Genomic DNA, 226,346 nt, shown 5'->3' with positions numbered 1-226,346 from the left:
CGGCTCCTGCTCCATGCGGACGGCGACGACGAAACCGGCCTCCCGCAACAGCTCGGCCGTGCGGTCCAGCGGCAGGAAGTAGGACTCGTACGACACCGGGCGGTCGAAGGCCTGCGTCCGGCACACATGCTCATAGTCGCCCATGTAGTCCCCCCACATGAGGTGACCACCGGGGGCGAGGGTGCGGTGGAACTCGGCGAACACTGACGGCAACCGCTCGGGCGGTGTGTGGTGTGTGGAGTAGTAGGCGAGGATCCCCGCGAGCTCATGGTCGGGGATGTCCAGCGCGGTCATCGAACCCTCCATGAACCGCAGCTCCGGATGGGCCTCCCGGGCCAGCTCGACCATCCTCGGCGACAGGTCCACGCCGAACGCGGAAAGCCCGAGCAGGGTCAGATGTGCCGTCACCCGGCCGGGCCCGCACCCGACGTCCGCGACCGGTCCCCCGCCGGTGCCCCGTACGAGCTCGGCGAAGGTGTTCAGCATCCCGCGTGACAGCGGGTCCAGCTCCGCCGGGGTGATGACGCGCTCGGCATAGACGTCGGCGATGTTGTCGTACGACTCCCGGATGGCGGCCAGGTAGGCGGGCTCGGTCATGCGGCGACTCCAGACGAGAGCGATGCGGCACCGGTACCGACCAGCGCCTGGACGCACCCTTCGGCGAGGGCGTGGACGGCCTGCACGCGTGGATGTTCGCCGCGATGCGGGACCTCGTCGAAGGCAGGACCGGCATCGACGTCGACTTCGTCGCGCGCAGCGAGGAGAGTATCGGGGCCACCATCATGAGCCGCAACATGTTCGGCCCTGACCAGCTCCGCGACCCGTCACCCATGCGTTCTGGTACGCCGCTGACACGCATGAGGGCGCGTATCGGGACCTGGATCGGGATATATGTGGGAGGCGCACATAGGGAGCGGATTGCGTTGGGTCAGGTCATCGCCACGGTCAGCAGGAACGCCGAGTCCTCCAGCGCCTCCACGGTGTGCGCCGTGCCGGGCACGGCCAGCAGGTCGCCGTCCCGGCCCTCCCAGGCGTCGTCCCCGGCGACGAGACGGATCCGGCCGGACCACACGAGGAGCGTGGCCTCTCCCCCGAGCCCGTGTTCGCCGAGCGTGTTCCCCGCGGTCAGCGCCATGACCGTCTGCCGCAGTACCCGCTCGTGCCCGCCGATCACCGTGGACGCGCTGCGCCCGGCCCCGGCGTCCCGGGCCGCCTTCAGCTGAGCGCGGGCGATTGCTTCCAGGGAGAACTTCTCCATGCCTTGCTCTCACTTCCTTGTGCGAAGGGTGCCGCGTGTGAGGGGCACCGCGCCACGGGGGGTACGTACCAGGCCGACCTTGGCAGAACCGTGCGTCGGCGGCACGCCGGGACGCGCCGGGAGGCGGTTCGGGCTGCGGCCACCGGCGGGAGCCACGCTCGCCGCCCCGCCGCACACAAGCCCCCGTGCGATCATCGGCCGGGTGACGAAGGGGGAGGGCCGGGTGCGACCGGCCGTCGCGACGAGCGGGGAGAGTGGGATGCTCCTGACATTGACCGGAGGCGCGGGCGCGGGCAAGACGACGCTGGCCGCGGCACTGGTGGAGACCGCGCCCCACGCCCCCGTACGGGTCCTGCATGGCGACGACTACTACTTCTCCACCCCGGATCGCGGGACATGGACGCCCGACGAAGCGGGGACTCCACGCCTGGACGTCGGCGATCCCCGTTCGATGGACACCGAGCGCCTCGGCCGCGACGCGGAAGCCGCCCTGGCAGCCGCCGCATACGTCATCGTCGACGGCATGTTTGCCCACCACATAGCCCCGGGGCTTCCGCACGCCCGCTTCGATGTGTTCGTCGACCTGCCGGCCGACCTGCGTCTGGCGCGCAAGATCCGGCGTACATGCCTGAGCGAGGGATTCCCCCTCGACGTGCTCCTGCGGAACTACGTCGAGCACCGCCGGGACGCCCACACGCGCCACGTCGAGCCGGTGCGCCACGTCTGCGACCTGGTGGTCGATGCCACCCTGGATCCACATGTCTTGGCTCGGGAAGTGTGGGCGGCCATCATCAACAGGGCTGCCACACACAGCAGTTGATCCCTCAGCCGGTCTGCTCCACACCGAGGCCACGCACCAGCGTCGAAGCCGTGCTCGCGACCACCGCGTCCTCCGCGGCGGCGTGGGGGGTCGTGTGGTTGGTGTAGATCGCGATGATCACCGGCTGACCGGACTTCGGCCAGGCCACGGCGACGTCGTTGGCGGATCCGTAGGCGTCGCTGGTGCCCGTCTTGTCGCCGACGGTCCAGTCCTTGGGCAGCCCGGCCCGGATGCGCGCGTCGCCCGTGACGGTGGCGCGGAGCCAGCCGTTCAACCGGTCCCGGTCAGCGGGGACCAGGCCGCTGCCGAGGGAAGTCCTGGCGAGGTTGCGGCCCATGGCGGCGGGGGTCGTGGTGTCACGCCGCTCACCGGGCTTCCAGTCGTTCAACTCGGGCTCCCAGCGGTCCAGTCGGGAGACGGGGTCACCGAGGGAGCGGTAGTAGCGGGTCAGCCCCTGGGGGCCGCCGATCCGGCCGAGCAGCAGGTTGCCCGCCGTGTTGTCGCTCCGGGTGACGGCCGCACGGCAGAGTTCGGCCACCGTCATGCCCTTGTCCCCCTTGCCCTCGGTGGCAGGGGAGTTCGGGACCTCGTCGCTCTTCTTCCAGTGGAGGACCTTGTCCATCAGTCCCGGCTCCGAGCGCCGCGCCTTGTCGAGGACGGCGGCACACACCATGGCCTTGAAGGTGGACAGGGACGGGAACTTCTCGTTGGCCCGGTAGCTGACGGTCCGCCCGGTGGCGGTGTCGAGGGCGTACGCGCCGATCCGTATGTGGTGTGTCGTCTCAAGGCGGCTCAGCTCGTCCGCGACGTCATGTGTGCCGCCCAGATGAAACGGCGCCGGCGCCGACGGGGTTTGCGTGGTGGTCCGGTCCTGCGCCTCGGCCGCCTGCACCGTGGACGCGGTGCCGGTGGTGAAGACCGCGAGGGCGAGCAGCGCGGCGGGCCACTTGGTACGGGAAGGCACAGGTGACCGGCGGATGGAGGCAAAGCGTGTCGTGTTGTCTCGCATGGCTCCAGCAGAACAGGAGCGGGCCGCCTCCGTCCAAGAGCCGTCCCGGGAATGCGGCCATAGCGATCTGCCTATGGCACCTGGTGCGGGTGGTTACCTGGCAGATACCCAGGGTCCCGAACACGGTGCGGAATCGCCACCCGGCGAGAGGCTCGCAAGAGGGCCGAACGGGACAGCCGAGATGCCGTATTGGCCAATGATCACTCGAATTCATCAATGATCCGTTGGATTTACTGACAAGTTGGCGAACGTTCACCCTGCGGCCTCCTAGAGTCTTGGTTCTCTTCCCGTCCACACACGTACGGACTCGTACGCACTCAGGAAGCGGAGCCATGGATTCACTACGCCATCTCGCTGCCCATCTGGGGCTCGACCTCAGTGCCATCTGCCTGCTCACCTTCGCGATCTACTATCCGAGGCACCGGCGGCGCGACCTGGTACCGGCGTATCTCGCCCTGAACGTCGCCCTGTTCACCATCGTCGCGGCGCTCGCCGAAGTGGGCGGCAGCGGCGGGATGGCACTCGGCTTCGGTCTTTTCGGAGTCCTCTCGATCATCCGGCTGCGCTCCGACGCGGTCCAGCACGAGGAAGTGGCCTACTACTTCACCACCCTGGTCCTCGGCCTCATCTGCGGTCTGCCGCACCTCGGATTCGCTCTGGCCGCGGCGCTCAGCGCCGTTCTGCTCCTTGTCGTCTACGCGGCGGACCATCCGCGCCTGTTCGCCCGCGCCCGGCGCACCGTCATAACGCTCGACACCGTGCACACCGACCCCGCCGCCCTGCGGGCCGACCTCGCTCGTCGCCTGGGCGAGCCCCTGCACTGGACGGTCATGGAGATCGACTTCGTACGGGACCTGATGGTCGTCGACGTCCGCTATCGCGAGCCCGAGCCTAGGCCGGCCGGGCAGCAGACCGGTTCTGCCGAGGCCCTGCGTCCGGCCGCACCCGCGCTGGACTCCGTATGACCATCGAGACAGCGGCTCCGCCGGCCGCGGAAGCCGTACGGGCCATCAACGAGGCCGCGTACGCAGCCGACCCGATCTCGCTGGGCGAGCTGAACGAGCGGTCCTCGCTGCTCACACGGTTCGACCGCAGCTATCTCGTGCCTGCCGACACCTTCCTGCGGGTGGTCGGCCGGCTCACCGAGCCCCGCCGTCCCGGCGGGGCGTTCCGGGCGCTGGCCATCGACGGCCGCCGCGCCTTCCGCTACCACTCGGTCTACTACGACACCCCGGGGCTGCGCTCCTTCCACGACCACCGCCAGGGCCGCCGCCTGCGCTTCAAGATCCGCGAACGCGTCTACGAGGACAGCGGAGAGCGGCAATTCGAGATCAAGCTCAAGGGCGCCCGCGGCGACACCGTCAAACACCGCTGCCCCCTGACCGGCGAGGACACCCCGCTCGGCACCGCGCAGCAGGCGTTCCTCGCCGACACTCTGAGACACGCCTACGCGATCGACGCGCCCACCGTGCTGCGGCCCTCGCTGTCCACCGACTATCTCCGGTCGACCTTCGTGGCCGACGGGCAGCGCATCACGTGTGATGCCGGGCTCGTGTGCGTCGATCTGCGGACGGACCGCATGGTGCGCTGCGACAGTGGTCTCGTACTCGTCGAGACGAAGTCCGCGGAGCATCTCACCGAGGCGGACCGGCTGTTGCACGCCCACCGGGTGCGGCCCGCCGTGTTCACCAAGTACTGCGGCGCGTTCGCCGTGCTGCGTCCCACGCTGCCCGCCAATCGGTGGCGGCGCGCCGCACGGCAGGCGTTCGGCCCGCTGCCCGATTGACGGCCCATATGGCTGAAAGCCATACCGACCGTTGGCAATGGGTGGGGGCACCACGTCACCGACGCGCCGCGCCCGGGCAACTTGGGGCACTTCTGCCCGCAACCGCGCCAGCCGTATGGTGAGCCGTCATATGTGTCCGGACCGAGGGGTACTGATGGTGCGTAAGGACAGGATCATCCGACAGGCCACCGCGATCACGGCCGCCCTGCTGTTGTCCGCCGGGGCCGGCCCGGCAGCGTTCGCCGCGGACGCCCCGACCCCGCCCAACCCGGACGCGGCCGAGCTGAGCGCCTACTGGACGCCGGCCCGCATGACGGCCGCGCTGCCCGACGCCACGGACCGGGGTGGTGCCCTGGGGGCCGGCACCAACTCGCCCGCCGTGGACGGGCCCCGGCCCGGCGAGTTCATCCCGCCGAGCAGGAGCTTCGACGGCATCCCGCAGGCCGGCACGTTCTTCTGGACCGACGCCTCGGGTACGGGGCGTACGTGCAGCGGATCGGTGGTGCGCAGCCCCGGCCGCAATCTGGTCCTCAGCGCCGGGCACTGCCTGAAGGGGTACTCCGGCACCTCCCCCAAGCGCCACCTGGCATTCGTGCCGCAGTACCACGACGGGCTCACACCCTTCGGCATCTTCCCCGTCAAGGACAACGGTGTGTACGTCCCCCAGGAGTACTACGACCGGGGCGAACACGCCGGCGCCGCCTACGACTTCGGGTTCGCCGTCACCGAGCCCAACCAGGACGGGAAGCCTCTCCAGGATGCGGCCGGCGCGGTCCAGTTGATCGTCGAGTCGGGGTATGCGCACGCCCCGGTGCGGATGATCGGCTACCCCGGGGGCGCGCAGAAGCCGATCGAGTGTCTGAGCTGGACCACCAAGTGGGTCAGTGACGACCCGGCCGACCCGGGCACCTTCGATCGCATCGCGTGTGACGCCTTCGTGGGCGGGACCAGCGGCGGCCCGATGCTGGTGGCGCGGCCCGGCGGGTGGGCGGTGATCGGGGTCATCGGCGGCTACCACACCGGCGGCAATACCCCGCAGGTCTCCTATAGCGCGTACTTCGGTGCCGCCACCAAGGCTCTGTACCAGGCCGCGACCACGGGTGCTCCGCCGGCCGGACCCTCCTCCTGATGACGGTCGCCCCGCGCGATGTGCGGGACAGCGACCTGCCCGCCTTCTGGGAACAGCTCTCCGACCCGGAGGCAGCGTCGGCCCGGACCAGTGGGTTGCGACGCCATGTCTTCACGGCACATCAACCACCTTGATGTGTGGGCGAGTTGTCGTGTCGGGCGGCGGGAAAGTGGTCGCTCTCCCACACCGTGCCCGCCGTGGTCACCAGCAACGTCTCGTACCCGCTGTGGGCCCGGGTCCAGGTCCGGGTCGGGGCGTCCCCCATGGCGAAGAGGGCGGTGGCGTATGCATCGACCTCGGTGAGGTGGCGCCCGGTCACGGTGACCGATGCGAGGCTGGTGGCAGGCAGCCCGGTGTGTGGGTCGAGGATGTGGTGGCCGCGTTCGGCGGTACCGGAGGTGGCGACGGCGAGGTCTCGGCCGACGACGACGGTCAGGAGATGGCCGGGGCGCAAGGGGTGCGCGATGCCGATGCGCCATGCGCTGCCGGGGGTCGGTTCGCCCCTGAGCTGAAGGTCGCCGCCGCCGTTGACGCATGTGTTCCGGGCCCCGGCGTCGTACAGGATCTGTGAGGCATGTTCGGTGGCCCAGCCCTTGACCAGCCCGGAGGGGTCGAGTCGGCCGCCGGGGGTGTGGCTGAACCAGCCGTCTGTCGTGACGGCGGCCCTCTCGCAGAGGGTGAGCACTTCGGCCACTTCGGGCGGGCAGTCGCTCACGCCCATGTAGCCCCGCGCCATACGGCTGATGGCGCTGTCGGGCCGGTAGGTGGAGAAGACGGCGTCCACGTGGTGCAGCCAGGCGACGGCCTCGGCCAGGGCGTCGCGGACCTCGGGGGTGGGCCGGTCACGTATGTCGAAGGAGAAGACGGTGCCCATGACGTGTTCGGCATGGCGAAGGCTGCCGGCCGCGCGGGGCGGGTGCAACCCTTCGGCCGGACCGGTCGAGTGCGGCGCCTCTGCCGCCCTGGTCATGTCACTCACCGCCCTTGTCCAATGCGCTCTGCAGGGACTGGATGTAGCCCTCGCTGGTGTAGCTCGCGCCCGATACGGCGTCGATCCGGGCGTTCTGCGCGCCGAGCGCCTCCTCGTTCAGGCGGGGCACGGCGCGTGCGGCGATCTCCTGATCGCGCCCCCGCTCGCTGGGCACCTGGAGGACGTGGACGGCGGTGAGTCGCCCCTTGTCGAGGGTGACCGACACCTGGACCGGCCCGTACCGGGTGTCGATGGCGTCCCCGGTGAAGTCGCCGGTACGGGTGCCGGTGGCCGCCGTCGCCGGTGTCGAGGTGGTCGGCCGGGGTGCGGACACGGCGGGCGGATGGCTCTGGTGGGGCTTGAGGGAAAGCAACAGGACCACACCCGCGGCGGTCGACAGGGTGGTGACGGCGACTCGGCGCACGGCGGGTCTCCTCTGGTTTCGGGTCGCGCATCAGAACGCGAAGGACTCGTGGTGGATGCGGCGGCGCTGCACTCCCGCGTCGCGCAGGGCTCCCAGCGCCGCGTCGGTCATGCCGGGCGGGCCGCAGAGGTACACGTCCCGGTCCCTCAGGTCGGGCACGTACCGGAGCAGGGCCGCAGCCGTCAGCGGCAGGCAGTGGGCGGCCGGTTCGTCGACCGAGTAGAGGATCCGTGCGCCGCGGGCCGCCGCGAGGGCGTCGAGTTCGCCGCGCAGCGCGAGGTCCTCGGGGCGGCGGGCCCGGTAGATGAGGGTGATGTCGCCGGGCAGGGTCTCCAGGAGCGTGCGCAGCGGGGTGATGCCGACGCCGCCGCCCAGGAGCAGCGTCCTGGTCGTGGTGCGGCGGGCCGCGGTGAAGCCGCCGTAGGGGCCTTCGGCCCACACACGGGTGCCGGGGGCCAGTGTGGCGAGGGCGGCGCTGTGGGTACCGACGGCCTTCACGGTGATGCGCAGGTGGCGGTGGTGAGCGGGGGCGGAGAGCGAGTACGGGTTGGCGGCCCACCACAGGCCGGGAGCGAGGAAGCGCCAGCGGAAGAACTGCCCGGGTTCCGCGCCGAGTTCGTCGAGGTGCTCGCCGGCGAGGTGGACGGACACGACGCCGGGGGCTTCGCCGCGGACCTCGGCGACGCGCAGACGGTGGCGCATTCCGCGGCGGACGGGGACGACGAAGCGGTACCACAGGAGCAGTGCGGCGATGCCGAGGTACATCGCGTACCAGGCGAGCTGGGCAGGCCGGTTGCCGACGAAGTCGGCGCCGTTGGAGAGCTGGTGCCCGAAGACGAGGAAGACCGCGAGGTACGTCGCGAAGTGGAGATAGTGCCAGGTCTCGTAGCGCATCCTGCGGCGGGCGGCGCGCGCGGAGACGATGCCGGTGCCCACGAGGAGCAGGAATCCGGCGGTGCCCTTCAGCAGGTCGGGGTAGTGCAGCACGAGGGTGGTGGTCTGGTTCACCACGTTCGCGTGCGAGGTGACCGCGTAGCCCCAGATGATCAGCAGGGTGTGGGTGAGGGCGAGCGAGAGGGTGTAGCGGCCGCCCATGGCGTGCCAGCGGGCCAGGCGGTCGGTGCCCACACCCCTGTCCAGTACGGGGATGCGGGCCATGAGGGCGAGCAGGACCGCGCAGGCGTATCCGGCGAGGAGGCCGGTGATGCGGCCCCCGTCGGTCAGCCATCCACCCATGCCGACGACCGATGTGGTGTCGCTCCACCACAGACCGAGGACCCCTGCGGCGCCGCTCCAGATGAGGGTCTGGGCGGCGACGGGTATCCAGGCGGTGCCGCGCGGTGCGGCGTACGGGACGCGCGCGCCGGGTCGGCTGTCGTAGAGGCTGGCGGCCATCCGGCCCCCTTTCCGGGCTCGGACCATGTGGTCCGGCACCATGTGGGCGGTGCGCGGCCAGCCTCACCCCGGCACTTCTGAGTTCCCTCTGAAAGGGGGGCCCGGAGTCGGATCCACAGGTGATTCAGAGGAAACTCAGAGGTGTCCGCCACCCCGTCCTCGGGCGTCCCGGGGGATGCTGGAAGCACCATGGAAAACCCTTCACCACCTGCTGTGCTCCGCAGGTCCGACGGCAGTCCCGTCCGGATCCTCGTCGTGGACGACGAGCCCGATCTGACGGAGGTCCTGTCCGGCGCCCTGCGCTCGGAGGGCTGGGACGTCCGCTCGGCCGCCGACGGTTCGAGCGCTCTCAGCACCGCGGCCGCCTTCCGTCCCGACGCGGTGGTCCTGGACTGGATGCTGCCGGACCTGGACGGGCTGCACGTGCTGCGCGAGATGCGGGCCGGCCTGCCGGACGTCTGTGTCCTGTTCCTGACGGCGCGCGACTCCGTCGAGGACCGCATCGCGGGCATCACCGCGGGCGGCGACGACTATGTCACCAAGCCGTTCAGCCTGGAGGAGGTACTGGCCCGGCTGCGCGGGCTGCTGCGCCGGGCGGGCATGGCACGCGAGCCGGGCGGGAACCGCCTGGTGGTCGGCGATCTCGTGATGGACGAGGACGCGATGGAGGTCAGCCGGGCGGGCCGGCTCGTGGACCTGTCCCGCACCGAGTTCGAGCTGCTGCGCTTCCTCATGCGCAATCCGCGCCGGGTGCTGTCCAAGGACCAGATCCTGGACCGGGTCTGGTCGTACGACTTCGGCGGCCGCGCTCACATCGTCGAGCTGTACATCAGCTATCTGCGCAAGAAGATCGACGCGGGCCGGGTGCCGCTGATCCACACGGTGCGCGGCGTCGGCTACGTGCTGAAGCCCGACCCCTCATGAAACGGCCTGATCTCCCCCGCCTGATCAAACAGCGACGCCTCGCGCGGCGGCCCGGTCTCCCCCGCACGTTGCGGGCCCGCCTCACGGCCGGGCTCCTCCTGCTCCTTGCCCTGGCGTGTCTCGCGGTCGGGGTGACGTCCGTGCTCGCCCTCGAGGGGTTCCTGGTCAGCCGCCTGGACCAGCAGCTCAGCGCGTCCGGCGGCCGGTTCGCGGCCAGTCTCGAACACGACGAGAAGCCCGACGCCGACAACCAGCCGGACACCCGCGGCCAGTCGAACGGCACGTTCGGCGCCCGGCTGCTGCGCGGCGAGACCACCCAGGCCGCCGTGGTGCGCGCCCAGACCGACTCCGCCGTGGCGCTCACCGACGCGGACCGCGCCGCGCTCGCGGCGGTGCCGGTCGACGGGCGGGGCCACGGCATCCGGCTGTCGACGCTGCGCCGCTACCGCGTTGTCGCGGTGCCGGGCGACGACGGCGATGTGCTGATCACGGGGCTCCCGCTGGAGGTGGTGGAGGAGACCCTGCACCGCCTGGAGGTCGTCGAAGCCGTCGTGTTCGGTGCCACCCTCACGGCCACCGGATTCGCCGGAGCGCTGTGGGTACGGCTCTCGCTGCGGCCCCTGCGCAGGATGGCGGCCACCGCGACCGAGGTCACCCGACTCCCCCTGGCCAGCGGGGAGATCGCGATGCCCGCCCCGGTTCCCGACACCGATCCGCGTACGGAGGTCGGCCAGGTGGGCGCTGCGCTCAACCACATGCTGGGCCACGTCGGGGACGCGCTGGCCCAGCGGCAGGCCGGCGAGGAGCGGCTGCGTCACTTCGCCGCCGACGCCAGCCATGAGCTCCGCACCCCGGTCGCCACCGTGCGCGCCCACGCCGAACTGGCCCTGCGCCACCGCGGCCCCGTGCCCGGCGAGGTACGGCACGCGCTGGAGCGGATCCAGTCCGAGACGCAGCGCATGACCGGCCTGGTCGACGACCTGCTGCTGCTCGCGCGCCTGGACGCGGGCCGCCCCCTCGCGCGCGAGCCGGTCGACCTGACCCGGCTCGCCCTTGACGCGATCGGCGACGCGCGGGCCGCGGCGCCCGGTCACCGCTGGCTGCTCGACCTGCCGGAGGAGCCCGTCACGGTGACCGGCGACGAACACCGCCTCCACCAGGTCATCGCCAACCTCCTCACCAACGCCCGCACCCACACCCCTCCAGGCACCGAGATCACCCTCGGTCTCGGTGAAACCGGCACGGGAGCACGCGAGTTGAGCGTGGCGGACACCGGCCCGGGCATCCCGAAGGATCTGCTGCCCGAGGTGTTCCAGCGCTTCACGCGGGCCGGCCACAACCGCGCCGTATCGGCGGGCTCCGGTCTCGGCCTGGCCATCGTGCTCGCGGTCGTCCAGGCCCACGGGGGAACCGTCGACGTCACCAGCCGCCCGGGCCACACCGCCTTCCGGGTGACTCTGCCGCGGTGATGCAGAACGGACCTGCATGACGTGGCGTCAAATAACTGCTGCACGAGCCCACTTGGGGACTGCCGCACCCGCCTCAGCCGTACGAGAGGTTGGAGCAGACGTCGTCGTCGGCCGAGCGGGCGGTTCCGGCCACGCCGGTGGGCAGGGCGGTGGGTGCGGGCGATGCGGTGGTGGCGGACGATGCGGAGGGCTGTGGGGCGTCGGCGTAGGTCCGGCCGAGGATGACGTTGATTCCGGGCGCCGCGGCCGAGGTCACTTCCGCGCCGGGGAAGACCTGGGCTGCCTTCTCGGCCTGGTCCCGCTGGCCGGGTCCGTATTCGATGACCGTCTTGGTCTGCGTACGGACCATGGCCGGGGTGGTTCCGGTGACGGTGAAGCCGTGCTGCTTGAGTGCGTCCGCGGCGCGGGCGGCGAGACCGGTGACGGTGGTGCCGTCGTAGACCGCGACGGAGATGCCCGTGCCCATGGCTGCCGCGCCGCCGCTCGGCGAGGGAGAGGTCGCGCCGACCTGCTCGCTCTGGTGATTGCCCGCGTCCTGACCGTCGAGAGTGCGGTCGGCCTTGAGCGCGGCCCACAGCGCTTCGGCGTCGGGGTGGACGATGGCGACCCGCTCGCCCTGGTAGCGCCACGGCAGGGTGATGAACTTCGTGTTGTGCAGATCCATGTCGCGCAGCGACATGGCGAATGAGATCAGCTTGTCGGCGGAGCCGAGGCCGGGGTCCACGGTGAGGGACTGCGTGGCGGCGTCCGCGAGCGGAAACAGCTTGGTGGGGGTCAGGCCGTCGCTCTTGACCTTCTTGATGAGCGAGGCGACGAAGGCCTGCTGGCGTTGTATCCGGCCTATGTCGGAGCCGTCGCCCATGCCGTGCCGGATGCGTACGTAGTCCAGGGCCTTCTGGCCGGAGACGGTCTGCGGGCCCTTGGCGAAGATCTGGTCCCCACGGGTGGTGCGGTTGGGGTTGAGGTCCCGCTGGTAGATGTCCTGGGGCAGACAGACCTGGACGCCGCCGACGGCCTCGGTCATCCTCGCGAACCCCTTGAAGTCGACGACCATGGTGTGGTCCACGCGAAGCCCGGTCAGCTTCTCCACGGTGTTCTGGGTACAGGCGGGGTTGCCCTTGGCGCTCTCGCCCACCGAGTAGGCCGCGTTGAACATGGTGTTGGTCCGCGGCCTGGTCCAACTGCCGTCGGGCAGTTTGCAGGGCGGGATCTCGACCAGGGTGTCGCGCGGTATGGAGACGGCGACGGCGTGCTTGTGGTCGGCGTACACATGCAGCAGGAAGGCTGTGTCGGAGCGCCCTATGTCGCTCTTGTCGCCGCCGCCGAGTTCGTCGTTGCCGCCGATGCGCGCGTCCGTGCCGATGACCAGGACGTTCGTGCCCTGGGTCGAGGCCGGCGGGCGGTCGCCGGAGATCCCGTCCGCGTTGAATGTGTCGATGTTCCCGTCGAGCCGCATATAGGCCCAGCCCACACCTGCCGCCACCAGGACGAGCAGGGCCAGCGTGATGCTCAGGCCCAGCCGTACCCCTCTGTGCTTGCGCTGCCGCCGTCTCACCTCGGACCCACCGCGTGCCCCCGACCCCTCTTGACCGCCCCGACCGCCTGCCATGCGCGCGCTCCCCAGTGCTTCCGGCACACCCCGAAGGGGATGAACCGCCCCCACCCAATAGTACTGGCGTGCCCCCTCAGGGGCTGGCGCCGTCGAATCCGTAACGCAAGGGCTCTTCATGGCTGCGGTGGTCGCGGCGGTACACATACACCGCCTCGGCACGCACCCCCGGCGCCGGCGACTCCCATGCGCAGGAGTACGTCACCTGCACCACCGGCGGGCGACCCCTGACGTACATGCGCAGCCCGTCCGCGGGGCCACCCGCCAGCACGGCGACTTCCCTGCGCATCTCCGTCCCCGCGTCCACGGCACCCGTCCCCACATCCATGCAGTCACTTTAAAGCTTGCGCAACCATTGAACTATGGTGAGGTCCGTCACGCGACGAGCGCAACACCTCGCATCGGGCGCCATCGGGTACGCACGGCATCCGGGCGGCTTCCACGCCCACTTGGCACGGGGCGTTGCACAACGCGGCCGGATGTTCGCGCACCTCGCCGCGCTCGGCGCACCGCCTGGCCTCCCGGCTTCGCGGGCACATGGCCGGCACGCATCGCCGGCAGTGATCCACATTTCAGGGATTGCGCAATCATGGAACCGTAGCCGCGTTCCGGGCGTTGTAATCGGAGGACGGAACCGGCAGCACAACCACGGAGGAAGAACATGGGCGTGAGCCTGGCCAAGGGCGGCAATGTCTCGCTGAGCAAGGAAGCCCCCGGGCTGACGGCCGTCACGGTCGGCCTGGGCTGGGACGTGCGGACGACCACCGGCACGGACCACGACCTCGACGCGAGCGCACTGCTGTGCAACGAGAGCGGCAAGGTGCTCTCCGACAGCCACTTCGTCTTCTACAACAACCTGACCAGCCCGGACGGTTCGGTCCAGCACACCGGCGACAACCTCACCGGCGAGGGCGAGGGGGACGACGAGACGATCAACATCGACCTCACCGCGGTCCCCGGCCCGGTCTCGAAGATCGTCTTCCCGGTCTCGATCCACGACGCACAGGCGCGCGGCCAGAGTTTCGGCCAGGTGCGCAACGCCTACATCCGCGTGATCAACCAGGCGGGCGGTGCCGAACTGGCCCGCTACGACCTGAGCGAGGACGCCTCGACCGAGACCGCGATGGTCTTCGGCGAGCTCTACCGGCACGGCGCCGAGTGGAAGTTCCGCGCCGTCGGCCAGGGTTACGCATCCGGACTCGCGGGCATCGCCTCCGACTACGGCGTCAACGTCTGACCACTCGGCCTCACACCCCACCCGGCCACAAACCCCGCCCCGCCGACACCCCTTGCCCTGGGGAGCGGCGGGGCGCTCTTGGTGATTCCTTTACCACGCAGCCCGTTGTACCCGGCGGTAACAGCACTCCATGCTGCTGTCGGCCGGCCACATCCGATGTCCGCCGACCGCCCCAACCCGGCTTCCAGGGCGGTCACTTGAGACGGAGTACGGATGTTCCGGCTACTGCCGCGCTGCACCCTGGCCCTGGCCGCGCTTGTCAGTCTGCTCGTCGGCACTCCCGCGGGCGCGGCCCCGCAGGGGAGCCCCGGGACGGCGACCGCCGCGGGCCCGGCTCAGCAGAGGACCGAGCCGCTCGCCGAGTCCTGGACCGGGCCGCTCTCCACCCGGGGCCGCTACATCGTCGACGCGACCGGCGCCCGCTTCAAACTCAGGTCCGCCAACTGGGGTGGTGCACAAGGCAGTTGGACCGGCTCCGGTGCGATCGACGACCCCGCCAACCATCATGCGGGCGAGGACTCGTACAACATGCCCGTGGGCATCGACCGGGTGCCGATCGCCGCCCTCCTTGCCGACTTCCACCGCCTGGGCATCAACAGTGTGCGGCTCCCCTTCTCCAACGCGCTCATCCACAACACCACCCCCGTCCCGGACGCAGCGGTCGCCGCCAACCCACAGCTCCGCGGCAGCACCCCGCTCCAGGTGTACGACGCCGTCGTGTCCGCCCTCACCGGGGACGGCTTCGCCGTCATCCTCAACAACCACACCAACACGGCGCGTTGGTGTTGCGGCCTCGACGGCAACGAACGCTGGAACACCTCGCAGTCGACCGCCCAGTGGGTGGATGACTGGGCGTTCATGGCGGGCCGCTACCGGGACAACAAGCGGGTGGTCGGGGCCGACCTGTACAACGAGGTGCGGCGCAACATATGGGACGACCCCAACTGGGGCAACGGCGACGACCATGACTGGTTCACCGCCGCACAGCAGGCGGCCGACCGCATCCTGACCACGGCGGATCCGGATCTGCTGGTCGTCATCGAGGGAATCAACTGGACCGGCATCCCGGCCGACGGTCTCCCCCACGGCCGCCCCACCCTCACCCCCGCCCGCACCCTCTCGCACACCCTGCTGCGGTCCGGGAAACTGGTGTATTCGGCGCACTTCTACGGCTTCACCGGCCCCAACCACTCGGGCGCGTACGGCACCGGAGAGACCCACGACCCGCGCTACCAGGACCTGTCCCGTGACGACCTGTACGACGCACTGCGCCAGGAGGCGTTCTTCGTCACCGACGAGGGCCGGCACTACACGGCGCCGCTGTGGGTCAGCGAGTTCGGCACCGGCGCATCGGAGACGGACCCCAAGGCGCGCGCCTGGTTCGCCCATTTCACGGACTACCTCACCGCGAACGACACGGACTTCGGGTACTGGCCGCTGGTCGGCCTGCGCGGACCGGCCGGCCAGGGCGACGACTTCGCCCTGCTGCGATACGACAGCGACGGGCACCGATCCGGACTCCTCGACGGGACGGACTGGCGTGCGGCGGGCTGGGCGAACCTGCTCAACTCCCCTTCCCGAACCGGCCGGATCGCGACACCGGCCCGCTGGAACATGCTGGACCTCGACCATGCGGACGCCGTACGTTCGCTGCGCGTCGCGGCCCTCGGCGACTGGGATCCGGGGGCCCGCAAGGGTGTCTGCCCCGATGGCCAGCGGCTCATCGGCCTGGCGCACGGGGGCGGCCGCGGGCTGTGCACCGACGCGGGTGCGGGCGACCTGCGCGCGGCGGGTGACACCTACACCGTCGTGCGCGACGAGCGGTACGTGACCCACGGCGACTGGGCCGGCGGTTTCACGAAGCTGGAGTGCCCGGCAGGCCAGTTCCTGACCGGCTACAGCGTGCGCGGCGAGGCGACGGCTTCGGCCCTGTGCGTTCCCGCCCGCGGCTCTCTCGGGACAGCCGGGCGCACCGTCTGGTTCGACCGGGGCGACAACCGCCCGGCCGGTTCCCCCGGCGGGGAATTCGCGTACGGCCAATACAAGGGGCAGTGCGGCCAGGGGGAATACGCTGCCGGAATCGCCTTCACCGGGCGCGTCGGAGCCTCCCCGGCGCCGGCCGCCCTGCTGTGCCGCGCCCTGTAGGCACCCGCTTTGGTCCGATGATCACGGTTCTGGCGCGAGCGGGTGAAGCGGTCGTGCACCGCCTCGACGTGGCACCTCGATCCCCGCTACGAAGAGGGCACATACTCTCCCCGCTGCCCACTCGCACCAGGAGGCGCCCCCACCGTGGAGTGGTTCTCGTCGTCGGCATACTGGCTCGGCCGGCTCGTCTTCCAGCGCTCCCTCGCGGCCGTCTACGGGGTGGCGTTCCTGGCGGCGGCCCTGCAGTTCCGGGCGCTCATCGGGGAACGCGGAATGCTCCCCGTGCCCGACTTCGTCCGGCGCGTGCCGTTCCGCAGCGCGCCGAGCCTGTTCCAACTGCGTTACTCGGACCGGCTGTTCGCCTCGTGTGCGTGGACGGGTGCGCTGCTTGCCGGGGCCGTGGTGGCGGGGGCGGCCGATGCCGTGCCGCTCTGGGCGGCGATGGTGTGCTGGGCGGTGCTGTGGGCGCTGTATCTGTCGATCGTCAACGTCGGCCAGACCTGGTACGGCTTCGGCTGGGAGTCACTGCTCCTGGAGGCCGGATTCCTCGCGGTCTTTCTGGGCAACGACGAGGTCGCGCCGCCGGTGGTGCTGCTGTGGCTGCTGCGCTGGGTGCTGTTCCGCGTCGAGTTCGGCGCCGGGCTGATCAAAATGCGCGGCGATCCGTGCTGGCGCGATCTGACCTGCCTGTACTACCACCACGAGACCCAGCCGATGCCCGGCCCGCTCAGCTGGTTCTTCCACCATCTGCCGGGGCCGCTCCACCGCGCCGAGGTGGCGGCCAACCACTTCGTCCAACTCGTCGTCCCCGTCGCCCTGTTCACCCCGCAGCCGGTGGCGAGCATCGCCGCGTGCCTCATCATCTGCACCCAGCTGTGGCTGGTCCTCTCCGGCAATTTCGCCTGGCTGAACTGGCTGACCATCGTCCTCGCCGCCTCCGCCCTCGACGGCTCCCCCATCGCCGAGCCGCCCTCGCTGCCCGGCCCCCCGCGCTGGTACGAAATCCTGGTCGTCCTGGTCGCCGTACTCGTCCTGGTGCTCAGCTATCGGCCCGCCCGCAATCTCCTCTCGCATCAGCAGCGGATGAACACGACGTACGAGCCGCTGCATCTGGTGAACTCCTACGGGGCGTTCGGCAGCATCACGCGGATCCGGCACGAGGTCGTCATCGAAGGGACGACGGACGTCGAGATCACCCCGGAAACGGTGTGGCGGGAATACGAGTTCCATGGGAAGCCGGGTGATGTGCGGCGCCTTCCACGTCAGTTCGCGCCCTACCATCTGCGGCTCGACTGGCTTCTCTGGTTCCTCGCGCTTTCGCCGTCCTACGGATACTCCTGGTTCGGCGGATTCGTCGAGCGGCTCCTGGTCAACGACCGCGACACGCTGCGCCTGCTGCGGCACAACCCTTTTCCCGATGACCCGCCGGTGTTCATCCGTGCCCATATGTGGCGCTACCGCTACACCACCTGGCAGGAACTCCGTACGACCGGGGCGTGGTGGCACCGTGAGGCGCCCCGCGAGTTCCTGCCCCCGACGACACTGCGCTGAACGAGCCGTCCCGGGGTGTTCGGGCGCGCTCGGCCGACCGGCCCGGAACCTGCCGTGGCGGCCCGCTGCTATGCGGCGGGCTCGATGTTCTGGTTGGCGTGGAACAGGTTGTGCGGGTCGTACAGCCGCTTGATCGAGGCCAGGCGGTCGTAGTGGTCGCGGTAGGTGGCCTTCACCCGGTCCCCGCCCTCGCCGGCGCCGATGAAGTTCACATAGGAACCGCCCATCGAGTGTGGGTGCAGCTCACCCCAGTAGTCGACACACCACTGCCGGACGACTTCGGCGTTGGCCGGGTCGGGGTCGATGCCGCCGATGACTCCGGACCACATGGCGTCCCGGTAGGCCCAGGCGGTGTCCTTCTGGGCGACGCGGTGGGCGGCCCCGTCGACCGGGTACAGGTGCATCGTCGACAGGTCGGTGGGCAGGCCTTCCGCGTACTTGGCGTGCACGTCGATGGCGCCGTCCGTGATCCGGTCGAAGAAGTCCCCTCGCCAGTACCACTGCAGCCCCTTGGGGATCAGCTCGTCGAACATGGACTGCAGCATGGGGTACGGCATCGGGCTCGTGAAGTGGAAGGTCGGCGGACCCGCCTCGTTCACCGGCTCGAAGGTCTTGTCGGAGGCGTCCGGGTCGCCCGTCCAGCACCACACCACGCCGCACATCTTGTGGCCGTGGATCTCCTCGGGGAACGGCGGCCCCGGCGGGACGACGAGCGCGGCGAAGAAGCCGTTCAGGTCGTTGGGCGCCTGTGGCAGGAAGTCGCGGTACCAGCGCAGCACGTCACCGATCCGGTCCAGCGTCCACAGGGTCACCCCGAGCACCACCGTGTGCACCGGGTGCAGCCGGAAGGTGAAGGAGGTGACGACGCCGAAGTTGCCTCCGCCGCCGCGCAGTGCCCAGAACAGATCGGGGTTGTCCCGCTCGGTGGCGGTGACGAAGGTCCCGTCGGCGAGCACCACGTCCGCGGCGAGCAGGTTGTCCACGGTCAGGCCGTACTTGCGGGTCAGGTGGCCGTGGCCGCCGCCGAGGGTGAGGCCCGCGATGCCCGTGGTCGACATGATCCCGGCGGGGGTGGCGAGGCCGAACCCATGGGCCGCGTGGTCGAGGTCGCCGAGCACGCTGCCCCCGCCGACCTGCGCGGTCTCCGTCACGGGGTCGACACGCGCCCAGCGCATCGGCGACAGGTCGAGGGTGACGCCGTCGTCCACCAGGCAAAGTCCCGCGCCGCTGTGTCCGCCCCCGCGTACCGCGAGTTCGAGACCGTGGTCCCGCACGAAGTCGACCGCGTCGATGACATCCGCGGCGTCCGTGCAGCGCACGAAGGCGGCCGGTCTACGATCGATCATCGCGTTGTAGATCGAGCGGGACTCGTCGTACTCCGGGTCGTTCGGTCCGATGACCGGGCCGCGCAGCACGGTCCGCATCGCCTCCAGCGTCGTGCCGTCCATGGCGTTCTCCTTGCAGAGGGCACGGTAGGGGCCGTGTCCGCCCGGCATTCCCCTGCTGGGCTGCCGGTGGTGACACGCGCGCGCCGGTGGCCCCGGCACCTTCTCGGGCCGCACGCGCGGTCGGACGCCACAGGGCTGACCCTTCAAGCGTCCCGCCGGACGCGCGGACCCGCAATCGGTGGCTCACCGACCCGATCCGTTGCCCGCGGTCGGGCGGGATGCCGGGATCCGGTGCCCGGGGGCACCATGGATGCATGGACGGTCGCATGGGTGCCATCAGTCCACCGGGGCGTCTCGCCGAGCCGGCCGAGGGCATCAGCCCCGAGGAACTGGCGCTCGCGACCCGCAATCACGGCATGCCCCTGGAGTCCCTGCGGTACGACCTCACACCGCCGGGGCTGCACTATGTGCTGGTCCACTACGACATCCCGGCCGCGGACGCCGACACATGGGCGCTCACCCTGGGTGGCCGGGTCCGTACCCCTCTCTCACTCGACATGGCGGCGCTGCGGTCCTTCCCTGCTGTCACACACCGAGTGACGATGGAATGTGCGGGCAACGGCCGGGCCCGGCTCACGCCGAGGCCGGTGAGCCAGCCCTGGCTCGTCGAGGGGATCGGCACCGCCGAGTGGACGGGCGTACCACTGCGCACCCTCCTCGCCGCATGCGGTGTGGCACCGGGCTCCGTCGATGTGGTCTTCACCGGCGCCGACCACGGCGTGGAGCGCGGCGTCGAACAGGACTACCAGCGCAGCCTGCCGCTGGAGGTGGCCACGGGCCGCGATCGAGAGGTGATGGTGGCCTACGCGATGAACGGTGCTCCCCTGCCGCCGCAGCACGGCTGTCCGCTGCGGCTGGTGGTTCCCGGGTGGTACGGCATGGCGCACGTGAAGTGGCTGCGCGACATCACCGTCATCGACACGGAGTTCGCGGGCTTCCAGCAGCAAGTGGCCTACCGATACCGGCAGTCCGCGGACGATCCGGGCGAGCCGGTGACCCGCATCGCCCCGCGCGCGCTGATGGTCCCGCCGGGCTTCCCGGACTTCATGTCCCGTACGCGGGTGGTGCGGCCGGGGCCGCAGTTCCTGGAGGGCCGCGCCTGGTCCGGCCTGGCCCCGATCGTACGGGTCGAGGTGAGCACGGACGGCGGACGCGACTGGTACGACGCCGAACTCGACGGGTCGCCGCACCGCCGCGACTGGGCCTGGCGGCACTGGCAGGCACCCTGGACGGCGGCACCCGGCACCCATGTCCTCGTCGTCCGGGCCACCGACGCCGAGGGCAACTCCCAGCCGGTGACGCAGATTTGGAACCGCGGCGGCTTCGGCAACAACCTCGTACAGCGGGTGCTGGTGCTGTGCGAGGCGGCGGCCTGCCCCGACGACGGCGCCCCGGGCACGGACGTGGCCGCCGGCCACGCCACCCGCTCCCGCTCCCGCACCGGCTCCAGCTCCAGCTCCAGCTCCAGCTCCAGCTCCAGCTCCTGACGAGGGCTACGCAGAGCCGGTCGGCAGCACGCGTCAGCGTACGATCTGGTCGCCGTCCGGCACGTCCTGGACCGTCACGATGTGGCGGGCACGGCCGAGCCCGTCGGCCACGGCGCGGGCGATCCCGGCGACGTCCTGGCCGCTCGGGACCGGTACCTGCTCCCCGTCGCCGTAACTCTCGATCGCCTTCGTGAAGTAGCTCGGATGCCAGGCGCCGACCGCCCCCCTGACCTCGATCGCGGCCACCGGCCTGCCTGCGACGAGGGCCTTGAGGGCGGGCAGTATCCCGTCGGAGCGCAGTTCCCCCGGTACCTGGAACAGGCTGGCGTGCGCACCCACCAGGCCGCCGCCGCGCAGCCGTACCGTCACCGTGAGGCAGCTGGTGACGCTCGGGTATGTGAGGACACCGCCCGGGGCGACTTCCTTGACCTGCCCCTCCGAGACGGTTGCCGCGAGCGGGGCCTCGGGGCCGTGTGCGACGGCCTCGGCCGCGATGCCCTGCCCGCTGTTCACCGGCTCCTGCGTCTGCGCCTGGGCCGTCGAGCCGGCCCGGATCTCCAGCGCGAGCAGCGCCAGCGGAAGCACCAGGGCGCCGGCTGTGGCGGCCCTCCATGCCGTGGGCCGGCCGGCGCCATGGGTGGACTGACGGGCGCGCGGGAAAAACACGTGAACTCCTGGCGGGTGGAACAGGGTCGGTCACACATGTGCGGCGGCCGACCTACGGTCGGCGGACAACTGTACGCAGCCGAATGCCTGGCGGCGTACGCGAGCCATGTGCGCGGCCCACACGTGCTCGATCGCCATGTGGCCGCGGGCCACGGTCGCCCCACTCATGTGATCGCGCCACATGGCTCGGCGCGTCGGCCGGTGCATCTCAACGCCCCCGCTGAGTGGCCGAATTGGCCCTGCTGATGTCCGCGGAAGGTCCGGTTAAGGTCCGGTCAACGTCACTTTCCGTACGCGGAGACGCACGAGCACGAGCAACAGCAAGGACAGCAGCGATGAGTCATGAGAGCACTGCCGGTGCCGCCGAATCGGCACGCCGCTACTACGACACGAGCGACGTCGACGCCTTCTACGCCAAGGTCTGGGGCGGCGAGGACATTCACACCGGGATCTACACCCATGAGCGGGAGCCGGTCGCCGATGCCTCCCGGCGCACGGTCGAGACGGCTGCCGCGAAGATCGCCGACCGGCTCACGCCCACCTGCACCGTGCTGGATCTGGGATCCGGATACGGCGGTCCGGCCCGGTATCTGGCGGGTGAGTTCGGCTGCCGGGTCGTCGCGCTCAACATCAGCGAGGGGCAGAACGACCGGCATCGCAAGACCAATGCCGAGCGCGGGCTCGACGGGCTCATCGAGGTGGTCACCGGTTCCTTCCAGGACATTCCCTTCCCGGCCGAGCGGTTCGACGTGGTGTGGTCGCAGGAGGCCTTCTGCCACAGCGGGGACCGCGAGCGGCTGCTCGGCGAGGCCGTCCGGGTCCTGAAGCCCGGGGGCGTCCTGGTCTTCACCGACCTCATGGCCGCCGATTCCGCGCCGCCCGAGGCGCTGCGCCCGGTGGTGGCCCGCCTCGGTGTGGAGGAGTTCGCCACGCCGTCGTTCTATCTCCGGCAGCTGGCCGAACTCGGCCTGGCGCACGTCGAGTTCGACGACCGCAGCGACCAGCTGCTCACGCATTACCTCCGGCTCACCGAGGAGACCCGGAGTCGTGCCACGGAGCTGAGTGACGTCATCAGCCCGGCTTATGTGGAGAGCCTCCTGGAGAATCTGCCCCTGTGGGTGGACGCCTGCCGCGAGAGCCGTCTGAGCTGGGGCATCTTCACCTGCCGTCGGTAGCGTCACCCCGCACCAGGAACGCGGTGCCCGCCCCTGGCAGACAGCGGCGCCCGCGGTACCCGAGTACAGACGTACTCAAGTACTGCGGGCGCCTCAACTGTCCTGCAAACCGGGCTGCTTACGACTCCATGCCCTTGATCATCGAGGCGAGCACCGCATGCAGGTCCTCGCCCGCGGCCGGGCGCAGAGCCGTCGCGAGGCGGTCCGCGCGGTAGTGCCAGCGGTGGTCGAGGTCGCGGTGCACCTCGTCGTCGAACGTGACGGTGCTGTCGCTGCCGAGCAGCGTCACCAGCCCGGCGGCCAGGTCGGACCAGGCCACGTGCCCGCTCACGGCGTTGGCCACGCCGTGGACCGGCGCGTCGAGACAGGCGGTCACGGCGCGGGCCAGGGCAGCCGCGTGCACCCAGGCGGCCCCGTACCAGTCGTGCCCACCGGCACCGGCGGCCGGCAGGGCGATGGGCCGGCCGGCCAGAGCCGCCTGGTACAGCAACCCCGTCGCGCCCCAGCGCAGTTGGTCGCGGAGCCGGTCATGGGCTCCCCACACGATGGGCGAGCGCACGGCGCTCGCGCCGCCGCGCCCCTCCGTACCGGCCGCCTTCAGCAGGAGCCGCTCGCAGTCGAGTTTGGCCTGTCCGTACGCGCTCAACGGGGCGTGCGACGGCGACTCCTCGGCGACCTGCGTGCTCGCGGGCTGCCCATAGGCGTCCACGCTGCTGACGAAGACGAACGGGCCGCCGCGCCAGGCGTCGACCATGGCCTCCATCGCGGCCACGTCCACCTCGGGGCGGGTGAAGGTGCACGCGGCGTGGATCACCGCGTCGGCGCTTTCGACGGCGGCACGCAGGCTGTCCAGGTCGCCGAGGTCGCCCTCGATCACCTCGACGCCGTCGCCCCCGACCAGGTGCGCCGACTCGGGGCGGGCCAGCGCGAGCACCGGCCGTCCCTGCGCGGCGAGTTCGCGCAGGACGAAGGCGCCCACGCCGCCCGTGCCGCCGGTCACCAGGACCGTGCCCTCGCGTGCCCGGCGCGGGCGCGCGGTCGTGGCGGCGGAGGCGACGGCCCTCGCCCGCTCCGTCTCGCGCGCGTCGAGCAGTGCCGCGATGGCGCGTGGCGTACGGGTCTGCATGATGTCGAGGCCGATGAGCGGCAGCGTGAGGGCGGACCGCAGGCGTTCGGCGAGCTGGACGGCGGCGAGCGAGTGCCCGCCGAGGGCGAAGAAGTCGTCGTCCGGGCCGGGGCGTCGGTCGAGGAGGCCCGCGAACGCCTCCGTCACCGCTTCGAGGTGGGGGCTCTTCGGCGTCGCGGGACGGGGGCCGGCGGGAAGCCTCCCCGCGTCCACCGCGCCGTCGGCCGTGCGCGGCATCTCGTCGAGCAGCGTCACGGCGGCCGGGACCAGTTCACGCCCGAGCACCCCGCGCAGGTGGGCGCGGAGCTGTGCGGGCGAGGGGCCCGAGGTGCGGCGCAGTACCGCGTAGGCGAGCAGGGGGCCGCCCGCCGGGTCCGGTACGTGTGCGTCGGCGATCTCGGGGTGGGCCAGCAGCCGGGCTTCGGCGGGGTGCCCGGCGGCGGTCCCCGGCTGGGCGAGCCGGCCGGGCAGCCGGGAGAGCGGGAGGCGGGGGTCGGCCGCGACGGCGGTCAGCAGCTCGGCGAAGGACGCCGCCAGGGCAAGGCCCGTCTCCTCGTCGAGGGCGGCGCGGCCGTACTGGACCAGGCTCGCGGGAGTGTCCTCGTCGAGGAGGCCGAAGGTGAGGTCGAACTTGGCCTCGCCCACGCCGACTTCGACGGCGCGTGCCTCAAGTCCCGGAAGCCGCAGGGCGGTCTGCTCGCCGACGACGTCCGAGGTGACGCGTACCAGGGCGGTGCCGTCGTCGCCCCGGGCCGCGGCGCCGAGCCGTTCCAGGATCAGGTCGAACGGCACCTCGCGGTGCTGCTGCGCTTCGAGCAGCGCGTCGCGCACGCGCTCGACGAGGGTGGCGAAGGCGGGGTCGCCGGACAGGTCGACGCGTACCGGAAGGGTGTTGACGCACAGGCCCACCAGGCCGCGCATCGCCTGGCCCTCGCGGTGGGTGGCGGCGCAGCCGATGACGAGGTCGAGCTCGCCGGTGAGGCGGTGCAGCGCGGCGAACGCGGCGGCCAGGCCCACCGTGAACAGGGTGGCCCGGCGCTCGCGGCCCAGCTCGCGCAGCGCGGGCAGCACCTGTTCGCCGAGCTCGGTGGTGCGGGTGGCGGCGGGGTGTTCGGCCGCGTCGGCGGGCGGGGTGGCGGGCCGGGGCAGCCGGGGCGGGGTGGCGCCGGCGAGACGGCGGGCCCAGTGGGCGAGACCGTCGTCGAGGCGGGCCGCGTCGGTGTGCTCCCGGCGTGCGAAGTCCGCGTACTGCGGCGGCTCGGGCAGCTCGCAGGGGCGGCCGTTCACGGCGGCTTCGTACAGCGCGGCGAGTTCCTCGGCTACGGTCTCCAACGAACCGCCGTCGATGGCTATGTGATGAAACGTCAGGAGGACGGTGTGGTCCTCGGGGCCGTGGCGCAGGACGAGGGCGCGCGGGATCGTGTCCGCGGCCAGGTCGAAGGGGCGACGGGCCTCTTCGGTCAGGAGGTCGTCGCCGTCGCCGGGCGACTCGACCATCTTCACGGTGACGTCGGGGGCGGGCAGCGCCTCCTGGTACGGCTCTTCGCCGTCGCGGCCGTAGCGGGTGCGCAGGATTTCGTGGCGGCGCACCAGCTCGGTGAGTGCGGAGCCGAGGGCGGCCACGTCGAGCGGGCCGTGCAGCCGGGTAGCGAACGGCACGCTGTACTGGGCGCCGTTCTGCCCGAGGCGTTCCATCAGCCACATACGGCGCTGGGCGTGGGTGAGCGGGGCGGGGCCGGTGGCGCGGGCGGCTGCCGGCGCCGGGGTCGCAAAACGGCCGGCGGCGCGGGCGCGGGCCCTGCGCAGGAGCTCTTCCTGCAGGGCGGCGGAGGTGTCAGTGGCCATCGGTGTCCTTGGGCGCGTCGGGGTGCAGATCGGTGTGGGCGGCGAGCAGGGCGCGCTCGACCAGGGCGGCGTGTCCGGCGACCGTGGGGGTGGTGAAGAAGTCGGGCAGGGACAGTTCGACGCCGAGGTCTTCGCGCAGTTCTTCGGCCACGACGAGGGCGAGCAGGGAGTGGCCTCCCAGGTCGAGGAAGTCGGCGTCGGGGCGGGTCACTTCGCAGCCCAGCGAGCGGCTCCACACGTCGGCGACGGCCTGCTGGAGCGGGGTGAGGGGCTCGGCGGCGCCGATGGCCTCGGCGGCCGTGGCGAGGTCCGCGAGCGCCCGGCGGTCCACCTTGCCGGAGGTGGTGAGCGGCAGGCGGTCGACGACGGTCAGCTCGGCCGGGACCAGGTGCGCGGGCAGGGTGGCGGTGAGGCGGGCCAGAAGGGCGTCGGGGCGGGGTACCGGGCCCGGCGCGGCCACCACGAAGGCGGCGAGGCGCGCGTCGTCGGGGGTGGGGCGGCGTACGGTGACGGCCGCGTCGTCCACCTCCGGCTGCTCGCGCAGGGCGTGCTCGATCTCGCCCGGCTCGATGCGGAAGCCGCGCACCTTGACCTGGTCGTCGGTGCGGCCGTGGAAGTCGAGGACGCCGTCGGGGCGGGCCGAGACGAGGTCTCCGGTGCGGTAGAGGCGGCCGAGGGTGGGGTGGTCGACGAAGCGCTCGGCGGTCAGCTCGGGCCGCCGGGTGTATCCGCGGGCCAGGCGGCTGCCGCCGATCCAGAGCTCGCCCTGGGCGCCGTCGGCGACGGGCAGGAACGCCTCGTCGAGGATGTGGGATGTGGCGCCGGCCATGGGGCGGCCGATCGGCACGGGCCCGTCGCAGTCGGCGTCGACGACGCGGTGGGTGGTGGCGAAGGTGGTGGCTTCGGTGGGGCCGTAGCCGTTGACGAGCTCGACCCAGGGGAAGGCGCGCAGGACCGCGCGGGCGTGCTGGGCGGCCATGGCCTCGCCGCCCACGACCACGGTGCGCAGCAGGGAGAAGACGCGGGAGCGGCGGGCGGCGAGCTGGTGGAAGAGGGCCGTGGTGAAGAACGCGACGGTGACGCCGTGCCGCTCCACCTCCTTGGCCAGGTCCTCGAAGGAGGGCCGCTCGGTGGTGCACACCACGACGGCCGCGCCGTTGGCGAGTGCCGACCACACCTCGAAGGTGGAGCCGTCGAACGTCGCCGGGGAGTGGAGGAGCACTCGGTCGCGCGCGGTGACGGTGACGTAGGTGGGGTCGGTGACGAGCTCGGCGATGGCGCCGTGGCGGATCGCGACGCCCTTGGGGCGGCCGGTGGAGCCGGAGGTGAACATGACGAACGCGGTGTCGTCCGGCCCTGGTCCGTCGCCGGGTGTCTGCGCGTAGGCCAGTTGCTCGTCGCCGGGCAGCGCCAGGGTGGCGCCCGGCGTGCCGGCCGCTTCGAGCAGCTTGCTGTCACCGACGGTGAGGGTGGCGCCCGAGTCTTCGAGCATGGCCGCGGTACGGGGCCGGGGGTGCGCCGGGTCGAGGGGTACGCAGGCCGCGCCCGCCCACCACAGGGCGAGCTGGGCGACGACGGTCCTGGCCGAGCGCGGCATGAGGAGCGCCACGAAGTCACCGGGGCGTACGCCCTGCTGGTGGAGGTAGGTGGCCAACCGGCGTGCCGCGTCTGCCAGTTGGGCGTAGGTGAGGGTGGTGTCGCCGTCCGCCACCGCGAGGGCGTGTGGGGTGTGTGCGGCGTGCCGCGCCACCAGGGCGGGCAGGCCGGTCCGGGCCACGGTCACGGTCGTTTCCTTCCGGTCGTCGAGGAGGGTCTCGGGGTTCGTCACGTCAGGGCCTCGCCCTGCGGCGCTTGTCGATGACGGCGGCGATGGCCCGAAGGTCGGGCTGGCGCAGCAACTCCGGTGCGCGCAGCCGCACGTGGGTCTCCTTCTCCAGGACTTCCAGGAGGCGGGCGGCGAGCAGGGAGGTGCCTCCGGCGTCGGTGAAGTTGTCCTCCAGGGTGGCCTCGGGGCGGGCGAGCAGGTCGCGCACCGAGGCGAGGACGAGCCGCTCGTCGGCGGTCGCGTCGTCGGGCAGGGTGGCTTCGGTCGCGGCGACCGCGGGTGCCTCTTCGGCGAGCTTGAGGAGGGCCGGCCGGTCCACCTTGCCGTTGGCGTCCAGCGGGAAGGCGTCCACGACGCGCACCGTCGAGGGCACCGCCTGCTCGGGCAGCCAGACGCGTACACCGGCGAGCAGTTCGTCGGCGGCGGGGGTGGCGCCGGGGGCGGGCAGGACGTACGCCACGAGCCGGGCGCGGCCCTCGGTGTCGCGGGGCGCGGTGACGACGGCGCTGCGGACGGCGGTGTCGTGCTCGAAGGCGGCCTCGACCTCGGCCGGTTCGATGCGCACTCCGCTGATCTTGACCTGGTCGTCGAGGCGGCCGAGGAAGACGAGCCGGCCGTCGTCGAGCATGCGCACCCGGTCGCCGGTGCGGTACATGCGGTCCACGCCCGGCAGCTCCGGCAGCGGGGCGCCGAAGCGGCGCGCGGTCAGCTCCGGGTCGAGGTAGCCGAGGGCCAGACAGGTGCCGCCGATGCGCAGTTCGCCGTCCTCGCCGCGGGGCAGGACGGTGCCGTCGGTGTCGGTGACGGCCACGGTGGCGCCCGCGATCGGGGTGCCGATGGGCGGCGCCGCGTCGGAGTGCACGTCCGGGTCGTCGGCCCGCATGGCGTGGGTGGTGGTGATGACGGTGGCCTCGGCCGGGCCGTAGGCGTTGTGGAGGGTGGCGGTCACGTCGGGGCCGGGGCGGCGGCGCATCCGGTCGCCGCCGACCATGAGGTGACGGAGCTTCAGATCCTGTGGCCAGGGCCGGTCCAGGAGAGGTTCGATCATGGGGGTGGCCGACACGGCGACGGTGACCTGGGCGTCGCGCCACCAGTCGGTGAGCGCGGCCGGGTCCCAGCGGACGTCGTCGGGCGCGGGTATGAGGGCCGCGCCACAGGTGAGGCCGGCCCACAGTTCGAGGAGGTGCGGGTCGAAGGCGACGCCGATCAGCAGGGACTGGCGGTCGCCGGGGGCCAGCCCGGTCTCCGCGCGGTACCAGTGAAGGAGCGCGGCGAGCGCGGGTTCGGCGACGGCGACGGCCTTGGGGCGGCCGGTGGAGCCCGAGGTGAGTACGGCGTACAGGGCCTCGGGCGGAGCGGTGCGGGCACCGGGTGCGACCGGGCTGAACGCGGCCACGACGCAGGGGGCGGCGTTGGCGCCTTCGCCCGGGAGCGGCAACTCGACGTGTTCGACGGCTCCCTGACGCTTCGCCAGGACTTCGGGATCGCCGATGAGGCAGACGACGCCGATGTCCTCGGTGACCGCGGCGATCCGCCGCTCGCCCGGGCGCGGGCCGAGCGGCAGATAGACCGCGCCGATCCGGGCAAGCGCGACCGCGGTGATCACCAGGGCCGCGGAACGGTCCAGGCAGACCCCGACGAGGTCGCCGGGCCGGACCCGGTCGGCCAGGGTCTTGGCGACCGCCTCGGCCGCCTCGTCGAGCTGCGCGTAGGTCCAGCGACACTCCCCGTCGATCACCGCGGGGGCGTCTGGGGAGCGCCGCACCCACTCCTCGTAGCGCGACAACACCCCGGACTCGGCGGACCCGGGAAGGGGTGCGCCGTGCAGCACACTCAAGGCGGCGTTCGTACGGTCCAGTTCTTGACGGTCCATCAACTGCTCGGTCATCACGACTCCTTCGGCGTGGCGGGGGTGGCGGTCTCGGCGAGGGCGCGGGCCTGGTCGGCGAGGACCGGGTGCTGGAAGAGCAGGCGCAGCGAGGGACGCTCGCCCAGGTGCGGTTCCAGCCAGGCCGCCAGCTGGGCTGCGAGCAGCGAGTGGCCGCCGATGCGGAAGAAGTGCGAGCTCTCCTCGAAGCGGTCGTGCCCGAGCACCTCCCGCCACCCCTTCGCGAGCAGCACGACGGCCGGGTCTTCCGACAGCGCCGGGTCCGTCATCGGGGCGGTCTCCTCGGCCGGGGCGGCCGGGGTCAGCTCGGCGGCCAGGCGGGCGAGGGCCACCCGGTCGGGCTTGCCTCCGGCGAGCGTCGGCATGGTGTCGAGGAGCACCCAGCGGCCGGGCACGAGCGCGCCGGGGAGGCGGGCGGCGAGCTCGGCGTGCAGGGCCTGCTCGTCCCACTCCTCGGCTGCCTCGTCGCGTTCACGGAACGCGACGAGGCGGGGGCAGCCACTGGATTCCTTGTCGAGGACGACGGCGCAGGACCGGCCGCCGAGCACGGCGGAGGCGGCGGCCTCGACCTCTTCGAGTTCGATGCGGTAGCCGCGCAGTTTGATCTGGTTGTCGCGGCGGCCCAGGAAGCGGAGGAGGCCGTCCTGGCCGCGGTAGCCGAGGTCGCCGGTGAGGTAGACGCGTTCGCCGCCGAGTGCCTCGACGGTGACGAAGCGGGCGGCGGTGGCCTGCGGGTTGCCGACGTAGCCTTCGGCCAGCCCGGCGCCCGCGACGGCGAGTTCGCCGACCGCGCCGGTGGGCAGCGGTCGCAGGCCCTCGTCCAGGACGTGGATGCGCTCGCCGGGCAGCTCGGTGCCGAGCGGGATCTCGGCGCCCTCGACGAGGCCGTCCCGGGTGATCTCGTGCACGGTGGAGCTGATCGCGGCCTCGGTCACGCCGTACACGTTGAGCACGGAGAACCCGGTGCCGCTGCCCGTCGTCGTGTCGTCGAGGAAGGTGCGCATCACATCGGCCGGGATGCGTTCGCCTCCGAGGACGAGCAGGCGCGGCGTCCAGCGGCCTTCCTCGATCACCGGCAGCAGGTCTTCGCGGGTGGCGAGGAAGTAGCTGGTGGGCAGGTTGGCCACGGTGACCCGGGCGGCGGCGAGCAGCTCGGCGAGCTCGGTACCGGTCGGCACGTCCTGTTCGGGTACGACCAGGCAGGCGCCCGCGTACAGCGAGGGCAGCACCTCTTCGAGGGCGACGTCGAAGGACGGCTGGGCGAACAGGAGCACCCGGTCGCCGGCCGCGAGCCCGAACCGCTCGGCGGCGCCGGTCAGGTGGTTGACCAGCGCGTCCCGCCCTACGGCGACGGGCTTGGGGATGCCGGTGGAGCCGGAGGTGTGGATGATGTACGCCGCGTTCGGCACGGCCTCGGCCGCGCGGGCGGCCGGCAGCACGGCGGCGTCGACTTCGGCGCTGGGCAGGCCGTCGGGGATGCGGACCGGGCTGTTCTTGGCGGTGAGGACGAGGGCCGGACCGAGGCGTTCGAGCAGCAGCTCGATGCGGGCGGCGGGGTCGGACGGCGACAGCGGGCAGTACACCGCGCCGGTGCGCAGGCAGGCGAGCAGCGTCACGACGGAGTCGGCGCCGCGGGGCAGCACCGCGGCGACGGGCCGGCCCGCGGTCACTCCGGCGGCCAGCATCCGCTCGGCGAGGGCGGTGACCTGCGCGTCGAGGTCCCCGTAGGTGAGACGGCGGGCGCCAATGAGGAGGGCGGGCAACGACGGGTCCTGGCCGGCGGCCGGGTCGAGCGGGTCGCGGTCCGGCATCACGAGACCAACGGGCGCTGTTTCAATTGGAGTTGGCGGCAGGGCGAGATCGGCGAGGGCGGTGGCGGGTGCGTCGAGGTAGGCGCGCAGCAGGGCGAGGAAGCGCTCGGCGAGCAGCTTCGCCACGTCCTCGCCGAACAGGTCGGCGTCGTAGTCCCAGACGAGGGTCATGCCGGCCGCGCCGTGGCGCAGGCTGACGCCGCGCCGGTCGTCGGGGAGCAGCACCACATCGAGGTCGAAGCGGGTGGTGCCGGTGTTGAATCCCTCGAACAGGGTGATGTCGAGGCCGGGCACGTCGATTTCGGGCAGCGCCGCGTCGTGGGCGCTGAACATGACGCTGAACAGCGGGTTGTCGGCGCCCGAGGTGTGCAGGCCGAGCGCGCGGGTGAGTTCCTGGACCGGCACCTCCTGGTGCGGGAGCGCGCGGATGAGGGTGTCGGTCACCTCGTCCATGGCGTCTTCGGCCGGTGCTCCCGAGTCCAGGTTCAGGCGCAGCGGGATGGTGTTGACGAACATGCCGACGGCGTCCTCGAAGCCGCGCGGCCGGTTGCCCACAGCGGTGCCCACCACCATCTCGCTGCGGCCGCTGTGGCGCCGCAACAGTTCGGCGAACAGGCCGAGCAGGGTGGCGAACGGGGTCAGCCCGCGCTCGCGGGTGTGGGCGCGCAGCCGCTCGGCGAGGTCCGCGCCGATCGACTGGCGCAGCTGGCCGCCGTGGTGGCGGCGCCGCGCGCCGGGCTTGGTCAGGCCCGGCAGCGGCATGTCGTACGAGGCGTCGCGCAGCGTCTCGGACCAGTACTCCAGGCTCGCGCCCAGCTCCTTGGCCCGTACGTCGCCGGCGCGGGCGCGCACATGGTCGGCGTACGAGCTGGGAGTCCCCAACTCCACTTTCTCGCCGAGGACTTGGGCCCGGTAGACGGCGAAGACGTCGCCCAGGAGGATCGCGAACGAGTGCCCGTCGTGGATCAGGTGGTGTTCCACGTGGATGAGCCGGTGCTGGTCCTCGGCGAGCTTGACCAGGGTCCAACGGATCAGGGGCGCCTCGGTGGTGTCGAGGGGGGTCTCCGCCTCGATGCGAAGGAGCTTGTCGAAGGCGGCCTCGGGGTCGGCCTCCCAGGTGACGTCCACGGTGCGCAGCCGCGGCAGGCACACGTCGGCCACCTGCTGGCCGGGCATCGCGCCGGCCACGGGGACGAGTTCGAGCCGCAGCCCGGGGTGGCGGGCCAGCGTGGCGGCGAGGCCGCTGCGCAGGGCGTCGACGTCGAGGGTGCCCCACAGGTCGAGGGAGGCGGTGAAGTTGTAGGCGCGGCTGCCCGGCTGCACTTCTTCGTGCAGCCAGACGATCTCCTGCGAGGAGGAGAGGGGGAGCATGGGCGATCCCTTGGGTTGTCGGGTCGGGTGGCGCGGGGCGCGTGCGTGCGCCCGCGCGGCGGTGCGCCGGCCGGTCCGCGGATCGCGCGGCACGGCCGGATGCTGGGAGTTCAGGGGGTACGCGGTCGTACGACGGTGTCCGCGCGGGAGACGGGCCGGGCCCGGCTCAGTGGGCCGGGGCTCCGGCGGGGAGTGCTCCGCGCAGGGCCGCGAAGGCGTCTTCGGCCACGGCGTCGTCGAGGACCGAGCGGTCCCACACCATGCGGAGGTGGAGTTCGGGTCCCTGGGTGGCGGAGACGGCGAAGGGGGCGCGGACCTGCCGGCCGCCGATGTGGACCTCGCGGCCGGCCGTCCCGCCGAGTCTCAGCGGGGTCCGGTTGCGGGCGTCGTCCACGGTGAGCAGGCCGTCGAGCCGGCCGGACCAGGCGGATCCGCCCGCCCGGGCGGCCCGGACGACCTCGTCGAAGGGGGTGTCGGCGCGGTCCAGGTCGTCCCACCAGTCGGTGGCGGTCACCTCGGGCGCCGGGGCGCTACCGGTGCCGGCCGGGAAGACCACGGTGTTCAGGAAGCAGCCGAGGACGGGCTCGGCGCCGGCCGGGCGGCCGCCCCACGGGTAGCCGATGGGTACCACAGGCCCGGTCCCGAACAGGGCTCCGGCCGCCGCCCGGCAGGCGTCGAGCAACGCCGGGAAGGGGACGCCTCCGGCGGGCGAGGGGAGCCTCGACTCGACGGCTCCGGTGGGGAGTTCGGCGGATATGGGCCGCGTGCCGGGCAGCGGGGTCTGCTCGCGAACCGTACGCAGCCGCTCTCCCCAGTACGTGAGCGCGCGGGGCGAGGCGGCGCGGTCCTCGGCGTCGAGCTGGCGCAGGACGGCGTCGCGGTAGGCGGCGAGTTCGGCTGCCGCCTCGGCGGGCGAGAGGTCGTCGGGTCCGAGGCGGTCGCGGTAGGCGTCGCCGAGTTCCTCGACGATGCGGGCGAGCGACTGGCCGTCGCAGGCGGTGTGGTCCAGGACTACGGCGAGGATCTCCTCCTCGGCGTGCGGGCCGCTGTGGGCGAGGAACAGCCTCAGCGGCGGCCCGTCGGCGGGCCAGCCGGCCAGGGCCCGGCGCAGCGCGTCCTCGGCGGCCTCGCCGGGTGCGGAGGCCATGTGGTCCAGGGGTACGTCCGCCGGTTCGGGCCGCAGTGCGGGTGTGCCGCGTACGACGCAGGGCCGGGAGCGCAGTACGGGGTGGCGGGCGGCCAGGTGGTTCGCGGCGGCGCGCAGCCGTGCCGCGTCGACGGTGCCGCGCGGGAAGGCGAAGAACATCGGGACGATGTCGGCGCGGCCCGCGGGATCCAGGGAGCGCACGAGCAGGAAGCGCCGCTGGGCCCCGGTGACGGGCAGCAGCCCGGCCGCCGGGTCACCTGCGCCGAGGCGCTGGTAGCGGGCCAGATACTGGCCCGTGATGCTGGGGAGCACGTGGTCCTCTCTCGGGGTTGGGAACTCTCGGTGCGGGGGGCGGCGGGCTTGAACTGACGTGCAGTCAAGGGGAGTTGCCCGGGTCGGTCAGGCGACGGGGACGCTCTCGTCGTGGCCGGGCGTCGCGTCCTGCCGGTCGTCGTCCTCGGTCTCGGGGTGGGCGGTCTCGGGGAGGTCGCGCATCCGGCGCAGCGGGGAGAGCAGAAGAGGAAGCGGCACGGCGAGGAAGCCTGTCGCACAGATCCACAGCGCGGTGCGCGCGCCGGAGGCGTCCGCGACGGCGCCGCCGACTAGCGCGCCGAGCGGCAGGGTGCCCCACATCATGAAGCGCAGGGTGGCATTCATGCGCCCCAACAGGCGTGGGGGACACAGCGTTTGACGGAAGCTCACCTGGGCGACGTTGTAGACCACGGCGCCGAAGAAGACCACGCCGGAGGCCACGGCGAAGAGCGCGGCGGCCGGGCCCTTGCCGGACAGCGGCCACAGCAGCGCGAAGGGGCCGGTCGCGAGGGCGGAGAGCCAGATGATGCGGGCCTGGCCGAAGCGTCCGGCGAGGCGGCCCGCGCAGAGCGCTCCGGCGAGTCCGCCCACGGCCGATGCGGAGAGCATCGCGCCGATCGCGGCCGGAGGCAGGTCGAGGACCCGGACCAGGAAGATGGTCTGCGTGGCCATGAGCATCGCGGTGAAGAAGTTGCCGAGCGCCGTGGTGCCCGCGATGACGCGCAGCAGCGGGTGGCCGAGCACGAAGCGCAGGCCTTCCGCGACGTCCTTGCGCAGGGAGGCGCCGGGGACGGGTTCGGGCTTGGGCTCGGGGCGGCGGATGGCCAGCAGGAACAGGGCGGAAACGGCGTAGCCGATGGCGTCGGCCACGATCGCCAGGTGTGCCCCGACCAGCTGGACGAGCCCGCCGCCGAGTCCGGGCCCGGCCACTTGCGCCGAGGAACGTACCGTCTCCAGGGCCCCGTTGCCCGCCACCAGGTGTTCCCTGGGCAGGAGTTGGGGCAGATAGCTCTGGTGGGCCACGTCGAAGAAGACGGTCGCGACGCCCACGACCAGGGCGACGACGTACAGCTGGGCCATGGTCAGCACGTCCGCCACCGCGGCGAGCGGGACGCTGGCCATGGCCAGGGAGCGGACCACGTCGGCGCGGATCATGAGCGTGAGCTTGCGCATCCGGTCGACCCAGGCCCCCGCGGGCAGTCCGATGAGCAGGAACGCGGCGGTCTCGGCGGCGGTGAGCAGTCCCACCTGGAAGGCGGGCGCCTTGAGTTCGAGCACGGCCACGAGGGGCAGTGCCACCAGGGTGACTTGGGCGCCCGCCTGCCCGGCCGCGGCTCCGGCGAGCAGGAATCGGAAATCGCGCATACGGAGCAGGCCACTGGGAGCGGCCCGGGACGAAGGGGACATGCACGAGACCTTCACCGCAGGCCGATCAGGAGTCAAAACAAACAGGACACTTTCGGTCGTTTCTTGTGCCATCCTGGCAGTCGATCAAGAAAATCAACGGCCAGATCAGGGCAACGGCCGGATGAATTACCGATGTTGGCCCCCGTCGGCAGAGGTCTTTACCCGCCCTTGGACGAGGGATTTGAAGGGACAGTGCACCCCCGCACCCCATGAATGCGGGTATGTCCGAAACTCACCGCCCGCACACTTGCGGAGGCAACCAGAAGCGATTTCAGACGTCGGGGGTACCGGAACGGCGTGGACGCTCCGTCAGTCCTTGGCGGGGCGCAGGTCGATGCTGTGCCAGTCGGTGGCGAGGATGACGGGCAGCGGGAGGCCGCTGGAGGTGTTCAACTGCACCAGGGTCGCCTCGATGTCGGCCGGCCCGGGCTTCACCGGCGTCCCGTGCGGCTTCTCGTGGTTGACCCAGGTGTGTTCGGCGCCGTCGCACCTCGCGGCCGTCCCGCCGATGCCGTGCTGTACGCCGCCGCTGCGCACCGAACTCGCCACGAAGACCGGGCCGGGGCCCGGGGCGGAGCACCGGTAGGTGCCCGAGAGGAAGACGGTGCCGTCGCTGGAGACCGTCCCGGTGGGGTCGGCGGACACGGTGCCCGAGGTGGCGGCCCCGGCCGGGCCGGAGGCGGTGCAGAGAAGGACTCCGGCGGCGGCAGCGGCCCCGGCGGCAACAAGACTTACGCGCATCGGCAGATCTCCTACGTCGGTACGTACGTTCGCGTGGTGTGCGACGTTCATATGTGGTGCCCGCGCCCCAAGGAATACCGCCAAGCCGTCCGGGCGCCGGGGATTCCCCCCGGTCGGTGGCGTGTCCGCCCGGGCAGGGCGGCTGTGACGTGAGTGACGGCACAGCTGCCCTGGCGGCCGCTGTGGCCGGCGGTGCCCGGCCCTGACGGGTGTGACCGAAAGAGGGCCCCCTCACCGGCACCCGGGGGCGGCACCGGCCGTGCATGCTGGTGCCCCCGGCCGTTTTCCGTGCCGCCCGACGGGCGCCCGGACAGGATGGGAGCGTCATTTTGCGCACCGTAGGCGTGGAAGAGGAACTGCTCCTGGTCGACCCGGGCAGCGGGCAGCCGTGTGCCCTGTCCTCGGAGGTGCTGGCCCGTCTTGCCAAGTGCGCCGCCGACGGCGGCGGCCCCGCCCAGGGCACGTTCGAGCGTGAACTGCAGGGTCAGCAGCTGGAGTTCGGCACCCGGCCGCAGACGGACATGGAAGAACTCGGCGCGGAGATCGTGCGCTGGCGCCACGAGGCGGCCCGGCACGCGGCCGAAGCCGGAGCGGCGGTCGCCGCCCTCGCGACGTCGCCCCTGCCCGTACGGCCCGCCGTCAACGCGGGCCGCCGCTACCGGTGGATGGAGGAACAGTTCGGTCTGACGACCCAGGAACAGCTCACCTGCGGATGCCACGTGCATGTGTCGGTCGCATCGGACGACGAGGGCGTCGCCGTCGTGGACCGGATCCAGCCGTGGCTGCCCGTGCTGACCGCGCTGAGCGGGAACTCGCCGTACTGGCACGGCAACGACACCCTCTACAGCAGTTACCGCAGCAGAGTGTGGGGCCGATGGCCCATGTCCGGGCCGACGGGTGTCTTCGGCTCGGCCGAGCGCTACCACGCCCAGGTCGACGACATGGTGACGAGCGGTGTGGTGCACGACCGCGGCATGATCTATTTCGACGCCCGGCTCTCCCACCGCTACCCCACGGTGGAGATCCGGGTGGCGGATGTGTGCCTGGAGGCCACCACCGCGCTGCTCGTGGCGTGTCTGGCCCGCGCGCTGGTCGAGACGGCCGCCCGGGACTGGCGCAGGGGGCGGCCACCGCTGGGGCACGGGGTGCAACTGCTGCGGCTCGCCGCGTGGCGGGCCGCGCGCTCCGGGCTCGACGACGATCTGCTGCACCCCATGACCATGCGGCCGGCCCCCGCACCCGTCGTCGCACGGGCCCTGTTCGACCATGTACGGGAGGCGCTCGAAGACAGCGGGGACTTCGCGTGGGCCCACAAGGCGACCGCGGAACTGCTCGCCCGCGGCAACGGCGCCCGCATTCAGCGCGAGTTGCTCGCCCGTACCGGAAGCCTCAGTGATGTGGTCGCGGCATGTGTGCGGCGCACCCTGGGTGAACGCGAACTCCGGTACACGACACCGGAGTAACACCCCGTCGGGTGGTCCGGTCCCAAGGCCGCTCTCTTCACCCCGCCGGGGCGGGAGCGGCCCCCATCCTCAGGGTGGGACATCACTCGGTGTGCCCCACGGAACGGTTGCCCACGGGTTTCATTCACCCTGAGCGGTCTCATCTACTGTCAAGTGGGTGCCCCTGCACAGAGGAGGCGCGTAACATCCGGCAGCAATCACGTACGCACACGCCCCCGGAGGAACGACTCGTGCCGGACAGCACCATGCTCCAGTCCCAGTACGCTGCCCAGATCCAGAGCGATCTGGACAGCAACGTCGCCGAACGCGAACACATCGCCGGCCAGATCAGTGCGCTCCAGGAGCAGTTGAGCGTCCTGGAGAACAACCACGCCCTGCTCGCCTCCATGCAGCAGGCGATCGGCACCCCCGCCCTGCCCGCCGCGGGCAAGGCGCCCAAGAAGGCCGCCGGCACACCCGCCCCGCGCATCCCTCAGGCGCGTTCGGGATCCAAGTCCGCAGGTCGCGCGGCCAAGAAGCAGGCGCGGCCCGCCCCCAAGGCCAAGGCGTCGGGTGCCGCTCCCACGCTGCGGGAGCTCGTGGCGGCCCACCTCGCCACGAGCGGTGAGCCGCGCTCGGCGGCCGAGATCACGGCCGGTCTCACCGACGCCCACCCGGGCCGCAACATCGCCGGCACCGTGGTGCGCAACACGCTCGAAAACCTCGTGGCCAAGGGCCAGGCGCAGCGCACCCGGCAGAACCGGTCCGTCTTCTACACGGCGCCCGAGGGCGGCGACACCAGCACGTCCGCGAAGCCCGCGGACAGCGACGTCAAGAAGGGGGAGGACGCCGTCACCCCCGTGACCACCGACTGACGGGCGCACGGTGCCGGCTCGGCCGGCACACGTGCGGCCACCGACCGGACACAGGTGACATGGCAGCCCCGTGCCTCACACCACAGGGCTGCAGTCCGGGTGGCCCCAGCCCTGCTCGCGCTTCATGATGGGAGTGCCCGCGGCATAGGGCTGCCCGCACGGGCAGCGTCCGGGGAACTTCGCCTTGATGGTCCGCGGCTTGCCCGAACCGGCTCCCGAGGCGGCCGACTTGGCCGCGGAGGATGCCTTCCGCGCGGTGGCGGTCCTGGCCCGCGTCGTACTGGCGCGAGCCGGTGCGGGGACCGGCATCTCCTGGTCGCCGTGGGCCGTGCCTGCGGCGCGCTGGGTGGTGGCCGCGTCGCTGGCCGCCTGGTCGGCGATGGCGTTCAGCGGGTCTCCGCCCACCTGGTGTGCGGGCACATAGACGAACTCCACATCCCGTTCGGCCAGCAACTCGTCGATGCGCTCGACGAGTTCACGGTTGGCGACCGGCTTGCCCGCCGCGGTCTTCCACCCGTTGCGCTTCCAGCCCGGCAGCCACTGGGTGACCGCCTTCATGGCGTACTGGGAGTCCATGCGCACCTGCAGGGGGGTGCCGGGGGCGACTGCTTCGAGGAGTCGCTCCAGGGCGGTGAGCTCGCCGACATTGTTGGTGGCGGTACCGAGCGGACCCGCGCCCCAACGCTCCGGCCGCCCCTCGGCATCCGCGATCACCCAGGCCCATCCGGCCGGGCCGGGATTGCCCTTCGACGCCCCATCACAAGCGGCAACAACAACACGATCAGACATCGCGCCATCATCCCACCGCCCTCCCCCACACCAGAAATCGTCCACACCCAAGGCCCTCGACCGGTTCCGGCGCGGTTCGGACACCGGCTCAGGGCCCGGCGGTGAGATGCGGGTCCGGCAACGGGACCGGGGCGCCGCCGTCGGCCGATGCGCCGAGGAACACGGCCGCGCCGAAGCCGATCGCGGCGAAGAACAGGCCCACGCAGGTGAAGACCACCATGGCCCCGCCGAAGAGGCACGACACCACCCCGACCCCGGTCGGCGCCTCGTCCACGACCGCACGCTCGGGGCGGTGCGGCAGATGGCGCACCGGCACCATGTCACCCGTCACATAGGGCTGCCGCGATGTCACCTGCACCCGCACATCGCGCCCGTCGCCCGCACGGAACCCGACGATCAGACGGCGCTGGTGGTGCACCTGCCCTCCGGAACGGTGGGTGCGCACCACATACGTCTCCAGACAGCGGGCCTGTGCCGTCAGCCCCTCGCGCAAGGTGCGCTGGTGCTCCGACACTCTGCGGACCACCCCGACCAGCGCCGCGATGCCCACCAGGGCGAACAGCAGCCCCACACATCCGAACACCACCCCGAAGGCCCCACCTACAGCGAACATGCCCCATCCCCCCACCCGACGTCGCCGGTGAAGAGGGGAGCCGCGGTGCGTCGGTTCCCTTTCAGGTGGGTGGGTCGGGCAGGCATACCCGGGGCAGCCATGTCACGCACTTCGGCCCCCGGCACACAGAGTGCCGGGGGCCGAAGTCTTCGTAGCGGGGACAGGATTTGAACCTGCGACCTCTGGGTTATGAGCCCAGCGAGCTACCGAGCTGCTCCACCCCGCGTCGGTGAACACCACCCTACGCCACCTGCGGCGGAGCTCTGACCACTCCGGTCGCTCACGGCGCCGGGGCGGGCAGCGGCCCGCAACGGCCCTCGGAGGTGGTCGGTCCTGGTTCGGGTTGCCGGGGCGGGCGCTAGACGGTTGCCTCGTCCTTCAGCATCTTCTTTATCTCTTCGCGGAGTTCTGGGGAGTCCGTGTGGCCGTGCACCGATGCGGCGTGCTCGGCGGCCGCCCGGACGACTTCCTCTTCCGTCCCGGAAATCGTCAGGCTGCAATTCGATTCGCTCGGGTAGTCCCGGCAGTCGGCGACCTTGCGCATGAGATGCCTCCTCGGGGAGAAATGTCCCGATATCAGGATCGCACCGATTCGCCCGCACGGCGGGGCTACTTCGTGTGATCGGCGGTCGCACGGGGTGCACGGGGGACAGCGCACGGCGATGTGCGCCAGGCGGCCAAGGGAGATGTGGTGGGCGCGATGATTCCCCGGCCCGGGGGGAGTCTGTCTTGCGACGGACTTCGAGAACCGGACTCCAGGAGAGCCGGACTTCCAGAAGGTGGGCCCATGAGCGCGTTGCGCAAGATCCTCGACACATACGTCCACGACGGCACGGTGCCGGGTGCGGTGGGCCTGGTGGCCCGCGGTGACCGCGTGGAGTGCGCGGTGGCCGGCTCCCTCGATGCGAGCGGCGCTTCCCCGCTGGCCAGGGACTCGATCTTCCGCATCGCCTCGATCGGCAAACCCGTCACCGCGGCGGCCCTCATGATGCTGGTCGACGACGGGCGGATCGCGCTGGACGACCCGGTCGCCCGGTGGCTGCCCGAGCTGGCCTCGCCCATGGTCGTCCGCACGCCGTCCTCCCCGGTCGACGACGTCGTCCCCGCCGAGCGGGCGATCACGGTGGCCGACCTGCTGACCTTCCGCGCCGGGTACGGCTTCCCCTCCGACTTCTCCCTGCCCGCCGTCGCACCTCTGTTCAGCGAGCTCCGACAGGCGCCTCCACGCCCGCAGTCGGTGCCCGCGCCGGACGAGTGGCTCGCACGGCTCGCCCGCATTCCGATGCTGCACCAGCCCGGCGAGGCGTGGCTGTACAACCTGTGCTCCGACCTCCAGGGCGTCCTGATCGCCAGGGTTTCCGGACGCACGCTGCCCGCGTTCCTGGCCGAGCGCCTCTTCGGTCCGCTCGGCATGACCGACACCGGGTTCTCGGTGCCCGCCCGCGATCTGGACCGGTTCACCACCTGCTACCGGCCCCTTCCGCAGGGCGGCCTGGAACTCGTCGACGCACCCGACGGGCAGTGGAGCAGCCCGCCCGCGTTCCCGTCCGGCGCGGGCGGACTCGTCTCGACCATCGACGACCTGCACGCCTTCGCCAGGCTGCTGCTCGGCGGCGGGACCGTGGAAGGACGCCGACTGCTCTCGCCCGAAGCCGTACGGCAGATGACCACCGACCATCTGACCCCCGCCCAGCGCGCCGCCGGCACATTGTTCCTGCAGGGCCAGGGCTGGGGATTCGGAGGCTCGGTCGACATCGAGCCCATCGAGCCGTGGAACGTGCCGGGGCGCTACGGCTGGGTCGGCGGCACCGGCACCACCGCCTACGTCGTTCCGTCCACCGGCACGGTCACCATCCTGCTGAGTCAGGTGGAGATGACCGGGCCGACCCCGGTCACCCTGATGCGTGATTTCTGGCAGTACGCCGCCGACCATCACGCTGCGTAATGGTTCGGGGTGCGCCTGGTGACGGCGCATGTCACGGTGAATGCGTTCGAACCCCACCCCCACACGCAGGAGCGAATCTCCATGGGCAAGGCCGAGAAGTTGCAGGACAAGGCGCGGCAGGCCGCCGAGCAGGCCAAGGTGAAGGCATCCGACGCCAGACAGCAGATCGCCGACCGCAGCAGCAGGCAGCGGACCGAGGACGAGCAGGAGCGGGCCGAGCAGGCGATGCGTGACGCCGGGATCGACCGCGGCTGACGCGGTCCCGCACGGGAGCCGGGGCTTCACCCAGCGCGGGGTGGAGCCCCGGCTCCGGCATGTCCGCACCCCGCATCCCCGCCCTCGCGCGACGGCTGACCGGTGTCCCGGGATGTTGTGGCGGTTGCGAAGGTGCTCGCCCCGCGCGGGGTGTGCACACAACCCGGGGCGAGACCGGCCCGCTCAGGCCCGGCCGGCCACGCCTGCCGGGACCTCGCGGGTGCGGGTCCAGGTCAGCAGATCCTCCAGCGTCCAGGTCGTGATGACCCGCTCCGGCGGCACGCCGCACTCCTCGGCCCGCGCGCAGCCGTAGATCTGCCAGTCGAGCTGGCCCGGGGCGTGGGAGTCGGTGTCGATGGCGAACAGGACGCCCGCGTCGACGGCCCGGGTCAGAAGGCGGCGCGGCGGATCCAGCCGTTCCGGGCGGCTGTTGATCTCCACGGCGGTGCCGCCCTCGGCACAGGCGGCGAAGACCGCGTCCGCGTCGAACTCGGACTCGGGCCGCCCGCGCCCGGTGACCAGACGTCCGGTGCAGTGCCCCAGCACATCGGCGAGGGGGTTGCTGACGGCCGCGACCATGCGCCGGGTCATGGCGGCGGCGTCCATGCGGAGCTTGGAGTGGACGGAGACGACCACGACGTCGAGCCGGTCGAGCAGTTCGTCCTCCTGGTCGAGGGAGCCGTCGTCGAGGATGTCGCACTCGATGCCGGTGAGGAGCCTGAACGGCGCCCAGCGCTCGTTGAGTTCCGCCACCACCTCCAGCTGATGGCGCAGCCGCTCGGCGGTGAGTCCGCCTGCGACGGTCAGCCGGGGCGAGTGGTCGGTGAGCACGGCCCATTCATGGCCGAGCTCCGCCGCCGTACGGCCCATGTCGTCGATGGTGCTGCCGCCGTCCGACCAGTCGGAGTGCAGGTGGCAGTCGCCGCGCAGCGCGGCCCGCAGGTCTTCGCCGCCCACGGCGAGCGGCGCCGCGGCCTCCAGTTCCGATTCGAGGCGCTGGAGGTAGGCCGGCACCTGGTCGGCGAGTGCCTCGCGCACCACCTGTGCGGTCTTCGGGCCGATGCCCTTGACCGACTCCAGGCTTCCGGCCACCGCCGCGCGCTTGGCGACCTCGTCCGGCGGCAGCTCCTTGACCGCCGCGGCGGCGGTACGGAAGGCCTGTACGCGGTAGGTGGCGCCCTGGCTGCGTTCGAGCAGGAAGGCGATCCGTCTCAGCGCCGACACGGGATCCATGGACACCTCCAGCGGGCTGGGTCCCCGCGACCACCTCCCAGCTTCCCTCAGCCCTCGCGCGCTCGCAGGCTCTCGGCGTGGGCACCGGACGCCGCCCGAACGATTTGCGCCCGGTTGGCGCTCGTGTCGGCGCGGCTGCTTCCCGTGCCCGGGCCCTAGCCTCGCCAGCGTGCTTATGAGAAGAAATGCGCACCGTGGCGGCCGGTTCAGGGCGGTGCTCGGCGTGGTCCGGGACGCCGCTCTGGTCACGGCGCTGACCTGCACGTTGACGATCTGCCCGGCCCGGGACGACGAGGCCCTCACCGCCATCGCCTCCTCGGCGCGGCCTGCCGGGACTCCGGCCGGGCTGCCCGGCGCTGCCGCCGCGCACTACGGGGGCGGCGGCCCCGTCGGCACCGGCGCCGACGGTGCTGGGTCCCGCCCGGCCGGTCCGGAACAGTCACCGGCCTGTGCCGCGGAGCAGCTCCGCCCGGACCCGCACGACCTGCGGTCGGCCTGCTCGTACCCGGCCGTGGGGGTCTTCCTGTGGCCCGGTGGCCGGCACACCTGCACGGCCGCCGTCGTGGACAGCAGGCACGGCGATCTGCTGGTGACGGCGGCGCACTGCCTTCCGCTGGACGGGGCCGCGTTCGCGCCCGGCTATCACGACGGGCTCACCCCGCAGGGCGAGTGGCCGGTCCTCGCCGCGCTGCCGGACCCACGGTTCACCGGGGCTCGCGAGGGGGCCGAGAACTGGCCGTACGACTGGGCTTTCGTGCGGGTGGCCCGGGTCGGCGGCAGAAGCGTCCAGGAGGCGGTCGGCTCCGGGTTCCGCGTGCCTGCGCACCCGGAGCGGCTCTCCCTTGGCCTCGGCCGGGTCACCCTCATCGGCTATCCGCACGACAGGCCGGGCCAGCACATCTGCACGGCGGATGCCCGGCCCGCCTACAGCGACTTCCGGCAGGCCCGGTGCACGGGCTTCTCGACCGGCGTGTCCGGCAGCCCGTGGGTGATCCCGGCGCCACACGGCGGGAACACCGTGATCGGGGTGCTCGGCGGCGCGGAGCGCGGCGGCGGCTTCGAGGACGACGTGTCGTACACCGCCCGCTTCGACGCGGGGCTCGGCTCGCTGTTCGCGACGGCGCAGGGGATCGGGCCACAGGATTCACCGCTCGTTACGTGACCGGTCACGACCACCCTGACACACCATCAATTTCCCTGCCGTCCACGCACATGGGCCGGGCCGCCCGTCGGGGGATCGACGGGCGGCCCGGTGTCTCAGAGCGGTGCCGCGATCAGCACTCGCGCAGGCCGGGGGCCGGGTCCTGGCCGGTGTTCACGCTGACGGCCGGGACGTTGCCCCAGGCGCCGTTGTCGAGCTGCGTCCAGTACCAGATGTCGTTCCCGCCCTGGTGCGGGTCGCCGTGGCCCCAGCACACGAACCAGTTGAACCCGGTGTTCAGGGTGCCGCGGGTGGCCGAGCGGTAGGAGCGGTCGGCGTAGCCCTTGGCGCCGACCGCGTTGCCGCAGTACAGCCGGCCGTCGGAGCGGACCCCGCACTCGGCGGCGGGCGTGGCGGGTGCGGCGACGGCGGCGGGCAGCCCGGTCGCGGTGAGGCCGGCGGTCAGCGCGGTGGCGGAGAGGAACAGGGCGATCTTCTTGCGAACGTTCACGGTGAGCTCCTTGCGGGTGTGGTGTCTGCGGTGGGCCGGGCTGTTCAGGCGCAGGTGGGGACGCCGTCGAGCCAGGCCGATCCCTGGATGTAGATGTTGGTGATCCATGCCTTGTAGTCGGGCAGATAGGACCAGGCGTCGTTGCGGTAGCCCTCGGCCTCGACGAGCTGGGCGTGCTTCTGGCAGCCGACCTTCACGCGGGTCGGGCCGGCGAACCTGTTGACCCGGGCGCTGGTCGTGGACGGTTCGGCGTGGGTCCACACATCGGTGCCCCAGGTGGAGAAGGTGCCGTTTTGGCCCGGGCCCGCACCGATGCGTACGGCGCCGTTGTAGTCGCCGCCGAGCCGTACGTCGCTGACCATCACATGGGTGCCGGACTGGCGGGCCTCGACCATCTTGCCCGCGCCGAGGTACACGGCGATGTGGTGGATGGAGTTGTCGCCGCCCCAGGCCATCAGGTCGCCGGGCAGCAGCGGGCCGGTGCCCTGGGCCGCGCCGAAGCGGGCGGTGGCGTGCGAGGAGTGGTACTGGCTGTTGGAGTTGCCGGCCAGGATGTCCTGCCCGGTCGCCTGGGCGTAGGCGTAGCGGACCAGGCCCGAGCAGTCGAAGCCGAGCCGCTCCGGGTCGTGGTTGCTGGCCGGGTCCGTGGGGTCGACCTGTCCGTAGGTGGCGCCGGGCTGCGGGCCGTGGCCGCCGCCCCACGTGTACCAGATGCCGAGCTGGGAGCAGGCCGCCCGGACCGCCGCCTCGGCGGTGGCCGAGGCGCCGGGGGCGAGCACGTCGCAGCCTCCGGCGGCCGCAGCCGATGGCCTCGACTGAGGTGCGGCTGCGGAGAGTTGGGCGGTCGGCATGATGGCGCAGGCCGCCACGATTCCCGCCGCGACGAGAGTCCGCCGCGCTCTGACCAGCGTATGGTGCATGTCCGATTCCCCGTTTCGTCGTACGTGGCGTACATGTGGTGCGTGTCGTGCGTGTGCCGGGCCGGTGCCTGGCACGCGGCAGATGCTCCTGTGCGGAGCCGGATCATCTGCCGCGGTGGTTCGAGACTGTGCCGTGCGCGGCGGCGCTGTCGAGGTGGTGGCCGTCTCCCGTGCCGACGGGAAACGGGAAACACCTGGGAAACACCCTGGATTCGCCGGTCAGTTGGCGGGCGGGCAGAGGGGCCGGTAAGGCAGGTCGGGCAGCAGGTGCGACCAGCGTTCGGGGCCCGTGTCGCCCAACAGGCGGCAGACCCCGGCCTGTTGGCGGGGCACGTCGGTGTTCCAGAGCCGGACGGTTCCGTCGTTGCTGCTGCTCGCCAGCGTGCCGGGCAGGCCGGGGTCGAAGGTGACGCCCCAGACGGCGCCGGTGTGTCCGGTGAGGGTGGCGGTCTGTTCGGCGCGGGCGGGGTTCCACAGACGTACGGTCTGGTCGCTGCCGCTGCTCGCGAGGGTCTTGCCGTCGGGGCTGAACGCGACCGCGCGCACCGACCCGCTGTGCCCGGCGAGGGTGTCGGACGTCGTGCCGTGGGCGACGTCCCACAGGCGTACGGTCCCGTCGTTGGCGCCGCTGGCCAGGGTGCGGCCGTCGGGGGCGAAGGCGACGGCGCGCACCGAGCCGGTGTGGCCGTGAAGGACGGAGCGCGGCCCGCGACCGGGGTTGTCGACGTCCCACAGCCGGACGGTGAGGTCGTCGCTGCCGGTGGCCAGGGTGCGGCCGTCCGGGCTGAACGCGACGGCGTTGACGAAGTCCTCGTGGCCGTGCAGCGTGGCGTAGGGCTTGCGGGTCGCGACGTCCCAGAGCGTGGCGGTGCGATCGGCGCTCGCGGAGGCCAGCCGGCGGCCGTCGGGTGAGAAGGCGAGCGCGAACACCGAGCCGTCGTGGCCGGTGAGGGTCGCCTCGGGGCGGCCGGTCGCCGCGTCCCAGAGCCGGACCGTGCGGTCGGCGCCCGCGGAGGCGACGAGGCGGCCGTCGGGCGAGAAGGCGACGGCGAACACCGAGCCGTCGTGGCCGGTCAGGGTGGCGCGCAGCCGGTGGTGGGCGACGTCCCAGATGCGGACGGTGCGGTCCGCCTCCGCCGAGGCCAGGAGGCGGCCGTCGGGCGAGAACGCCGACTGCCACGCCTCGGTGAACGGCCGTGCGGTGAGCGCGGAGCGCCCCGGGTCCCACAGCACCACGGACTGGTCGAACCCGGCGGTGGCGAGGCGGTCGTCGGGCCCGGCGGCGACCGCGAGGACGTAGTCGGTGTGGCCGGACAGGGTGGCGACCACCCGGTGGTTCACGGCGTCCCACAGTTTGACGGTGCCGTCGCCGCCGGCGCTGATGACGGTGTCGCCGGCCCGCGTGAAGGCGACCGCGTTGACGTCGTCGCTGTGCCCGGTCAGGACGCTGCGCAGGGTTTTGTCGGGCAGGTTCCACAGCCGTACGGTGCGGTCGGCGCCGCCGGATGCCAGGGTGTGGCCGTCGGGGCTGAACGCCACACCCAGCACTTGGTCGCTGTGGCCGGTGAGGACCATCGGTGGCTGACTGTCCGTCACATCCCAGAGCCGCACGGTGCGATCGGCGGAAGCGGACGCCACGGTGCGCCCGTCGGGCGAGAAGGCGACGGCCATCACCCAGTCGGAGTGCCCGGTGAGGACGGCGCGTGCGGTGCCGTCGGGCACATTCCACAGCCGTACGGTGCGGTCGGATCCGCCCGACACCAGGGTGTGGCCGTCGGGGCTGAACGCCACGGAGCGGACGGCCCCTCGGTGTCCCGGCAGCGTCGCGGTCATGCGGTGGGAGGCCGTGTCCCAGAGCCGGACGGTGCCGTCCGCGCCCGCCGTCGCCAGGCGTGTGCCGTCGGCGGAGCAGGCGACCGAGGTGACGGCTCCGGTGTGGCCGGTCAGAGTGGCGGTCACCTGGCGGCTCGCGGTGTCCCAGAGCCGTACGGTCGCATCCGAGCTGGCCGTCGCGAGGGTCGTGCCGTCGGGGCTGAACGCCACCGAGTTGACCGGGCCCGTATGTCCGCGCAGCCGCCCGTCGAAGGACGTCGCCTGGGTGCTGAGCAGGGCTCCGCGGGCCTGCGGGGTGCGGTCGGTGCGGTAGGCGTCGGCGGCGAGCAGCATGGAGGCCTCCGGCTGCCCGGCGGCGAGCGCCCCGGACCGCACGGCCAGTGCCTGGGACTGGGCGGTGCGGCTCTGGTCCAGGGCTCGTTGACGCTGCTGGAAGGCGAGGGCTCCGGCCGTGACCGCGAGCGCGAGGAGTCCGCCGAGGGTGACGAGCAGGGCGCGGCGGATCCGGGTCTGACGTCGGGCCGTGCGCTCTCCGCGCCCTTCCTCGGCTTCGCAGGCGTCGATGAACTCGCGCTCCACCGGCCCGAGTTGGGCCCGGTCGGAGACCTGCTGCGCCCGGTCGCGCACGGCGGCGAGGCGGGTTCCCCGGTAGAGGAGGCTCGGGTCGCGACCGGCCCGTACCCACTGGGTCGCGGCGTCGGAGACCTCCTGGCGCATCACCAGTCCGGCCCGGTCGGCGTCGATCCAGCCGCGCAACCGCGGCCAGGCGTGCAGGAGCGCCTCGTGGGTGATCTCCACCGTCTCGCTGCCCGCGGTGGCGAGCCGGGCGCGCACGAACGCGTCGAGGGCCCGGGCGCCGGACTCCGGATCGGCCAACTGCCGTATCAGCAGGGCGCGTTCGACGGGTCTGCGGGTCTGGGCGCTGTCGTCCGCCACGTGCACGAGGCGCACGAGGAGCTGGCGGGCCGCCAGTTGTTCGGCCGGGTCGAGCCGGGCGTACACCGACTCGGCGGTGCGGGCGACCGCGCCGTGGATGCCGCCGGTCGTCTCGTAGCCGGCCACGGTCAGGGTGCGGCTGGTGCGCTGCTGCCAGGTGACGAGCAGGGCGTGCGCGAGCAGCGGAAGGGAGCCGGCGGAGGCGGCCGAGTCGGTGCCCAGGTCCCTCAACAGCAGTTCCACCAGGCCGGGTTCGAGGCTGAGACCGGCGCGTTCGGCGGGTCCCGTGATGGCTTGGCGCAGTTGGGTGCCGGACATCGGGCCGAGCGCGAAGAGGCCGTGCGTGAAGACCTCCACGAGGTGGGGGTGGTCCAGGCAGCGGCCGCAGAAGTCGGCGCGCAGACCGACCACGACGGCGGCGCGGGCGGTGGCGCCGTCCAGGCCGCGGGCGGTGGCGAGGGAGTGGAGGACGGCGACGAAGTCGCGGCGCTCGCGGTCGCTCTCGCAGAGTGTGAAGGTCTCCTCGAACTGGTCGACCACCAGGACCAGGCCGGGGCCGCGGCCGTGCGCGGCGGAGGCGTCGAGCAGGGTGCGCGGCCGCCGGGCAAGCGCCTCGGGGGTGATCTCGGCGCCCGCCGCGCCGAGCACCTCGGCCGCGCAGCGCAGAAGTTCCTTGAGGGGGTGGGCCGTTGGGGTGCACACCACGACCGGCCAGTCGTCGGAGCCGGGCGCGGGCAGGGCGCCGCGGCGCAGCGCGGGCACCAGTCCGGCCTGGAGGAGCGAGGACTTACCGGCGCCCGAGGGGGCGACCACGGCGAGCGGTCCGCGGCCGATGCGTTCGGCGAGCCGCCCGGTCAGCTCCGCGGTCGCGCTCTCGCGCCCGTAGAACCATTCGGCGTCCTGCGGCCCGTAGGCGGCGAGCCCCCGGTACGGGCACAGAGCCGTCTCGGCGGGGCCGCCGTGGGTGGTGCGCGGCGCGGTGACGGCCGCCGGTCTGGGCAGCAGGCGCACGAGTTCGCCCCGCGCGCCGAGCGCTTCGTCGCAGCGGCGGGCGACATCGAGGGTGGGTGGCTTGCTGCCGTTCTCGATCTTGCTGAGATATCCCTTGCTGTAGTGGATCGAGCGGGCGAGTCCGGTCAGGGACACCTTGCGCAGGCCTCGCAGGCGCCGCAGCTCCGCTGCGAATCCGTCGGCCGTTTCGTCGTCCGTTGGCACGGGACCTACCTTTCCGTGGCGGACGGGGCGTACGCCTGAAAAGGGCGAACTTCGTCGGGTTCCGGTCGGCAACAGATGTACGAGCCGGGTTCGTTGGGCAACGCGAACTCCGTACCTGGACCATCGCCCAAACCTTGCGCGGGCCGGGCAACCCTGCGGCGCGATCATGCATCTGGGCCGGTGAGGGGGAGTTGGACATCTTCCGGCCACCGAAGTCCCGGGCAATTGTTAAATCTGGGTTCCGGGAGCACAGAACTCGATCATCCCTCTTTACATGTTCATGCCAGGCATAGCAGGGTTTCGGCCGGGACCACACGGTCCCCGCGGTGCACAACAGCACCGTGCGTACGGGTGGTTGAGCCGACCGCCCCCGCACCCTCTAAGGACCCCCCACCGTGCGTACACCCCACATACGCAGCCTGGCGATAGCCCTGGCCGTCACCACGGCCGTCACCATCACGGCGGGAGGCGGGGCCACGGCCTTCGCCGCTCCGACCGCCCAGGGGGCCACCGCCCCCACCGCGAGCGCCGGTTTCCAGCCGGTGATCGACGCAGCCCGCACCGCCGCCGTCGCCCACTCCGCCGCCACCGGAGTCGGCAAGGACGACACACTTCAGGCCACCGACGTCCTGGTCGACGCGGACGGCAAGCAGCACGTCCGCTTCATACGCTCGCACCGCGGACTCCCGGTCCTCGGCGGCGACCTGGTCATCCACCTCGACGCGAGATCCAGCTACACCGGCGTGACCCGGGCGCTGCGCCACCAGGTCGACGTCCCCACCGCCGGCGCCAAGCTGACGGCGGGGCAGGCCCAGGCGAAGGCCGCCGCCGCCGCGAAGGGCACCGCGGGCGCCGCCCAGCTCGTGGTCGACGCCCGCGCCGGGCGCTCGGCCCTCGCCTACCAGATCCAGGTGAAGGACAGCTCCACCACCGAGTCCGGCAGCCGTACGGTGGTGGTCGACGCGGCCACCGGCACGGTCCTCAGCAACACCCCGGCCAGCGATTCGTTCCTGTCGCCCAGCGTCCAGGAGAAGCTCCGCAAGAGCGGCCAGAAGCTCAGCCCCGCACTGGGGACTTCCTCCCCGGCCCCGCTCGCCTCGTCCGCCGCGACCGGCTTCCCCGCACAGGCGACCGGCACCGGCTCGTCCCTGTTCGTCGGCAGCGTGTCGCTGACCACCACGCAGACCGCGAAGAGCGCCTTCACGCTCAAGGACCCGAGCCGCGGCCAGACCGAGACCCGCGACGCCGGCAACAAGGAGCTGGAGCAGTTCACCAGCGGCAAGGCGTTCACCAGCACCACCAACCGCTGGGGCACCGGCCGGGCGAGCGACCGCTCCACGGCCGCCGTCGACGCGCAGTACGGCATCACCAGCACGCTCGACTTCTACAAGAAGACGTTCGGCCGCAACGGGATCAAGAACGACGGGGCCGGCGCGCACGCCCTCGTCCACTTCGGCAGCAAGGTCGGCAATGCCTTCTGGTCCTCCGACTGCGGCTGCATGCTGTACGGCGACGGTGACGGGCAGACCTTCGCCCAGCCCCTCGTCGTCCTCGACGTCACCGGCCACGAGCTCACCCACGGTGTCGTGGACGCGACGGCGAACCTCCAGCCGACCCGTGTCGACGCCAACGACAACCAGTTCGGCGAGCCCGGCGCGCTGAACGAGTCGCTCGCCGACATCTTCGGCAGCAACGTCGAGTTCGCGACCAACAACCCGAACAACCCGCCCAACTACCTGATGGGCGAGAAGCTGGGCCTGCAGCAGAAGTTCCTGCGCCGCCTGGACAAGCCGTCCCTCGACAAGCTCGAAGGCACGGTCGACTACTGGTCGACGGCGTCGTACGACACCGAGGTCCACGCGGGTTCGGGTGTCTCCTCGCACGCCTACTACCTGCTGGCCGAGGGCAGCGGCAAGAAGACCATCAACTCGGTGGCCTACGACTCGCCGACCTACGACGGCTCGACGGTGGCCGGCATCGGCCGGGACAAGGCGACGCAGATCTTCTACCGGGCGCTCACCCGGTACATGGTCTCCACGACCGACTTCCACGACGCCCGCACCGCCACGCTGAGCGCGGCCGCCGACCTGTACGGCGCGAGCAGCACCGAGTACAAGACGGTGGACAAGGCCTGGGCCGCCGTCAACGTGACCGCGGCGAACGCCCCGTCCGGCAACTGACCGAGCACACCGCTGCCGCCCCGCGCAATGCGGGGCGGCAGCGGTGTGTCCACGCCTCTCCGCCTGCCTGACGCGCCTCTACGGCACCAGGGTGTCGAGCGGTGTCATCACCACGTCGCTGGTGGGACGCGACAGATGCAGGGCCGTGTGGAAGTAGCCGTCGGACTCCCTGCCCTCGGGGTCGTGCCCGGCCGCGGCCACCGTGTCGACGGCGTAGCGCCGTTCGCGTTCATCGGTGAAGCGACGCTGGGGGAAGGTGGGCGCGGCCCGCTCGGTGGCGAGGCCGAAGGCCGCGAGGCAGCCGGCGATCTCCGCGTACGAGGTGGTGCGCAGGACGAAGGCCGCGACCCACACCGGTCCGCGCGCTGCCGAGAGCAGCGGCCGGAAGGTGCGCTGCGACAGGAAGCTGGTGCCGCCCGTCACGGTGATCAGCCGGGCCTCCCGTACCGCGCGGCGCAGTGCCGGGCCGGGCGGGCCCTCCTCCAGGTTCTCGGCGAACCCCTCCGCGAGCAGCCCGACGGCACGACCGTAGGCGACGGCGCGCGGGGCGATGTCGAGCCCGACGACACGGACCCGGTCGCTGCGGCGGCGCCCGGCGAAGAACTCCCGGTCCCATGCGGCCAGTTGGGCCGTGCTCATCGACGCGGCCTCGTGCGAGGTGTACCGCGCGTACAGCTCGTCCAGCGTCACGTCATGGTTGAGCAGGGCCGCGTTGATGCCGTACGAACAGCAGAGGTCGAGCACGGTCGGAGGCGGGCCCTCCCCCATCGGGTCGAGTACGGACCGCAGCCGCCGGAAAATGCCCTGTGCGTGGCCCGGCGTGCGGTAGTCGAGCGGACCGAGCACCCTGAAGTAGGCCCGGGGGTCGGGCTGATCGTAGAGCTCGTCGAACTGGACCATTCCCTCCACCGCGGCGGTGACCGCCACTCCCACCCCGCCGCCCGCTGCCGAGCCGGTCCGCTGAGCCTCGGTCATGCTGCCTGTCCCCTCTCGCTCCGTCGCCGCTTCCCCGCCCGAGCATTGGGGACGACAACGGCCCTTGGGAACATGGCCGGTTCGAATCCGGCCAGGTGGCGAACACATCTGAGGCCCTCCACAGAGTTCGCCCCACCCGTCACACTGGACGCATGACCGCTCGTAACTCCGGAGAACTGCCGGACCCCGATGGGCCCATGGACCCGCACCGGCCGGACGACTTCCAGTGGCCGGGAGCCGGCCTGCTGCCACCCGCCTCGGAGCAGCGGCAGCCGCCACCGGTCCGGCCCGGCTACGGACAGGGGAACCCGACGCCTTTGGGGCAGGGTCCGATACCGGGGAATCCTTACGCCCAGCCGCAGTCAGGGGCCTTCGGGCCGCCGCAGCAGCCGATGGTGCCGCCTTCGCCCGGCCGCAACCCGTTCCGGGGCAGACGGGGGCTCGTCATGGCCGCAGGAGTGGCGGGCCTCCTGGTGATCGGTGGCGGGGTGTACCTCGCGACCACCGGCGGTGACGGCGGGAAGCCCGTCGCCCAGTCCAGTCCGTCTCCCACCCCCTCCGGCTCGCCCTCCGTCGACCAGGGCGACGGCAAGGGCACGGGGGACGGCGGGGGCGACTACGACCCCAACGCGGGCATCAAGGCGGGCGAGGCGCCCGTCTGGCTGAACCAGAACAAGACCCCGCTGGTCAAGGACGGCGCCTGGCAGTACGGCCCGTGGCGGGTCGGCGATGTGATGGTCAAGGCGATGTACAAGGAGGTCACCGGCTACGGGGCGGCCGACGGGAAGGAGCGGTGGAAGGTCACCTTCGACACCCCGCTGTGCGGGGTGCCGCACGCGCCGTCCGCCCAGAACAAGCTGGTCGTCGGCCTCCTGGAGAGCAACACCAAGGGCGCCCACTGCAAGAACCTCCAGCAGGTCGACCTGGCCGCGGGCAAGGCGGGCTGGAAGGCGGTCAGGGCCGAGGACACGCCCACCAACTCCGCGCTCACCGTCAACATGGCGATCTCCGGAGACACCCTCGCACTCGCCTGGAACGGGGGCGCGACCGCCTTCTCCGTCACCGACGGGCACAAGCTGTACGACGTGAAGGGTCAGGGCGGTTGCAGCCCCCAGGGGTTCGTGGGCGGCGGCGCCCGGCTGATCAGCGCCGGGTTCTGCTTCAACCCGAACGACTTCAAGGACCAGCCGGGAGATCTGCTCCAGGAGCTCGATCCGGCGACGGGCAAGCCCAAGTGGAGCTATCAGTACGACAAGAGCTGGCGCATCGGCCAGGTCCTCTCGGTGGACCCGCTGGTCGTCACCGCGCTCCCCCGCGAGGGCAAGACCTGGAAGATCCTCGCCTTCACCCCCGACGGCAAGATCCGCTCGCAGACCGAGCCCAAGTTCCAGATGCCCAGCGTGTGCAGCGGCTGGGGCCAGAGCGTCGACCGGCTCCAGGACTGCTACGGCGCGGTGGCGGACGCACAGACGCTGTACGTCGCCGCCGACGGCAAGGACACGGACCTGACCAAGAACGCCGACGGCAACCAGGTCGTCGCCGTCGACCTGAACACCGGCAAGGAGAAGTGGCGCGCGAACCCGCCCCAGGCCCGCAAGGTGCGTCCGCTCGCCGTCGAGAACGGCAAGGTGGTGGTCTACCTGGACGCCGGGCCCCAACTGGGCGCGGCGGTCGCGACGTTGGCCCCGGCGGGCGGCGCCCCGCAGGTGTTCCTGCAGAGCCCGCAGGCCTCCGCCGAGGCCCAGCGCAGCTTCTTCTCGCCGCTCCTCGGGTGGGCGGGCGGACGGCTGTTCATGCTCAACAACAGGGTGGAGACCCCGAAGCCGAACGCCCTGGTGAACGCGGCCCTGTCGTTCGGCTAGCACCCACGGGCCTCTGCGGTCCGAAGCAGGGACCGCAGAGGCGGGTCGGGCAGCCGGTCAGGGGCGCGGGGCCATCGGCGGGGCGAGATCCTGGGTGCGCGGGAGCGGCACGGCCGGGGCGGCGGGCTTGCCCGTCCGCTCCCCCGCGTCCTTGCCGCACAGCGCCTGGAGGTAGAAACCGTTGAACGCGGCGTCGATCGGGCTCGGCTCCACCTTCCCGTCCTTGCCCACCTTCTGATACTTCATCAGGTTGTAGGCGGTGGCCATCTGGCGCTTCCCGTCCGGGCTGGACAGGACGGACGTCCCGGCCCCGAACACTGCCCCGTCGTGGCCCCAGAACCGGCCGCACGGGAGGTCGACGGCGGCCACGCCGAGGCCGTAGTTCATCGCGACCTCGCCGTCCTCACCGAGTACCGGCACCGTGGTCTGCATCTCGCGGAGCTGCGCGGCGGGCAGGAGCCCACCGCGCAGCAGCTCGCGGTAGAAGTCGTCGAGGTCGCCCGTCGTCGAGACGAGGGCTCCCGCGGTCCCGCCCCACGACATGTCGTACACGCTGTAGTCGCGCGGCGGGTCGATCAGACCGTAGAACGACTCGTACATCTTGGGGTGCGGTCCGGATATGTAGGGGGAGCGCGGGAAGTAGGTGTTGCGCAGCCCCGCCTTCTGGATGACATTGCGGGTGATGTACGCCTCGGCGTCCTCGCCCGTGACCTTCTGGATCAGCATCCCGGCGATGATGTAGTTGGTGTTGGAGTACGACCACTTCTCGCCGGGCTTGCCGGTGGGCTCGGCCTCGACGCCGAGGCGGGCCAGCTCTGCGGGCCGGAAGTGGCGGAAGCGGTTGTCGTCCAGGCTCTTGGTCGATCCCTGCACCAGCGAGGGGAAGGCGCCCGGAATGTAGTCGGCGATGCCACTGGTGTGGTTGAGCAGCATCCGTACCGTGATCGCCCGGCCACGCTCGCCGGGGACGGTGTCGGGGAGGTAGCGGCCGATCGGGGCGTCGAGGTCGATGCGGCCCTTGGCGACCTGCTGGAGGACGGCGACCGAGGTGAACGCCTTGGTGACGCTGCCCATGCGGTGCTGGAGCTGGGGGCGCATGGGGCGGCCCGTGCCGACATCGGCGAGCCCGGCGGCGCCCTGCCACTCCTGGTTCCCGTCTCTGACCTCCGTGTTCACGCCGTACATGCCTGCCGCGTGGACCGCGTCCAGCGCCTTGCCGAGCGCCTTGCGGTCCAGGCCGGGCGAAGCGGGGGCCACGGCGCCGGGGGCGGTGGGGGCGGGCGCGGCCTCGGCCGGTACGACGGTCGCGAGGAGAGCCACCGCGAGCGCGGCGGTGGTACCGGCGACGCGTGCGCGGCGACGTCGGTCCGGGCGGGTCGAGGACATGAGGTCTCCCCTTCGATCGGGCGAACTGGGCATCAACTGTCGCAAGGGGCCCGGTCCGGGCAGATCCTCCCGGCGAACGATCTTGGCCCTGCGCACTGCACCGAACGGACGAGCCACTCTCGGCCACTGGCGCGGGGCTTAGTGTTTTCCTTCTCCGGGCGGCCCACGTGGCCGCGGGCAGCGACGAGGAACGGTGGGCGTGCGTGATCAGGCTCCGTGAGCACCAGGTGGACGCGAAGGCGCGGATCCTCGCCGAGTTCGGCTTCCCGGCGCGCACCGCCGTGCCCGGGAGCGGGGCCCGGGCCACCGTCGTGTCCGCGACGGGCAGCGGCAAGACCTACACCGCCGCGTCGGCCGCGCTGGAGATGTTTCCGCGCGGCCGGATCCTGGTGCTCGTACCCACCCTCGACCTGCTGGTGCAGACCGCGCGGGCCTGGCGTGCGGTGGGCCACCGCTCCCCCATGGTCGCGGTGTGCTCCCTGGAGACGGACGAGGTCCTGGACGGGCTGGGGGTGCGGTGCACCACCAACCCCATCCAGCTGGCCCTGTGGGCGGGCCGGGGTCCCGCCGTCGTGCTCGCCACGTACGCCTCCCTGGTGGAGCGGGACGACCCGGAGGAAGGGGCCCTGCCCGGCGTGGAGAAGGTGCCGGGACCGCTCGAACTGGCCCTGAAGGGCGGCGGGTCGATGTTCGGGCAGCGGCTCGACCCGTTCGACCTCGCCGTGGTCGACGAGGCGCACCGCACAGCCGGCGACACCGGGCGCCCCTGGGCGGCCGTCCACGACCAGGCCCGCATCCCGGCCGGCCGGAGGCTGTACCTGACGGCCACGCCGCGTATCCTCGCCGCGCCCCGGCCGCCGCACGGAAGGGACGGCCGGGAGCTGGAGATCGCCAGCATGACGGCGGACTCGGCCACCTATGGGCGCCAGATCGTCCAGCTCGGGCTCGCCGAGGCGGTCGAGCGCGGCATCCTGGCCGGATTCGAGATCGACGTACTGGAGATCCGCGACCCGGCGCCGCCACGCGCCCGGGCTTCCGAGGAGGAGCGGCGGGGGCGGCGCCTGGCCCTGCTCCAGACCGCGCTCCTGGAACACGCGGCGGCGCACGACCTGCACACCGTGATGACGTTCCACCACCGTGTCGAGGAGGCCAAGGCCTTCGCGGCCCGGCTTCCGCAGACGGCCGCCGAGCTGTACACGGGCGAGGTCAGCGCCGGGGCGCGGCGCCGGGCCGCGAAGCTTCCGCCCTCCCCGGCCGAGCCGTACGAGCTCGAACCGGACCGCCATGTCCCGCCGGACCGGGTATGGGCCGCGTGGCTGTGCGGGGACCATCTGGTGTCCGAACGGCGGGAGGTGCTGCGGCAGTTCGCGGACGGCACCGATGCCGAGGGACGCCGTGTGCACCGCGCGTTCCTCGCGAGTGTGCGGGTGCTCGGCGAGGGTGTGGACATCGTCGGCGCGCGCGGGGTGGAGGCCATCTGCTTCGCCGACACCCGGGGCTCCCAGGTCGAGATCGTCCAGAACATCGGCCGCGCGCTGCGGCCCAACCCGGACGGCACCACCAAGACCGCCCGGATCCTGGTGCCCGTCTTCCTCGGCCGCGACGAGGACCCGGAGGACATGATCGCCTCGGCGAGTTACGCGCCACTCGTGGCGGTCCTGCAGGGGCTGCGCTCGCACGACGAACGGCTCGTCGAGCAGCTGGCCTCGCATGCGCTGACCCGTGCGTCCGACAGCGGCCGCCATCCGCACCTGCGCCGCGACAGCGGGGGCCGCATCGTCGACGACACCGACGACAACCCGCTCCTGCGCTTCTCGACGCCGCGCGACGCGGCCACCGTCGCCGCGTTCCTGCGCACCCGCGTCTACCGACCCGAGTCCCTGGTGTGGCTGGAGGGCCTTGGCGCGCTGCGCCGCTGGCGCGCCGAGCACCACTACACCGGGCTGATGTCCGTCCCGTACGACACCGAAGTGGCCCTGGGCGTCACCCGGTTCCCGCTCGGCCGGTGGGTCGCGCAGCAGCGGCGGGCGCTGCGGGCCGGCGAACTCGACGAGCACCGCAGGCTCCGGCTCGACGAGGCGGGGATGGTGTGGGAGCCGGGCGACGAGGCGTGGGAGGGCAAACTGGCGGCGTTCCGCGCCTTCCATCGCGCCCACAGCCATCTGGCGCCCCGGCAGGACGCCGTCTGGCTGGACGAGCCGGTCGGGCAGCACCTGGCCAATCTGCGCAGGAAGGGCGGGCTCGGCAAGGACCCGGAGCGGGCGGCGCGCCGGGAGGCACAGCTCGCCTCGATCGACCCCGACTGGAACTGCCCCTGGCCGCTCGACTGGCAGCGGCAGTACGCCGTGCTGCGCGACCTCGTCGCCGCTGACGGCTCGCTCCCCGACATCCTGCCCGGGGTGACCTTCGACGGCGACGACCTCGGCCGCTGGGCCGAGCGGCAGCGCCAGGACTGGCGCGCCCTGTCCAAGCCCCAGCGGGACCGGCTGTCCGCGCTGGGCCTGGGGCCCGCGAAGCCGCCCCGCCCGGACGCGAGGACCGGCCCGGCCAAGATGCCGGCCGCCTTCACGCGGGGCCTCGCGGCGCTCGGGCAGTACGTCCGGCGCGAAGCCCGCACCACCATTCCCCGGGGCCACGAGGAGACCCTGCCGGACGGCACCGTCGTGAAGCTCGGCATCTGGTACTCGAACACCAAGAGCCGGCGCGCGGGGCTCAGCCACACCCAGCGCAGCGCGCTCGCCCGGCTGGGCATCGACTGGGCGTGACCACCGGTTCAGCGCAGGCGGCGGTCGGCCTCGTCGATCGGCACGTCGTTGATGCTGGCCTCGCGGCGGCGCATCAGGCCCGCGTCGTCGAACTCCCACTGCTCGTTGCCGTGGCTGCGCCACCACTGGCCCTGCGCGTCGCGGCACTCGTACACGAACCGGACCGAGATGCGGTTGCCGGTGTAGGCCCAGAGTTCCTTGCGGAGCCGGTAGTCCAGCTCGCGCCGCCACTTGTCGGCGAGGAAGGCGCGGATCTCCTCGCGGCCGGTCAGGAACCGGTCGCGATTGCGCCACACCGAGTCCTCGGTGTAGGCGAGGGCGACCCTCTCCGGGTCCCGGGAGTTCCAGGCGTCCTCGGCGGCCCGCACCTTGGCGCGGGCACTCTCCTCGGTGAACGGGGGTACGGGCGGGCGTACGTCGGCAGTCACAGCAGCTCCGATCGACTCGGCGGATGAGCACGGCCCGGCGGCCCGGCACTGGTCGAGAACGATCGTTCTCGCCGTGGTGCCACACCGTAGAGAACGTGCGTTCTCTGCGCAAGTCATAATGGAGTCATGAGTCAGGGGTCATGGGTCGGACGGGTGGCGTGATGGATGACGACGAGGCGCGGGCGCGGCTGCTCGACGCGGCCGACGCGTTGTTCTACACCCACGGGGTGCAGGCGGTCGGGATGGACCGCATCCGCGCCGAGTCGCAGGTGCCGCTGAAGCGGCTGTACCGGATCTTCCCAGCGAAGGAGGCGCTCGTCGCCGCCTATCTGGACCGGCACGACCAGCGCTGGACGGCCGGCCTTCGCCGCCATGTGGCGGCCGCACATGGAGACCCGCGCGAGCAGGTGCTCGCGGTCTTCGACTGGCTGGCCGAGTGGTTCGGCGAGCCCGCCTTCCGGGGCTGCGCCTTCCTCAACGCACTCGGAGAGCTCGGCGACACACCGGCCGCAGTGAACGATGTGGCCCGCCGCCACAAGGCCGAGCTCCAGCGGGTCCTGAACGAGCTGGCGGCCGCCGCGGGGGTCCCGGACGCGCTGGGCGCCCAGCTGATGATCCTCGTCGAGGGGGCCACCGCTGTCGCCGCCCTCGCCCCCGGGCCGGCCCCGGCCCACCGGGCCCGCGCCATGGCCGACACGCTCCTGGAGCACGCCGTGCGATGAGACCCGCCGTGTCACCTTCGGCGGGTGTTCCGCATGCGTCGGCGTGGTACCGGTGACAGTGTCGAATGGCCGGGGCGTACCCGGCGTCCGCGGCCGGGCGGCCGGGCGCGGCCCGACACGGATGAGGAGCCACCAGTGCGCCATCGCATCGTTGCCGAACGACTTCCCGACGGCACCCTCAAGGAATGGCACATGGTCCGCGGCGACGAGGAACAGGTCATGTGTGGACGCGGCTTGCCCGAGGGCACCGAGGAACTGCCCGACGACGCCTGGGGTACGGACCGCGCCCGCCCCTTCTGTCACACCTGCGGGGCCCTGTACCTGCGCGAGGTGCCGTAGCCGGGCCACGGCGGGCGGGCCACGATCCGCCCGCCACCCTCCTTCGCCCTGGCCCCAACCACCCGTGAATCATGGCGAGTTGGACCACATGACGTATCCGACGGTATCCCCTCGCCCCCTCCCTTCCTCGGCTCCGTATCGTGGAGTCCCGCTGCCGAGAAGGGACATCGCATGACCGGACCCACGCGCGCACCCGAGATCCGTACGACCTCCGGAACCGTCCGCGGACGCGTCGCGGACGGCATGGCCGTCTTCCGCGGCATCCCGTTCGCCCAGCCGCCCGTCGGCCCGCTCCACCTGGCCCCGCCGGTGCCCGCCCTGCCGTGGGACGGCGTGCGCGAGGCCCTCTCGTTCGGCCCCACTCCCCCGCAGTCGCTCGGCCTGGGGTTCGGCTCGCGCCCCGAGAGCCCGAACGGTTCGGACGAGTGGCTGACGGTCAACGTCTGGTCGCCGGATCCGAGCGGGGCGGCCCGGCTGCCGGTCATGGTGTGGATATACGGCGGGGCCTACCTGGTCGGCTCCGCCGACGGGCCCACCTACGACGGGACGGCCCTGGCCCGTCGGGGCACGGTCGTGGTGACGTTCAACCACCGGGTGGGCGCCGAGGGGTACGGCCTTTTCGAGGGCGCGGTGCCCAACCGGGCGCTGCTCGACCAGGTCGCCGCCCTGGAGTGGGTCCGGGACAACATCGCGGGGTTCGGCGGCGACCCGGACCGGGTGACGGTCTTCGGCGAGTCCGCGGGGGCGGGCGCGATCGCCGCGCTGCTCGCGATGCCGAGGGCGGCCGGTCTTTTCCACCGCGCCGTGGCACAGAGCGTCCCCGGCACGGTCTTCAGCGCGGCGCTGGCCGCGGACGTCGGCGCGGGCGTGGCCGCCGAGCTCGGCCTGCCCGCGACCCTGGACGCGCTGGCTCCGGTGTCGCCCAAGGCGCTGCGGGACGCGGCGGACGCGGTGCTCGGCAAGATCTCGCAGTACGGGGCGCGTTGGGGCCTGATCGCCCATGCCCACCTCCCGTTCTCGCCGGTGGTCGACGGAGAGGTGCTGCCGACTTCGCCCTGGGAGGCGCTGCGCGCCGGCCACAGCCGCGACGTCGAGCTGATCGCGGGTCACACCCGGGACGAGGCACGGCTGTTCACGGTGATGGCGGGCCGCTACGGAAAGGTCACGCGGGAGGAGGCCGACACCACCCTGGCGAGGTTCGCCCCCGGCCCCGAGGGTGTGGCGGCCTACCGGGCGAGCTTCCCGGAGGCCGACCCGACCACGATGCAGGACCTGGTCATGTCGGACTGGCTGTTCCGGATGCCGAGCCTGCAGCTGGCCGAGGCGCACGCGGTGGGCGGCGGCACCACGTACGCCTATGAACTGGCGTGGGAGGCACCGGCGTTGGGCGGTGTGCTCGGCGCCTGCCACGGGCTCGACGTGCCGCTGGTGTTCGGCACGCTGCGCGGCGGGATCGCCACGATGGTGCTCGGCGAGGAACCGCCGGCCGAGGCCGAGGCCGTCTCGGACGCGATGGGCAGCGCGTGGACCGCGTTCGCGACACACGGCGACCCGGGCTGGGCCCGCTACCGCACCGACGGCCGGCTGACCCGGGTGTTCACGACCGAGCCGCACACCGTGCCGTACCCACAGGAGACCTCCCGCCACATGTGGGCCCAACACACCTTCACTGCACTGGAGTTGACCCAGGACGAGGACTCTGTGCCCTCCGCCTGAGAGCCGCCGCCGCTGCGGGCGCGCCACCTGTTCGGGTCCGACTGGGTGCGGGCGATTGCGGGGAGTATGTCCGGTGAGCGCCGGGTACTCGCGTCCGGCAGGTGGGGTTTCGGCTCGCGGCGGCAGGAGGCAGTTCATGAGCAGCGCGGTGCGGGGCCCGGGTCCGCGGACCATCACGACCCAGGTACCGGCGAGGCTGGACCGGCTGCCGTGGTCGCGCTGGCACTGGATGATCGTGATCGGTCTCGGCACCGTGTGGATCCTGGACGGCCTCGAGGTCACCGTCGTCGGGAACATCGCGAGCCGGCTCTCGGAGCACGGCAGCGGGCTCGCGATCACGGACGCCCAGGTCACGGGCCTGGGCGCCGCACTGTATGTGGCGGGGGCCTGTTCCGGGGCGCTGTTCTTCGGCTGGCTGACCGACCGGTTCGGGCGCAAGAAGCTGTTCCTGGTCACCCTCGCGGTGTATCTCGCCGCCACCGCGATGACCGCGCTGTCCTTCTCGGCGTGGTGGTTCTTCCTGTTCCGCTTCCTGACCGGGTTCGGCATCGGCGGCGAGTACGCGGCCATCAACTCGGCCATCGACGAGCTGATCCCGAGCAGGTACCGCGGCCGGGTGGACCTCATCATCAACGGGAGCTACTGGCTCGGCGCGATGGGCGGGGCGCTGTTGTCGGTCGTCGCGCTGAACACCGGCATCCTGCCGAAGGACGTCGGCTGGCGGCTCACCTTCGCCCTGGGTGTGGTGCTCGGTCTCGTCATCCTGCTGGTGCGGCGGCACGTACCGGAGAGCCCGCGGTGGATGTTCATCCACGGCCGCGAGGAAGGCGCTGAGCAACTGCTCGACGACGTGGAGCACGAGGTGGAGGAGCAGACCGGTGAGCGGCTTCCGCCGCCGGGGCGGTCGATCACCATCGAGCAGCGCGAGAGCGTGGGCTTCGTCGAGATCGCGCGCACCCTGTTCAAGGCCTACCCCAAACGGGCGGTGCTCGGCTTCGCCCTGTTCATCGGGCAGGCCTTCCTCTACAACGCGATCACGTTCGGGTTCAGCTCGATCCTGGTGAAGTTCTTCGACGTCTCCAGCGGCACCACCGGCTACTTCTTCGCCGTGATCGCCTTCGGCAACTTCCTGGGCCCGCTGCTGCTCGGCAAGCTCTTCGACACGGTCGGCCGCCGCAGGATGATCGCCGGTACGTATGTGCTGTCGGGCCTGCTGCTCTTCGTCACGGCGTGGTTCTTCGCCCAGGGGTGGCTCAATGCCACAACGATGACGGTGTGCTGGTGTGTGGTGCTGTTCTTCGCGTCGGCGGGTGCCAGCTCCGCGTACCTCACGGTGAGCGAGATCTTCCCGATGGAGACGCGGGCGATGGCGATCGCCTTCTTCTACGCGCTCGGTACGGCCGCGGGCGGCATCTCGGGGCCGCTGGTCTTCTCGGCGCTGACGTCCAGCGGGGTGGTCGGCGACGCGGTCATCGCCTTCGGCATCGGCGCGGCGCTGATGACGGCGGCCGGGGTGGTGGCCGCGTTCCTCGCGATCGACGCGGAGGGCAAGTCCCTGGAGGACATCGCCGCCCCGCTGTCCGCGCGGCTCGCGGCGGCGGGCGAGGGCACGACGCCGCCGGGGGCGCCGGCCGCGTAAGTCGTGGCCGCGGCCGGGCGGCTCCGGGTCCGCGGGGAGTGGAGTGCTTCGTCTGCGGGCCGGCGGGGGCCGGGCGCTCCCCCGATTTCTCGGCTCCGCTCGAACAGGAGGGCACCCCCATCGCGGCGGAGCCGCACGATGTCACTGCCCCGCGCCCTTTCGGGCGCTGTGCCGCACCGGACTTCCACAGGCCGCATCACGCCCCAGAAACGGCACAACCGCGGCGCACTCCCTTCTCCTCATTGCGTCAAACACACACCGCCGTTACAGTCTCTAACTATCGGCACTGCACATAACGGAGCCGGGGGCTGACGCCGTCCCGGCCATGAGGGGAATCGACATGCCGCACACGGAAAGCAACCTCCACGTGGTTCTCGGCTCGGGCCCGGCCGGCACGGCGGTGGCCACCGAGCTCGCGCGCCGCGGCCACCCCGTCCGCCTCGTCGACCGGTCCGGAACCGGCCCCGAGATAGCGGGAGTCGACCGGGTGAAGGGCGACGTCGCATCGGCCGAGGGGGCCGCTGCGGCCATCCGCGGAGCCGGGGTCGTCTACCACTGCGTCAACGTCGCCTACCAGCTCCAGGTCGAGGTCATGCCCCGCATCCAGGCGGCCGTCCTGGGGGCCGTGGAGGCGGAGGGCGCGCGCCTGGTCGTGCTCGACACGCTCTACCCGTACGGCGAGACGCACGGCGAGGTCATGACCGAGGACACGCCGTGGCACGCCACCGCCCTCAAGGGCCGGATGCGCGCCGAGCTCGACGAGAAGTACCTGGCCGCACACCGCGAGGCGCGCGCTTCGGTGGTGCTCGGCCGGTCCGCCGACTTCGTCGGCCCCGGGGTGCTCAACTCGACGCTCGGCGCGGCCGTCTTCCCCGGGGCGCTGACCGGCGGCGAAGTGCTGACGCTCGGCGACATCGACCTGCCGCACAGCTACACCGACATCCGCGCGGTGGCCGCCGGGCTCGCCACCCTCGGCGAGAGCCCGCACGGCGACGGCCGGGTCTGGCACCTCCCGACGGCGTCGGCCCTGACCACCCGCGAGGTACTCGGGATGATCGAGGACCGGGTCGGCCGCCCGCTGAAGATCGTCACGCTCGACGAGCCGCGCCCCTTCGGCCCGTTCGACCAGGTCTTCATGGACGCGTACGCCGAGATGTTCTACCAGCACACCGAGCCGCAGATCGTGAGCTCGGGCGCCTTCGAGGCCGCGTTCCGCACGGAGCCGATTCCGATGGGCGACACCCTCGACGCCACGCTCGCGTGGTACCGCGGCCTGCTGGCCGAGCGCCCCTGACCCGGCGCGCGGGCACAAGCGGGCCGCTACTCGATGACGATCTCGAACGGGATGTTGCCGCGGGTCGCCTTGGAGTACGGGCAGGCCGCGTGGGTCAGCTCGACGAGCTTGGCGCCGCTCTCGCCCTCCAGGTGCTCGGGGAGCTCGACGCGCATGACGACGCCGATGCCGAAGCCGCCGTCGGCGGGGTCCTTGCCGATGCCGACCTCGGCGGTCACCGAGACGTCCTTGACGTCGAGCTTCAGCTGGCGGGCGACGGAGCCCATCGCGCTGGCGAAGCAGGCCGCGTAGCCGGCGGCGAAGAGCTGCTCCGGGTTGGTGCCCTGGCCGTTGCCCCCGAGGGCCGGCGGGAAGGCGAGCGGCAGGTCGAGCTGGCCGTCGGAGCTGACGGTGCGGCCTTCGCGGCCGTTGGCGGTCGCCACTGCGGTGTAGAGCGCGTCCATGGGATCGGGTTCCTCTCGTGTCCGTCCGTACGGAGCCGGTGCGGCTCCGTACGGGGAAGCCTCGGCTGCCCAGAACCAACTGAAGCACACAATTAAGTTGTGCACAACTAAATGGCGTGACGTGTTAGCCTGGCCGCATGGTGACCACGCCCCCCGACCGCCCGCACGACGAGGACTATCTGCGGCTCGACCTCCAGCTCTGCTTCTCGCTGCACGCGGCATCGCGCGCCTTCAACGGCGTCTACCGCACGCTCCTGAAGGACCTGGGGCTCACCTATCCGCAGTACCTGGTGATGCTGACGCTCTGGGAGCACGGGGAACTGCCGGTCAAGAGCATCGGCGAGAAGCTGCGCCTCGACTCGGGGACGCTGTCGCCGCTGCTCAAGCGCCTCGAATCGGCGGGCTTCGTGCAGCGCCACCGCAGCCGGGCGGACGAGCGTTCCGTCACCGTCCGCCTCACGGAACAGGGCACGGCGCTGCGGGAACGCGCGCTGGCGGTACCGCACCACATCGCGCGGGCCGTCAATCTCCCTCCGGAGGACTTCCACACGTTGCGCACGCTCCTTGCCACCCTCACCGAGGGCCTCGACGCCGCACAGGGCCCGATGGCAACGGGCACGGACGAGGCGGCCTGCGCGGAGGGCTGAGTGCGCGGGGAGCGCGGGCCATGTGCCCGCCCACACCGCCTGCGCGAATAGTCGTGTGCGAGCCACACAGTGGTCGGCACAACCTGCGCCGATGAGTGGCTTTGCGACACACCTGCAGCGCGTGCACAACGGATGCCCGACTTCCCGCGCCCGCCACGCGAGCCCGCCTCTCCCCCTCACCCGGCCGGGGGGTCCTGTCGGCGATCTGCCGCTCGTGCGATAGGACTTGCTGTCGAGTACATGCACACACCAGCAAGCACGGGAGGCAGCACGTGTCACGTCCGGTCACCATCGTCACAGGCGGCAGTCGGGGAATCGGGGCGGCGACCTGCGTCCGCCTCGCGACGGACGGGCACGACCTGGCGCTCGGGTACGTCAGCAACGACGCGGCCGCGCAAGAGGCCGCCCAAGCGGTGCGTGCGGCGGGGGCCCGCTGTGTCACCGTGCGGGCCGACACCTCTCAAGAGGCGGATGTGGAGCGGCTGTTCGACACTGTCGCGGCCGAACTCGGGCCGGTGACCGGCCTGGTCAACAACGCCGGGGTGACCGGCCCGCTCGGCCGCCTGGCCGAGACCCGCACCGAGGATCTGCGCCGGGTGGTCGACGTGAACGTCCTCGGGTATCTGCTCTGCTGCCGACGGGCCGCCCGCGACATGGCGGCGAACGGCGGAGGCGCCATCGTCAACATCTCGTCCGCGGCGGCCACGCTGGGCAGCCCCGGCGACTACGTCCACTACGCCGCCTCCAAGGCGGCCACCGACGCCCTGACCGTCGGCCTGTCCAAGGAACTCGGCCCGGACCGCATCCGGGTCAACGCGGTGGCCCCGGGCATCATCGACACCGACATGCACACCACGATGGGCGACCCCGACCGGCCGGCCAGGATGGCGTCGGCCATCCCGCTCGGCCGCCCCGGCGAGGCCTCCGAGATCGCCGCCGCCGTCGCATGGCTGCTGTCGCCCGACGCCTCGTACACCAGCGGCGCGATCCTCAGGGTCGCCGGCGGGCGCTGACCTCCGGCTCGACACCGTACGACGGCGGCCAGCATGCTGGGAGTTCAGGGAGGTGGGCACATGGCGGGACCATTCGAGGCGGCCACCGGGGACGGACCCGTGCCCTCCCCGGACGCAGGCCGGGATGCGGCCGTGCGCGCCGCTTTCGACGGGCTGCTGCACATCCGCCGGGTCATGAACGCCTCGGGCCCCGCGCAGTGGGAGCGGCTCCAGGCGGTGCGGGCGGTCGCGCTCGCCCTGGAGGCGGCGGGCATCGACCCGTCCGCCGTCGACGAGGAGGGCAGGCGGTGCGCCACCGGCTACCGTGTCAGCGCCACCGAAGGGGCCGCCGCCGTCCGCGTCGAGTGGCTCGGGCCGCCCGGCAGCGGTGCCGAGTACGCGGCGAACGAGTCGCTCCGGCGCTGCGCCGCCGCGCTGCGGCCGCTGGGGTGGGTGGCGTTGGAGTACCGGGGGCCGCGCCGCCACCACTACCTCGAAGTCGAACCGGCGCAGTGAGGCGGAGCCGGTTCGCTAGGCGCACCGGCTGCCGCTAGAGTGCCATGCTTGTTCGATTGTCCAGGGACGACGGGGGAAGCGTGAGCGCACAACTGCGGGACACGGCAGGCGAGTTGGCGGAACTGCTGTGGCGGGAGCACACCTTGTACCGCGAACGGTCGGGCAGTGTGGTCATCCGCGGGGCACATGTGGAGCGCTGGATCAGCCTCTCCCCCACCGGCGGCCAGGACCAGGTCCTCATCCGCGCGGGCCGGATCCTCGACGGGGGCACCACCGCCCCGGCGCGCTCCGAGGCGGTGGCCAGTCTCGCCGACGGCACAGCCGAACTCGCCGCTGTCTGCCGGAGATTGCTCGCCGAGGCCGCGGCGGGGCCCGCGCCCGTGACCAGGCAGCCAAGACCCGGCAGGCCGAAGAAGGGCAAGGGCGCCAACCGGCCCCGGAGGCCGGTGCGCACAAGTCGGCACACCGGCCTGGCGTCCTGGCTGATCATCCTCGCCCTCGTCGGCGTCGTCGCCCTGTTCGTACGCAACCTGGCGACGGCCTTCTGAGGGGCGGGCCGTCAGCGCGGCGCGCTCACACCGCCTCCGCCTCGATGAGCGAGGCCGGTGACGGGGTCGGCAGGATGCGGTTCAGCTTGAATCCGGACCGGGTGAAGAGGTCCTCGAACTCCTTGGCCGTACGCTCCCGGCCGCTCACCAGCATCAGCATGATGACGTCCACCTCCACCGCCGGGTGCGGGTCCCCGTTGTCGGGCAGGACCGCGTCGACCACGAGGAGCCGCTTGCCCGGGGCGGCGGCCCGGCGGATCGAGCCCAGAATGCGCAGGCAGTCCTCGTCGTTCCAGTCGTGCAGGATGCGCTTGAGAACGTAGAGGTCGCCGCCGGCCGGTACCTCCGAGAAGAAGTCGCCGCCCGCCACACTCCAGCGTCCGCGTACCTCCTCGGCGTCGAGCACATGGTCGGCCACGGTGTCCGGCTGGTCGAACAGCACGCCGGTCAGGGCGGGTTCTCGGCTGAGCACCGCGCGCAGGAATCCGCCCCGGCCGCCGCCGACGTCGACCACGGTGCCGCTGCCGGGGAACGGATAGCTCCCCGCGAGGAGGTCGTCGCCCTGGCCGGACATCTCGTTCATCCCGGAGTCGAAGAGGTGCTGGGCATCGGGCGATCCTGCCAGATGGGCGAAGAACGGGACCTTGTAGACGGCCTCGAAGGGCGTCGTGCCGGTCCGCAACGCGTCCGGAAGTCCGTCGGCGGCCCGGCGGAACATGTCGTCGGTGATCAACAGGGCCGCCGCGTGCTGCGAGCCGGGCACGTCGGTGCGCAGCGCCTGGCCCGCCTCTGTCAGCCCGAAGGTGCCCTTCTCGTCCTGGGTGAAGAGCCCGTGCATGGCGAGCAGACGCAGGACGCGCCGCAGGGAATCGGCGTGCAGGCCGGCGCTCGCGGCGAGATCGTCGGCCGTGCGGGGGCCGTCGGCCAACTGGTCGGGGATGCGGTGCACGGCCACGGCCCGGACCGCCGCCGAGCAGACATGGCCGTAGAGGAGCCGGTTCAGCGGTGAGGGGGTGGGGTCGGTCGGGTGGTCAGAGCTGGTCGCCAACGGTCCGCTCCTGTCATTCGGGAGGTGTGCGTTCGTCACCGAGAGGCCTGCCGGTGCGGTGACGAACAGGGGTGCGTTCGTCACCGCACGGGCGTGCCTTCCCATCGTCGCAGTGGGCGCCGCGCCCCGGTGTGCCTTTGGACCGGGGCTCGGGGGCGTCAAGTCGGCTTCCGGTCAGGGAGTGGCAGACGGGGAGGCCGGCGGCCGTAGGGGGCGTTGGGGTACGGGACAGTGTGCCCGGCCGCAGGCCGGAACACGGGTGGCCGGCCAGCGCCTGCGGGGTCGCCCCGGCCGGAACTCGACGCGCCGCGGTGGGCAGCCACCTGCTACAAAGGCCTCCCACCCGCTTCGCGAGTTCAAGGATGGCGTCATGAGTGCCGACGTGCTGGACCGGCTCGGCGCCGGCAAGTACCTCCTCGTCACGACCTACAAGAAGGACGGCACGGCCGTCGCCACCCCGGTGTGGGTCGTCCGGGACGGCGACGCCCTGGTGATCTGGACAGTCGCCGACTCCTGGAAGGTCAAGCGCATCCGTAACCGGCCCGAGGTCCTTGCCGGGCCGTGCGACGTGCGCGGCAACCCCACGGGCGAGCAGCACCCGGCGACCGCCGTGATCTGCGACGCGGCCGCCACCGACGCCTGCCGGGCGCTGCTGCGCCGCAAGTACGGGGTGTTCGGACGGCTCACCCTGCTCGCCAGCCGGCTGCGGCGCGGCGCGAGCGGCACGGTGGCCGTCCGGATCACCCTCGACTCCTGACCGGTTCCTCTACGGTCCCGAGACCAGGTTGGCCACATTGCTCGCGGAGTTGGAGGGTCCTCCGCTGTTGTTGATGACATGGCCGATGGTTCCGGTGCCGCCGAGGGAGACCGTCACCATGTCGTGGAAGCGGACCCCGGAGGCGGTGGGTGCTTCGAAGGCCCGGTCGGCGACGACCGAGGGGTCGGCGCTGAAGTAGCAGTAGCTGCCGAGCCCCCAGGCTTCGTGGCTGGTCACATTGCTCGCGACCTTGTACGCGTCGTAGCCGCGCGTGGAGCCGTTCATCCAGGAGCCCTGTCCGGGCGGGTCGTAGGGCATCTCGTTCTGGAAGAAGTAGGTGCGGCCTCCGTTGCCGTTCCAGATGACCTGGTGCTGCTGGTAGTGCTCGACGAACAGGCCGTACATGGTGACGTTGTTCCCGTTCACGGTCAGCCCGTTGGCGGCGGTGTTGCTGGTCCAGCCGACGCCGCTGCCGTGATCGGCCCGCCACAGCCACATGTGGTCGCCGATGACGTCCGAGCTGTTGACGACGAGGCTCTGGGTCGCCCTGCCGACGCCGGCGCCGCCGATGCGGAAGAACACGTCGTGCAGTGAGGTCGGGTCGGCGCTGTGCCGGGCGGTCGCGCCGCTCGGGCCGACCCTCATCAATGTGCCCGAGTTGGTGGTGCCCGCGTCGATGAGGAGACCGGCCACGTTCACGCCGTCCACGTCGGCCACATCCATCGCGGTGATGCCGTTGTCGGGGACGAGGGTGGCAAGTCCCAGGCCGAGCACGACGGTGTCCGGCCGGGTGACGTCCAGGGTCTGGTCGAGATGGTAGACACCGGGTGTGAACAGCAGGTTCTTTCCCTGGGCGAGGGCCTGGTCGATGTCACCGGCGGTGGCGCCCGGCTTCACTATGAAGAAGGTGTCGATCCCGAGCGAGCTGCCGGGCTGGTTGCCGCCCGCCCAGGTCGTGCCCTGGGTGTTGGTCCGCAGGGCGGGCACGAACACCTTGTACGCGCCCGCGCCGTCCACGTACAGGAAGGGCTTCTCGCGGGTCACGGGTGACTGGGCGACCGTGGTGTAGGGCGGGTTGGGGAAGGTGTTGGCGGGGGCGTTGACGTCGCCGACGAACACCATGTTCCAGTTGGCGCCGTTCCAGCTGCCCCACTGGGTGTTGCGGGAGAGCCACTGCTGCTGCGAGCCGGACCGCACCTGTCCGTCGATCTTCGAGTCGGCGATGAACCCGCCGCTGGACCAGCCGCCGTCGTCGAGCTGGAGGTCGCCGCGTACGTGCATGCGACGGTAGGGGGCGGCCTGTGACACCGCCCAACGGTCGCCGCCGCCGGTGGGGTTGACCGAGAGGTTCTCGGCGGAGCGCCAGAAGTTCTGGGTCGCGTTGCCCTGGAACCAGTCGGCTTCGGCGTGCACGGCGCCGTTGATGGTGACGTCGTCGGGCGAGAGGCCGAGCCCTGCGACCTGGGTGTAGAAGCCGACGTTGGCGTCGGCGGAGTAGGTGCCGGGCTTGAAGAGCAGGGCGTAGCGCTGCGCGCCGAACTGGTTCTTCTCCTGCTGGGCGAAGACCTGGTTGAGCCGGCCCTGGATGGCGGAGGCGGACATCGACGGGTCGAAGACCGTGACGTTCGGCCCGAAGTCCGGTGTCCCGGCGGGTGGTTGGGGGTCGCCCGAGGCATCGAGACCGAAGGACTGGGCCGCGGTTCCGTTGCAGGCGTACTGCTGGATGCGGGCACCGTCCGCCGTCGAGGCGCCCGGCACGTCCAGGCACTTGCCGCTGTTGCGGTTGACGAAGTGATAGGTGCCGCCCGCCTCTTGGACCGGCAGCCACTGCTGGTTGGCGCCGCCACCGTACGACCACAGCTGCACCGGGGCGGAATCGGCGGCCGAGACGTCGGTGACGTCCCACGCCTTGCTCGCGTCGTTGCGGTTGTCGACCCGCACATAGCCGTCGCTCGTCGGCTGGAACTGCCACTGCTGTGCGGTGCTCGCGTTGCAGGCGTACTGCTGGACCGCGGTGCCGTCGGCGGTGCCCGCCGCGGCCGCGTCCACGCACTTGCCGCTGTGCTTGGCGGCCACCGTGACCCAGCCCGTCGGCAGGGCCGCGGCCTGCGCGGCGGGGGCGAGGGCGGTCGCGGAGACGAGGGAGGCGAGCAGGGCGCCGAGGGCGAGCAGCGGGGCGGTCCGGGTTCTGGGGTGCGGGGGCCGGGTGGGGGATCCGGAAGTTCTCATACGTCCATCCTGTACCGCGGGGTGCACGGAGTAAGTGGGGGGTGTACGGGAGGAGTTACGAGGTGCGGGAGGGCGTCACGCGTGACGCGAGGGGTTCACGGCTTTCTTCAAGGTGTGAAGTTAGGAGTCCCCGGCGGGCCCGTCAAGTGTTCAGGTACGGAAGAGGTTCCGGCACGCGGGACGGGCGGCTGGTAGCTTGACGCGTCCGGAAATCGCGTTCGCAAGGGGACGATCAGCAGTGCACAGGTTCTTGCGTACCACCGGCCTCGCCTCCATGGGGCTCGCCGGTGTCCTTCTCGTCTCGGGGTGCAGCAGCGGCGGCTCGGACAAGGCCTCCGACAAGCCGTCGTCGGGCAAGGGGCAGGCGGCGAGCAGCTCGCCCGCCGGGACGCCCGCCGGGACGGGTTCCACAACTCCCTCCCGCAGCGCGGGACATGGAGCCACGCCCTCGGCCGGCAGCGGCGGTATCGACGGCGACTGGGTCGCGGTGACCCAGGGCAAGCCCGTCGCCCTCGTCGTCAAGGGCAAGAACGCGTCCGTGCTCGGCGAGCACCTGTGCAGCGGAACGGCGAACAGCGCCGCCGGTTCGGCGACGCTGCTGCTCAAGTGCCCGGACGGCAACACGGCCCGCACCAAGGGCACGGCGAAGCTCAACGGCTCCACGCTGGAGGTCAGTTGGGACGGCGGAGGCAAGGACGAGTTCACCCGGAACAAGACGTCCCGCTGAGGCCCCTGCCTCCAGCCCGCTCAGGCGTCGGCGAGCAGAGGCTCCTCGGCGGCGTGAACTCCCGTATGCACAGCCCGAGTCGAGAGCGTGGAGCCCAGCGCCCGGTCGAGGTCGCGCCACAGGTCCTCGACGTCCTCCAGGCCGACCGACATGCGCAGCAGGCGGTCGCTGACGCCGGAGGAGGCGCGGTCGTCCTCGGGCACGATGCGGTGGCTGATCGAGGCCGGGTGCTGGATGAGGGAGTCGACGCTGCCGAGGCTGACGGCCGGGGTGATCAGGCGGACCCGGGCGATCACGTCGTGCGGGTCGGTGAGCGTCTCGAAGGCGACCATGGCGCCGCCCACCTTCGGGTAGTGGACGCGCAGCACGCGGGGGTCGGCGGCCAGGCGCGCCACGAGTTCGGCGGCGGTCGCCGACGCGGCGCGCACCCGGACGGGCAGGGTCGCGAGGCCCCTCAGCAGCAGGTAGCCGGCGAGCGGGTGCAGGACGCCGCCGGTGGCGAAGCGGATCTGGCGCAGCCGGCGGGCGAAGGCCTCGTCGCAGGCGACGACTCCGCCGAGCACGTCGCCGTGGCCGCCGAGGTACTTGGTCGCGCTGTGCAGCACGAGGCGGGCGCCGCTGCGGGCGGGGCGCTGGAGCACCGGGGTCGCGAAGGTGTTGTCGACGAGCAGCGGCACCGTGCCGCAGGCCTCGGCGAGCGCCTCCAGGTCGACCTCGGCAAGGGTCGGGTTGGCGGGGCTCTCCACCATGACCAGGGCGGTGTCGGGCCGGATCGCGTCCGCGACGCCCGCCGGATCGGTCCAGGTGACCTCGCTGCCGAGGAGCCCCGCGGTCAGGAGGTGGTCGCTGCATCCGTACAGGGGGCGTACGGCGACGACGTGGCGCAGGCCCGTGGTGTGCTGGGCGAGCAGCACGGCGGACAGGGCGGCCATTCCGCTGGCGAAGGCGACGGCCGCCTCGGTGTCCTCCAGGCGGGCCAGGGCCGCCTCGAAGCGGGCGACGGTGGGGTTGCCGAGCCGGCCGTAGACCGGCGGGCCCTCGGGGGCCTCGCCGGTCGCGGCGAAGGCGTCGATGCGGGCCGCTTCGCCCCTGCTGTCGTACGAGGGGTAGGTGGTCGACAGGTCGATCGGCGGGGCGTGCAGGCCGAGGGCGGCGAGGTCTTCGCGGCCCGCGTGCACGGCGAGGGTGTCCACGGTGTTGGCGTCCACGGGGGTGGTGTCGGCGTCCATGCGCCCACTGTGAACAGTCACCGGGCCCCCGGAGCCGTACCCCGTGTTACGTTCGGGCCATGGCCGAATCCGTCGTACTGGACCCGGTGGATCTGCACATTCTGCGCCTTCTGCAGAACGATGCCCGCACGACCTACCGCGATCTCGCCGCCGAGGTCGGGGTGGCGCCCTCCACCTGCCTGGACCGCGTCGCGCGGCTGCGGCGCACCGGGGTGATCCTCGGCTATCAGCTGCGCGTGGATCCGGCCAAGCTGGGCCGGGGGCTGCAGGCGCTGCTCTCCGTGCAGGTGCGGCCGCACCGGCGTGATCTGATCGGTCCGTTCGTGGAGCGGGTCAGGGCGCTGCCGGAGTCGCGGTCGCTGTTCCATCTGACCGGTCCCGACGACTACCTGGTGCATGTGACCGTCGCCGACACGGCGGATCTCCAGCGGCTCGTCCTGGACGAGTTCACCTCGCGGCCCGAGGTGGCCCGGGTGGAGACCCGGCTGATCTTCCAGCAGTGGGACTGCGGGCCACTGCTGCCACCGGCATAGCCCCGGGCCCCCTGTGCGGGGGCCCGGAACCGGTCCGGCCCTGTCAGCGGGCGTCGGCCTTCAGGAGGTCGGCGCACTTCTCGCCGATCGCCATCGTCGTGATGCACGGGTTGACCGTGACCAGCTCCGGCATGACCGAGCCGTCGCAGACCCGCAGGCCGTCGATGCCCTTGACGCGCAGCCGGGCGTCCACGGGCGCCATCGCGTCGTCGTCGGCGCCCATCTTCACCGTCGAGGCGGGGTGGTAGACCGTGTTGTGGGTCTTGCGGATGTAGTCGAGCAGTTCGTCGTCGGTCCGCACGTCCGGGCCCGGGGCGAGCTCGGCGCCCGCCCAGCCGCTGAGCGCGGGCTGCGCCGCGATCCGGCGGGCCAGCTTCAGGCCGTACGTCATGACCCGCTCGTCGTGCTCGTGCGTGAAGTAGCGGGGGTCGACCATCGGCTTGTCGCGGTAGTCGCGGGTGCGCAGGCGCACGGTGCCGCGCGACTTGGCCTGCGTCACGTTGGGGGTGAGGCAGAACGCGTTCTCGGTGGTCGGGTAGCCGTACCGGGCGGTGTTCATGTCGAACGGCACCTGGCCGTAGTGGAACATCAGGTCCGGGCGCTCCAGGCCGGGCTCGGTGTCCGCGAAGATGCCGATCTCCCACCACTGGGTGGAGGCCGTCGTCATGGGCTGCTTGGCCTCCCACATGATGACGCCCTCGGGGTGGTCCTGGAGGTTCTCGCCGACGCCGGGGGCGTCGACCAGGACGTCCACGCCGACCTCGCGCAGGTGGGCCGCGGGGCCGATGCCGGACAGCATGAGCAGCTTCGGGGTGTCGATCGAGCCGCAGGACACGATGACCTCGCGCCGGGCGGTGACGGTGCGGGTGTGGATGAGGTCCGGGTCGAGGTACTCGGCGCCGGTGCAGCGGCGGTTCTCGTCGATGACGAGCTTCTTGGCGCGCACCCCGGTGCGCACGACGAGGTTGGGCCGCTGATCCATGACGGGGTGGAGGTAGGCCACCGAGGACGACTGGCGGATGTTGTTCTCGTCCGAGTTGATCTGGAACCAGTTGGCTCCGCGGATCACGGTCCGGCCGTCGTTGAACTGCGTGGTGGGGATGCCTTCCTGGGCACACGCCTCGAGCAGAGCCGCGCCGCACGGGTCGGCCGACTTCACATTGCGGATCTTCACCGGGCCGCTGCGGCCGTGGTGGTCGCCGGGGGCGTCGTTGGTCTCCAGGCGCTGGTACAGCGGGAAGATGTCGGCGGCTCCCCAGCCCGAACAGCCCGCCGCCTCCCAGGCGTCGAGGTCCTCGGCGGGTGCCCAGAAGGCGATGCACGAGTTGTGCGAGGAGCAGCCTCCGAGCACCTTGGCGCGGGCGTGCCGCATGAAGCTGTTGCCGTGGGACTGCGGCTCGACGGGGTAGTCCCAGTCGTAGCCGGATTCGAGCAGGCCCATCCAGCGGTCGAGCTTGAGGACGTTGTCGTCGCCGACGTCGGAGGGGCCTGCCTCCAGGACGCACACCGTGACCGTGGGGTCCTCGCTGAGCCGGGCCGCGACCACGTTGCCCGCCGTGCCGCCGCCGACGACGACGTAGTCGAACTCCTCGGCGGGGACGGGGGATTCAGTGGGAGGTGTGGACATGGGTGTCTGACTCACTTTCGGTTTCCGATGCGGCATGGCTCGCGAGGACGCCGGTGCGGTGGCGCTGGACGAACCAGTAGTAGGCGAAGCCGCCGAGCAGGACGGCTCCGACGAAGAGGAAGGCGCCCCAGCGCAGGTACCAGTGGTAGGGGGCGGTGGCGTTGTAGACCTCGGCGCGCGGCCAGGCGAGGTTGACGGTCATGAAGCCGCCCCACACGACGCCGACGATGTTCACCGGCAGGCCCCAGCGGCCGAGCGAGAACTTGCCGTCGCCGGCCGGGGTCCACTTGCCGCGCAGCCGGGCGATCAGCATCGGCGTCGTGACCAGCAGGTACGCGACGTAGATCATGATGATGCCGATGCTGGTGACCACCGAGAAGATCTGCGGCTGGCGGATGTTCACCAGGAGGATCACCAGGGCGAGTACGCCGATGACGACGGCGGGCGCCACGGGGGTCTTGAAGCGCGGGCTGACCTTCGCCATCAGGGACGCGGCGGGCAGGTTGTTGTCCCGGGACATCGCGAACGCGAGGCGGATGGCGGCGGTGTGCACGGCGAGCGCGCACACGGTGACCGCGATCAGGACGCACCAGAGCATCAGCTTGCCGCCGGTGTCGCCGAGCACGTCGAGCACGACGTACTGGAGGCCGTCGGTGGTGATGCCCTTGCCGTCGAGGCTGCTGACGCTCATCAGGGCGAGGATCAGGATCAGGCCGCCGAGCACGAACGAGGCGAGCAGCGCCCGCAGGATCGCGCGCGGCGCGTTGCGGGACGGGTCGACGGACTCCTCGCCCAGCGACGCGGCCGTGTCGAAGCCGTACATCACATAGGCGGAGGCGAGGGCGGCGGTGAGGAAGGCGCCCATGTAGCCGAAGCTGCCGCTGCCGCCGTGGCCGTGGGTGTCGAGCACGACGGAGGGGCCGCGGACGACGTGGACGGCGAACAGGACGATCAGGACGACGGTGGCGACGAGTTCGAGGAAGACGCCCGCCGTGTTGATGCGGGCCATCAGCTTGACGCCGAACGCGTTGACCAGGGTGGTGAAGAGGATCAGCGCCGCCGCGAGGATCACGGCGTTGGTGGCGACGTCATAGGTGCCGGTGCCGTCGCCGACGATCTGGAAGACCTTGGAGATCTGCGGCAGGGTCGCCTGGTAGGCGAGCGCCACGGCGGCGATCGACACGATCGAGGCGACCAGCATCATCCAGCCGGCCAGCCAGCCCACATGCGGGCCGCCGAGCTTCTTGGCCCAGTTGTAGACCGAGCCGGCCACCGGGTACTTGGCGGCGAGTTCGGCGAAGCACAGCGCGACCATCAGCTGGCCGACGAAGACCAGCGGCCAGGACCACCAGTAGGCGGGCCCGCCGAAGCCGAAGCCGAAGTAGAACAGCTGGAAGGTGCCGGTGAGGATCGAGATGTAGCTGATGCCGGCGGCGAAGGTGTGGAAGTTGCCGAGGGTGCGTTTGAGTTCGGGTCTGTAGCCGAACTCCCGGAGATCGTCGTCATCCTTCGTCATGCTCATGACCAGACTCCAAGTAGGCAGGGATGCAGGAGGGGCACGGGGCGGTGACCGGCCGGCCGCGGGGACGGCCGGCCGGGGTGGTGGCGGCTAGCTCTCGAACCACCGCTGGGGTTCGGGGGCCGTGTTGCGCCAGATGTGCTTGGTCTCCTGGTACTCGGCCAGGCCCGCGGGCCCGAGCTCCCGTCCCGTCCCGGACTGCTTGTAGCCGCCCCATTCGGCCTGCGGGACGTACGGGTGGAAGTCGTTGATCCATACGGTGCCGAGCCGCAGCCCGGCCGCGACGCGGCGGGCCCTGGACTCGTCGGTGGTCCACACCGCGCCGGCCAGGCCATAGATGGTGTCGTTGGCCAGGCGCACGGCCTCGTCCTCGCCGGTGAAGCGCTCGACGGTCAGGACCGGCCCGAAGGACTCGTCCCGCACCACGCTCATGCCGGCCCGGCACTCGTCGAGGATGGTCGGCGGGTAGTAGTAACCGCCTGCCAGATCGGCGGAGTCGGGCCGTTCGCCGCCGCAGCGCAGCACGGCGCCCTCCGCGATGCCGGCGGCGACATACGCCTCGACCTTGTCGCGGTGGGCCGCGGAGATGAGCGGTCCGGTCTCGGCCCGCTCGTCGAAGGGGCCGCCGAGCCGGATCAGCCGGGCGCGGCGCACGAGTTCGTCGACGAAGCGGTCGTGCAGCGCGTCCTCGACCAGGAGCCGGGTGCCGGCCGAGCAGACCTGCCCGGAGTGCAGGAACACGGCGGTCAGCGCGTTGTCGACGGCGGCGTCGAAGCTCGCGTCGTCCTTCGCCACATCGGCGAAGACCACGTTGGGGTTCTTGCCGCCGAGTTCGAGCGCGGTCTTCTTCACGGTGGGCGCGGCGGCGGCCATGATGCGGCGGCCGGTCACGAGGCCGCCGGTGAAGGAGACGAGGTCGACGTCGGGGTGCTCGGCGAGCGGCGCGCCCGCCTCGGCGCCCGCGCCGAGCACCAGGTTGGCGACGCCCGCCGGAAGACCCGCCTCGTCGAGGAGCTTCATGAGGTGGATCGCGGTGTGCGGGGTCAGTTCGCTGGGCTTCAGGACGAACGTGTTGCCCGCGCCGATCGCGGGGGCGACCTTCCAGGCGGTCTGGAGCAGCGGGTAGTTCCACGGCGTGATCAGCCCGCAGACACCGACCGGCTCCTGGACGACACGGCTGTCGACGACCGGGTTCCCGGTGTCGACGACGCGGCCTGCGCCCTGCGCGACGACGAGGGCGGCGAAGTAGCGGAAGCAGTTCGCGATGTCGTCCATGTCGTACCGGGACTCGACGAGCCGCTTGCCGGTGTCGAGGGACTCCGCCCGCGCGAGGAGTTCCCTGTCACGCACGAGCAGGTCCGCGACGCGCTGCAGGAGCGCACCGCGCTCGGCCGGTGCCGTCCTCGGCCATGGGCCGTGGTCGAAGGCGGCACGGGCCGCGGCGATGGCGGCGGCGGTGTCCTTGGGACCCGCCTCGTCGACGGTGGCGACCGGAGTGCCGTCGGCCGGACACCGGATCTCACGGGTCCGCCCGTCGACGGCGGCGGTCCACTGGCCGTCGATGAAAAGCTCGGGCATGGTTCGGGTCCTCCGATGGGGTGCTGGGACAGGGCCATCACCGCCCCTGCCCCGGCATGCGGGGAACATGCCGAAAAAATCACCCGAAGTGACGGGCCTCACTTTCCGTGGTCCATGCAGGTCAGAGCCGTGAACGGGGTCACATACGGTCACACTTGATGCATCACAAACGCCTACAGGTCGCTTCGCGTACGGAATGTGAGACCGAACTGCCGGTTCGGGGCCGCTTGTGCATACTGGCGCGTCGGCAATTGATCACTTCCAGCCCATCACTTCCAATCCCCGCGGGAGCAGCCATGGTTGACCGGGTCACCAGCACAAGGGCCGCCTTCAAGGCGGTCGTCGAAGTCGGTCCGGACGCGCTCGACCAGGCGCGGGCCGCCGAGGCCGTGCTCCAGGAGGCGATCGCCCCGGCGGCCGGGGACTTCGACTTCGGGGCCGTACGGTCGGCGGCCCGGGCGCTGCCGAACAGCTCGGTCGTCAAGATCATCCCCGGGTTCGGTCTTCAGGAGACCGCTCCGGTGCAGGTCATGGTGCTCACACTGAAGCAGGCGGTGCGCCAGGCGCTGGTCGAGCCGTTCGGGAACCCGGCGTTCTGGGACCGGGCCGATGCCGCGCTGGCCCAGGTGTTCCTCGGCCTCGGCGAGCAGGAGGGGACGGCGCACCTCGCCTTCCAGGACGCCGCGGAGGGCACCCGCCACTTCTACAACCTGCTCTTCGCGCTCCAGGACGAGGAGACCGGCGGCCACCTGTACGTCGTCGCCTTCCGGGTCGAGGTGAGCGTGGGCGCGGACAAGGCGGAGCTCCTGTCGCTGGGCGCCGAGGACACCGCGGCGGTCACGATCCGCCTCGATGCGATCAGCGTGCGACAGGAGCTCGCCGCTACGGTCTGACGCCGTCCGTCACACGGGCAGCGCCCAGGTCTGGTTGGCCTGGTGGTCGCCGCAGGTCCAGGTGTCGAGCCTGGTGCCGCTCGCCGTGCCCCCTCCGTACACGTCGAGGCAGAGCCCGGATCCGGCGTTGACCAGGGCGCCGTCCTGGTCGGCGGTCCACCGCTGGGCATCGGTTCCGGTGCAGGCCGAGAGGACGGCGGCGCTTCCGGCGGTGCCGCCGCTCGCGGCCAGGCACTTGCCGAGCGCCCGTACGGTGTCGTCGCCGGACAGGGTCCAGCGCTGGTTGGCGTTGCCGGTGCAGGGATAGAGGATCACCGCAGTGCCGTTCGCGGTGCCGCTGTTGGACACGTCCATGCAGTTCGCGCCGTTGCCGGTGACCTGTCCGGTGGGCACCGCGGGGGCGCAGCCGCCGTTCGGGGTGAGCCGCCAGATGGCGGTGCCGTGCGCGGGCACGGTCGCGGTCAGTGCGGAGGACGTGGTCGAACTCGCCCCGCTCCAGAGGTCCTTGGCGCCCACCTTGCAGCCGGGCAGGCCGATCGAGGCGAGCGTCGTGGAGACGGTCCGCGCGGAGGAGGACCGGTTGAGCACGGCGACGGCCCGGTCGCCGTTCGCCAGCGGGCGGGCCAGGACGTCGGTGGTGCCGTTGGTGGAGACCACCCCGGCCTGCCGGCCGAGACTGTCCTGGTCGATGGCGACGAGGGCGGTGTTGCCGAGGGCCGCGAGTCCGGCCGGGCTGAGGGCGGCCACGTCGGAGGAGAGGATCAGCGGGGCGGCCATCATCGACCAGAGCGCCACCTGGCTGCGCGATTCGTCGGCGGTCAGGCCGGGCGCCCCCGCGAGCACGAAGTCGGGGTCGTTCCAGTTGCCCGGCTTGGCGTAGCGGCCGATCCAGCGGTTGTAGCCGTAGTTGGTCAGCACGCTCGACCAGCGGCTCGTGCCGGGCTTGTTCGGGTCGTACGTCGCGATGTCGTAGCCCTCGCGCCAGAGCTGGCCGTCCTTGCCGACCCACGAGAGCACGGAGAACCAGCCGGGGTTGCCCCATTCGCCACTCTGGAAGTAGGCGGGCGCCGACTCGGAGAAGACGATGTCGCGGCCGGCGTCCGCCAGGGCCGCGGCCTCGGCGTCGTACGCCTGGCGGTAGGCCTGTTCCTTGGTCTGGCCGGGGGCGGCATACAGGTTGCAGCCGTCGAGCTTGAGGTAGTCGACGCCCCAGGAGGCGAAGGTGGCGGCGTCCTGCGCGAAGTGGTCGGGGCCGCCGCCCTGGGGCTGTCCGCTGCCGGGGTAGCCGCCGCAGGTGCTTGAGCCGGCGTCCTCGTAGATGCCGAACTTCAGGCCGCGGGCGTGCAGGTAGTCGCCGAGCCAGGCCATGCCGTGCGGGAACCGCGCCGGGTCCGCGACGAGTTCGCCCGCGCTGCCCCGGCTCTTGGTCATCCAGCAGTCGTCCACGGTCAGCGTGTTGTAGCCCTTGGCGGCGAGCCCTTTGGAGACCAGCGCGTCGGCGTTGTGCACGACGGTCTGTTCGCTGATGTCGCACATGTAGTGCGCCCAGTTGTTCCAGCCCATCGGCGGGGTGGCGGCGAGCGGCCGGCTCTCGGCGGGGGCGGCCGCGGGCTTCGCGGGGGCCGGGGAGGCCAGAGCCCCGGTCGCGGTCAGCGGGACGGCCAGGAGCGCGGCCACCAGAGCGGCGGCTCTGCGGCGGCGCGTGGGAAGTGACGGCACGACAGATTCCTTCCTGGCCCGGCCGGTTGGGGCCCGGGCGGGATGCGTCGGAGGGCAGGGGAAGGTGCCGATCCCGCCGGCACGAGCCTGCCGGAGGGCACCCGCCAGTGCAGTACTGATGCTCGTATCTGTCAATGGCTCCCATCGAACGAGCAGAAACAAGCATCCGCCGCCGCCTGCACCGAGCCCGGCATTGCCACGGCGTGTCCGGGCTCGGGCCGTCCGGGGACGGCGAACGGCCCCGCACACGCATCCGCAGGCCGGACATGCCGACGACCCAACTGCCTTAGAAATCAGGCGAGTTGGCCCACCGAGGTTACGGTGCGACCACGCCCGCCTCCTGGGCGAGCAGCCCGGCCTGGGTGCGATTGGCGCATTCCAGTTTGTCGAGCATGCGTGACACATAGCCCTTGACGGTCGCCTCCGACAGGTAGAGCCGGGCCGCGATCTGCGCGTTGGAGAGCCCCTCCCCCAGGCCCGCCAGGACCTCGGCCTCGCGCTCGGTCAGCTGCGCGACGCGTTCGCGTGCCCGGTCGCGGGCCGACAGGCCGTCGGTCGAGGCCGCGATCAGGCGGCGCGCGGCGGCGGGCGAAAGCACCGTGTGCCCCTCTGCGGCCACCCGGACGAGCCCGATGAGATCCTCCGGCGGGGTGGACTTGACCAGGAACCCCGAGGCCCCGGCGCGCAAGGCCCGCAGGACGTACTGGTCGGCGTCGAACGTCGTGAGCACCACGATGGGCGGCGCGTCCACGCGCCGGGCCAGTTGCTCGATGGCGGCGATCCCGTCCATGCCCGGCATGCGCAGATCCATGAGGACGACATCGGGCCGGTGGCTCAGCACCGCTTCCACGCCCGCCGCCCCGTCGTGCGCCTCGGCGACGACCTCGATGTCGGCGGCCGAGCCGAGGATCGTACGGAGGAATCCGCACACCATGGGTTCGTCGTCCACCACAACCACTCGGACCACAGGTCACACCATCGATTCCGCTGTCGGTACAAAGGCGGGCAGCACGGCCTCGACGCAGAAGCCGCCGTCCGGTTCGGGCCCTGCCCGCAGGCTTCCGTGCACGAGTTCTATCCGTTGGCGCAGTCCCGCGATGCCGAGGCCCGAACCGGTGCGTGCCAGCTCGCTGTTGGGCCCGCCGCTCGGCCGGGTGTTGCGCACGGCGACCCGTACCCGGGTTTCGTCGTACTCCACCTCGACGGTGACGCGGGCCCCGGGGGCGTGCTTGTGCACATTGGTCAGCGCCTCGCGCACCGTGCGGTACGCGGTGCGGCCGACCACCGGTGAGGCCAGCGACCGGTCGCCCCGCTCGGCCAGTTCGACGGGCACGCCCGCCGCCGTCGACTCGGCGACCAGCGCCGCGAACCCGTCGAGCGAAGGGGTGGGGTCGTCCTCCGGTGCCGTGCGCAGGATGCCGACGAGGTCCCGCAGCTCCTCAAGGGCCTGGCAGCCGGCCGCCCGCAGTTCCTCGGCCGCACGCCGGGTCGCCTCGTCGGAGGCGGTCACGCGCAGCGCGCCCGCCTGGAGCACCATGAGGCTCACGCGGTGGGTCACCACGTCGTGCATCTCACCTGCGAGACGTGCGCGTTCCTCGGCGCAGGCCTGCTCGGCGAGCAGATAGCGCTCCCGCTCGGCCCGTTCGGCGCGCTCGGTCAGGGCGCAGAGCAACCGCCTGCGCGCGTCGCAGTACAGGGCGAGCAGCGGGCCGACGGCGGTGCGCAGCAGGCCGATGGTGACGACCGTGAGGGACGGCTCCCAGGCCCGGGCGACGATCAGCGTGAAGATGCCGAGCGCGAGGAACGCGGTACGCCGGTTGCGGGCGTTCTTGCCGTAGAAGAGGGGGCCGTACGCCGCGAGGGCCGTCGAGAACGGTGCCCATACGTTGCCCGGGTGCGCGGGGGTCAGCGCGTGCACGGGCGAGATCAGCAGGGTCAGGGCGAGCGTGAAGGCGCCGAGGAGCGCCACCACCGTCAGCGGGGCCCGGCGGCGGGCCACCAGCGAGAGGCAGGCGAGCGCCTGCAGGCCGAGCAGCGTCCAGGCGAGGGGGCCCGGCCGCTCGGGCCACCAGGTCGCGCCGGTCAGCGTGAGAGCGATGTCGCCCAGAACGAAGCAGATGGCGAGCGCCGCATCCACGGCGAGCGGATGCCGATCGCGGCACGGTCCGTCACTCATGCGGCTTACGGTAGGTCATCCCCGGGCTGCGCATCGCGACAGCAGATCTTCCGGTCCGGGCACACCCTACGAAAGTCGCATGCCGCCCCGAGCGGCCCTTCTTTCGTCGCCCCGGAATCCGACCGCCCGCCCTGCCGCCCGGTACCCGCCCCGCGGTGGAATCGGCTCATGGAAACGAATCAGGACAGGACCACGGCGGCCCCCGGTCTCGGGCGCTACGCGATCGACCCGGGCGGCTCGGCCGTCACCTTCCGGACCCGGCATGTGTTCGGGCTGCTTCCGGTGAGCGGCAGTTTCACGATCCGGTCCGGGACGGTCGACATCGCCGAGCCGCTCGACGGGTCGAGCGTCGGCGTCGAGATCGACACGGCGAGCTTCAGCACCGGCAACCGGCAGCGCGACACCGTCGTTCGCTCCCCGCGCTTCCTGGACGCCGACCGCCACCCGTTGATCACCTTCACCGCGGACCGGCTCGACGGCACGACCGTGCCCGGCACACTCACCGTGTGCGGCATCGCCCGCCCGCTGAGCCTGTCCATAGAGGAGTCCGCCTCGTCGGCGGGCGCGTTCACGGCCGTCGCCACGGCACGCGTCGACCGCACCGCGTTCGGGGTGACGGCGTCGCGCGGCATGGCCGGGCGCCATCTCGACATGACGGTGCGGGTCCGGTGCATACGGCCGTGACGACGGCTTGCGCAGAGCCGTGACGACGGCGTGGGTATGGCCGGCCGTGACGTCGGCCGAAGATCGGCCGGGTCCAAAAACACTGGCGGGAACGACGGGCCTCTGGCAGGGTCCGGTTCCGTGACGCACAGCGACAACATCGAGATCAGCACGCTCACCGAGCGGCCCGAGCTGGCCGACCGGCTCTACGACATCAGCGACACATGGCCCGAGTTCATAGCCCGGGACCTGGTCGGCTACGCCCTGCTCGGCCGGGTGCCCGAGGAGTTTCCGCAGTACTGCGTGGTGGCGACCGAGGGGGACCGGCTGATCGCCCGCGGATACAGCGTCCCCTTCGACGCGACGCTCGACGGACGCGAGGAGATGCCGGACCGGGGCTGGGACCAGGTGCTCACCTGGGCCTTCGACGACCTCCGGCGCGGGCGTCCTGTGACGACGGCGAGCGCGCTGGAGATCACGATCGACGTCGACCACCTCGGGCGCGGCCTGTCCCACCGCATGCTGGCCGCCCTGCGCGACGCCGTGGCGCGCCAGGGGCTCGGCGCTCTGGTGGCGCCGGTGCGCCCCACGGCCAAGCACCTCCAGCCGCGGGTGCCCATGGCCGCGTACATGCGTCAGGTGAGGGAGGACGGGCTGCCCGCCGATCCTTGGCTGCGGGTCCATGTCAGGGCCGGCGGCACCATCGAGAAGGCGGCCGCCGCGTCGATGACGGTGAGCGGGACACCGGCCGAGTGGCGCCGGTGGACCGGCCTTCCCTTCGACCGGGACGGTGAGGTCGAGGTGCCGGCCGCCCTGGTCCCGGCGCACTGTGACACCCGTCACGATCGGGTCAGCTATGTGGAACCCAACGCCTGGGTGCGCCACGGCCTGCGCCCCTGAACCGAGGCGCCCGGCCGGGCGGCGCCGGGCCGGGCGCGGCAGGAACGCTCCGCAACCAGCATTGACAGGTCGGTCACTTTCACAAGATTTGTAAGACAAATCCGGAACCCATTGGTCACTCTTGCCCATCCCGTCTGGTGAACGACACAGGCATGCCCTTGGGCGACAGAACCATCCGGAGCGATCGCAATGACCAACCCCCGCAACGGGGCCTACCAGTCTCGGGGCCACCGCCGGGCCAGCCGCGCCAAGCGCTGGATACTCGGCGTGGTCTCGCTCGTCGTGCTCGGCCTGATCGCGTGGCCCGTCCTGAACTACTTCGACGTCTTCTCGGACAAGGGCGACGCGATCAGCTTCGGGCAGGACGGCGGCGCGGGCGGCGACAAGCCGGGCGGTGGATCGGGGAAGGCGGCCGACTCCAAGGTGCTCATGCCGACCGGTCCGGAGGCCAAGTTCACCGTGTTCGGCACGGTTCCCGAGGACGGCAGCAAGATAGCCGTGACCACCCTGGAGGGCAAGAAGTCCGGCTTCAAGGGCAAGGTCTGGGTCTGGGTCCCGCCCCAGTACAAGGACCCGAAGTACGCCAAGAGCGGCTTCCCCGTGATGGTCGCGCTGCCCGGCGGCGCCGGTTACCCGAGCAACTACTGGATGGGCACGGACCTCAAGCTGGAGGCGAGCATCTCCAAGTGGTCGAAGGAGGGCAAGAGCCTCCCGTTCATCCTGGCGATGCCGGTCCTGAACCCCCACCCGGACACCGGCGGTCTGTACTGGGACGCGAGTGACATCCCGGGCCAGCCGAAGATGGGCACCTGGCTCACCGAGGACGTGCCCGACCTCATCAAGGCCAACTTCCGTACGGTCAAGTCGCGTGACGGCTGGGCCTTCATGGGCTCCTCCACCGGCGGCTTCGCGGGCCTCAAGAGCGTGCTGCAGAAGCCGGACCAGTTCAAGGCGGTCATCGCCTCCGGGCCGGACATCGTCCCCGACTCCCGCCTGTGGGCCGGGCACGACAAGGAGAAGGCGGAGAACAACCCGAACGTGCTCGCCCAGAAGCTGATCGACGCGAAGCACCCGGACGTCTATCTGGCCTTCCAGGTCGGCACCGTGGGCTCCGACGCCCAGGCCAAGCCGAAGATCGAGGAGTTCATCAGGAAGTTCGGCAACAAGGGCCCGGTCAAGACGAAGCTCAGCGTCATCCAGGGCGGCGACCACAACGCCAAGACGTATGTGCCGAACATGGCCAACGGCGGGCTCATCCAGTGGATCAGCGACCACATGCAGGGCCCCGAGCCCGCCTCCTGACCCGCCCCCTCGCGCACCGTGGAGCCCCTGCCGTCCGGCGGGGGCTCTCGCGCACCCGGGGTCCTTCGGATGCAGGAATGCGGCCGAACACCCGCCGCGGACCGCGGTGATCACAGCCGCCCGGAACTACCGTTCGTTGGTCAGGTCGTGGACCCGCGCCGCCCGGCGCATGGGCCTCGGTACGAACGGAGGAGCGGGCGTGGGGAATTCAGCGATCGGCGCGGACGGGAGCCCACAGACCGAGGGTGGGGAGCCGGACGGACCGCGCCGCCCGAAGGCCGGGAAGCACCGCTCCTTCTGGAAGGAGCTGCCGATCCTCATCGTGGTCGCGCTGGTGCTCGCGCTCCTCATCAAGACGTTTCTGGTGCAGGCGTTCTCCATCCCCTCCGAGTCCATGGAGAACACGCTGCAGGTCGGCGACCGCGTCCTCGTCGACAAGCTGACGCCGTGGTTCGGCGCGGAGCCCGCGCGCGGCGAGGTCGTCGTCTTCCACGATCCCGCCGACTGGCTTGCCGGAGAGCCGACTTCGGAGCCGAACGTCGTCCAGAGAGTCCTGTCGTTCGTCGGGGTCATGCCGTCGGCCAACGAACACGACCTGATCAAACGGGTCATCGGGGTCGGCGGCGACACCGTGGAGTGCAAGGGCACCGGCCCCTTGAAGGTCAACGGCAAGGCGCTCGTCGAGCCGTACGTCAATCCCAGCGGCACGCCGTGCACGGTCGACACCGAGGGCGGCCAGTTCAAGGTGACCGTCCCCAAGGGGAAGATGTGGGTGATGGGCGACAATCGGCAGCGCTCCGCGGACTCCCGCTACCACCAGGGCGACAAGACCCACGGGTTCGTCCCGGTCGACGACGCCGTGGGCCGCGCCTTCGTGGTCGCCTGGCCGGTCTCCCGCTGGACGACCCTGCCCGTCCCCGCCACCTTCGACCAGTCCGGCATCAACACGGCGGCCGCCCTCGCGCCGGGCGCCCTCTCACTCGCGGGTGCGGTGCCCGCGGTGCTGGTACGCCGTCGGCGGATCGGCGGCCGCCGCGGCTGATCGCCCCGGGGTTCAGCGGGCCGGGGTCGCGGCCGGCGGCTCCGGCCCGCGGGGCGCGGTGCCGGGTGACGGCGCCCCGGTCACCGGGCCCGCCGCGGGCTTCGACGGGTTCGGGGTGGGCTGCGCCTCGCTCCGCGACTTCGACCGGTCGACGGACGGCGACCGGGTGGGCGGCACCGACGGCGCCGGCTCGGGCGTCCTGGACGGGACCGGCGTCGGCCTGGGGCTGACCGGCCCCGGCGAGTTGGCCGGCAGCGGGCGCTGTTCGTCGTGGCCGGAGGCCAGCGTGACGTAGCCGACCGCCACGGCGGCGGCGGTGGCGAGCCCGGCCAGCGGCAGGGCGAACCGGCGCAGCCGCAGCCGGGCCAGCGGGGTGCGGTGCAGGTGGGGTCCCGGCGGGTCGGCAGGCCGCAGATCCGCGAGGGTGATGCCGTCCGCGCGGGCGGCGAGCGCGCCGCGCAGCCGCCTCTCGACCGGACGCTGTGGGGTTTCGGGCCCGCTCCAGTGGCCGTTCATGCCCGTGCCTCCAGGATCTTCTCCAGCGAGTCGAGGGCCCGGCTCGCGATGGACTTCACCGAGCCCCGGCTGATGCCGAGGGTGGTCGCGATCTCCGCCTCCGTGAGGTCGCTCCAGTACCGCAGGACGAGCACCTCGCGGCGCCGTACCGTCAACTGCCCCAGCGCGGCGAGCACTTCACGGTGTTCCTCGTCGAGGACGACGCGTTCCTCCGCGGAGGGCGCGTCGGGTATGTGGGGCGGGGTGTAGCCGCGGGCCGTGCGGCGACGGCGCAACACGGAGCGCGAGGCGTTGACGACGGCGGTGCGCAGATAGGCGAGCGCGTTGTCGACCTCGTCGATGCGTTCGCCGTGGCGCCGGTACAGCGCGGTGAACGCGTCCTGCACGACGTCCTCGGCACTCGCCCGGTCGTCCACCAGCATGACGGCGAGATGCACCATCTTGAGGCGGTGCGCATGGTAGAGCTCGCTCACGGTCGGCGGCGCGGCCCCGGGATCGCGGGCGTCGCCGAACCGGCTCCGGCCGAACACGTCCGCCCGTCTGTCGTCGGGTACGGTGCGGCCCCGGCGCAGCACTCCGCGCCACCAGGGCGCGAGCCGGCTCGGGGCGAAGGGGACCGGGTGCAGTGCGGCGGTGTGCTCCATCAGTTCCTCGGTACGCGGGCGTGGCCCCGCCCTGTCGTGGGCGGGGCCGTGGGGGTGCCTCAGAGCCTGGGTGTCAGTGCTGTTGCCGCCGCCGTACGGCGTAGACGGTGCCGGCGCCCGCGAGGATCAGCGCGCCGGCTCCGGCGCCCATCACCGTGTTGGCCGTGGACGAACCAGTATGGGCCAGCTCCTTCTGGTCCGAGGGAGCGGGGGCGGCGGCCGGTGCGGCGGGCCTGGCCTCCGTACCGGGCGCCTGAACACCCGGCGTCGCCGGGCCCTTCGGCTGCGCGGTGGGGGCTGCGGCCTCGGGCCGCGCGGCCGACGGCTGGGGCGGCTGCTCGCCCTCGCCCGCGCGCTTGACCGGCGAGGCCGGGGCGGCGCCCGGTTCGGCCGCCGTGGCCGGGGCCGGGCGCTTCGGCTGGGCGCCCGGCCCGTCCGCGTGCGCGGTGCCGGCGAGCGCGGGGACGGCGAGGGCGAGGAGCAGGCCGGTCGCCGCGGCGGCGCCGGCGAGACGGCGGGGGCTGCGGGAGGCGGGGCGGTCGGGACGGTGCTGGGGGACGGTCACGTTGTGCATCTCCACGGTCGGCGGGGCGGCGCGGTGATTGCGCCTTCACCCCTGACGACGTGCGGCGGCGACGGGGGTTGCCGCTCGCGCGGAAAAACTTCCGGGGCGGGTGAAAGCCTCTCGGCCCCGGACACGGGAACGGCTCCGGCCGGCGCGGTGCAGCGCGCCGACCGGAGCCGTCATTGCAAGGAAACCCGGGCCGCGGGAGGTTCAGCAGGTGCCCTCGTCCTGCCAGACCCCCCACTCCCCCGTGGTCCCGGGCTCCTCGTTCTGGGTCCACCACTTGGCCTTCCACCGATGGCCGTTGTGGGAGACCTCGTTGCCCTGGGTGTAGACCGCGCCCGAGCTCCAGGCCGCCGCGGTGCAGGTGCCGCCCGGCGAGGAGGGCGGCGCGGAGGACGGCGGGGGCGAGGAGGGCGGGGTGGCTCCGGCGAACTTCACCGAGTACTTGGCGAAGTCCCAGGCCGCCTGCGGAACGCTGCTGCACGTGCCCGACGTCGTGCCGTTGTTGTCGGGCGGGCTGCACTGCCGGTCCCGGTTGAGGGACCAGAAGGTGAAGCGGGCCATGCCGTGGCCGGTGGCGTAGTCGAGCACGGTCTGGAAGTCGCTCTGCGAGAAGAACTCGCCGGTGTCGCTGCGGCCGTTCATCCCGGAGAAGCCCTCGTGGGCGTAGGCGGTCGCCGCGTTCCAGCCGAACGTCGACTGGAGGATGGAGTTGAAGTTGGTCAGCGCGCTCGTCTGGGCCGCGGCGCCGCTGAACCCGCCGTCGAACGGCATGATCGAGAAGTTGTCGGGCACAAAGCCCTGCGTCTTGGCCTCGTTCAGCATCTGCTTGCCGAACCAGCCGGTGCCGTCGGCGGTTCCGGCGGTGGTCACCGACACGTACAGGCCGGGGTTGTTCTGCTGGAGGATCTTGGCGGCGCCGATCTCGTGCGCGATGGCGGTGGCGTTCTCGTACTCCGGCTCTTCGAGGTCGAAGTCGATCGCCTTGAGCTGGTACTTGGTGATGACCTGCTGGTACGCGGCCGCGGTGGAGGCCGCGTCCGAACAGTTCTGGCCGAGCTTGGTGCCGCCGTAGCCGCCGACGGAGGCCGAGACGTCGCCGCCCTTGGCGCGGATCGAGGAGATGACCCCGGCGACCGCGGTGTCGGAGGAGACGGGCGCCGTGCCGCCCCACGTCGGACTGCAGCCACCGCCGTTGGGGGCGAGGACGAAGGCGAGCTGGAAGGCCTTGAGGCCGGTGGCGTCCATGATGGCGGAGGCGTCGGGCGGGTTGTTGTCGAGCGGCATCAGATAGGGCGCGGCCGCGTACCAGCGGCCGCCGAGCCCGGCCGCGTCCGCGGTCGCGCCGGAGGCCTGACCGGTGACGAAGGCGGTGAGCCCGGCCGCTGCCAGCGCGGCGCTCGCGGCGCCGCAGAGGAGAGCACGAAGTGGCTTCATGTCGGGGTCTCCTGGGGGTGGGAGGGGCTCCCAGAATTGGACGGTGGCCGGAACACGTCAACGACTTGGACTAGACCATTGCCGTTCCTTGAACAAAGGAAACAGGCCCCGGTGAACAGAACCGGCCACAAGGGGACCGCCCTGGAGCGCATCGCCGGGCGGGTTCCTGCGCGGTGCGGCCCATGACCCCGGCTGCCCCCCACCGCAGTCGCCCGGCAGGTGCGGGCCGAGCAGCGGCTGCGCGCCCTGTCCGCGCAGGCGCTGCCTGCCGTGTAGGCCGGACGGCACAAGCCGACCTGCGTGATGTCCGTTCTGTTCCTACGGTGGCCGAATGGTCATCAGATCCGGATTCCGCTCCATGGCTGCGCTCACCGCCACTGCCGCCATCGGTCTGTGCTGCCTCGCTCCGACACCCGTCAGCTCCGCCTCCACGCCCCTGCCGGGCCCGCCCACGGGCGAGCACGTACGCCCGCGGCGGGACGCACCCGCCCTTCCGAGTGACGTCTCCGCCCTGTCGTACGTGGTCGCGGACGCCCGTACGGGGAAGGTCCTCGCCGCCCGGGACGCCCATCGCAAGCTGCCGCCGGCCAGCACCCTCAAGACGCTGTTCGCGGTCACCGCGCTCCCCCATCTGCGCGCCGAGGACCGGCACACGGTCTCCGACCAGGACCTCGCGGGGATCGGCCCGGGCAGCAGCCTGGTGGGCATCGAGCCCGGGCACACCTACCAGGTGTCCGATCTGTGGCGTGGAGTGTTCCTCAGCTCGGGCAACGACGCCGTGCACGTGCTGGCCGCGCTGAACGGCGGCTGGGAGGAGACGGCGACCCAGATGCAGGCCAAGGCCCGGCGGCTCGGCGCCCTGGACACCGAGGTCGTCTCGCCGGACGGCTACGACAGCCCGGGCCAGGTCTCCTCGGCGTTCGACCTGGCGGTGTTCGCCCGGGCGGGCCTGGCCCGGCCGGACTTCGCCGAGTACTGCTCGACGGCGTCGGCGCAGTTCCCCGGTGAGGGCGGTTCGTACGGCATCGTGAACACCAACCGGCTGCTCTCCGGAACCGACGGGATCGCCCGGTACCCGGGGATCATCGGGGTCAAGAACGGCTACACGTCCCAGGCGGGCAACACCCTGATCGCCGCCGCCAAGCAAGGCGAGCGCACCTTGCTGGTGACCGTCATGAATCCGCAGGCCGGCGGCGGATTCACGGTCTACGAGGAGGCCCGCACCCTGCTCGACTGGGGCTTCAAGGCCTGGGACAGCGTCGACGCGGTGGGCACGCTGGAACCCGTACGGCCCACCAAGCCGGCCCGGCGTCAGGCGCAGATCACGCATGTGGTGGCGGCGAAGCCGGCCAGTGGGGCGGACGACGAGTCGGCCTGGCCGGTGACGGGCTCCGTGGCCGGGGGCCTCGCCGTCGTCGGAACGTTTCTCGTGGTGATGCGCCGCCGCACGGTCAGGCGTCGCGTGGAGCGCAGGGCGCGGTGAGCCCTCACCGCGGTTGCCTCAGGACGGGCCGGGCCCGGCGAGCGCGGTACGCAGCCGGGCCAGCAGGGCCCGGCCCGCGGGTCCCGCCGGGCCCTGGGTGCGCCAGGCCAGGGCGATCCGGCCGCGCGGTTCCGGCTCGACGATGCGCAGGGTCCGCAGGCCCGCGGCGGACTCCGCGCCGGGCGGCGGGGCGGGGAGTACGGCGACGCCGAGGCCGCGTGCGGCGAGGCGGGCCAGGAGCTGCGGGGAGGCGGCCTCGAAGGCGATGCGGGGCTGGATTCCGGCCTCGGCACAGGCCCGGTCGAGGACCGCGCGCAGGCCGGTGCCGCGCGGCAGGCTGATGAGGGGCCGGCCCGCCAGCTCGGCGAGGCGGACCTCCCCGCGGCCGGGCGCGAGGAGCGGGTCGCCGGGGGCGACGGCGGCCACCAGGGGCTCGTCGACGACCACGTCGAGTGCGACGCCGGGCGGGAGCGCGTCCTGCGCGATCCCGGCCAGGGCGATGTCGAGCCGCCCCGCGAGCAGCGCGGCGAGCATCCGCTCGGAGGTGTCCTCGGTGAGCGTGATCTCGACGTCGGGGTGGGCGTCGTGGAAGTCGGCCAGGAGGGCCGCCACGTCGAACTCCTCGGTGGCGGCGCCCGAGACCACGCCGATCGTGACGTGACCGCGCAGCAGCCCGGTGAACTCGTCCACGGTGTGCCGCACCGCGTCGACGGCGGCGAGCGCGGCCCGCGCGTACGGCAGTACCGCCTCGCCCGCCTCGGTGGTGGTGACCGAGCCGCCGGTGCGGTCGAGCAGGGACTGGCCGAGCTCCCGCTCCAACTGCCGGATCTGCGCGCTGATTCCGGGTTGCGCCACATGCAGACGGGCGGCGGCACGGGTGAAGTTGGCCTCCTCCGCCACCGCCACGAGGTACCGCAGTTGCCGAAGCTCCATGCCCCGGATCCTAAGGGGTGCCCCGCCACCCCTCCCCCACCCGCCCAGCACAGAGTGACACTCTGACCAGCCCACAATCCAGCCTAAGATTCCCAGAATCGGCCCTCTCGTTGCCTTGAAATCGACCACGGATCCACCAACAGGCCTTTCTTTTGGCCGACGTTGGCGCGCTCGGCGACCTGCACACCCGTGCGATGTCCTGCATCGATGCGACCCCATGGGGTTACTTCGCGTGACCGAATGTTTCCGGTGTGTTGCGCGGAGCTCTCCGCCGCAGGAGAGACTCCTGTTCGTTCTTCGGAAACCAACCCCCAGGAGTGTTCGAAATGCGGAAGATCGCAGCAGTCAGCGCCGTCGCCGTCGCCTTGCTGGCCAACGGACTCGTCGGTACCGGACTCGGCAGCGCGGCGGCGGTCCCGGCCGACGCCATGAAGCCGATGAGCCTGTACGCGCCGTCCGCGCTCGTGATCAGCGTCGAGCCCGGGACTGGCGACGAGGGCGCCTCCGTCCAGCGCGCGGTCACCCTCAGCTGCGCCCCGACGCCGTCGGGCACGCACCCCGCCCCGGCCGCGGCATGCGCCGAACTCAAGCGCGCCCAGGGCGACTTCACGGCCCTCTCCGCGAGCGGCGCCCCACGCATCTGTACCAAGGTGTGGAACCCGGTCACCGTACGCGCGGAGGGCATCTGGAACGGCAAGCGGGTCAGCCACGTCCAGACCTACGGCAACTCCTGCATGAAGGCGGCCGGTTCCGAGGCCGTGTTCAACTTCTAGGCGGGCGCCTCCGAGACGGTCCGGCCTCTGGGCAGCCGGAGCTGCCGCAAGGGGTGACAGGAGGAATCCAACTCGCGTTACTTGACATGTCTTCGTCGATTCACCCGACGATGGCACTGTCCTGACGGAGAGTCACCCCCCACTAGGAGGACCCGTGTCGGATCCCCGGCCCAGACGAAGCACGCCCCGGCTGCGGACAGCCCTGCCCATCGCGCTCGCCGCCTGCCTCGCCCTCGTGACGGCGGGCGCCGGCGGCAGCGCTTCCGCGGCGGGGCCCGAGGCCCTGCCGCTGTCCGGGGCCACCGTCTCCGGCCTGCACAACACCTACGACCCGGCCGCCTTCCCCTACTTGGCGCAGGCCCTCGACACCGGCACGTCGATGATCGAGCTCGACGTGTGGGACGACTTCATCACCAAGGAGTGGAAGGTCAGCCACTCCAACCCGCTGGGCAACAGCAACAACTGCGTGAATGCCGGCACCCCCGCCCAGCTCTACACCGGCGGCGCCAACAAGAACCTGGAGAGCTGCCTGGACGACGTACGGGTCTGGCTTGCGGCCCACCCCGGGCACCCGCCGCTGGTCATCAAGCTGGAGATGAAGGCGGGCTTCCAGGCCACGTACGGCATGAGCCCCGCCAAGCTCGACCAGACGATCAGCGCTCACCTGGGCTCGGCGGTCTTCCGTCCGGCGGATCTGCTCGCCAAGCCGGGCGGCGGCCAGTACGCCACGCTCGACGAGGCCGCGGGCGCGGGCAACTGGCCCACCCGCGCGGCGCTCGCGGGCAAGGTGATGCTCGAAGTCATCCCGGGCACGGTCGAGGAGGGCAATCCCACCGACAGCCTGTGGACGGACGTCGAGTACGCCCGCTACCTGCGCGACCTGGCCGCGGCGGGGCGCACGGGTCAGGCCCAGATCTTCCCCGCGGTCCACAACGCCCAGGCGGGCGACCCCCGTTCACGCTATGCCGATGCCTCGATCCGTCCGTGGTTCGTGGTCTTCGACGGTGACGCAGCGGCGTATACGAACGGCTCGATCGACACCAACTGGTACGACGCGCACCACTACTTCCTCGTCATGACCGACGCCCAGAACGTCGCCCCGGCCCTCGACGACAAGAACCCGTCACCGGCGGACGCCCAGGCACGGGTGGCCCGGCTCGCCGCCGCCCACGCCAGCGTCGCCTCCAACGACTGGACCTCTCTTCCCCAGGTCCAGTCGCTCGCCCTGCCCCGCGGGGTGGGCTGACGGAACCCGCACGGACGGGGGCGGCAGCCCTCGCCCGGCGGTGACCGCCCGTGGCCGGTTCGGAGGACCGGACACGGGCGGGCTTTTTCGGTCACCTTCCGCGCGTGAGGGCAGCCACATCCCAGACATCAAAGCAACAAGATTTTCACAGACTTGGCATATTCCAGGAAGAATCTTCACGATCGGCGGCCTGGTGACCGGTGTTCAGCAAGAACCCCCTTGTTGAACACTGCACTTCGAATCGGGACATGTCCGCATAGCAGCCAACCAATGCGGCCGGACTTCTTGATCCGTGGCCCTGGCCGGTAGGGATGGCACTGAACCACTTGCCAACCCACCGCGCATCCCTGGGGATTCCTATGACTCGAACATCCCGACCGTCCCGGCCCACCCGCCGCCAGGCCATCGGCGTCACCGCCGGAACCCTCGCCGGGCTGGCCCTGGCCGGCACCGCACACGCGTCCACGAGTCCGGCGAAGACCGGCCATGAGGGGCACGGCGCGCCCGAGGCCTTCGACGAGGTGTTCCAGGGGCGCCGGATACAGGGCGTGCCCGGCGCCGGGCACATGCACCACGGCGGCGGGTACTCCGTGCGGATAGACGGCCAGGAACTGCATGTGATGCAGAACGCCGACGGGACCTGGATCAGCGTCGTGAACCACTACGAGCCGTCTCCCACGCCCCGCGCGGTGGCGCGCGCCGCCGTGGTGGAGCTCCAGGGCGCCACCCTCGTCCCGCTCGCCTGACCCGAGGCGGCAGGGCTCACGAGGCCTGCCCGGTTCACACGCCCATCCGCACCCCAGCCCAACCAGGAGCACAGCCATGGCCGTTCGCAAGAATCAGGCGCATCTCACCGCCGCCGAGAAGCGCCGCCTCGTCGACGCGCTGCTTCAGCTGAAGCGCAACGGGAAGTACGACGCCTTCGTCACCACGCACAACGCCTTCATCATGAGCGACACCGACACGGGTGACCGGGTCGGCCACCGTTCGCCGTCGTTCCTGCCCTGGCACCGCAGATTCCTCATGGAGTTCGAGCAGGCCCTGCAGTCGGTCGATCCTTCGGTCACGGTGCCGTACTGGGACTGGACGGTCGACCGCACCCCGAGTTCCTCGCTGTGGGCTCCCGACTTCCTCGGCGGCACCGGGCGCAGCCGGGACGGCCAGGTGATGGACGGGCCGTTCGCGCAGAGCGCGGGCGGCTGGCCCCTCAACGTCCGGGTGGACGGGCGCACTTACCTGCGCCGGGCACTCGGCGCGAACGTCGCCCAGCTGCCGACCCGGGCCGAGGTCGACAGCGTTCTCGCCATGACGACGTACGACATGGCGCCGTGGAACAGCGCGTCCGACGGCTTCCGCAACCATCTCGAAGGGTGGCGCGGGGTCAATCTGCACAACCGCGTCCATGTGTGGGTCGGCGGGCAGATGGGGACGGGGGCCTCGCCCAACGACCCGGTGTTCTGGATGCACCACGCGTTCGTGGACAAGCTCTGGTCGCAGTGGCAGGCCATGCACCCGGGCTCGTCCTATCTGCCGACGGCGGGGACGCGGGATGTGGTGGACCTGCACGACACGATGCGGCCGTGGAACAACGTGACCCCGGCCGATCTCCTCGACCACACCCGCTACTACACGTACGACACCGCGGCCTGAGGCCGCCCCCCGCCGGGCCGCCGGCCCGCCTGAGTCAGGCGGGCCGCCGGCCCCATGCCGAGATCATCGGCGAGGTCGCCAGGTCGAGGCGGCCCTCGGCAACGCTCGCGAGGTGGCGCTCGATCTCGTCGTCGCTCGCAAGGCCCCGCTCCACGAGCTGGTCCCTGACCTGGCGCACGGTGGCCGCTTCGAGGACGTCACCGGCCGGCGAGGTGACCGGGAAGTACGCGTCGGCCTCCACCCCCTCAAGGCCCAACTCCCGCAGCAGGCGCGGGAGTTTGCGGCCGTAGGAGAGGTCCGCGCCCCGCTCGGCGAGGAGTGCGCGAAAACCCCGGCGCAGGCGGTTGGCCCGTTCCTGTTCGGGGCCGTACTCGTCGAGGCAGAGCAGTGGCTGGAGCGCGGGGTCGGCGTCCTCGACGAGCAGGACGCCGCCGGGGCGCAGCGCGCCGAGCATGGCGCGCAGGGCCCGGTCCCGGTCCTTCACATGAACCAGGACGAGGCGGGCGTGCACGAAGTCGAAGGGTCCCAAGGGTGCTTCGTCCTGCCCGACGTCGTGGCGGCGGACCTCGACGTTCGGCGGCAGGTCGACGCCGGTGAGCCAGCCGGTGTCGCGGTCGGTGGCGAGCACCTGCCCGTCGGGGCCGACCCGTTCGGCGAGGCCGAGCGGCACGGAGATGCCGCCCGCGCCCACCTCCCACACGCGGTGCCCCGGCGCGAGGCCCAGGGCGTCGAAGTGGCGGAACGTCGTGGCGTCGAAGAGTGCGGCGAGCGCGTCGAACCGCTCGCCGGCCTCGGTCTGCCGGTTGTCCAGGAGGTATCCGTTGTCCTCGGTCATGCCGGTCATGATGGCAGCCGGCTCAGCGGGCCAGCCTGCCGAGCAGCGAGGAGGCGGCCAGGATGCCGAGGGCGGCCGCGAGCAGCAGTACCCCGTAGTCGAGGCCGAGGTGGGTGGGGGTGCCGAGGAGCAGTCCGCGCAGGGCGTCGACCTGGTAGCTCAGCGGGTTGGCCCTGCTGACGGCCTGGAGCCAGCCCGGCATGATCGACACCGGGTACAGGGCGCTGGAGCCGAAGAACAGCGGCATCGTGATGGCCTGGCCGATGCCCATCAGGCGGTCGCGGGTCAGCACGATTCCGGCGATCGACATCGACAGGCAGGAGAAGAAGGCGGAGCCGAGGACCACCGCGACGCCGACTCCGATCAGCTTCAGGGGGTTCCAGGTCAGAGCCACCCCCAGCAGGGCCGCGATCGCGATCACCACGACCGCCTGGATGAGCGCCTTCACCCCGGCCGCGAAGGCCTTGCCGGTGATCAGCGCGGAGCGCGGGGTGGGGGTGACCAGGAGCTTGGTGAGGATGCCCGAGTCCCGCTCCCAGATGATCATGATCCCGTAGAAGATGGCGATGAACATGGCGGACTGGGCGATGATGCCGGGCGCCAGATAGTCGATGTACGGGATGCCGCCGGTCGGGATCGCCTTGATGCGGGTGAAGGTCTCGCCGAAGATGAGCAGCCACAGGGCGGGCTGAACGGCGCGGGTGTAGAGCTCGGCGCGGTCGTGCCGGAGCTTTTGGAGTTCGACCGCGCACAGGGCGCCGACCCGGGCGGGCAGGACGCGCCAGCCGGTGCGGGGCCGTGGCGGGACGAGGAGCAGATCGAGGGCGCCCACGGTGTCGAGGGGCTCAGCCGAGGCGGGCTGCGGTGCGGCGGGTGCTGCGGACATCGCGGAAGTCACCTCCCTCGCTGTCGAGCCCACGGCCTGCGACGTCGCGGAAGACGTCCTCCAGGGTGGGCGGCGGATCGCCGGGCCCGCGGCACTCGCGCAGCTCGGACTTCAACCCCTGGGGCGTGCCCAGCGCGCGTATCCTGCCGCGGTGCATGAGGGCCAGGCGGTCGCAGTACTGGTCGGCCTCGTCCATGTGGTGGGTGGTCACGAGCACGGTCATGCCGGTGGCCCGGCGCACCGTGTCGATGTGCTCCCACACGCTGGTGCGGGCGATCGGGTCGAGGCCTATCGTCGGCTCGTCGAGCATGAGCAGGCGGGGCGCGCTGACCAGCGCCTGGGCGAGTTCGAGACGGCGGATCATGCCGCCGGAGTAGGTGCGGGCCATACGGTCGGCGGCCTCGGTGAGGTCGACGGCGTACAGGGCCTGCGCGACGCGGCGCGCGCGTTCCTTGCGCGGGACGTCGAAGACGCGGGCGAACAGGGCCACGTTCTCCCGTCCGGTCAGGCCCGCGTCGGCCGACAACTGCTGCGGTACGTAGCCGAGCAGCCGGCGCACCGCCATCCGCTCCCTGGCCGCGTCGTGCCCGAAGACCCGTATGCGGCCCGCCGGTACCGGCAGCAGGGTGGTGATGCAGCGGATCGCGGTGGTCTTGCCCGCGCCGTTCGGGCCGAGCAGGCCGAAGACCTCACCCGTGGCGACGGACAGGTCGAGCCCGTCGACCGCCCTGGTCTCGCCGAACGCGTACTCCAGGCCCGCGCACACCACGGCGCCGTCGTCGCTCATGACTCCTCCGCTTCCTCGTGCAGGTTCTCGGCGAGCCGGCGCAGGGCGGGCAGGGCCGCGGCGAGCGCGGCCCGGTCGGCCGCGTCCAGGCGCGCCACCTGGTCGCGTACGAGCGCGGCGCGGCGGCGCTGCCAGTCGCGCAGCCGCTCGACCGCGGCGGCCGTCGCGTAGAGCCGGGCCGAGCGGCGGTCGCCCGGATCGGTCTCGCGCCGCATGTACCCGTCCTTCACCAGCTGGTTGACCAGCGTGGATACCGAATTGCCCGCGAGATACAACTCCTTGGCGGCCGCCGAAACCCCGATGCCCGGCCGGGCCGCGACCAGTCTGAGCAGCTCGATGTGGGCGCCGCGCAGCCGGGGCACGGTGAGGCCGCGGCGCAGTCTCCGCCGCACGAGCCGCTGGACACCGGCCAGCACATCGGCGAAGGAGTCGTCGAACGGTTCGGCCTCTTCGACAGCCATGCCCCCATTTTATCTCTCAGTAAGAGGTATCGGCCAGGCCCGTGCGCCGCGCCGTTCGGGCCCGGCGGAATGTGGCAACGAGCACATGTGGACCCACTGTGAGAACGGACTCGGGCCGCATGACATCTTTCCCCGGGGCCTCCCGTGCTCCACGGGACGCCATTCGTAACGGGCAGGGAAACAGGAGCTGAAACGCACGTGCCGGCCATCAGTCAGAGGATGCATCTGATCCTGCTCTCCGCATGGACCGCACTGTGGTTCGCCGTGGTGGAGCCCAACGGCGGGTTCTCCTGGCACTATCTGCGGGCCGGCGGCCAGCTCATCTTCCAGGGCCCTTCCGGTGACGGCACCGGCGGCCTCAACCTCTACGCCCACCACCCCGAGCTCCAGATGGGCCCGGTCAGCTTCCTGACGGCGGGGCTCTTCAACCCGTTCCCCGAGCGGACCGGCCAGTTCCTGGCCGCGCTCCTCATGTCGGTGCTCGGCCTGGTGATCGTGGTGATCGCCGGGCGCAGCGCCGCCTGGTACTTCCTGGGGACCGGCACCAACCATCAGCGGCTGCGGCAGCGGGTGCTCATCGCCGGGCTCGCCTTCATCCCGATGTGGATCGAGGTGTCGGTGCGCTTCGGCCACCTCGACGACGTGCTCGCGCTGTTCTTCACCGCGCTCGCCGTCCGCTCGGTGACCCGCGACAGCGCGGTGGGCACCGGCGTGTGGCTCGCGCTCGCGATGGACTCCAAGCCCACCGCGGTGACGTTCGCCGCGCTGCTCTTCGCGCTGCCGCGCCACCAGTGGCTGCGGGCCGCGCTGTGGGGCGCGGCGGTGGTCGCCGTCGCCTGGGCGCCGTTCTTCCTCAACAATCCGCACTCGGTGTCGGCCGCCGGTTTCGCGATACCCAACCAGCCCGCGTCCGCGCTGCGCTGGCTCGGGGTCGCCGACGCCGAGACGCCCGGCTGGGACCGCCCCGCCCAGGCGGCGCTCGGCCTGCTGCTCGGCGCGATCGCGGTGTGGCGGGGGCGGTGGGCCGCGGTGGTGCTGCTCGGCGCGAACGCGCGGATCGTCCTGGACCCCAGCGTCTACACGTACTACACGGCGTCGGTCCTGCTCGGGACCCTGCTGTGGGACGTGATCGGGCAGCGCCGGCTGGTCCCGTGGTGGAGCTGGCTCGCGCTTCTGACGCTGTACGGGAGCGTGTTCGTGGTGCCGGACGACGCGGCGCGGGGGCTGATCCGGCTCGCGTTCGTGGTCGTCTCGACGGCATACGTACTGCTGTGGCCGCAGCGCGACAGAACCCGGGACCGCCGTCGAAGGCGCCGGTCCGCCTCCGTGGCCGCCTGAGGACCCCTGGCTCGAATCGTTCCCTCGGGCAACTTCCCCGGCGCCCGGCCGATGACGTGACGGTACGTCAGATGCGATGCTCGGCTCAGCCGTCCGACAGGTATCGGCAGGCCGAGAGGAGCCGCCGTCATGGCCGAGGCGCCGAAATCCCCCCACGACAGAGGATCGTTCCCCTTCCCGCCCGGTCCGCTGGGCGGCTGCCCCGAGGAGTACCGGCGGCGGCGCGCGGAGTGTCCGCTGGGACCTGTCACTCTGCCCAGCGGCGACGAGGTGCTGCTCGCCACGGCGTACGACGACATCCGCGAGGTGCTCGCGGGCGCGTCCTTCTCGCGCAACCTCCGCTACCCGGGCGCGCCCCGGATGCTGCCCGGCGAGGCGTTGGGCGACGATCCGCACGCGCTGACCAGCATGGACGGCCCCGAGCACGCGCGACTGCGGCGCATCGTGCAGGGCGCGTTCACGCCGCGCCGCGCGGAGGCCTGGCGCCCGGACGTACAGGCCATCGCCGAGGAGCTCCTGGACGGCGTCGTGGCGGCGGGCCCGCCCACCGACCTCCTCGCGTCGTACGCGTTCGCGCTGCCCGTCGAGGTGACCTGCCGGCTGCTCGGGGTGCCGGCGAAGGACAGCGGGCTCTTCCGGGCCTGGTCGGACACGCTCCTCTCGCTGACGCCGGGCGGGGCAGGAGAACGCCGACGGGCCGCCGCCGAGTTCGGCGCGTACGTCGACGACCTGGTGGCCGGCCATCGGCACGCACCGGGCAACGACCTCATCGACGCGCTGATCGAGGCGCGGGACGAGGGTGACCGGCTCAGCGAGGCCGAGCTCGGGCGGATGGTGCGGGGGCTGATCGTCGCGGGCCACGAGACCACCGCCCATGTGATCGCGCGCGGCGTCCTCACCCTGCTGCGCCACCCCGCCGAGCTCGCCGCGCTGCGGGCCGGTCCGGGGCTCGTTCCGGACGCGGTCGAGGAGATCCTGCGCCTGCAGATTCCCGGACACGGCGCGCTGCTGCGGGTGGCGACGGCCGATGCGACCCTGCCGTCGGGCGCCACGGTGGCCCGGGGCCGGGCGGTGCTCGCGCCGATGGTGGCCGCCAATCAGGACCCCGTACGGTTCGCCGAGCCCGGCCGGCTGGACATCCACCGCGCCAACAACAAGCACCTCTCCTTCGGCCACGGCCCGCACTTCTGCCTCGGCGCGCACCTCGCCCGGGTGGAGGTCCAGACCGCCCTCGAAACGGTCGTACGACGCCTGCCGGGGCTCGCGCTCGCCGTCCCCGCCGAGGAGCTGGCCTGGACGACGGGGAGCCGGGTGTGCGGGCTTCGCCGACTGCCCGTCACCTGGTGAGCGCGCGAAGGCGGGGCCGCGTGAGACGCTGGGCGGGACCGCACCGGCATACCTGCGAAGAGGGTCCCTGATGACTCGTCAGACGCGTACGGCCAAGGACATCGTCGCGGCGACGTCCGCCGCGCTCGCCCCCGCGGCGGACGACAACCGGCTCGTGCCGCTCATCGAGGCCGGGACCGCGCCGCTGTCCGCGCTCGCCGGGCTCGCCCTGGAGCAGCGCCACATCATCGCCTCCGACCGGCGTGCCTTCGGGCTCCTGGCCGAACGCTCGGGCAGGGGCACGGCGTGTGCGGAGTTCTTCGGCTCGCTCGTCGTGGGCGAGACGCTGGCGCTCGAACGGCTCGGCGCGTACGAGAGCGCCTGCGGGCTCACTCCGGAGGCCATCGGCCAATACGAGCCGAAGGCCGGCTGCCAGGCCTATCCGGCGTATGTGGCGTGGCTGGCCCTGAACGGCGAACCGCCGAGCGTGGCCCTCGCACTCACCGCCAACTTCGCGGCGTGGGGCGGATATTGCGCGCGGGTGGCCGCGGCGCTGCGCACCCGCTACGGGTTCACCGACCGGGCGTGCGGCTTCTTCGACTTCTTCGCGGGCCCGGCCCCCGAGCTCGAACAGCAGGCCGTCGCGGCCGTCGCCTCGGGCTCGGACGACGGACACGGCGAGGGCGTCGGCAGCGGGGCGCACTACGGGCGCCTGCTCCAGACGTACGAGTCGATGTTCTGGAACACGCTCGCGGAGGCCTGACCGGCCGGAGTCGTGCCGGGCCGCCGGGTTGACAGCGTGCGGCGCGGCTGGCTGTAATGACCCGCGTGTCGCGTGACGCCGGTCAAAGAGCAGTGGGCCGGCCGGCCGTCGGGCGAACACCCTTTTCGAGGGACCGTGTCATGAGTTCACACTCCGCATCCCCCGCCTGACGGCAGCCTCCGCGCACGCCGTCCACCCGTCCCGAGCGGTGCCCCGCACCGCCGTGCGACGACCCGGGTACGCCCCCGCCTTCCGTGACGGCCGTCGGCCCTTCGGCGACCGTCCGCCGCCGCGCGTACCGGGGATGGTGTCGCCGCGCCCGTCGCGAGCACCCGCACATCCTGACTCTCTGGAGATTCCACACCGCATGACCATGTCCTTCAACCAGCGCGTCATCGAGGAGTTCCGGGCCAACGCCGGAAAGGTCGGCGGCCCCTTCGAGGGCGGCGACCTGCTCCTGCTGACCACCACCGGCGCGAAGTCCGGCGCCCCGCACACCGTCCCCCTGGCCTGCGTCCGGGACGGCGACCTACTGATGATCGTCGGCTCCAACCTCGGCGCGCCGAGCCACCCCGACTGGTACCACAACCTGCTGGCCCATCCCACGGTGCGGGTGGAGCTCGCCGCCGAGCGGTTCGAAGCGATCGCCGTGCCCGCCGAAGGGGCGCGCCGCGAGCGGCTGTTCGCACGGGTGGTGCAAGTGGCCCCCGGCTACGGCGAGTACCAGGCCGGTACCGAACGGACCCTGCCGGTCGTGGTTCTGGAGCGGCCGGAGCCCGGACCCGAGGCGCCGCGCGAGGTCGACAACCTGGCCGACAAGCTCATGGAGGTGCACACCTGGCTGCGCACCCAGCTGCGGCACGTCGCCGCCGAGGCCGACGCGTACTTCGCGGCACGGGCCGCGCACGAGGGCCCGGGCAACGCCCCGGTGCCGGGGCTCGGCCTCCAACTGCGCCAGCACTGCCTGGCGTTCTGCCAGGCGCTGGACTTCCACCACACCGCCGAGGACAACCACATGTTCCCGGGCCTCGCGCGGCACCACCCCGCGCTGCGCGACGCCCTGGAGCGGCTGCGCGGGGAGCACCGGACGGTGGCCCGCATCCAGGGTGACCTCGTCGCCCTGCTCGACACGCTCAGCACGGCCGACCCCTTCGGCTTCCGTACCCAACTGGACGCCATGACAAAAGAGTTGACAGCCCACCTGGCCTACGAGGAGAAGGAGCTGCTGCCGGCCCTGACGGCTGTACCGTTCCCGCCGGCGGGTCCCTGAACCACCTCGGGGGTGGCATCCGTGCCACCCCCGATCCGGGTGGTGGCGAGATCGCGGCAGGGTGCCCGGGCGGTGGACGATCTCTACGACCGATTCGCCGCAAGGGGAGCGATCCCAACGGGGGGACAAACACATGCAGTTGTTCAGGAAGCCGGCCCGGTGGGCCGCGGCCGCCGCGTGCGGGCTGCTCGCCGCGGCGGCCCTGCCGGCCGGTGCGGCGAGCGCCGCCGCGAAGAGCACCGTGCCCGACCGCTACCGGCTTCAGCGGCTCGACTGGCAGCCGTGCCTGTCCGGCACGCTGGAGTGCGCCACGATGTCCGTACCCCGGGACTGGTACCACCCGGACACCGGGCCGAGCCTCAGCATCCAGGTGTCCCGGCACCGGGCGACCGATCCCGCCAAGCGGCGGGGCGTGCTCATGATGGCCGCGGGCGGGCCCGGCTCCTCGGGGTACAAGCGCCCGGCCAACCTCACCAAGCTCAGCCCGAAGCTTTCGGCGGCGTACGACGTCGTCAGCTTCGACCAGCGCGGCGTCGGGGCGAGTACGAACGTGGTCTGCTCGGACCAGGACAAGGTCGACGGCCTCTTCAACAGCGGGGATCTGCGGGACCGTTCGCCGCAGGCGGTCCGGGCCACGTTCGAGAGGGCCCATGACTTCGTGGCGGACTGCGAGCGCAATTCGGGCGGTCTGCTGCCGTACATCACCACCGACCAGGCCGTGCACGACATGGACCTGTACCGGTCACTGCTCGGCGTGGACAAGGTGTCGTACTACGGGCCGTCCTACGCCACCTTCCTCGGGGCGTACTACGCGACCGAGTTCCCGCGCCGGGTCGAGCGGGTCGTCCTGGACAGCAACGTCGACTTCACCGGCAGCTGGGAGTCGTTCCTGGTGGGGCAGCCGATGAGCTTCCAGCGCCGGTTCGAGCAGGACTTCCTGCCGTGGCTGGCGAAGAACGACGCGACATATCACCAGGGCCGCACGCCCGCCGAGGCCAAGGCGTCCTACGAGCGGCTGCGGGCCGCTCTGCACGACCACCCGCTCGACCTCGACGGCACCGTGATCACGCCCAACCACCTCGACGCCGCCGCGACGAACGCGATGTACAGCGCGAGCGACAGGTTCCGGGACCTCGCCTCGCTGATGGGCCTGCTCGAACACCCCGACAGCGCTCCGGCGGACGCGAAGAAGAAGGTCTCCGAGCAGTTGCGGCACTTCTACGGCGCCAACTTCTTCGCCGATTTCACCGCGGTCACCTGCGGCGACACTCCGTGGACGCGCGACAGCCGGTACTGGGTGGCCAAGAGCGCCGAGGCGACGCGCGCCACCCCCCTCGCCGGGGCCATGGAATTGACGTACGGGGCCATATGCGCGAACTGGCCGCAGTCGAAGGCTCCGCACATCAAGGTGACCGGCAAGGGGCTGCCGCCGGTCCTCATGCTCAACTCGACGCACGATCCGGCCACCTACTACGAGGGCGCGCTGCGCGCCCATCGCGGGCTTGCGGGCTCCCGCCTGATCACCGTGGCCGACGGCGACCACGGCCAGTTCCAGACCGGCAACGCGTGCGCGGACGGCTACGTCGAGAACTACCTCCTCGACGGCACGCTGCCCGCGAAGGACACGACGTGCGCGGGTGTGCCGCTGCCGGAGCCCGCGGCGCGCGGCTGACGGCCCTGCGGCAGGCGGCCCGGCACGACCGCGGGCACCGGAGCGCCAACGGCTGGGCCCCGAGCAGAACCGCCGGGGCGGGCAACAAGGGGTGCACAAGCGTTTACCCTGGGGGTGAACAGACGTGCACCCCTGCCCGCAGTCCAGTCGTACGGAGAGTCATGCCCCCAGCGATACCCGTGGCCGCCGACCCGCCGCGCCCCCGCTTCTTCGTCGGGGTCCTCGCGTTCTGCGGTGTGGTGGTGGCCGTCATGCAGACGCTGGTGGTGCCGCTCCTTCCGCATGTGCCCGCGCTCACCGGCAGCACCCCGGCCGCGGCGAGCTGGCTGGTCACGGTCACCCTGCTCACGGGGGCGGTCTTCACGCCGGTACTCGGCCGGGCCGGTGACATGTACGGCAAGCGGCGGCTGCTGCTGGTCTCGCTCGGGGTGCTCACGGCGGGCTCGGTGATGTGCGCGGTGAGTTCGCACATCGGGGTCCTGATCGCGGGCCGCGCCCTCCAGGGGGCGGCGCTCGCGGTGATTCCGCTGGGCATCAGCATCATGCGGGACGAGCTGCCGCCCGCGAAGGTGCTCTCGTCGGTGGCCCTGATGAGTTCGACCCTCGGCATCGGCGCGGCCGTGGGGCTGCCCGTCGCGGCGCTGGTCGTCGAGCACTTCGACTGGCACACCATGTTCTGGGCCTCGGCCGCGCTCGGCGCGCTCGACATCGCCCTGGTGCTGTGGTGCGTGCCGGAGTCGCCGCTGCGCTCGCGCGGACGGTTCGACGCCGTGGGCGCGCTCGGCCTCTCGGCGGGTCTTGTCGCGGTGCTGCTCGCCATCACCCAGGGTGCCGACTGGGGCTGGACCTCGCCACGCACCCTCGCGCTGCTCGGCGCGGCCGTGGCGATCTGGCCGCTGTGGGGCGCGTACGAGCTGCGCACCCGCTCGCCGCTGGTGGACCTGCGGGTCTCGGCGCGGCCCGCGGTGCTGCTCACCAATGTGGCGGCCCTGCTCATCGGCTTCGCCTTCTACGCCAACTCCCTTGTCACCGCGCAGATGGTGCAGGAGCCGAAGGCCACCGGCTACGGGCTCGGCGCGTCCATCGTGGTGAGCGGTCTCTGCCTGCTGCCGGGCGGGCTCGCGATGGTGGCGCTGTCCCCGGTGTCGGCCAAGATCTCGGCGAAGTACGGCCCGAAGGCCGCGCTCGCGCTCGCGGCCGCCGTCATGGCGGTGGGCTACGCGGTGCGGTTCTTCACCAGTCACAGCCTGCCGCTGATCATCGCGGGGGCGACGGTGGTGTCCTGCGGCACCGCGATCGCGTACTCGGCACTGCCCGCCCTGGTGATGCGCGCGGTCCCGGTGAGCGAGACGGGCGCCGCCAACGGGCTCAACACCCTGATGCGCTCGGTCGGCCAGGCCTGTTGCAGCGCGGTGGTGGCCGCGGTCCTGGCGAACGTCACCTTCGAGGCCGGCGGGCACACCGCACCGACGCTGCACGCCTATCTCCTGGTGTTCCTGATCGCCGCAGGCGCGGCCCTCGCCGCACTCGCCGCCACCCTGTTCCTGCCGGGCCGCACCACGCCCGCCCCCGCTACCGTCGGGGCGGACCGTGCCGAGGGCGCGACGGGACGTACGACGGCAGAGGAGAGCGCATGACGGGGCAGCCGGCCACCGGCGGCGACACGGAGACGGGCAGGGACGCGATCCTGCGAGCGGCCCGCCGGGCGTTCACGCTGCGCCCGTACGCGGAGGTCACGATGCGTTCGATCGCCGCCGACGCGGGGGTCAGCGCCTCGCTCATCGTCAAGCGGTTCGGCAGCAAGGAGCGGCTCTTCCACACCGTCGCGGACTTCGGGCCCGCGGCCGACGCGCTGTTCGCGGCCCCCCTCGACGGGCTGGGCCGGCACATGGTCCTGACGATGGTGCGGATGCGGCGCGAGGATCAGGGGGATCCGCTGCTGCGCGCGGTGTTCTCTTTGGGGAACATGGATGAACGGACGCTGCTGCGGGAGCGGTTCCGCGAGCAGGTCACGTCCCGGCTGGCCGGTCAACTGCGCGGTGGGGACAGCGAGTTGAGGGCCGAGTTGATCGCCGGTCTGCTGCTGGGCCTGGGCGCGACCCTCAGTCTGCACCGGCCGGGCGCCGGGGAACGCGCCACGCCCGAGCAGCTGGCGGATCTGTACGCGCCGGCTGTGCAGCGGATGATCACCGGCTCGGAGTGACCGAAACCGGACGTCTGGCCAGTCGTGAAGGCTAGTCGTGAAGGGTGATGGCCTGCACCGGGCAGGCCCGGGCGGCTTCGCGGACCAGGGGGTCGCCACCGCCGTCCTCGCGGCCGGGCAGCAGCGCGCTGAACCCGTCGTCGTCCTGGGTGAAGACGCTCGGGGCGGTCAGCGCGCACTGCCCCGCGCCGATACAGACGTCCTTGTCGATACCGATCCGCATGTGCGGCTCCTTTCCGTCGGTTTCTGCCGCGCTACCAGGCAACGGGCAGTTCGACCATTCCCTGGAGGGTGTCGCCCGGCTTGAACGGGATCTCGTCGGCGGGCACCGCCAGGCGCAGCCCCGGCAGCCGGTCGAAGAGGGAGCGCAGCGCGATCTCCATCTCCGCCCGCGCCAGGTTCTGGCCGAGGCACTGGTGGATGCCGAAGCCGAACGCGACGTGGTGGCGGTTGGTGCGGTGCCAGTCCAACTGGTCCGGGGCCTCGTAGCTGGCGTTGTCCCGGTTGATGATCGACGTCGAGAAGACGACGCCGTCGTCGGCCCGGATGGTCCGGCCGTCGATCTCGATGTCGTCGAGGGCCACCCTGAGCATCCCGTCGGCGATCGACAGATAGCGCAGGAGTTCCTCCACCGCGGCCGGCATGAGCGCCGCCTCGGAGCGCAGCTCGGCCAGCTGGTCCGGGTGCTGGAGGAGCGTGAACGTGCCGAGGGAGATCATGTTGGCGGTGGTCTCATGGCCCGCTACCAGCAGGATGGTGGCGAAATCGACCAGTTCCTGGTGGTCGAGGGTCCCTTCGTTCAGGCGCCGCTCGATGAGTTCGTCGAGCAGTCCGTCGCCGCGTTCCTTCTGTTTGCGGTCGATGAGCCGGACGAAGTAGTCCTCCAGCGCGTCGCGGGCCGCCTCGACGTCGGCGGTCTCCGGCCCGCGCAGGAGCTTGCGGGACTGGTCCTCGAAGAAGTCGTGGTCCTCGTAGGGGACGCCGAGCAGCGCACAGATGACCATCGACGGCACGGGCAGCGCGAAGGCGCTGACCAGGTCGGCGGGCGGCCCCTGCTCGATCATGCGGTCGAGCAGTTCGTCCACGGTCCGCTGGATCTGCGGCCGCAGCGAGGCGGTGCGCTTGAGGGTGAAGCTGGGGATGAGCATCCGGCGCTGCGTCGCGTGCTCGGGGTCGTCGATTCCGAGCAGTGCCGTGCGGCGCCTGCTGACCCCGGCGAAGCGGGCCGTCGGCGACGGGAAGGCCAGGTTCTCCCGGTTGGAGGAGAGCCGCGGGTCGGCGAGCAGGGCGCGCGCCTCGGCGAGCCCGGTGACCATCCACACGGTGCGGCCGTCGTAGAGCTGGACGCGGGCGAGCGGGCGCTCGTCGCGCAGCGGCTGATATGCGGTGGGCGGGTGATAGGGGCAGCTGCGGTCCTGCGGGAAGGCGACGCTGCCGGTGTCGGTGGCGGTGTGGTCCGTGTTGACGCTGGTGTTGCTGCCTGTCATGTAGACCTCGCAAGCGAAGGGTTCCGTCTTGCCGATCTCCACTACATGCCTCGGGCACCTATGACGTCTACATGTTCTTCGGCCGAATCCATACCTTCGGCCGAGCAAGCGCGGGGGCCGGTGCGAGGGCCCTCGGGCTGCGGGGCTAGCGTGTTGGCGGCCCGTCGTACGTCACGGGCCGGTGAGGAGACCGAGCCGGATGTCCGGTATGACGCTGAGCGGGGCGACGGGCGGCCTGCCCGAACTGACGACGGGGCGGCTGCTGTCGGTGTGGGAGCCGGACGCGGCGGCGCTCCTGCTGATCGTCGTCCTGGGCGGCCTGTACGGCTGGGGCGTGCTGCGGCTGCGCCGCCGGGGCGAGCGCTGGCCGCTGCCCCGCGTCCTGGCCTTCGCGTTCCTGGGTCTCGGCAGCCTGGCCGTCGCCACGATGTCGGCGCTCGCGGTGTACGACACCGAGCTGTTCTGGCCGGCCGCCGTGCAGAACGTCCTGCTCGACCTGATCGCGCCGCTGGGCCTGGCGCTCGGCGACCCGCTGCGGCTCGGAGTGCTCGCGCTGCCCGAGCGCGGGGCAGGGCGCCTGAAGGCCGCGATGACCGGGCGCCTGGTCCGGTTCCTCACGTTCCCGCTGGTCAGCACCGTCCTGGTGCTCGCCTCCGAGCTGTGCATCTACTTCACGCCGTACTTCGAGACCGCGCTGCGCCACGGCCCGCTGCACGAGCTCATGTACCTCCAGCTGCTGCTCGCCGGGAGCCTGTTCGTGCTGCCGGTGCTCACCCGCGAGGAGGCGCTGCCCGCCTGGTGCAGCCACCCGGTGCGGGCCGCGCTCGTCTTTGTGGACGGCCTGATCGATGCCGTGCCCGGCATTGTGGTGATGACCCACAGCACCCTGATCGCGGGTGCCTGGTACCTCCACCACGCACCCGCCTGGGCGCCCGACGTCCACCGCGACCAGCAGATCGGCGGCGGCGCGATGATCACGATCGCCGAGCTGGTGTCGCTGCCGTTCCTGCTGGCGATCCTGGTGCAGTGGTCGCGCGCCGACCGCGCCCAGCGCGTGGTGCTCGACCGCCGCCTGGACGCGGAACTGGCTCCGGCCGCCCCGGTGGAGGGACGGCCGGAGGACACCGAGCTCGTACGGCCCTGGTGGGAGACCGACGGCGGAACGGTCGGGCAGCGGATGCGTCAGCGGCGACCCGGCGACTGAGCGTTCAGTGCCGGTCGCGGCGCCTGCGCAGCCGGCTCACGATGAACCAGATCACGAACACGACGAACGCGATGAAGAGGATCACCAGGATCAGCAGGAAGATCCCGAGCTTCTTGAAGAAGCCGCTCTTCTTTTTCTTGGACTTGGTCTTGGACTTCTTCGACGCGAGGACGCTCGACTTCGCCGCGACGGTGTGACGGCCCGCCTGCCCCGCCGCCTGGGCCGACTGCGCCACGTCCTGTGCGGAGGTGGCCTGGTGGGCCGTCGTGGCCACGACCGCGGTCCGGGGCGCGGCCTCGGCCGTAACCGGTCCCGCCACCAGGGCGGTGCCGAGCAGCAGGGCGAGCAGCACGGCGGCGCGGCGCAGCGGGCCCCGGCCGGTCCTCGAAGCGGTCGTGGAGTGTGGTTCGTTCATGGTGGTCATCCCCCAGGGAAGCTCGGTGCGGCGGACCCGCCGCACGCTGTCTGTATCTGTACCGGCTGTATCTGCACCGGATGCGAGATCGGTACGCCTCAGCTGTGCGCCGCGACGCCCGCCGTCGCCTCGACCTCGATGAGCGAGGCGCTGTGGCGCTCCGCCTCGAACGCGGCGAGCCCGCCCCGCAGGCCGAACAGGCGCTTGGCGAGCAGGATGTAGAGGACCGCGAGGATGTTGATCGTCAGGGTGGCGATCTTCACCCAGCTGATCTTCTCGGTGAGTTCGTAGATCTCCAGGGGCAGGAACATCGCCGTGGCGACGACGGTGAGGTACTCGGCCCACCGCTTGGCCCGCCACAGGCCGACGCCCTCGACGATCTCGATCAGCGCGTACACGAGCAGCGCCACCGCGACGATCACCAGGGTGGAGTGCTTGTAGTCGAAGGTCTTCTGGATGGTGCCGACGACCGGCGAGTGGTCGAGGTCGTAGTGGAAGTGGCGGAAGACCGGCCGGAACACGTCGAGGTACTCGTCGAAGAACCGGCGCACCGAGTCCTGGCTGTTGCTGAACTTCCACACCGCGAGCGCCACCAGGACGATGAACACGCCGCGCACGGCCCGCTCGACGGCCAGGAAGCGCAGGATGAACAGATCGCGCAGAACCTTGCCGCGCGGCACCAGCGGCGCCTCGTCGGCCGGACCGGAACCGTGCGGCGCGCCCAGGGCGAAGTCGCCGCAGCGCAGACAGCGCCAGGCCTCGCCGAGACCGGTGTCGGCCCGCAACCGCTCGCGCAGCACGTCCTCCTGCGGCGCGTACGTCACATGGCCGCGGCGCGCACAGGTGCGCCGGTCCCAGTCGATCTTCATGCTCTTCCTCCCGTGAGGCCCGCGACGCGCGCGGGCCGGTGTACTCACAGGGACCGTAGTGGACTCTTGTCGTGGACTTGCCACGTGGGTCCGGGTTCCTGCCGCCTCCGTCCTGCTAAGGAGACGAGAATGCGCTGATGAGTTCCGCGATCACGACAACTTCTGCCGCCCGGTCCGACGAAAAGTTCCTCCTGGTCCTTTCTGCGGCTTCCGGAGCCACCGACGCGTTCGCGTTCCTCTGTCTGGGGAAAGTGTTCGCGGGGGTCATGACCGGCAACCTCGTCCTGGTCGGCGCATCGGTGGGCGCCGGGGACCGCGAGGCGGTTCCCCGCGCCCTGACCGCGCTGCTCGGGTACGCCCTCGGCTCGGCCGGGGCCGCCCTCGCGGCCGGCCGCCTCGCGCCCCGGCTGCTGCTCGCGGCCCAGACCGTACTGCTGGCGCTGGCGGCGGCCGGCTGGGCGCTGGGGCTCGGGCGCACGCTCGGCTCGCAGCTGGTGCTGCTGTTCGCGGCGGCCCTGGCGATGGGGGTGCAGGCACGGGCGTGGGGCACCCCGACCACGTACTTCACCGGTACGTTCACCGGGCTCGCGGGGCGGCTCGCGAGGCGGGAGGCACGGGACGCCGACCACTGGGTGGCGGGACGCCTGGCGGCCGTCGTGGCGGGGGCGGCCACCACGTCCCTGGTCGACTGGTGCTCGCCCTGCGCCGCGGGCGCGGCCGGAGCCGTGCTCTGCGCGGCGGCGTTCGCGTTCCGGCCACGTCAATCGGCTTCCACTCAGGCCTAGTTGGCGGGCTGGACAGGGGGGCGCCCGGCCGCCGCTCGTGCACCGTCCGGCCGATGCGCAAGCAGGCCGGCCGATCACCCCACCCGCATATGCCCCGCGGTAACCCCCGCTCACGACAGGCGAAACCGCTCGCCTTTGGCATATGCCAAAAGCACCACCGTATCGAGTGTTGCCAAATCCCTTACGGGGCATCGCTCCCTGTGCAACAGTCGTTACCGGTCCACTTCATCAGACCAGGCTCTACCGCGGCCGCATCGGAGAACGTCATGCCGTCCCATCTGTTCGCGGACCGTCCCGCGCCACAACCGCCCGAGCGGGGCACGGTCGACGCACTGATCACGCAGACCCGTCGGCTGCGCGGGGGCGTGGATGCGGTGCGCCGCGACGCGCTCGTGGACGACGACGACCCGCAGGGCCGCTGGCAGCGCGCCCTGTGCGATCTGGCGGTCCATCAACTCGACGACCTGGGCTCGCACTTGGACCAGTTGCGCGAGGGCCTGAGCGCCGAGGAGGAGGACGCGGCGGCCCTCGCCGTCGAGAGCGTGTTCAGCGACGATCCGGGCTCCGGCACCCTGCTCAGCCGGGTCGGCAGCGCCGAATGGAACCTGCTGACCGACGCGGTGAGCTGGTCCGAGGAGCTCTTCCAGATCTTCGGCCGCCCCCCCGAGAGCGGCGGCATGTCCCTCGACGAACTGCCCACCATGGTGTTCGCCGACGACCAGGCCCTGCTCACCTCGATGGTGACGGGCGCCCTGGTGGACGGCCGCCCGATCGACGGGGAGTTCCGGATCGTACGGACCGACGGCCGGGTCCGCACGCTCCACATGATGGGCGAGCCTGTGCTCGACGCCGACGGCTGCACCGCCTCGATGTGGGCCGTCCTGCGCGACGTGAGCGAGCTGCGGCGCAGTCAGCGAGCCGTGCGGGACAGCCGCGACTGTCTGCAGCGCCAACGCCACATCGCCCAGACCGAGCACCGGCTCGCGGTCGAGCTGCAGGAAGCCGTACTGCCCCCGTGGCGCGGCTCTCTGCGGCTCCCGCAGGGCGGCCCCGGGGCGCTCGACATCGCGGCGCACTATCTGCCGTCCTCCTCCAGCGCCCTCATCGGCGGCGACTGGTACGACGCGCTCGAACTCCCCGACGGCACCTCTTTACTGACCGTCGGCGACCTCACGGGTCACGGGGTGACGGCGACCGGCGCCATGGCGATGCTGCTCGGCGCACTGCGCGGAATGGCCGTCGCGGGCATCGGCCCCGGCCCCCTGATGGGCCACCTCAACCAGCTTCTGGAGACGACCGTGCAGCCCGCCCTGGGCAGCGCGGTCTGCTGCCGTTACGAACCCGCCGGGCGCAGGCTCACCTGGTCCCAGGCCGGCCACCCCGCCCCGCTGCTGTTCCGCGACGGGACGGGACGGGCGCTGAGCGCACCGGAGGGGGTCCTGCTCGGCGCCACCCACGGGGCGTCCTACGGCCAGGCAGAGGTGACGCTCCAGGCGGGCGACCTGCTCGTCCTCGGTACCGACGGGCTGACCCGGCGGAGCGCCTCCGAGGCCTCACAGCCGCTCCGGCTGCTCGAACTCGCCCCGCTCTTCGACGGCGGCCGCACAGCCCAGGACTGCGTGCGGATGATCGTCGAGGAGTTCGGCGAGCACGAGCGCGAGGACGACGCCTGTGTGCTGGTGGCCCGCATCGGGTCCTGACGCACAGGCGGCGGAGAAACGGCCCGAGGGGGGCCCGGGGGTTGTACGTGTCCGGCGTACAACCCCCTTCTAGATGTCCGCGATCCGGTTCCGCTTGACCGGCGCCTGGGGCAGCGCCAGCTCGATCTCCTCCCGCAGGTCCTGGATCTTGGCGTAGCTCGCGTACTGGCCGGTGAGCCGGTACATCTCGCGCAGCCGGTCCCAGGTGCGGTGCGAGGAGGTCTCCCCCATGGACACCAGGGCCAGGCGGGCATACCGGTCCGCCTGTTCGGGGTCGTCGGCGATGAAGCAGGCCGAGGCCAGGGAGATGTAGTCGAAGATCTTCGAGCGCTGACGGCCGCCGACCCGCAACTCCAGTGCCTGCTTGGCATGGTGCTGCGCGATGGTGGCCGCCGCCGGATCGTGCTCGGCGAGCGTACGGAAGGCCAGGGCCTCCATGCCGTGCAGATCCGCCTCGTCGAACATCTGCATCCAACTGGGCGGCGGCACATCGCCCTTGTCGGAGACGAAGAGGTCCTCCGCCTCGCCGAGGGTGCGGCGCATCGCCTGGCCGCGCCCCATGGACGCCTGGGCCCACGCCTCGATGGTGTGCAGCATCGCCTTGGTGCGCGGCAGGGTCTCCTCGCCCGAACCGGACTTGGCGAGCTTCATGAGGTCGAGGGCCTCGCCGGGACGGCCCAGGTGGACCATCTGGCGGGCGGCCCGCGAGAGGGCCTCGCCGGCGCGCGGGCGGTCGCCGCCCTCGCGGGCCGCGTGCGCGGCGATGACGAAGTACTTCTGCGCGGTCGGTTCGAGGCCGATGTCGTGGGACATCCAGCCCGCGAGGACGGCCAGGTTGGCGGCGACGCCCCACAGGCGCCGCTGGAGATGGTCGGGGTGGCGGTAGGCGAGCATGCCGCCCACCTCGTTGAGCTGGCCCACCACCGCTTTGCGCTGGAGCCCGCCGCCGCGGGAGGCGTCCCAGGCCCGGAACACTTCGACCGAACGCTCCAGGGCGTCGATCTCCTGCGATCCGATGGGGGCTGCCTCGTAGCGGTCGAACCCGGCGGGATCGGCGTGCAGAGGGTCGTCGAGGCGGGGGGCGTCGGCCGAGAGTACGGGGTCGGTGTGCAGCCAGTCGTGCATGGCGCTGCTGAGTACGGAGCCGGTGGCGAGCGCGGCGCCCGCGCCCACCAGACCGCGTCGGTTGAGCATGAGGTCCATTCCCGTGAATTCGGTGAGGACCGCTGCCGTCCGTTCGGGCGCCCACGGAAGGCCGTCCGGATTCTTCGTGTTCCTGACGTCGTTCCGCTTTCCAGCGCGCCCGTGCCGGTCGAACCCGAGGTCCTCGATGGTCACGACACGGCCGAGCCGCTCGGTGAACAGCGCCGCCAGCACCCTGGGCACCGGATCGCGCGGGGTCTCCCCCATGTCGATCCAACGCCGCACCCGGGAGGTGTCGGTGGCCAGTTGGGGGTGGCCCATGGCCGCCGCCTGCCGGTTCACCATTCTCGCGAGTTCACCCTTGGACCAGCCGGCGAGGCCGAACAGGTCGTTCAGGCGGGTGTTGGGTTGTCCGCTCACGTCAAGCCCCCAGGTTCTCGGCTGAGTTGACAGTAATCCCCCTGTCAGATGCGGCGCGAGTATTCGCCATGGTTCGCCAGGGCACGCCAGATGGTGTGCCACCCGCGGCCGGGTGTCAGGTAAGAGAGCGCCACCCCGACCCGGGGGCCGGACCCCATTCCCCAGGGTGCGGCTCGGCCACCGGGACGGGTAGCGCACGCAACTTGTCGGCACACGAAGGGATCTGTCACCCCATGTACACAGCATCGTCCTCCGTGTCCGCGCCGCCCCGGCCGCACCGTCCTCTGGGGGCGGGTGGCGGACCGTACCTCGATCCCACCCACGCCGGGTCGGCCTACGGTGCGGGCCGGATGCCGCGCCGGACCGGGGTCGGCACGCAGCCGCTCAGCGGGAGAATCGACTTGTCCGGCCCCCAGGGCGCCCAGCTGCGCATCGCGATCTCCTCGGTGCAGCGCATCTGCCCGGAGTTCAATCCGGTACAGGTGATGAGGCACAGCGGACGCTCGGTGCTGATCGTCGGCACGACAGGACGCACGACGGCCGTCGCCAAGTGTTTACTGGACCACTCGCCCGCGTGGGCCGAGCGGTTCCGGCACGAAATAGCTGCGTATCGCGCCTTCGTCCGGCACCGCCCACCGGTGCGGGTCCCGCGGCTGATCGCCGCCGACCCCGACAACTGCACCCTGGTGATCGAGCGGATGCCGGGCCGGGCGGCGGCCCTGCAGCGACACCCGGTCGAGGCTCCGCCGCGTGCCGATGTCAGGGCCGCCCTCGGCGCGATCGGGCGCATCAACGCCTGGCGGCCTCCCGCCGAGATGTTCGGCAGGCCCTTGGACTACGCGCCGAGGATCGCCCGCTACCACGAGCTCGGCCTGTTCACCGACCGGGATCTGAGTGACCTTCAGAAACTGGTGCACGGTCTGGCGCTTTCGGGCCGGGTGGACTGGCAGTTCTCGCACGGTGACGCGCTGCTCTCCAACATCCTGCTGTCACCGGCGGGCCCGGTCCTGGTCGACTGGGAGCACGCGGGCTGGTATCTGCCCGGGTACGACCTGGCAACGCTGTGGGCGGTTCTCGGCGACGCCCCGATGGAGCGGCGGCGGATCAGCCAGGCGGCACAGGCGGCGGGCCCCGCCTCACGGGACGCGTTCCTGGTGAACCTGATGCTCGTACTGACCCGCGAGATCAGGACGTACGAGACGGCGGTGCAGCGCACGATGCGGGACGCGGCACCGGCCGGCCCGGCACAGAGCCCCCCGCCGGGTTCGCTGTCCGCCGGGGAGCAGCAGCGACTGCTGCTCCGCAGGCTGCACGACGACTGCGCGCTGGCGCGGCGGGCCGTGCGGGCGGCGGTCGGCACGCGCTGACCGCCGGGCAGAGGGGGAAGCGTGCTGCGCGTCCAGTGCCGACACACTGGGCGCGCAGCGCGCTGTCGTGCGTCAGCGCACCCGGACGACGTCGACGTCCGAGGCCTTCACGAAGGCGATCCGGTGGCCGATCTGCACCGTCACGAAGCGGGCGCTGCCGGGGAAGTACGTGTGGTCGTAGGGGTACGACGAGTCGATGGTGGGGGCGTAGTAGTAGCCGGCGGGTGTGGGCTCGCCTCCGGGGTAGGACTGGCCGGCCTTGATGGTGTAGCCGAGCGGGCTGCTCACGCGCGGCGCCGTGAAGTCCGCCGGGTAGTCGCCGGCCACCGGGTAGGCGGTTCCGTAGACCGGCACATCGGTCAGGCCCGGCTTGGGGCGTACGACGTAGCCGGCGGTCGGGGTGGTGGTGCGGGTGTGCTCGGGGCTCTGGAACCAGGCCTTCTGGCCGTACCACCAGATCGCGGTCCACCCGGGTTTGCGGTCGGCGACCACGGCCTGCTGAGTGGCGCTGATCTTGCTGCCCCAGTCGCCCGCGCAGTTGGTGCCGGGCCGGCCGGGCGGGTGCAGGCCCGGGTCGGCGAACAGCGGTGCGGTGGTGGAGGGTTCGGTGCGCAGCGGGACCGCGCTGGAGGGCTGGACGGGCAGGTCGATGTTCTTCTCGCAGTCGCGGACAGCCTGGAGGTTCCTCTTGAACTCCGGGTTGATGGTGACCAGTTGGCTGCCCGGGCGGCCGGTGGGCTCGGTGGGTCTGCCGAGCAGGGTCATGAAGTGGTTCCAGTCCCAGTACGGGCCCGGGTCCCAGTGCATGGCGGCGGTGCCGGACTGGGTGGTGGGCGGCACGTTGTCATGGCCGAGGATGTGCTGCCGGTCGAGCGGGATGTCGTACTTGGCGGCGAGGTAGCGCACCAGAGCCGCCGTCGAGCGGTACATCTCGGGGGTGAACCAGGTGGCGCCCTCGGTGGCGTAGCCCTCCTGCTCGATGCCGATGGACTCGGAGTTGATGTACCAGTTGCCGGCCTGCCAGGCGACGTCCTTGGTCTTCACCATCTGGGTGACGTGGCCGTCGTTCGAGCGCACGACGTAGTGGGCGGAGGCGGCTCGCGTCGGGTCCTGGAAGATCTTCAGGGTGGTGGCGAAGGTTTCCTCGGTGTCGTGCAGGACGATGTACTTGATCTTGTTGGTGCCCGGCCGGTCGGAGAGGTCGTAGTTGCCGTAGTCCTCCTTGTCGGCCGGGGCGCCGGTCTGCTGGTAGGCCGCCGGAACCCAGTCGCACTTCAGGACGCGGGGGCATTCGGTGCCGGCCGAGGCCGCGCTCGCCGGGGAGGCGGGGGCCAGGACGAGGCCCAGGGCGCCGGCCGTCGCGGTCGCGAGCGCGAGTCTGATCCTCTGCTTGGACGTCATGGACAACCCTTCTTGCCGGGAGGTGCGTGGGCTCTCTCGCCGTGCGGCGCGTGGATGCGCGCGGGACACTGTGTGACCCGGGATGACGGCGCGTCAAGTACCTCTCGGAAGGCCTGACTTGTATCAGTGGCCCAGACCTCTGGCAGGGCGTTTGACCTGCTGGTGTCAACGGGCGGTGAGGCAGGGCCGGTTCACGGCCGGGGACACGCGGCAGCCCGGCACCGTGGAGGAAGGTGCCGGGCTGTGGGGCGGAACGCCGGGGGTGTGTCGCTCAGCTCTGCTGGAAGAGCTCCGCGGGCAGCGGCTTCAGGAGGGCGTACAGGTCGTCGGTGATCGGCCGGTCCCAGCTGGCGATCGTGACGAGGACGTTGTCGCTGCGGTCGAACTGCACGCAGGAGATACGGGATTCGGAGAGCTTGAGGCGGCGCACGATGAGGAGGTTGTCGCCCTGCATCACCGGCATGTCCTCGGTGCCGACGACCTCGATCGGCTCGTCGTTCTCCAGCGCCACGAGCAGCTGGGCCACCTCGAAGGGGACCTGGCCCTCGGCCATCTCGCGGGCCGGGGAGCCCTCCGGCAGATTGCCGATGATCATCGCGGGGCCGCGCCCGCCGAACAGGTCGTAGCGCAGGAAGACACCCTGGCAGCTGCCGTCGGGCGCGGGCAGCAGACCGGCGCCCAGGTTGCCGGGCCAGTCTCCCGGGTCCATGGCCAGGACATCGAAGTCCGGGCCCGCGGGAGTGGCGGCGCTGCGGCGGCGGAGGAAGGACATGCCGTCAATGGTACGTGCCCCGGGCGGTCCGGCGGAGCCGGGCCCGGGGGCCTGGGCGGGTCGGCGGGCCGGTGCGGGCAGGGCGTCCGCACCGGCCGCCGCACGGCGCGGCCCCGGCTCCCCTGCCAGCGGGTGGCTCGGGGGCCGGGGCCGTCCGGGGGTGGCCTCCTCAGCGGCCGGGTGGCACTCCTCGGATGCCGGAGCCTCGGGTCTGGTGGGGCAGCAGCCCGGCCAGACCGCTGCGGTCGGTGCCGAGCTTGCGGAAGGCGCCGGACAGCAGGAGCTCCACCGTGCGCTCCTTGATGCTCAGCTCCTCCGCGATCCGCTTGTTCTCCCAGCCCTGCGCGGCCCGCTCGGCCACCGCCTTCTCCTGCGAGGTGAGCGAGTCGGAGTCGACGGTGCGCAGCTGGAGCGGGCGGAGCCCGGAGGCCGCGAGCTCCTCGCGGGCCCGCGCCGCGAGGGCGTCGGCGCCGCAGAGGGCGGCGCTCTCCAGGCCGCGCATGAGCAGGTCGGCGGCGTCCTGGGGCAGCCCGGCGCGGCTGAGCATCGCGCCGTGGTCGACCAGGGCCTGGGCGAGCTCGTACGCGGCCGGGGACCGTTCGAGCTGGCGGACGGCCTCGGCCATCAGGGCCAGGCTGTCGGCGCCGGAGGCCACCTTGGCGGCCGCGTGCAGGGCGCGGCCGATGGCGCCCGGCGTGCCGAAGCGGCGGGCGCTGTCCACCGCCTCCTGTGCGATGTCGGCGGCCTCACCGGGATCGGTGTGGGCGATCGTCTGGGCGAGGAGCGGCCGCCACGGGCACCACATGGGGTTGCGCATGCCGCGCGGTTCGAGCCTGCGGCCGACCGCCCGCAGCCGTTCCTCGGCGTCGGTACGCAGCCCTCGGGCGATCAGGAGCTCGCTGTAGACGGTCTCGGAGTCGGGGTAGACGACGGCGCCAGGGACGACCTGGCCGTAGTTGTAGGTGTCGGAGAGTTCCTGGGCCTCCTGGACGCGGCCGCGGGCGAGCAGGATCTCGATGAGGATGCCGAGCGCGAACCACTGGGCGGGGATCTGCTGGCCGACCCGGTCGGCGATCCGCAGTCCGCTGTGCACCAGGTCCTCGGCCTCGGCGAGGCGGCCGCGGTGGAACTTGATGTAGCCGAGCAGCGTCAGTCCGAAGGACAGGTGGGCGCCGCGCCAGCCCTTGCGTTCGCAGTCGGCGATGCCCTGGTTGAACAGTTCGTCGGCGCGGTCTTCCAGGGCGGGCGGTTCGCGCAGGGCGCGGGCCAGGCAGCGCCTCGCGGCGTCCGGTGCGCCCGCCCGCAGGTAGTCGCGGGCGGCGGAGCGCAGCTGGCGCACCGCCCACCGGTCGTTCTCGGGGTGCATCTCCAGGATGTGCCGGGCCGCGGACGTCGGGCCGAGTCCGGCCTCGCTGACGGCGAAGGCGGCCTGCCCGTGCATCGCGACGCGCATGGCCGCCGGGATCGCCCGGTAGACGGCGGTGCCGACGAGCGGGTGGAAGAAGTCGAGCCCGCAGGAGCCGCCGTCCTGCGGGGCGGCGAGGATGCGGGCCTCGCGCAGCTTGTCGACGGCGTCGGCCATCTCCTCGGCGCCGAGTCCCGCCACCCCGGCCGCCATGTCGCGGTCGGCGTCGGTGCCGAGCACGGCGACGGCCCAGGTGAGCCGCACCGCGGAGGGGCCGAGCCGTTCGAGGCGCTCGATGAGGCCGCTGCCGCGTACGGCGGAGGCCAGCTCGCGCAGTTCCATGGCGTTCACGTACTGCGGTTTGATGCCGCGGTCGCGGATCCTCGCGACGAGTTCGACGGCTTCGTAGGGGTTGCCCGCGGTCAGTGCCCAGCATTCGCGCGCGAACAGTTCGTCGCCGCCCTCGCCGAGCACGTCGCGCACGAGGTCGCCGACGGCGGCCGCGCTGAACGGCGCGAGGTCGAGCGGACGTGAGCCGTGCCGCATGGCGAGCCGTTGGAACTCGGCGGCGTGGCGCGGAAGTTCCTCGGGCCGGTAGGCGACGACGATCAGGAGCGGGAGGTCGGAGGCGCGCAGCGCGAACGAGCTCAGCCAGGCGAGCGTCTCCTCGTCCGCCCAGTGCGCGTCGTCCACGACGAGTACGACGGGTGCGTACTGGACGGCGAAGCGGGTGACGAGCCAGTCGAGGCCGTCGCGGACACCCTGCGGATCGGGTGCGACCCCGCTCTGTCCCGCGACCAGACCGACCGCGGGCGCGACGATGTCGTACCAACTCCCCAGTATTTTGCGGTGCTCGGCCTCGCTGGATGCGGCGAGCACCGGCTGCACGAGCTGGCGTACGACGTGGAAGGCCACGCCTTCTTCCTGCTCGCTGCCTCGGGCGGCCAGCAGTGTGCAGCCGCGGGCGGTGGCTTTGCGGCGCACCTCGGCCACCAGCGTGGTCTTGCCCAGGCCTGCCGATCCGGCGATGGCGAGCAGTCCGCCGTTGGGCGCGCTCCCCTCTCCGGCACGGCCGCACAGGTCGTTCAACATGCTGTCGAACAGCAGCAGTTCTTCGTCGCGCTCAAAGAGCATCCGGCGCGGAACTCCGCCCCGGCCCCTCGTCTCCGCCACAGCGGTCCCCTTCTGGCAGTAGCACCGAGCCTACGCCCCCGGACACGTACCGTGACATGAATAACCGACTTCCGTCTCCTCCTTGACCCTTTAAGTTGGCTGAATCCGTGGACGGTCGGGATCGGAATGTCAACGAGGGGCGCCAATGACCGTCTCGCACGCCCCCCGTGCGCTGTCGGGCTCCGGCGCCATGCGACTTCTCCCTGGCCACTGGCCCGTTGATGATTGAAAGACGTACCGAGCACTAAGGAGGCGGTGCCGCATGGGCAGCACTGGCAGAGTCCGGTCGGCCCGGAGGCGGACCGGCCTCGTCGACATTCCCTTCCCGCCTCGCCGCCACCCCCGGCACGATCTCGCCCGGAAGCACACGCTGGACTGGCTGCATCAGTTCGGCATGCTGGCGGGCGAGCAGGCGACAGCCGAGTACGACGCGATGGGCCTGGAACGCCTGATGGCGTACTTCTATCCGGATGCCTCGGACGCGCATCTCGCACTGGCGACGGACCTCAACTCCTGGTTCTTCGTCTTCGACGACCAGTTCGACGGCCCGCTCGGGAAACGCCCCGACGTGGTGCTCCGCCAGATCGACACGGTGCTCCGCACCATGAGCGACGAGCCGCCGGTGCCGGGCGAGGCGACGAACCGGCTGGCCGAAAGCTTCCGCGATCTGTGGCAGCGGGTGACGGCCGGCACGCCGTTGCTGTGGCAGGACCGCTTCCGCACCCACTGGCGGGAGTATCTGACGGCGTATCACTGGGAGGCCCTCAACCGGACGCGCAACGGCACCCTGTCGTTACCGGGGTTCCTGCGCGGCCGGCGGGACTCCATAGGCGTGCAGCCCTGTCTGGACCTCGTGGAGCGCTGCGGCGGCTACACGCTGCCCAGGGAAATACACGAGGGGGAGCCGCTGGCCGAGATGCGGGAGATCACGGCCGATGTGGTGATCTTCGTCAACGACATGGTGTCCGTGGACAAGGAGTTGGCCGCGGGGGACGTCAACAACAGCGTCATCATCCTGCTCCGTCAGGAGATGTGCACCGTCGAACAGGCCGTGCGGCGGGTGGCCGCCACGGCCAACTCCCGTATCGCCCGCTTCCAGGAGCTGACCGCCGAGCTCGGCGTCCGGCTCGACAGGACCGCGCTGCCCGAGCGGGCGCGGGCCCAGGTGAACGACTACGTCGACGGCATGCGCGCCCTGATGAGCGGCAATCTGGCCTGGTCCCTGGAGACCACCCGCTACGGCGAGGCGGGCATCGCCGCCGTCAGCGAGGGAAGGCAGCGGCCCTGGGCCCGGCTGTTCCCCGAGCCGGCCGCCGAGGGCTGAGCAGAGAGAGGGTCAACTGGCGCGCAGCGCAAGGTCGTTGAGGACTCCAACGGCCTCTTCGGCGCGTTCGTACGGCACGAAGAGGTGGTCGTGGTGGTAGCCGGCCACCACGTTGCAGCTGATGCCGTGTGCGGCGAGTTCGGTGGCGACGGCGGCGGTGAGGCCGACGGCCTCGATCGCGCACTGGGCGCTGAGGGTGATCCACCCGACCACGTAGTCGTAGGCCAGCGCGGCCGCGTCGGCCTGCTCCTGCCGCACGACGAGCGTCACGCCCTCGGGCTCGGTGATGAGCACGGCCGGCGTCAGATCGGCCGGTAGCGGGCCCGGGCTGAGGGTGAGGACATAGCGGCCGGGGTTGAGCTCGGGCCGTATGCCGCCGAGGAGGGTGCGAAGATCGCGGTCGCCGTTCATGCGGGTCAGGCTACTGGGAGCCGCCACGGCACGGGAGTTGACCCCGGCAGCGCGAGGCGCGCGTCCGGAACCGTGGCCGCAGGGACAACGGCCGGCCGCGCGCACTCCTGCGCACCGGGAACTCGGGAACGTCCGGAAGCGCCGGAAGCTCCAGGACCTCCGCATTCTCCTGGACCTTCTGAACTCCCTTGACCTCCTCGGCTTCCTGGATCTCCGGGAAAGGCGAACGTCTACGTGAGGTCGAACTCCCCGTCGCGGGCGTTGATCACGAAGGCCCGCCATTCGGCGGGGCTGAAGATCAGCGACGGGCTGCCCGGGCTGCCGCTGTTGCGCATCGCGATGAAGCCCTCGACGAAGGCGATCTGGACGTCTCCCGCCCCCTGACTGCTCGACTGCCACTCGGCCTTGCTGAGATCGAGCTCCGGCTTGTCCCAGCCGGAACGGGTGTGCCCCGCAAGGGTCTGCAAGGTGTGCTGGGTGGTGGTGTCCACGTCCGTGCTCCTCCCCGGTTCATCTCTCGGGGGCCAGACTAGCGATCGCCCGCTGTGACGGACAGGCCACGGAAGGAGTACCGGGGCCCGTCCGTCGCGTGCGGCCCTCAGCCGGCGGGCGGTTCGGCGCCGACGAGCCACATCGAGAAGAACTGGGAGCCGCCGCCGTAGGCGTGTCCCAGCGCCTTGCGGGCCCCGTCCACCTGGTGTTCGCCCGCCAGGCCACGCACCTGGAGGGCCGCCTCGGCGAAGCGGATCATGCCGGAGGCGCCGATGGGGTTGGTGGACAGGACGCCGCCGGACGGGTTCACGGGCAGGTCGCCGTCGAGTTCGGTGACCCCGGCCTCGGTGAGTTTCCAGCCCTCGCCCTCGGCGGCGAAGCCGAGGTTCTCCAGCCACATCGGCTCGTACCAGGAGAACGGCACGTACATTTCGACGGCGTCGATCTCGCGGCGCGGGTCGGCGATGCCGGCCTGCCGGTACACGTCGGCCGCGCAGTCCTGGCCCGCCCGCGGCGACACGAAGCCCTTGCCCGCGAACAGGGTCGGCTCGCTGCGCATGGCGCCGCCGTGCACCCAGGCCGCGGGCCGGGGCGAACGGGCGGCGCCCGCGCGGTCGGTGAGGATCATCGCGCAGGCCCCGTCGGAGGACGGGCAGGTCTCGGAGTAGCGGATCGGGTCCCAGAGCATCGGCGAGGCCTGGACCTTCTCCAGGGTGATGTCGTGCTCGTGGAGGTGCGCATACGGGTTCTTCAGCGCGTTGCGCCGGTCCTTGTACGCGACGAGGGAGCCCACCGTGTCGGGGGCGCCGGTGCGCCGCATGTAGGCCCGTACGTGCGGTGCGAAGAAGCCGCCGGCCCCGGCGAGCAGCGGCTGCGTGAACGGCACGGGCAGCGACAGGCCCCACATGGCGTTGGACTCGGACTGCTTCTCGAAGGCGAGGGTCAGTACGGTCCTGTGCACGCGGGCGGCGACCAGGTTGGAGGCGACAAGGGCGGTCGATCCGCCGACCGAGCCCGCCGTGTGCACCCGCAGCATGGGCTTGCCGACCGCGCCGAGTGCGTCGGCGAGGTACAGCTCGGGCATCATCACGCCCTCGAAGAAGTCGGGCGCCTTGCCGATGACGACGGCGTCGATGTCGGACCAGGTCAACCCGGCGTCCTCCAGCGCTCGTTGGGCTGCCTCGCGGACGAGCCCGGCGATCGAGACGTCGTGCCGGGCGGCCACGTGCTTGGTCTGGCCGACGCCGACGACGGCCACGGGTTCCTTGCTCATGACTCCCCCTCCAGGACGGCGACCAGGTTCTGCTGCAGGCAGGGGCCGGACGTGGCGTGTGCGAGGGCCCGGTCGGACTCGCCGCGGTGGATGCGCGCGGCGGCCTCCCCGAGCCGGACGAGACCGGCGGCCATCACGGGGTTCGCGGCGAGCGCACCCCCGGACGGGTTGACGGCGACCTCGTCGCCCAGCCGGAGCGCCTTGCGCAGCACGACCTCCTGCGAGGTGAACGGCGCGTGCAACTCGGCCGTGTCGACGGGCCGTTCGAAGACTCCGGCACGTTCGGCGGCGAGCCGTGAGGACGGCGAGTCGGTGAGGTCGCGCACGCCGAGACTGTGCGCCTCGATGCGGTGGTCCATGCCCCGGATCCAGGCGGGCCGAGCGCACAGCTCACGGGCCCGCTCCCCCGCGGCGAGAATCACCGCGGCCGCACCGTCCCCGACAGGCGGGCAGTCTCCGGTCCGCAACGGACGCACGACGTACTCCCCCTGCGGACGCGAACCCCGCACCTGGGCATGGGGGTTGGAGGAGGCGGCATCACGACTACGGGCCGCGACGGAGGCGAGCGCCGGCTCGTCCGTGTCGCCCGCGTCGATGAGGGCCTGGGCCTGGAGGGCGGCGAGGGACACCGAGTCGGGCCAGAGCGGCGCCACGTAGTAGGGGTCGAGCTGCCGGGTCAGCACGTCGCGCACCTCGCCGGGCGAGGACTTGCCGTATCCGTAGACGAGCGCGGTGTCGGCCTCCCCGGTGAGGATCTTCACCCAAGCCTCGTAGAGCGCCCACGCGCCGTCCATCTCGACGTGGGACTCCGAGATCGGCGGCCAAGCGCCGACCCCGTCGAGCGCCATGGTGAACGAGAAGGCGCGCCCGGCGAGATAGTCGCTCGACCCGGAGCAGGTGAAACCGATGTCACTGGTTTTGAGGCCGGTCGCATCCAGCACCTGGTGCAGCACCGGCATGAGCAGCTCGACCTCGGACAGCTCGTCCGTGCGGCGCCGGTGGTCGCTCTGGGCGAAAGCGACGATCGCCACGTCCCGGGCGGGAGAGGTGGGCGCCATCAGATCAGCTCCTTGTACGTCTCGTAGTCGGCGTCGGGTTCGCCGGTGGGCCGGTAGTGGTCGGGATAGCGCCCGCCCTCGGTCCACACGGGCTCGACCCGCAGCCCCATCCGGACCTGGTCGTACGGGATGCCGCCGATCCGCCCGTGGAGAGCGAGCCCGGCCCCGTCGAGCGCGATGTGCGCATAGACGTAGGGCACCTCGATGTCGAGGTTCCGCGCCTTGATGTTGACGATGCAGTACGTGGTGACGGTCCCGGCGGGTCCGACCTCGACCCGTTCCACGGTGGCGACCCCACAGGTGGGGCAGGCGCCGCGTGGCGGGACGTAGACCTTCCGGCAGGACGGGCAGCGCTCTCCGACGGTCTTGCGGGCGGACAGCGCGTTGATGTAGGCGGACTGGGCGCGGCCGGGACTGTAGGTGTAGTCGAGCCGGGCAGGGGCGACGATCCCGGTGACGGCATCGGCGAACTCGCCCCTGTGAGGCGTGAGTTGATGCCTCTTCCCACCCTCATACGGTTCGAAGCAAGCGATGTCGGTGATGGCGCCGGTACGCTCCTCGGCCCACCGGATCCGGACGCGCATCCCGGTGTGGACGGATTCGGGCCCGGCGGCGTCCAGGGCGTGGAGGAGCGAGGTGTCGGCCCCGTCCAGCTTCACGAGCACCCAGGCGAAGGGCCGGTCGAGGGGCTGGTCGCGGCGGGGGGACGGGTTCCAGGCCCAGGTGGTGACGGTCCCGGTGGGCGCGACCTCGACGAGCTCGCGGATCTCCTCGGCGGTGACGGGGTCGTACTCGACGGGCGGCACGACCACGCGCCCGTCCCCGCCCCGCACCCCGAGCACGACGCGCTCGCGCAGCCCGGTGAGAAAGGCACTCTGGACCGGCCCGAGCGACCGGGTGAACGGAAACTCGACGACGAGGGGCGCGCGCAACACGTCGGGCGCAGCAGAACCTGTCATGGCTGAACTCCTTTGATCCTGGGCCACTGTCAGCGCTTCCGGCGCTTGAGATCCTGGGCCACTGTCTGGCCGTCCGGCGCTTGAGATGCTGAGCCACTCTCAGCCCGTCCGGCGTTTGAGGACGAGCGCCCTCAAGGCGCGAACGGGGTCCGGGGCAGAGCCCCGAAAGCGGGGTGCAGGGGGCGCAGCCCCCGCCCGGGGTCCGGGGCGGAGCCCCGGGAGACCACCCTTCCCCCCCTTTACCTGCCGGAGGCTCTCGGGAAGGGGCGGGGTGGGGAAATCTCAGGCCCGCCGATACACCGGCACCCGCTTCTCCGCAAACGCCCGAGCCCCCTCCTTCGCATCGGCCGTGGCGAAAACCGGCCACCCCCGCTCCAGCTCGGCCGCCAGCCCGTCCGCCTCGCTCATGGACGCCGTGTCGTAGACACACGCCTTGACCGCCTCGACAGCCAACGGCCCGCACGCATTGATCTGCGCAGCGATCGAAAGCGCCGCATCCAGCGCCGTGCCGTCCGGCACGACCCGCCCGATCAGCCCGATCCGAGCCGCCTCCTCCGCGCCGTACGGCCGCCCCGTGAGCAGCATCTCCAACGCGTGCGTGCGCGGGATCTGCCGCTGGAGGCGGACGGTCGAACCCCCGATGGGGAAGAGCCCGCGCTTCACCTCGAAGAGCCCGAACGTGGCCCCGGCTCCGGCGACCCGGATGTCCGTGCCCTGGAGGATCTCGGTGCCGCCCGCCACGCAGTACCCCTCGACCGCCGCGATCACGGGTTTGCGGGGCCGGTGGTGGCGCAGCATCGCCTTCCAGTGCAGATCGGGGTCGGCCTTGAGCCGGTCCCGGTACTGGTCGCCGTCCATGCCCCGGCCCGCGAGGGCCTTGAGGTCCATGCCGGCGCAGAAGTCGCCGCCGGCGCCGGTGAGGACGACCGAGCGGATCGAGTCGTCCGCGTCGGCCTCCAGCCAGCCGTCGTACAGGCCCACCAGCAGCGGCAGCGAGAGCGCGTTCTTCGCTTCCGGCCGGTTCAAGGTGAGCACCAGTGTGGCGCCCTCGCGCTGCACGGTGAGGTGTTCCGTACCACCCATTGCCGTCCTCCCGTCTCAAGACCTAGAACAGGTTGCAGTAGGGGCGGTGCCAGTTCAATAGTTTTCTGACAGTCAGTCAGATTTCTTCTGCGGCACCCCTTCCCAGTTGTGCACGGCTTTGCTCTGATGACCCCCGAGCCAGTCGGGGCCGGTGTCAGGAGGAATGGTGGAGTACAACCTTGCCGACCTGTTCGAGTCCGTCGTCGACGTGGTCCCGGACCGCGAGGCGCTCGTGTACATCGACCATCCCGGAACGGGCGCCGAGCGCAGGCTGACGTACCGCCGGCTGGATGAGGCGGCGAACCGGCTCGCGCATCACTTGATCGACGCGGGCCTCAAGCCCGGCGAACACCTGGGCCTGCACCTCTACAACGGCGTCGAGTACCTCCAGACGGTGCTTGCCGCCCTCAAGGCGCGCCTGGTCCCGGTGAACGTCAACTACCGTTACGTGGAAGAGGAGTTGGTCTACCTCTACCGGGACGCCGACCTCGCGGCGCTGGTCTTCGACGCCGAGTTCACGGAGCGGGTGGCTGGGGCGCTGCCGCAGACGGAGAAGCTGCGTCACCTGGTCCGGGTGGGGGAGGTTCCGCGGAACGCACCGGAACTGGCCGCCGTCGCGTTCACCGACGCCGAGGCGGCGGGCTCCCCCGAGCGGGGCTTCGGGCCGCGCTCCGCCGACGACCTGTTCATCATCTACACCGGCGGCACCACGGGCATGCCCAAGGGGGTGATGTGGCGTCAGGAGGACCTGTTCTTCGCGGGGCTGTTCGGCGGCGAGCCCGCGGGCGAGCCGGTGAAGCGGCCCGAGGAACTGGCCGAGCGGGTCGCGAAGAGCGGCGAGGGGCTGACCTTCTTCCCCGCCCCTCCCCTGATGCACGGCACCTCGACACTGACGTCGTTCGTCGCCTTCAACTACGGCCAGCGGGTGGCCATCCACCGCAAGTACGTGCCCGAGGAAGTGCTCCGTACGATCGAGAAGGAGAAGGTCACCAGCGTGTCCCTGGTGGGCGACGCGATGCTGCGGCCGCTCGTCGACGCGCTGCACGGCCCGCTCAAGGGCACGGACCTGTCGTCCCTGTTCACCGTCTCCTCATCGGGGGCGATCATGTCGGAGACGGTGCGCGACCAGCTCCAGGCGCTCGCCCCGAACGTATTGATCCTGAACAACTTCGGCTCGTCCGAATCCGGTTCCAACGGGAAGGCGACCGACGACTCGGGCCCGGAGAAGGGCTTCCGCCTGGAGGTCAACGAGCGTACGCAGGTGGTGGATCCGGTGACGCACGAGCCGGTCGCGGTCGGCGAGCCGGGGCGGCTCGCCCAGCGCGGGCACGTTCCGCTGGGTTACTACAACGACCCGGCGAAGACCGCGGAGACCTTCTTCCAGAAGGGCACGGAGCGGTGGGTGCTCCTTGGCGACATGGCGACCGTCGACGAGGACGGCATCGTCACGGTCCTCGGGCGCGGCTCGCAGTGCATCAACACGGGCGGCGAGAAGGTCTACCCGGAGGAGGTCGAGCAGGCCCTCAAGTCGCATCCGGACGTGTACGACGCGCTGGTGGCGGGGGTGCCGGACGCGAAGTGGGGCAGCCATGTGGCGGCGGTGGTGCAGGTCCGCGAGGGCGCGCCCGAGCCCACGCTCGCCGCCATCCAGACGCACTGCCGCACCAAGCTCGCGGGCTACAAGGTGCCGCGCCAGCTGGTGATCACCCCCGCCATCCAGCGCTCCCCCAGCGGAAAGGCGGACTACCGCTGGGCGCGGACGGTGGCCGCGGAGGCGGATGCCTGCTAGAGGACGCCGATGCCGAACTCGCCGAGCGCGGCCAGGTATTCGGCGGGGCGCTCGGTGTGCACGAGGTGGCCCGCGTCGATGGTGACCAGGCGGGCACCCGGTATCCGCGAGGCCATCCAGGCCAGCTTCTTCTGGTCGATCCGGCTGGCCGGGCCGCCCGCGACCACCAGCGTGGGAACCGCGATGGCGGCGAACCGGCCGCGCCACGCGGGGTCGGGGTCGTTCAGCTGGGCGTCGGTCGACGGGACGACCGGCCAGTCGAAGCCGAGCCGCCCTTCGGGGCGTTCGGCGGGTCCGCGCGGCGGGTCCAGGGGGAAGAACGGCGGGGTCTCCTCCAGGACGAGGCGGCCGATGAGGCCCGGCTCGTCCTCGGCGAGCAGCGCGGCGGCCGCCCCGCCCATGGAGTGGCCGACCACGTCCGCACCGGCGAGGCCGAGCGCCACCAGAAAGCCCCGCAGATCATCGCGGAACGCCTCGAAGGAGTAGCCCCCCGGCCAGTCGCTCAGGCCGTGTCCGCGCAGGTCGACGGCGTACACCCGGCGGGTTGCCGCGAGCCGTTCGGCGATCTGGGCCCAGTCCCTGCTGTCGCCGCCCCGGCCGTGTACGAGCACGACGGGCGGTGCGGCCTCTGCGCCCCGCACGCGGTAGGCGAGCCGGACTCCGCCGACGGTGACGGTGCGCACGTCCGGGTCGAGGAAGGCGGCGACGGTGCGGACGAAGGCTTCGGCGTCGTCGATCCACGGGTAGTGCCCGGCGCCGCGCTGGACGGCGAGTTCGGCGTTCGGGAAGAGCGCGGCCAGCTCGGCGGCCCGTGCGGGCGTCGGCCCGCCGTCGTACTCCCCGGCGAGGACCAGCACGGGCGCGGTCACCTCGGCGAGCGCGGCGGTGGTCGCCTTCGGCTCGAAGGAGCCTTCCGCGTAGTACGCGCTCGCCGCGTCCCGGTTCGCCCCGGCTTGGGCAGCGGCCTCGTGCCACTGTGCCGCCGCGTCCCAACGCCCGTAGGCGAACGGCCTGATGGCGGAGCGCACCTCGTCCCAGTCCGCCTCCCCCGCCCATGTCCGCTCGAAGGCCGCACGGCCCTCCTCGTACCAGGGTTCACCTGCCCGCAGGGCGACGGCCGACCGCCAGTCGTCCTCGGTCACCTCGATGCCCACCGCGCGGACGCCGGGCGCGACCAGAGTGAGTGAGCCGACCCGGTCCGGGTGGCGGGCGGCGTACAGCAGCGCCAGGTTCCCGGAGGCCGAGTGCCCGAGCAGATCGATCCGGTCGAGGCCGAGGTGCCCGCGCAGCGCCTCCACGTCGGCCACCTGGCGGTCGCAGCGGTACGAAGCCGGGTCGTCCGGCGCGGCCGAGTCCCCCGTGCCGCGCAGGTCGAGCAGGACGAGCTGTCGGTGGGCGGTGAGGCCGCCGAGGTCCCCCAGGTACTCCGAGGCGCGCATCGCACCGCCGGGTATACACAGGAGCGGTTCGCCCTCGCCGCGCAGGTGGTAGGCGAGTCGGGTCCCGTCGTACGTCGTGAACATCGGCATGCGGCCGATCCTCACAGCACCCCGATGATCAAGGCAATGGGTTTCGCCGACAGCGCGAACGGTCCACCGTCGAGTTGTCCACAGGCCTTGACGAGCCCCTCAGGTGGCTGAATTACTGATCCGACACAGATCGACCGAATGATCGGTCGTCCGATTTCGTCGCACCCTCCGGGGGCGGAGCGAGGACGGGAGCGCAACGATGGCAGTGGAGCTGGACGAGGCGGAGCGGATGGGCCGGCCGGAGCTCGAAGCCTTGCAGCTCGACCGGTTGCGGGCCTCGCTGCGGCATGCGTACGACCACGTCGGTTTCTACCGGGAGGCGTTCGACAAGGCCGGGGTCCACCCGGAGGACTGCCGCTCGCTCGCGGACCTCGCCCGCTTCCCGTTCACCGCCAAGTCCGACCTGCGCGACCACTACCCGTTCGGGATGTTCGCGGTCCCGGAGACCGACATCCGCCGCATCCACGCCTCCAGCGGCACGACGGGCCGGCCGACCGTCGTCGGCTACACCCAGCGGGACCTGGACACCTGGGCGGACGTGGTGGCCCGTTCCATCCGCGCGGCGGGCGGCCGGCCCGGCCACAAGGTCCATGTGGCGTACGGATACGGCCTGTTCACCGGCGGCCTCGGCGCGCACTACGGGGCCGAGCGGCTCGGCTGTACGGTGATCCCCGCATCCGGCGGCATGACGGCCCGTCAGGTCCAGCTGATCCAGGACTTCCGCCCCGAGATCATCATGGTGACCCCGTCCTACATGCTGACGCTGCTCGACGAGTTCGAGCGCCAGGGCGTCGACCCCCGTACGACCTCGCTCAAGGTCGGCATCTTCGGGGCCGAGCCGTGGACCGAGGAGATGCGCCGCGAGATCGAGGAGCGCTTCGCGATCGACGCGGTCGACATCTACGGGCTCTCGGAAGTCATGGGCCCGGGCGTCGCACAGGAGTGCGTGGAGACCAAGGACGGTCTGCACATCTGGGAGGACCACTTCTACCCGGAGATCGTGGATCCGCTCACCGGCGAGGTCCTGCCGGACGGGGAGCGGGGCGAGCTCGTCTTCACCTCGCTCACCAAGGAAGCGATGCCGGTGATCCGCTACCGGACGCGGGACCTGACACGCCTGCTGCCCGGCACGGCCCGGGTGTTCCGGCGGATGGAGAAGGTGACCGGGCGCAGCGACGACCTGGTCATCCTGCGCGGGGTGAACCTCTTCCCCACCCAGATCGAGGAGATCGTGCTGCGCACGCCCGGTCTCGCCCCGCACTTCCAGTTGCGGCTGACCCGTGAGGGCCGCCTCGACGCACTGACGGTCCGGGTGGAGGCCCGGGCGGACACACCGCCGGAGCAGCGCGACGCCGCGGCGCGTTCGATCGTCGCCGCCGTCAAGGACGGGATCGGCGTCTCCGTGGCGGTGGAGGTCGTCGACCCCGAGACCATCGAGCGCTCGGTCGGCAAGTTCAAGCGGATCGTCGACCTGCGGCCGGGACACTCCTGAGGCCACGGGAGGTCACGCGAACCGCTCGCGCAGCTCCCGCTTCAGGATCTTCCCGCTCGCATTGCGCGGCAGCTCGTCGACGAACAGGACCCTCTTCGGGGCTTTGAAGTGGGCGAGCAACTCCCGTGCGTGGTCGATGAGTTGGGCCTCGTCCACCTCGTCCCGCCGTACGACGAACGCGGTGACCGCCTCGATCCAGCACTCGTCGGGCAGGCCGACGACGGCGGCCTCGGCGACCGCCGGGTGGGTGTACAGCGCGTCCTCGACCTGGCGGGAGGCGATCAGTACGCCGCCGGAGTTGATGACGTCCTTGACCCGGTCGACGACGGTGAAGTAGCCCTCGCCGTCGCGCACCGCGAGGTCGCCGGAGTGGAACCAGCCGTCGCGGAAGGCCTCCTCGGTCTCGGCGGGCTTGTCCCAGTAGCCCTCGCACAACTGCGGGGAGCGGTAGACCACTTCGCCCGCCGTGCCGTCGGGAACCTCCTTGCCGCTCTCGTCGACGACCTTCGCCTCGACGAACAGGACGGGCCGCCCGCACGAGTCCATCCGCCCTTCGTGCTCCTCGGGTCCGAGCACGGTGGCGAGCGGGCCGATCTCGCTCTGCCCGAAACAGTTGTAGAAGGCGAGCCCGGGCAGCCGTTCGCGCAGCCGCTCCAGGACCGGCACCGGCATGATGGAGGCTCCGTAGTACGCCTTGCGCAGCCCGCTCAGGTCGCGCGTGGCGAACTCGGGGTGGCCCGCGAGGCCGATCCACACCGTGGGCGGCGCGAACAGCGAGTCGGCGCGGCCCGCCTCCACCAGGTCGAAGATCCGCCCCGGGTCCGGCGTGTCCAGGATGGTGTTCTCCGCGCCCACCGCGAGGTAGGGCAGCAGGAAGACGTGCATCTGCGCCGAGTGGTAGAGCGGCAACGAGTGCACGGGCCGGTCGCTCTCGCGCAGGTCGAGCGCCGTGATGGCGGAGACGTACTCGTGGACGAGAGCCCGGTGGGTCATCATCGCGCCCTTGGGCAGCGCGGTGGTGCCGGAGGTGTAGAGCAGCTGGACCACGTCACGCCGCTCCCCGTCGGGCTCGTACGGGAGCGGTTCGGCCAGGGCCGCGAGGAGCGAGCCTTCGCCGTCGCGCAGGGCGAGCACCGGGAAGCCGTCGGGCACCCGGTCGGCGAGCGCGGGGTCGGCGAGGACGAGGGCCGCGCCGGACTGTTCCAGGATGTACACCAGGTCCGCGCCGGTGAGGTGCTGGTTGACCGGCACATGGATGAGCCCGGCGCGGGCGCAGGCGAGGAACGCGATGAGATACGCGTCCGAGTTGTGCCCGTAGGTGGCGACCCGGTCGCCCTTGCCCAGCCCCCGGGCGGCGAGGTGGGCGGCCGCGGTGGAGACGGCCGCGTCCAGGTCGGCGTAGCTCCAGGCGCGGTCCGCGTACCGGACGGCGGTGCGATCGGGGGTGCGGCGGGCGCTGCGGCGCACGATGCCGTCGACGGTGCTGCTGCGTACCTCTTCCATGGCTGGATCCTGGGCGGCCCGCCCGGCGGGGTCAAGGCATGGGCCCCTTTCCCCGCCGAACGGCCTGCCTAGGACGACAGATGGGTGAGCTTGTCGGGGTTGCGGATCGAGTAGATGGTGCCGATGAGTCCGTCGTGGAAGGCGATCAGGCCGATCTGGCGCCGGCCGTCGGCGGTGATCGACAGGGCCGGGCCGCCGTTGACGTCGACGACCTCGAAGCTCTCCAGCGGATACCGGTTGAGCAGGCCGGTGAGGAAGGCGAGCACCTTCTTGCGGCCCATGACCGGGCGCAGCGCGGCCCTGACCTTGCCGCCGCCGTCGCTCCAGGCCACGACGTCCTCGGCGAGCAGTTCGGCCAGCGCGCTCAGGTCGCCGCCCGCGGCCGCTTCGAGGAAGCGACTGAGCAGCTTGGCGTGTTCGTCGTCGGAGAGCGGGAAGCGGTCGCGGCCGGCGGCGAGGTGACGGCCGGCCCTGCTGTACATCTGGCGGCAGTTGGCGACGCTCGCGTCGACGACGTCCGCGATCTCCTCGTACGGCAGCTGGAAGGCCTCGCGCAGCACGAACACGGCGCGCTCCGGCGGCGAGAGGCGTTCCATGAGGTGGACGGTGGCGTAGGCGACGGTGTCGCGCAGCTCGGCCGTGTCCAGCGGGCCGAGCGTGTCGGTGGCGACGGGCTCGGGCAGCCACGGCCCGACGTACGCCTCGCGGGTCACCCGCGCCGAGCGCAGCTGGTCGATGGCGAGCCGGGACACGACGGTGATGAGGAAGCCGCGCGCGTCCCTGACCTCGGCTCGGTCGACCCGGCTCCAGCGCAGATAGGCGTCCTGGACGACGTCCTCGGCGTCCCACACGGAGCCGAGCAGGCGGTAGGCGAGCCCGATCAGCACCTGCCGGTGCTCCTCGAACTCCTCGGCATGATCCGTCATGACGTGTGACACCTCCCCGTGCGGTGCCGCCGGCCGTGCCCCGGCGGCTGCCGCGTCATTCAACTCGACGGCGGGCCGGGGCGCCAGCGGGGCCGGGCGGATGTCCGCGGGGTCACATCGTGCGCTCGTGGCCCTCCCAGTACGGTTCGCGCAACCGTCGCTTGTAGAGCTTGCCGTTCGGGTCGCGCGGCATGGTCTGGATGAAGTCGACGGTCTTGGGGCGCTTGTATCCGGCCAACTGGTGTGCGCAGTGAGCGAGTATCGCGGCCGCGAGGGCGTCGCCCGCCTCGTGCCCCTCGGCGACCTCGACGACGGCCTTCACCTCCTCGCCCCAGTCGGCGTGCGGAATGCCGAAGGCCGCGGCGTCGGCGACGGCCGGGTGGGTCAGGAGCGCGGCCTCGATCTCGGCCGGGTAGATGTTGACGCCACCCGAGATGATCATGTCGATCTTGCGGTCGCGGAGGAAGAGGTAGCCGTCCTCGTCGAGGTAGCCGAGGTCGCCGACGGTGAAGAAGTCGCCGATGCGGTTCTTCTTCGTCTTGCTCTCGTCCTTGTGGTAGCTGAAGCCGCCGGTCGACATCTTCATGTAGACCGTGCCCAACTCCCCTGCGGGCAGCCTTACTTGCTCGTCGTCGAAGACCGCCAGCTCACTGATGGGCCAGGCCTTTCCGACCGTTCCGGGCTTCTTCAGCCAGTCCTCGGCGGTGGCGAAGGCACCGCCGCCCTCACTGGCCGCGTAGTACTCCTCGACACAGCTCCCCCACCAGTCGATCATGGCGCGTTTCACGTGGTCGGGGCAGGGTGCGGCGCCGTGGATGGCGTGCCGCATCGAGGAGACGTCGTACCGCGCCTTCACCGCGTCGGACAGCGAGAGCAGCCGGTGGAACTGGGTCGGCACCATGTGGGTGTGCGTGCACGCCTGTTCGTCGATGAGGCGCAGCATGTCCTCGGGCGTCCACTTGTCCATGAGGACGACGCGGTGCCCGATGTGCAGGGAGGCGCCCGCGAATTGGAGGACCGCCGTGTGGTAGAGCGGCGAGCACACCAGGTGGACGTTGTCGTCGAACGGCTTGATGCCGAAGATGGCGAGGAAGCCGCCGAGGTAGGTCTCCTCCGGCGGCTTTCCGGGCAGCGGGCGCCGGATGCCGCGCGGGCGTCCGGTGGTGCCGGAGGTGTAGTTCATGACCCAGCCGAGCGTGCGGTCGGCGGGCACCGACTCGGGCTGTCCGTCGAGGAGTTGGGCGTACGGAGCGAAGCCCGCGATCGTGCCGACGGCGTAGCGGTGCGAGGCGGGCAGCTTCGCCTCGTCGGCCGCGGCGGTGGCGGCGTCGGCGAACCGCTCGTGCGCGACGAGGACCTTGGCGCCGGAGTCGGAGACGATCCAGGCGATCTCCGGGCCGACCAGATGGTGGTTGACGGGCACGAGGTAGAACCCGCCCTGGGAGGCGGCGAGATAGGCGGTGAAGAACTCGACGCCGTTGGGCAGCACCACCGCGACGGCGTCGCCGCGCTCGAGGCCGGCCGCCCGCAGTCCGTGCACGAGCTGGTTGACGGCGCCGTGCAGACGGCCTGCGGTCCACTCCTCGCCGTCCGGCGCGATGAGGACCGGGCGGTCGGGGTCGGCGGTGGCCTGGGCCCAGAAGCCGTTGGGCGGCTGGTTCATCGGGCGTCCCTCCCGGCGATGCGGTTGATGCGGTCGATGGCGCGCTCGAAGCCGCGCGTGAGCTCGTCGAAGGTTTCCTGGACGCTGCGTTCGGCGGTCATCCTCCCGACGATCTGGCCGACGGGGGTGCCGAGCAGCGGCTCGACCTCGTACTTCTGGATGCGGGACACGGCCTCGGCGACGAGCAGGCCCTGGAGCGGCATGGGCAGGGTGCCGGGGCCGGCCGGGTCGTCCCAGGCGTCGGTCCATTCGGTACGCAGTTGGCGGGCGGGCTTTCCGGTGAGCGCGCGGGAGCGGACGGTGTCGCCGGAGCCGGCCGCGAGGAGCTTGCGGGTGAGCGCGCGGGAGTGCATCTCGGCCTCGGTGGTGGTGAGCCAGATCGAGCCGAGCCAGACGCCCTGGGCGCCGAGCGCGAGCCCGGCGGCGATCTGCTCGCCGCTGCCGATGCCCCCGGCCGCGAGGACCGGCAACGGGCCGACGGCGTCGACGACTTCGGGGACGAGCACCATGGTGGCGATCTCCCCGGTGTGCCCGCCGGCCTCGTAGCCCTGGGCGACGACGATGTCGATGCCGGCGTCCGCGTGGTGGCGGGCATGCCGGGCGCTGCCCGCGAGCGCGGCGACGAGCACGCCCTGGTCGTGGGCGCGCCGGACGACGTCGGCGGGCGGCGAACCGAGCGCGTTGGCGAGCAGCTTGATCGGATAGCCGAAGGCGACATCGAGCTGGTTGCGGGCCACCTGCTCCATCCAGCCGGTGATGCGCCAGCCGGACGCCTCGCCCTCGGCGAGCTCGGGCACCTGGTGCTTGGCGAGGGTGTCCCGCACGAACTGGCGGTGCTCCTCGGGGATCATGGCCTCGATCTCGGCCTCGCCGACCCCCTCGACCTTCTTGGCGGGCATCACGACGTCGAGCCCGTACGGCAGCCCGCCGGTGTGGTCCTGCATCCAGTCGAGGTCGCGCGCGAGGTCGTCGGGCGCCGTGTAGCGGACCGCGCCGAGCACACCGAATCCGCCGGCCCGCGTGATGGCCGCGGCCACCGCCGGGAACGGCGTGAAGCCGAAGACGGCGTGCTCGACTCCCAGTCTCTTGCTCAGCTCCGTCTGCATGGGGCGCAGAATGCCGCAGCCGGAGCGACGAGGGAAGAGATTTTCTGATGCTGCGTCAGATTCTTTGCCGTGGGCCGTGGCGACTTGCCGCCTCATTGACACGGGCGAGCCCATGGAAGAAAGTTTCTGTCGTCCGGCGTGATCGCGAAAGATACTTTCAGGACGCCGGAGTCCGCGTCCGGAAGGCGCGGCGGGAAGGGGTGCGTGCCGGTGGCCGAGGAAGTCCGGGGCGTGAGCAGGCGACAGCTGGCCGGTGCGGCCGTGGCGCTGGGAGGTGCGCTGGTGGTGGGCTCGTCGCCGGGCGGTGAGGCGATCGCGGCGGGGCGCGGCAGGACACTGCGGCGCGGGTCCGCCGAGCAGGCCGGGCTGCTGTCCGAGCACCTGGACCGTCTGGTCGAGGACGCGGACAAGTTCCTCGGCCCCTCCCCCGCGCACCCCTGGTACGCGGGGGCCGTGCTGCTCGCGGGGCGCGGCGGCACGGTGGCGCTGCACCGCCCGATCGGCAGCGCGGTGCGCTACGCGGCATACGACGAGAAGAGCGACCGGGCGGTGGAGCTGCCGCCCGAGCGGCGGATCGCGACGGCGAAGGACACGGTGTACGACCTCGCCTCGCTCTCCAAGCTGTTCACCTCGCTGCTCGCCGTCCAGCAGATCGAGCGCGGGGCGCTGGACCTCGGCAGGACGGTCGCCTCGTATCTGCCCGAGTTCGGCGCGGCGGGCAAACAGGAGGTCACCGTACGACAGTTGCTCACCCACACCTCGGGGTTCCGCGACTGGATCCCGCTGTACGGGGCGCCGACGTACGAGGAGAAGCTGAAGCTCATCTGGGACGAGGCCCCGGCGAGCCCGCCCGGCAGCACCTACCGTTACTCCGACCTCAATCTGATCTCTCTGCAACTGGTCCTGGAGAGGATCACCGCTCGCCCGCTGGATGCACTGCTCCACGACGAGATCACTGCTCCACTCGGGATGCACCGCACTCGTTACAACCCGCCCGCGTCCTGGAAGCCGAAGATCGCCGCGACCGAGGACGCCCGCAAGCCGTGGTCCGGCATCGAACGGGGCCTGGTGTGGGGCGAGGTGCACGACGAGAACGCGTACTGCCTCGGCGGCGTCGCCGGCCACGCCGGGGTCTTCTCCTGCGCCTGGGACCTCGCGGTCCTCGCCCGCACTCTGCTCAACGGCGGCGCCTACGGCCGGACCCGAATCCTGGCCCCCGCCTCCGTCGATCTGCTGTTCAAGGACTTCAACACGGCCTTCCCCGGCCACGAGCACGGGCTCGGCTTCGAGCTCTACCAGCACTGGTACATGGGTGCGATGGCGACGCCGCGCAGCGCGGGGCACACCGGGTTCACCGGCACGAGCATCGTCGTCGACCCGGGCACCGACACGTTCCTCGTGCTGCTCGCCAACTCCGTCCACCCGGTGCGCACTTGGCGATCCGGGTCCGCGCCGCGCGTGGCCGCGGGCAACGCGCTGGCGCGGGCCGTGGCGGTCCGCCCCGCGCACGGCGGCACGTCCTGGTTCGCGGGCATGGCGCGCGGCACGAGCGCCACGCTCACCCTCCCCGAGCTGGATGTCGCCTCCGACCGAGCCCGGCTGAGCTGCGCCCTGTGGTGGGACACCGAGCCGGGCGTGGGCACAGCGGCCCTCGAAGCCTCGGTCGACGCGGGGGCCACCTGGCGGCCCGTGCCCTTCACGACCGCACGCCCGGGCGAAGGGGCCGTGGAGCACCCGGCCGGGTCGGTGACGGGGTGGTCCGGGCGGGTCTGGCACGAGGCGACGGCGGACCTCGCCGCCTGGCGCGGCCGGCCGGTGCGGCTGCGCTGGCGGTACACGACGGGCCCGCTGTACGTCGGCCGAGGAGTGTACGTCGACGGCCTGCGGGTCGCCGAGGAACGGCGGGTGCTGTTCGACGAGACGGGAGGCGACGACGCCGCGCGGATCGAGGCGTCGGGCTGGGAGAAGTCTCCCGACTGAGTGGATTCACAAAGGGATTGCCCCCTACTGGCCCAGCACCGCCATCGCCGCGTTGTGGCCCGGGATGCCGCTCACTCCGCCGCCGCGTACGGCGCCGGCCCCGCAGAGCAGCACGTTCGCGAGGCCGGTTTCGACGCCCCAGCGGCCCGTCGAGTCGTCGGCGTAGGGGAAGGCGAGGGCCCGGTGGAAGATGTTGCCGCCGGGCAGCCGCAGGTCGCGCTCCAGGTCGAGGGGGGTCTTGGCCTCGATGCAGGGATGGCCGTCGGCGTCCGGGGCCAGGCAGTCGGCGAGGGGTTCGTCGAGGTGGGCGTCCAGCTGGGCGAGGGTCGCCGCGAGCAGTTGTTCGCGGGCCTTGTCGTTGTCGTCGGCGAACAGGCGGGCCGGGGTGTGCAGGCCGAACAGGGTGAGGGTCTGATAGCCCTGGGCCGCGAGTTCGGGGCCCAGGATCGAGGGGTCGGTCAGCGAGTGGCAGTAGATCTCCGACGGCGGGGCGGAGGGTAGCTCGCCCCGCGCGGCCTCGGCGTACGCGGTCGCCAACTGGCCGTATCCCTCGGCGATGTGGAAGGTTCCGGCGAAGGCCTCGCGCGGGTCGACGGAGCTGTCGCGGAGCCGGGGCAGCCGCTTGAGCAGCATGTTGACCTTCAGCTGGGCGCCCTCGGCGGGCTCGGGCGGGGTGTCACCGACGAGCTCGGCCAGGGCCTGCGGCGAGGCGTTGACCAGGACGTGGCGGGCGGCCACCGTGCCGGACGCCTCGGCCGTGGCGTAGGCGACCTCGGCCTCGGTGCCGTCGGTGCGGATCGCGGTCACCTCGTGCCCGGTGGCGATCTCCGCGCCGGCCGCCCGCGCGGCCCGGGCGAGCGCGTCGGTGAGGGCGCCCATGCCGCCGACCGGGACGTCCCAGTCGCCGGTGCCCTGGCCGATCACGTGGTAGAGGAAGCAGCGGTTCTGGGCGAGCGAGGGGTCGTGGGCGTCGGCGAACGTGCCGATCAGGGCGTCGGTGAGGACGACGCCGCGGACGAGGTCGTCGGTGAAGCGGTCCTCCACGGCGACGCCGATGGGCTCCTCGAAGAGCATCCGCCACGCCGCGTCGTCCGCGACCCGCTCGCGCAGCGCGGCCGCGGTGGGCAGCGGCTCGGTGAGCGTGGGGAAGACCCGCCCCGCGACCTGTCGCGTGGTCTCGTAGAAGGCCTGCCAGGCCGTGAACTCGGCGTCGGATCCGGTCAGTTGGCGGAATGACGCGGCGGTTCGCTCCTGGCCGCCGCCGACCAGGAGGCCGCCGGGGCGGCCGTCGCGGACGGTCGGCGTGTACGAGGAGACCGTCCGCTTGCGGACCGCGAAGTCGAGCCCCAGGTCGTCGACGATCTTCTTCGGCAGGAGGGAGACGAGGTAGGAGTAGCGCGAGAGCCGCGCGTCCACGCCCGCGAAGGGGCGGGTCGAGACGGCGGCGCCGCCGGTGCGGCCGAGCCGTTCGAGGACGAGGACGGACTTTCCGGCGCGGGCGAGGTAGGCGGCGGCGACCAGGCCGTTGTGGCCGCCCCCGACGATGACGGCGTCGTACAGGTCACGGGCGAACGCGGTGCGTGCGGGCATGCCTCTTGGTAACACGGGATGATCGGCGGGGGAACCCGTCCCGGGCCGCGCAGGATGACCGCCTTGCGATCCGTCCCCGCCGCGCGGGCGCGGAAATCCCGATCCCCCGGCTCAGCGCCCGCCCCCCTGCCGCCGCGCCGCCACCCTGCGGTACAGCTCCACCGCCTCCGCCGCCCGGCCGAGTTGTTCCAGGCACTGGGCCTCGTCGTTGCGGGCGGCCAGCGCGTCGGGGTGGGCGGCCCCCAGGGTGCGCTCGCGGGACTCGGCGATGTGGCGGTAGACGTCGAGCGCCTCGGGCCAGCGGCCCAGCCAGCCCAGGCCCACGGCTGTCTCGCGGCGGCTGATCAGGGTGTCGGGGTGGTCGGCGCCGAGCACCCGCTCGCGCAGTGCGCACACCTCGCGCGCCTCCTGGAGGGCCTCCTCCCAGCGAGCGAGCCGCCCGAGGTTGACGCCGAGGCCGTGCCGGGCGCGCAGCGTCTCGGGGTCCTCGGGCCCGCCGACCCGCAGCCGGTCGTCGACGAGATCGCGGTACAGCTCCAGGGCCTCGGGGCTGCGCCCGAGCCGGCCGAGGCCGATGCCGATCTCGTAGCGGGCCGCGAGGGTGTCCGGATGGTCGGGCCCGAGCGCCGCGGCCCGCCCCCGGGCCACGTCGCGGTAGGTGGCGAGCGCCTCGATCCAGCGCCCCAACAGACCGAGTGCGTACGCCACTTCGTACCGTGTGACCAGCGTGTCGGGGTGTTCCGCGCCGAGCACCCGGGTCCGCGCGGCGGCCACGTCCTGGGCCAGTGTGCAGGAGTCCTCCAGACGGCCGAGCCGGCCGAGGTTGACGGCGAGGTTGTGCCGGCAGCGCAGGGTGTCCGGGGCTTCGGGACCCTGGGTGCGCTCGCGGGCCGCGAGGACCGTGACGTACATCCGGTGTGCCTCGAAGTGGCGGCCGAGGCGGCCGAGGACGTACGCGGTCTCCTGGCGCGCGTCGAGGGTGTCGGGGTGGTCGGGCCCGAGCGAGCGGGCTCTGCCGTCGGCGACCCCGCCGAACTCGCGCAGCGCCTCGGCGGCGCGGCCCGTCCGGCCGAGCGCGAAGCCCACCTCGTAGCGGCTGGAGAGCGTGTCGGGGTGGTCGGGCCCGAGGACTCGGGCGCGCTCGCCGGCGACCGCCCGGTGTGCCTCGCCCGCCTCGGCCCAGCGGCCGTGGCTGCCGAGTTCGAGCGCCGCGTCGTGGCGGCCGTTCAGGTCGGCGAGGACGTCCGGCGGCGGGGTCGGCCGGTCCGGCTCCTGCGGGGCCAGGGCGCGCGCGGCAGTCCATTCGCCGGTGAGGCCCGCGGTGGGATCGGGCGGGGTGACCGGGGTGAACGTGCGGGTCGCCTTGTGGCCGGTGGTCATCCCCTTCGTCCAGGACGGCAGCCGGGGCGCGTTCCGCGGGGGCAGCGGTACGGGGTCGGCCAGGGGCCGCGGTGCGCCTCGGCCCTCGGCCAGGACGCGCACCAGCTCCCTTGCGTCGTCCGGCCGTTGGTCGGGTTCCTTGGCCAGCAGGGCGAGCACGGCCCGTTCGAGGAACTCGGGAAGTTCGGCGCGGTGCTCGCGGGGCGGCCGGGGCGGGGTGTCGCGGTGGCCGACGAGCACCGCCCAGGCGTCGTCCAGGTCGAACGGCGGCGCTCCGGTGCACAGCTCGTACAGCACGCAGCCCAGCGAGTAGAGGTCGCTGCGGTGGTCGACCTCGGTGCCGCCGATCTGCTCCGGCGACATGTAGTGCGGGGTGCCCATGGCGATGCCGGTGCCGGTGAGCCGGCTGGTGAAGCCGATGTCGGCGCCGAGCCGGGCGATGCCGAAGTCGCAGATCTTCACGGTGCCGTCGTCGAGCCGCATGATGTTGGCGGGCTTCAGGTCCCGGTGGACGATGCCCTGTTGATGCGTGTAGGCGAGGGCCGCCGCGACCTGTTCGGCGATGTCCACGACGTCCGGCACCGGCAGCGGGTGCTGCTTGTTGTCGTCCAGGAGCTGGCTGAGGTTGCGGCCTTCGAGCAGCTCCATGACCAGGTAGAGCCCGCCCTCGTACTCCCCGAAGTCGTGGACGACGGTCACGCCCCGGTGCTGGAGCGCGGCGGCGACCCGGCCCTCGCGCCGGAAGCGCTCCCTCAGCACCCGGGTGAACGACTCCTCGTGGCCCGGCGCCGGCGGCTTCAGCAGTTTCACCGCGACGCGCCGCTCCAGCGATTCGTCGCGGGCGCGCCACACCTCGCCCATGCCGCCGCGCCCGATCAGGTCGAGCAGCCGGTAGCGGCCGTGGATCAGCCTGGTGTCCGCCATCTGATGCCGCCGCCCCCGTCACTGACCATGCGCCCTCCCCGGCCCGTCCAGTATGGCGGCCTGTCTGCGGAGTGTGTACGGGGCCGGTCGGGACCCGGGTCCGAGCCGGGCCACCGCCTTCAGGACGTGCCGGGGCGGAAGCTGCCAGCGCACGGTCGCGGGGATGCCGCGCAACACCGTTCCGGTGAAGGTCAGCCGACGGTTCACGGTGCGCTCGGCGGGGGCGGGGCGGCCGTAGAGCTCATGGGCGTACGGGGGCAGGGAGGCGTAGGCGAGGTGGGCCACGCGCCGCCAGACGAGTTCGCGCGCCGGGATCAGGAGGGGGTGGACGGGCGGCCGCCGCAGGAAGTCGTCGACGTCCCGCGCGTCGGCGGTGGCCGCCAGTCCGGGCCGTACGGAGTCGAAGTAGGCCGCGAGCTCGGCGACGGTGCCGGGCACGCCGGCCGGGTCGAGCCCCACCAGGCGGGCGTCCACCCGGTGTTCGCCGACGTACCGGTCGGCCTGGGCGTCGCTCAGCCGGAACCCCGAGCGTCGGCCGACGCTGAGATAGCTGTCGATCTCGGCACAGTGCACCCACAGAAGCAGCTCGGGGTCGTCGATCCCGAACCGCTCCCCCGTCACGGGGTCGTCCGCCTTGAGCAGCGCGTGAATGCGCCGGACCCGGGCGCCGGCCTGCTCGGCCGCGTCCTTCGTCCCGTAGGAGAGCGTCCCGACGAAGTTGGCGGTACGCATCAGCCGCCCCCAGGCGTCCTTCCGGAAGTCGGAGTTCTGCATGACCCCGCGCACGGCGCGCGGGTGCAGCGCCTGGAGGTAGAGCGCCCGGACCCCCGCGATCCACATCATGGGGTCGCTGTGCAGCTGCCAGGTGACCGATTCGGGGCCGAAGTAGCCCGGGTCGGCGTCCGCCATCCGCCACCTCCGGTGGGAGTGCGCCCAGGGCCGGGCACGGCCACGACAGCAAAAGGTTAGTCGGTACTCCGCCCCGGGGATACGGGCCCGCTACCGCCTCACCCGGGGCATCCCCAGCCCGATCCAGGCGATGATCTCCCGCTGGATCTCGTTGTTCCCGCCCCCGAAGGTGAAGATCACCGCGGAGCGGTAGCCGCGTTCCAGTTCGCCGTGGAGGACGGTTCCCGCCGAGCCCTCCTTCATGGGGGCGGCCGCGGCCACGATCTCCATCAAGGAGGCGTACGCGTCCCGGCGGGCCTCCGAGCCGTACACCTTCACGGCGGAGGCGTCCTGGGGGGTGAGGGTGCCTTCCTGGACGGCGTTGACCATCTGCCAGTTCAGCAGCTTCATCGCGTCCAGGCGGGCGTGGGTGCGGGCCAGGTTCTTGCGGACCCAGCCGAGGTCGATGACGCGGCGGCCGTCGGCGAGTTTCGTGTCGGCCGCCCAGCGCTGGACGTCGTGCAGGGCACGGATCGCCATCGTGCCGTGGGCGGCCAGGGTGACCCGCTCGTGGTTCAGCTGGTTGGTGATCAGGCGCCAGCCCTTGTTCTCCTCGCCGACCCGGCGCGACACGGGCACCCGGATGTTCTCGTAATAGCTGGCCGTGGTGTCGTGCGAGGCGAGCGTGTTGATCAGGGTGCAGCTGTAGCCGGGGTCGGAGGTCGGGACCAGGAGCATGGTGATGCCCTTGTGCGCGGGGGCTTCCGGGTCGGTGCGGACGGCGAGCCACACCCAGTCGGCCGTGTCCCCGTTGGTCGTCCAGATCTTCTGGCCGTTCACCACATACGTGTCGCCCTCGCGCACCGCCCGCGTCTTCAGGGCCGCCAGGTCCGTCCCCGCGTCCGGCTCGCTGTAGCCGATCGCGAAGTCGATCTCGCCGGAGAGGATCTTCGGCAGGAAGTACGCCTTCTGCTCGTCCGTGCCGAACTGCATGATCGTCGGGCCCACGGTGTTCAGTGCCATCAGCGGCAGCGGCACCCCGGCCTGGGCGGCCTCGTCGAAGAAGATGAACTGCTCCATCGGGCTCAGCCCGCGCCCGCCGTACTCCTTGGGCCAGCCCACCCCCAGCCAGCCGTCCCCGCCGAGCCGCCGCACGGTCTCGCGGTAGAACCGCTTCTGCGCGGCCGGGTCGGCGTACCGGGCGTAGACGTTGTCCGGCACCAGGTCGGCGAAGTAGGTCCGCAGCTCGGTGCGCAACTGCTGCTGCTCAGGCGTGTATTCGAGGTGCACGGCCCCTCCAGGACGGTCGCGGTACGGCGGCGCACACAGTAGAACGTGTTCCAAGAATCTGGAACCCTCTCGTACGCTCCGCCCGCGGGACACCCGCTGTCACGCCACTCGATCGGCGCCGAGCGGTCGCCCGGGGCCGTGCGCCCGGCGAGCATGGCCGAGGTGTGTGCGTCGCATCCGCCGGCCCCGAAGACGTACACCCGCATCGCGCGGCCCTGAGCCGCACACCTTCCGCACCCTCGACCGGAGGCCTTCGTGACCACTGCCCGTGACCTGATGACCCCGGACGTACGCTGCGTCCCCGCGTCCGAGACCCTCGACCGGGCCGCCCAGCTGATGCGTGACCACAAGATCGGCGCGCTGCCGGTCAAGGGCAGCGACGGCGAGCTGGCCGGCATCGTGACCGACCGGGACATCGTCGTGAAGGCGCTGGCCGCGGGGAAGGACGCCTCGAAGGTGACCGCGGGGGAACTCGCCGAGGGCGGGGTCCACACGGTCGACGCGGGCGCGGACGCCACCCTGGCGGTCAAGGCGATGGGCGAGGCCCGGATCCGCCGGATCGTGGTGGTCGAGGACGGCACGCCGGTCGGCATGATCACCGAGGCCGACCTGGCCCGGAAGCTCACCACGGAGGCCTTCTCGTCGTACGCGGGCCGGGTCTACGCGGCGCCCTGAGCCGACGGCGGGGGCTGCCGCGCCGTGGTGCGTACGGGGCCGTGTGGGCCGGATGCGGTCCGGGTAGGCGGGGGCGAGAATGGTGCATTACCGGAGAGACGTAGGAGGCGGCATGAACGACCAGTCCGAGTCCGGCCCGCAGCGCGACCCCGTGACCCCTGATGCCCTGCTGCACACGGGATCCGGGGGCGAGGTCACCGCCGAGGACCTCGTACTCGCGTCCGGGCGGGACATCACCCCGCAGAACCTGGCCTGGGCCGAGCGCAAGCTGGCCGCGGAGGGTCCCGCCGCTCTCGACAAGATGCTTCCCTGAAGCCCGCCCGATGAGCGGCGGCCTCGCGGGGTGCGTCTCCCGGGCGATGGAGCGTGCCCGGGCGGATCCGGCCGCGGTCGTCGCCATACGGTTGGTCACGGAGAACCTGTTGCCCCGTCCGGGACGCATTAGGCCGTGAGCCGGACCTGCCGCAGGAACGCGGCGTTGTCGGGGGTCTGCCGGAGCTTGTCGAGCAGCGCTTCGAGCGCGCCGTGCGCGTCCTGATGGTGCAGCGCCCGGCGCAGTCCGCGTACGGCGCTCAGCTCCCCCGGGTCCAGGAGGAGTTCCTCGCGCCGGGTACCGGAGGGCGTGATGTCGACGGCCGGGAAGAGCCTTTTGTCGGCGAGGGTGCGGGCGAGCCGCAGTTCCATGTTCCCGGTGGACTTGAGCTCCTCGAAGAAGTAGTCGTCGCCCCGTGACCCGGTCTCCACCAGGGCGGTCGCGAGGATCGTGAGGGAGCCGGCCTCCTCGGTGAGCCGCGCGGCGCCGAACAGCCGCTTGGGGCCGTGCAGCGCGGCCGCGTCGACTCCGCCGCTGAGGGTGCGTCCGCCGGGGCCGGCCGCGTTGTTGTGGGCGCGGCACAGCCGGGTCAGCGAGTCGAGCAGCACGACGACGTCGCGGCCCTGCTCGACCAGGCGCTTGGCGCGCTCGATGGCGAGTTCGGCGAGCGCGATGTGTTCCTTCGGCGGGCGGTCGAAGGTGGAGGCGAGCACCTCGCCGTGGACCGAGCGCCGCATGTCGGTGACTTCTTCGGGCCGTTCGTCGACCAGGACCACCATGAGATGGCACTCGGGGTGGTTGTGCGTGATCGCCTGGGCCAACTCCTTGAGCAGGACGGTCTTTCCGGTCTTCGGCGGGGCGACGATCAGGCCGCGCTGCCCCTTGCCGACGGGTGCGACGAGGTCGACGACGCGGCCGGCGAGCCGGTCGGCCCGGGTTTCCAGACGCAGCCGCTCACGCGGGTGCAGCGGCGTGAGGTCGGCGAAGTGCGGCCGATGGCGCAGCGCCTCGACGGGCCGGCCGTTGACCCGTACGACGCGCTCGGGCGCCGGCCCCTCGCATTCGATGAAGTCACCTTTGCGCAGGGATAGTTGGCGGATGAGGGCGGGCGGGACTTTCACGTCGCCCGGGGCGGTCGCGTAGCCGGTGGTCCGGATGCGGCCGTGCCCGCCGGTGAGGTCGAGGACGCCGGCGAGCGGGGCCTCGATGGGGTGGTCGTGGTGGATGGTCGTGGGGTGTTCGAGCGTGCTGAGCACAGGAGGGTCCCTTCGCGCGACGGGGCGCAGGAGAAGTCCGGGCCGTACGACGGCCGGGAGGGGAACAGCGGGCGCCGCGCTGGAGGCGGCACCGGGAGGAAACAAGCACGGACGCCGCGAAGAAGGGGCGTACACACGTGCTGGTGGCAGAGTAGCACTCCGGGCGCCGAGGCGGTTGGGCTGCGCCCGGCGGCCTGGCGGAGGGGGCTGGGGGCAGCGGCTCCGCCGGGGCTGCTGCGAGTTCGAACTCCCTTGTCAGGATGGGTAGTTGGCCGATGGCGGCGGCCGGGTACCGGTGCCGCACGGGCTGCGGTGCACGCCCGACGGCCGCGCGGCTCGGCGGCCTGGCGGCTCGACGGGGTCGGCAGCACAGCGGCTCGGCAGCCCAGCAGGGTCGCGGGCCCGGCAGCACTGCGGCCCGGCAATTCAGCGGCTCAGCGGCTCGGCAGCGCTGCGACTGGATGGGGTCGGCGGCAGGCGGCTCGACGGGCCCGACAGCACGGCGGCCCGGCAACTCGGCAACTAAGCGGCTCGGCAGCGCTGCGGCTGGATGGGGTCGGCGGCACGGCTTCCGGACGGTCGTCCTTGAGTCCGGACGCCCTCAGACGCCGGTCACGGCCTCGATCGTGCCGTCGGCGACGGCCGCCACCAGGGCGGCGTGATCGGCGGCGTTCTGCTCGGCGTAGCGCACCGCGAACGTGGCGACGGCCCGCTCGAAGGCGTCGGAACCGCCGAGGTAGGCGGCGATCGCGATGCGGTCGCCGGACCGCGCGTGGGCCCGCGCCAGGGCCGTCCCGCACAGGCCCGCGTACGCGCCCAGAAGGTGCGGAGGCATCCCGTCGAGGTCGACGGAGCCCTTCATGTCGCGGAGCTGGCGCCAGTAGAAGTGCCGCCCCTGCGGCCCGGTCATCCAGCCGAGGAAGATGTCGCCGGCGGCCTGCATCAGGCGCTGCCCGGCGACCACCCGGTGCCCGTGGTGGGCGTGGGCCGCGCCGGGCAGATGCGGTTCGAGTACCGACCGCTCGGCCTCCTTGATCTGCAGGAACAGTGGATCGGCCGCGTCCCGGCCCGCCAGGAGCACGATGTAGCAGCGGGTGCCGACGCTGCCCACCCCGACGACCTTGCGGGCCGCGTCCACGAACCGGTACCGGTCGAGCAGGATGCGGCGCTCCTCGGCGAGCGACGAACGGTAGTCGCTGAAGATCTTGCGCAGGGCCACCAGATCGGGGACGGCGACCGGGTCGAGCAGCGGCGGGTCCTCGATGATGCGGCGCCGGCCGTCGCGGATCTCGGTGAGTTCGGCGAGCGCCCGCAGGCTGGTGCGGCCGCGCGCCCTGGCCAGGCCCGCCTCGACCGCCTTGTGGCCGCCGGTGCGGCGGACCAGGCGCACGATGTCCCGGGTGTCGATGTGCTCGTACCAGACGTCGAGCTCGCCGCGCGCCGCGAGCCTGCGTATGCCGCGGCGGTACGCCTCCGCCGCGGCCAGCGCGGAGACCCGGACGTCGGCGTCCGGGTGTCCCCTCTCGCGGGCGGCGACGGCGGTGCTGGCGGCGAGGCGCTTGACGTCCCATTCGAAGGGCCCGGGGCAGGTCTCGTCGAAATCGTTGACGTCGAACAGGAGGGCCCGCTCGGGCGAGGCGAACACGCCGAAGTTCAACAGGTGGGCGTCGCCGCAGAGTTGGACGGTCAGGCCGGTGTTCTCCTGCGCGGCGAGGTCGGCGGCCATCACTGCGGGTGACCCGCGCAGGAAGCGGAACGGGCTCTCGGCCATCCGCCCGTACCGGATCGGCACCAGCTCGGGCACCCGCGTGCGGGCCTGCTCCGCCAGGACCGCGAGGGGGTCGGGCCGGTCGGCGCCCGGGATCCACCGGCCGTGCGCGGAGCGGGAGAGCCGTTTGCGGGCGGCTCGTCCGTGCCGCGCCCGCTCCTCGGGGCTCATCGGGGGCCTCGCGGCAGGACTCGGGCTCGGGCTCGTCATGGGGCACACCCTCCGGCATGCGGTCCGGGGCGGGCGGTGGTCGGGAACGTGGCCTACGCCTTCTGCTCGCATCCGAGCCTATCCAGGGCGAGCGACCACGGCACCTGCTGCGTCGGCCAGCGCATGCTCCGCCGGGGTGCGGACCTTCGACCGCGGGCCGTTGCGGGCCGGTCGCGCAGTTCCCCGCGCCCCTCTCAGGGCCCTCACCAGCCCACTTGGAAGCGCGGGGAGCCATGGGGTCTCGCCATCGCGGCATCCTCACCGCGCCCCGCGCTCGTGGAACACCTCCCGCGCCGCCGTGATGCCGTTGATCGCCGCCGGGAAGCCCGCGTACCCCGCCATCTGCGTGATGACCTCGACGACCTCCTCGCGGGTGCCGCCCACGTTGAGGAAGCCGTGAATGTGGACGCGCAGCTGGGGCCCGGCCGTGCCGAGGGCGGTGCACATGGCGATGGTGGCCAGTTCGCGCGACTTCAGGTCGAGCGCGGAGCGGGAGTAGACGTCCCCGAAGGCGAACTCGATGATGTAGCGCGCCAGATCGGGCGCGATGTCCCGCAGCGAGGCGACGACCTGGTCGCCCGCGTGCCCGTCGACCTCGGTCAACTTGGCGAGCCCGCGCTCGTACCGGTCGCCCGGCAGCGGCTCGGTGTCGACGGGGGTGGCCGCGACCTCGGGGCGGGCCTCGAAGACCTCGCGGGCGGCGCCGATGCCGTTGAGCGCGGCGGGGAAGCCCGCGTACACGGCGGTGTGGATCAGGATCTCCACGATCTCGGCCGGGCTGACGCCGACGTTGAGCGCACCGCCGATGTGGAAGCGCAACTGCGGAGCCGCGTTGCCCAGGGCGGCCAGCGCGCCGACGGTGGCGATCTGCCGCTGGCGCAGGGTGAGTCCCGGGCGGGACACGACGTCGCCGTATCCGAAGGCGACGGTCATGTGGCCGAGGGCGGGGGCGATGTCGGCCAGGCTGTCCAGGACGGCCGGGTTCTCCTGGCCGCCGACGGTCCGCAGCACGGCGAGCCCGCGCTCGTACCGCTCCCCGGTGGTCTCGTTGGTGCCGACGGCCTGGGCGTCAACGGCGTTCTTGGCGTTCTCTGCGCTGTTCATGTGCAAGACGCTACGAGTTGGAGCACGCTCTAACGCAAGCGGCTGTGCGTACCCGGTGTGTGGCCGAAGGCGCGGCGGAAGACATCGATGAACGCGCTGGTGGAGGACCAGCCGCAGCGGTGGGCCACGGTGGTCACCGGGGTGTCCTCGGCGAGGAGTTGCAGGGCGCGGTAGAGGCGGAGCTGGGTGCGCCACTGCGGGAACGTCATGCCGAGGTCCGCGCGGAACAGCCGGGTCAGGGTGCGCTCGCTCGCGCCCACTTCGGCGCCGAGTCCGGCGAGCCCGCGCCGGTCGGCGGGGTCGGCTTCGAGCAGCGCGCACACGGCGACCAGGCGAGGGTCGCTGGGCGCGGGCAGGTGGACGGGCTCCTGCGGCGAGGCGCGCAGCTGGTCGAGCAGCACGGCCCGCAGCCGCTTGCCCTCGGGGCTTTCGTCGTCGGGCGAGCGGGTGTGGGCGAGGAGCAGCTCACGCAGGAGCGGCCCGACCATCAGGACCGTGGGGGCGTCCAGGCCGAGCGGGTTCTCGTGGGCGGCGATGCCCATGAGGTGCAGTTCGAGCCTGCCGTGTGCCCTATGGGAGTGCACGGTGCCGGCCGGCACCCAGATCGCGCGCGTGGCGGGGGCCACCCACGTCCCGGCCCCGGTCGTGACGGCCAGGACACCGTGGCTGGCGTAGACGATCTGGTGGTCGTCGTGCCGGTGCGCGTCGATGCTGTCCCCGGGCGCCATCTGCTGGGCGCGGGTGGGGGCGACGGGAGTGTGGCGGATTTTCGGCATTGCTTGGCAATTTATCGGAAGCGGGACAGCGGAGCGAGTGGTGATGATCGGGCCGTGCCGAAGAAACAGCAGCGTCATGAGCGAATGTACGGCGCAGGCCCGCTCCGCAGCCCGGTGTTCCTGCTGGCGGTGGGGCATTCCTGTGTCGATGTGTACCAGGGTGCCGTCGCGGCCCTGGTGCCGTTCTTTGTCGCCGAACGCGCCTATTCGTATGCCGCCGCGTCCGGCATCGTGCTGGCCGCCTCCCTGCTCTCCTCGGTCGTCCAGCCGCTGTTCGGCGCGCTCACCGACCGGTGGGCGCTGCCGTGGCTGCTGCCGGTGAGTACGGCGGTGGCCGGGATCGGCATCGCCCTGAGCGGCACGGGCGGCGCGTACGCCCCGACCTTGGCGACGGTCGCCGTGTCCGGGGTCGGGGTGGCCGCCTATCACCCCGAGTCCGCGCGGGTGGCCCGCCTCGCGAGCGCCGGGAGCCACACCGCGATGGGCTGGTTCTCGCTCGGCGGCAACCTGGGCTTCGCGGCCGCGCCGCTGCTCGTGGCCGGAGTGGTCGGGGTCGGCGGGCTGCGCGCGGCGCCGCTGCTCATGGTGCCGGCCGCGCTGGGCAGCGTGCTGTGCGTGCTCGCGCTGCGCGCGATACGGGGCACCGGCCGGGCCGCGGCCAAGAACGTACGGGCCGTGGGCCGCGACGACCGGGCCTCGTTCGTGAAACTGTGCCTGGCCGTGATCTGCCGCTCCCTGGTCTTCGTGGGCCTGAGCGCCTTCGTCGCCCTGTACGCCCGCCAGCGCGTGAGCGGCGGTCGGCTCGCGGGCTCCGCCGCCCTGTTCGTGCTGTACGCGGGTGGTGCGATCGGCACGGTCCTGGGCGGCCGGCTCGCGGCGCGCTGGGACCGGGTGCGGGTGGTGAACGGGTCGTACGCGGCCGCGGTGCCCGCCATCGCCGGGGTCGTGTTCGTGCCCGGGCCGGCGTTCTACGTGTTCGTCGCACTGACTTCGGCCGCGCTGTATGTGCCGTTCTCCTTGCAGGTGACGCTGGGTCAGGACTATCTGCCGACCCGGATCGGCACGGCGAGCGGGGTCACCCTCGGCCTGACGGTGAGCGTGGGCGGGCTGGCCAGTCCGCTGATCGGGGCCGCGGCGGACGCGACCTCTCTGGAGACCGCGCTCGCCCCGCTGATCGCCTTCCCCGCCCTGGCCTGGCTCCTCACCCGCACCCTGCCGGAGCCGGAGGCTCCACCGCAGGAGGCAGCGAAGTGGCTTGTCCAACAAGGCAGTTGAGCGATGTCACGGCACCGGTTTCGCCCCGGCGGCGATGGCGGCCGTCGCGGTGCGGGCCCGCTGGGCGATCTCGTCCTGGGGTTCGGCGGGGCTGTACACGACGAGCGCCCGGTCCGCCTTGTCGAGGAGCAGGGCGTCCGGCGCGGCCGCGGTCTCGCCGTCGTACGCGAGGGTGTTGACCTCGTCGAGGCCGGTGAGCCGCACCGACCGTACGCGTTCGGCGCGGTAGACGTGCGAGCGGCGCAGGGCGCCCGCGAGCGCGGAGACGGCAAGGCGCGTGCGGGCGAGCGGCGCCTCGGCGTCGACGGTGCGCAGATCGATGAGGCCCTCGTCGAGGCGGGGCCGGTGCGAGGGGGCGAGCCCGTCGGGCTGGTAGTGGCCGTTGCCCGCGAACAGCAGCCACAGCGCCCGCGGGCGGCCGTCGACGCACAGGCGTACGGGCGTGGCGGTGCGCAGCACCCGGACGAGGGCGAGGGCGGCGGCCGGCCACTTGCCGATCCGGTCCTCCATGCCTTCGCGCATACGGACCAGGTCGGGGTAGAGGCCGATGCTGAACGTGTTGACGAAGGCGGCGACGTCCCGGCCCGCGTCGTCGCGCGCCCGGGCCAGGTCGACGCGGATCGCCTCGCCGTGTTCGACGGCGTACACGGTGTCCTCGAAGGCGGCGACACCCGCGTCGAGCGCGAAGTGGTTGAGGGTGCCGCCGGGGAACACCGCGAGGGCGAGGCCTGCGCGGGCGGCGCGTTCGCAGGCCGCGTTCACGGTGCCGTCGCCACCGCACACGCCGAGCACACCGGCGAGTTCGCCCGCCCGGGCGACGGCTTGGTCGAGGAGTTCGCCCAGGTCGTCGCCGGGCCCGCGTTCGACGATCTCGGCCTCGGGCAGCAGCAGGCGCAGGTGTTCCGGCGCGGGCAGGCGGCCCGGAACGCCCTTGCCGGAGCCTCCGTTGACGACCACGACGAGGCCCTGTCCCTGGTGCAGCACGGGCGCCGCGGCGCGGGTGTGCAGAGGGTGTACGGGCTGCGGCCGGGGCGGCCACCAGTAGCAGGTGACGGCGGCCGCGGCCACGCCGAGCGCGCAGCCGGCCAGCACGTCGCCCGGGTAGTGGACGCCGACGTAGACGCGGGAGAACGCCACAGCTGCGGCGACCGGGGCGAGCAGCGCCCCGTACCGGCTGGACTCCAGGGCCACGCCGGTGGCGAAGGCGGCGGCCGAGGCGGAGTGCCCGGAGGGGAACGAGGTGCTGCGCGGCAGCTTCGCCAGGCGCCGCACCAGCGGCACGGTGTCGATGACCGGGCGCGGGCGCCGGGTCGCGTACTTGGCGACGGTGTTGGTGGTGAGCGAGGCAAGCGCCAGGGCGCCGATCCCGCGCCGGGCGGCCCGGCGGGCCGTGGGGCCGCCTGCCACCGAGAGCGCGGCCGCGGCGGCGAACCACAGCCGCCCGTGGTTGGCGGCATGGCTGAGCGTGGGCAGCACCTGCTCGGCGCCGGCCAGCTTCGCGGTGGCCACCCGCTCGAACCAGCGGCGGTCGGTCGCACCCATCCGGGACATCGGTGACATGCCCCCTGCCTAGCCCGGATGGCGCCGGGCCGCCCGCCGGACTCACCCGGACGGGCGGCCCCGCTCCAGCGCCGCCACCAGTGTCGGCACATGGCTGTGGTCGATGTCCTTCACGGCGGTGACGAGGGTGACGGTGTCCTTCTTGGCGAGCCCGAGCAGCCGGTCGAGTGCCCGGGCCGGTTCGGGCTGGGCGAGTTCGGCCTCGTACCGCTCCTGGAACTCGGCGTAGCGCGTGCGGTCCTCGTGGTACCAGCGGCGCAGTTCCGTCGAGGGGGTGAGCTCCTTGGGCCACTCGTCGACGGCCGCGCGTTCCTTGGACAGGCCCCTGGGCCACAACCGGTCCACCAGGACGCGTACGCCGTCGTCGTCCCCGGGCGGGTCGTAGACACGGCGAACCCGCATCGTGCGCTTTCCCGGCATGGACGCCTCCAAAGGTGTCGCCTCCCCCTGCGCTGTCAACAGCCCAACCCTGTCAACAGCCCGCCGATTCCGCGACCGACGCGAAGGGCGGCCCGATCGCGCCGGGCCGCCCTGAGAATCTGTGTCCGATGCCGAGAATCTGCGTCTGATGCCGAGAGTTCGTGTCTGAGATGCGCGGCGTCAGACGCCGACGGCCTCCTCGACTTCTTCCTCCTCTTCCTCCTCGGCCTCTTCGGCGAGGGCCGCTGCCACCGCGACGGACGGCGCCATCCCTGTCGCGACCGGCGCGGCGACCCCGGCCCGGCGGCGTTCGACGAGCCCCGCGACCGCCATCACGGCGAGGCCGAGGACCAGCCAGGCGGCGAGCACCCACACATTGCGGCCGAGGCCGTGGCTGCCGAAGTAGACCAGGTCGCGGATGCCCTCGACGAAGCCGGCGCCGTTCCAGAAGGCGTGCAGGCTGCCGAAGAAGCCGTTCTGCAGCTCGGGCCGGAACAGACCGCCGGAGCTCGTGAAGTTGAGCATCACGAAGAGCACCATCACGGCGAGCGTGGTCCAGCGCTTGAGGAAGGTGTGGAGCCCGGCGCCGAGGAAGAGGATGCCCGCCGAATACAGCCAGGACATCGCCCACACGCCCCACAGGCCGTGGTCGACCAGGTGGAACAGCGGTCCCGCGAAGGCCGCGCCGATCACCGACACCGTGAAGGAGACCCCGGTCACCAGCGCCGCCCGAACCTTCAGCGAGAGCCCGGCGCCGGCCGCTCCGAGCGCCGCGACCGAGGCGTACGAGCCGATGCTCACGGCGATGAGCAGGAAGAAGATGCCCGAGCCCGTCGGGTCGCCGGAGACCGGCGGTACGACGTCGGTGACCTTCAGAGGGACGCCCTGGGCGCTCGCCACCGGGGTGAAGACCTTCGTGACGGCGGTGGCGCTCATGTCTGATCCGGCCGAGGCGACGATGAGCTCGGGCGCCTTCGCGTTCAGGACATAGGCGCCGGAGATGTCCCGGTGCTCGAGCTGGTCGACGGCGGTGGCGCGGTCGGCGACGGTCCGGACGTCGAGCTTGTCGCCCGCCTTGTCCTTCACCGTCTGCGCGAACACCTTGGCCTCGGGGCCCGCCCCGACGACCGCGACCGGCAGGTGGTGCGGCTCGGGGGTGGCGAACGCCCCCAGGTAGGCGAGTCCCATGCCGAGGCACATGAGGAGCGGGGTGATCAGATGCGTGAGGACGTGCCGCAGTGCGGGATTCGACGGCGCGGTGCGCACGTCGCCCGGCGTGGCGACCCGTCCGGCCTTGTGGCCTCCGGACATGTCAGGACCCTTCTGATCGGACTCACGGTCGGACCGGCCGCGAACCCAATGGTTGGCTTTTACAACTTCAATGAGTTGTACTATACAAGTATTTCCTCGGGGAAGCCACCCCGATCGCGACCGGGGCCCGGCCGCGCTGAGATGGAGCCATGAAACGCCAGGTCAACCCGTGGTGGGCCGAGCTGCCTCCGGCGGCCGGCGCGGCCGTCATGGCGACGGCGATCATCTCGATCGGGCTGCATCTGACCGGCCACGAGACGCTCTCCCGGGTGGGGCTCGTCATCGCCGCGCTGCTGTGGCTGCTGCTCGCGTGGGACTTCGTCGCGCGGCTGCTCGGCAACCGGACCCGCTGGGAGGGCGAGGCGGACACACCGCCCGCGCTCACCGCCGTCGCCGCCACGACGGTGCTCGGCACCCGCCTCTCGGCGCTCGGCTGGCAGGGCCCGGCCGCGGCCCTGCTGACGCTCGGCGCGGTGCTCTGGCCGGGGCTCCTGATGGCGGTCGTACGCCACTGGCGGCGTCGGATGCCAGGAGTGGCCTTCCTGGTGTGTGTAGCGACCCAGGGCCTCGCGGTCCTTGCCGCGACGCTGTCGTCGGCGGGCGCGGGCGAATGGCTGGGGTGGGGCGCGGTGGCCGCGCTGGGGCTCGGCCTTTTCCTCTACGCCGAGGCGCTGGTCCGGTTCGACTTCCGGCAGGTACGGGACGGGGCCGGCGACCAGTGGATCGGCGGCGGCGCCCTCGCCATCTCGGCGCTCGCGGCATCGAAGCTGGCCCTACTGCGGGCGGGCGCCGCGCACACGGCCCTGCGGACGACCGCCCTTGTCCTGCTCGGCCTCAATCTCACCGCATGCGCGGTACTGCTGCTCGCCGAGGCGCGTTGGCCCCGCCCCCGCTACGACATCCGCCGCTGGTCCACGGTCTTCCCTCTCGGCATGACTGCAGTCGCCTCGCTGTCCGTCTCGGCCACCACGGGGATCGCCTGGCTGCACACGCTGGGCGTGGCGCTGCTGTGGATCGCTCTGGCGACGTGGCTGCTGGTCCTGGCCGGATTCGCACGGAAGCCGGGCCAAGTGCCGGGCGGGGCGGGCCAAGCGGGCTTATGGAGGTCCGGGCGGCGTTCGAACCCCGTGCAGGAGCAACGCCCCGGGGCTACCCGGCGCCACGGTGCACGGCCCGCACCCGCCGCACCAGATCCGAAGCCGCCCCCTCCCACTCCGCATGCTCAAAGGTGAACCCCGCCTCCAGGAGCCGCCCCGGCACCACCCGCCGGCTCTTCAGCAGCAACTCCGTATCCGAGCGGAGCGCGAACGCGCCGAGCTCCGCCATCCACTTCGTGGCGGGCAGCCCCACCGGGACGCCCCAAGCACCGCGCAGGGCGCGCATGAAGGCCCGCTGCGGGAGCGGGGCGGGGGCGGCCAGGTTCACGGGGCCGGTGAAGTCGTCGCGGGCGACGAGGAACTCGACCGCCCGCACGAAGTCGCGGTCGTGGATCCAGGACACGTACTGCCTGCCGCCCGCGACCGGCCCGCCGAGGCCGAGCCTCGCCATCTTCAGGAGCACGTCGAAGACGCCCTCGCGGTCGGGGCTCATCACCATCGCGGAGCGCAGGGCGACCTTGCGGGTGTGGGGCGTCCGGGCCTCTTCCTGGGCCGCCTCCCACGCCTTGGCGATCTCGACGCTGAACCCCCAGTAGCCGGGGACGTCCGGCTCGGTGCCGCCCACGATCCCGGTCGCCTCGTCGTTGGCCGCGTCGAAGCGGTGGGCGTACACGGTCGCGGTGCTCATCTGGAGCCACACCTTCGGGGGCCGGGCGGCCGCCCCGATCGCCTCGCCCACGACCTCGGCGGAGCGCACCCGCGAGTCCATCATGGCCCGCAGGTTCGCCTCGGTGTAGCGGCAGCTCACGCTGCGGCCCGCCAGGTTGATCACGACGTCGCTGCCGTCGACGGCCTCGGCCCACGCGCCGAGCGTCTCGCCGTCCCAGCCCACCTCGCGCTCGCGGCGCGGCCGCCGGGTCAGGATGACGACGTCGTGGCCCGCTGCGGTCAGCGCCCTGTCCAGGATCGCTCCGACCTGCCCGGTTCCGCCGGGAATCACTATCCTCATTGCGCCCCCTCGATATGAGCGCGACCCTAGCGCACCGAGTTGAACACGTTCAAAGCGGCCGCGCGGTCACCCGGGTGGCTTGCGTGCGGTGGTCGGCAGGGGCCGGGCGGGCCGAGACTGGAAGAGGCTGCCGGATCCGACCGCGCGGCGTGCGAGCCACTGGTCACAACCCAGGAGGTAGCCGTGGTCGACAGTGAGGCGTGGGGGGACGATGTCTATCAGCCCGACGGCTCCGAGGTACAGGACGACGAGGGCCTCCTGAGCGCCGAGGACACGCTCCTCGACGACGGCCCCGCCGACCCCCTCGACGTGGGCTACTCGCCACCGGAGCGGCCCTGGGCGGTGGAGCGCGACGGGGTGACGGCGGCCGAGCGGCTGCACGGCGAGAGCCTGGAGCGGCGCCTGGCCGACGAGGTCCCCGAGGTGTCCGACACCGACGGCGACGGCATGGGCGACACCTGGGACACCGACGGCGAGCCGCGCGACATCGAGGTCGGCGGCGCCCGCGCCGGGCGGCTTGTGGCCCCCGACGAGGGAGCGCACCCCGACGACGAGACCCGCATGCTCGCCACCGACGTCGGCATCGACGGCGCGGCCTCCTCCGCCGAGGAAGCCGCCATGCACATCGTCGACGAGGACGATCTCGACGACCTCGAAGGCTTCGAGGCCCCCGCCCGCATCGAATCGGGCGACTGAAACCCGCCGACCGAGACCCCGGAGTCCCCCGTGCAGCGTGACAAGCAGCCCCCGTACCAGCCCGTCGTCTTCCGCGACAAGGCCGCCGGGTTCGCCTTCCTGACCCGGTCGACCGCGTCGAGCGAGGAGACGATCGACTGGGACGACGGGAACACGTACCCGGTGATCGACGTGGAGATCTCCGCGGAGAGCCATCCCTTCTACACCGGCAAGGCCCGGACGGTGGACACGGAGGGGCGGATCGCCCGATTCGAGCGCCGTTACGAGGGCAAGGAGTGACCCGGCCCGGCCGGTGGGTCAGGGCTTCCTGCCGCGCGGGACGGCCACGTCGGTGAGGACGGCCGCACCCTGCTCCAGGTCCCGCCAGGTGTGGCCGTGCCAGGCGAGGACGGCGACGGCCGACGTGGGGAATTTCGCCCCGAGCCGGTCGAGCGCGTCGCCCCGACCCTCCCCCGCCAGGCTCAGCACCAGATCCTCAAGGCCGGGGTTGTGTCCGATCACGAGCAACTCCCCCACCCCGTCCGGGACTTGACGCACGACGCCGAGCAGCCCGGGCACATCGGCGGCGTACAGGCCCGGCTCGTACCGTACGGGCGGCGGGCTGCCCCACTCGGCGACGGCCAGCTCGCAGGTCTGACGGGCGCGGACCGCGGTCGAGCACAGGACGAGGTCGGGCAGGCAGTCCATGTCGGACAGGAGCCGCCCGGCGGCCGGCGCGTCCCTGCGGCCACGGGCCGCGAGTGGCCGCTCGTGGTCGGCGACGCCGTCGGGCCACGCCGACTTGGCGTGCCGCAGCACGATCAGGCGGCGCAGCGGGGCGAATTCGGGGCGGGTCGTCATCGGGTGCCTCCGTAGCGGTCGTCGTGCGGGTGCGGATCTCTGTTCACCACCGTGCGCCCTCGTGTCGCGCCTTCCCCCACCCGGCCCGGGTGCCGGAAGATCCACAACGTGCGCCGGAAGCCCTGTTCGCGGCGCGAGCTGCCCTGTCGACCCGTTCCGCACAGGAGGAACCCTCCGTGAAAAGACTTCTGCTCGCCTCGCTCCTGCTCCTGACCGCGCTCACCGCGCCGACGGCCGCCGCCCAGCCGTCGGCGACGGCCCACCGCCAGTCGACCGAGCCGAGCCCCCATGTACGCACGACGCGGTGGCAGACGGGCAGCACGTACTACGTCGACGGCACCGCCTGGACGCCGCACGCCGTCGTACGCACCTATGTGGAGGGCTGGGAGAGGGCGCCGGGGACCCGCCAGTGGAACGAGAGCACGACGGACGCGAACGGCGCCTTCTCCTTCCAGCGCTACGAGCCGTACAACCCCTACGAACACGGTCTGCTGCACCTGTACATGGTGGACTCCGTGACGGGCCGACGGAACGGGGTGTCGATCCCGCTGCCGTAGCGGCATCGCACAAGGCAGCGGCACCGAAAAAAGGGAGGCGCGCGCCTCGCCGGGGCTGTTAGCTTCACCGGCATGAAGAAGCGCGCGGCTGTGCAGTGGACGACGACGCCGGAGAGTGTCCCGGCGCGCTGACAGCTGTGTACGTCAAGAGCCCCGGGGCGAGTGGTCCCGGGGCTTTTCCGTGCGGTCACTCGTCCCATGAAGACCGCGAGGAGCCCCCCATGCACGACCACCGCAGACTCGGCCGCGAACTCGGCCTGTTCGACACCGACCCGCTGATGGGCGCCGGACTGCCGTACTGGCTGCCGGACGGCGCTGCCGTGCGGCACGCCCTGGAGGAATACATCCGCGAGACCGAGCGGCGGGCCGGATACCGGCACGTGTACTCGCCGGTGCTCGGCAAGCGCGAGCTGTACGAGATCTCCGGGCACTGGTCGCACTACAGCGAGGACATGTTCCCGCCGATGGACCTGGGCGCGGAACAGGTCGTGCTGCGGCCGAGCCTGTGCCCGCACCACGCACTGATCTACCGTTCACGGGCCCACAGCTACCGCGAACTCCCGCTGCGCATGGCCGAGTTGGGCGGCATGTACCGCTCGGAGCTCTCCGGGGTGCTCGGCGGTCTGACCCGGGTGCGGGCGATCCACCTGAACGACGCGCACATCTTCTGCACCCTGGAGCAGGCCGCCGAGGAGGCGCGGGCCGCGCTCGGCCTGATCGGCCGCGCGTACGCGGCGCTGGGCATCCGCCCGGCCCGCTACCGGCTCTCGCTGCCCGGCGCGGGCGGCAAGTACGTGGCGGACCCCGGCATGTGGGAGCGGGCCGCCGCCCTCCTTGCCGAGGTGCTCGACGCCAGTGGGGTGCCGTACGAGTCCGTCGAGGGCGAGGCCGCGTTCTACGGCCCGAAGATCGATGTGCAGATCGCCGACGCGGCGGGCCGCGAGGCCACCCTGTCCACCGTGCAGGTCGACTTCCACCAGCCCGAGCGGTTCGATCTGCACTACATCGGGCCGGACGGCGCCAAGCACCGGCCGGTGATGGTCCACCGCAGCATCATCGGCAGCATGGAGCGTGCCGTCGCCCATCTCATCGAGCTTCACGGCGGCGCCTTCCCGGCCTGGCTGGCGCCCGTCCAGCTGGTCATGGTGCCCCTCTCCGACGCGGAGGTGGGCCGGGCCGCCGAACTCGTCGAGCGGGCCGTCGCCGAAGGCCTGCGGGCCGAGCTCGCCGGCCCGGAACAGGGCTCCCTGGGCGCCCGGATCCGGGCCGCGCGCCTCGTCCCGTACCAGGCGGTGATCGGCGCCCGGGAGGCCGCGTCCGGCGAGGTCGCCCTGCGGCTGCGCGACGGCCGCCGCCCGGACGCCCTCGCGGCCGAGGAACTACTGCGACGTATCGGCGCCCTGGTGGCGGCTCGTAGCCTCGAACTCTGGGCGTAGAACGGTGGGTTGACCATCGGCTGAGGCCGGGGTGCGGAGCTGGATCTCCTTGGCGTACGGGGAGGTCTCGCCCGGGTCGTACGCGGCGAGGTGCGCCAGCCGGTCGGCGAGCGTGCCGCCGGTGTCGCCGAGTGGCGTCGCCCGCTGTCCGGGCCCGCCGGGGCCCTCGCCCTCCCCTGCGCACCGGCGGGCCGTGCCGTTCAGCGGCGGTCCGGTCAGGTGCTCGCACTTGGGCCTCCTGGTCGAACGGAAGCCACCCGCACCGGGGAACGCGTCCCCGTTCTTGGTCACCTCCTCATGGCAACGCGGCTGCGGAGGGCGGCGGGCTGGCACCCTCGGCGGACAGTGATCCGAGCCGTCGTGAGGAATGCGCATGCAGCACCGCACCGCTGTGTCCACCGTCGTCAGCGCGCTCTGCGGGGTCCTCGCCCTCGCCCTGCCCGCCCAGGCCGTGTCGGCCGGCCGGGCAGGGCACATCATCGTCTTCGGCCACCGAGGGGCTTCTGCCTACGCCCCGGAGAACACCCTCGGTTCCGTACAGGAGGCCGCCGACCTCGGCGTCGACTGGGTGGAGAACGACGTCCAGCGCACCCGCGACGGCGTCCTCGTCGTCATCCACGACACGACACTGGCCCGCACCACCAACGTCAAGCAGCGCTACCCCGACCGGGCGCCCTGGTCGGTGAGCGAGTTCTCGCTCGCGGAGATCAAGCAGCTCGACGCGGGAAGCTGGTTCGGCCCGGACTTCCGGGGCGAACGCGTCCCCACTCTGGTGGAGTACCTGGACCTGCTCGACGACACCGGCCAGGGCCTCCTGCTCGAACTCAAGCAGCCCGAGCTGTACCCGGGCATCGAGCGCCAGACCCTGGAGGTCCTGGACCGGGCCGACTGGCTCGATCTGCCGCACATCTCCCGGCGCCTGGTCGTGCAGAGCTTCAGCGCCCCCGCGCTGCGCACCACGCACCGGCTGCGCCCGGAGATCCACACCGGCTTCCTCGGCAATCCGCCGGTCTCCCAGCTCAAGCAGTACGCCTCCTTCACCGACGAGATCAACGCCGAGCAGCACACGGTGACTTCGGCGTACGTCAAGGCCGTGCACGGCACGAAGGGGGCGCACCGGCGGCCGATGCGCATCAACACCTGGACGGTCGACAACGCGCCCGCCGCCACCCGGCTGATGAAGATGGGGGTCGACGGCATCATCACCGACCGCCCGGACCTCATCGAGAGCACGGCACGGCAGCGCGCGTAACAGCCGGTCCGATGGCACGTCCTTTCCCCTGACCGGCGGGCGTCGCGTGATACTGGGGGCCGTCACACTCCGCACGCCTCGCCCTGGAGGTCATGGTGAACATGCTCATCAACGTGCCCGAGACCGTCGTAGCGGATGCGCTGCGCGGCATCGCCGCCGCGCATCCCGCGCTCACGGTCGACGTCGAGAACCGGGTGGTGCTGCGGCGTGACGCCCCCGTGGCCGGGCAGGTGGGCCTCGTCTCGGGCGGCGGGTCGGGGCACGAGCCGTTGCACGCGGGATTCGTGGGGCCGGGCATGCTGTCCGCCGCATGCCCCGGGGAGGTCTTCACGTCGCCCGTGCCGGATCAGATGGTGCGGGCCGCGGCGGCCGTGGACGGCGGCGCCGGGGTGCTGTTCGTCGTCAAGAACTACACCGGTGACGTCCTCAACTTCGACATGGCGGCCGAGCTCGCCGAGGACGAGGGTGTGACGATCGCCAAGGTGCTCGTGGACGACGACGTCGCGGTGACCGACAGCCTGTACACGGCGGGGCGGCGGGGCACCGGCGCGACGCTGTTCGTCGAGAAGATCGCCGGGGCGGCCGCGGCGGAGGGTCAGCCCTTGGAACGCGTCGAGGCGATCGCCCGGCAGGTGAACGGGAGCTCGCGCAGTTTCGGGGTGGCCCTGACCGCCTGCTCCACTCCGGCCAAGGGCGGCCCGACCTTTGAACTCCCTTCGGGGGAGCTGGAGCTGGGCGTCGGCATCCACGGCGAGCCGGGGCGCGAGCGACGGGCGATGATGACCTCGCGGGAGATCGCGGACTACGCCGTGGACATCGTCCTGGAGGACCTGCGGCCGACCAGCCCCGTGCTGCTCCTCGTCAACGGGATGGGGGCCACTCCCCTGCTCGAACTGTATGGATTCAACGCGGAGGTGCACCGGGAGCTCGCCGAGCGGGGTGTGCCGGTGGCCCGTACGCTCGTGGGGAACTATGTGACCTCGCTCGACATGGCGGGCTGCTCGGTGACGCTCTGTCAGGTCGATGAGGAGCTGCTGCGGTTGTGGGACGCCCCGGTCGACACGGCCGCGCTGCGGTGGGGTTGCTGACCGATGCCTGAAGGAGTTCCTGTGCTCGACGCCGCGTTCATGTGCCGCTGGATGACCGCCACCGCCGCCGCGGTGGACCGGGAGGCGGCCCGGCTGACCGATCTGGACTCGGCGATCGGCGACGCCGACCACGGGGCGAATCTGCAGCGCGGCTTCAGCGCCGTGACGACGCTGCTCGACAAGGAGGCGCCCGCCACGCCAGGGGCCGTACTCGCCCTCGCCGGGCGTCAGTTGATCTCGACCGTCGGGGGCGCTTCGGGCCCGCTGTACGGGACGCTTCTTCGCCGCACCGGCAAGTCGCTCGGGGATGCCGGCGAGGTGACCAGGGAGCAGTTGGCCGAGGCGCTCGGCGCCGGGGTGGCGGCGGTCGCGCAGCTGGGCGGGGCGGCGGCCGGGGACAAGACGATGCTGGATGCGCTGCTGCCCGCGGTCGAGGCGCTCGGCGAGTCCTTCGCGGCGGCGGCCGAGGCGGCCGACGCCGGGGCGCTCGCGACCGTACCGCTGCGGGCCCGCAAGGGGCGGGCCAGCTATCTCGGGGAGCGGTCGGTGGGCCATCAGGATCCGGGGGCCACATCGTCGGCCCTGCTGATCGGCGCGCTGGTGGAGGCCGCCGCGTGAGCGGGCCGGGCCCGCTGGTCGGGGTGGTGCTCGTCTCGCACAGCGCGGCGGTCGCGGCGGCCGTCGCCGAACTGGCCGAGGGCCTCGCGGGCGGTGGCCCCACCGCCCCCGTCGCACCTGCGGGCGGCCTGCCCGACGGGGGCCTGGGCACCAGCGAGGAACTCATCGTGCGCGCGGCCGAGTCCGTGGACCGGGGCGCGGGCGTCGCCGTCCTGGTGGACCTGGGCAGCGCGGTCCTCACGGTCAAGGCCCTGCTGGCCGAGGGCGACGAACTCCCGCCCGGCACACGGCTGTTGGACGCCCCGTTCGTGGAGGGAGCGGTGGCCGCGGTGGTCGGCGCGTCGGCGGGAGCGGACCTGGACGCGGTGGAGGCGGCGGCCACCGAGGCGTACGGCTACCGGAAGGTGTGAGGGGCGGAAGGTGGGGGGGCGGGCCTGACGGGGTGCGCGCCCGGGCCGGCTGAAGTGGGGAGGGCGGCGTCGGCCCGGCGCCGCCCACTCGGGCCGCGCGGCGCGCCCGGCTGGAGGGCGACATCCCCTCGCCCGCCACCGGCCCGGGCAATCCGCCGGGCCGGACACGTCGTCCGGCTGTCGCACGCCCTCGCCCGGCGCCATCATGAGGACATGAGTGCCTTCAACGACTTGGGCGGCACCGGTGGGCCGCCGCTTGCCCCGCTGCCGGAGGACTGGGCCCGCGCGCTGGCCGTCGCGGCGCATCCGGACGACATCGAGTACGGCACCGCGTCGGCGGTCGCCCGCTGGACCGCGCAGGGCAAGCAGGTCGGCTACCTCCTGGCGACGCGCGGGGAGGCGGGGATCGACGGGATGCATCCGGAGCGGGCCGCCCCGCTGCGCGAGGCCGAGGAGCGGGCCGGGGCGCGCGAGGTCGGGGTCAGCGATGTGGAGTTCCTCGACCACCGGGACAGTGTGGTCGAGTACGGGATCGCGCTGCGGCGCGACATCACGCGGGCCATCCGCCGGTTCCGGCCGGACGTGATCATTTCGGGCGCGTACACGGTCCGGATGATCGGCGGTCTGGTCAATCAGGCCGACCACCGGGCGGTCGGACTGGCGGTGCTGGACGCGGCGCGGGACGCCGGGAACCGGTGGATCTTCCCAGAGCTGGCCGATGAGGGGCTCGAACCGTGGTCCGGGGTGCGTTTCGTCGCGTTCGCGGGCGCGGAGCGGCCCACCCACGGGGTGGAGGTGACCGGCGACCCGCTGGAGCGCGGCATCGCCTCCCTCGCGGCGCACGCCGAGTACACCAAGGGGCTCGGCGCGGAGGCCGACGCCTTCGCCCCGCGCCCCTTCCTGACCTGGATCGCACGCACGGCGGGCCCGGCCCTGGGCGTGGAGGCGGCGGTGCTCTTCGACGTGTACCAGCTGGTCCCCGAGGGGCCGCCGCCCTGGGTGTGAGCGCCGCCTCAGTGTTATGCAACTTGTTGCATAAGCCGGGTCCGCTGGTCTACAACTGGAGGCGACGACACCCCACCCGGAGGCGCCCCCATGACCGCGTACCCCCATCTGCTGAGCCCCCTCGACCTCGGGTTCACCACCCTGCCCAACCGGGTGCTGATGGGCTCGATGCACATCGGGCTCGAAGAGGCCGAGAACGGCTTCGAGCGGATGGCCGCGTTCTACGCCGAGCGGGCCCGCGGCGGGGTCGGCCTCATGGTCACCGGCGGCATCGCGCCCAACGACGCCGGCCGGCCCTACCCGGGCGGCGCGAAGCTGACCGACGAGGCGGAGGCCGCCCAGCACCGGACCGTCACCGACGCGGTGCACCGCGAGGGCGGCCGGATCGCGATGCAGATCCTGCACTTCGGGCGGTACGCCTACCACCAGGACCTGGTCGCGCCGAGCGCGCTCCAGGCGCCGATCAGCCCGTTCGTGCCGAATGAGCTGAGCGACGACCAGGTCGAGCAGACCATCGCGGACTTCGTGCGGGCGGCCGAGCTCGCGAAGTCGGCCGGATACGACGGTGTCGAGATCATGGGCTCCGAGGGCTACCTCATCAACGAGTTCGTCGCCGGAGCAACCAACCACCGCACCGACCGCTGGGGCGGCTCGTACGAGAACCGGATGCGCTTCCCGGTCGAGATCGTGCGCCGCACGCGCGAGCGCCTGGGCAGCGACTTCATCCTCATCTACCGCCTCTCCATGCTGGACCTGGTGCCCGGCGGCTCGACGCTGGAGGAGGTCATCACCCTCGCGCGGGCCATCGAGGCGGCCGGGGCGACGATCATCAACACCGGCATCGGCTGGCACGAGGCACGCATCCCGACGATCGCCACCTCGGTGCCCCGGGGCGCGTACACCTGGGTGACCAAGAAGCTCATGGGGTCGGTGTCGATCCCGCTGATCACCAGCAACCGCATCAACACCCCCGAAGTCGCCGAGCAGTTGCTCGCCGAGGGCCGGGCGGACATGGTGTCGATGGCGCGGCCCTTCCTCGCCGACCCGGAGTTCGTCGCCAAGGCGAGCGCGGGCCGCGCCGAGACCATCAACACCTGCATCGGCTGCAACCAGGCGTGTCTCGACCACACCTTCAGCGGGAAGATCACCTCCTGCCTGGTCAACCCGCGCGCCTGCCACGAGACCGAGCTGGTCCTGTCTCCGACCAAGCTGCGCAAGCGCCTGGCCGTGGTCGGCGCGGGCCCGGCCGGGCTCGCCTTCGCCGTCTCGGCCGCCGGGCGCGGCCACGCCGTCACCCTCTTCGACGCCGCCGACCGGATCGGCGGCCAGCTGAACATCGCCAAGCGGGTGCCCGGCAAGGAGGAGTTCGACGAGACGCTCCGCTACTTCCGTACGCAGCTCGAACTGCACGGCGTGGACGTCCAGTTGAACACCGAGGTGAACGCGGATGACCTGAACGGCGGCTCGTACGACGAGATCGTGATCGCGACCGGCGTCACCCCGCGCACCCCCGGGATCCCGGGCTCGGACCACCCCAGCGTCGTCAGCTACCTCGACGTGCTGCGCGACGGGGCGCCGGTCGGCGAGCGGGTCGCGGTCGTCGGCGCGGGCGGCATCGGCTTCGACGTCGCCGAGTTCCTGACCGACGGCGGTGACGCGGCGAGCCTGGACGCCGAGACGTACTTCCGGCAGTGGGGCGTCGACACCGCCTACGGCGAGCGTGGCGGGCTGCGCAAGGCTGAGCGGCCCAAGCCGCCGCGCCAGGTGCACCTGCTCCAGCGCAAGACGACGAAGGTCGGCGCGGGGCTCGGCAAGACGACGGGCTGGATCCACCGCACCGAGCTCAAGCACCGCGGCGTGACCATGGTCCCGGGCGTGCGCTACGACCGGATCGACGACGCGGGCCTGCACATCACCGTGGACGGCGAGTCCACCGTGCTGCCCGTCGACACCGTCGTGCTGTGCGCGGGCCAGGAGTCGCGGCGCGGCCTGTACGAGGAGCTCAGCGCGGCCGGGGCGACGGTGCACCTGATCGGCGGCGCCGACGTGGCCGCCGAGCTGGACGCCAAGCGCGCCATCGACCAGGGCACCCGGCTGGCCGCGACGCTCTGAAGCTCCCGGCCGAACCTAGGATGCGGTCATGTCCCTCCCGCACGCGATCCTGACCGCACTGCTCGAAAAGCCCTCGTCGGGGCTTGAGCTGACGCGCCGCTTCGACAAGTCGATCGGCTACTTCTGGTCGGCCACGCATCAGCAGATCTATCGCGAGCTGGGAAAGCTGGAGCAGTCCGGGTTCATCCGCGCACTGCCGTCCGCCGCCCCGGCCCGCGGGCAGAAGAAGGAGTACGAGGTGCTGCCCGCGGGCCGGGCCGAGCTCGCCCAGTGGGCCGCGGCCGGCCAGGACCCGAAGCCGATGCGGGACCCGCTGCTGCTGCGGATGCGGGCCGCGGCGGTGATCGGCACCGGCGGACTCCGGGCCGAGCTGGAGCGCCATCTCGCCCTGCACCGCGCCCAGTTGGCGACGTATCACGGGATCGAGACGAAGGACTTCCCGCCGGAGCGGGACAGCGAGCAGGACCGGCTGCGGCATCTGGTGCTCCGCGGCGGCATCGAGCTGGAGACGTTCTGGATCGGCTGGCTGACCGAGGCGCTCGGCACCCTGGGTGACGAGCGCATGGGCGAGGAGCCTCCGCGTGAAGAGCCCCCGCGGGAGGAGCGGTCCGAGAAGTGAGGCGAAGGATCCGGCGCGGCGCCGTTCCCCGCACCCATCACGGCGTTGTATTCTACAACCGACCCGTGGAGACGAAAGGGGATCAGTCGTGCTCAGCCGAGACCAGTCGGTCATCACCATCCAGCGTGAGCTGACCGCGTTCGCCCGGCGTGCCCGGGCCGCCGCCGCCCGGATGCACCCGGAGCTCTCACTTGTCTCGTTCACCCTGCTCTCCCATCTGGAGGACCAGCAGGGCTGCCGGGCGACCGATCTGGCCGCCTACTACATGCTCGACAAGTCGACGATCAGCCGCCAGATCGCGGGGCTCGAAAAGCTCGGCTTCGTCGAGCGCATCAGCGACCCCGACGACCACCGCATCCAGGTGCTCCAGCTGACCCCGGCGGGCACCGCCAAGCTCGCGGAGGCGGCCGAGCTGCGCCGCCAGGCCTTCCACGAGCGGCTCGCCGACTGGGAGCCGCAGGACCTGGACCGGTTCGCGGAGTATCTGCTGCGCTACAACAGACTGGCCGAAAGCGGTAGTTGAAGCCTGTCGGGACCCGGGGGCAGACCGTCGGCCCGACCGGCCGCCCGTCGACGCGGCACCACCTGATGAGGCAAGGTCTGGGGTGTGCCTTCACTTCCTCAGCAGCCGCTCCCGTCCCAGCCGTGGGCGGGGCCGCCCGTCGGACACATGGTCGTCAGCGGGGACGACGCGCTCGCCCACCGGCTCGCCGGTGAACTGCGCGAGGTGTACGGGGAGCGGGTGGTCCTCGTCGTACCGCCGGAGAACGGAACCCGCTCGGCCCGGCTCCCCGCGGGCGGCCGGACCAGGGCCTCGGCGCTGTTCGGCCGCATGACGTCCGCGATGCTCCGCGCCCCCGTGCCCGGCTCCGACCGGGCGGGCGACTCCCGGCTCGTCGAGGCGGTCGAGCCGAACGACGGGGCGCTCCTCGAAGCCGGCATCGAGGGCGCCGCGGCGCTCGCGCTGGTGCACGGCGACGACGAGACGAACATCCGGGCCGCCCTGATCGCCCGGCGCCTGAACCCGCGCGTCCGGCTCGTCATCCGGCTCTACAACCGCAAACTCGGCCAGTACCTCCAGGAGTTGCTCGACCAGGCCGCCGCTCTCGCGGCCCCGGATCCCGGCGCGGCCGCGTCCGAGGCCTCCACCACCGTCCTGTCCGACGCCGACACCGCGGCGCCCGCGCTCGCCGCGACCGCCCTCGCGGGCACCACCAAGGTCGTGCACGCCGACGGGGTGCTGCTGCGGGCCGGACAGCGCCCGCCGCCGCGCCGCGGCGAGGTCACCGACCCCGGCCTGTGCACGCTGGCCCTGCTCTCGTCGACCACCAACGACCCGGCGGGCGCGGAGGGTTCGGACCGCAGCGGCTCGGAAGGACCCCGCCTGCTGCCCGACGAGCGGTCGATGGACGAGGCCGACCGGCGCGGCCGGGTCGTCCTGGAGACCGTCACCTACACCGGCCCCGCACAGCCGCCGGGCCGCCTCACCGATCTCGGCGCGCCCCTTGGCCGGCTGTTCTCGCGGCGGCTTCGATGGTCGCTCGCCGGAATCGTCGCCTCCGTGGTCGCGCTCGCCATCGCGACCTGGCTCACCACCGGCGACGATCCGCTGCACGCCGCCTATCTGACCCTGCTCGACATCTTCGCCATCGACGACCCGGCCATCGACCAGCCCGTGGGCCGCCAGATCCTCCAACTCCTGTCCGGACTCACGGGGCTGCTGTTGCTGCCGGTCCTGATCGCCGCGGTCCTGGAAGGGCTCGGCACCTTCCGCAGCGCCTCGGCGCTGCCCCGCCCGTCGCGCGGCCTGTCCGGGCACGTGGTGCTGCTCGGCATGGGCAAGCTCGGCGCAAGGGTCCTGGTGCGCCTGCGCGAGCTCGACATCCCCGTGGTGTGCGTGGAGTCCGACCCTCAGGCCCGCGGCATCGCACTCGCCCGGCGCCTGAGGGTGCCCACCGTCATCGGCGACGTCACCCAGGAGGGCATCCTGGAGTCGGCCCGTGTCCACCGGGCGCACGCGCTGCTCGCGCTGACCAGTTCGGACACCACCAACCTCGAAGCGGCCCTGTACGCCCGCTCGGTGAAGCCCGATCTGCGGGTCGTGATGCGCCTGTACGACGACGACTTCGCCACCGCCGTCTACCGCACGCTGCGCGCCGCCCACCCGCAGGCCATGACCCGCAGCCGCAGTGTCTCCCACCTGGCGGCGCCCGCCTTCGCCGGGGCCATGATGGGCCGTCAGATCCTGGGCGCCATACCGGTCGAGCGCAAAGTGCTGCTCTTCGCGGCGGTCGATGTGGCGGGCCACCCGCAGCTGGAGGGCCGCACCGTCGAGGAGGCGTTCCGCGAGGGCGCCTGGCGGGTGCTCGCGCTCGACACGTCCCTGCCCGCCGACCGCGTCCCCGACCTGGGCGCCGCCCGCCGCCGGGGCGGAGGCGCCCCGGGCGACCTGGTGTGGCAGCTGCCGCCCGGCTACGTCCTGCGGCCCGAGGACCGGATCGTGCTCGCCGCGACCCGGCGGGGTCTCGCCGAACTCCTCGGCCGCCGCCCCTCCGCGCGGATGGCCCCGTGAGGGCGGCTCACAGCCCGACGTCGCGGCTTCGGAAGTCCTCCAGGGACTCGCGGCGCACCAGGAGCCGGGCGTGCCCGTCGGCGACGGCGACCACCGGCGGGCGGCCCACCATGTTGTAGCCGGACGCCATGGACAGCTGGTAGGCGCCCGCCACCGGCACGGCGAGCAGGTCGCCGGGGTGGATGTCGCCCGGCAGGTCCACCGCCGAGGCGAGAACGTCGCCCGCCTCGCAGTGCCGGCCGACGACGGTCGCCTTGCAGGACTGGGCGGTCGAGGCCCGCCCGATCAGCCGGGGCGCGTAGCGCACTCCGTACAGGGCGGGCCGCGGGTTGTCGCTCATGCCGCCGTCGACCGCCACGAAGAGGTTGTCGCCGGTGCGTTTGACGGCGAGCACACGGTAGAGCGCGACGCCCGCGGGGCCGACGACCGCGCGGCCCGGTTCGACGAGCAGCCGGGGCACGGTGAGCCCGGCCGCCGCGCAGCTCTCGGCGAGCTCGGCGCGCATCCGGCGGGCCAGCGTCGTGATGTCGAGCCCGTCCTCGCCGGGCCGGTAGGCGACGCCGTGCCCGCCGCCCATGTCGAGCTCGGGCAGTTCGACCCCGTGGGTCTCGCGGATGCGGGCCATCAGGCCGACCATGCGGCGGACCGCCGACAGATAGGGCTTGACGGTGGTGATCTGCGAGCCCAAGTGGCAGTGCAGACCGGTCAGTTCGAGCTGGGGCTGACCGAGGATGCGGGCGATGGCGTGCTGGGCGTGGCCGTCGGTGAGGGAGAGGCCGAACTTCTGGTCGTCCGTACCGGTACGGACCTTGTCGTGGCCGCCCGCGCTGATCCCCGGCACCACCCGGAGCATGACCTTCTGGTGGCCGTGCGGCCCGACGGCCGCGGCGAGCCGGGCGATCTCGGACGGGCTGTCGATGACGATGCGTCCGACGCCGAGGCGCAGCGCGGCGTCGATGTCGTGCGGGGACTTGGCATTGCCGTGCAGCACGATCCGTTCGGCGGGGAACCCGGCGGTGACGGCGAGTTCGAGCTCGCCTGCCGAGCACACGTCGAGGCCGAGCCCCTCCTCGTCGACCCAGTGGGCCATGGCCCGGCACAGGAACGCCTTGGCCGCGTACAGGACTTCGGCCTCGGGGAACGCGCTGCGGTAGGTGCGGCAGCGTTCGCGCACCTCTCCCTCGTCGAGGACGTAGGCGGGGGTGCCGAAGCGTTCGGCGATCTCGGTGAGCGGGACGGCGCCCACTACGAGGCCGCCGTGGCCGACCCGGGCGGTCGAGGCGGGCCACACCGACAGGTCGTCCGCGGGCGTCAGGCCGGTCGGCATGTTCATGATGGTCATGGGCTACGTACTCCTTCTCAGCCGATCCACAGGGCGAGCGCGTCGGCGACGACGGCGGCTCCGGTCACGCTCACGTCGCGGACCCTCCAGGACCGGGTGGTGCGGGTGACGGCGGGCGCGGAGAGCTGGGGATCCACGGTGACGGTGGTGACTCCGAGCGGTGCGGCGAGCGCCCGCAGCGCGGGCTCGGCAAGGCTGATCCAGGCCTGGTCGGGGCCGAGCGTGGCGGCCAGCCGGTCGCGGGTGGTGAATCCGACGGCGGTGCGGTCGCCGAGCGGGGTGCGGAACATCCGGGCCGCACACCCTGCGGGCCCCGGCCGGACGGGTACGAAGAGCGGTCCGGCCGGGGTGCGTTCGCAGGGTTCCGGGTCGTCGCCGCAGTCGGTCTTCGGCATGGGATTCCTCCTGGAGGATCCTCGCGGTGGTCTGTGCGGCCCCGGCACGGGGAGGCGGGCCGGGGCACATCGGCGACGCTACGCCCGCGAGGAGCGGCGGACCGGTGCCCTGACGCGATGCTGACGGCGAGGGGGCGTGTGCTGACGGGATGCTGACGCGACGCCGGGCCCGGCGTCATGAGCCCGTCAGGGTCTCCCGATCCTTCGTCAGGAAAGCGCCAACGCGCCCTGCGATCGGGCGTCCAGGGGCTTTGCTCGACGGATGCTCTGCAGATGAGCGGAAGGCGATACGAGTACGAGGTGGACGTCATGGACCGGGCCGGTGGGCGACGGGTGGTGGCCGGGGTCAGCGGCTCACTGGGCAGTCTGACGGCGCTGCACCGCGCGGCGCGGGAGGTCTCGCTCGGCGGGGGCACACTGGTGGCGGTTCTCGCCTGGGCGCCGCCCGGCGGCGAGCTCGGCCACCGGGGCTCCCCCGATCCGGGGCTGCTCGCCGAGTGCCGCGAGGTGGCGGGCCGCCAGCTCGTCCAGGCCCTCGACACGGCCTTCGGCCCGGCCGGCCCGCCGGTGCCGCTCGAAGCGATGGTCGTACGGGGCACGCCGGGCGCCGTTCTGGTGGAGGCGGCGCAGCGGCCCGAGCACCTCCTGGTCCTGGGCACCGGCACCCGCGGCCTGCTCCGCCGTGCGCTGCGCCCGTCGGTCGCCCGCTACTGCCTCGCGCACGCCACCTGCCCGGTCCTCGCTGTGCCGCCGTCCCCGTTGGAGCACGAACTGGCGGCCGTGCACCGGCTCGTCGCCTGGCGACGGCCGCTGGACACCAGGGAGTTGGCGGAGTGAACCGCGCTCTTCACGGGACCGTCATGGCCGGTCGCGTCCTCGTGCCGCCGGAACAAGCCCGCTCCACTCCGCGCCGGCCACGAGGCCTGACCCCCACCTCCGAAGGGAGCCCGTCGTGATCGAACTCCTTCCGTACCAGCTCGCCGCCCACACCCGCCGGCTGTGCGCCGCCGAGCCGGGCCCCGCGGCCCTGGCCGAGCACGTACTGACCACCGGGAACGGACACGGGTGGGCCGACCGCGCCGTGCAGCCGCGCACGATCGCCCTCGACTGCGCGGGCCATGTGCTCCTGCGCGGCGACCCGGGGACGCTCGATCCGGCGGGCCTCGCACCGCTCGCACACCGCTACATCGAAGCGCCTGGCCGCTTCCTGCCGGTCCTCGGTGCCTCCTTCGACCGGGTCGTGCCGTGGGAGCGCATGGTGTACGTGCAGCGGGAGCGGGCCGCCGCCCCGCGTCCCCCGCGCGGCGTGACGATCCGCCCGCTGACCTCGGCCGACGCGCCCGCGCTCGTGAGGCTGGCCCCCGACTCGGCCTGGATCCACGCGAGTTGGGGCGGCCCGTCGGGGCTCGGCCGTTCAGGACACGCCTGGGGTGCCTTCCACGAAGGGGCTCTCCTAGCCGTCGCCTGCACCTACTTCCGGGGCGGCACATACGAGGACATCGCGGTGGTCACCGCCCCCGACCAGCGCCGTCGACAGCTCGCGCTGGGCTGTGTGGTCGCGTTGAGCCGCGACATCGCGGCACGCGGCCGCACGGCTAGCTGGACCTGCTCCCGCTACAACCGGGCGAGCCGGCTGCTCGCCTGGACGGCGGGGTTCCGGCTGGTGCGCGAGTACGTCCACTACGCGACGGGGTCCCCCGTCGTACGGGGCGCCCGCATGCCGGCGTGACCGGGCGGCGCCCATGCCCCCACCCGAACCGCATCCTGCCAGAGGCGCGGGGGAACCACGGGAGCAACCAACCGCGGTTGGCCCCGAGCCGCGTTAGGCGGGGCGCCCTGCGGGCACCCGGCCCGCATGAGTGTTTCCAAGACCAGCATTCTCGTTCTGGACTGTGCCGAGCCCGTCGAACTCGCCGAGTTCTACGCCAAGTTGCTCGGCGGCGAGATCCGCACCGCCTGCGACCCGGACTTCGTCGAGGTCGTCGGCGGTGACGGGGTCCATCTCGCGATCCGCCGTGACCACGGGTACGCGCCGCCCAGCTGGCCGCGCCCCGACGACTCCCAGCAGGCGCACCTGAGGATCGTCGTGGCGTACGGCGACATGGACGCCGCCGAGCGGGAGGCCATCACCCTCGGGGCGATGCCCGTCGACACCAAGGACAACAACGGACGGCGCGACGAGCGCGTCTACGCCGACCCGGCGGGACACTCCTTCACGCTCGCCGTCTGGGCCGAGCGCTCCGAGCAGGAGGGTGCCTAGGACGGCCGGTCGTGGTGGCGCCGGCGGGCCAGGCCCGGCAGCACGAACCAGCAGCAGATGTACCAGCACACGACGCCCGCGACCAGCCAGGGCGCCAGAGCGCTGTGCAGGGCGACGCGCAGGATGAGGAGCAGGGAGCTCGCCACCGTGCACAGGAGCAGCACCAGGCCGACGACGGTGAGCCGCGACGCCCAGGTCACCGTCTGCGGCTTGAGCCGCCGTCCGGCCAGCATCCGGTGGAAGGAGACAGGGCCGATCAGTGCCCCGGTCGTGGTCGCGCCGAGGACCACCGTCGTCACGTAGATGCCCCGGTCGGTGGCGTCGAGTGTGGTGAACCGGGCCTGGAACACGACCGCGAGCAGGAACCCGAACAGGATCTGCACGCCGGTCTGCGCGACCCTCAGCTCCTGGAGCAGATCCCCCCATCTGCGGTCGGCACGCTCCTCAGGCGTCTCGTGACGTCCGAAGTCCGCCATGTGCACCACCTCCTCGACAGCCGGATACCCATACATATCAACCTGAAGCCCACCAATACCGCCGCCCCGTGGCGCCGCGCGCGGCGGACCCGCAGACTGGCGGCATGGCCGGAAAACGCAGCGCGGGGCTTCTGCTGTACCGCAGGGTGGAGGGCGGCATCGAGGTGCTCGTGGGGCACATGGGCGGACCGTTCTTCGCCGGGCGGGAGGCGGGCGCCTGGTCGGTTCCCAAGGGTGAGTACGACGCCGGGGAGGCGCCTCGGGCCGCGGCCCGGCGGGAGTTCGAGGAGGAGCTGGGGCTGCCGCCGCCCGAGGGCCCGCTCGTTCCGCTGGGTGAGATCGTCCAGCGCGGCGGCAAGACCGTGACGGTGTGGGCGGTCGAGGCGGACCTGGATCCGGCCGACGCGGTGCCGGGCACGTTCACCATGGAGTGGCCGCGGGGGTCGGGCACGGTGCGCGAGTTCCCCGAGATGGACCGCTTCGCCTGGCTGTCCCCCGACGCCGCGGCCGCCCTGCTCGTCCAGGGCCAGCAGGCCTTCCTCGAACGCCTCGTGGCGCACCTGGACGACGACCCTCCGGGCCGGGTCAACCAGCCCTGACAGATGGGCAGTTGACCATTCCCTGCGCACCCCCATCGACCTCACGCCTTAATTCAGGACATGAGTTAAGTCGCCGGACAGGGGCGCGGCACAGGCTTCCGCACCGGTATGTTGCACGCAGGGAGGGAGCCACATGGCCACACCGAACAGCAGGACCGTCCGCGATCTTCGTCGCGACAACCGCGGCGCGGTATTGCGACGGCTGTACTTCGACGGCCCGATGAGCCGCCAGGCGCTCGGCCCCGCCACCGGGCTGAGCTCGGGCTCCATCAGCAATGTCGTCGCCGAGCTCGTGGCCGACGGTCTCCTCGAGGACGCCGGAGTGGTGGACTCGGACGGCGGAAGGCCGCGCACCCTGCTGCGGGTCGCCCCGGACAGCGGCTATCTCATCGGCGTGGACGTCGGCGAGACCCGGGTCAGGGTCGAGCTGTTCGACCTGGTTCTGCGTGAACTCGCCCGTGCGGAGCTGTCGTTGGAAGCGGGCGGTTACGACGTCGGGCACATCGTCGGCCGGATCGGCGAGGGCGTGGCCGCCGTCCTCGGCGAGAGCGGACTCGATCCGGAGCGGCTGCTCGGCGTGGGTGTCGGCGTGCCGGGCATCGTCGACCGGAGCTCCCCCGACGGAGCCGTGGTGCACGGCCAGACCATCGGCTGGGACGCGGTTCCGCTGGAGTCCCTGCTGCGCGACACCCTCCGACTACCGCTCGGCACACGGTATTTCATCGAGAACGGCGCCAAGACGCTCGGGCAGGCCGAGATGTGGTTCGGCGGCGGCCGGGGCGCGTCCGACGCGGTGATCGTCCTGTTCGGCTCCGGCGTCGGCGCCTGCATCGTGACGGACGGCGCGATCTACGGGGGTGCGCACAGCAGCGCCGCCGAGTGGGGTCACACCACCGTGCACGTCCGCGGCCGGCGCTGCCGGTGCGGGGCGCTCGGCTGCCTGGAGGCGTACGCGGGGGCCGAGGCGCTGATCGAGCGCTGGCGCGAGGCAGGTGCCGAACTGGCGCCCGGGACCACGGAGGAGACGGCGGTGACAGCGCTGCTGGCGGCCGCGCATCCCGGGGAATCGGGGATCGATGCCAGCCCGGTCGCCCTCGCGGTCCTTGAGGAGACCGCCGAGTATCTGGGCGCGGGCCTGTCCGACCTGATCAACCTCTACAACCCGGAGCGCATCCTCATCGGCGGCTGGGCGGGGCTCCAACTCGCCCCGTACATCCTGGAGTCGGTGCGGCACCATGCCACCTCCTACGCCCTGCGCCATCCGGCGGAGCGCGTCACCATCGAGCTCGGCCGGCTCGGGCCGGACGCCGTCACGGTGGGCGCGGCCACCCTCCCGCTCGCCGGATTCTTCGCCCGCGGCGGCCACCGCGCACCCGCGGCCGAACCGGAGACACCCACCGAAAGGGCGGGCTGGCGCGCCTCGGTGGAGGAACGTGCGGCCCGCTGATCATTTCCCCGTCGCATTCACGCCGCGGGCCCATGAATTCGACCGGATTCAGCATTCCCATAAGCAAGGCTTTCAGGATCTAATAGCGGGTACAGCACGTTTGAATTGAGTCTCATATGCCGTGAGCCGGATCCGCCCCGACCTGCGCCGGGGCGGTTTTTCGCGGCCCATTCACCGCCATTTCAGGCCTGCCGTTGGCACATGCCCCTTGTGGTGCGGGTATTTCCAGGAACACGATCGGTCCTCGTCCAGCCCCGTCGAGGAGGTACCGGTGAACGTTCCTGTGAATAACCAGCGGATGAGTCTCAGCCCGGACACGGCGCGCCAACTCGCCACCGCCACCAAGACCGTTCCGCAAATGCGCGGGATCACCCCGCGCTATCTGCTGCGCGCCCTGCCCTGGGTGGATGTCGAATCCGGCGTCTACCGGGTCAACCGCCGCCGCTCGTTCGTCCTGGGTGACGACCGGATCAGCACGTACGACGAGGACGGCACCCCGCGCGTCGTGCCGGGCGACCTGCGCGAGCTGCCCTACTTATGCGACTGCGAGGACGCGTTGCTCGGCGAACTCGCGGGCGCCTTCACGCCGGTGACGTTCGACGCGGGCCAGGTCCTTGTGCAGGAGGGCGACCCGGCCGACCGGCTGTGGATCCTGGTGCAGGGCCGCGCCGAGAAGCGCGTCACCGGCCGGTACGGCGAGGACGCGCTGCTCGAAGTGGCGGGCGACGGCCAGTTCTTCGACCTCGACGCGTGGACCCGCGGCGAGCCGATGCCGTACCGCGTCAGGGCGCTCACCCCCGGCACCGCGCTGTGCGCCGACAGGGCCACGCTCACCCGACTCGCCGACCGCAGCGCGCAGTTGCGCACCGCGATGGACGCGTTCACCTCCGGCGAGGGCGTCACGCCGGGTTCGGAGGCGCCCATCGACCTCAGCTCCGGACACGTCGGCGAGATCGATCTGCCCGGCACATACGTCGACTACGAGGACGCGCCCCGCGAGTACCACATGACGCTGGCCCAGACGGTGTTGCGCGTCCACACCCGGGTCGCGGACCTCTACAACGGGCCGATCGACCAGACCCGCGCCCAGTCCAACCTGACGGTGCAGGCGCTGCGTGAGCGGCAGGAGGCGGCCCTGCTCAACCACCCCGAGTTCGGCCTCCTCAACAACGTGTCCGCGGGTCAGCGGGTTCAGTCCCGCACCGGTTCGCCGACCCCCGACGACCTCGACGAGCTGCTGGCGAAGGTGTGGAAGCAGCCGGGGTTCTTCGTCGCGCACCCGAAGGCGATAGCCGCGTTCGGCCGCGAGTGCACCCGGCGGGGTGTGCCGCCGGTGACCGACACCCGGTTCGGCAGCCCGCTGCTCACCTGGCGCGGGGTGCCGCTGCTGCCCTCCGACAAGGTCAGGTTCTCGGGCGGCGGCAGCGTGGGCACCACGGAGATCCTGCTCATGCGCACGGGCGAGGCCGAGCAGGGCGTGGTCGGGCTGCGCCCGGCCGGGGTGCCCGACGAGATCGAACCCGGCCTGTCCATGCGGAACATGGGCGTGGACCAGAAGGGCATCACCTCGTACCTGATGACCGCGTACTTCAACACGGCGGTCCTGGTGGAGGATGCGATCGCCGTGCTGCAGAACGTCGAGGTGTCCAACTACCATGACTACTCCTGACGTCACGGAACGGACGGCTCTGCCGGGCCGCCAACCGGGCGGATTCACACCGGAGTCGGCGCGCAAGGACTTCCCGATCCTGCACCGCACGGTCAACGGGCACCCGCTGGTCTGGCTCGACAACGCGGCCACCACCCAGAAGCCCCGCCAGGTCATCGAGGCGCTCGCCGGCTACTACAGCGCGTCGAACTCCAACATCCACCGGGGCGCGCACACCATGGCCCGCGAGGCCACCGAGATGTACGAGGCGGGCCGGGCGGCCGTCGCGGACTTCCTGGGAGCGCCGTCCCCCGATTCCATCGTGTTCGTACGGGGCACGACGGAGGCGATCAACCTGGTCGCGCAGAGCTGGGGACGAGCGAACCTGGGCCCCGGCGACGACATCCTGGTCCCGGTCCTGGAGCACCATTCGGACATCGTGCCGTGGCAGTTGGTGGCGAAGGAGACCCGAGCGCGCGTGGTGCCGATCCCACTCCTCCCGGACGGCCGGATCGACCAGAACGCCTACGCCGACCTGCTCTCCTCCCGCACCCGGCTCGTCGCGATCAGCCAGGCCTCGAACGTGCTCGGCACGGTTCCGCCGGTGCGCGAGATGACCGCGCTCGCGCACCGCTACGGGGCGAAGGTGCTGGTCGACGGCGCGCAGGCGGTCGCCCACCTGCCCGTCGACGTGACGGACCTGGACGCCGACTTCTACGCCTTCTCCGGGCACAAGCTGTACGCCCCGACAGGTATCGGCGCGCTCTATGTCAAGCCGGAGGTCCTCGCGGGCCTGCGGCCCTGGCAGGGTGGCGGCAACATGATCGACTCGGTGTCCTTCGAGCGCACCACCTTCGCCCCGGTCCCGCACCTCATGGAGGCCGGCACCGGCAACATCGCGGGCGTGGTCGGGCTCCTCGCCGCGCTGAACTGGTTCACGTCCTTCGACCGGGCCGCCGTCGCGGCGTACGAGGACGGGCTCACGGCGTACGCGCAGCAGGCGATGGGGATGGTTCCGGGTCTGGAGGTCCTGGGGTCGGCGCCGGGCCGGATCGCGGTGCTCACGTTCACGATGGCGGGTCACGACCCGGCGGCGATCGCCTCCTGGCTGGACCGCGACGGCATCGCGATCCGGGCCGGCCACCACTGCGCGCAGCCGGCACTGGCCCACTACGGCCTGGAGTCGGCGGCCCGCGCCTCCTTCGCGCTGTACAACACCCCGGAGGAGGTGGACGAACTGGTGGCGTCACTGCAGAGCCTCCAGCAGTCGGCCTGACGTTCCCTGCGGGCACGCATCCCCTGGCCCCGTACCCCTGCCGGTACGGGGCCATGGGCCGTAAGGGGTGGGGCGGGGGATTGAGCCACCCGCCGGACAGCAACGCCGGGCGCCGGCGTTCAGGGGCTGAACGAGTCCGGGTCGCTCGTTTTCCAGGACCTGGCCCACTCCTCGGGCAGGAAGGCCGGCGAGAGCAACTGGCCGGGCCGCAGCCAGGTGTAGAGCTCGGCGTACGAGGCGACCGCGTGGTGCGAGGTGCGGCGACGCAGCATCTGGGGCCGCAGCTGGGCGGGGTCGCTCACGCCGAGCGAGGCCATGATCTCCATGGCACTGTGCACGGTGGCCTCCTGGAAGCGCCGCACGCGCCGGTACTGGTCCTCGGCATCGAGCGCCCGGCTCCGCTGCGGATCCTGCGTCGCGACACCGACGGGGCAGTGGTTGGTGTGGCACCGCTGCGACTGGAGACAGCCGACGGCGAACATCATGGCGCGGGCCGCGTTGGTGTAGTCGGCTCCCTGGATCAGTCGTTTGACGATGTCCGCGCCCGTGGCGACCCTGCCGCTCGCCCCGATCCGTACGCGATCGCGCAGACCCACACCGACCAGGGAGTTGTGGACGATGGAGAGCCCCTCGGTCAGCGGGGTCCCCACATGGTCGACGAACTCCACCGGGGCGGCCCCGGTGCCGCCCTCCGCGCCGTCCACCACGATGAAGTCCGGGGTGATGTCCTCCTCCAGCATGGCCTTGCAGATGGCGAGGACGTCACGGCGGCTGCCCACGCAGAGCTTGAACCCGGTGGGTTTGCCGCCCGCGAGCTCCCGCATCCGGGCGATGAACCGGACGAGTTCGCGCGGGGTGGAGGACACCCGGTGGTGGTTGGGCGAGATCACCGTCTCGCCTTCCGGTACGTCCCGGACCCGGGCGATCTCCGCGGTCACCTTGGCGCCGGGCAGCACCCCGCCCCGGCCGGGCTTGGCCCCCTGGGACAGTTTGAGCGAGACACAGCGGACGGTCTCACCCTCGGCCTTCCGCGCGAACTCCTCGGCGTCGAAGCCCCCGTCGGGGGTGCGGCACCCGAAGTAGCCGGTGCCGACCTCCCAGACCAGGTCGCCTCCGTAGCGCAGGTGGTATGCGCAGATGCCGCCCTCGCCCGTGTCGTGTGCGAATCCGCCGGCCTTCGCACCCCGGTTGAGCGCGAGGATCGCCTGTGCGGACAGCGAGCCGAAGCTCATCGCGGACACGTTCAGAAGGGCCATGTCGTACGGCTGGGTGCAGCCGGGCCCGCCGACGCGGACGGTGAACGGCTCGTCCGGGACGGGGCACGGCGCGACGGAGTGGGCGAAGAACTCGTAACCGGGCTCGTACACGTCGCGTTCGGTGCCGAACGGGTCCTGGTCCGCGGTGCCCTTGGCCCGCTCGTACACCGCGGAACGCGTCTCGCGGTCGAAGGGGCGCCCGTCGTAGTCGCGCTCGACGAAGTACTGCTGCATCTCCGGCCGGATCGCCTCCGTCAGGAAGCGCGCGTGCCCGAGCACCGGATAGTTGCGCAGCACCGAGTGGCGGCGCCAGGCCGCCCGCGCGCCCGCGCGGGACCCGCCGAGCGCGGGGGGACACTTTCGCGACTCCCTCTCCACTTCTCTTGACATGCACTTGCCCGACCGCTGAGATGTGGTTGCTTTCGTTCGACGCCGTTCGTTTGTGCGCCAATTACCCTCACCGGAGCCGCACTTGACTACCGAACTGCACAACTTCAGACAGCGCCTGACCGCCGCTCTGGGCACCCTCGCCCTCGTCGCGGGCGGTGTGACGGTCGCCGTGGAGGTCGCGGCCGCACCACCGGCCGCGGCCGTGGACAACGGTCTGGCGCGTACCCCGCAAATGGGGTTCAACAACTGGAACTCCACGCACTGCCGTGCCGAGTTCAACGAGTCGATGGTCGAAGGCATCGCGGACGCCTTCGTCGCGCAGGGCCTCAAGGACGTCGGCTACACCTATGTCAACATCGACGACTGCTGGGCGCTGCCCAACCGGGACGCCTCCGGCAACCTCGTCCCCGACCCGGTGCGCTTCCCGCACGGCATCAAGGCGGTCGCGGACTATGTGCACGCCAAGGGTCTCAAGTTCGGGCTGTACTCCAGCGCGGGCACCAAGACCTGCGACACCCAGGGCTTCCCCGGCGGCCTGGGCCACGAGCAGCAGGACGCCGACCTGTGGGCGTCGTGGGGCGTCGACTACCTCAAGTACGACAACTGCAACAACACTGGAGCCGACGCCAAGCAGCGCTACAAGGCGATGGGCGACGCGCTCAAGGCGACCGGCCGGCCCATTCTCTACAGCATCTGCGAGTGGGGCTCCAACCAGCCCTGGAACTGGGCGTCCGGCACCGGAAACTCCTGGCGCACCACGGGCGACATCAGCGACTCCTGGTCCAGCATGATCGGCATCGCCCACCAGAACCAGCCGCTGGCCCCCTATGCCGGTCCCGGCGGCTGGAACGACCCGGACATGCTGGAGGTCGGCAACGGCGGCATGACGGACACCGAGTACCGCACGCACTTCAGCCTGTGGTCGCAGATGGCGGCGCCGCTGCTCATCGGCAGCGATCTGCGCAACCCGAGCGCGGCCACGCTCGCCATCCTCAAGAACACCGACGTCATCGCGGTCGACCAGGACTCGCTCGGCAAACAGGGCACGGTGGTGTCGAGCTCCGGCGGCCGAGTCGTGATGTCCAAACCCCTCGCGGACGGGGGCCGTTCGGTCACCCTGACCAACGAGAACGCATCGGCCCAGACCATCTCCACCACGGTCGACGCGATCGGCATCGGCGGCGCGTCCTCGTACGCGCTGAAGGACCTGTGGTCCAAGCAGACCAGCAGCACCACCGGCACCATCAGCGCATCGGTGCCCGCACACGGCACGGTGATGTACCGGGTGACGCCGGGCACGCCGGTGCCCCCGCCGACCGGGCTCAACCAGCTCAGCGACCTTCCGTGGACATCGGCGGTGAACGGCTGGGGTCCGGTCGAGCGCGACCACAGCAACGGCGAACAGGCCGCGGGCGACGGCAAGACCCTCACCATCAACGGCACCACCTACCCCAAGGGCCTCGGCACCCACGCGGCGTCGGACATCACGTACTACCTGGGCGGCGGCTGCCGCTCGCTGGGTGTCGACGTCGGCGTGGACGACGAGTCCACGGCGGGCGGTTCGGTCGTCTTCCGGATCTACCGCGACACCACGCTCGTCGCCGACAGCGGCGTGCGCACCGCGAGCGATCCGCCCAAGCACCTGACGGCGGATCTCGGCGGCGGCGCCAAGCTGCGGCTCGTGGTCACCGACGGCGGCGACGGCATCACCTACGACCACGCCGACTGGGCCGCCCCCCAACTGGCCTGCGGCCAGGGCCCCTCGGCGGGCACCCACGCGCTCAGCGACCTGACCTGGACCTCGGCAGCCGGCGGCTGGGGCCCGGTCGAGCGCGACCTCAGCAACGGCGAACAGGCCGCGGGCGACGGCAAGACCCTCACCATCAACGGCACCACCTACCCCAAGGGCCTCGGCACCCACGCGGCGTCCACGGTGACGTACTACCTCGGCGGCACCTGCACCGCGTTCAAGGCGAGCGTCGGCGTGGACGACGAGGTGGGCGCGAAGGGCTCGGTCGACTTCCAGGTGTACCGGGACGGGACCCTCGCCGCCGACAGCGGCAAGGTCACCGGCGCGGACGCGGCGAAGGCGATCAGCGCGGACGTGACCGGCGGATACGAGCTGAAGCTGGTCGTGACGGACGCCGGCGACGGGGTCGACTACGACCACGCGGACTGGGCCGCACCTCAACTCGCTTGTTCCTGAAGGCAGTCGAGGCTGTCGCCTCGGGAAGACGGAGGGGCCTCGTCCGTGCGGGCGAGGCCCCTTCCCCCTACTTCGTGGCGACCACGAGCCGGGCACGCGGACTGCCGTCCCTGCGGCGGCCGAGCTCCTCCAGGGCGTACAGCTCGACGCCGAAGCCGACGGCCGCGAGTTCCTGTCGTACGTCCGAGAGGCGAAACCCGCGGTAGTACATGACGAACGGGGGACGCCACAGCGCGTTGCGCACCCGCATCGCCGTGTCGAAGCCGAGCAGGGCGAGGTGGCCGGGGCTGCCGGGCCGGAACGGAGCCACCACCGGGAACGCGAAGCGGCCGCCCGGCCGCAGCGCGGCATGCATCCGGGCGAACAGGTTCGGCCGCTCCTTGGGCAGGAAGTGGCCGAACGCCCCGAAGCTGACGGCCAGATCGAACCCGTCGCTCAGCGGCAGCGCCCGCGCGTCGGCCCGCACCAAGGTGGCCTCCGGGTGCGCGCGGGCGGCGACCGCCAGCATCCCGGCGCTGATGTCGACCCCGGTGACGCCGTCGCGGCACACCTTGCCGAGGACGCCGAGGCCCGCGCCGGTGCCGCAGCACAGGTCGAGACCCCTGCCGAAGGGGCCGAGCCCGTCGAGTACGCCGGCCACGGAGGCGAGGATCACCTCGGGCGTGCGGAACGGGGTGAGGTCGAACTTCGGGGCCAGGAGGTCGTAGCCGTGCTCGACGGACGACAGCGCCTGGACGGCGAGCTCACGGAGGGTGGGGCCCTGGGGTGCGAACATGGCTGCCCAGCTTAGAGGGCCCCTGGGATTTTCAGGCGAGTACGTACGGCTCGGTGTGCGCCGGCGGACGGGTGCCGCAGACCGCCGCTCGGGCCTCGGCGGCCAGGGTGCGGCGGTCGGTGCCGCGCAGCTCCGGGTGTGTGGTGACCCGCACGCTCAGGCCACGGGCGGCGGCGACCCGGCGCAGGGAGGTCGTGAAGTCGTCGCCGCCGAGGAAGGCCGCGACGGTGCTGGGGGCGCCGTCCTGGAGGTAGTCGACGGTCATCGGCCGCACCGGGGCGCCCGCGTCGACGGCCGCCTGGAAGGCGGCCCGCCGGAACCGGCCGCCCGACACGGCGCACCAGGTCGTCGCCTGCGGGAAGACGAGGACGGACCGGCCCGAGCGCAGGGTGGCTGTCAACTCGCGCACGGTGTGCGGGAGTTCACGTATCGCGCCACGGTCGATGAAGCGGGTGCCGATCCGGCGGGCGAGCGTGCCGACCACCGGCCACTGACCCACTTCCCGTTTGGCGAGGACCGTGACCGGCTCGACGGCGAGCAGCGCCACCACATCCAGCCAGGAGATGTGGTTGGCGACGAGCAGGGCGCCCCGGGTGCGCTCGCGCGGGGCCGGCCCGGATTCGAGCCGTACGCCCAGGGCGTCGAGGACGGCGCGGGCCTGGGTGCGCAGGGTGTGGGGGCGCGCGAGCCGCTCCCCCATCGCCACGGTGCGGATCAGGGTGTGGGTGAGCGCCGCGTACCGGCGGGCCGTCTCGGTCAGCGGCACCCGCGGCGCCGTCTCGCGCACGCAGTCGGGGGTGCAGGGCCCCTCCACCGACCAGGGGTTCATCGCGTGTCCCCCAGGAAATAGCGGCGGTAGCGGTCGCCGAGCCGGTCCATGTCGAGCAGCACGAAGAAGTCGGCCACATTGAACTCGGGGTCGAATGTGGGCGCCCCGCACATCCAGGCGCCGAGCCGGAAGTAGCCGCGCAGCAGTGGCGGCAGATCGGCATAGCTGGGGCGGCCTTCCGCCGGGCCTGTGGGCAGCCAGGGGCGGTGGGGGTGTACGCGCAGCTCGGGCGGCGACGAGTGCTTGGCGTTGCCGAGCAGCCAGGCGCTGGAGGCGGCAGCGCCCCCGTCCGCGAGCGCCACGGACGCACAGCCCGCCAGATAGCGGTGGCCCGAAAGCAGCACGTAGCGGGCGAGCGCCGACCACATCAGGTTGATGACGGCGCCGGAACGGTGGTCCGGGTGCACACAGGAGCGCCCCGCCTCGACCATCGAGGGACGCAGCGCGTCGAGCGCCCCGAGGTCGAACTCGCCCTCGCTGTACGAGCGTCGGGTCCGCCCGGGAGGCAGCAGCCGGTACGTCCCGACCACTTCGCCGGCCGAGGTGTCGGTGACGATCAGGTGGTCGGCGTACGCGTCGAAGGCGTCGATGTCGTGGCCGGGCAGCGGGGTGGTGAGGGTGGCGCCCATCTCCTCGCCGAAGACGCGGTACCGCAGCCGCTGAGCGGCCCGGATCTGTTCCTCGGAGTCCGCGATGGAGGTGACGTAGGAGCCGGTGGCAGTGGGTGCGGTGGATATCGAGAGCATGGGTGTGGCGTTCTCCGCGACGTGGTGCACAGTCGAATCCCTCATGTGGTGTCCGCATGGGCTTCCGCGCAGTGAGTATGGGATCGCCATATGTGCGCCGGGTGAATTGCACACGACGCGGCGTCGGGCATTGCCCGGCTCGAAGACGCCCGTGATCCGGCCCGCCCCGGTGCGCACGATGACCGCTTTATGACCCTTCCGTAACAGCCGCACCGCTGCGAATCTCCCGTCATACGCTCGTGACCTGCACCGATAGGCGGATCACTATGGCGTCGACGCACTGAACGCTCTTGGACATCGAGGTGCCGTACCTGTTCTGCTGATCACTACATGTCCGGTTCAACCCCTTTCGGTACATCTCTGGGAGCGTGATGAACAAGCCGCTGCGGCACATAGCCGTCTTCTGCGGGGTGCTGGTGCTCGCCCTGCTCATACGGGCGACGTGGGTCCAGTTCGTGAAGAGCGACACTCTGGCCAATGACTCGCACAACCGCCGGGTGCTGATCGACGCGTTCTCGCAGCCGCGCGGCGACATCGTCGTCGGCGGGCAGCCGATCACGGGGTCGGTGGAGACCCCGGGATCCGACCTCAAGTACAAGCGGACCTACAAGGACGGCCCGATGTACGCGCCGGTCACCGGCTATCTCTCCCAGGCGCAGGGCGCGACCTTCCTGGAGGGCGTGCACGCGAAGGTGATGAACGGCAAGGACGACCGCCTGTTCTTCGACCGGACCAAGTCCCTCTTCACCGGGGACACCCCGCGCGGCGGCGATGTGGTGACCACCATCGACCCGGCCGCGCAGAAGGCCGCGTACAAGGGCCTCACGGATCTCAAGGCGAAGGGCGCGGTGGTCGCCCTCGACCCGCGCTCCGGCAAGATCCTCGCGATGGTGAGCACGCCCTCGTACGACCCCTCGGTGTTCGCCGGGATCTCGAAGAAGGAGGGCGAGGAGTTCGAGAAGCTCGACGCCGACAAGAACAAGCCGCTCAACAACCGGGCGATCCGCGAGGTGTACCCGCCCGGCTCGACCTTCAAGATCCTCACCGCGGCCGCGGCCATCGAGCACGGTGTCGTGACGGACATCAACGCCCCCATGCCGGACGCCCCGGCTCCTTACACCCTGCCGCTGAGCTCCACCCAGGTCGGCAACGACGTGGACAACTCGCTGTGCGACAAGGCCTCCCTGAAGACCGGCATGCAGTGGTCCTGCAACAACGTGTTCCTGGACACCGCGCTGAAGACCGGCAAGGACAAGATGCGGGAGACGGCGGAGAAGTTCGGCTTCAACCAGGAGCAGTTCGTTCCGGTCCGTACGGCCAAGAGCGGATACCCCGACAAGCTCGACAAGCCGCAGACCGCGCTGACGGGCATGGGCCAGGGCAGCCTCACCAGCACCCCGCTGCAGATGGCCATGGTGACCGCGGGCATCGCCAACAACGGCAAGGTCATGAAGCCGTACATGGTCGACGAACTGCGCGGCCCCGACCTCGCGACGCTGGAGAAGGCCAAGCCGGAGGTGCTCAACCAGGCCGTCTCCGAGGGCACCGCGAAGAAGGTGCAGGAGATGATGGAGTTCACCGCGAGCGAGGGCACCGCGAAGAAGGTGAAGATGGAGGGGGTCACCGTCGGCGGCAAGACCGGCACCGCCCAGCACGGCACCGATGTGCGCGAGCAGCGTCCGTACGCCTGGTTCGTCTCGTACGCCAAGCAGAGCGACGGCACCTCGCCGGTGGCGGTGGCGGTGTTCGTCGACCCCTCCGACATGGACATCCAGCGCTCGGAGATCGCGGGCGGCAAGCTGGGCGCCCCGATCGCGAAGTCGGTGATGGAGGCAGTCCTGAAGAAGTGAGCCCTGAAGCCATGAGAGTGCCGGCGCGGCATCGACGCGCCTGGGAACAACGCCCCTGAGGGGCGCGGGATGTGTCATTGTGCGGCTCCGCCGCGATGGGGGTCCCCCCTGTCCGAGCGAAGCAGAGAACGTGGGGGAGCGACCAGCCCCGACAAACCCGCAGTCGAAGGAACCGCGCCCCGGGCAGCACTCAGCCCCGCTCCACAACCACCCCGTACGCAGGGTCGGCCTCGGCCACCGGCGTGCCGAACCTCCCGCCCCGCAACAGCTCGCGCCAGCGCTCCGCATTCCAGTCCGCCGGAGGAGTCGTTTCGATGAAGTCCTCGACCAGGGCCAGGAAGCGGGCCGGGTCGGTGTGGAAGGGAAAGTGCCCGGCCCCGTCGAAGATTTCGAGGCGACTGCCCGGCATGGCCGTGTGCGCGCGATGCGCATGGGCTTCCGGGACGACGCTGTCGCGCGAGCCCCAGATCAGCATCGTGGGCACGCCCTGGGCCAGATAGCAGCGGTCCAGCATGGTGACGACCTGGCCGCGCCAGTCGACGACCGCGCGCAGGGTGCGGACGAAGACGCTGCGGGAGCGGGCGTCGGGCAGCGCGTCCACCAGGCCGAGGAGGTCCGGGGCGTCCTGGCCGAGGTCGCTGTCGAGCAGCCGCATCAGCTCGATGACGAGCCGGGCCGGCCGGCGCATCGCGGGCCGCGAGAGCAGGGCGAGCATCAGCTCGGCGCCGGGCAGGGCCGCCGCGCGCAGCACCGGGTTGACCTCGCGGCCCACTCCCCCGGCCCCGACCAGGACGAGCCGTTCGGTCAACTCCGGGTACTGGTAGGCACATTGCATGGCCACGCCGCCGCCGAGTGAGTGCCCGACGAGGGTGGCCCGCTCGATGCCGAGGACGCCGAGCAGATCGCGGACGCCGTTGGCGTAGGCGGCCACCGAGTAGTCGGCGCGCGGTTTGTCGGAGGCGCCGTGGCCGAGCAGGTCGGGGGCGAGGACGGTGTAGCGGCGGGCGAGGCCGGGGATCAGCTCGGCCCAGGTGGCGGAGGAGTCGCCGATGCCGTGGATCAGCACGACCGGCGGCCCTTCCCCCGCGGTGCGGTACGCCCGGCGGTACCCGTGGACCACGCGGTGGCGCAGTCGCACGTCCTGGTCGCCCACCGGGCGCAGCCTTGTGCCAGTAGCCATCGACAACCTCCCCGATCGCGCCCGCACCGCGTCCCCGTGCGCGCTCCCCGTCAGCGTTCCCCGTAACGAGCGTAGAACCAGTGGCGCCTGCTCGATTACCAGCAGATTTCGCCACGGACAAGCTCCACCCTCGCACCTTGCCGCCATGCGCGCTTCAGCGGCGCGCCGAGCAGGTTGCCGACACAACTGCCCTATGTCCACGGCGAGTTGAAGCACCCGCCGCTTTTCCCCCGCCTTGCCCCCGTCCTTCGGTCACCTCCTGCTGATGCGCACGGTGTCCCCCAGCCCGCCTCCCGCGAGGACGTCGACGCGGGCGCCGGTGTCGGGGTCGGTGAAGGTCTGGCCGGGCTTGTACGCGGCGAGGTCGAGCTGGGTGCAGCCGGCGGGCGGGGTGGCCGTCGGGTTCGCGTTCATGATCCTCAGCGGCCCGTCGCCGGTCTGCGCGGCGGAGTCGACCTTGTAGATGAGCACGCCGGTCGAGCAGGCGGAGCTGTCGTTGCCCTCGGCCCGGCGGGACTCCGCGACGTACGCCGTCGTCCCGCCGGTGCGCAGCACGGCGATCTTGGTGCCGCCGGGCCGTTCCACCGGGGTCAGCCGTACGGTGCGGCGGCCGGCCGCGGGGAGGCAGGCCACCTGGTCGTCGCGGGTCCAGCCGAGCTTCCAGGACTGCCAGCCGAGGTACTGCGGCGCGGGTCCGGCGATGTTGCCCATGACGTCCCAGCCGCCGACGTACTGGTGGGTGGCGCCGGTGAAGGAGTACAGGTCCGGGAGACCGAAGGTGTGGGAGGTCTCGTGGTCGGCGACCTTCGGGCCCCAGTGCCACATGTCCTGGCCGAAGGTGACCGCCCACTTGAGCCGGGCACCGTCGGCGGTGATGCCGGGTGTGGTCGGATCGTAGAGGTACGTCGGCGAGAAGGAGATCGCGGCCGCCGCCTTGGCGGGAACGACATAGACCATGTCGTAGCGGGAGAAGTCCGCGTACGGATCGGCCGCGCCGATCGCGTCCCGTACGTATTTCTCATGGGCCTCGAAGGTGAGGCCGCGCGCGAATCCGTACGAGTCCGAATCGGCCGGCATCCGGATCCAGCGGTTCAACGAGCTGATCGCCAGGTGGGAGCGGCCGTAGCTGGCCCTGGCCATCCAGTCGGCGGCGGGAGCGAGTTGGGCGGCGTAGGCGGCCGTGGAGTCGGTGGCCGGCGCGTCCGGGAAGTCCACGAACAGCGTCAGTACGCGGTGGGTGCCGGTGGCGGGCTGGAACTGGACGTGGTCGGTGCCGTGCCCCTCATCCGTCCAGCCGGTTTGGCCGGGAAGCGCACAACCAGCACTGGAATGAGGTGGGTTGATCGGTGCGGCCGCGGTCGCCGTCGCGGGGGCGGTGAGGCACGGGAGGAGCGCGAAGGCCACGGCGAGCGGGCGCAGGCGGGTCGGCAGGACAGGCATGAATCTCCCATCTGGGGGTGGGGGTGCGGGCGGTGACGGTTCAGGCTCGGCCCGCGGCCAGGTCCATGAGGCGGGCGAGCACGCGGCCCCCGGAGGCCGAGACGCCGTCGTGCTCCCACTCGTTGGTGACCCACACGCGGGTGGCGCCGACCTCGCGTGCGGTGCGCAGGGAGAGCCCGGCGTCCACGTACATGTCGTCGTGGTAGACGATCGCAGCGACGGGGACCTCGTTGGAGGCGAGCCGGTCCGGGTCGTACAGGGGGCGCCAGTCGGCGCGGGCGGCCAGCAGGTCCGCGGCGTCTCCGAAGGGACGCAGGCCCGCGATCTCCCGGACCATCCAGGGGTACATCATCTCGCCGGTGAGCAGGAGCGGGTCCGCGTCCTCGGCGAACTCGGGGAAGCCGGCGAGCGCGCGGTCGGCCGCCCAGCCGGTCGGGCCGCCCGCCCCCTGCGCGAAGAGCGACTCCTGCATGACGACGAACAGCGGGTTGTCGGCGAAGCCGGTGAGGCCCATCACCTGGTGGAGGAAGGTGGCGGTCAACTCGCCCTCCGCGTCCAGGGCTTCGTCGAGGAGCCAGTGCAGCCGCTCGAACCCGTCGCCCATGCCGAGGGCGAGGCCGAGGGTGCGCAGGCGCCGGACGGTGAGCCTGTCCCCGTCGGGCAGCCGGACGTCGGTCGCGGCGAGCAGGTCCGCGATCTCGCGAAGGCGCGGGGCGTCGGCCGGGTAGCGGGCGTAGAAGTCGAGGACGCGGTCGCGCACGCGGGGGTAGGTGCGCGCGTACACATCGTCGGCGGTGGCGGCGAGGCCGGGCAGACCGCCGGTCACGTAGCACGCCCGCAGCCCTTCGGGCGCCTGCGACAGGTAGGTGAGGGTGATGAAGCCGCCGTAGCTCTGGCCGAGCGTCTCCCAGGGTTCGCCGTCGCACAGTTCCCGGCGGATCAGCTCGGCGTCCGCCACGATCGCGTCGGCACGGAAGTGACCGAGGTGGTGGGCGAGTTGGGCGGGCGAGGCGAAGCGGGCGGCCGCCCGGGCGGTGACGGGGGTGGAGCGGCCGGTACCGCGCTGGTCGAGGAGGAGCACCCGGTGGGTCCTGAGCGCCTGGGGCAGCCAGCCGGGCGAACCCGCCGAGGGGCGAGGCGACTTGCCGCCGGGCCCGCCCTGAAGGTAGAGCAGCCAGGGCAGGCGCTCGCCGGCCCGGCCGCGGTCGGCGACCTCGCGGGCGAAGACCTCGATGGTCGGGCCGTGCGGGGCCGTGTGGTCCAGCGGGACGGTGAAGACGTGGTCGACGGTCGCGTACGCGGGGTTCATGGATTCCTCGCCGTCATCCGATGTCACATCGGTTTCGCGGGGGAGAGGGTGTAGGTGCGGCTGGAGGTGTAGAACTCCAGAGCCGCACGGCCCTGTTCGCGGGGCCCGTGGCCGGATGCCTTGGCGCCCCCGAACGGAAGGTGGAAGTCGGCTCCGGTGGACGGGGCGTTGATCCGGATCATGCCGGTGTCGATGCGGTCCAGCCCTCCCAGCGCCGTGTCCAGATCCGCGGTGTGCACCGAGGTGACCAGGCCGTACGGAACCGCGTTGGTGATCCTGACCGCATGGGCGAGATCGTCGGCGGGCAGCAGCGCGGCCACCGGCCCGAACACCTCCTCGCGCAGCAGCCGATGCCCGGCGGGGACCTGCTCGACCAGGGTCGGGGCCGCGTACCAGCCGGGCCCCTTGGGCACCGTGCCGCCCGTCGTGGCACGTAGTCCATGCCAGGCCTCGGCGACCTGATCACGCGCGTATTCGCTGATGAGCGGACCGCACACGGTGGTGGGGTCGGCCGGGTCGCCCACCGGGAGGTCTCGCAGCACTTCGGTGAGCGCCTCGCGCAGCGGGGCGTGCGCGGCGCCGACCGCGATCACTCGGCTGGTGGCGGTGCACTTCTGACCCGCGAATCCGGCGATCGCGGCGGCGATGTGGGCCGCGGCCCGGTCGATGTCCGCGTCCGGCAGGACGACGGCCGCGTTCAGACCTCCCATCTCGGCCTGGACCGGGACGCCCCGGGCGGTGGCGGCGCGCACGACCGCCTGACCGGCACCGGTCGAACCGGTGAAGGAGACGACGTCGGCCGCCGAGACCAGCGCGTTGCCTTCGCCGGCTCCGCCGGGAAGAACCGTGAACACCCCGGCGGGCAGGGCCTGTCGGACGATCTCGCCGAGACGCTGGGCGCACGCCGTCGCCTCGGGGGCGGGCTTGAGGACGACCGCGTTGCCCGCGGCGAGCGCCGGGGCAGCCTTCCAGGTCGGGATGGCGAGCGGAAAGTTCCAGGGCGTGATGAGCCCGGCCACTCCGTACGGGCGGCGGCGGCTCAGCAACAGCCCGGCGCCGGCGGCGGGTTCGTGGACGCTGCCGGTGGGCTCGTACGGGGCCTGGGCGTAGTACCGCCAGATCTCGGCGGTCCGCGCTACCTCGGCCCTGGCCTCGGCGAGCGGCTTGCCGACCTCGCGCACGGCGAGAGCGGCGAGCTCGTCGGCGGCGGCCTCGACGGCGGCCGCGACCGCGCCGAGCGAGGCCGACCGGGCGGCCGCACCGCCGGTGAGCCAGCCGGCCTGGGCCGCGCGGGCCCGCTCCACGGCGTCCACCACGGCGAAGGCGCCGGGAGAGGGGATCGAGACGAGTACATCCGTGGGGTCGGCCGGATTGCGGGAGGTGAGGAAGGAGACGGCGGTGGTCATGGGAGGAAGCCTCCGGGGAAGGGGTGGTCCGGGTCTGGGAGGTGCGATGAACGGGCCGGTCCGGCGTGGCGTCGATCCCGGCCGGTCCGCGGTTCGCCGCCGGCGGCCACAGCCCGGCCGTGGTGGCACCGGGGATCGTCCTGGGCCGAGGGGGTCAGAGGTGACCGTTGGCGACGGCCTTCTCGGTGGCGGCCCGTACCTCGGCCTCGATCTCGCCGGTGAGCGGGAAGCGCGGCGGGCGGGTGGGGCCGCCGTGGCGGCCGACGATGTCCATCGACAGCTTGATGGACTGCACGAACTCGGTCCTGGAGTCCCAGCGCAGCAGCGAGTGCAGGGACTTGTACAGCGGCAGCGCGGTCTTCAGATCACCGGCGACGGCCGCGTGGTAGAGCTCGGCGCAGCTGGTGGGGAGGGCGTTGGGGTAGCCGGCGATCCAGCCCACCGCACCGGCCGTCGCGAGTTCGAGCAGGACGTCGTCGGCGCCGATCAACAGGTCGAGGTCCGGGGCGAGTTCACCGATCTCGTACGCCCTGCGCACATCGCCGCTGAACTCCTTGACGGCGACGACGCTGCCGTCCCGGTGGAGGCGGGCCAGCAGCGCGGGATTCAGGTCGACCTTGGTGTCGATGGGGTTGTTGTAGGCGACGACGGGCACCCCGGCCTTGGCGACTTCCGCGTAGTGGGCGCGGACGGCCGTCTCATCGGCCCGGTAGGCGTTGGGCGGCAGCAGCAGCACCGAGCCGCAGCCCGCCTCCCCCGCCTGCTCGGCCCAGCGCCTCGCTTCGGCGCTGCCGTAGGCGGCGACGCCTGGCATGACCCGCGCGCCGTCGCCCGCCGCGTCGACGGCGGTGCGGACCACCAGGGCGCGCTCCTCGTCGGTGAGCGTCTGGTACTCGCCGAGCGAGCCGTTCGGAACGACCCCGTCGCATCCGTTGTCGATCAGCCGGCGGACATGCTCGGCGTACGCGTCGTAGTCGACGGACAGGTCGTCGCGCAGCGGCAGCACGGTGGCGACCATGATGCCGCGCCAGGGGCGGGTGGTGTTCCAGGTGGTGGCGGTCACGACGGAAGCCCTTTCTAATGTGTGACATTTTACTGGTGCGTGTGCCGTACCCACGGGGAACGCACAGGTCAACTGCCGCCCTCCGCCCTGGAATCGGCGCCGTCCGCACCTTCGGCACCGACGGCGAGACGTCCGAGGAGTTCCCCGTGAGGGCAGCAGTAATATTTCACATTGCACTGTCGCTGCCAAGGGGGCTACCACGAGGCGGCACTGACACAGTTGCGGCGCGGGCCCGACTCGCACAGGGACAAGGTCCGAGGGCTTGCCTCACTCCCCTTCTTGCCATGTACCGTTCAGTCGCCCGTGGCATGGACGTTCAGCGAACAACCATCTACGCGCGAAGACTTGGCGCCGCACCGCCTCTCCCCCCTCATACCTGGAGGTACGCCGGATGCTCGGAACGAGCAGGTTCCCCCGCCCCAGATCCCGCCGCCGCATCATCGGCGGTCTGGCCCTCTCCGCCACCCTGATCGCGGGGACCGCCATCCAGGCGGGCGCCGCGCCCGCCGTCGCCGCGGCCACTCCCCACCGCGTCCTGTTCGACAACTCCAAGGCGGAGACCGCCGGCAACGCCGACTGGATCATCAGCACCAGCCAGCCGGACCCGCTCGGCGAGAACCCCTCGCCCCAGTCCGAGGACGACTGGACCGGGGCGCTGTCCTCATGGGGCGTGGCGCTGCAGAAGACCGGCAACTATGCCCTGAAGACGCTGCCTTCCGGCGGCACGATCACGTACGGCACGTCGTCGGCCACGGATCTGAAGAACTTCGACACGTTCGTGATGCCGGAGCCGAACGTGCTGCTCAGCGCGGCGGAGAAGACCGCCGTGATGCAGTTCGTGAAGAACGGCGGCGGCCTGTTCCTCATATCCGACCACACCGGCTCCGACCGCAACAACGACGGCGCGGACGCGGTGAAGGTCATCAACGACCTGATGTCCAACAACAGCGTGGACAGCACGGATCCGTTCGGCTTCTCCGTGGACTCGCTCAACATCGGCACCGACAATCCCCGGGCCATCGCCGACTCGGCCGACCCGGTCCTGAACGGCTCGTTCGGCAAGGTGACCGGCAGCATCATCCGCAACGGCACCACCGTCACCCTCAAGCCGTCCGACAACCCGGCCGTCAAGGGCCTGGTCTACCGCACCGGTTCCTCCGGCAACACCGGCGCCTTCTTCGCCACCAGCACCTTCGGCAGTGGCCGGGTCGCATTCTGGGGCGACAGCTCGCCCATCGACGACGGCACCGGCCAGTCGGGCAACACCCTGTACGACGGCTGGAACGACCCGGCGGGCACCGATGCCGCGCTCGCCCTGAACGCCACCGAGTGGCTCTCGGGCGCGGCCGGCAGCGGCGACGGCGGCGACCCCACGCCGTGCACGGCGGCCCAGCTGCTCGCCAACCCCGGCTTCGAATCGGGGAGTTCGGGCTGGACGGCCACCAGCGGCATCATCAACACCAGCAGCGGCGAGCCCGCCCGCACCGGCGCGTACAAGGCCTGGCTCGGCGGCAGGGGCAGCGCGCACACCGACACCCTGGCCCAGACGGTGACGATCCCGGCCGGCTGCGCGGCCTCGCTCGCCTTCCAGCTGCACATCGACACGGCCGAGACGTCGAGCACGGCGTACGACACCCTCAAGGTCCAGGTGCTGAACGGCAGCGGGACGGTTCTGGGCACCCTCGCCACGTACTCCAACGTGGACGCGGCGAGCGGCTACGCCCCGCGCACCTTCGACCTCGGGGCCTATGCGGGGCAGACGGTGACCCTCAAGTTCACCGCCACCGAGGGGTCCAAGCTCCAGACGTCGTTCGTGATCGACGACACCGCGCTCACGGTCGGCTGAACCGGTCGCGCCGCCCGGGCTCCGGCCCGGGCGCGCGCCGTCAGCCCCGCAGCCGTACCGGCAGCGACTCGACCCCGTACACGATCGACAGCTTGCGGAAGGCGAGTTCCTCCGCCGGTACGGCCAGGCGCATCTCGGGGAAGCGGCGGACCAGGGCGGGGAAGGCGGCGCGCAGTTCCATACGGGCCAGTTCCGCGCCGATGCAGCGGTGGATGCCGTAGCCGAACGCGAGATGGCCGCTCGCCTTGCGGTGGGCGTCGAAGCGGCCGCCGTCCGGGGTGAACGCGGCGTCGCGGTTGGCGCCGCTGAGCGAGCAGAGCACCATGTCGCCCTTGGGGATGAGCACGCCCGCGATCTCGACGTCCTCGCGGGCGAAGCGCGGGAAGGCCAGCTGGACGACGGTGAGGTAGCGCAGCGCCTCCTCGACGAACGTGGCGGCCGCAGCCTCGTCGTGCGCTATTCGCGCGAAGGCGTCCGGGTCCTGGAGCAGGACGAGGGAGCCGAGCGCCAGCATGCTCGCGGTGGTCTCGAACCCGCCGGTGAGCACACCGTCGGCGAGGCCCGCGAGTTCGTCGTCGCCGACGCTGTCGCCGTGCTCCTTGACGATCATGCCGAGGAGGCCGTCGCCCGGGTTCTCCCGCTGCTTCTTGACGACGTCCCGGAAGTAGGACATGGAGGCGGACATCGCGCCGAACGGGGCGGTCGCCCCGCCGAACAGGTCGAAGCGCTCCATGGCGAGCTGCTGGAAGTCGTTCCGGTCCTCGTACGGCACGCCGAGCAGTTCGCAGATGGTCAGCGAGGGGATGGGCAGCGCGAACGCCTCCACCAGGTCGACGGGCCCGTCCGCGGCCTCCATCGCGTCGAGCCGCTCCTCGACGAGGGCGTCGATGCGCGGGGTCAGCCGGCGCAGGCGCCGCATGGTGAACTCGGGCGTCAGGATGCGGCGCAACCGGGTGTGCACCGGCGGATCGCTGAACCCGAGCCCGCCCGGGTGCTGCTCCTCGACGACGCCCGCGTTGCCCGCGAGGTGGGTGAAGTCGTTGCTGAACCCGTCGGTGGAGCCGAGCACGGCCTTGACGGCGTCGTGGCCGGTGACGACCCAGGCGTCCATCCCGAAGGGCAGCGGCACCTTGCTGACCGGCTCCTCGGCCTGCCGTGCGGTCAGCTCGGTCACTGGATCGAGTCCGTCCCGGCGCAGCGGCATGAGCAGTGCGTCGGGCAGCAGTGAGATCGTGCCGGGGCCGATACCGCGTTTCTGGATCCTGGCAAGGTAGGAGCGCCCGAGCCACATGGTGACTCGGGAACGGAGATTTACCCTCAAGGCGGACTCCAAGGACAAGTTGTGCGGCCAGGACACCGGGTACGGACTGAGTGGCTCAGGATAAGTGGCCCAGCGACCCTCCCGATCCGCCAGGGGCGCAGCTCACGAGCAGTTTGCGGCCGCGACCGGCCCACGCCCGGCGAGCACGCGAAGGCGGAATGTCCGTTCCGGTCCCTGAGCCGACCGGCAGTCCAGCGTTCCCGCGCAGGATGGCGGAACTCAACTCACCCGTCACACAAGCTGATCTACGGTGTCGGCACCGCCGCATCCGACTTGGGAGGAACCCCGTGCGTCTGCGCACCGTCGTCACCGCCGCGACCGCGTCTTTGGCCGTCGCCGCATCCGTGACCGTCACCGATGCGACCGCCGCAGAAAGGGCGCCCGCGCGCACCCCGCACGCCTGCTCCGCGTCCACGGCCATCGACGGCTTCTACGACGGTCTGGACAAAACGCTGTATCAGGGCACGGTCGTCGGCAATCTGTCCGGTCTGGCCGTGGACACCGACGGCACTGTCGCGGCGCTGTCCGACCGTTCGCAGTTGTTCAGCCTCACGGTGGGCAAGGGCCCGGTGGCCGCCCCCGTCCACGTCGTGCCGCTCGCCGACGAACAGGGCAGGCAGCTCGACTCGGAGGCCGTGGTCGTCGAGCGCGACGGCACCCGCCTGATCACCTCCGAGGTCGAGCCGTCCGTACGCCGCTACGACCGCGACGGCAAGCTCCTGGCCCGCCTGCCCGTCCCCGGCGCGCTGCGCGTCGCCCCGGCCGGACGCGCCGTCACCAACGCGACGTTCGAGGGCCTCGCCCTGCAGCCCGGCGGCCACACCCTGATCGCCTCCATGGAGGCCCCTCTGTCAGGTGACGGCAAGGACGCGGCCGGCCATTCGCTCGTACGGTTCCAGACCTGGCACCGGGGCGGCGCGAAGGGCGAGTTCGCGCTCGCCGGGCAGTACGCCTACCCCGTCGAACCGAACGCGGGCGTGTCCGAGATCACCGCGACGGGCGACGGCCGGCTGCTCGTCCTGGAGCGCGGCTTCACCGCGGGCGTAGGCAATTCGGTACGCCTCTTCCTCGCCGACCCGCGCGGCGCGAGCGATGTCAGTGGCGTCCAGAACCTGCCGGGCACGGCCAAGACGATGCGCAAGACGCTGCTCGCCGACCTCGCCGCCTGCCCCTCGCTCGGCGCGACGGCCAAGCAGCCGCAGCCCAACCCGCTGCTCGACAACATCGAGGGTGTGGCCGTCACCGGCCGCACCTGGGACGGCCGGCTGCGGCTGCTCCTGGTCAGCGACGACAACGAGAACCCGGCGCAGATCACCCGCCTCTACTCGCTGACGGTCCGGCTGCCGCGCCACGTGTGATCGCTCGGGCGGGGCCGGAGGAACGCGCCCGGCCCCGCGTCCGCCGGACCACCGTGTCCCCCGGGGTGTATTCATTCGCCTATGGCACGTTTCAGACCGGGCAAATACTTCGTACGTCACCTCATTTCGCTGCTCGTGATCCTGCTGGCCGCCATCGTGGGGGTGCTGCTGTACTTCAACGAGCGTGATGTGCGCCAGCAGGAGCACACCCTGGGCGACCAGCGGGCGACGAACGGCGTGTATGTCGACACCAGCATCCAGAAGGTCGACCCGGTCGCCCGGGAGCTGACGCTACGGGTCCTGGTGCTCCCCCAGGGCACGCTGCGGGAGCAGGGCGATCCGTACACCCCGGCGGTCGATCTGAGGGTGGAGACGTCGTCACTGATCCGGGGCAGCCTGGACTTCAAGGCGGGCCGGCAGGTCTCGTACCAGGACGTGAAGGTGAGTCTGGACGGCGGTTCCGTCTCGGACTACCCCTTCGACCGGTACTCGACCTCCATCGGCTTCGCCGCCGAGGCGGCGGGCAAGGAGGTGCCGGTCGCCGTCTCGCTGCGCGACGTGGACGCGTTCTTCAAGCCGACGATCGTCAGCCGCAGCCAGGACCACGGGTTCGTGTCGTTCGAGATCCGGGTCGGCCGCTCGCGGGCCACCTTCATCTGGGCCTGGTTCATGATGTTCATCATGTGGGGGCTCGCCCTCGCGGTGCTCGGCGCCAGCTGGGTGATCGTCGACCAGCGCCGGGGGCTCGTATGGCCGGCGATGGCGTGGATGGCGGCCACACTGTTCGCTCTGGCCGGCTTCCGCAACGCGGCCCCGGGCAGCCCACCGGTCGGCTGCCTGCTCGACTACGCGGCGTTCCTGTGGGCCGAGGCGATCATCTCCGCGTGCCTGGTGGCGGTGGCGGTGACCGGCATCCTCTCCGAAACCCACCGCCGAACCGACGAGGCCCCGGAGGTACACCCGGACCACCACACGGACGGCCATGGGGCGGGGGATGCCGGGGACGGGGGCGGGCACTGAGCCTGCCTTCAACTGGCCGCTTGTGGAGCGTAGTTGCGCGACATGCACGATCCCCCGATCCCTGACGCCACGTCATTTCCCGACGCCGCGACATTCCTGATGTCGCGACATTCCTGATACTGCGTCATTCCCGACGGCGTCCGGCCCGGCGCCAGATCAGCACCATGCCGAGCACCAGAACGACCGCCGCGACGGCCACGATCACGCCCTTGATGGCGAAGTCCATGAGCAGGTGGTGGGCCAGGCCGTCAGAGCCGGCCGCGAGGGCGTTCACCGTCGGCCGCCCGGGCGCCGGGCGGAGCCGGGTCCGCCCTCAAGGCGCCGGGCGGCCGCGCGCAGGGCCGCCCGCGCCGCGGGCTCGGCAAGGCGCCGGGCCTCGCCGAGTCGGCCGCGACGCTTGAGCACGAGCGCCACGGCGAAGACCAGCAGGGCCAGCACCACGACCGCGCCCGCGATCAGCGCGAACCTGATGAGCATGAGGTTGAGATACGTCTCCATGAGGGACCTCCGGTCGGACACGTTGTATCACGCTTGTGATAGAAAACAATTTATCACGAGCGTGATACAAAGAGGCCATGCCCAAGTACGTGGATCCCGAGGCCCGCCGCCGCGAGGTGGTCGACGCCCTTTTCCGAGTGGTCGTACGCGAAGGACTCCAGAGGGCCTCGCTGCGCGTCGTCGCGGACGAGGCCGGACTCAACATCGGCTCCCTGCGGCACTACTTCGCGAGCCAGCAGGAGCTGATGGAGTTCGCGATGCGCTCGATGCTGGAGCGGGTCGGCGGCCGGCTGCTGCGCCGCGTTGAGGAGATCGGCACGCTCGCCGAGCACCCCGCGGCCGAGCAGCGCCGACTCGCCGCCGACCTGCTGTGCGAACTGCTTCCGCTGGACGAGCGCAGGCGCGCGGAGGTCACCGTCTTCATCGACTTCGTCACCGCCGCCCGCACCAACCCGGCGCTCCACGGCCTCGCCCAGGAAGCGGCGGTCGGCGCCCGGAGCCTGGTCCGCCGGGTCCTGACACGCCTCGACGAATCGGGGGCCGTGCGCCCCGGGCTCGACCTCGATCAGGAAACCGAGCGGCTCACCGCGCTCGTCGACGGGCTCGGTCTGGGCGCGGCCCTGCATCCGGACGTGCTCGCGCCCGAGACCTCCGCGAGCGTGCTGCACGCCCACCTGGAGAGCCTGCGCCCGCCGGTCGCGTGAGGGCCGCACAACACCGCTGCCCCGGCCGGAGGGAATCCGGCCGGGGCAGCGGTGTGCTCAACTCACGTCCCCCGTAGGGGAGTCGGGTCAGGCGAGGGTGGCGATGGCCTGGTTCAGGGTGTTCGAGGGGCGCATGACCGCGGAGGCCTTGGCGGCGTCCGGCTGGTAGTAGCCGCCGATGTCGACCGGCGAGCCCTGCACCGCGATGAGCTCGTCGACGATGGTCGACTCCTGCTCGGTCAGCGTCTTGGCCAGGGCCGCGAACGCCTCCGCGAGCTGCGCGTCCTCGGTCTGCTTGGCCAGCTCCTGCGCCCAGTACAGGGCGAGGTAGAAGTGGCTGCCGCGGTTGTCGATGCCGCCCAGCTTGCGGCTCGGCGACTTGTCCTCGTTGAGGAAGGTGCCGGTGGCGCGGTCGAGGGTGTCGGCGAGGATCTGGGCGCGCGCGTTGCCCGTGGTCGTCGCGAGGTGCTCGAAGCTGACCGCGAGCGCGAGGAACTCGCCCAGGCTGTCCCAGCGCAGGTAGTTCTCCTTGACCAGCTGCTGAACGTGCTTGGGGGCCGAGCCGCCGGCGCCCGTCTCGAAGAGGCCGCCGCCGTTCATCAGCGGGACCACCGAGAGCATCTTGGCGCTGGTGCCCAGCTCCAGGATCGGGAACAGGTCGGTCAGGTAGTCGCGCAGCACGTTGCCGGTGACCGAGATGGTGTTCTCGCCGCGGCGGATGCGCTCCAGGGAGAACGCAGTCGCCTCGACCGGCGACATGATCTCGATCCGCAGGCCCTCGGTGTCGTGCTCGGCGAGGTAGGTGCGGACCTTCTCGATGAGCACGGCGTCGTGCGCGCGGCCCTCGTCGAGCCAGAACACGGCCGGGTCGCCGGTGGCGCGGGCGCGGGTGACGGCGAGCTTGACCCAGTCCTGGATGGGCAGGTCCTTGGTCTGGCAGGCGCGGAAGATGTCGCCCTCGGCGACCTCCTGCTCCAGGACCACGTTGCCCGCGGCGTCCACGAGGCGGACGGTGCCCGCGGCCGGGATCTCGAAGGTCTTGTCGTGGCTGCCGTACTCCTCGGCCTTCTGCGCCATCAGGCCGACGTTGGGCACGGAGCCCATGGTGGCCGGGTCGAAGGCACCGTGCGCGCGGCAGTCGTCGATGACGACCTGGTACACGCCGGAGTAGCTGCTGTCCGGCAGCACCGCGAGGGTGTCGGCCTCGGCGCCGTCCGGGCCCCACATGTGGCCGGAGGTACGGATCATGGCCGGCATCGAGGCGTCGACGATGACGTCGGACGGCACGTGCAGGTTGGTGATGCCGCGGTCGGAGTCGACCATGGCGAGGGCCGGGCCCTCGGTGAGCTCGGCCTCGAAGGCCGCCTTGATCTCGGCGCCGATGTGCGGCACGCCGTCGAGGCCCTTGAGGATGGCGCCGAGGCCGTCGTTCGGGGACAGGCCGGCGGCGACGAGCACGTCACCGTACTTGTCGAACGTCTTCGGGAAGAAGGCGCGCACCACGTGGCCGAAGACGATCGGGTCGGAGACCTTCATCATCGTGGCCTTGAGGTGCACCGAGAACAGCACGCCCTCGGCCTTGGCGCGGCTGATCTGCGCGGTGAGGAACTCGCGCAGCTGGGCCACGCGCATGACGGAGGCATCCACGACCTCGCCCGCGAGGACCGGTACGGACTCGCGCAGCACGGTGGTGGTGCCGTCGGCGGCCGCGAGCTCGATGCGCAGCGAGCCGTCCTCGGCGACGACCGCAGACTTCTCGGTGGACCGGAAGTCGTTGGCGCCCATGGTGGCGACGTTCGTCTTCGAGTCGGACGTCCACTTGCCCATGCGGTGCGGGTGGGCCTTGGCGTAGTTCTTGACCGACGCGGGGGCGCGGCGGTCGGAGTTGCCCTCGCGCAGGACCGGGTTGACGGCGCTGCCCTTGATCTTGTCGTAGCGCGCGCGGACGTCCTTGTCCTGGTCGCTCTGCGGGTCGTCCGGGTAGTCCGGCAGCGCGTAGCCCTGGCCCTGCAGCTCGGCGACGGCGGCCTTGAGCTGCGGGATGGAGGCCGACACGTTCGGCAGCTTGATGATGTTCGCGCCGGGCGTCTTCGCCAGCTCGCCGAGCTCGGCGAGCGCGTCGTCGATCCGCTGGCTCTCCTCGAGGAACTCGGGGAAGCTCGCGATGATGCGACCCGCGAGAGAGATGTCACGGGTCTCCACAGTGACACCGGCGGTCGAGGCGTACGCCTGGATCACGGGCAGGAACGAATGCGTCGCCAGGGCCGGCGCCTCGTCAGTGTGGGTGTAGATGATGGTCGAGTCAGTCACCGGGTGCTCCGCTCCACGTCTGCAACATTGCTCGACATCAAGATATCTCGTGATCGCCCCGGGTCACGACGGGGGCCCGGCCCGAGCCCCGGGTCGACAGGGCGCGGCGGACAGCGGAAGCTCTCCCTTCACGGGCGTACGACGGCTCGGTTCACGGCCGTACGGCGCGCGCCTCGAAGCGGCCCCGGCCCAGCTCTATGACGAAGGAGACCTGCTGCCCCTCGGAGAGCGTCCGGGTCTCCCCCTCGATGTCCTCCCGGCGCACGTAGATGGCGTCGCGCTGCCCCATCGGCACGACGAACCCGTAGCCCTTGTCACGATCGAAGTACTGGACGATCCCCTCGCACCTCTCGTTCATTGCCTCACTCCTCGGGTGATCGCTTCCACGGCCCCCGAGGGGTCGGGAAAGGGGGAACCGGCTGGGTTCACACAAAGAATTTGGATTCAACAAGGATGAGGACGGGACGCGGCCTCCCGCGCCGGGACAGGGCCTGGCCGCGAGGGGCTCCTGCCGTCCTGGAAAGAGAACTGTGCACGCTCGTCCACGGCGCCCGGCCACGGCCCGACGCCCACCGAAGCGGACAAGTTTCTTACCGGTAGGTATACCGCCGTTCACCGCGTTTGATACCTCCAGGATGCCGCTGTCCGGCCGTCCGGAGAAAGGCCTGATCCGCCTTCCTGCCGCGGCCCGGCGTAAGGCGCGCGTCAATTCCGGCGGGCGGCACATCAGCGTCCGTCAAGGTAGGGCGCCATATGTGGTGCGGGCCCATAGCGTCCTCCCCCATGGGACGACTGACCACCCGCAATGTGGCGGGACAACACGGCACCACACCCCGGCGCGGAGCCGAAGCAGTGGTGTACGACACCACATGGGCCGGCGAGGCCCGCTCGGCGGCGGGCTGCGCGGGAGTGCTGCTCGGCCTGCTCCTGGCCATCGACGCCGGAGCCGGCACCCTCGGTGTCGTGCGCGCCGTGCTGTGGGTCGTTCTCGCCGCCCTGCTGTTCGTGGTGCTCTGGCCCGCCCGGGTGTCGGTGGGGCCCGGCCGCCTGGTCTCGCGGGGGCTGCTGCGGCGGACCGAGATCCGCACCGACCGCCTGGTGTCGGTGCGGTGGTCCGACGGCGTCGCCCAGCGTCTGGTGCTGCGGGACAGCGAAGGCCACCGGGCCGAGCTCGACCCGAAGGTGCTCGTCGCCAATCCCCCGATGTGGCACGTCCTCGACCGGGACGCCCGCAGCAGCCTCGACCACGACGTGCTCCGCTGCGGCGAGACGGCCCTGCGCCAGATGGCGGCCCGAGTCGACCGCGAGACGGCCCGCACGGTCTTCACGCTCTCCGGCCTCCGGTAGGCGCGGCAGCCGACGCCGGCGACACCTGGTGCGGTGACGCCCCGTCAGCCAGAAGTGCCCAAGTCTGCGGACCAGTTACGCCGCGCCACCGGGGCAGTCCCTCGGCGTGGACGGCCCGACACCGGCCCACCTGCGAGGACGCTCTGCCCATGGGGCAGGATGGCAGCCCGTTCCGTGTGCGTACCGCCCGAACGAGGCTCCAGGCAGCACGGTCTGACAGGCGACAAGGTGACAAAGTGACGACACATCACATACGGCGATCGACGGCGCCCCTCGCTCAACCCCCGGCCCCTTGCCGCCCGGAGGGTGTCCGTTGAACCGGAGCCTCGTGCTGCACGACTGGGTGGTGGCATCCATAGCGATGGCCGCGGGCATAGCGGCCGGGCTGCTCCTGCGCGTACTGCTGAGATGGCTGGGCAAGCAGGCGCGAAGAACGCAGTGGACCGGGGACGACGTCATCGTCGACGCACTGCGCACCATCGCACCCTGGGCGGCCACGGTCGCGGGCACGGCGGTGGCGGCCTCGGCGCTGCCGCTCACCACGCGGGTCGCGGGCATCGTCAACCATTCGCTGACCGCCCTGCTCATCCTCGTCATCACCCTCACCGCGGCCCGGGTCGTCGCGGGGCTCGTCCAGTCCCTGGCGCAGTCCCGGACCGGGGTGGCCGGTTCGGCCACGATCTTCGTCAACATCACGCGGGTCGTGGTCGTCGCGATGGGCGTCCTGGTCGCCCTCGAAACCGTGGGCGTCTCCATAGCGCCCCTGCTCACCGCCCTCGGAGTGGGCGGCCTCGCGGTCGCCCTGGCCCTCCAGGACACCCTCGCCAACCTCTTCGCGGGAGTGCACATCCTGGCGTCGAAGACGGTGCAGCCCGGTGACTACATCCGGCTCAGCAGCGGCGAGGAGGGCTATGTCGTCGACATCAACTGGCGCAACACGGTGGTGCGCAACCTGTCGAACAACCTCGTGATCATCCCCAACGGCCGCCTCGCCCGTACGAACATGACCAACTACACACGACCGGAACAGGAGTTGACGGTCCTGGTGCAGGTGGGGGTCGGCTACGACAGCGACCTGGAGCACGTCGAGCGGGTGACCCTGGAGGTGGTGGACGGCGTGATGGCGGACATCACGGGTGCGCTGCCCGGGCACGAGGCCGCGGTCCGTTTCCATACGTTCGCGGATTCCAGGATCAACTTCACGGTGATCCTGGGAGTGGGCGAGTTCAGCGACCAGTACCGGATCAAGCACGAGTTCATCAAGCGGCTGCACCGGCGGTACCGGGCGGAGGGCATCTCGATCCCCGCCCCGACCCGGACCGTGTCCCTCCAGCAGGACCGTCCCGGGCCGTCCTCGCTCTCGTCCCCGGCCGCCTTCCCGCATCAGCGCGAGGCCCCGCCCTCCACGCTGTCGGACCCACAGCGCTGAGCATCGTCCGACGACGGCCCGTGAGGGGACGTATGTGTGCCGCGCACATACGTCGGGCGTTCACGGGCCGGGCCTGCACACAGAGGCAGACGGCACCCGGGCACAGGGCGGGGGGGGCGGACCGCCTCTGGCCCCCCACCCGTCCCCGCAGGTCAGCCGCCCTGTCAGTGCCCGGTGGTAGCGTCGATGTCATGACGCCGGAAGAGCTCGCCAACCTCGTGCACCTGCGCCGAGCGCGGGATCTCATCGACCGCGAGTACGCCGAACCTCTCGACGTGCCGACCATGGCGCAGCATGCGCTCATGTCGCCGGCGCACTTCTCGCGACAGTTCCGGGCCGCCTACGGCGAGACCCCGTACAGCTATCTCATGACCCGCCGGATCGAGCGGGCGATGGCGCTGTTGCGTGAGGGCATGAGCGTGACCGACGCGTGCATGGCTGTCGGCTGTACGTCGCTGGGTTCGTTCAGCTCCCGGTTCACCGAGGTGGTCGGCGAGACGCCGAGCGCGTACCGCAGCCGGGGGCACGACGCGGTCGCGGCGATGCCGGCGTGCGTGGCGAAGGTGCGCACCCGGCCGACCAGAAATCCTCCGAGCGCACCGAGCAGGATCCGAGAAGCGGGCGACAACGCCGCCGCCTAACGTTGACGGCATGACCATCGCACTCCAGTACTGCCACATCACCGTCAACGACGTGGACGAGTCGCTCGGCTTCTACCGTGACGCGCTCGGCCTCGAAGTGCGCAACGACGTCGCATCCGGCGGATTCCGCTGGGTCACCCTCGGCAGCCCGACCCAGCCGGGGCTTGAGATCGTCCTTTCGGAGCCGCACGCCGGCCGTTCCCAGGCTGACGGCGATGCCATGCAGGAGCTGCTCACCAAGGGTGTCCTGCCGATGTGGGTCTTCAGGACGGACGATCTCGACACGACCTTCGAAAAGGTACGAGCCTCGGGCGCCGAGGTGCTCCAGGAGCCCATCGACCAGCCGTGGGGGCCTCGCGACTGCGGCTTCCGCGACCCCTCCGGCAACCTGATCAAGATCCAGCAGGAGGCCAAGGCGTAAGGCGGCTCGGTCGGCAGACCCCAACCGCCGGCCGAGGCGGCGTCACCGTCGCGCGGGCGTCGGGTGCGGCTGCAGGCCGGCCGGATCAGGGAAGTGGTCGGGCGGTGCGCGGGACAGCCGCCGGTACCGGAAGTTTTTCGCGCCGGCGCCGGGTCACCGAGACAGCGCCGGCGACGACCCCGGCGCCCGCCAGCGGCAGTCCCAAGTACTCTCCGCCGACGACCGCTTGGTAGGCAGCACCGTCGGGGCCGAACTCGTCTCCGCCTACATAGGCGACGGCACCAACCGCTGGCCCGCCGTCCACCGCCTCGACTCCGCGCACCTGTTCCGCCTCGCGCCGGAAAAGGCCCCCGCGGGGTCGGCGCTCCACAGCGTGGCGGACGAGGGCGTACCGATCCGCGACATCGCCGAGGTCCTGGGCCGCCACCTCGATCTGCCGGTGGTATCCGTCTCCCCCGAGGACGCGCCCGGACACTTCGGCTGGCTCGCGGACTTCCTCGCAGCCGACTTCCCGGCCTCCAGCACACTGACCCGCGAGCTTCTGGGATGGGAGCCCACGCAGCCGCGGCTGATGGAAGATCTGGAGAAGGGGCACTATTTCCGTGAGCCGGCCGCCTGATCCAACCGGGCGCGGGCATGCCCTGCGTCTCGCGGCGCAGGGCTGTGGCACACCTTCAGCCCGGCCGTCTCACCGGTCGACCAGCCTGCGAAGGAGTTCCAGACCGGCCGGCCAATCGCCGAGACCGCTGGCGGCATTGATGTGGCCGCAGTTGTCGATCGGATGGTGCTGCGCCTGCCAGTCGCGCGCGAACGAGGCGGCCGTCTTCGGGTCGCAGTAGGGGTCGTCGTCACTGGCCACCAGCACGCTCGGGCATGGCAGGGGGCGGGCGGACAGGTCCAGGAAGGTGGACGCGGCCCGGCGCGGGAAGGCCGCCCCTCGCGGGTCCGGTGGGGCGGCCAGGAACGCCACCACTCCGTCGGGCCGCGCCCGGGCCAGCCACTGCGCGGCCGCCCAGCAGCCCAGGCTGTGGGCGACCAATGCCACCTGGCGCTCGCGCCGCGCGGCGGTCTCGTAGGCGGTCTGGATCGCGGCGACCCAGTCGGGCAGCTCCGGCCGGCTCCATGAGGCCGGCGCGATCCGGACCGCCGAGGCCCCCCACCGCTTCTCCCACCGGCTCTGCCAGTGCCGCTCGCCCGAACCGTCGATCCCGGGGATGACGACGTATCCGACCATCGTCTACCGTCCTTCCACTCGTGGCCCCTGCACCTGGCGGGCCTGCCCTGCGGTGATTCTCGATGGACCAGCGGTGGCAGCCGAGCTCGGCAAGTGATCTCAAAGAAAGTGGCGGTGACAACGATGGAATCACTCGACGAGATCGACCTCTCCATCCTGGATCTGCTCCAGGCCGACGGCCGGCTCACCGGCGCCGAGGTCGGCCGCCGGGTCGGGCTCTCGCAACCGGCGGCCAGTGCCCGCATCCAGCGTCTGGAGAAGAGCGGGATCATCACCGGCTACCGCGCCGTCGTCACCCCGGCCGCGGTAGGGCTGAACATCCACGCCGTCGTCCGGCTTCGTACCACGCACGCGCAGCTGTCCCAGGCACTCACCCTGGCCGCCCGCACTCCCGAGGTCGTCTCGACCCTGCGGACAACCGGCGAGGACTGCCTGCTGTTCGACGTGCACTGTTCCCACGCCGAACGCCTTGAGCAAGTCGTGGACTCCCTCGCTCGGTACGGCCCCGTCACGACCTCCCTCGTCCTGCGCAGCTATCCGCCCAAATCGCTGCCGACGGGTTGAGCGCCAACGCCACGCCCCGAGGCCCGTGGCCCGGTGGCGTAGGGCCCGACCGTGTTTCCCGGGCCGTCCGGAAGCCCGACACCGAGCCGGTGCCGGAACTCACCCATAACTCTGCTTTATGCATGCATAAACGATGTTCCACTACCGGACGGGGCAACGCAGCCCGAATATGGGTACAGACGGTCGGATTCTCCCCCTCGGGGAGGCATTCAGGCATTCACCTTTTGTGGCACATCGATTGCATTGGCCTGCGCGAGGCGAGGCTCTATTCCTGACCCGACGAGGAGTTCCTCCCGCTGCCATTCTTTTTCGCTCGCCCTGCAGTCCGCACGGCGCGGGCCGCAGCCGTGGGAGACGCGACGCGCCCGCGCACTGCGCCCGGCAGGGCGTACATGGACCCGGTTCAACAGGCGGCCCCGCGGTTCCGTACGGCTTCCGTACGGCCGCCAGGGCACTCCGTATGCGGCATGAATATAGTGGTCTTCGAATTCCTCGTTCTTTTTTTGCACTTCAGGACTTTGGTCCCATGAGGTCATGGACTTTTTCCCGGATGCCACTGGGACTGAAGGAGCGCAGTTTCCTTGCCGAGGTCAGGAAGAATGAGGTCCTGCGACCGTTCCGCTCCCAGGAGGGAGTGACGTAACGGGCCGCGTCCGGAATCCCGAGGAGAAGACACATGCTCAGCGTCGCGCTGGTGGACGACGAAGAACTCGTGCGGGTCGGCCTGCGTTCCATCCTTGAATCCGACCCGGAGATCAAGGTCGTGGCCGAGGCCGACGACGGCCGGGGCGCCCTCGACATCGTGCGGCGGCACCACGTGGACGTACTCGCCATGGACCTGAACATGCCGGGCCTCGACGGACTCGGCGTGCTCAAGGAGCTGCGGCACTCCCCGGATACGCCCCCGGTGCTCTTCCTCACCTCGTTCGGCGCGGGGGGCCAGGTGTACGACGCGCTGGAGGCCGGGGCGTCCGGCTTCGTACTCAAGGGGGACTCGCCCGGCGAGCTGCTGCGCCATGTGCACGCGGTCGCCGACGGCCACGCGGCGGTCTCCTCGCCCGTGCTGCGCTGTCTCATGCGAAGCGCGCTGGCTCGTCGCGACGACACGCTCGGGCCCACCGCCCGCAGCCGCATCGAGTCGCTGTCCAACCGCGAGCACGAGGTCTTCGTGCTGCTCGGCGACGGTCTCAGCAATGCGGACATGGCCCAGCAGCTGCTGATGAGCGAGGGCACGATGAAGTCGTACGTGTCCCGGGTCCTGGCCAAGCTGAAGGTGTCCAACCGGACCCAGGGCGCCCTGCTGTCCGCCCAGTTCACCCGTTGGCGCCGCGACAGCGCGTGATCTCCGCCGGCGGGCCGGCACTCCTCGTGCCGCTGGTCGAGAGCCACCGCCGAACCCACTCCTGCCCTCTCCTGGAGAGTTCGTCTTGCCTTCCCTGTCCGCCCGCGCCCACTTGCGGCCCACCGCGCTGCTCCGTGCGCTCACGTCTGTGCAGTGGGACCTCGTCGCGGCCGCCTCGGCGTTCGCCCTGTCGTTGCTGTTCGTCCTGCCTCTGGGGACCCCCGGTCCGGGCGCGGTCGGCGGCCTCGTGGCCGGCACGGTCGCTGTCGCCCTGCGCCGAGGTCCCTTCCCGTTGCCGCTGGCGGTCGCCTGCCTGGGCTTCGTCCTCTCCGGCGAGAACACCGCGCTCTCCTTCGTCGCCTACGCCGCCGGCCGCTGGCTGCCGACGCGGCAGGCGTGGGGTTCCGCGGCGGTCGCCGCCGTGCTGCCCCTCTTCTCCCGGCTCCAGACGGCCGACCTCACCTGGCACACGCTCTCGGGCGAGGACTACCTCGCGGTCGTCGTGATCACCGCACTCGGCCCGACCGCCATGGGCACGCAGATCCGGGCGCGGCGTCAGGAGCGTGAGTTGGCGGCCGAACGAGAGGCCCGCCGCAAGGCGGAGGCCGTCTCGGCCGAGCGCCGCCGGATCGCCCAGGACATGCACGACCTGGCCGGGCACCACCTCACCGCGACCATCATGCTCACCGAGAACCTCCTGACCCGGCTCACCGCGGGCACGCCCTGCTCCTGCCTGGAGCGGACGGGGCCCGCGCTCCAGCACATCGCGTCCCAGAGCCGGTCCGCGCTGGAGCAGTTGCTGACGGTCGTGCAGTGCACCCCGCCGTCGTTGTCCGTCGGCGAACTGTGCACGTCGATGCGCGGCGTCGGACTGCGCATCGACACCTCCCCCGGTCTCGACGACGTGCTCGCGGCGGCGGATCCGCGCCACCGCGCGGCCGCGGAATGTGTCGCCACGGAAGCGCTCACCAACGCCGCGAAGCACGCGCCCGGCGCGCGCGTGACGGTCACGGCCGCCGCTGTCGGCGGCGGCCTGGTGCTCGCCGTCACGAACGGGCCCGGCTGCGCACGGCGTTCGAGCCCCCTGCCTGGTTCGGGTTCGGGCCTCGCCGGGATGCGCGCCCGGTCCGAGGAGCTGAGCGGCACCCTCACCGCCGGCGCCACCCCGGACGGCGGGTTCCGCGTCGAGGCTCGCTTCGCGCCCAGTCCGCGCTGAGGCGGGCCGGCGCGGGAACCCGGCGACGCACCGACGCCACCGCGCTCGTCCGTCCCCACCGGAGTCCGCCGCTCTCGTGACTTTCGTGCACGCCGGCATCGACTTCCGGCACCCGCCGCGGCGGGTGTAATGAATCCGCGCGACGGCCGCTTGAGCAGAGTGGTCCACCGCGCATCCGCTCCCCCCACTGGAGGGCACGCGGAGAACCCCGGCAGGGCCGGGCGGCCGACCTCCCCCGTCGGCCGCCCGGCCCTGCTTCCGTATTTCGTACGGTGAACCGCGCAGCGGGCGCGACCTCGATGGGAAGTACCCGAACGTCTCCGTGCGAGATGCGCCGCCGAGCCGGCCGCCGAGGCCCGGAAGTTCCGGTCTCAGCGGTCGACCGGCCCACCGGGCGAGCCGAAAGGCCGTACACCGCCACGAAAGTGGCACTCGCCCGTCCTCCTCTGCACCACAACGTCCCGGGGTCCCGGAGGCTTTCGGCTCTGCCTGCTCCGTGGTCCGGCCGGGACCCTGATGAGGGGGATCTCCAAAGGATCTTCCTCCTTCCGTGGACCGCCGCGAGGCCTGCGCTCACCGCTGCCCCCGGTCCTCCTGCCCGAGAACTCGAAGAACAGGAAAGACACACATGTCGCTCACCTCGAACAGAGTGGAGGTGATCGCAGAGAACCGCGCCCGCAAGGGCCTGCTGCCGCTTTGTCTGAGTGAGGCAGCAGAGCGGTTCTCCTAGCGATCCTTCTACGGTATGCGGGCGGTGCTCGCGCTCTTCCTGGTGGACCGGGTCCACGGCCTCGGCATGAGCTCCGGCACGGCCACGGCGCTCGTCGGCGCCTACCTGTCCGCCTGCTATTTCACCGCGCTGCCCGGCGGCTGGGTCGCCGACCGGCTGCTCGGCGCCCGCAGGGCGGCTCTGCTCGGCGGTGTGGTCATCCTGCTCGGGCACGTGTCGCTGGCGCTCGACCTCGGGGCCGCCACGGTCTACACCGGCCTCGTCCTGGTCGCCCTCGGCACCGGGCTGCAGAAGCCCAACATGACCGCTCTCGTGGGCAAGTTGTTCGCGGACCGCGACGACCGCGAGAGGGATGCGGCGTACAGCAAGTTCTACGCCAGCATCAACATCGGCGGTCTTGTGGCGACACTGCTCGTCGGCTGGCTCGGCGTGACGTTCGGCTGGAGCATCGCCTTCGGCGCCGCGGCCGTGGGCATGGGGCTCAGCCTCATCGTCTTCGTACTGAGCGGTGGCCTGCGGAGCGTCGACGATCGGCCCGCCCGACCGCTGACCCGGGAGGAGGCGGTCCGGGTCCGCACCTGGACGCTGCTGGGCACCGGCGCGGCCGTCGTGCTCGTCCTGGCGGCCTCACTCACCGGCGTGCTCACCCTGCCGCGCTGCCTCACCGCGTTCACCGTCCTCGCCGTGCTCGTGCCGGTCGGGTACTTCGTCAAACTGCTGCGGCGCACGGACCTCGGCGACCGGGGGCGTTCCGGCATCAAGGCGTACGCCTGGCTGTTCGCCGCCGCCGTCGTCTTCTGGTGCATCTACGACCTGGCCGCCTCCAACGTGCAGCTCTTCGCCAACGAGCACGTGGACATGATGGGCCTGCCCGTCACCTGGCAGGCTGCCATGAACCCCGTCCTGATCATCCTGCTGGCCGGTGCGCTGGCCGTGGTCTGGCAGCGCGTCAGCGTCTCGGCGCCGGCCAAGTTCGCCACCGGTCTGCTCCTGTGCGGGGTCTCGTTCCTGCTGCTCTCCGTCGCCGCGGCGCGAGCCGTCGGGGACGTGCGGATCTCGCTGCTGTGGCTGGTCGGCCTGTACTTCCTGCAGACCCTCGGTGAACTGTTCCTCAGCCCCACCGGCCTCTCCCTGAGCCACCGGCTCGCCCCGGCCGGGATGGGCTCCCAGCTCGCCGGGCTGTTCTTCCTGTCCGCCTCCGCCGGCGATGCGATCGGCGGCCAGGTCGCCTCCCGACTGGACGGCGTGGCCCTCTATTTGACGCTGGGCAGCCTCGCGGTCCTGGTCGGCCTCGGGACAGCGGTGGCCACGCCACGGATCCGGGCACTCATCGAGTCGTGACGGAGCAGCGAGAACAGGGCTGGGCCCGAACCGCCACAAGCGGTTCGGGCCCAGCCCTGTTCTGCGACAGGCGGTCCGGTCAGCGGCTGGCCCTCGGCCACGTCGTCGATGCCGACGAGCAGGTCGTCGCCGGTACCCGCTACATCCTCACGATCGAGGCGGCCGGTCCTGCCGGGGCGGCCCGGTACGAGGCCCAGGTGTGGGTCAAACCCTGGGAAGACTCACGGCAGTTGACCGACTTCCGTGCTCTGTGACTTCGGCGTCACGCGCGAGACGACGAAATGACCCGCTCGGCCCGCACGCAGTGTGCGGGCCGAGCGGGTCTCGTCACCACGGCGGTCCGTGGGCCCGCCGCCGGACGCCGATCACGTCCCGTCGGGCATCGCCTCCGTGTCCGAGCCCGGCCGGGGCAGGAAGCCGGTGCCGGCGTAGTACGCGAGGTAGCGCTGGATCAACTCGTCATGGATGACAGGGCAGTTGAGGCCGGAGCCGCTCAGGTCGCGCCGGGCGTTGACGCCTGCGAAGCGCGGCGGGGTGTGTCCGGTGGGCAGGGTGACCGGGGAGTCGCCGTACAGGAGGGCGATGCTCGGGATGGCGCTGTCCTCGGGGGCGTCCGCGGCGGCGGCCGTGAGGGCTGCCTGCCACTCCGGCCCGGACAGGGCCTCCATCCGGTGACCGGCGAGCCGTGCCTGGCGCAGCACGTCCTCGGGTCGGGTGGGTGTGGGGTTGGTCAGGGTGTAGGAGACGACGGGCCCCTCGGGCACCGCCCGGCGGGACAGGTGGACGATGGCGGCCGCCATGTGGTCCACCGGCACCAGGTCCTCGGGTTCGAGGGTGCCTTCGGCGTCGGGTGCGGCGCCGAGTTCCACACAGGCCTTGACGAACTTCCAGAAGGAGTCGTCGGTGCCGGCGGCCCCGGAGGCCGTGTGGCCGCTGATCCGGGCGGGCCGGTGGATCGTGGTGGGGATGCCCCGGCGCTTCGCCTCGCGCATCAGCTCCTCGGCCACCCACTTGGTCTGGATGTAGCCGTTGGGCAGCACCAGTTCGGGGGCGACGCGGCGGTCTTCGGCGAGGTCGGCGGGGTTGTCCCCGGTTCCGACCAGGACGCTGCCGGTGGACACGTAGTGCACGGGGACGCCGCCGCCCCGCGCTGCGAGGCGCACGACGTCCTGGGTGGCCAGGACGTTGGCGGCCTTCATCCGCCGGTACGGGTCCACGTGGTGCACGCGTGCGCCGTTGTGGTAGATGACGTCGACCCGGTCGGCGAGTGCCGTGAACTCGCCCTCGGGGAGGCCGAGCAGCGGCTGTTCCAGGTCGCCCGCGACGGCGTTGACCCGCTTGTGCAAACTCTCGTCCCACAGGCCGTACCGGGCCAGGCTCCGTTCGACGCGGGCCGCCGCTTCGTCGGGCCCGGATGCCCGGACCACACAGGTCACGGTGGCGTCGGTGTGGACGCGCAGGAGCTCCGCGAGGAGGAAGGACCCGAGGAAGCCCGTCGCGCCGGTGAGCAGCACCTCCTGCGGGTCGTGCGGGCGAGGTGTGTTGGCACGGTTCACCGTGATCGACGGGTCCAGGCGGGCCTCGGCCGCCAGGTCCACGTCGTCCACCGCGCCGCCCTCGACGGTCCGGGCCAGGGCGGCCACGGTCCGGGACGTGAAGACGGTCCGGACGGGGACGTCGACGCCGAGTTCGGCCTGGATGCGGACGACGAGTCTGGTGGCGAGCAGGGAGTGACCGCCCAGCGCGAAGAAGTCGTCGTCGATGCCCACCCGGTCGGTGCCGAGCAGCTCGGCGTACAGCGCGCACAGGGTCCGTTCGAGACCGGTGCGGGGCAGCCGCGAGTCCGTCGTGGACGCGGTCGGTGCGGGCAGGTTCTTGCGGTCCGTCTTGCCGTTGCTGGTCACCGGAAGCTCGTCGAGTACGACGATCGCGGACGGCACCATGTAGGCGGGAAGCCGGGTCGCCAGGTGCTCGCGCACGTCGGCGACGTCCAGGCCGGTCCCGGTCATGTAGCCGACCAGGCGCTTGTCGCCGGGCCGGTCCTCGCGTACGACGACCACCGCCTGCGCCGCACCCGGGAACGACGCGAGCGCACTCTCCACCTCCCCCAACTCGATCCGGAAACCACGGATCTTCACCTGATCGTCCACACGGCCCGCGAACACCAACTCACCCTCGCGATTCCAGCGAGCCAGATCACCCGTGCGATACATCCGCTCACCCACCCCACCAAAGGGACAGGCGACAAAACGCTCCGCCGTCAGATCCGGACGACCCAGATAACCACGCGCCAGACCCGCACCCGCGATGTACAACTCCCCCACCACCCCCGCCGGAACAGGCCGGAGCCACTTGTCCAGGACGTACACACGGGTGTTGGCCACGGGCCCGCCGATCGGCGGCACGGATCCGTCCGCGCGCAGCGGTGCGGCCATGGTCGCGGACACGGTGCTCTCGGTGGGGCCGTACGCGTTGATCATGCGGCGGTCGCCGCACCAGCGGGCGACCACTTCCGGCGGGCACGAGTCCCCGCCCACGACCAGGGTGCGCACCGTGGGCAGCGAGCCCTCCGGCAGGACGGCCAGGGCGGCGGGGGGAATGAGCGCGGTGGTCACGCCGTACCGGGCGACGGTGTCCACCAGCGGCTGTCCCACCTCCAGGTCCTCGGCGCGGGCCAGGACCAGGGTGGCCCCGGTCAGGAGCGAGCCGCACAGGTCGAGGACGGACGCGTCGAAGCTGGGCGAGGCGAACTGGAGGACCCGGCTGCCCGGTCCGGTCCCGAAGACCCGGACCTGGTGGGCGACCAGGCTCGCGAGGCCGGTGTGGCTGACCGCGACGGCCTTGGGCAGGCCGGTCGAGCCGGAGGTGTAGATGAGGTACGCCGCGTTGGCGGCGTTCAGCGGCCGTACTCGGTGTGCCGCGGTGAACGGCTCCCCGGGAGGCAGCTCGTCGAGGGTGTCCAGCAGCAGGCGGGGCACGTCCACCGGGGGCAGGGTCTGCTCCAGGCCCGTCACGGTGAGCAGCAGGGCGGGTGCGCTGTTGCCGAGGACGTACTCGATCCGCTGACGCGGGTAGGCGGGGTCGACCGGTACGTAGACGGCTCCGGTCTTGGCGACCGCGAGCACCGCGGTGATCCACTCCAGGGAACGCGGCATCGACACGGCGACGGTGTCCTCGGCACCGATGCCGCGGGCCGCCAGGAGGTGGGCGAGGCGGTCGGCCCGGGCGTCCAGTTCGGCGTAGTCGACCTCGACCCCGTCGGCGATCACGGCGGGCGCGGCGGGGTCGCGGGCCACTTGCGCCGCGAACAGGTCGGGCAGTGTGGCCGCCGGCAGGTCCAGGGCGGTGGCGTTCCAGTCCACGAGGATCCGCTCGCGGTCGGCGGCCGACAGGAGGTCGAACTGCCCGATCCGGGTGTCCGGTTGGCGAACCACCGTTTCCAGGACGCGCACGAGCTGCTCGGTCAGGGCCTGGACGGTGTCGTGGTCGAACAGGTCGCGGGCGTATTCGAGCGCACCCGTGATCCCGGCGGCATGGCCGTCGGCGGACCGGTTCTCGACCAGGTTCAAGGTCAGGTCGAACTTGGGCGAGTCGAGCCGCAGGAGCTCCGTGCGGCAGTCGAGGCCGGGCAGCTCCGGGTCGGGCATCGCCTGGTTGAGGACGAACATGACCTGGAACAGCGGGTGTCGCGCCACGGACCGGTCGGGCGCGAGCTCCTCGACCAGCCGGTCGAACGGAACGTCCTGGTGGCCGAAGGCGTCCAGGTCCGCGTCCTTCACCCGGGCCAGGAGGTCCCGGAAGGTGGGGTTGTCCGCGAGGTCGGCGCGCAGCACCAGGGTGTTGACGAAGAACCCGACGAGGTCGGTGAGCGCCTCGTCGGTGCGGCCCGCGATCGGGCTGCCCACCGGGATGTCCTCGCCCGCGCCGACGCGGTGCAGCAGGACCGCGAGGGCTGCGTGCAGGACCATGAAGAGCGTGGTGTCGGTCTCGCGCGCCACCTGCTGGAGCCGTTCGTGCAGCGCGGCGTCGAGGACCAGCGGCACGTCGCCGCCATGGTGGGTCGGGGCGGCGGGGCGTGGGCGGTCGTAGGGGAGGGCGAGCTCGGGGGGTGCACCCTCCAACGCCCTTCGCCAGTAGGCCAGTTGACGGGAGTGCGCGCTGTCCGGGTCGTCGGCCGAGCCGAGGAGCTCCGGGTGCCACCGCGTGTAGTCGGCGTACTGGACGGGCAGCGGTTCCCAGCCGGGGGCGCGCCCGGTCCGGCGCGCCGCGTAGGCGGTGGCCAGGTCGCGCAGGAGCGGGTCCACCGACCAGCCGTCGGCGGCTATGTGGTGCACGGTCAGCAGCAGGACGTGCTCGTCGGGCCGGGTGCGCAGCAGGCGCGGCGCGAGTGGGGTCCGGGTCAGGTCGAAGACGTGGCTCTTCGCGCGGGAGCAGGCGGCCGCCAGCGCCTGTTCGTCGACTTCTTCGACGGGTAGGTCCACCGGCGCGGCCGGCAGGATCCGCTGTCGCGGTTCGCCGTCCACCTGGACGTAGACGGTGCGCAGCACCTCGTGGCGCCGGACCAGGTCGGTCAGGGCGGCCCGCAGTGCCTCGATGTCCAGTTGTCCCGTGAGCGTGAGGGCGAACGGCAGGTTGTAGGTGGCGCTGGGGCCCTCCAGCCGGTCGAGGATCCACAGGCGTCGCTGGGCGAAGGAGAGGGGCATGTCGCCGTCGCGAGGCGTGGGCCGCAGGGCCGGCCGTTCACAGGCCCGGGCCGACTCCAGGTGCGCGGCGAGGTGGATCGGCGTGGGGAGGGCGAAGACGTCCCGGACCGATGCGTCCACGCCGAGGGCCGACCTGATGCGCGCGGCGAGTCTGGTGGCGAGCAGGGAGTGACCGCCCAGCGCGAAGAAGTCGTCGTCGATGCCCACCCGGTCGGTGCCGAGCAGTTCGGCGTACAGCGCGCACAGGATCGTCTCGTACGGGGTGCGCGGCGCACGGCGGGGACCTTCGGCCGTCGTGGCCGCCGTCGGGGCGGGCAGCGCCTTGCGGTCGACCTTGCCGTTGCCGGTGAGGGGCAGGGCGTCGAGGACGACGATCGCGGACGGCACCATGAAGGCGGGAAGCCGTCCGGTGAGGAAGGCGTGGACCTCGGCGACGTCCAGGCCGGTCCCGGTCATGTAGCCGACCAGACGCTTGTCACCGGGCCGGTCCTCGCGCACGACGACCAACGCCTGCGCCGCACCCGGGAACGACGCGAGCGCACTCTCCACCTCCCCCAACTCGATGCGGAAACCACGGATCTTCACCTGGTCGTCCGCACGACCCGCGAACACCAACTCACCCTCGCGATTCCAGCGAGCCAGATCACCCGTGCGATACATCCGCTCACCCACCCCACCGAAGGGACAGGCGACAAAACGCTCCGCCGTCAGATCCGGACGACCCAGATAACCACGCGCCAGACCCGCACCCGCGATGTACAACTCCCCCACCACCCCCGCCGGAACAGGCCGGAGTTCGCCGTCGAGGACGTAGGCCCGGGAGTTGTCCAGGGGGCGGCCGATGGGGACCACCTGGCCGACGTCCGTGACCGAGCGCACGGGGTGGGCCGTGGCGGCGACGGTGGCCTCGGTGGGGCCGTACAGGTTGCGGACGGTGATGCCCGGGTTGGCCTCCAGGATCCGGTGGACCGCCTTGGGCGGGGCGACGTCGCCGCCGGTACCCAACTCCCGCACCGTTCCCAGGCATTCGGGCCGCTCGGCGGCGACCAGGTCGAACAGCGCGGCGGTGAGGAAGAGCCCGGTGACGTCGTACTCGGAGATCAGCTCGGCCAGGTCGTGCGTGTCGTTGGGGCCCGGGGGCGCCACCACCACGGTGCCGCCGTTGAGGAGGGGCGCCCACAGCTCGTAGGTGGCGGCGTCGAAGGAGTGCGGGGAGTGCAGGAGCACTCGGTGCTCGTCGTGGTCGTGCCAGGAGCGGTCGGTGGCGAAGGACGTCACGTCGCGGTGGGTGACGGCCACGCCCTTGGGCGTTCCGGTGGAGCCGGAGGTGTACATCACGTAGCAGAGGTGGTCACCGGACAGCGGTACGGCGGGGTCGCCCCCCGGCCGGCCGGCGAAGGCCTCCTCGTCCAGGAGCAGTTCGGTGGCGTCGTGCTCGAACGCGACGTGGGCGGAGGCCGGGTCGCGCAGCAGGACGGCGGCGCCGGCCTGGGCGGTGATCCAGCGGAGGCGGTCGGCGGGGAAGTCGGCGCGCAGCGGAACGTAGCCGCCGCCCGCCTTCAGGACGGCGAGGATCGCGGTGACCAGGTCGGGGCCGCGTTCCATGAGCAGCGCGACCGGGGCGTCGGGGCGGACGCCCAGGTCCACGAGGCGGTGCGCCAACCGGTTGGCCCTGGCGTCGAGTTCGGCGTAGGTGAACGTGGTCCCTCCGCCGACCACGGCGAGCGCGTCCGGCGTGCGGGCTGCCTGCGCGGCGAACAGACCGGGCACCGTCCGCGCCGGGAACGCCTCGTCGGCGGCCCGCCGGCCGGGACGGGTCATCGCGGGGTGCGTCATGCCGCGCTCCCGGCCATGGCGTCGACGAGGCTCTGCGGCCGGATGTCGGACCAGTTGGCGTTGACGTACTCGATGCACGCCTGCCGGGTGTCCTCGCCCTTCACGACCGTCCAGCCGGCCGGCGGCTCGGCGAAGGCCGGCCACAGCGAATGCTGACCCTCACCGTTGGCGAGAACCAGGAACGCGGCGCGTTCGTCGTCGAATGGGTTGCTCATTTCGTCTCCGATCAGATGGTGCGGCGGCCGCGGCTTCGGGAAGAGGAAGCGGATTCGCTTACCGGTCCCATTCCTCGGGAGATATGCGTCGCTCGCCCGGCAATCGCCGCGGGCCAAATTGGTGGACCCATTCTGCGTTAAGGGGGCCGCCACTTGCAGTGTCGGGACCAGGAGTTACGATCCTTTTCCGTGGTTGCGCAGGAAGCACACGGATCCGGGGCGGCCGCGGCTCCTGCCCAGTATTTTCAAGGCCAATTCCGCGCAGTCCGCTGCTTGTTCGGCGTCGAAACGGAACGGTGCCCACCCTCTTTGTGTAAAGGATCCGTATGAGTATTCGGGACCAAAGTCCACTGCATGTCCGGGACCAAGGTCCGGTGCTGGAATTGACGGCACCACTGGCCGAAGGGCAGGCCGTGGGACGGCTGTTGCGGGCTTGGCGGCACCGCATGGACCGCCGGTCCGCGCACGGTTCACTGGGCGGCCCCCACCGGTCGCGCGGCCGGCTCTCGCAGGCTGACGTGGCCCGTCTCACCGGGGTGAGCGAAGGGTGGTACCGCGCTCTGGAGACCGGCACGCGGCGGGACTTCTCGGATGCCTTCCTCCAGGCGGTCGCCGACGTCCTGCGCCTCGACGAGGCCGAACGGCTCACCCTGTTCCTGGGGGTATCGGGCCGGCGCCCGCCGGAGGAGCACACGGCACCGTCCCCTCCACCGGCGGGCGTGCTCGACCTGCTCGAGGTGCAGAACCCGCATCCCGCCTACCTCTCCGACGAGTCGTGGAACGTGGTCGCCGCCAACGCGACGATGGCGCACTGGTTCCCGTGGGTGCGCGAGCCGCGGCCGAACCTGATGCGCTGGGTCCTGCTCGCCCCGGAGGCCCGCACCCAACTCCTGGACTGGGAGGACGACTTCGCCCGGGTCTATCTGGCGATGCTCCGCATCGCGGCCAACCGCAACCCCGGCAGCCCGCACCTGCGGGCGCTCATCGGCGACCTGCTGACCGACGCCGACTGCCGTCGCATCTGGTCCGACGAACACGGCGTCGTCGAGCACCCCGACGGTCACCGCATCCGGCTCCGGCTGCCCGTGCACGAAGGGGCGGTCGTCGAGGTGACCAGCCAGGTACTCCTGCCGGTCGCCAGCCGGGACCTGCGGTTCGTCATCGTCACCCGGAACGACGCCGCCACGGCAGGACCGGACCGGCGGCCCGCGCCGTGACGCGCTTCTCCCCGTCCGGGGCCGACGGGGAGAACGCCGCGCTCAGTCCCCCGTGCGCGACAGGGCGGGCGCCGGAGGGCGGGCGAGGCCGACGCGCTTGCGGAAGACCCAGTACGTCCAGGCCTGGTAGCCCATGACGACGGGGGTCATGAAGCCCGCGACCCAGGTCAGGATCTTCAACGTATGGGGACCGGCCGCCGAGTTCGCGACGGTGAGGCTCCAGTCGGGGTTGAGCGACGAAGGCATGACGGCGGGGAACATCACGAGGAAGAGCAGCGTGACGAGCGCGGCGACCGCGCACCCCGACATCGCGAAGGCCCAGCCGTCCCGGGAGTTCTCGGTCAGCTCGACGGCGAGCACCAACGTCGCGATGACGGCGGCCGCCAGGACCAGGCCGGCGCCGCTGCTGCCGCGCATGTGGGTCCAGAGCAGGAAGCCGAGGGTGAGGGCCACGGTGAACCCGCCGGTCCGGCGGGCCGTCCGACGGGCCCGCTGCCGGATCTCGCCCTCCGTCTTGAGCACGGCGAACAGCGCGCCGTGCAGGGTGAACAGACTCAGCGTGACGAGCCCGCCGAGCAGGGCGTACGGGCCGACGAGGTCGAGCAGGGTGCCGGTGAAGTTCTTGTCCGGGCCGATCGGGGTCCCGTGCACCAGGTTCGCGAAGATCGCGCCCCACAGGAAGGCGCAGACCAGGGACGACCAGAAGATCGCGCGGTCGCAGGCGAGCTTCCAGGGTGCGTCGTCGCGCTTGTGGCGGTATTCGAGGGCGACGCCGCGCACGATCAGGCAGGTCACCACGGCCAGCATCGGCAGGTAGAAGCCGCTGCACAGCGTGGCGTACCAGTCGGGGAAGGCGGCGAAGGTGGCGCCGACGGCAGTCAGCAGCCACACCTCGTTGCCGTCCCAGACCGGGCCGATCGTGACCAGCAGAACACCGCGCTCCTCCTCGTCACGGGCGACGACCCGGGTGAGTATGCCGATGCCGAAGTCGAATCCCTCGAGGAAGAAGTAGCCGGTCCACAGGACGGCTATCAGCACGAACCAGAGGTCGTGGAGTTGCATGGGGGTGTTTTCCCTGAACAGGTCGGTGCGGCGGGGCGGTTGGGCGGGTTCGGCGGTCAGTAGGTGAGGGCCGGGATCCGGTCGGGGACGCTCTCCTCCAACTCCCTTTCCCCCGGTGGGAGTTCGTCGGTCTGCGGTCCGGCCTTGGCGTACCGGACCATGAGGCGCACCTCGACCACCGCGAGCGCCGCGTACAGCAGCGTGAAGACGGTCAGCGAGAGGACGACCGAGGTGGTGGAGACGCCGGGTGAGACTGCGTCGGCGGTCTTCATCAGGCCGTTCACCGCCCAGGGCTGGCGGCCCATCTCGGTGAAGATCCAGCCGAACGAGTTGGAGACGAGCGGGAATCCCATGGTGAGGATGCCGACGCGCCAGAACCACCGGGCGAGGAACGGGGCGAGTTCGCGTTCCTTGGTGAGGGCGAGCCGGGGCACTTCGTCCTCGGCCGTA

General features: G+C 71.9%; 197 protein-coding genes, 1 tRNA gene and 1 pseudogene (2 of these 199 cut by a window edge). 97 read left to right on the top strand and 102 right to left on the bottom strand.

The genetic code is table 11. The annotated features are described in order from the left end of the window. Positions 1 to 597, bottom strand: partial view of a class I SAM-dependent methyltransferase gene (locus ABD346_RS10165; RefSeq protein ID WP_344373918.1) — the 5' portion only. It extends 57 nt beyond the left edge of the window; the window shows 597 of its 654 coding nt (coding positions 1-597); its start codon is at positions 595 to 597; its stop codon lies beyond the left edge, outside the window. Positions 598 to 928: 331 nt separating this feature from the next. Further along, complete coding sequence (locus ABD346_RS10160) at positions 929 to 1,258, bottom strand: cupin domain-containing protein (protein ID WP_344373917.1); 330 nt, start codon at positions 1,256 to 1,258, stop codon at positions 929 to 931. Positions 1,259 to 1,517: 259 nt separating this feature from the next. Here ABD346_RS10160 and ABD346_RS10155 point away from each other — a divergent pair, with 259 nt between their 5' ends. Further along, entirely contained in the window at positions 1,518 to 2,078 is a 561-nt protein-coding gene (locus ABD346_RS10155) for a uridine kinase family protein (protein ID WP_344373916.1), read from the top strand. A 4-nt stretch (positions 2,079 to 2,082) separates the two neighbouring features. Here the strand turns inward: ABD346_RS10155 and bla are convergent, their stop codons facing one another. Continuing rightward, positions 2,083 to 3,042 carry a class A beta-lactamase gene (bla, locus tag ABD346_RS10150; RefSeq protein WP_344373915.1) on the bottom strand — a complete coding sequence of 320 codons (960 nt, stop codon included), beginning with the start codon at positions 3,040 to 3,042 and terminating at the stop codon, positions 2,083 to 2,085. 377 nt (positions 3,043 to 3,419) lie between these two features. On the opposite strand from bla, the gene ABD346_RS10145 reads away from it, so the two are divergent. The 3 genes from ABD346_RS10145 (at position 3,420) to ABD346_RS10135 (ending at position 6,002) form a co-directional block, all read left to right on the top strand. Beyond that, positions 3,420 to 4,052, top strand: a complete 633-nt coding sequence (locus ABD346_RS10145) for a DUF4956 domain-containing protein (protein WP_344373913.1) — start codon at positions 3,420 to 3,422, stop codon at positions 4,050 to 4,052. Then, positions 4,049 to 4,873, top strand: coding sequence for a polyphosphate polymerase domain-containing protein (locus tag ABD346_RS10140; RefSeq protein WP_344373912.1), 825 nt, complete (start codon positions 4,049 to 4,051; stop codon positions 4,871 to 4,873). Before ABD346_RS10145 ends, ABD346_RS10140 begins: the two co-directional genes overlap by 4 nt. A 154-nt stretch (positions 4,874 to 5,027) precedes the next feature. Further along, positions 5,028 to 6,002, top strand: coding sequence for a trypsin-like serine peptidase (locus tag ABD346_RS10135; protein WP_344373911.1), 975 nt, complete (start codon positions 5,028 to 5,030; stop codon positions 6,000 to 6,002). A gap of 121 nt (positions 6,003 to 6,123) precedes the next feature. On the opposite strand, the gene ABD346_RS10130 is transcribed toward ABD346_RS10135, so the two are convergent. The 3 genes from ABD346_RS10130 to ABD346_RS10120 form a co-directional block, all read right to left on the bottom strand. Continuing rightward, a complete protein-coding gene (locus tag ABD346_RS10130; protein WP_344374455.1) occupies positions 6,124 to 6,876 on the bottom strand; it encodes an FAD:protein FMN transferase in 753 nt (250 codons plus the stop codon). A gap of 97 nt (positions 6,877 to 6,973) precedes the next feature. After that, complete coding sequence (locus tag ABD346_RS10125; RefSeq protein ID WP_344373910.1) at positions 6,974 to 7,396, bottom strand: FMN-binding protein; 423 nt, start codon at positions 7,394 to 7,396, stop codon at positions 6,974 to 6,976. A gap of 30 nt (positions 7,397 to 7,426) precedes the next feature. Further along, on the bottom strand, positions 7,427 to 8,791 hold the full coding sequence (locus ABD346_RS10120; RefSeq protein WP_344373909.1) for a ferredoxin reductase family protein: 1,365 nt from the start codon (positions 8,789 to 8,791) through the stop codon (positions 7,427 to 7,429). A gap of 189 nt (positions 8,792 to 8,980) precedes the next feature. Here ABD346_RS10120 and ABD346_RS10115 point away from each other — a divergent pair, with 189 nt between their 5' ends. Together ABD346_RS10115 and ABD346_RS10110 are read left to right on the top strand one after the other, a co-directional pair. Then, entirely contained in the window at positions 8,981 to 9,715 is a 735-nt protein-coding gene (locus ABD346_RS10115; protein ID WP_344373908.1) for a response regulator transcription factor, read from the top strand. Beyond that, on the top strand, positions 9,712 to 11,184 hold the full coding sequence (locus ABD346_RS10110; RefSeq protein ID WP_344373907.1) for a sensor histidine kinase: 1,473 nt from the start codon (positions 9,712 to 9,714) through the stop codon (positions 11,182 to 11,184). The genes ABD346_RS10115 and ABD346_RS10110 overlap by 4 nt, the downstream gene beginning before the upstream one ends. Positions 11,185 to 11,257: 73 nt before the next feature. On the opposite strand, the gene ABD346_RS10105 is transcribed toward ABD346_RS10110, so the two are convergent. Then, positions 11,258 to 12,793 carry an LCP family protein gene (locus ABD346_RS10105; protein ID WP_344373906.1) on the bottom strand — a complete coding sequence of 512 codons (1,536 nt, stop codon included), beginning with the start codon at positions 12,791 to 12,793 and terminating at the stop codon, positions 11,258 to 11,260. Positions 12,794 to 12,869: 76 nt separating this feature from the next. Further along, positions 12,870 to 13,121 carry a hypothetical protein gene (locus ABD346_RS10100; protein WP_344373905.1) on the bottom strand — a complete coding sequence of 84 codons (252 nt, stop codon included), beginning with the start codon at positions 13,119 to 13,121 and terminating at the stop codon, positions 12,870 to 12,872. A 333-nt stretch (positions 13,122 to 13,454) separates the two neighbouring features. Between ABD346_RS10100 and ABD346_RS10095 the strand changes: the two genes are divergently transcribed. The 3 genes from ABD346_RS10095 to ABD346_RS10085 all read left to right on the top strand — a co-directional run bounded on the left by ABD346_RS10095 (position 13,455) and on the right by ABD346_RS10085 (position 17,726). Beyond that, the gene (locus ABD346_RS10095) at positions 13,455 to 14,030 is read left to right on the top strand and encodes a TerD family protein (protein WP_053726797.1); all 576 of its coding nucleotides are present in this window, start codon (positions 13,455 to 13,457) and stop codon (positions 14,028 to 14,030) included. Positions 14,031 to 14,243: 213 nt separating this feature from the next. Next, entirely contained in the window at positions 14,244 to 16,175 is a 1,932-nt protein-coding gene (locus ABD346_RS10090; protein ID WP_344373904.1) for a glycoside hydrolase family 5 protein, read from the top strand. Positions 16,176 to 16,319: 144 nt separating this feature from the next. Continuing rightward, complete coding sequence (locus ABD346_RS10085) at positions 16,320 to 17,726, top strand: lipase maturation factor family protein (RefSeq protein WP_344373903.1); 1,407 nt, start codon at positions 16,320 to 16,322, stop codon at positions 17,724 to 17,726. Between the two features lie 68 nt (positions 17,727 to 17,794). Here ABD346_RS10085 and ABD346_RS10080 read toward each other — a convergent pair whose 3' ends face one another. Continuing rightward, complete coding sequence (locus ABD346_RS10080; protein WP_344373902.1) at positions 17,795 to 19,174, bottom strand: FAD-binding oxidoreductase; 1,380 nt, start codon at positions 19,172 to 19,174, stop codon at positions 17,795 to 17,797. Between the two features lie 254 nt (positions 19,175 to 19,428). Between ABD346_RS10080 and ABD346_RS10075 the strand changes: the two genes are divergently transcribed. Beyond that, complete coding sequence (locus ABD346_RS10075; protein ID WP_344373901.1) at positions 19,429 to 20,661, top strand: sulfite oxidase; 1,233 nt, start codon at positions 19,429 to 19,431, stop codon at positions 20,659 to 20,661. 33 nt (positions 20,662 to 20,694) lie between these two features. On the opposite strand, the gene ABD346_RS10070 is transcribed toward ABD346_RS10075, so the two are convergent. Next, positions 20,695 to 21,327, bottom strand: coding sequence for a hypothetical protein (locus ABD346_RS10070; protein ID WP_344373900.1), 633 nt, complete (start codon positions 21,325 to 21,327; stop codon positions 20,695 to 20,697). Positions 21,328 to 21,662: 335 nt separating this feature from the next. Between ABD346_RS10070 and ABD346_RS10065 the strand changes: the two genes are divergently transcribed. Beyond that, on the top strand, positions 21,663 to 22,502 hold the full coding sequence (locus ABD346_RS10065) for an SAM-dependent methyltransferase (protein WP_344373899.1): 840 nt from the start codon (positions 21,663 to 21,665) through the stop codon (positions 22,500 to 22,502). 118 nt (positions 22,503 to 22,620) lie between these two features. On the opposite strand, the gene ABD346_RS10060 is transcribed toward ABD346_RS10065, so the two are convergent. From ABD346_RS10060 to ABD346_RS10030, 7 genes are all read right to left on the bottom strand, one after another. Further along, a complete protein-coding gene (locus ABD346_RS10060; RefSeq protein WP_344373898.1) occupies positions 22,621 to 25,473 on the bottom strand; it encodes a condensation domain-containing protein in 2,853 nt (950 codons plus the stop codon). Beyond that, positions 25,463 to 27,301 (bottom strand): amino acid adenylation domain-containing protein, encoded by a 1,839-nt coding sequence (locus ABD346_RS10055; RefSeq protein WP_344373897.1) that lies wholly within the window; start codon positions 27,299 to 27,301, stop codon positions 25,463 to 25,465. Before ABD346_RS10055 ends, ABD346_RS10060 begins: the two co-directional genes overlap by 11 nt. A gap of 1 nt (position 27,302) precedes the next feature. Continuing rightward, positions 27,303 to 29,186 carry a non-ribosomal peptide synthetase gene (locus tag ABD346_RS10050; protein ID WP_344373896.1) on the bottom strand — a complete coding sequence of 628 codons (1,884 nt, stop codon included), beginning with the start codon at positions 29,184 to 29,186 and terminating at the stop codon, positions 27,303 to 27,305. Further along, on the bottom strand, positions 29,186 to 32,368 hold the full coding sequence (locus tag ABD346_RS10045; protein ID WP_344373895.1) for a non-ribosomal peptide synthetase: 3,183 nt from the start codon (positions 32,366 to 32,368) through the stop codon (positions 29,186 to 29,188). Before ABD346_RS10045 ends, ABD346_RS10050 begins: the two co-directional genes overlap by 1 nt. A gap of 166 nt (positions 32,369 to 32,534) precedes the next feature. Then, a complete protein-coding gene (locus ABD346_RS10040) occupies positions 32,535 to 33,827 on the bottom strand; it encodes a condensation domain-containing protein (RefSeq protein ID WP_344373894.1) in 1,293 nt (430 codons plus the stop codon). An 87-nt stretch (positions 33,828 to 33,914) separates the two neighbouring features. After that, positions 33,915 to 35,192: an MFS transporter gene (locus ABD346_RS10035; protein WP_344373893.1), complete on the bottom strand. Its 1,278-nt coding sequence runs from the start codon at positions 35,190 to 35,192 to the stop codon at positions 33,915 to 33,917. Between the two features lie 351 nt (positions 35,193 to 35,543). Continuing rightward, positions 35,544 to 35,975, bottom strand: coding sequence for a DUF6299 family protein (locus ABD346_RS10030; RefSeq protein ID WP_344373892.1), 432 nt, complete (start codon positions 35,973 to 35,975; stop codon positions 35,544 to 35,546). A 326-nt stretch (positions 35,976 to 36,301) separates the two neighbouring features. Here ABD346_RS10030 and ABD346_RS10025 point away from each other — a divergent pair, with 326 nt between their 5' ends. Both ABD346_RS10025 and ABD346_RS10020 read left to right on the top strand, forming a co-directional pair. Continuing rightward, the gene (locus ABD346_RS10025; protein ID WP_344374454.1) at positions 36,302 to 37,438 is read left to right on the top strand and encodes a glutamate--cysteine ligase; all 1,137 of its coding nucleotides are present in this window, start codon (positions 36,302 to 36,304) and stop codon (positions 37,436 to 37,438) included. A gap of 230 nt (positions 37,439 to 37,668) precedes the next feature. Beyond that, the gene (locus tag ABD346_RS10020; protein ID WP_344373891.1) at positions 37,669 to 38,292 is read left to right on the top strand and encodes a hypothetical protein; all 624 of its coding nucleotides are present in this window, start codon (positions 37,669 to 37,671) and stop codon (positions 38,290 to 38,292) included. A gap of 75 nt (positions 38,293 to 38,367) precedes the next feature. Here ABD346_RS10020 and ABD346_RS10015 read toward each other — a convergent pair whose 3' ends face one another. From ABD346_RS10015 to ABD346_RS10000, 4 genes are all read right to left on the bottom strand, one after another. Then, complete coding sequence (locus ABD346_RS10015) at positions 38,368 to 39,081, bottom strand: ribonuclease H family protein (RefSeq protein ID WP_344373890.1); 714 nt, start codon at positions 39,079 to 39,081, stop codon at positions 38,368 to 38,370. A gap of 88 nt (positions 39,082 to 39,169) precedes the next feature. Next, positions 39,170 to 39,694 carry a DUF3592 domain-containing protein gene (locus ABD346_RS10010; RefSeq protein ID WP_344373889.1) on the bottom strand — a complete coding sequence of 175 codons (525 nt, stop codon included), beginning with the start codon at positions 39,692 to 39,694 and terminating at the stop codon, positions 39,170 to 39,172. Positions 39,695 to 39,846: 152 nt separating this feature from the next. Further along, positions 39,847 to 39,920: transfer RNA gene (locus tag ABD346_RS10005), tRNA-Met, on the bottom strand. 132 nt (positions 39,921 to 40,052) lie between these two features. Continuing rightward, positions 40,053 to 40,238 (bottom strand): DUF1059 domain-containing protein, encoded by a 186-nt coding sequence (locus ABD346_RS10000; protein ID WP_189960294.1) that lies wholly within the window; start codon positions 40,236 to 40,238, stop codon positions 40,053 to 40,055. A 243-nt stretch (positions 40,239 to 40,481) separates the two neighbouring features. Between ABD346_RS10000 and ABD346_RS09995 the strand changes: the two genes are divergently transcribed. Next, positions 40,482 to 41,639, top strand: coding sequence for a serine hydrolase domain-containing protein (locus ABD346_RS09995; RefSeq protein ID WP_344373888.1), 1,158 nt, complete (start codon positions 40,482 to 40,484; stop codon positions 41,637 to 41,639). Positions 41,640 to 41,720: 81 nt separating this feature from the next. Further along, a complete protein-coding gene (locus ABD346_RS09990) occupies positions 41,721 to 41,894 on the top strand; it encodes a hypothetical protein (RefSeq protein ID WP_344373887.1) in 174 nt (57 codons plus the stop codon). A gap of 183 nt (positions 41,895 to 42,077) precedes the next feature. Here the strand turns inward: ABD346_RS09990 and ABD346_RS09985 are convergent, their stop codons facing one another. Beyond that, on the bottom strand, positions 42,078 to 43,127 hold the full coding sequence (locus tag ABD346_RS09985; RefSeq protein WP_344373886.1) for a PHP domain-containing protein: 1,050 nt from the start codon (positions 43,125 to 43,127) through the stop codon (positions 42,078 to 42,080). A gap of 175 nt (positions 43,128 to 43,302) precedes the next feature. Here ABD346_RS09985 and ABD346_RS09980 point away from each other — a divergent pair, with 175 nt between their 5' ends. Continuing rightward, complete coding sequence (locus ABD346_RS09980) at positions 43,303 to 44,289, top strand: trypsin-like serine peptidase (protein WP_344373885.1); 987 nt, start codon at positions 43,303 to 43,305, stop codon at positions 44,287 to 44,289. A gap of 112 nt (positions 44,290 to 44,401) precedes the next feature. Here ABD346_RS09980 and ABD346_RS09975 read toward each other — a convergent pair whose 3' ends face one another. The 3 genes from ABD346_RS09975 to ABD346_RS09965 all read right to left on the bottom strand — a co-directional run bounded on the left by ABD346_RS09975 (position 44,402) and on the right by ABD346_RS09965 (position 49,683). Continuing rightward, positions 44,402 to 44,779: a hypothetical protein gene (locus tag ABD346_RS09975; RefSeq protein ID WP_344373884.1), complete on the bottom strand. Its 378-nt coding sequence runs from the start codon at positions 44,777 to 44,779 to the stop codon at positions 44,402 to 44,404. 44 nt (positions 44,780 to 44,823) lie between these two features. Further along, entirely contained in the window at positions 44,824 to 45,699 is an 876-nt protein-coding gene (locus ABD346_RS09970; protein WP_344373883.1) for a C40 family peptidase, read from the bottom strand. 219 nt (positions 45,700 to 45,918) lie between these two features. Beyond that, a complete protein-coding gene (locus ABD346_RS09965; RefSeq protein WP_344373882.1) occupies positions 45,919 to 49,683 on the bottom strand; it encodes an nSTAND1 domain-containing NTPase in 3,765 nt (1,254 codons plus the stop codon). A gap of 395 nt (positions 49,684 to 50,078) precedes the next feature. Here ABD346_RS09965 and ABD346_RS09960 point away from each other — a divergent pair, with 395 nt between their 5' ends. Then, positions 50,079 to 51,863, top strand: a complete 1,785-nt coding sequence (locus ABD346_RS09960; protein WP_344373881.1) for a M4 family metallopeptidase — start codon at positions 50,079 to 50,081, stop codon at positions 51,861 to 51,863. 78 nt (positions 51,864 to 51,941) lie between these two features. Here ABD346_RS09960 and ABD346_RS09955 read toward each other — a convergent pair whose 3' ends face one another. Next, the gene (locus ABD346_RS09955; RefSeq protein WP_344373880.1) at positions 51,942 to 52,838 is read right to left on the bottom strand and encodes a hypothetical protein; all 897 of its coding nucleotides are present in this window, start codon (positions 52,836 to 52,838) and stop codon (positions 51,942 to 51,944) included. 152 nt (positions 52,839 to 52,990) lie between these two features. On the opposite strand from ABD346_RS09955, the gene ABD346_RS09950 reads away from it, so the two are divergent. After that, entirely contained in the window at positions 52,991 to 54,700 is a 1,710-nt protein-coding gene (locus ABD346_RS09950; RefSeq protein WP_344373879.1) for an outer membrane protein assembly factor BamB family protein, read from the top strand. A 57-nt stretch (positions 54,701 to 54,757) separates the two neighbouring features. Here ABD346_RS09950 and ABD346_RS09945 read toward each other — a convergent pair whose 3' ends face one another. Further along, positions 54,758 to 56,086: a serine hydrolase domain-containing protein gene (locus ABD346_RS09945; protein ID WP_344373878.1), complete on the bottom strand. Its 1,329-nt coding sequence runs from the start codon at positions 56,084 to 56,086 to the stop codon at positions 54,758 to 54,760. Positions 56,087 to 56,289: 203 nt separating this feature from the next. Here ABD346_RS09945 and ABD346_RS09940 point away from each other — a divergent pair, with 203 nt between their 5' ends. After that, positions 56,290 to 58,851 (top strand): DEAD/DEAH box helicase, encoded by a 2,562-nt coding sequence (locus tag ABD346_RS09940; RefSeq protein WP_344373877.1) that lies wholly within the window; start codon positions 56,290 to 56,292, stop codon positions 58,849 to 58,851. A gap of 8 nt (positions 58,852 to 58,859) precedes the next feature. On the opposite strand, the gene ABD346_RS09935 is transcribed toward ABD346_RS09940, so the two are convergent. Further along, positions 58,860 to 59,279, bottom strand: coding sequence for a DUF1348 family protein (locus tag ABD346_RS09935; protein ID WP_344373876.1), 420 nt, complete (start codon positions 59,277 to 59,279; stop codon positions 58,860 to 58,862). 161 nt (positions 59,280 to 59,440) lie between these two features. Here ABD346_RS09935 and ABD346_RS09930 point away from each other — a divergent pair, with 161 nt between their 5' ends. The 5 genes from ABD346_RS09930 (at position 59,441) to ABD346_RS09910 (ending at position 64,989) form a co-directional block, all read left to right on the top strand. Further along, positions 59,441 to 60,001 carry a TetR/AcrR family transcriptional regulator gene (locus tag ABD346_RS09930; RefSeq protein ID WP_344373875.1) on the top strand — a complete coding sequence of 187 codons (561 nt, stop codon included), beginning with the start codon at positions 59,441 to 59,443 and terminating at the stop codon, positions 59,999 to 60,001. 135 nt (positions 60,002 to 60,136) lie between these two features. Then, positions 60,137 to 60,340 carry a hypothetical protein gene (locus ABD346_RS09925; protein ID WP_189960308.1) on the top strand — a complete coding sequence of 68 codons (204 nt, stop codon included), beginning with the start codon at positions 60,137 to 60,139 and terminating at the stop codon, positions 60,338 to 60,340. Between the two features lie 171 nt (positions 60,341 to 60,511). Continuing rightward, positions 60,512 to 62,056 (top strand): carboxylesterase/lipase family protein, encoded by a 1,545-nt coding sequence (locus ABD346_RS09920; protein ID WP_344373874.1) that lies wholly within the window; start codon positions 60,512 to 60,514, stop codon positions 62,054 to 62,056. 136 nt (positions 62,057 to 62,192) lie between these two features. Then, positions 62,193 to 63,695: an MFS transporter gene (locus tag ABD346_RS09915; protein WP_344373873.1), complete on the top strand. Its 1,503-nt coding sequence runs from the start codon at positions 62,193 to 62,195 to the stop codon at positions 63,693 to 63,695. Positions 63,696 to 64,035: 340 nt separating this feature from the next. Next, positions 64,036 to 64,989, top strand: a complete 954-nt coding sequence (locus tag ABD346_RS09910) for an NAD-dependent epimerase/dehydratase family protein (protein WP_344373872.1) — start codon at positions 64,036 to 64,038, stop codon at positions 64,987 to 64,989. A 26-nt stretch (positions 64,990 to 65,015) separates the two neighbouring features. Here ABD346_RS09910 and ABD346_RS09905 read toward each other — a convergent pair whose 3' ends face one another. Then, on the bottom strand, positions 65,016 to 65,432 hold the full coding sequence (locus tag ABD346_RS09905; protein WP_189960312.1) for an organic hydroperoxide resistance protein: 417 nt from the start codon (positions 65,430 to 65,432) through the stop codon (positions 65,016 to 65,018). A 137-nt stretch (positions 65,433 to 65,569) separates the two neighbouring features. Here ABD346_RS09905 and ABD346_RS09900 point away from each other — a divergent pair, with 137 nt between their 5' ends. The 4 genes from ABD346_RS09900 to ABD346_RS09885 all read left to right on the top strand — a co-directional run bounded on the left by ABD346_RS09900 (position 65,570) and on the right by ABD346_RS09885 (position 68,135). Then, positions 65,570 to 66,079, top strand: coding sequence for a MarR family winged helix-turn-helix transcriptional regulator (locus ABD346_RS09900; RefSeq protein ID WP_344373871.1), 510 nt, complete (start codon positions 65,570 to 65,572; stop codon positions 66,077 to 66,079). 272 nt (positions 66,080 to 66,351) lie between these two features. Then, positions 66,352 to 67,092, top strand: a complete 741-nt coding sequence (locus tag ABD346_RS09895; protein WP_344373870.1) for an SDR family NAD(P)-dependent oxidoreductase — start codon at positions 66,352 to 66,354, stop codon at positions 67,090 to 67,092. A gap of 60 nt (positions 67,093 to 67,152) precedes the next feature. Continuing rightward, positions 67,153 to 67,587, top strand: a complete 435-nt coding sequence (locus ABD346_RS09890) for a hypothetical protein (RefSeq protein WP_344373869.1) — start codon at positions 67,153 to 67,155, stop codon at positions 67,585 to 67,587. 80 nt (positions 67,588 to 67,667) lie between these two features. Next, positions 67,668 to 68,135, top strand: coding sequence for a hypothetical protein (locus ABD346_RS09885; RefSeq protein ID WP_344373868.1), 468 nt, complete (start codon positions 67,668 to 67,670; stop codon positions 68,133 to 68,135). A gap of 25 nt (positions 68,136 to 68,160) precedes the next feature. On the opposite strand, the gene ABD346_RS09880 is transcribed toward ABD346_RS09885, so the two are convergent. Then, on the bottom strand, positions 68,161 to 69,183 hold the full coding sequence (locus ABD346_RS09880; protein ID WP_344373867.1) for a methyltransferase: 1,023 nt from the start codon (positions 69,181 to 69,183) through the stop codon (positions 68,161 to 68,163). Between the two features lie 370 nt (positions 69,184 to 69,553). On the opposite strand from ABD346_RS09880, the gene ABD346_RS09875 reads away from it, so the two are divergent. Then, entirely contained in the window at positions 69,554 to 69,940 is a 387-nt protein-coding gene (locus tag ABD346_RS09875) for a PPOX class F420-dependent oxidoreductase (RefSeq protein ID WP_344373866.1), read from the top strand. Positions 69,941 to 69,949: 9 nt separating this feature from the next. Here ABD346_RS09875 and ABD346_RS09870 read toward each other — a convergent pair whose 3' ends face one another. Further along, a complete protein-coding gene (locus ABD346_RS09870) occupies positions 69,950 to 72,169 on the bottom strand; it encodes an RICIN domain-containing protein (protein WP_344373865.1) in 2,220 nt (739 codons plus the stop codon). 238 nt (positions 72,170 to 72,407) lie between these two features. Between ABD346_RS09870 and ABD346_RS09865 the strand changes: the two genes are divergently transcribed. Then, a complete protein-coding gene (locus ABD346_RS09865) occupies positions 72,408 to 72,896 on the top strand; it encodes a tol-pal system YbgF family protein (RefSeq protein ID WP_344373864.1) in 489 nt (162 codons plus the stop codon). Positions 72,897 to 72,916: 20 nt separating this feature from the next. Here the strand turns inward: ABD346_RS09865 and ABD346_RS09860 are convergent, their stop codons facing one another. Continuing rightward, complete coding sequence (locus ABD346_RS09860; RefSeq protein ID WP_344373863.1) at positions 72,917 to 74,125, bottom strand: trans-sulfuration enzyme family protein; 1,209 nt, start codon at positions 74,123 to 74,125, stop codon at positions 72,917 to 72,919. A 59-nt stretch (positions 74,126 to 74,184) separates the two neighbouring features. Here ABD346_RS09860 and ABD346_RS09855 point away from each other — a divergent pair, with 59 nt between their 5' ends. After that, positions 74,185 to 74,658, top strand: a complete 474-nt coding sequence (locus ABD346_RS09855) for an Lrp/AsnC family transcriptional regulator (protein ID WP_189960324.1) — start codon at positions 74,185 to 74,187, stop codon at positions 74,656 to 74,658. Between the two features lie 43 nt (positions 74,659 to 74,701). Here the strand turns inward: ABD346_RS09855 and ABD346_RS09850 are convergent, their stop codons facing one another. The 3 genes from ABD346_RS09850 to ABD346_RS09840 all read right to left on the bottom strand — a co-directional run bounded on the left by ABD346_RS09850 (position 74,702) and on the right by ABD346_RS09840 (position 79,382). After that, positions 74,702 to 76,285 (bottom strand): GMC family oxidoreductase, encoded by a 1,584-nt coding sequence (locus tag ABD346_RS09850; protein WP_344373861.1) that lies wholly within the window; start codon positions 76,283 to 76,285, stop codon positions 74,702 to 74,704. Then, positions 76,266 to 77,807, bottom strand: a complete 1,542-nt coding sequence (locus ABD346_RS09845) for an APC family permease (RefSeq protein WP_344373860.1) — start codon at positions 77,805 to 77,807, stop codon at positions 76,266 to 76,268. Before ABD346_RS09845 ends, ABD346_RS09850 begins: the two co-directional genes overlap by 20 nt. A gap of 87 nt (positions 77,808 to 77,894) precedes the next feature. Then, positions 77,895 to 79,382, bottom strand: a complete 1,488-nt coding sequence (locus ABD346_RS09840) for an aldehyde dehydrogenase family protein (RefSeq protein ID WP_344373859.1) — start codon at positions 79,380 to 79,382, stop codon at positions 77,895 to 77,897. Between the two features lie 296 nt (positions 79,383 to 79,678). Between ABD346_RS09840 and ABD346_RS09835 the strand changes: the two genes are divergently transcribed. Beyond that, entirely contained in the window at positions 79,679 to 80,275 is a 597-nt protein-coding gene (locus tag ABD346_RS09835) for a Type-2Aa cytolytic delta-endotoxin (protein ID WP_344373858.1), read from the top strand. Positions 80,276 to 80,284: 9 nt separating this feature from the next. On the opposite strand, the gene ABD346_RS09830 is transcribed toward ABD346_RS09835, so the two are convergent. The 3 genes from ABD346_RS09830 to ABD346_RS09820 form a co-directional block, all read right to left on the bottom strand. Continuing rightward, entirely contained in the window at positions 80,285 to 81,994 is a 1,710-nt protein-coding gene (locus ABD346_RS09830) for a glycoside hydrolase family 27 protein (RefSeq protein ID WP_344373857.1), read from the bottom strand. A 316-nt stretch (positions 81,995 to 82,310) separates the two neighbouring features. Next, on the bottom strand, positions 82,311 to 82,961 hold the full coding sequence (locus tag ABD346_RS09825) for a response regulator (RefSeq protein ID WP_344373856.1): 651 nt from the start codon (positions 82,959 to 82,961) through the stop codon (positions 82,311 to 82,313). Positions 82,962 to 82,964: 3 nt separating this feature from the next. Further along, the gene (locus ABD346_RS09820) at positions 82,965 to 84,170 is read right to left on the bottom strand and encodes a sensor histidine kinase (RefSeq protein ID WP_344373855.1); all 1,206 of its coding nucleotides are present in this window, start codon (positions 84,168 to 84,170) and stop codon (positions 82,965 to 82,967) included. 168 nt (positions 84,171 to 84,338) lie between these two features. Here ABD346_RS09820 and ABD346_RS09815 point away from each other — a divergent pair, with 168 nt between their 5' ends. From ABD346_RS09815 to lepB, 4 genes are all read left to right on the top strand, one after another. Then, positions 84,339 to 84,854: a YceI family protein gene (locus ABD346_RS09815; protein WP_344373854.1), complete on the top strand. Its 516-nt coding sequence runs from the start codon at positions 84,339 to 84,341 to the stop codon at positions 84,852 to 84,854. A gap of 120 nt (positions 84,855 to 84,974) precedes the next feature. Continuing rightward, positions 84,975 to 85,733 carry an N-acetyltransferase gene (locus tag ABD346_RS09810; protein WP_344373852.1) on the top strand — a complete coding sequence of 253 codons (759 nt, stop codon included), beginning with the start codon at positions 84,975 to 84,977 and terminating at the stop codon, positions 85,731 to 85,733. Between the two features lie 189 nt (positions 85,734 to 85,922). After that, a complete protein-coding gene (locus ABD346_RS09805) occupies positions 85,923 to 87,035 on the top strand; it encodes an alpha/beta hydrolase (protein ID WP_344373850.1) in 1,113 nt (370 codons plus the stop codon). A gap of 169 nt (positions 87,036 to 87,204) precedes the next feature. Beyond that, complete coding sequence (gene lepB / locus ABD346_RS09800; protein ID WP_381228919.1) at positions 87,205 to 88,077, top strand: signal peptidase I; 873 nt, start codon at positions 87,205 to 87,207, stop codon at positions 88,075 to 88,077. Between the two features lie 12 nt (positions 88,078 to 88,089). On the opposite strand, the gene ABD346_RS09795 is transcribed toward lepB, so the two are convergent. The 4 genes from ABD346_RS09795 to ABD346_RS09780 form a co-directional block, all read right to left on the bottom strand. Beyond that, positions 88,090 to 88,593 (bottom strand): hypothetical protein, encoded by a 504-nt coding sequence (locus ABD346_RS09795; protein WP_344373847.1) that lies wholly within the window; start codon positions 88,591 to 88,593, stop codon positions 88,090 to 88,092. Then, positions 88,590 to 89,237 (bottom strand): RNA polymerase sigma factor, encoded by a 648-nt coding sequence (locus tag ABD346_RS09790; protein ID WP_344373845.1) that lies wholly within the window; start codon positions 89,235 to 89,237, stop codon positions 88,590 to 88,592. The genes ABD346_RS09795 and ABD346_RS09790 overlap by 4 nt, the downstream gene beginning before the upstream one ends. Positions 89,238 to 89,310: 73 nt before the next feature. Further along, positions 89,311 to 89,802, bottom strand: a complete 492-nt coding sequence (locus ABD346_RS09785; protein ID WP_344373843.1) for an LPXTG cell wall anchor domain-containing protein — start codon at positions 89,800 to 89,802, stop codon at positions 89,311 to 89,313. A gap of 210 nt (positions 89,803 to 90,012) precedes the next feature. Further along, on the bottom strand, positions 90,013 to 91,242 hold the full coding sequence (locus ABD346_RS09780; protein ID WP_344373841.1) for a carbohydrate-binding protein: 1,230 nt from the start codon (positions 91,240 to 91,242) through the stop codon (positions 90,013 to 90,015). A gap of 331 nt (positions 91,243 to 91,573) precedes the next feature. Between ABD346_RS09780 and ABD346_RS09775 the strand changes: the two genes are divergently transcribed. Next, positions 91,574 to 92,725, top strand: a complete 1,152-nt coding sequence (locus ABD346_RS09775; protein ID WP_344373839.1) for a D-alanyl-D-alanine carboxypeptidase family protein — start codon at positions 91,574 to 91,576, stop codon at positions 92,723 to 92,725. Between the two features lie 18 nt (positions 92,726 to 92,743). On the opposite strand, the gene ABD346_RS09770 is transcribed toward ABD346_RS09775, so the two are convergent. After that, positions 92,744 to 93,658 (bottom strand): LysR family transcriptional regulator, encoded by a 915-nt coding sequence (locus ABD346_RS09770; RefSeq protein ID WP_344373837.1) that lies wholly within the window; start codon positions 93,656 to 93,658, stop codon positions 92,744 to 92,746. A gap of 326 nt (positions 93,659 to 93,984) precedes the next feature. Here ABD346_RS09770 and ABD346_RS09765 point away from each other — a divergent pair, with 326 nt between their 5' ends. From ABD346_RS09765 to melC2, 4 genes are all read left to right on the top strand, one after another. Beyond that, the gene (locus tag ABD346_RS09765) at positions 93,985 to 94,431 is read left to right on the top strand and encodes a subtilase-type protease inhibitor (protein WP_344373835.1); all 447 of its coding nucleotides are present in this window, start codon (positions 93,985 to 93,987) and stop codon (positions 94,429 to 94,431) included. Between the two features lie 154 nt (positions 94,432 to 94,585). Further along, entirely contained in the window at positions 94,586 to 95,677 is a 1,092-nt protein-coding gene (locus ABD346_RS09760; RefSeq protein ID WP_344373834.1) for a phosphatidylinositol-specific phospholipase C domain-containing protein, read from the top strand. 359 nt (positions 95,678 to 96,036) lie between these two features. Next, positions 96,037 to 96,423, top strand: a complete 387-nt coding sequence (melC1, locus tag ABD346_RS09755) for an apotyrosinase chaperone MelC1 (protein WP_344373832.1) — start codon at positions 96,037 to 96,039, stop codon at positions 96,421 to 96,423. A gap of 76 nt (positions 96,424 to 96,499) precedes the next feature. Continuing rightward, positions 96,500 to 97,327 (top strand): tyrosinase MelC2, encoded by an 828-nt coding sequence (gene melC2 / locus ABD346_RS09750; protein ID WP_344373831.1) that lies wholly within the window; start codon positions 96,500 to 96,502, stop codon positions 97,325 to 97,327. A 34-nt stretch (positions 97,328 to 97,361) separates the two neighbouring features. Here melC2 and ABD346_RS09745 read toward each other — a convergent pair whose 3' ends face one another. Genes ABD346_RS09745 through ABD346_RS09730 form a run of 4 tightly spaced genes read right to left on the bottom strand, consistent with a single transcriptional unit; the run spans position 97,362 to position 100,296 of the window. After that, positions 97,362 to 98,162 (bottom strand): methyltransferase domain-containing protein, encoded by an 801-nt coding sequence (locus tag ABD346_RS09745; protein ID WP_344373829.1) that lies wholly within the window; start codon positions 98,160 to 98,162, stop codon positions 97,362 to 97,364. Positions 98,163 to 98,184: 22 nt separating this feature from the next. Continuing rightward, the gene (locus ABD346_RS09740; protein ID WP_344373827.1) at positions 98,185 to 99,048 is read right to left on the bottom strand and encodes an ABC transporter permease; all 864 of its coding nucleotides are present in this window, start codon (positions 99,046 to 99,048) and stop codon (positions 98,185 to 98,187) included. Continuing rightward, positions 99,008 to 99,835, bottom strand: a complete 828-nt coding sequence (locus ABD346_RS09735) for an ATP-binding cassette domain-containing protein (protein WP_344373825.1) — start codon at positions 99,833 to 99,835, stop codon at positions 99,008 to 99,010. The genes ABD346_RS09740 and ABD346_RS09735 overlap by 41 nt, the downstream gene beginning before the upstream one ends. After that, a complete protein-coding gene (locus ABD346_RS09730) occupies positions 99,832 to 100,296 on the bottom strand; it encodes a MarR family winged helix-turn-helix transcriptional regulator (protein ID WP_344373823.1) in 465 nt (154 codons plus the stop codon). The genes ABD346_RS09735 and ABD346_RS09730 overlap by 4 nt, the downstream gene beginning before the upstream one ends. Before the next feature lie 198 nt (positions 100,297 to 100,494). Here ABD346_RS09730 and ABD346_RS09725 point away from each other — a divergent pair, with 198 nt between their 5' ends. The 7 genes from ABD346_RS09725 (at position 100,495) to ABD346_RS09695 (ending at position 108,868) form a co-directional block, all read left to right on the top strand. Next, positions 100,495 to 101,634 (top strand): hypothetical protein, encoded by a 1,140-nt coding sequence (locus ABD346_RS09725; protein ID WP_381228536.1) that lies wholly within the window; start codon positions 100,495 to 100,497, stop codon positions 101,632 to 101,634. A 129-nt stretch (positions 101,635 to 101,763) separates the two neighbouring features. Next, entirely contained in the window at positions 101,764 to 102,981 is a 1,218-nt protein-coding gene (locus ABD346_RS09720) for a cytochrome P450 (RefSeq protein ID WP_344373822.1), read from the top strand. 70 nt (positions 102,982 to 103,051) lie between these two features. Continuing rightward, entirely contained in the window at positions 103,052 to 103,723 is a 672-nt protein-coding gene (locus ABD346_RS09715; protein WP_344373820.1) for a TenA family protein, read from the top strand. Between the two features lie 367 nt (positions 103,724 to 104,090). After that, complete coding sequence (locus ABD346_RS09710; protein WP_344373819.1) at positions 104,091 to 104,993, top strand: nitroreductase/quinone reductase family protein; 903 nt, start codon at positions 104,091 to 104,093, stop codon at positions 104,991 to 104,993. 133 nt (positions 104,994 to 105,126) lie between these two features. Continuing rightward, on the top strand, positions 105,127 to 106,665 hold the full coding sequence (locus tag ABD346_RS09705; protein WP_344373817.1) for an alpha/beta hydrolase: 1,539 nt from the start codon (positions 105,127 to 105,129) through the stop codon (positions 106,663 to 106,665). A gap of 161 nt (positions 106,666 to 106,826) precedes the next feature. Then, positions 106,827 to 108,302 carry an MFS transporter gene (locus ABD346_RS09700; RefSeq protein WP_344373815.1) on the top strand — a complete coding sequence of 492 codons (1,476 nt, stop codon included), beginning with the start codon at positions 106,827 to 106,829 and terminating at the stop codon, positions 108,300 to 108,302. Next, positions 108,299 to 108,868: a TetR/AcrR family transcriptional regulator gene (locus tag ABD346_RS09695; RefSeq protein ID WP_344373813.1), complete on the top strand. Its 570-nt coding sequence runs from the start codon at positions 108,299 to 108,301 to the stop codon at positions 108,866 to 108,868. Before ABD346_RS09700 ends, ABD346_RS09695 begins: the two co-directional genes overlap by 4 nt. A 31-nt stretch (positions 108,869 to 108,899) precedes the next feature. Here the strand turns inward: ABD346_RS09695 and ABD346_RS09690 are convergent, their stop codons facing one another. Together ABD346_RS09690 and ABD346_RS09685 are read right to left on the bottom strand one after the other, a co-directional pair. Beyond that, complete coding sequence (locus tag ABD346_RS09690; RefSeq protein WP_189960356.1) at positions 108,900 to 109,091, bottom strand: ferredoxin; 192 nt, start codon at positions 109,089 to 109,091, stop codon at positions 108,900 to 108,902. A gap of 31 nt (positions 109,092 to 109,122) precedes the next feature. Next, positions 109,123 to 110,355, bottom strand: coding sequence for a cytochrome P450 (locus ABD346_RS09685; protein ID WP_344373810.1), 1,233 nt, complete (start codon positions 110,353 to 110,355; stop codon positions 109,123 to 109,125). Between the two features lie 199 nt (positions 110,356 to 110,554). Between ABD346_RS09685 and ABD346_RS09680 the strand changes: the two genes are divergently transcribed. Beyond that, complete coding sequence (locus ABD346_RS09680) at positions 110,555 to 111,559, top strand: cytochrome c oxidase assembly protein (RefSeq protein ID WP_381228526.1); 1,005 nt, start codon at positions 110,555 to 110,557, stop codon at positions 111,557 to 111,559. Between the two features lie 4 nt (positions 111,560 to 111,563). Here ABD346_RS09680 and ABD346_RS09675 read toward each other — a convergent pair whose 3' ends face one another. Both ABD346_RS09675 and ABD346_RS09670 read right to left on the bottom strand, forming a co-directional pair. After that, on the bottom strand, positions 111,564 to 111,974 hold the full coding sequence (locus tag ABD346_RS09675; protein WP_344373808.1) for a hypothetical protein: 411 nt from the start codon (positions 111,972 to 111,974) through the stop codon (positions 111,564 to 111,566). Positions 111,975 to 112,072: 98 nt separating this feature from the next. After that, positions 112,073 to 112,843, bottom strand: a complete 771-nt coding sequence (locus tag ABD346_RS09670) for a DUF2127 domain-containing protein (protein ID WP_344373806.1) — start codon at positions 112,841 to 112,843, stop codon at positions 112,073 to 112,075. A 137-nt stretch (positions 112,844 to 112,980) separates the two neighbouring features. On the opposite strand from ABD346_RS09670, the gene ABD346_RS09665 reads away from it, so the two are divergent. Together ABD346_RS09665 and ABD346_RS09660 are read left to right on the top strand one after the other, a co-directional pair. Continuing rightward, positions 112,981 to 113,628: a YoaK family protein gene (locus ABD346_RS09665; protein WP_344373804.1), complete on the top strand. Its 648-nt coding sequence runs from the start codon at positions 112,981 to 112,983 to the stop codon at positions 113,626 to 113,628. A gap of 266 nt (positions 113,629 to 113,894) precedes the next feature. Next, complete coding sequence (locus tag ABD346_RS09660) at positions 113,895 to 115,328, top strand: PP2C family protein-serine/threonine phosphatase (RefSeq protein WP_344373802.1); 1,434 nt, start codon at positions 113,895 to 113,897, stop codon at positions 115,326 to 115,328. A gap of 69 nt (positions 115,329 to 115,397) precedes the next feature. Here the strand turns inward: ABD346_RS09660 and ABD346_RS09655 are convergent, their stop codons facing one another. Next, positions 115,398 to 116,891: a DNA-binding protein NsdB gene (locus ABD346_RS09655; RefSeq protein WP_344373800.1), complete on the bottom strand. Its 1,494-nt coding sequence runs from the start codon at positions 116,889 to 116,891 to the stop codon at positions 115,398 to 115,400. A 233-nt stretch (positions 116,892 to 117,124) separates the two neighbouring features. Here ABD346_RS09655 and ABD346_RS09650 point away from each other — a divergent pair, with 233 nt between their 5' ends. Continuing rightward, entirely contained in the window at positions 117,125 to 118,258 is a 1,134-nt protein-coding gene (locus ABD346_RS09650; RefSeq protein ID WP_344373798.1) for an aminoglycoside phosphotransferase family protein, read from the top strand. Between the two features lie 72 nt (positions 118,259 to 118,330). Here the strand turns inward: ABD346_RS09650 and ABD346_RS09645 are convergent, their stop codons facing one another. From ABD346_RS09645 to ABD346_RS09635, 3 genes are all read right to left on the bottom strand, one after another. Further along, the gene (locus ABD346_RS09645; protein ID WP_344373797.1) at positions 118,331 to 119,659 is read right to left on the bottom strand and encodes an N-acetylmuramoyl-L-alanine amidase; all 1,329 of its coding nucleotides are present in this window, start codon (positions 119,657 to 119,659) and stop codon (positions 118,331 to 118,333) included. A gap of 271 nt (positions 119,660 to 119,930) precedes the next feature. Then, entirely contained in the window at positions 119,931 to 120,431 is a 501-nt protein-coding gene (locus ABD346_RS09640) for a hypothetical protein (RefSeq protein ID WP_100573614.1), read from the bottom strand. Between the two features lie 169 nt (positions 120,432 to 120,600). Beyond that, positions 120,601 to 122,970: an ATP-binding protein gene (locus ABD346_RS09635; RefSeq protein ID WP_381228916.1), complete on the bottom strand. Its 2,370-nt coding sequence runs from the start codon at positions 122,968 to 122,970 to the stop codon at positions 120,601 to 120,603. A gap of 301 nt (positions 122,971 to 123,271) precedes the next feature. On the opposite strand from ABD346_RS09635, the gene ABD346_RS09630 reads away from it, so the two are divergent. After that, on the top strand, positions 123,272 to 124,333 hold the full coding sequence (locus ABD346_RS09630; RefSeq protein WP_344373791.1) for an isoafricanol synthase: 1,062 nt from the start codon (positions 123,272 to 123,274) through the stop codon (positions 124,331 to 124,333). Positions 124,334 to 124,345: 12 nt separating this feature from the next. Here the strand turns inward: ABD346_RS09630 and ABD346_RS09625 are convergent, their stop codons facing one another. The 6 genes from ABD346_RS09625 to ABD346_RS09600 form a co-directional block, all read right to left on the bottom strand. Beyond that, positions 124,346 to 124,744 (bottom strand): ACT domain-containing protein, encoded by a 399-nt coding sequence (locus ABD346_RS09625; protein ID WP_344373789.1) that lies wholly within the window; start codon positions 124,742 to 124,744, stop codon positions 124,346 to 124,348. 230 nt (positions 124,745 to 124,974) lie between these two features. Further along, a complete protein-coding gene (locus ABD346_RS09620; protein WP_344374451.1) occupies positions 124,975 to 125,211 on the bottom strand; it encodes a DUF397 domain-containing protein in 237 nt (78 codons plus the stop codon). Between the two features lie 131 nt (positions 125,212 to 125,342). Then, positions 125,343 to 126,509, bottom strand: a complete 1,167-nt coding sequence (locus tag ABD346_RS09615) for a thiolase domain-containing protein (RefSeq protein ID WP_344373788.1) — start codon at positions 126,507 to 126,509, stop codon at positions 125,343 to 125,345. Then, a complete protein-coding gene (locus ABD346_RS09610; protein ID WP_344373786.1) occupies positions 126,506 to 127,567 on the bottom strand; it encodes a thiolase domain-containing protein in 1,062 nt (353 codons plus the stop codon). The genes ABD346_RS09615 and ABD346_RS09610 overlap by 4 nt, the downstream gene beginning before the upstream one ends. Further along, positions 127,567 to 128,526 carry a Zn-ribbon domain-containing OB-fold protein gene (locus tag ABD346_RS09605; RefSeq protein WP_344373784.1) on the bottom strand — a complete coding sequence of 320 codons (960 nt, stop codon included), beginning with the start codon at positions 128,524 to 128,526 and terminating at the stop codon, positions 127,567 to 127,569. Before ABD346_RS09605 ends, ABD346_RS09610 begins: the two co-directional genes overlap by 1 nt. 282 nt (positions 128,527 to 128,808) lie before the next feature. Further along, positions 128,809 to 129,609, bottom strand: coding sequence for a crotonase/enoyl-CoA hydratase family protein (locus ABD346_RS09600; protein ID WP_344373782.1), 801 nt, complete (start codon positions 129,607 to 129,609; stop codon positions 128,809 to 128,811). Between the two features lie 166 nt (positions 129,610 to 129,775). Here ABD346_RS09600 and ABD346_RS09595 point away from each other — a divergent pair, with 166 nt between their 5' ends. Beyond that, a complete protein-coding gene (locus ABD346_RS09595) occupies positions 129,776 to 131,398 on the top strand; it encodes an acyl-CoA synthetase (protein ID WP_344374450.1) in 1,623 nt (540 codons plus the stop codon). Here the strand turns inward: ABD346_RS09595 and ABD346_RS09590 are convergent. Continuing rightward, positions 131,395 to 132,927: an alpha/beta fold hydrolase gene (locus ABD346_RS09590; RefSeq protein ID WP_344373780.1), complete on the bottom strand. Its 1,533-nt coding sequence runs from the start codon at positions 132,925 to 132,927 to the stop codon at positions 131,395 to 131,397. The two genes, ABD346_RS09595 and ABD346_RS09590, sit on opposite strands and share 4 nt — an antisense overlap. A 199-nt stretch (positions 132,928 to 133,126) precedes the next feature. Here ABD346_RS09590 and paaK point away from each other — a divergent pair, with 199 nt between their 5' ends. Continuing rightward, complete coding sequence (gene paaK / locus ABD346_RS09585; RefSeq protein WP_344373779.1) at positions 133,127 to 134,419, top strand: phenylacetate--CoA ligase PaaK; 1,293 nt, start codon at positions 133,127 to 133,129, stop codon at positions 134,417 to 134,419. 12 nt (positions 134,420 to 134,431) lie between these two features. On the opposite strand, the gene ABD346_RS09580 is transcribed toward paaK, so the two are convergent. The 4 genes from ABD346_RS09580 to ABD346_RS09565 all read right to left on the bottom strand — a co-directional run bounded on the left by ABD346_RS09580 (position 134,432) and on the right by ABD346_RS09565 (position 139,617). Continuing rightward, positions 134,432 to 135,922, bottom strand: coding sequence for an acyl-CoA synthetase (locus tag ABD346_RS09580; RefSeq protein ID WP_344373777.1), 1,491 nt, complete (start codon positions 135,920 to 135,922; stop codon positions 134,432 to 134,434). A 68-nt stretch (positions 135,923 to 135,990) separates the two neighbouring features. Further along, positions 135,991 to 136,848 (bottom strand): RNA polymerase sigma-70 factor, encoded by an 858-nt coding sequence (locus ABD346_RS09575; protein ID WP_344373775.1) that lies wholly within the window; start codon positions 136,846 to 136,848, stop codon positions 135,991 to 135,993. Between the two features lie 112 nt (positions 136,849 to 136,960). Further along, positions 136,961 to 138,511 (bottom strand): acyl-CoA synthetase, encoded by a 1,551-nt coding sequence (locus tag ABD346_RS09570; protein ID WP_344373773.1) that lies wholly within the window; start codon positions 138,509 to 138,511, stop codon positions 136,961 to 136,963. Then, positions 138,508 to 139,617, bottom strand: coding sequence for a nitronate monooxygenase (locus ABD346_RS09565; protein WP_344373771.1), 1,110 nt, complete (start codon positions 139,615 to 139,617; stop codon positions 138,508 to 138,510). The genes ABD346_RS09570 and ABD346_RS09565 overlap by 4 nt, the downstream gene beginning before the upstream one ends. A gap of 204 nt (positions 139,618 to 139,821) precedes the next feature. Here ABD346_RS09565 and ABD346_RS09560 point away from each other — a divergent pair, with 204 nt between their 5' ends. Further along, complete coding sequence (locus tag ABD346_RS09560; RefSeq protein ID WP_381228510.1) at positions 139,822 to 141,597, top strand: serine hydrolase domain-containing protein; 1,776 nt, start codon at positions 139,822 to 139,824, stop codon at positions 141,595 to 141,597. A 24-nt stretch (positions 141,598 to 141,621) separates the two neighbouring features. Here the strand turns inward: ABD346_RS09560 and ABD346_RS09555 are convergent, their stop codons facing one another. The 4 genes from ABD346_RS09555 to ABD346_RS09540 all read right to left on the bottom strand — a co-directional run bounded on the left by ABD346_RS09555 (position 141,622) and on the right by ABD346_RS09540 (position 147,669). Beyond that, entirely contained in the window at positions 141,622 to 143,187 is a 1,566-nt protein-coding gene (locus ABD346_RS09555) for a phytoene desaturase family protein (protein ID WP_344373767.1), read from the bottom strand. Positions 143,188 to 143,298: 111 nt separating this feature from the next. Continuing rightward, entirely contained in the window at positions 143,299 to 145,491 is a 2,193-nt protein-coding gene (locus ABD346_RS09550; RefSeq protein ID WP_344373765.1) for a serine/threonine-protein kinase, read from the bottom strand. Positions 145,492 to 145,509: 18 nt separating this feature from the next. Further along, positions 145,510 to 146,400 carry an oxygenase MpaB family protein gene (locus ABD346_RS09545; RefSeq protein WP_344373764.1) on the bottom strand — a complete coding sequence of 297 codons (891 nt, stop codon included), beginning with the start codon at positions 146,398 to 146,400 and terminating at the stop codon, positions 145,510 to 145,512. A gap of 90 nt (positions 146,401 to 146,490) precedes the next feature. After that, positions 146,491 to 147,669: an acyl-CoA dehydrogenase family protein gene (locus ABD346_RS09540; RefSeq protein WP_344373763.1), complete on the bottom strand. Its 1,179-nt coding sequence runs from the start codon at positions 147,667 to 147,669 to the stop codon at positions 146,491 to 146,493. Between the two features lie 255 nt (positions 147,670 to 147,924). On the opposite strand from ABD346_RS09540, the gene ABD346_RS09535 reads away from it, so the two are divergent. Then, a complete protein-coding gene (locus tag ABD346_RS09535; RefSeq protein WP_344373761.1) occupies positions 147,925 to 148,344 on the top strand; it encodes a CBS domain-containing protein in 420 nt (139 codons plus the stop codon). A 112-nt stretch (positions 148,345 to 148,456) separates the two neighbouring features. Further along, positions 148,457 to 148,657: a hypothetical protein gene (locus ABD346_RS09530; RefSeq protein WP_344373759.1), complete on the top strand. Its 201-nt coding sequence runs from the start codon at positions 148,457 to 148,459 to the stop codon at positions 148,655 to 148,657. 128 nt (positions 148,658 to 148,785) lie between these two features. Here ABD346_RS09530 and rho read toward each other — a convergent pair whose 3' ends face one another. The 4 genes from rho to ABD346_RS09510 all read right to left on the bottom strand — a co-directional run bounded on the left by rho (position 148,786) and on the right by ABD346_RS09510 (position 153,771). Next, positions 148,786 to 149,913: a transcription termination factor Rho gene (rho, locus tag ABD346_RS09525; RefSeq protein ID WP_344373758.1), complete on the bottom strand. Its 1,128-nt coding sequence runs from the start codon at positions 149,911 to 149,913 to the stop codon at positions 148,786 to 148,788. Between the two features lie 601 nt (positions 149,914 to 150,514). Then, positions 150,515 to 151,891, bottom strand: coding sequence for a DUF2252 domain-containing protein (locus tag ABD346_RS09520; protein WP_344373756.1), 1,377 nt, complete (start codon positions 151,889 to 151,891; stop codon positions 150,515 to 150,517). Between the two features lie 258 nt (positions 151,892 to 152,149). Continuing rightward, positions 152,150 to 152,995 (bottom strand): carboxymuconolactone decarboxylase family protein, encoded by an 846-nt coding sequence (locus ABD346_RS09515; protein WP_344373754.1) that lies wholly within the window; start codon positions 152,993 to 152,995, stop codon positions 152,150 to 152,152. Positions 152,996 to 153,024: 29 nt separating this feature from the next. Next, on the bottom strand, positions 153,025 to 153,771 hold the full coding sequence (locus ABD346_RS09510; protein ID WP_344373752.1) for an AraC family transcriptional regulator: 747 nt from the start codon (positions 153,769 to 153,771) through the stop codon (positions 153,025 to 153,027). Positions 153,772 to 153,855: 84 nt separating this feature from the next. Between ABD346_RS09510 and ABD346_RS09505 the strand changes: the two genes are divergently transcribed. Next, the gene (locus ABD346_RS09505; RefSeq protein WP_344374449.1) at positions 153,856 to 155,046 is read left to right on the top strand and encodes an MFS transporter; all 1,191 of its coding nucleotides are present in this window, start codon (positions 153,856 to 153,858) and stop codon (positions 155,044 to 155,046) included. A gap of 6 nt (positions 155,047 to 155,052) precedes the next feature. On the opposite strand, the gene ABD346_RS09500 is transcribed toward ABD346_RS09505, so the two are convergent. From ABD346_RS09500 to ABD346_RS09490, 3 genes are all read right to left on the bottom strand, one after another. Beyond that, positions 155,053 to 156,597: a bifunctional phosphatase PAP2/diacylglycerol kinase family protein gene (locus tag ABD346_RS09500; protein WP_381228911.1), complete on the bottom strand. Its 1,545-nt coding sequence runs from the start codon at positions 156,595 to 156,597 to the stop codon at positions 155,053 to 155,055. Between the two features lie 51 nt (positions 156,598 to 156,648). Next, positions 156,649 to 157,026 carry a DUF488 domain-containing protein gene (locus tag ABD346_RS09495; protein WP_344373748.1) on the bottom strand — a complete coding sequence of 126 codons (378 nt, stop codon included), beginning with the start codon at positions 157,024 to 157,026 and terminating at the stop codon, positions 156,649 to 156,651. Between the two features lie 180 nt (positions 157,027 to 157,206). Further along, complete coding sequence (locus ABD346_RS09490) at positions 157,207 to 158,337, bottom strand: ABC-2 transporter permease (protein ID WP_381228500.1); 1,131 nt, start codon at positions 158,335 to 158,337, stop codon at positions 157,207 to 157,209. A 149-nt stretch (positions 158,338 to 158,486) separates the two neighbouring features. On the opposite strand from ABD346_RS09490, the gene ABD346_RS09485 reads away from it, so the two are divergent. Then, positions 158,487 to 159,569 carry a tellurite resistance/C4-dicarboxylate transporter family protein gene (locus ABD346_RS09485; protein WP_344373746.1) on the top strand — a complete coding sequence of 361 codons (1,083 nt, stop codon included), beginning with the start codon at positions 158,487 to 158,489 and terminating at the stop codon, positions 159,567 to 159,569. Here the strand turns inward: ABD346_RS09485 and ABD346_RS09480 are convergent. Further along, entirely contained in the window at positions 159,487 to 160,443 is a 957-nt protein-coding gene (locus tag ABD346_RS09480) for a TIGR01777 family oxidoreductase (protein WP_344373744.1), read from the bottom strand. The two genes, ABD346_RS09485 and ABD346_RS09480, sit on opposite strands and share 83 nt — an antisense overlap. A gap of 183 nt (positions 160,444 to 160,626) precedes the next feature. Between ABD346_RS09480 and ABD346_RS09475 the strand changes: the two genes are divergently transcribed. Together ABD346_RS09475 and ABD346_RS09470 are read left to right on the top strand one after the other, a co-directional pair. Next, a complete protein-coding gene (locus ABD346_RS09475; RefSeq protein ID WP_344373743.1) occupies positions 160,627 to 161,139 on the top strand; it encodes a DUF5709 domain-containing protein in 513 nt (170 codons plus the stop codon). Positions 161,140 to 161,169: 30 nt separating this feature from the next. Next, positions 161,170 to 161,418: a type B 50S ribosomal protein L31 gene (locus tag ABD346_RS09470; protein ID WP_189960390.1), complete on the top strand. Its 249-nt coding sequence runs from the start codon at positions 161,170 to 161,172 to the stop codon at positions 161,416 to 161,418. 18 nt (positions 161,419 to 161,436) lie between these two features. Here ABD346_RS09470 and ABD346_RS09465 read toward each other — a convergent pair whose 3' ends face one another. After that, positions 161,437 to 161,979 (bottom strand): SixA phosphatase family protein, encoded by a 543-nt coding sequence (locus ABD346_RS09465; protein ID WP_344373739.1) that lies wholly within the window; start codon positions 161,977 to 161,979, stop codon positions 161,437 to 161,439. A gap of 176 nt (positions 161,980 to 162,155) precedes the next feature. Between ABD346_RS09465 and ABD346_RS09460 the strand changes: the two genes are divergently transcribed. Next, a complete protein-coding gene (locus ABD346_RS09460; protein ID WP_344373738.1) occupies positions 162,156 to 162,536 on the top strand; it encodes a hypothetical protein in 381 nt (126 codons plus the stop codon). A 221-nt stretch (positions 162,537 to 162,757) separates the two neighbouring features. Next, positions 162,758 to 163,972: a threonine--tRNA ligase gene (thrS, locus tag ABD346_RS09455; protein ID WP_344373736.1), complete on the top strand. Its 1,215-nt coding sequence runs from the start codon at positions 162,758 to 162,760 to the stop codon at positions 163,970 to 163,972. On the opposite strand, the gene ABD346_RS09450 is transcribed toward thrS, so the two are convergent. Next, positions 163,916 to 164,263 (bottom strand): hypothetical protein, encoded by a 348-nt coding sequence (locus ABD346_RS09450; protein ID WP_344373735.1) that lies wholly within the window; start codon positions 164,261 to 164,263, stop codon positions 163,916 to 163,918. The two genes, thrS and ABD346_RS09450, sit on opposite strands and share 57 nt — an antisense overlap. Before the next feature lie 82 nt (positions 164,264 to 164,345). On the opposite strand from ABD346_RS09450, the gene ABD346_RS09445 reads away from it, so the two are divergent. From ABD346_RS09445 to ABD346_RS09405, 9 genes are all read left to right on the top strand, one after another. Beyond that, a complete protein-coding gene (locus ABD346_RS09445) occupies positions 164,346 to 165,224 on the top strand; it encodes a glycerophosphodiester phosphodiesterase (protein WP_344373733.1) in 879 nt (292 codons plus the stop codon). Positions 165,225 to 165,319: 95 nt separating this feature from the next. Next, the gene (gene dhaK / locus ABD346_RS09440) at positions 165,320 to 166,312 is read left to right on the top strand and encodes a dihydroxyacetone kinase subunit DhaK (protein ID WP_344374447.1); all 993 of its coding nucleotides are present in this window, start codon (positions 165,320 to 165,322) and stop codon (positions 166,310 to 166,312) included. 21 nt (positions 166,313 to 166,333) lie between these two features. Then, complete coding sequence (dhaL, locus tag ABD346_RS09435) at positions 166,334 to 166,930, top strand: dihydroxyacetone kinase subunit DhaL (RefSeq protein WP_344373731.1); 597 nt, start codon at positions 166,334 to 166,336, stop codon at positions 166,928 to 166,930. Next, on the top strand, positions 166,927 to 167,340 hold the full coding sequence (locus ABD346_RS09430) for a PTS-dependent dihydroxyacetone kinase phosphotransferase subunit DhaM (protein ID WP_344373729.1): 414 nt from the start codon (positions 166,927 to 166,929) through the stop codon (positions 167,338 to 167,340). The genes dhaL and ABD346_RS09430 overlap by 4 nt, the downstream gene beginning before the upstream one ends. Before the next feature lie 213 nt (positions 167,341 to 167,553). Then, positions 167,554 to 168,345: a PIG-L deacetylase family protein gene (locus ABD346_RS09425; RefSeq protein WP_344373728.1), complete on the top strand. Its 792-nt coding sequence runs from the start codon at positions 167,554 to 167,556 to the stop codon at positions 168,343 to 168,345. A 90-nt stretch (positions 168,346 to 168,435) separates the two neighbouring features. Next, positions 168,436 to 170,457, top strand: a complete 2,022-nt coding sequence (locus tag ABD346_RS09420; protein ID WP_344373726.1) for an oxidoreductase — start codon at positions 168,436 to 168,438, stop codon at positions 170,455 to 170,457. Positions 170,458 to 170,485: 28 nt separating this feature from the next. Next, entirely contained in the window at positions 170,486 to 171,076 is a 591-nt protein-coding gene (locus tag ABD346_RS09415) for a PadR family transcriptional regulator (RefSeq protein ID WP_344373724.1), read from the top strand. Positions 171,077 to 171,164: 88 nt separating this feature from the next. Beyond that, positions 171,165 to 171,599 carry a MarR family winged helix-turn-helix transcriptional regulator gene (locus ABD346_RS09410; protein ID WP_344373722.1) on the top strand — a complete coding sequence of 145 codons (435 nt, stop codon included), beginning with the start codon at positions 171,165 to 171,167 and terminating at the stop codon, positions 171,597 to 171,599. Between the two features lie 147 nt (positions 171,600 to 171,746). Then, entirely contained in the window at positions 171,747 to 173,648 is a 1,902-nt protein-coding gene (locus ABD346_RS09405; RefSeq protein ID WP_344374446.1) for an NAD-binding protein, read from the top strand. 7 nt (positions 173,649 to 173,655) lie between these two features. Here ABD346_RS09405 and lysA read toward each other — a convergent pair whose 3' ends face one another. Together lysA and ABD346_RS09395 are read right to left on the bottom strand one after the other, a co-directional pair. Next, the gene (gene lysA, locus ABD346_RS09400) at positions 173,656 to 174,990 is read right to left on the bottom strand and encodes a diaminopimelate decarboxylase (protein ID WP_344373720.1); all 1,335 of its coding nucleotides are present in this window, start codon (positions 174,988 to 174,990) and stop codon (positions 173,656 to 173,658) included. Between the two features lie 17 nt (positions 174,991 to 175,007). Continuing rightward, complete coding sequence (locus tag ABD346_RS09395) at positions 175,008 to 175,385, bottom strand: SAV_915 family protein (protein ID WP_344373718.1); 378 nt, start codon at positions 175,383 to 175,385, stop codon at positions 175,008 to 175,010. A gap of 273 nt (positions 175,386 to 175,658) precedes the next feature. Here ABD346_RS09395 and ABD346_RS09390 point away from each other — a divergent pair, with 273 nt between their 5' ends. From ABD346_RS09390 to ABD346_RS09380, 3 genes are all read left to right on the top strand, one after another. Next, positions 175,659 to 176,222: a universal stress protein gene (locus tag ABD346_RS09390; protein WP_344373717.1), complete on the top strand. Its 564-nt coding sequence runs from the start codon at positions 175,659 to 175,661 to the stop codon at positions 176,220 to 176,222. A 115-nt stretch (positions 176,223 to 176,337) separates the two neighbouring features. Then, positions 176,338 to 177,114: a GNAT family N-acetyltransferase gene (locus tag ABD346_RS09385; protein WP_344373715.1), complete on the top strand. Its 777-nt coding sequence runs from the start codon at positions 176,338 to 176,340 to the stop codon at positions 177,112 to 177,114. Positions 177,115 to 177,240: 126 nt separating this feature from the next. Then, positions 177,241 to 177,645, top strand: coding sequence for a VOC family protein (locus tag ABD346_RS09380; protein ID WP_344373713.1), 405 nt, complete (start codon positions 177,241 to 177,243; stop codon positions 177,643 to 177,645). Here the strand turns inward: ABD346_RS09380 and ABD346_RS09375 are convergent. Continuing rightward, a complete protein-coding gene (locus ABD346_RS09375) occupies positions 177,642 to 178,121 on the bottom strand; it encodes a DUF6328 family protein (RefSeq protein ID WP_344373712.1) in 480 nt (159 codons plus the stop codon). The genes ABD346_RS09380 and ABD346_RS09375 overlap by 4 nt on opposite strands. 104 nt (positions 178,122 to 178,225) lie before the next feature. Here ABD346_RS09375 and ABD346_RS09370 point away from each other — a divergent pair, with 104 nt between their 5' ends. The 4 genes from ABD346_RS09370 to ABD346_RS09355 all read left to right on the top strand — a co-directional run bounded on the left by ABD346_RS09370 (position 178,226) and on the right by ABD346_RS09355 (position 183,091). Further along, on the top strand, positions 178,226 to 178,720 hold the full coding sequence (locus ABD346_RS09370; RefSeq protein WP_344373710.1) for an NUDIX hydrolase: 495 nt from the start codon (positions 178,226 to 178,228) through the stop codon (positions 178,718 to 178,720). Positions 178,721 to 178,853: 133 nt separating this feature from the next. Then, positions 178,854 to 180,167: an ROK family transcriptional regulator gene (locus ABD346_RS09365; RefSeq protein WP_344373709.1), complete on the top strand. Its 1,314-nt coding sequence runs from the start codon at positions 178,854 to 178,856 to the stop codon at positions 180,165 to 180,167. 298 nt (positions 180,168 to 180,465) lie between these two features. Then, complete coding sequence (locus tag ABD346_RS09360) at positions 180,466 to 181,836, top strand: family 2B encapsulin nanocompartment shell protein (protein ID WP_344373707.1); 1,371 nt, start codon at positions 180,466 to 180,468, stop codon at positions 181,834 to 181,836. Further along, entirely contained in the window at positions 181,823 to 183,091 is a 1,269-nt protein-coding gene (locus ABD346_RS09355; RefSeq protein WP_344373705.1) for a SufS family cysteine desulfurase, read from the top strand. Before ABD346_RS09360 ends, ABD346_RS09355 begins: the two co-directional genes overlap by 14 nt. Before the next feature lie 119 nt (positions 183,092 to 183,210). Here the strand turns inward: ABD346_RS09355 and ABD346_RS09350 are convergent, their stop codons facing one another. Then, entirely contained in the window at positions 183,211 to 184,737 is a 1,527-nt protein-coding gene (locus tag ABD346_RS09350; RefSeq protein WP_344373703.1) for an FMN-binding glutamate synthase family protein, read from the bottom strand. An 82-nt stretch (positions 184,738 to 184,819) separates the two neighbouring features. On the opposite strand from ABD346_RS09350, the gene ABD346_RS09345 reads away from it, so the two are divergent. Then, positions 184,820 to 186,943, top strand: coding sequence for an NPCBM/NEW2 domain-containing protein (locus tag ABD346_RS09345; RefSeq protein ID WP_381228477.1), 2,124 nt, complete (start codon positions 184,820 to 184,822; stop codon positions 186,941 to 186,943). Positions 186,944 to 187,010: 67 nt separating this feature from the next. Here the strand turns inward: ABD346_RS09345 and ABD346_RS09335 are convergent, their stop codons facing one another. From ABD346_RS09335 to ABD346_RS09325, 3 genes are read right to left on the bottom strand one after another with little or no spacing between them, the layout of a single operon-like run. Further along, a complete protein-coding gene (locus ABD346_RS09335) occupies positions 187,011 to 187,718 on the bottom strand; it encodes a class I SAM-dependent methyltransferase (protein ID WP_344373701.1) in 708 nt (235 codons plus the stop codon). Between the two features lie 31 nt (positions 187,719 to 187,749). Then, positions 187,750 to 188,547: a lysophospholipid acyltransferase family protein gene (locus ABD346_RS09330; RefSeq protein WP_344373699.1), complete on the bottom strand. Its 798-nt coding sequence runs from the start codon at positions 188,545 to 188,547 to the stop codon at positions 187,750 to 187,752. Beyond that, complete coding sequence (locus ABD346_RS09325; protein ID WP_381228472.1) at positions 188,544 to 189,338, bottom strand: GNAT family N-acetyltransferase; 795 nt, start codon at positions 189,336 to 189,338, stop codon at positions 188,544 to 188,546. The genes ABD346_RS09330 and ABD346_RS09325 overlap by 4 nt, the downstream gene beginning before the upstream one ends. Before the next feature lie 326 nt (positions 189,339 to 189,664). Here ABD346_RS09325 and ABD346_RS09320 point away from each other — a divergent pair, with 326 nt between their 5' ends. Then, on the top strand, positions 189,665 to 191,143 hold the full coding sequence (locus ABD346_RS09320) for a peptidoglycan D,D-transpeptidase FtsI family protein (protein WP_344373697.1): 1,479 nt from the start codon (positions 189,665 to 189,667) through the stop codon (positions 191,141 to 191,143). A 190-nt stretch (positions 191,144 to 191,333) separates the two neighbouring features. On the opposite strand, the gene ABD346_RS09315 is transcribed toward ABD346_RS09320, so the two are convergent. The 5 genes from ABD346_RS09315 to ABD346_RS09295 form a co-directional block, all read right to left on the bottom strand. Continuing rightward, positions 191,334 to 192,323, bottom strand: a complete 990-nt coding sequence (locus ABD346_RS09315; RefSeq protein ID WP_344373695.1) for an alpha/beta fold hydrolase — start codon at positions 192,321 to 192,323, stop codon at positions 191,334 to 191,336. Positions 192,324 to 192,575: 252 nt separating this feature from the next. Beyond that, complete coding sequence (locus ABD346_RS09310) at positions 192,576 to 193,763, bottom strand: M6 family metalloprotease domain-containing protein (protein ID WP_344373693.1); 1,188 nt, start codon at positions 193,761 to 193,763, stop codon at positions 192,576 to 192,578. Between the two features lie 40 nt (positions 193,764 to 193,803). Next, a complete protein-coding gene (locus ABD346_RS09305; protein WP_344373691.1) occupies positions 193,804 to 195,072 on the bottom strand; it encodes an alpha/beta fold hydrolase in 1,269 nt (422 codons plus the stop codon). Between the two features lie 23 nt (positions 195,073 to 195,095). After that, complete coding sequence (locus ABD346_RS09300; protein WP_344373690.1) at positions 195,096 to 196,478, bottom strand: aldehyde dehydrogenase family protein; 1,383 nt, start codon at positions 196,476 to 196,478, stop codon at positions 195,096 to 195,098. Positions 196,479 to 196,632: 154 nt separating this feature from the next. Beyond that, a complete protein-coding gene (locus tag ABD346_RS09295) occupies positions 196,633 to 197,541 on the bottom strand; it encodes a dihydrodipicolinate synthase family protein (RefSeq protein WP_344373689.1) in 909 nt (302 codons plus the stop codon). 391 nt (positions 197,542 to 197,932) lie between these two features. Here ABD346_RS09295 and ABD346_RS09290 point away from each other — a divergent pair, with 391 nt between their 5' ends. Next, entirely contained in the window at positions 197,933 to 199,387 is a 1,455-nt protein-coding gene (locus ABD346_RS09290) for a hydrolase (RefSeq protein WP_344373688.1), read from the top strand. 40 nt (positions 199,388 to 199,427) lie between these two features. Here ABD346_RS09290 and ABD346_RS09285 read toward each other — a convergent pair whose 3' ends face one another. After that, positions 199,428 to 200,678 carry a cytochrome P450 gene (locus ABD346_RS09285; protein WP_344374443.1) on the bottom strand — a complete coding sequence of 417 codons (1,251 nt, stop codon included), beginning with the start codon at positions 200,676 to 200,678 and terminating at the stop codon, positions 199,428 to 199,430. Positions 200,679 to 200,995: 317 nt separating this feature from the next. On the opposite strand from ABD346_RS09285, the gene ABD346_RS09280 reads away from it, so the two are divergent. Both ABD346_RS09280 and ABD346_RS09275 read left to right on the top strand, forming a co-directional pair. Continuing rightward, complete coding sequence (locus ABD346_RS09280) at positions 200,996 to 202,066, top strand: esterase-like activity of phytase family protein (protein ID WP_344373686.1); 1,071 nt, start codon at positions 200,996 to 200,998, stop codon at positions 202,064 to 202,066. Between the two features lie 81 nt (positions 202,067 to 202,147). Further along, complete coding sequence (locus ABD346_RS09275) at positions 202,148 to 203,086, top strand: DUF4436 family protein (protein WP_344373685.1); 939 nt, start codon at positions 202,148 to 202,150, stop codon at positions 203,084 to 203,086. A 124-nt stretch (positions 203,087 to 203,210) separates the two neighbouring features. On the opposite strand, the gene ABD346_RS09270 is transcribed toward ABD346_RS09275, so the two are convergent. Both ABD346_RS09270 and ABD346_RS09265 read right to left on the bottom strand, forming a co-directional pair. Beyond that, a complete protein-coding gene (locus ABD346_RS09270; RefSeq protein WP_344373684.1) occupies positions 203,211 to 203,360 on the bottom strand; it encodes a hypothetical protein in 150 nt (49 codons plus the stop codon). Beyond that, entirely contained in the window at positions 203,357 to 203,584 is a 228-nt protein-coding gene (locus tag ABD346_RS09265; RefSeq protein ID WP_344373683.1) for a hypothetical protein, read from the bottom strand. Before ABD346_RS09265 ends, ABD346_RS09270 begins: the two co-directional genes overlap by 4 nt. Positions 203,585 to 203,661: 77 nt before the next feature. Here ABD346_RS09265 and ABD346_RS09260 point away from each other — a divergent pair, with 77 nt between their 5' ends. Further along, positions 203,662 to 204,288, top strand: coding sequence for a TetR/AcrR family transcriptional regulator (locus ABD346_RS09260; protein WP_344373682.1), 627 nt, complete (start codon positions 203,662 to 203,664; stop codon positions 204,286 to 204,288). 87 nt (positions 204,289 to 204,375) lie between these two features. On the opposite strand, the gene ABD346_RS09255 is transcribed toward ABD346_RS09260, so the two are convergent. Together ABD346_RS09255 and ABD346_RS09250 are read right to left on the bottom strand one after the other, a co-directional pair. Continuing rightward, positions 204,376 to 206,598: an NADP-dependent isocitrate dehydrogenase gene (locus ABD346_RS09255; protein WP_344373681.1), complete on the bottom strand. Its 2,223-nt coding sequence runs from the start codon at positions 206,596 to 206,598 to the stop codon at positions 204,376 to 204,378. A 151-nt stretch (positions 206,599 to 206,749) separates the two neighbouring features. After that, complete coding sequence (locus ABD346_RS09250; RefSeq protein ID WP_344373680.1) at positions 206,750 to 206,956, bottom strand: cold shock domain-containing protein; 207 nt, start codon at positions 206,954 to 206,956, stop codon at positions 206,750 to 206,752. 425 nt (positions 206,957 to 207,381) lie between these two features. On the opposite strand from ABD346_RS09250, the gene ABD346_RS09245 reads away from it, so the two are divergent. The 5 genes and pseudogenes from ABD346_RS09245 to ABD346_RS09225 all read left to right on the top strand — a co-directional run. Next, on the top strand, positions 207,382 to 207,945 hold the full coding sequence (locus ABD346_RS09245; RefSeq protein WP_344373679.1) for a hypothetical protein: 564 nt from the start codon (positions 207,382 to 207,384) through the stop codon (positions 207,943 to 207,945). Between the two features lie 313 nt (positions 207,946 to 208,258). Beyond that, on the top strand, positions 208,259 to 209,374 hold the full coding sequence (locus tag ABD346_RS09240) for a mechanosensitive ion channel family protein (RefSeq protein ID WP_344373678.1): 1,116 nt from the start codon (positions 208,259 to 208,261) through the stop codon (positions 209,372 to 209,374). A 191-nt stretch (positions 209,375 to 209,565) separates the two neighbouring features. After that, complete coding sequence (locus ABD346_RS09235; RefSeq protein ID WP_344373677.1) at positions 209,566 to 210,015, top strand: helix-turn-helix transcriptional regulator; 450 nt, start codon at positions 209,566 to 209,568, stop codon at positions 210,013 to 210,015. 10 nt (positions 210,016 to 210,025) lie between these two features. Continuing rightward, entirely contained in the window at positions 210,026 to 210,436 is a 411-nt protein-coding gene (locus tag ABD346_RS09230; protein ID WP_344373675.1) for a VOC family protein, read from the top strand. Between the two features lie 256 nt (positions 210,437 to 210,692). Continuing rightward, positions 210,693 to 211,055 (top strand): annotated as a pseudogene (locus tag ABD346_RS09225) (Rossmann-fold NAD(P)-binding domain-containing protein); the annotation flags it as partial. 69 nt (positions 211,056 to 211,124) lie between these two features. Here the strand turns inward: ABD346_RS09225 and ABD346_RS09220 are convergent. Next, positions 211,125 to 211,670 carry an RBBP9/YdeN family alpha/beta hydrolase gene (locus ABD346_RS09220; protein ID WP_344373673.1) on the bottom strand — a complete coding sequence of 182 codons (546 nt, stop codon included), beginning with the start codon at positions 211,668 to 211,670 and terminating at the stop codon, positions 211,125 to 211,127. A gap of 123 nt (positions 211,671 to 211,793) precedes the next feature. Between ABD346_RS09220 and ABD346_RS09215 the strand changes: the two genes are divergently transcribed. From ABD346_RS09215 to ABD346_RS09195, 5 genes are all read left to right on the top strand, one after another. Beyond that, positions 211,794 to 212,234: an Lrp/AsnC family transcriptional regulator gene (locus tag ABD346_RS09215; RefSeq protein ID WP_344374442.1), complete on the top strand. Its 441-nt coding sequence runs from the start codon at positions 211,794 to 211,796 to the stop codon at positions 212,232 to 212,234. A 676-nt stretch (positions 212,235 to 212,910) separates the two neighbouring features. Beyond that, on the top strand, positions 212,911 to 213,576 hold the full coding sequence (locus ABD346_RS09210; protein ID WP_344373671.1) for a response regulator: 666 nt from the start codon (positions 212,911 to 212,913) through the stop codon (positions 213,574 to 213,576). A gap of 85 nt (positions 213,577 to 213,661) precedes the next feature. After that, positions 213,662 to 214,792, top strand: coding sequence for a sensor histidine kinase (locus ABD346_RS09205; RefSeq protein WP_344373669.1), 1,131 nt, complete (start codon positions 213,662 to 213,664; stop codon positions 214,790 to 214,792). Positions 214,793 to 215,537: 745 nt separating this feature from the next. Continuing rightward, entirely contained in the window at positions 215,538 to 216,863 is a 1,326-nt protein-coding gene (locus ABD346_RS09200; RefSeq protein WP_344373668.1) for a peptide MFS transporter, read from the top strand. Beyond that, entirely contained in the window at positions 216,860 to 217,117 is a 258-nt protein-coding gene (locus tag ABD346_RS09195) for a cystatin family protein (protein WP_344373666.1), read from the top strand. Before ABD346_RS09200 ends, ABD346_RS09195 begins: the two co-directional genes overlap by 4 nt. Before the next feature lie 111 nt (positions 217,118 to 217,228). Here the strand turns inward: ABD346_RS09195 and ABD346_RS09190 are convergent, their stop codons facing one another. Together ABD346_RS09190 and ABD346_RS09185 are read right to left on the bottom strand one after the other, a co-directional pair. Then, positions 217,229 to 223,402 (bottom strand): non-ribosomal peptide synthetase, encoded by a 6,174-nt coding sequence (locus ABD346_RS09190; RefSeq protein WP_344373665.1) that lies wholly within the window; start codon positions 223,400 to 223,402, stop codon positions 217,229 to 217,231. Continuing rightward, positions 223,399 to 223,617, bottom strand: coding sequence for an MbtH family protein (locus ABD346_RS09185; RefSeq protein ID WP_344373664.1), 219 nt, complete (start codon positions 223,615 to 223,617; stop codon positions 223,399 to 223,401). The genes ABD346_RS09190 and ABD346_RS09185 overlap by 4 nt, the downstream gene beginning before the upstream one ends. A gap of 374 nt (positions 223,618 to 223,991) precedes the next feature. On the opposite strand from ABD346_RS09185, the gene ABD346_RS09180 reads away from it, so the two are divergent. Then, the gene (locus ABD346_RS09180; protein ID WP_344373662.1) at positions 223,992 to 224,834 is read left to right on the top strand and encodes a helix-turn-helix transcriptional regulator; all 843 of its coding nucleotides are present in this window, start codon (positions 223,992 to 223,994) and stop codon (positions 224,832 to 224,834) included. 42 nt (positions 224,835 to 224,876) lie between these two features. Here the strand turns inward: ABD346_RS09180 and cydB are convergent, their stop codons facing one another. After that, positions 224,877 to 225,896 (bottom strand): cytochrome d ubiquinol oxidase subunit II, encoded by a 1,020-nt coding sequence (gene cydB, locus ABD346_RS09175; protein ID WP_344373661.1) that lies wholly within the window; start codon positions 225,894 to 225,896, stop codon positions 224,877 to 224,879. A 56-nt stretch (positions 225,897 to 225,952) separates the two neighbouring features. Beyond that, on the bottom strand, positions 225,953 to 226,346 hold the 3' portion of the coding sequence (locus ABD346_RS09170; protein WP_344373660.1) for a cytochrome ubiquinol oxidase subunit I. The gene runs 1,154 nt beyond the window's last position; only the last 394 of its 1,548 coding nucleotides appear in the window; its start codon lies beyond the right edge, outside the window — the gene reads right to left on this strand; it ends in the stop codon at positions 225,953 to 225,955.

Origin of the sequence: Streptomyces mauvecolor (genome assembly GCF_039532965.1) — a bacterium.
GTDB classification, from domain to species: domain Bacteria; phylum Actinomycetota; class Actinomycetes; order Streptomycetales; family Streptomycetaceae; genus Streptomyces; species Streptomyces violascens.
This window is presented reverse-complemented; position numbering and strand designations above follow the sequence as displayed.

Coding starts and splice junctions, on each gene's coding strand:
- ABD346_RS10160 (WP_344373917.1), bottom strand. CDS start 1,258: ATGGAGAAGTTCTCCCTGGAAGCAATCGCCCGCGCTCAGCTGAAGGCG.
- ABD346_RS10155 (WP_344373916.1), top strand. CDS start 1,518: ATGCTCCTGACATTGACCGGAGGCGCGGGCGCGGGCAAGACGACGCTG.
- ABD346_RS10145 (WP_344373913.1), top strand. CDS start 3,420: ATGGATTCACTACGCCATCTCGCTGCCCATCTGGGGCTCGACCTCAGT.
- ABD346_RS10140 (WP_344373912.1), top strand. CDS start 4,049: ATGACCATCGAGACAGCGGCTCCGCCGGCCGCGGAAGCCGTACGGGCC.
- ABD346_RS10135 (WP_344373911.1), top strand. CDS start 5,028: ATGGTGCGTAAGGACAGGATCATCCGACAGGCCACCGCGATCACGGCC.
- ABD346_RS10130 (WP_344374455.1), bottom strand. CDS start 6,876: ATGGGCACCGTCTTCTCCTTCGACATACGTGACCGGCCCACCCCCGAG.
- ABD346_RS10120 (WP_344373909.1), bottom strand. CDS start 8,791: ATGGCCGCCAGCCTCTACGACAGCCGACCCGGCGCGCGCGTCCCGTAC.
- ABD346_RS10115 (WP_344373908.1), top strand. CDS start 8,981: ATGGAAAACCCTTCACCACCTGCTGTGCTCCGCAGGTCCGACGGCAGT.
- ABD346_RS10110 (WP_344373907.1), top strand. CDS start 9,712: ATGAAACGGCCTGATCTCCCCCGCCTGATCAAACAGCGACGCCTCGCG.
- ABD346_RS10105 (WP_344373906.1), bottom strand. CDS start 12,793: ATGGCAGGCGGTCGGGGCGGTCAAGAGGGGTCGGGGGCACGCGGTGGG.
- ABD346_RS10100 (WP_344373905.1), bottom strand. CDS start 13,121: ATGGATGTGGGGACGGGTGCCGTGGACGCGGGGACGGAGATGCGCAGG.
- ABD346_RS10095 (WP_053726797.1), top strand. CDS start 13,455: ATGGGCGTGAGCCTGGCCAAGGGCGGCAATGTCTCGCTGAGCAAGGAA.
- ABD346_RS10090 (WP_344373904.1), top strand. CDS start 14,244: ATGTTCCGGCTACTGCCGCGCTGCACCCTGGCCCTGGCCGCGCTTGTC.
- ABD346_RS10080 (WP_344373902.1), bottom strand. CDS start 19,174: ATGGACGGCACGACGCTGGAGGCGATGCGGACCGTGCTGCGCGGCCCG.
- ABD346_RS10075 (WP_344373901.1), top strand. CDS start 19,429: ATGGACGGTCGCATGGGTGCCATCAGTCCACCGGGGCGTCTCGCCGAG.
- ABD346_RS10065 (WP_344373899.1), top strand. CDS start 21,663: ATGAGTCATGAGAGCACTGCCGGTGCCGCCGAATCGGCACGCCGCTAC.
- ABD346_RS10060 (WP_344373898.1), bottom strand. CDS start 25,473: ATGGCCACTGACACCTCCGCCGCCCTGCAGGAAGAGCTCCTGCGCAGG.
- ABD346_RS10050 (WP_344373896.1), bottom strand. CDS start 29,186: ATGACCGAGCAGTTGATGGACCGTCAAGAACTGGACCGTACGAACGCC.
- ABD346_RS10045 (WP_344373895.1), bottom strand. CDS start 32,368: ATGCTCCCCCTCTCCTCCTCGCAGGAGATCGTCTGGCTGCACGAAGAA.
- ABD346_RS10035 (WP_344373893.1), bottom strand. CDS start 35,192: ATGCGCGATTTCCGATTCCTGCTCGCCGGAGCCGCGGCCGGGCAGGCG.
- ABD346_RS10030 (WP_344373892.1), bottom strand. CDS start 35,975: ATGCGCGTAAGTCTTGTTGCCGCCGGGGCCGCTGCCGCCGCCGGAGTC.
- ABD346_RS10015 (WP_344373890.1), bottom strand. CDS start 39,081: ATGTCTGATCGTGTTGTTGTTGCCGCTTGTGATGGGGCGTCGAAGGGC.
- ABD346_RS10010 (WP_344373889.1), bottom strand. CDS start 39,694: ATGTTCGCTGTAGGTGGGGCCTTCGGGGTGGTGTTCGGATGTGTGGGG.
- ABD346_RS10000 (WP_189960294.1), bottom strand. CDS start 40,238: ATGCGCAAGGTCGCCGACTGCCGGGACTACCCGAGCGAATCGAATTGC.
- ABD346_RS09995 (WP_344373888.1), top strand. CDS start 40,482: ATGAGCGCGTTGCGCAAGATCCTCGACACATACGTCCACGACGGCACG.
- ABD346_RS09990 (WP_344373887.1), top strand. CDS start 41,721: ATGGGCAAGGCCGAGAAGTTGCAGGACAAGGCGCGGCAGGCCGCCGAG.
- ABD346_RS09985 (WP_344373886.1), bottom strand. CDS start 43,127: ATGGATCCCGTGTCGGCGCTGAGACGGATCGCCTTCCTGCTCGAACGC.
- ABD346_RS09980 (WP_344373885.1), top strand. CDS start 43,303: ATGAGAAGAAATGCGCACCGTGGCGGCCGGTTCAGGGCGGTGCTCGGC.
- ABD346_RS09970 (WP_344373883.1), bottom strand. CDS start 45,699: ATGCACCATACGCTGGTCAGAGCGCGGCGGACTCTCGTCGCGGCGGGA.
- ABD346_RS09955 (WP_344373880.1), bottom strand. CDS start 52,838: ATGACCGAGGCTCAGCGGACCGGCTCGGCAGCGGGCGGCGGGGTGGGA.
- ABD346_RS09950 (WP_344373879.1), top strand. CDS start 52,991: ATGACCGCTCGTAACTCCGGAGAACTGCCGGACCCCGATGGGCCCATG.
- ABD346_RS09945 (WP_344373878.1), bottom strand. CDS start 56,086: ATGTCCTCGACCCGCCCGGACCGACGTCGCCGCGCACGCGTCGCCGGT.
- ABD346_RS09930 (WP_344373875.1), top strand. CDS start 59,441: ATGGATGACGACGAGGCGCGGGCGCGGCTGCTCGACGCGGCCGACGCG.
- ABD346_RS09920 (WP_344373874.1), top strand. CDS start 60,512: ATGACCGGACCCACGCGCGCACCCGAGATCCGTACGACCTCCGGAACC.
- ABD346_RS09915 (WP_344373873.1), top strand. CDS start 62,193: ATGAGCAGCGCGGTGCGGGGCCCGGGTCCGCGGACCATCACGACCCAG.
- ABD346_RS09910 (WP_344373872.1), top strand. CDS start 64,036: ATGCCGCACACGGAAAGCAACCTCCACGTGGTTCTCGGCTCGGGCCCG.
- ABD346_RS09905 (WP_189960312.1), bottom strand. CDS start 65,432: ATGGACGCGCTCTACACCGCAGTGGCGACCGCCAACGGCCGCGAAGGC.
- ABD346_RS09900 (WP_344373871.1), top strand. CDS start 65,570: ATGGTGACCACGCCCCCCGACCGCCCGCACGACGAGGACTATCTGCGG.
- ABD346_RS09890 (WP_344373869.1), top strand. CDS start 67,153: ATGGCGGGACCATTCGAGGCGGCCACCGGGGACGGACCCGTGCCCTCC.
- ABD346_RS09875 (WP_344373866.1), top strand. CDS start 69,554: ATGAGTGCCGACGTGCTGGACCGGCTCGGCGCCGGCAAGTACCTCCTC.
- ABD346_RS09870 (WP_344373865.1), bottom strand. CDS start 72,169: ATGAGAACTTCCGGATCCCCCACCCGGCCCCCGCACCCCAGAACCCGG.
- ABD346_RS09860 (WP_344373863.1), bottom strand. CDS start 74,125: ATGGACGCCGACACCACCCCCGTGGACGCCAACACCGTGGACACCCTC.
- ABD346_RS09855 (WP_189960324.1), top strand. CDS start 74,185: ATGGCCGAATCCGTCGTACTGGACCCGGTGGATCTGCACATTCTGCGC.
- ABD346_RS09850 (WP_344373861.1), bottom strand. CDS start 76,285: ATGTCCACACCTCCCACTGAATCCCCCGTCCCCGCCGAGGAGTTCGAC.
- ABD346_RS09845 (WP_344373860.1), bottom strand. CDS start 77,807: ATGAGCATGACGAAGGATGACGACGATCTCCGGGAGTTCGGCTACAGA.
- ABD346_RS09840 (WP_344373859.1), bottom strand. CDS start 79,382: ATGCCCGAGCTTTTCATCGACGGCCAGTGGACCGCCGCCGTCGACGGG.
- ABD346_RS09835 (WP_344373858.1), top strand. CDS start 79,679: ATGGTTGACCGGGTCACCAGCACAAGGGCCGCCTTCAAGGCGGTCGTC.
- ABD346_RS09820 (WP_344373855.1), bottom strand. CDS start 84,170: ATGAGTGACGGACCGTGCCGCGATCGGCATCCGCTCGCCGTGGATGCG.
- ABD346_RS09815 (WP_344373854.1), top strand. CDS start 84,339: ATGGAAACGAATCAGGACAGGACCACGGCGGCCCCCGGTCTCGGGCGC.
- ABD346_RS09805 (WP_344373850.1), top strand. CDS start 85,923: ATGACCAACCCCCGCAACGGGGCCTACCAGTCTCGGGGCCACCGCCGG.
- lepB (WP_381228919.1), top strand. CDS start 87,205: ATGGGCCTCGGTACGAACGGAGGAGCGGGCGTGGGGAATTCAGCGATC.
- ABD346_RS09795 (WP_344373847.1), bottom strand. CDS start 88,593: ATGAACGGCCACTGGAGCGGGCCCGAAACCCCACAGCGTCCGGTCGAG.
- ABD346_RS09790 (WP_344373845.1), bottom strand. CDS start 89,237: ATGGAGCACACCGCCGCACTGCACCCGGTCCCCTTCGCCCCGAGCCGG.
- ABD346_RS09780 (WP_344373841.1), bottom strand. CDS start 91,242: ATGAAGCCACTTCGTGCTCTCCTCTGCGGCGCCGCGAGCGCCGCGCTG.
- ABD346_RS09775 (WP_344373839.1), top strand. CDS start 91,574: ATGGTCATCAGATCCGGATTCCGCTCCATGGCTGCGCTCACCGCCACT.
- ABD346_RS09770 (WP_344373837.1), bottom strand. CDS start 93,658: ATGGAGCTTCGGCAACTGCGGTACCTCGTGGCGGTGGCGGAGGAGGCC.
- ABD346_RS09765 (WP_344373835.1), top strand. CDS start 93,985: ATGCGGAAGATCGCAGCAGTCAGCGCCGTCGCCGTCGCCTTGCTGGCC.
- melC1 (WP_344373832.1), top strand. CDS start 96,037: ATGACTCGAACATCCCGACCGTCCCGGCCCACCCGCCGCCAGGCCATC.
- melC2 (WP_344373831.1), top strand. CDS start 96,500: ATGGCCGTTCGCAAGAATCAGGCGCATCTCACCGCCGCCGAGAAGCGC.
- ABD346_RS09745 (WP_344373829.1), bottom strand. CDS start 98,162: ATGACCGAGGACAACGGATACCTCCTGGACAACCGGCAGACCGAGGCC.
- ABD346_RS09740 (WP_344373827.1), bottom strand. CDS start 99,048: ATGTCCGCAGCACCCGCCGCACCGCAGCCCGCCTCGGCTGAGCCCCTC.
- ABD346_RS09735 (WP_344373825.1), bottom strand. CDS start 99,835: ATGAGCGACGACGGCGCCGTGGTGTGCGCGGGCCTGGAGTACGCGTTC.
- ABD346_RS09730 (WP_344373823.1), bottom strand. CDS start 100,296: ATGGCTGTCGAAGAGGCCGAACCGTTCGACGACTCCTTCGCCGATGTG.
- ABD346_RS09720 (WP_344373822.1), top strand. CDS start 101,764: ATGGCCGAGGCGCCGAAATCCCCCCACGACAGAGGATCGTTCCCCTTC.
- ABD346_RS09715 (WP_344373820.1), top strand. CDS start 103,052: ATGACTCGTCAGACGCGTACGGCCAAGGACATCGTCGCGGCGACGTCC.
- ABD346_RS09710 (WP_344373819.1), top strand. CDS start 104,091: ATGACCATGTCCTTCAACCAGCGCGTCATCGAGGAGTTCCGGGCCAAC.
- ABD346_RS09705 (WP_344373817.1), top strand. CDS start 105,127: ATGCAGTTGTTCAGGAAGCCGGCCCGGTGGGCCGCGGCCGCCGCGTGC.
- ABD346_RS09700 (WP_344373815.1), top strand. CDS start 106,827: ATGCCCCCAGCGATACCCGTGGCCGCCGACCCGCCGCGCCCCCGCTTC.
- ABD346_RS09695 (WP_344373813.1), top strand. CDS start 108,299: ATGACGGGGCAGCCGGCCACCGGCGGCGACACGGAGACGGGCAGGGAC.
- ABD346_RS09690 (WP_189960356.1), bottom strand. CDS start 109,091: ATGCGGATCGGTATCGACAAGGACGTCTGTATCGGCGCGGGGCAGTGC.
- ABD346_RS09685 (WP_344373810.1), bottom strand. CDS start 110,355: ATGACAGGCAGCAACACCAGCGTCAACACGGACCACACCGCCACCGAC.
- ABD346_RS09680 (WP_381228526.1), top strand. CDS start 110,555: ATGTCCGGTATGACGCTGAGCGGGGCGACGGGCGGCCTGCCCGAACTG.
- ABD346_RS09675 (WP_344373808.1), bottom strand. CDS start 111,974: ATGAACGAACCACACTCCACGACCGCTTCGAGGACCGGCCGGGGCCCG.
- ABD346_RS09670 (WP_344373806.1), bottom strand. CDS start 112,843: ATGAAGATCGACTGGGACCGGCGCACCTGTGCGCGCCGCGGCCATGTG.
- ABD346_RS09665 (WP_344373804.1), top strand. CDS start 112,981: ATGAGTTCCGCGATCACGACAACTTCTGCCGCCCGGTCCGACGAAAAG.
- ABD346_RS09660 (WP_344373802.1), top strand. CDS start 113,895: ATGCCGTCCCATCTGTTCGCGGACCGTCCCGCGCCACAACCGCCCGAG.
- ABD346_RS09650 (WP_344373798.1), top strand. CDS start 117,125: ATGTACACAGCATCGTCCTCCGTGTCCGCGCCGCCCCGGCCGCACCGT.
- ABD346_RS09645 (WP_344373797.1), bottom strand. CDS start 119,659: ATGACGTCCAAGCAGAGGATCAGACTCGCGCTCGCGACCGCGACGGCC.
- ABD346_RS09640 (WP_100573614.1), bottom strand. CDS start 120,431: ATGTCCTTCCTCCGCCGCCGCAGCGCCGCCACTCCCGCGGGCCCGGAC.
- ABD346_RS09635 (WP_381228916.1), bottom strand. CDS start 122,970: ATGCTCTTTGAGCGCGACGAAGAACTGCTGCTGTTCGACAGCATGTTG.
- ABD346_RS09630 (WP_344373791.1), top strand. CDS start 123,272: ATGGGCAGCACTGGCAGAGTCCGGTCGGCCCGGAGGCGGACCGGCCTC.
- ABD346_RS09625 (WP_344373789.1), bottom strand. CDS start 124,744: ATGAACGGCGACCGCGATCTTCGCACCCTCCTCGGCGGCATACGGCCC.
- ABD346_RS09615 (WP_344373788.1), bottom strand. CDS start 126,509: ATGAGCAAGGAACCCGTGGCCGTCGTCGGCGTCGGCCAGACCAAGCAC.
- ABD346_RS09610 (WP_344373786.1), bottom strand. CDS start 127,567: ATGGCGCCCACCTCTCCCGCCCGGGACGTGGCGATCGTCGCTTTCGCC.
- ABD346_RS09605 (WP_344373784.1), bottom strand. CDS start 128,526: ATGACAGGTTCTGCTGCGCCCGACGTGTTGCGCGCGCCCCTCGTCGTC.
- ABD346_RS09600 (WP_344373782.1), bottom strand. CDS start 129,609: ATGGGTGGTACGGAACACCTCACCGTGCAGCGCGAGGGCGCCACACTG.
- ABD346_RS09590 (WP_344373780.1), bottom strand. CDS start 132,927: ATGCCGATGTTCACGACGTACGACGGGACCCGACTCGCCTACCACCTG.
- paaK (WP_344373779.1), top strand. CDS start 133,127: ATGGCAGTGGAGCTGGACGAGGCGGAGCGGATGGGCCGGCCGGAGCTC.
- ABD346_RS09580 (WP_344373777.1), bottom strand. CDS start 135,922: ATGGAAGAGGTACGCAGCAGCACCGTCGACGGCATCGTGCGCCGCAGC.
- ABD346_RS09575 (WP_344373775.1), bottom strand. CDS start 136,848: ATGACGGATCATGCCGAGGAGTTCGAGGAGCACCGGCAGGTGCTGATC.
- ABD346_RS09570 (WP_344373773.1), bottom strand. CDS start 138,511: ATGAACCAGCCGCCCAACGGCTTCTGGGCCCAGGCCACCGCCGACCCC.
- ABD346_RS09565 (WP_344373771.1), bottom strand. CDS start 139,617: ATGCAGACGGAGCTGAGCAAGAGACTGGGAGTCGAGCACGCCGTCTTC.
- ABD346_RS09555 (WP_344373767.1), bottom strand. CDS start 143,187: ATGCCCGCACGCACCGCGTTCGCCCGTGACCTGTACGACGCCGTCATC.
- ABD346_RS09550 (WP_344373765.1), bottom strand. CDS start 145,491: ATGGCGGACACCAGGCTGATCCACGGCCGCTACCGGCTGCTCGACCTG.
- ABD346_RS09545 (WP_344373764.1), bottom strand. CDS start 146,400: ATGGCGGACGCCGACCCGGGCTACTTCGGCCCCGAATCGGTCACCTGG.
- ABD346_RS09530 (WP_344373759.1), top strand. CDS start 148,457: ATGAACGACCAGTCCGAGTCCGGCCCGCAGCGCGACCCCGTGACCCCT.
- ABD346_RS09520 (WP_344373756.1), bottom strand. CDS start 151,891: ATGACGAGCCCGAGCCCGAGTCCTGCCGCGAGGCCCCCGATGAGCCCC.
- ABD346_RS09515 (WP_344373754.1), bottom strand. CDS start 152,995: ATGAACAGCGCAGAGAACGCCAAGAACGCCGTTGACGCCCAGGCCGTC.
- ABD346_RS09510 (WP_344373752.1), bottom strand. CDS start 153,771: ATGCCGAAAATCCGCCACACTCCCGTCGCCCCCACCCGCGCCCAGCAG.
- ABD346_RS09505 (WP_344374449.1), top strand. CDS start 153,856: ATGTACGGCGCAGGCCCGCTCCGCAGCCCGGTGTTCCTGCTGGCGGTG.
- ABD346_RS09500 (WP_381228911.1), bottom strand. CDS start 156,597: ATGTCCCGGATGGGTGCGACCGACCGCCGCTGGTTCGAGCGGGTGGCC.
- ABD346_RS09495 (WP_344373748.1), bottom strand. CDS start 157,026: ATGCCGGGAAAGCGCACGATGCGGGTTCGCCGTGTCTACGACCCGCCC.
- ABD346_RS09490 (WP_381228500.1), bottom strand. CDS start 158,337: ATGTCCGGAGGCCACAAGGCCGGACGGGTCGCCACGCCGGGCGACGTG.
- ABD346_RS09485 (WP_344373746.1), top strand. CDS start 158,487: ATGAAACGCCAGGTCAACCCGTGGTGGGCCGAGCTGCCTCCGGCGGCC.
- ABD346_RS09480 (WP_344373744.1), bottom strand. CDS start 160,443: ATGAGGATAGTGATTCCCGGCGGAACCGGGCAGGTCGGAGCGATCCTG.
- ABD346_RS09465 (WP_344373739.1), bottom strand. CDS start 161,979: ATGACGACCCGCCCCGAATTCGCCCCGCTGCGCCGCCTGATCGTGCTG.
- thrS (WP_344373736.1), top strand. CDS start 162,758: ATGCACGACCACCGCAGACTCGGCCGCGAACTCGGCCTGTTCGACACC.
- ABD346_RS09445 (WP_344373733.1), top strand. CDS start 164,346: ATGCAGCACCGCACCGCTGTGTCCACCGTCGTCAGCGCGCTCTGCGGG.
- ABD346_RS09425 (WP_344373728.1), top strand. CDS start 167,554: ATGAGTGCCTTCAACGACTTGGGCGGCACCGGTGGGCCGCCGCTTGCC.
- ABD346_RS09420 (WP_344373726.1), top strand. CDS start 168,436: ATGACCGCGTACCCCCATCTGCTGAGCCCCCTCGACCTCGGGTTCACC.
- ABD346_RS09415 (WP_344373724.1), top strand. CDS start 170,486: ATGTCCCTCCCGCACGCGATCCTGACCGCACTGCTCGAAAAGCCCTCG.
- ABD346_RS09405 (WP_344374446.1), top strand. CDS start 171,747: ATGGTCGTCAGCGGGGACGACGCGCTCGCCCACCGGCTCGCCGGTGAA.
- lysA (WP_344373720.1), bottom strand. CDS start 174,990: ATGACCATCATGAACATGCCGACCGGCCTGACGCCCGCGGACGACCTG.
- ABD346_RS09395 (WP_344373718.1), bottom strand. CDS start 175,385: ATGCCGAAGACCGACTGCGGCGACGACCCGGAACCCTGCGAACGCACC.
- ABD346_RS09390 (WP_344373717.1), top strand. CDS start 175,659: ATGAGCGGAAGGCGATACGAGTACGAGGTGGACGTCATGGACCGGGCC.
- ABD346_RS09380 (WP_344373713.1), top strand. CDS start 177,241: ATGAGTGTTTCCAAGACCAGCATTCTCGTTCTGGACTGTGCCGAGCCC.
- ABD346_RS09375 (WP_344373712.1), bottom strand. CDS start 178,121: ATGGCGGACTTCGGACGTCACGAGACGCCTGAGGAGCGTGCCGACCGC.
- ABD346_RS09370 (WP_344373710.1), top strand. CDS start 178,226: ATGGCCGGAAAACGCAGCGCGGGGCTTCTGCTGTACCGCAGGGTGGAG.
- ABD346_RS09365 (WP_344373709.1), top strand. CDS start 178,854: ATGGCCACACCGAACAGCAGGACCGTCCGCGATCTTCGTCGCGACAAC.
- ABD346_RS09360 (WP_344373707.1), top strand. CDS start 180,466: ATGAGTCTCAGCCCGGACACGGCGCGCCAACTCGCCACCGCCACCAAG.
- ABD346_RS09355 (WP_344373705.1), top strand. CDS start 181,823: ATGACTACTCCTGACGTCACGGAACGGACGGCTCTGCCGGGCCGCCAA.
- ABD346_RS09350 (WP_344373703.1), bottom strand. CDS start 184,737: ATGTCAAGAGAAGTGGAGAGGGAGTCGCGAAAGTGTCCCCCCGCGCTC.
- ABD346_RS09335 (WP_344373701.1), bottom strand. CDS start 187,718: ATGTTCGCACCCCAGGGCCCCACCCTCCGTGAGCTCGCCGTCCAGGCG.
- ABD346_RS09330 (WP_344373699.1), bottom strand. CDS start 188,547: ATGAACCCCTGGTCGGTGGAGGGGCCCTGCACCCCCGACTGCGTGCGC.
- ABD346_RS09325 (WP_381228472.1), bottom strand. CDS start 189,338: ATGAGGGATTCGACTGTGCACCACGTCGCGGAGAACGCCACACCCATG.
- ABD346_RS09320 (WP_344373697.1), top strand. CDS start 189,665: ATGAACAAGCCGCTGCGGCACATAGCCGTCTTCTGCGGGGTGCTGGTG.
- ABD346_RS09315 (WP_344373695.1), bottom strand. CDS start 192,323: ATGGCTACTGGCACAAGGCTGCGCCCGGTGGGCGACCAGGACGTGCGA.
- ABD346_RS09310 (WP_344373693.1), bottom strand. CDS start 193,763: ATGCCTGTCCTGCCGACCCGCCTGCGCCCGCTCGCCGTGGCCTTCGCG.
- ABD346_RS09305 (WP_344373691.1), bottom strand. CDS start 195,072: ATGAACCCCGCGTACGCGACCGTCGACCACGTCTTCACCGTCCCGCTG.
- ABD346_RS09300 (WP_344373690.1), bottom strand. CDS start 196,478: ATGACCACCGCCGTCTCCTTCCTCACCTCCCGCAATCCGGCCGACCCC.
- ABD346_RS09290 (WP_344373688.1), top strand. CDS start 197,933: ATGCTCGGAACGAGCAGGTTCCCCCGCCCCAGATCCCGCCGCCGCATC.
- ABD346_RS09285 (WP_344374443.1), bottom strand. CDS start 200,678: ATGTGGCTCGGGCGCTCCTACCTTGCCAGGATCCAGAAACGCGGTATC.
- ABD346_RS09275 (WP_344373685.1), top strand. CDS start 202,148: ATGGCACGTTTCAGACCGGGCAAATACTTCGTACGTCACCTCATTTCG.
- ABD346_RS09265 (WP_344373683.1), bottom strand. CDS start 203,584: ATGGAGACGTATCTCAACCTCATGCTCATCAGGTTCGCGCTGATCGCG.
- ABD346_RS09260 (WP_344373682.1), top strand. CDS start 203,662: ATGCCCAAGTACGTGGATCCCGAGGCCCGCCGCCGCGAGGTGGTCGAC.
- ABD346_RS09250 (WP_344373680.1), bottom strand. CDS start 206,956: ATGAACGAGAGGTGCGAGGGGATCGTCCAGTACTTCGATCGTGACAAG.
- ABD346_RS09245 (WP_344373679.1), top strand. CDS start 207,382: ATGGGACGACTGACCACCCGCAATGTGGCGGGACAACACGGCACCACA.
- ABD346_RS09235 (WP_344373677.1), top strand. CDS start 209,566: ATGACGCCGGAAGAGCTCGCCAACCTCGTGCACCTGCGCCGAGCGCGG.
- ABD346_RS09230 (WP_344373675.1), top strand. CDS start 210,026: ATGACCATCGCACTCCAGTACTGCCACATCACCGTCAACGACGTGGAC.
- ABD346_RS09220 (WP_344373673.1), bottom strand. CDS start 211,670: ATGGTCGGATACGTCGTCATCCCCGGGATCGACGGTTCGGGCGAGCGG.
- ABD346_RS09215 (WP_344374442.1), top strand. CDS start 211,794: ATGGAATCACTCGACGAGATCGACCTCTCCATCCTGGATCTGCTCCAG.
- ABD346_RS09210 (WP_344373671.1), top strand. CDS start 212,911: ATGCTCAGCGTCGCGCTGGTGGACGACGAAGAACTCGTGCGGGTCGGC.
- ABD346_RS09200 (WP_344373668.1), top strand. CDS start 215,538: ATGCGGGCGGTGCTCGCGCTCTTCCTGGTGGACCGGGTCCACGGCCTC.
- ABD346_RS09190 (WP_344373665.1), bottom strand. CDS start 223,402: ATGACGCACCCCGCGATGACCCGTCCCGGCCGGCGGGCCGCCGACGAG.
- ABD346_RS09185 (WP_344373664.1), bottom strand. CDS start 223,617: ATGAGCAACCCATTCGACGACGAACGCGCCGCGTTCCTGGTTCTCGCC.
- cydB (WP_344373661.1), bottom strand. CDS start 225,896: ATGCAACTCCACGACCTCTGGTTCGTGCTGATAGCCGTCCTGTGGACC.